Source organism: Klebsiella spallanzanii, assembly GCF_902158555.1.
Lineage (GTDB): Bacteria > Pseudomonadota > Gammaproteobacteria > Enterobacterales > Enterobacteriaceae > Klebsiella > Klebsiella spallanzanii.
Genome location: NZ_CABGGS010000046.1, coordinates 57,672 through 288,357 on the forward strand (window position 1 = coordinate 57,672; position 230,686 = coordinate 288,357).

Sequence of the window (230,686 nt, forward strand, 5' to 3'; positions counted from 1 at the left end):
ACAGCAGCTGATTGAAGATGAATCCCGCCTGCGCTATCAGGCCTGCGCCGACTTCTGGCGTCGCCACTGCTACCCGCTGCCGCGCGATATCGCTGCGGTTATCCACGAGGCGTGGAAAGGCCCCCGCGACCTGCTGAAGTCAATCGACCGCTGGCTGCAGGGGGAAGCGCCGCAGCTTAAATCACCGCCGCCCGCTGAAGAAACGCTGGCCGAGCGCCATCAGCAAATCGTTGGGCGCATTAATGCGCTTAAGCAGCAGTGGATGCAGCAGGCGGGTGAGATTGAAGCCGTGCTGGAAAGCTCTGGCCTTGACCGGCGCAAATTCAATCGCGGCAATCAGGGAAAATGGCTGGAGAAAGTGAATGCCTGGGCGCAGGAAGAGACCCTGAGCTATCAGCTTCCGGAAGCCCTGGAAAAGTTCTCTCAATCCTTCTTAATTGAGCGTACCAAAGCGGACGGTGCGCCGCCGGTACATCCGTTGTTCAGCGCGGTTGAGGCGCTGCTGGCGTCACCGCGAACCTTGACCGATCTGGTTATCGCCAGGGCCATGGTCGAAATCCGTGAAGCAGTAGCACGTGAGAAACGTCGTCGCGGCGAACTGGGCTTCGACGATATGCTCAGCCGCCTGGATGACGCTCTGCGCGGAGAGAGCGGAGAAGCGCTGGCCAGCGCGATCCGTCAGCGCTTTCCAGTGGCGATGATTGATGAATTCCAGGATACCGACCCGCAGCAGTACCGTATTTTTCGTCGAATCTGGCGGCAACAGGCAGACACCGCACTATTGCTGATTGGCGATCCTAAACAGGCCATCTACGCCTTCCGCGGCGCGGATATCTTTACCTACATGAAGGCGCGCGGGGATGTCGCCGCCCATTATACGCTGGACACGAACTGGCGTTCCGCGCCGGGAATGGTTGAAAGCGTCAATCGCCTGTTTAGCCTGAGCGATAATCCTTTTATGTTCCGCGAAATCCCGTTCTTGCCGGTGAAATCGGCAGGTAAAAATCAGGGGCTGCGCTTTACCGTCGATGATGATGCGGTTCCGGCGATGAATATCTGGCTAATGTCAGGCGAAGCCGTGGGCGCGGGTGATTACCAGACGTTTATGGCCCAGCTATGCGCGGCGCAAATTCGCGACTGGCTTAGCGCGGGCCAGCAGGGCAGGGCGCTGCTATGGCGTGGCGAAAAAGCTGAGCCGGTGCGGGCTTCGGATATCACGGTGCTGGTGCGTAATCGCCAGGAGGCATCGTTAATTCGCGATGCTCTCCAACTGCTGTCGATTCCCTCTGTGTATCTTTCCAACCGCGATAGCGTGTTTGAAACGCCGGAGGCGCAGGAGCTGCTATGGTTGCTGCAGGCGGTGCTGGCTCCGGAGCGTGAAAACACCCTGCGCAGCGCGCTGGCGACCTCAATGTTTGGCCTTAACGCGCAGGATATCGAAAACTTCAATCACGACGAACGGGCGTGGGATGAGTTGGTAGAGGAGTTTAGCGGCTACCGGCAAATCTGGCGCCAGCGCGGTGTTATGCCGATGCTGCGCGCGCTGATGACCGCGAGGCGCATCGCAGAAAATTTGCTGGCGACCCGCGGCGGCGAGCGGCGTCTGACCGATGTCCTGCATATCAGCGAGCTGCTTCAGGAGGCGGCGAATCAGCTGGAGAGCGAACACGCGCTGGTGCGCTGGTTAGCTCAGCACATCGCTGAGCCGGACAGCAACGCTTCCAGCCAGCAGATGCGCCTGGAGAGCGACAAACATCTGGTGCAGATTGTCACCATCCACAAATCGAAAGGGCTGGAGTATCCGCTGGTTTGGCTGCCGTTTATCGCGCGTTTTCGTAAGCAGGACCAGGCGTTTTATCACGACAGAAGTTCCTTTGCCGCCGTCCTCGACCTTGGCGAGGATGAGGGCAGCATGGAGCTGGCGGAGGCCGAGCGTCTGGCCGAAGATTTACGTCTGCTGTATGTTGCGCTGACCCGTGCGGTCTGGCACTGCAGTCTTGGCGTTGCGCCGCTCAGCACCCGTCGCAGTGACAAACCCGGCGTCAGCGATTTTCACCACAGCGCCCTGGGCCGTCTGCTACAGGGTGGAGAAGCGATGGATGCTGCTGGACTGATGGCACGCTTGCAGGCGTTCTGCTGCGATAACATCGCTTTGCAACTCCCGACGCTGACGGCGCAGACTCCCTGGCAGGCTCCACAGGAGGAGCTGCCACCGCTCTCTGCCCGCATGCTTGAACGCTCGCTGGCTGACGACTGGCGGGTTACCAGCTACTCTGGCTTGCAGCAAAATGGGCACAGCGCGGCGCAGGATCTTTTGCCGCGTCTGGATGTCGATGCCGCAGGCGTCGGCGAGGTAGCGGAAGAGCCACAGCTTACGCCGCACCAGTTTCCTCGCGGCGCGTCGCCGGGGACATTCTTGCACAGCCTGTTTGAAGATATTGATTTTACCCAGCCGGTTCCCGCTGACTGGATGGCGGAAAAGCTAAAACTGAGTGGGTTTGAGGAGAAATGGACGCCGGTGCTGACCGATTGGCTCGACGGCGTGCTGTCCACTCGTCTGCCGGGAGCGGAGATTGCCCTGAATCAGCTCAGCGAACGCGATAAACAGGTGGAAATGGCTTTTTATCTGCCCATTGAGCAGCCGCTGGATCCGCTGCATCTGGATGCGCTGATTCGTCAGTACGATCCGCTCTCCGTCGATACCCCTACGCTCGACTTCCGCCAGGTGCGCGGCATGCTGAAAGGCTTTATCGACCTGGTGTTCCGCCACAATGGCCGTTATTACCTGCTGGATTACAAATCCAACTGGTTAGGTGAAAACCGCGTGGCCTATACCCAGGACGCTATGATGCAGGCGATGCGCTCGCATCGCTACGATTTGCAGTATCAGCTCTACAGCCTGGCGCTGCACCGCTATTTACGTCACCGGATTGCCGATTATGATTATGAGCGTCATTTCGGTGGGGTCATTTATCTCTTTTTACGCGGTATGGATGGGCAGGAAGGTGGTCAGGGGATCTTTACCACCCGCCCGGTGCAGCCGCTGATTGACGGCCTTGATGCCCTGTTTGCTGGGGAAACGCAGGAGGTGGGGCTATGACTATGGATGAACTGTTACTGGAAGCGGCTGAACAGCGGCTGCTGCGCCCGCTGGATGTCCAGTTTGCGCTGATGGTAGCGCAAGAGGCGCACCCTGCGGTCAAGCTGGCCGCCGCGATCCTGAGCCGCGATGCCGGTGAGGGGCACGTCTGCCTGCCCATTTCTCGTCTCAAAGATGATGAGCTGTTGGGCGGAAAAACGGCGGGCCTGCGCGAGCAAATTCTTGAGCTGACAGGCATCCCGGACGACTGGTCAACGCTGCTGCTTGGCTCTGAAGCCGTCAGCCGCGGTGATCGTCCGACGCCCATAATCCTCTGTGGCGAGCGGCTCTATCTCAATCGCATGTGGCGCAACGAACTCACCGTCGCTCGCTTTTTTAACGAAGCCAATCAGGTGCTGGAAGTTGATGAAAGCCTGTTGACTTCGACGCTCGATGCGCTGTTTCCGCCCGGCGATGAAATTGACTGGCAAAAAGTGGCGGCGGCGGTTGCCTTGACCCGCCGTATCTCGGTGATTTCCGGCGGCCCCGGTACGGGGAAAACCACGACCGTTGCCAAACTATTGGCAGCGCTGATTCAGACCAACGCCAGCCCGCGTTGCCGTATTCGCCTGGCGGCACCGACCGGTAAAGCCGCCGCACGTCTGACCGAGTCCCTTGGCGCTGCGCTGCGCCGCCTGCCGCTAACGGAAGCGCAAAAGGTGCTGGTACCGACGGAAGCAAGTACTCTCCATCGTCTGCTGGGCGCTCAGCCGGGGAGCCAGCGGCTGCGCTATCACGCCGGCAACCCGCTGCATCTTGACGTGCTGGTGGTGGATGAAGCCTCGATGATTGACCTGCCAATGATGTCGCGCCTGATTGATGCCCTGCCGGAACACGGACGGGTTATTTTCCTTGGTGACCGCGATCAGCTTGCTTCGGTAGAGGCCGGTGCGGTTCTTGGTGATATCTGCGCATGGGTTAACGCGGGATATACTCCGGAGCGGGCGGCGCAGCTCGGTCGATTGACCGGTCAGCCGGTGCCTGCAGGCGAGGGCGAGATCGCAGGCGCCCTGCGCGACAGTCTGTGTCTGCTGCAAAAAAGCTACCGTTTTGGTCGCCATTCCGGCATTGGTCATCTGGCCTGGGCCGTGAATAGCGGCGAGCGCAGCGCGGTTCGCGCGACGCTGCGCCAGTCGTTTGACGATATCGCGCTCTACCCGCTTAGTACGACTGAAGAGTATGAAGCGATGCTTGTTCAGGCACAGGCGGGCTATGGTCGCTTCCTGCAATTGCTGCGCGAACGGGCTGAGCCAGAAGCGCTGATTGCCGCCTTTGGCGAGTTCCAGTTGCTGTGCGCGCTGCGCGATGGCCCCTATGGCGTTAGCGGGGTGAACGAACAGCTTGAGCAGGTGTTAAATCGTAAGCGGGTGATTGCTTTACCACGTCATTCTCGTTGGTATGAAGGACGTCCGGTGATGATCTCCCGCAATGACAGCGCGCTAGGGCTGTTTAATGGTGATATCGGTATTGCGCTGGAAAGAGGCGATGGCCTTCGCGTCTGGTTCCCGATGCCCGATGGCAGCGTCAAGTCTGTACAGCCAAGCCGCCTGCCGGAACACGATACCGCATGGGCGATGACGGTGCATAAATCGCAGGGCTCGGAATTCGATCATGCTGCGCTGATCCTCCCTTCGCGCAGCGTGCCGCTGGTGACTCGCGAGCTGGTTTATACCGCGATAACCCGTGCGAAGCAGCAGTTGTCGATCTATGCCGATGAGCAGGTGTTGGCCCAGTCGGTTGTCGCGCGTACCGAGCGACGTAGCGGTCTGGCGGATATTTTTGCCGCTCAGTGAAACCTGACCTGCCGGGCTCAGTACCCGGCGCTAATAGGGGGCAACTAAAGGCATAACCCACAGCAGGGATATGGAATTCATGGCGAAGAAATACTTCGCCGAACCCTTTGGAAGGGGAGGGTTTGAGACGTTGACTACCACGATAACAATGGAAGAAATCACCAGGTTAATGACGGATAGCATCATGAAAACAAAGAAAATAAACAGCCCAGCGCCATAGGCGCTGCCAGAAGCGCCTCCGCTCCCGATCATCATCAGCAGAACAAGTAGCCAGGGATAAAGTGAAATGACGGTGACGATTAATTTTATATTTCTTACAAACCAGTTTGCTGATTGCTTCATAATGAATTCACATCCTTTGTGTTTTGTATTGATATCAAAAGGTCAGAGATTGAATATGGGTAAAATCATCCATAATAAAGAAATAGAGTTTATTGCCCAGAAATAACCAGCGGTCCCTTTTTCATTTGTTGCGATAAATGCATTTATCAGAATGATAAAGATAATTGAAATGATAAAATTTATAAATGACAGCCCAGCCAGCGTCAGGGCAACCGTAGCTCCTGCGCTAAAAAATCCTCCCGCAGGCTTATCTCTGATATCGAGAAAGACCGATAGCATGAGTATCCAGGGATATAAAGAGAGTATTAAGGTAATTTTTCGTCTGTAGCGGGAAAACCCGTTTTCAGAGGGATTCATTAATGGCGCTCTCCGTACTTATATTTTTAATTCCGTTATGCCTAAATATAAGTGAGGCTAGCCTTCAGGGGAAGTGATTAAAAATAAGTGGGGGTATTGAGCGCGGGATAATATTCCCCGGTCACGCAGGCGCTTCCGGGGATAAATTTATCAGGCCAGGTCTGCCATCAACACTTTGGAGCGACGCTGATAGTTATACATCTCTTTTTTGCTCTCCGGTAGCAGGTCGACATCCACCGGGGTAAAGCCGCGCTCCTGGAACCAGTGAATGCTGCGGGTCGTCAGTACAAACAGTTTGCTCAGGCCCATTTGTCTCGCCTGAGCCGCAATGCGCTCGAGCAGCACTTCACCGCGTGATGAGCTACGATAATCCGGATGCACCGCTACGCAGGCCATTTCACCAATCTTCTCTTCCGGGAACGGATAGAGCGCGGCGCAGGCGATGGTGGTGTTATCGCGCTGAATAATGGTGAACTTGTCGATTTCCATCTCCAGCTGTTCGCGTGAACGACGCACCAGAATACCCTGCTGTTCGAGCGGGCTTATCAGCTCAAGGATCCCACCGATATCGTTGATGGTAGCGCGACGGATCTGCTCGGCGCTCTCCATCACAATTTGGGTACCGATACCGTCTCGAGAGAACAGCTCCTGCAGCAGGGTGCCGTTTTCCTGATAGCTGATCAAATGACAGCGACGTACGCCGCTGCGGCAGGCTTTTACCGCACCGCGCAGGAAGCGAACCGTACCGGAGCTGTAGTCTTCATCCGCTTCCATCTCCTCCACTCGCGCCTGGGCTTCGTTGGGGAACAGTTCGGAGACGATATCGCCATTCTGGTTGAAGACCCCTTGCGACGAGCAGAAGCCGATCATCTTCTCGGCTTTGAGCTTAATCGCCAGCTGGGTGGCAATCTCTTCGGAGGTCAGGTTAAAGCTTTCGCCGGTGACCGACACCGCAACCGGGCCCATCAGCACAATCGCACCGTTATCCAGCTGGCGGTGAATGGCTTCTTCATCAATGCGTCGAATACGCCCGCTGTGGCAGTAATCTACGCCGTCATCAACCCCTAGCGGCTGCGCGATCAGGAAGTTGCCGCTGACCACGTTGATGTGGGCACCCTGCAACGGCGTGTTGTTGAGGCTCATTGACAGGCGAGCCGTAATTTCCAGCTGCAGCATACCCGCAGCCTGCTTAACCAGTTCGAGAGTTTTGGCGTCAGTCACTCGGGTTTGTTTGTGATAAACCGGCTCGTGGTGATGTTCCGCCAGATTGGCGTCAATCTGCGGGCGCGCGCCATAGACGACGACCAGGCGAATGCCCAGGCTGTGAAGCAAACCTATATCATTGACAATACTTGAGAAATTATCATGCTCGATGGCTTCTCCGCCCAGCATGATGACAAACGTTTTACCCCGATGGGCGTTAATATAGGGAACAGAATGGCGGAATCCCTCTACCAGTTCGGTGCGACGTTCCTTCACCATGACACAACCTCAATGCATGATTATTCGTAATTACTGTATTTTTATTCTGTTTCGTCGGCAAACGCAAGCCCCAATTTGCCGGTGAGCCGAGAAAGCAGTGTGAGCTAAATCAGGGTGTCAAAGATTGTTTACCCTTTTATAGATGACAGGTTATACGCCTTTCGTTAAAGTTTCTGGTCAATCTGTTTGTTTTAAATACGAATGCGTTTTTATTGCTTGGGAGTGGCATGTCGGGATACAAGTCAGGATTAAGCCGCCGCCGTTTTTTACAAGGGGCGGGCGCCATGTGGTTAATGAGTGTGAGTCCGGTTGGGCTGGCGGCTGCGGCGCAGGTGGTTGCCGTACGCGTCTGGCCATCGTCGACCTACACGCGCGTCACCGTGGAGTCCAACCATATCCTGAAATATCGGCAGTTTGCGCTCAGCAATCCCGAACGACTGGTTGTTGATCTGGAAGGGGTTAACCTCAATTCCGTGCTCAAAGGCATGGGAAGCCAGATTCGTGGCGACGATCCTTATATTCAATCCGCCCGCGTGGGTCAGTTCGATCCGCAGACCGTGCGTATGGTGTTCGAGTTAAAACAGAATGTGAAACCGCAGCTGTTTGCTCTTGCCCCGGTTGCTGGTTTTAAAGAGCGTCTGGTCATGGATCTCTACCCCTCCAACGCCACCGATGTGCAGGATCCGCTGCTGGCGCTGCTGGAAGATTACAATAAAGGCGATCTGCAGCGGCAGGTACCGCCTGCGGAGAGCGGGCCGAAACCGGGTAAAGCCGGGCGCGATCGGCCAATTGTTATCATGCTCGATCCCGGCCATGGCGGTGAAGACTCCGGCGCGGTGGGGAAATATCACACCCGCGAGAAAGACGTGGTGCTACAGATTGCCCGACGGCTGCGTGCGCTGATCGAGAAAGAGGGCAATATGAAGGTCTATATGACCCGCAACGAGGATGTCTTTATCCCGTTGAAGGTTCGCGTCGCCAAAGCGCAAAAGCAGCGCGCTGACCTGTTCGTTTCCATTCACGCCGATGCATTTACCAGCCGTCAGCCCAGCGGCTCGTCGGTGTTTGCCCTGTCAACCAAAGGGGCCACCAGTACCGCAGCTAAATATCTGGCGCAGACCCAGAATGCCTCGGATCTGATTGGCGGCGTAAGCAAAAGCGGCGATCGCTACGTCGACCATACGATGTTTGACATGGTGCAGTCGCTTACCATCGCCGACAGCCTGAAATTCGGTAAGGCGGTGCTGGAAAAAATGGGTAATATTAATAACCTGCACAAGAACCGTGTTGAGCAGGCGGGCTTCGCGGTGCTGAAAGCGCCGGATATTCCATCGATTCTGGTGGAAACCGCGTTTATCAGTAACATCGAAGAAGAGCGTAAATTGAAAACGGCGAAATTCCAGCAGGAAGTTGCAGAGTCGATTCTGGCAGGGATAAAAGCCTACTTCGCCGACGGCGCGACGCTGGCAAGGCGAGGGTAACGCAACAGGAAAGGTAAATGGCTCTACTGAAGAGCGCGCACGGCGGCAACATCCGCGAGGCCGCTGCGCTATTGGGTATCTCTGCGGAACAGCTATTGGATTTTAGCGCCAATATTAATCCGCTGGGGATGCCGGAAAGCTTAAAACGCGGCATCATTGACAATATGGCCTGTGCCGAGCGCTACCCTGACGTTGAGTACCAGCAACTGCATCTTGCGCTGGCGGAACACCACCGTATCCCTGCCTCATGGATCCTTGCCGGAAACGGCGAAACCGAAGCGATCTTTACGCTCGTCCAGGGTCTGAAGCCCCGTCAGGCGATGATCGTTACTCCCGGTTTCGCCGAGTATCGCCGCGCGCTGCAGTCGGTTGACTGCGAGGTACGGGAGTTTCTGCTGCGTGAGGAGGATGGCTGGCAGCTCACCGGGGCCATCCTCGACGCCCTGACGCCGGATCTGGACTGTTTATTCCTCTGTACGCCGAACAACCCTACCGGCCTGCTACCCGATAGCCGTCTTCTGGCGTTAATTGCTGAGCGTTGTAGGTTGCTGGAAATCTCGCTGATTCTTGATGAAGCGTTTATCGATTTTATTCCCGACGAGTCGGGGTTTATTCCGCTTCTGCGCGATAACCCGCACGTATGGGTGCTGCGTTCGCTCACTAAGTTTTATGCTATTCCCGGTCTGCGTCTGGGGTATCTGGTGAATAGTGATGAACGGGCGGTCGCGCGAATGCGCGAGCGTCAGATGCCGTGGTCGATTAACGCCTTTGCCGCGCTGGCGGGGGAGATTATTCTTCAGGATAGCGCTTATCAGCAGAAAACCTGGCGGTGGCTGGAGGAAGAGGGGAAGCGCTTTTACCATCAACTGCGCCATATTCCCGGCCTGACGGTCTATCCAGGTCAGGCAAACTATCTGTTTTTACGCTGCGACGTGCCGGACCTTGATCTGCAATACGCTATGCTGCAACAGCATATACTGATCCGCAACTGCGCCAACTATCCGGGGCTCGACGGGCGCTACTTCCGCGTTGCCATTCGCAGCCAGCAGGAAAATACGCAGCTTCTGGCGGCTTTCAGGCAGGTATTTAGCGGGTAGAAACTCTAAGATCTGTGGGTTTCCCGGTGGCGCTGCGCTGACCAGGCTACGGTTTTACAGTCGGTAGCCCGGGTAAGGCGTTTACGCCGCAATCCGGGGAATGTGCTCCCCGGCTACGATTTTACAGCCGTCTACGGACAGGTAGCCCGGACAGGCGCGTCGAGCGCCACCTCCGGGAAATAGGGCAACAGGAGAGTGCTGGCGCTAGCGCAATTTGACGCCGCCCTGCACCATGCGCAGCAGGTGCTGCTCAGGCCAGGATTCGGTAAGCCGCTTCTCTTCCAGCCGCCGCTGCAAATACTCAATATTGTGACGTTCGCGGTCGAGCATCAGGCCGACCACGCTGCCGCTGTGCGCCACGTTCAGGCCGTATAAATCGCACTCTTCTACCAGCGCCAACAGCGCATCAAATCCCGGTTTTGGCAGCAGGTGCTGGCTGGCGATGGCGCTGAGCGTCGCAGCCTCACCCATCCGTCGCGGATTATCCGTCTCACAGGCCTGTTGAATTTTTCCCCATGCCTGTTGCAGGGCGGCAGAATGAGCGTGCAGTTTTTCAAGCCGGGGAAGACGGTGATAATCGGTGGTCAGTAGCGTTTCCGGGCTTTCAAGCACCAGCAGATCGAGTTTAGGCTGAGAACAACAGGCAATTTGCGTTTCGGCGGTGTTGTGGTCAAACAATGTAAGCTGACGGAACAGGGTGCTGTCGGTGGGCTCCAGTGAAACACAAAGCTGGGCGAGGGTAGTTTCATCCAGCGGGTGACCAAGATGATGCGCGGTAGCTACCGCCGTTGCGGCGATATCCGCAGTGCTGCTGGCCATACCTTTGGCGACCGGAATGGTGGAGCAAATGTCGATACGAATCTCTTTGCTCAGCTCTGCCGGATAGCGCCAGTAGTTTAGCAACCTGTCGACCATTGCCCGTGAAAGCGGACGCTCATCCGTGCGAGGTGAACCGTAGTCCACCTCGACGGTGCTGTACCAGTCAACGGGGCAGGAGACCAGCTTTTCGCTGCCGAGGATCCAGCCCTGGATGAGTTCGCCGCAGGAGGCGGGGCATTGCGCAACAGCCACGTTTATTACCCTTTGCTCAGATTGCCAGGGCGCATAGTGTCATGCCGATCCCGCTATTTCCATGATTCACCGCAATTTGCCGGGCGGCGAACTCAGGCTGAAACGGTTAACGTCTGCGCTTCAGGCAGCGCGAGGCGCATAACGTCACGGGCAATCATCAGCTCTTCATTGGTATTAATGACCGCCACTTTGACTACCGCATTTTCGGTCTGAATAAAGGTGGCGTTGTGCTGGTTTTTCTCTTCATCGACCGACAGCCCGAGAAAATTCAGGTTGTGGCAGATTGCACTTCTGGCGCGGGCCGAGTTTTCACCTATACCGCCGGTAAAAATCAGCGCGTCCAGGCCGCCCATCTGCATGATATAGCTGCCGATGGTGGCGCGAATGCGCTCGGCAAACAGCGTCAGCGCCAGGGTTGCCCGTTGATTACCGCCATCAGAGGCTTGTTCGACATCGCGATAATCGTGCGAGACGCCGGAAACGCCAAGCAGGCCAGATTCGTTATTCAGTAGCTGGTTGAGCTGCTCCGGGGTTTTACCTTCATGCAGCGCCAGCCACGGTAAAATCGACGGGTCGATATCGCCGCTGCGGGTGCCCATCATCACGCCGGACTGCGGCGTAAAGCCCATCGAGGTATTCACCGAACGCCCGCCTTTGATCGCGCAAACGCTGCTGCCGTTACCGAGATGGCAGCACACTACGCGCAGCGCGCTCAGCGGCACGCCCAGCTTCTCAGCCAGCGTCGCGCTCACGTACTTATGGCTGGTGCCGTGGAAGCCGTAGCGGCGAATGCCCAGCTCGCTGTAGTAACGCCAGGGCAGCGGATAGATAAACGCGCGCTCATCCAGCGTCTGGTGAAAAGCGGTATCAAACACCGCCACCGACGGTGCATCGGGCAACAGCTGGCGGAAGACTTTAATGCCCAGCGCGTTAACCGGGTTATGTAGCGGAGCGAGTTCCGCCAGGCGTTCAATTTCCGCTAAGGTTTCATCGGTGACCGGTGTCGAATCTTTAAAACGTTCCCCGCCGTGCGCCACGCGGTGACCGACGCCGTCGATATCCTGCAAACTGTTAATAATGCGATAGCCAAGAAGCTTTTCCAGCAGCAGAGTAACGGCTTCGCGATGATCGGCGATCGGCGCCGACTCCTGCCATTTCTGCTCCGGGGTTTTGATAGTGACCTGGGCGTTTGCCATACCGATACGTTCAATCAGTCCCTGGCAGAGCGTCTCGCCCTGCGGCATTTCCAGCAACTGGAATTTTAACGATGAGCTGCCGGCGTTAATGGCCATTATTTTGTAAGACATAAAGGTTCCTTCGAATTCAGAAAATCCAGCACGGCGTCGAGACCCGAGTTATTCAGCGCGCTGGTAATAAAAATCTGCTGTGCGCCAGCCTGCGTAAGCCATTCCGCAACCAGCGAAATACGCTGCGGCTCGGCCAGATCGGCCTTGGTGACCAGGCCAATCGTCGGTCGGTTCATCGGGGCGGTAAAACCCGGAGAAAAGGGCGACCACTGGGCGTCGGCATTCAGCACCAGGGCGATAACGTCGGCCTCGCAGGCGCTGGTTAGCAGGGCGCTGTACAGGCAGCGGTTCTCCAGGTACTCGCCCGGCGTGTCGATGGCCATCGGCGACCATTCAATGGCCTGGGTTTTCTTATAATGGAGCGCTTCGCCGCGTAGGCTTTGGGTCAGCGAGGTTTTCCCGCACTGGCTGGGGCCGATAAACATCAAACGCTTCATTGGCTTACGTCCGGGTAATCGAACAGGTGGTGAATTGCATCATCTCGCCCAGCGTGCGCGTCACCTGCTTGAGGGCATATTCCACAGCAGAAACGTCGCCGGTCAGCACCACCGCACCGGTAAAGCGATCGAGAAAACCAATTTCCACCGCGCCGGATTTAGTGGCGATATCGCAGGCGATAATCGACGCTTCGCTCGGCGTGATGGTAAGGATGCCAATGGCGGAAACCGCATCCGGCAGGCCCAGCTTCTTAAAGAGATCTTTCCCAGGATTAGCAATCAGGTGCGCGAGGGTGACCTGTTTCCCCGGCACGTATTCCTGAATCATGCGATCCGTTGTCGGTTGTCTTTCCATTATCCCTCCACCATCTGTCGCCACATGGCTTCATGCGGGCGCGGGATCACCGAACGGTAAACCAGCAGCCCTTTTTCGCCCGCACTTTCGCTGGCAACCGTCACGGCGTTATTGACGTCAGAAACGTCGCCCGCCACCACCATGTAGCACTTACCGCCGATGCCGAAGGCCATATGCACTCTTACCAGGGTGACGTTTGAGGCTTTCACCGCCCGGTCCGCGGCGCTGATACAGGCCGCCACGCTCCAGGTTTCGACGATGCCGACCGCCTGGCGTTTTTCGACGCTGTTCAGGCCGCTCATAGCCGGGAGAATGCTGGGATGGATGTTCGCCAGCACCATGCTGTCGACGAGCATCTCGCCGGCCAGCGACGTGCCGGTTTCAATGGCCTGCTGGAGCGCGCCGATATCGCCGCCCAGCATCAGTAAAAACTTACCTGGGCAGATGGTCTTGCTGACCAGTAGATCGACGTTGGCGCTTTTCAGCATTGCATCACCAAGCTCCATGCCTTTGGCGATGCTGGTGAGTTCTAAAATTCCTATAGCCTGAGACATGGTTAACCTCTTACAACCGTGATGGCCTGTTCGCTGATGGCCGAAACAATGCCGTCGATGCTGGCGTGAACGGGTGCGCCGAGCGCGCCAGGCGGGACATCGGCAACGCACTGTCCGCGCGTCACGCGCTCGCCGACGGCAACAGTCGGTACTGCGCTGGCACCAATATGCTGGCGCAGCTGCAAAGTGACTTTTTCTACTGACGGTTCTTCTTCAACCAGCGGCGCTTCCTGGTACCAGGGGCTTAGTCCCAGTTTGGCGATCAGCCGCTTCACCGGCACCAGGCGATATTTCGCCATTTCGTCGGCTGGATTCAGTGGCCCTTCGTAGCGCTGATTTTGCGCCCGCAGCTCGCGTTTTAACATGCGGTTGATGCGCATCGGCGAGATCCCCACCGGGCAGGCCACGCTTTCACAAACGTTGCATTCCGAGCAGGTAAGGGCGCTCAGCAGCAGCTGCGGCGTGGCCGCCTGATGAAAGTTCACCGCCCGCACCAGCAGGTGCGGAGAGAGTTCGTGGCCGATCAGGTGTCGCGGACAGAGATCGGTACACAGTCGGCACTGTTCGCAGACGGTGCGCGCGACGGAAAGCACCGTGCGCTCGTCCTGCATTCTCCGCTGGATAAGCGGATGGCTTTTGGGGAGCACCAGCAGGCCGCCGGTAGTTTTCGTCACCGGATTATCAAGAGAGGTAATCAGGCCCCCCATCATCGGGCCGCCGTTAATAAAACCAGGGTCGTCGACCGTTGCGCCGCCCGCCAGCGCCAGCACTTCATGCAGTGACATGCCGATAGGAACGGTAACGGTCAACGGTCTGGCGACCGCGCCGTTCACGGTCAACGTGCGACGAGTGACCGGAAACTGCTGCTCGACCGCCCGGGCAATATTCAGCACCGTTTGCACGTTATTGACGACCACGCCGACGCTGGCCGGTAGCGCAGCCGGGGCGACCCGGCGGCCGGTTGCCATCCAGATAGTCAGCACCTCATCGCCCGCAGGATAAACATCCGGCAGGATATGCAGGCGGATACCGGCTGGCAGCTGCGGGGTGAGCGCGTCGATGGCCCGGCGGTATTTTTCTTTCAGGGCTATCACCCCTTCGCGCGCGCCGGTTGCCGTCATCGCGTACTGCACGCCGCGGACAAGACGCGCGGCCTGCTGCCACATCAGTTGCTGGTCAACTTTGAGCATCGGTTCACACTCGGCGGCGTTCACCAGAAAAATCTCTACCTGCGCCTGTAGTTTGACGTGAGCGGGAAAACCTGCGCCGCCCGCACCCACAACGCCCGCTGCGCGAACGCGCTCGCGAATTTCATCAGCGCTATGAGACATTTCAACGGCGTTGACGGCGGTACTCATAGCAGTTCCTCCAGCAGTTCACGAATTTCCTCGGCGCTGGCCGGGCGCGGGTTAGTGCGCAGCGTAACGTCAGCCAGCGCAGCCTGCACCATCGCTGGAATGCGTGCGGAAAAGTCGGATCTTCCTTCTTTAAGCGCAACGGCCAGTGAGGGAAGGGCGCAGCGTTGCTTAAGCAGTTCGATTTGCTGAATCAGCGCATTGATCGCCGCAACGTCATTGGCTTCTGCCGGGCAAAAACCGCAGGCTTTGGCCATTCGCGCGTAGCGTTTGGCGGCGCGCGGGTCACCCGCGTTAAAGCGGATCACCGTCGTGAGCAGCAGCGCATTGGCCAGCCCGTGCGGCAGATGAAACTGTCCGCCAAGCTGGTGGGCTATCGCGTGGTTAAGACCCAGTCCCGCCTGGCTGAATGCCATCCCCGCCAGCGTTGAAGCATTGTGCATTTTCCCGCGCGTCGCTACGCAGTCGCCTTTTTCCACCGCCGTGGGCAGATACTGGAACACCAGTTTGGCGGCTTTTTCCGCCAGCGCGTCGGTAAAATCGCTGGCGTGCGGTGACACCCAGGCCTCCAGGGCGTGGGTCAGCACGTCCATACCGGTGTTGGCGGTAATCTGCGGCGGAACGCTGACCACCAGCTCCGGGTCAAGGATCGCCATATCCGGATACAGCGCATTGTTGAACAGCGGGTACTTGATGCCTTTATCCGGGTCGCTAATTACGCAGGCGCTGGTGACTTCCGAACCGGTGCCGCTGGTGGTCGGGATCGCCACGCAGGTTTCGATGTTGATCCCGCTCTGCTGGCTAAACCAGACAATCGCTTTCGCCGCGTCCATTGCCGAGCCGCCGCCAAAACCGATCACCACCTGCGGTTGCAGAGCCTGCATTTGCGCAATGCCCTGAACCACTGTGTGGATGGTGGGGTCCGGCGTTATCTCGCTAAAGACGCTGATGCGGTTATCTGCGGGCAGCGCGTTACGCAGGGTATCCAGCAGCGGAGAGCGCGCCAGAAAACCATCGCAGATTATCCAGATGTGCTTATTGGTAAAGCGCTTGAGCACCGCCAGGCTGCCCTGACCGCTGTACAACCGCGTTTGTAGTGAGAAGGTATTCATCGCGACCTCGGTTAGCGAATAGAAAAGCCGTTGGTCAGCACGCAGCGCCGGGAGCGGGCAAAAGTACGCGCTGACGTGGTCCCTTCACCGGTTGGCGTGGCGATAGTGAAGGTGGTAAAGCCTTCGCCGCCGACGCCGATCCCGGCATAAGAGGGGCCGTTTTTGACGAATATCGAGGTTTGCAGCGTGCGGGCCGCGAGGTTCAGGCGTGACACGTTCTGCGAGTGCATGATCGCGGTGTGATGCAACCCCTCTTCAACCTTCAGGGCCAGCGCCAGCGCGCTATCGAAATCGCTGACTTTCACCACCGGCAGCATCGGCATCAATTGTTCGCTGGTGACCCACGGATCGTCAGCGTTAACCAGCGCAATCAGCAGACGCGGCGCTTTTGCAGGGACAGCGATCCCGGCGGCTTCCAGCATGGCCGATGGGCTCTTGCCGACCAGTTTTTTATTCGCCTGGCCTTCTGGCAGGCAGGCGGCGCGGAGTTTGTCGGTATCGGCAGGGCTTAGCAGCAGCGCACCGAAGGTTTGCATTTGCTGCACCAGACGCTCGGCGACGCTCTCCACTACGATCAGGCTCTTCTCGGCAATGCAGGGCAGGTTGTAATCGAATGACGCGCCGTTAATGATATCTTCCGCCGCTTTCACCAGGTCTGCCGTTTCATCGACTATGCAGGGTGGGTTACCCGCGCCCGCGCCAATCACCTTCTTACCGCTCTTCATGCCCATTGCCACAATGCCCGGACCACCGGTAATCGCCAGTACTGCGATGCGCGGGTGGGCCATCATCTGCTGGGTCGCTTCGAAGGTGGGTTCAGCTACAGTCACCACCAGATTGCGGATGCCGCAGCAGCGGAAGGCAATCTCTTCAATCAGGCTAATCAGCTTCAGAGAGACCTTTTTCGCGCCCGGATGCGGGCTAAAGTAAATACTATTGCCCGCCGCCAACATGCTGATGCTGTTATTGATGATGGTTTCCGTCGGGTTGGTGCTTGGGGCGACCGAACCGATGACGCCAAACGGCGAGTATTCAAAGAGCACCATGCCGCCGTCACCGGTCAGCGCGGTGGTGGTGAGGTCTTCTACGCCCGGCGTGTTGTCCAGCGCAGCCTTGTTCTTGAGGAATTTATCTTCTTTGTTGCCCATTCCCGTTTCATTGGCGCTCTCCTCTGCCAGAGCAGCCAGCAGCGGCGTCAGCTCCTGACGCATCGCGCTGATGATAGCGCTGCGGGTTTTCAGCGGACACTGCTGATAACGTAAGAACGCCTGATGCGCGGCGTCGATGGCCTCGCTCACGGACTGGAAAATCCCTTTGCTCTGAGGCTGGCTCGGCGTTTGCGCTGGTGTTAATTGTTCACTAAGAATGGTGCGAATCAGGGTTTCGAGTTCAGAAGTATTCATTGATGAGTTCCCACGTTAATGGCCGCGATGGCGGTCTGTGCTATATCCATGTCCTGCTCAACGCTGCCGCCGCTGATGCCAAGACCCCCAATTAATAAGCCGTCGCGCCATAGGGCGTAACCGCCGCCAAAGGTGACTACTTTTCCCTGTAAATGACTTTCCAGGCCATAAAGCGCCGCGCCCGGCTGAACGACATCGCTCAGCTCATGGGTCGCCGTTTTCATCGCCACTGCGGTCCAGGCCTTTTTCGGCGCCAGTTCGCTGCTGACCAGCAGGGCGTTCGGCATCCGCCAGGTCACAGTTTCCGTGCCGTGCGCGTCAACGATGCTGACGACTACCGGAACCTGCAGTTGCTGCGCGCGTTCAACGGCGGCGCGGGTGAGCTGGTGCAGATCGTGGAATGAGAGGGCCACGGGCGTTGTCTCCTTGCTGCGGGTCGGCTGGCTGGCAGCCAGATAGCGCTTGCTAACTTCACGGATGATGTTGGCCTGGTGCGCATCGCTATCTTCCGCGCGGGCCAGGGCGTACAGGCAGTCCGATAAGCGGTTGATGTAGCGCATCAGCACCTGGCGTACGTTGACTTCAGTTGCCAGTTCAACCAGACGGCGTTCGGCGCGGCGCGCCAGCGTGCGGGCAAAATGTAATCGGCTCGCGGCTTCGCAGCGTCCGGGTAAAATAAAGCTGTGCAGCGGTTCGACGCGGGCCATTGCCCGATCGATAGCGGCTTCCAGGGCCGAAATCTCTTCGCTGCTGATGTAGCGCTGTTTGGGCGACGGCTGCTCGCTGTCGCTGGCCAGCTCTGCGCTAAACCAAAAAAGTTGCTGCTGGATGGCCTCGAGTAAGGTGCGGTGATTTTCATCCGCAGCGGCGCAGGCGCACAGGCTCAGCGCGGCGTTCAGCTCATCCAGCGTGCCGTAGGCTTCAACCCGCGGGTGGGTTTTGCTCACCCGCTGGCCGGTAAACAGTGATGTGGTGCCAGCGTCACCTGTTCGGGTATAAATCGCCATAACCGCCCCTTAACGCGAAAGCGTATCTACAATGCCGACAACGGCGAGGTCGATGGCCTCATTTGGCCCGGAAAAAACGTGCCTGGCGCTGGAGCCGCCGCTGAGCAAAACCAGTTCGCCGACGCCCGCGCCGACGGAGTCCACGGCCACTTCATCGCCGGAGGTAGGCGAGGCGGGGAGTTCGCCATCGGCGCTGACCCGACGCACCAGCAGCAGCTTTTTCCCAATCAAAGAAGGTGATTTTTGCGTGGAGACAACCGCGCCCGTGACTCGTGCCAGATGCATGATTTACTCCTGCTTAATTAATTGAATATTCCGCGCATTTGCCGCGTCACGCGCCATGGCGGTCACGATGCATTTGCGGTGGACAACCACACGCCCCCGGCTTAGCAGCGCGACATCGCGATAGCTCAGCACCGAACCCGCATGCAGAACCAGCGGCAGTCCGTGCTCGTCGGTGAATACCAGCGGCAGACGAGCCAGTTTTTTTACCGGGATACCCGGCAGCAGCTGGTTGTGCAGGCTGAGCTGTACGCGGATGCCAAACGCCAGCGCGTCGTGAATTTTCCGGGCTGCGGCATCGTCGGTTTCTGCATCCGCAAGCTGACCCAGCAGCGGCAGGTCGACGAGCAGGATGCGCAGCGACGCGTGCTGACAGAACAGTGCTGGACAGTCGGCATCGCGAAGTTGCGTAACGCTCAGCGTCGCCGTGCTCTGGGCACGGCGCTGCAGCCGGGAGACAATCTCCTCGACAATGCGCTGCAGAGTTTCGCCGTTCATCGCGGGCCCACCAGTCGGGCAAAGGCCTGCGGGTTATCGGCACCAGCGGCGTTGGCTTCATCGGTATCAATGTGCATTTCGAGGCGCATGTCCGGTGAAACGCGAATCGCCACGTTGTTGAAAATCAGCCCGCGATCGTCGCCTTCAATCGCCACTGAAACCATATCGCCGTGGGAAACCCGCAGGATCAGCGCATCAAGCGGCGACATATGGATATGCCGCTGCGCGACGATAACCCCGGAAGGTAGCTCCAGTTCGGCAAAGGGGCTGACCAGGCGGATGCCCGGCGTCCCCTTCAGGTTGCCGGACATTTTCAGAGGCGCGGCAATCCCCAGCGTTCTCGCATCGGTACGCGAAATTTCCACCTGGCTTACCGAGCGCAGTGGACCGAGCAGGCGCACATTTTTGAGCTGCCCTTTCGGTCCCACCAGGGTGACGGTTTGCTCCGCGGCGTATTGTCCCGGCTGCAGCAGCGCTTTTTTCTCGCTGATGGGATGGCCGGGAAACAGCCGCTCATAATCCTGTGCGGACAGGTGGATATGACGGTTTGAGACGCCCAGCGGGATAGGCCGCAGGCGCATCTCATCAAGAACTTTACTGACCGTTGATTGCAGAAGCTCTTTATCCATTACGCTTCACCTCGCTTACCGGGATGAATGCAAAGCGTGCGAGGTTCGCCCTTCTGGCGAGGACATTTTGGATCCAGACACAGGTTGCAACTGACCAGTTCTGATTCCTGCGGGGCCTCTTCTGCTGGCACCTCAGAAACGACATCAGCTATCTCTGACTCTTCAGGCTCAGGTTCAATGACGGAGGGTGGGGGCGTCTCTGCGAGCAGGATCCCTTCTCCGGGCCTGGCGATAACCTTGTGGGCCACCAGGCCATTCCGCTGTTCGGCGAAATGCGCACCGGTGGTGATAGCCGCCTGAACGGAGGCCACATCACCGGTAATTTTAATCACCATCCAGCCTGAACCATTGGTCTTTTCGAGGGCGAGCAGCGTGATAGAAGCGGATTTCGCCATGATATCGGCGCAGCTGATAGCCAGTGCCAGACCACAAACTTCAAGTAATCCCAGTGATTGCTTCACGCGGTGCTCCTTATTTGCCATCGATTAGGCTGATTTCGGTAAAATGGCCTCAACATCGCTGTGCGGACGCGGGATAACGTGGCAGGATTTCACTTCACCCACGACGCTTGCCGCCGCGCTGCCTGCATCTACGGCTGCTTTAACCGCGCCGACATCGCCGCGAACCATGACGGTAACCAGGCCAGAACCAATTTTTTCGTAGCCCACCAGCTGTACGTTGGCGGATTTAACCATTGCATCGGCGGCTTCAATGGCGCCGACCAGCCCTTTTGTTTCAACCAGTCCCAGTGCGTTATTCATACTGCCGTTCTCCTGTGATTAAGCATGGAGATCCCGAAAAGGGATCCCTTTGACCAGCCGTGCCGCGTTATTACCGGTATTGCGATGGGCCTGACTGTCCTGATGATGCATCAGCGTAAAAAGCGGCGCCGATGCGGGTAAATTCTTGTAATGCACGACCAGCGAGTGTCGATCGCAGGCAATGCCAACCAGCAGCGGCGAGCTGCGCGCCGCCTGCCAGGCGCTGTCAACGACATCTCCAGCCGGGTGATGCTGAAGCAGGAAAGGGATGCCTTCCTCTTCGATACCCAGCAGCACTTCGTGCCAGAGGCTGGCGCAGTCGCTGATAACGGTAATGACGATAGCCGGGGCGCTGTGATTACTGTCCATATGCAAATTCCTTGTGCCAGGAGAGAATCAGGCCGGTGGCCACCGCGTTTCTTGGGCCTTCGCTACCACGAATATTTCCTCGCCCGGCGACCAGGCGGTAGTGCGCCAGCGCATCGGTGACCAGCTGCGGAACTTCGAAATCCAGCGACGAGCCGCCGACCAGCACCACGAACGGAATATCGCGAATGTTGCCGGTTGGACTGACCTGACGCAGCGCACGCAGGGCGTTGGTGACGAAGACGCGTTCTTTAGCGCTGCGGCGAATGGCGCGCACCTTCTCCAGCGCTAAATCGCCGGGAAGCGGCACCAGTTCGTCCGGTTTCACCACGCAGACGCGGGCGAACACGGCGGGAGGCAGCGGCGTCGGGAAGAACTGGACGCTGCCGTCCTCGTGGCGTAAGTGGAACAGACTTTCGACCTTAGCCAGCGGGTATTTTTTGATCTCTTCCGCCAGATAGCGGTCTTCCAGCCCCAGCTCGCGGGCAATAATCATCGTGACCATGTCGCCTGCCCCGGCGAGATGGGTGGCGATGATTTCGCCTTTAGGGTTGATGATGGAGGCATCGGTGGAGCCCGCGCCGAGGTCAAGGATCGCCAGTGGTCGGGTGGTGCCCGGCGTGGTTAGCGCGCCCAGAATGGCGGCTTCAGCCTCAGCGCCGCCGATCTGCACGTCGATATTAAGCTTCTGCTCAATTTCACGGGCAATCATCGCCATTTGCAGACGGTCTGATTTCACCATCGAGGCGATGCCGACGGCCTGCTCCAGCGAGAACTCCCCGGCCAGACCGCCGGTGACGCTCACCGGAACCGAGGTGTCAACGGCCAGTAGATCCTGAATGAAAATCTCACTGCTGGGCTTGTTGGTCAGTTCGGCCATGGTCTGGCGCACGTGCTCCAGCATGCCGCCGATATTGGTCCCGGCCTCGCCGGTGACGTTGTCGAGCTTACCGCTGCCGTCCACTGCTTTCATGATGGCTTCGGCACCGGCGGCGACATCCACGCGCACGGTTCGGCCCTGCGCCTGCAGTTCCAGGTTACCGGCGGGTATCGCACGAGCTTTGACGTCGCCGGATGGCGTTTTAACCACCACGGCGGAACGGTTGCCGATCAGCGCGCGCGCCATCGGAACGATGTTTTTCGTCTCATCGGCGTTGAGATTAAATACGGTGGCGATGCCGTAAGGGTTAGAGAGGGTTTCGATAACCTTTCCCGGCACGGCGACTTCAATCGCCGCCAGCATCCCCAGCGGAATGCGGTCGATGTACAGAACTTCATCGACAATCGGTAGCGATTTTTCCAGCCGGTTGCTGACCAGTACGCCATCGTCGCGCTGCAAAATGACGCCGGTAATCTGGTATCCGGCGCGCATTGAGGCGTTGATAACATTGGCGATATCGGCAAAATCAAAGGCTGACGATACCACCAGAATATAGGACGAGTCCGCCGGGCGGGTTAACAGCTCCTCCGGCGTAATCGTGATACCCACACCAAGGCCTACTCCGCCCGGCGTTTTTGGGTTATGGCCAATCATTGTCGATTCGGTGATGATGGTTTCGGTAATTGTCTCCATCGCCACATCGCCAATGACCGGCGTGGCTTCGTTAATGCGAATGAGCGAAATATCGCTGACATTGATCCCCGCGCGTTTTGCAACGAGGGAAAGTGCTTCCTGAATCCCGAACACGTTACGCAACGTGCCTTTGATTCCGGTGGTTTCCGCCAGCGCGCTGTGGGTGATTGTCAGCGCGCCAGCCTCATTCAGAGTCGCCAGGGCGACTTCCGTCGATGAGTTGCCGATATCAATGCCAGCTATATATCGCATCACATACCCCTGTAATTAATCGTCGCCTTTGAGTTTTTTACGCTCAACGTACAGCCCTGCCGCTTCACGAACGAAAGCTGCGCAAATCTTTGCCTGATAACGGTTTTCGAGATCGTCGGCGATAGCGAGCAGCTCTTCTTTCGTTGAACGATACGGACGAAGGGCGTTGTAGATTTCCAGAATGCGATCGTCCGGTACCGCGGTCAGTTCGGCGGCGCGTTCAAAGTTCATCGCCAGCCGGTCGCGGCCTGCGTCCTTGGCGATAGAAGCCTGTAAGCGCAGGGTTTCCGGGGTAATACGCATATCCTGAGCGGTGACTTTATTGCTCAGCACGTTTTCCAGCGTAAAGTCGTCCAGCGTTTTATTGGTGGCGGTTTTCACCCATTCCGGGTGTTTGTTCGCCAGCGGGTAGTCGCTGACCTTTGCGCTGCGGGACGTGCCGCCTGCCGCAGGAGCCGCTGCTGGCGCATCGCCCTGCAGACTGTTCATGCGGCTCAATACGTCCCGGACCATCGATTCAATTGCGTCGGTATTCATGGAGTTATCCTTTATCAAAGCGCCACGCGCAGTTCCTGCGGGTTTTTGCCCGTCACGACGTACTTGGTCTCTTTAATGTGCAAAATGGCCGACTTTGCCTGGTACTTCGGGCGTGCCATCTGGTCATTCAGCGTAGGGACCGGCTGCGGTGATTCGCGTTTCGCATAGCGGGCGGCGTTTTTACCAATCTGACGGTAGGTTTCCAGCGTCAGCAGCGGTGCCTGCGGGAACAGCTCCAGGTTGGAGAGCGGCGGTAGCCCCTGCTGGTGGATAACCGTAGTGCCTTTCGACTGGATGCCGATGGAGATGCCGGAGCCGCTCAGGCGGTTACCTTCAACGGCGACGAACGCCACGTCGGAAGATTTAAAGCAGCGAATCACGCGCGCCTTGATGCCTTCTTCTTCAATACCGGCAATGACTTCGCGCAGAATGCTCTTATGCGGTAAGCCCACGATATTGACGGTTTGCGCCAGGCCAAATGCCGGGCCGACGGCGATAATGACTTCGTCCTGCTGAGTGCCCTGGCGCGCTTCGCCCACTTCGGTCAGAAAGCCGTCGCCCGCAGGCGCAGCGGTCTGTGGTGCTGTGGATGCCGCAGGCGCATTAAACGAGACGGGTTTATCGCTGCCCTTCATATCGCGGAGCACGTCTTCAATTATCTGGCGCAGCAATTTTTCATTAATTTCCATTTCTCACCCCTTAATCAATCTCGTTGGGATCAAGAGCGCCAGGGATGTTTTTAATCTCTTCCCAGCGTTCTCCCTGCAGGCGATAACCTGTTGCCGGACCGGCATAGTCATTGACGTCATTAACCGCAGAGAGCACTTGTCCGTCGCCGACGATAATGGCGGAGGTGTGCAAATAGTCGCCGGTTAGCTTGGCTTTCTGGATGTTGAGCATGTCCTGGGCCACGTCGGTAAACCCGCCCTGCGCCAGCGCTTTAACGACTTCCAGACCGTTGCGGTTTTTATTGATGATTTCCTGGGCGAACTTGATGTCTTCGACGATGTTACGCTCCGGCATATCTTTCGAACCGTGGGCATAGGTCGCGGCTTCAACTTCTTCATCGGTAATCGGCGGTAGTCCCATTCCGGCAAACACGGCCTGCAGCGCGCGGGCGGCTTTGTTACGGATGGCGATAACGTCCTCTTCGCGAACCGGGCGCAGACCGCCGTCCACTTTCAGGTCACGCTGGATAACGTTGTAGTCGTCAAAGTCTTCCGCATCTTCGTTGGAACCGGCGAACATGTTGTCGTAGTTCGGCACCGCGGAATAACCAGAGGAGATAAAGTCGGTACCCGGCAGGAACTGCATCAGCAGGCGCGCGGTACGACGCATATCGGAGTGAGTGAAGGTCTGGTCGTTACTGGAGGCGCATTCCAGATCCAGTGACGAGCAGATCAGGTTTTCCGCCAGCACGGCACGAATGCCTGACGGCACGGCAGACGGTACGCCGATACAGCTTACGGAGCCGTTTTGCAGCCCCTGAACGCCAGCCGCTTTGGTGATATAGATGCAGCGCGCTTCCAGATACAGCATGGATTTGCCTTCGGCGTAGCCCATCTGCACTTCGGATCCGGAGCCGGAGGTGAAGCGCATTTTCAGGCCGCGAGAGGCGTAGGAAGAGGCTAAGAAGCCTTTCGACCATGGCGTATCGTCACCATCGGTGAAGACCGGCTCGGTGCCGTAAACGGAGATGGTTTCGGCGTAGCAGGTGTGGCCCAACATACCGAGCTTCAGCTCGGTGGCTTCTTCCAGGGAGCACTGCGTCAGTACGCCCGGACGACCAACCTGAGAGCCGACCAACAGCGCGATGGCGTTGAACGGCGCGTAGCGTGCTACCGCAACCGTGGTTTCTTGTTCGTCAAACCCGCGCCATGCGCCTTCGGCGGCGTCGGCGGCGATTTGCACTGGGTTATCCTTGACGTTGGTGACGTGCGCCTGCTGAGACGGCGTGCGGCGAGCGCGCATTTTTTGCATCGACATCATCATTTCGACGACGTTCATATGCGAAACCACTTCAACAATTTTCGCCGGGGTCATGGCGGTGGTCAGCGGAACGATTTCGCTGCGCTTGACGTTAGGATCGCACAGCATATTGGCCAGCTTGACCGAATCCATCGCCATCACTTCTTCGGCGCGGTTCAGGTTGATACCGTAGCGGGCAATAAAGTGGTCGATCAGGTCGAATTCGCTAACCGGTTTTCCGTCCAACTCGGTCACCGCGCCGTTAACGATTTTAATCGACGGTTTTGGATCGTTCGGGCTTTCCATCGCGATAAAGCCTTCTTCGATCCACTCCTTAACGAAGCCGTCCTGATTCACAGGGCGTTTCGCCAGTGCTTCAAATCTTTTCGATCTCATGAATCAGCCTCGTGGGTATCAGATGTAGGACGGGCGATCGTTTTTCGGTTCAGAACCGAGGGTCGCAAGGACGGTTTTGCCGATTTCGCGGGCGGAGGTCACCGCCTGGCGGACCGCGCCGGAGTCGCCGGAAATCACCAGAATAGCTTCGTTACTAAAGCTGGTGCCGTGCGCCGGAGAGCTGTACGCCACGACTTCAACGTTGGCTGACTTCAGCGCGGTATCGGCCATCAGTACGCCTACGGAAGCCGGAGCGCCGACGATAATGCCGCAGGCGCGGCCAATCGGCGCGCCGAACGCTTTTTCCAGCGCGTAGCTGGCGCGAGCGGTGTACTGCAGCTCGATATGTCCGGCTTCGTTGCCGTAAACATCACCGAAGGTGCGGTCTAGCTCTTTCAGCGCGACTTCGATACCGCGTTTGACGTCGGAAACGTCGTTGCCGCCTAAAATAATCAGCGAACCGTGGCCCGCGCCGCCTTTGGTATCGCGCGGCAACTCAATGCTGACCACTTCGGTATTGGTGGCTTTCACCGCTTCGTCCGCCGCCATAATGTGTGGGCCTGCGCCGGTGCGGGCGCCGAGAATGCCGATGGAGCGATAGCGCTTCTCAAGCTTCATCGCATCCAGCAGGGCGGTATCGACGTTAGCGATAACCAGGCCAAGGGTGTCGCCAATGGCGGTCCCGACAAATTCCGTTAAACTGCAGCTTTTTTCTGCCATAGCCGTCTCTCGTATTGGGTGGTTTTCAGTAGGGATGGCCTGCTGTTCCGGCGTTGCCACACGGGCAATCACCTGCGCCATGATCTGTTCAACCAGCTCATTGCTGCTCATTAGCTAATTCCCTTCGGTAAGATTTTTTCTACATCGGTGTGAGGGCGTGGGATGACGTGTACGGCTTTCACTTCACCCACGTTGCGTGCGGCCGCAGCCCCAGCATCGGTGGCCGCTTTTACCGCGCCAACATCGCCGCGCACAATGACGGTTACCAGCCCGGAGCCAATCTTTTCATAGCCCACTAACATCACATTGGCCGATTTAACCATTGCATCAGCGGCCTCTATGGCTGCGGTTAAGCCTTTGGTTTCTACCATTCCTAGTGCTTCTTGTTGCATAAAGACCTCGCATGGAGTGTTCCGATAGTTGGGACTATAAGAAGATGCGAGGAAAAAGAATGGCTGACTTGGATTTGATGGTGAAAAAATAGTGGGTATTCAATAATATAAAATTGTCATATTGAGTTTTAATTTGCTGATTTATATGTGTTTTTTAATTTAAATTAATGTGATTATTTTGTTTTGTATATTCCATATTTACAAAATTGTTCATGACGTTTTTAATTTTGTCTGCTATGCGAAAAAAAACTGATTTGTGATGTTTGTTGGAAAACGATGAGTTGGTTTTAGCAATATTTTTGCATGTTGTGAGGGCTTGATAATTGTAAAAGCTACGCGTGACAAGTGCCATCTTCGCTTATTTAATGGCAATAATTTGTTATTGATGCCCGAATTTTCCGGCAATACCGCCAGCAGGTTGCCAACAATTTTCGGAAGGGAGTTCATATAGTGATGACCGTTGTACTCTACTGCCAGCAGGATGTTGGCTGGTCAGGACACGAACTCTGCTAAGAAGGTGTCATAATGAATGATTCGTTAAAAGCGCAATGTACCGCCGAGTTTCTGGGCACCGGGCTGTTTTTGTTTTTCGGTATCGGCTGCCTGAGCGCGTTAAAGGTAGCGGGAGCAAGCCTCGGATTGTGGGAAATTTGCATTATCTGGGGGCTGGGGATCTCGCTTGCTGTGTATCTGACTTCGGGGATATCCGGCGGGCACCTCAACCCGGCCGTGACCGTCGCTTTATGGCTATTTGCCTGTTTTCCAGGTCGAAAAGTGTTCCCCTACATTGTTGCACAGGTCGCGGGTGCCTTCGGCGGCGCAGTGCTGGCCTATGTGCTTTACAGCACGATGTTTACCGAGTTTGAGGCCGCACACCATATCGCTCGCGGTAGCGTAGAGAGTCTGCAGCTAGCGAGTATTTTCAGCACCTACCCGGCGGCATCGCTGAGCATCTGGCATGCGGCGCTGGTTGAAGTGGTGATTACCTCCATGTTGATGGGCATGATTATGGCGCTGACCGACGATGGCAACGGTGTGCCAAAAGGGCCGCTGGCTCCTCTGCTGATTGGTCTGCTGGTTGCGGTTATTGGTGCATCCACCGGACCGCTGACTGGTTTTGCGATGAATCCGGCACGTGATTTTGGGCCGAAGCTGTTTACATGGATGGCGGGTTGGGGCGATATCGCGATGACCGGCGGCAGAGATATTCCGTACTTTATTGTACCGATTGTTGCACCGTTAATCGGGGCCTGTCTGGGGGCGGCAATCTATCGTTATCTGATTGGTAATAACTTACCGTGCAATACCTGTAAATTAGAGGATTAATGCATTTGCTGAAATAGCTGAAATTTTTCATGAACCGGTATCACGAAGTCGCCCAAAATGTCTCCCACGGATGGGAGACTTTTGCTATCGTATTATTCTTTTATCGTTGGCGGCAAATGATGATGAAAGGAAGTGAATATTAAAGAAATGTTTTATTTATAACAAAAAATTAACTGAGAGGTTTTATCATGATTTCTGCGAGTACACTGAACTCAGAACTCATCAATAAAATCGCACAGGATTTTGCGCAGGCCACCAGTCTGGCCGTTGTGGTTGTCAATATTCACGGTGATGAAATTTCTGAACTGTTTAATTTCACGCCTTTCTGCCAGCTTATGCGTCAACACCCCCAGCACAGCACCCGCTGTCGGATGAGCGACCGCTGCGGTGGCCTGGAAGCTTCAAAAACCGATCAGCTCTGTATCTACCGCTGCCACGCCGGGTTAACCGATTTTTCCATCCCTTTAGTTATTGCCGGACACCTTGTGGGTTTCGTGCTGTGCGGGCAGGTGCGCTTAAGCAATGATGTTGAGCTGGTCGATATTCTCAACGTTGACGACCGCTGGCAGGCCGATCCTGAGCTGGTAAAGGCGTTCCGCGACGTGCCGGAAATGGACTACTCCAGAGTGATCGCTTCCGCCGATTTACTGAAGCTAATCGTCGAAAACTGCCTTAAAAAACAGCTCAACTTTGTGGTGATTAAAGATAACCCGCAGCAGCCTGAACCTGCGCGCGCCAGCCGGGTTGCCAGCCCTCACGACAGTAAAATGAAGAAAGCGCTGCGCTATATCGATGCCCATTTATCCGATGAGCTACGCCTGGAAGATGTTGCCGCCCACGTTTATCTCAGCCCTTACTATTTCAGTAAGCTGTTCAAAAAATATCAGGGGATCGGCTTTAACGCCTGGGTAAATCATCAGCGGATGGTGAGCGCTAAAGAGCTGCTTTGCCACAGCGACTGGAGTATTGCCAGCATTGCACGAAATTTAGGATTTTCGCAAACCAGCTATTTTTGCAAAGTTTTTCGCCAGGCCTATCAGGTGACTCCGCAGGCTTATCGTCAGCAAATTAACGCCAGATCACAAACTGAACCATTTTAAATGACAATATTTTGTTATTGCCGATTTTTGATATCCCCCTGTATCTGGCTCATTATAAAATGAAAAAATCTCATTCAGAGCAATAAATTGTCATAGCGCAACAAAATAATAATGAGGGAACGATAAGCTGCACCAGTTTTTATTTATTTGATGGGATAGAGTGACATCTGAAATTGCTTTCAGGCCGCCGCAGGCGTAATGAAAAGATTTTGCAATTAGATATTAGAGACGACGGAAGCCATCCAGCCTCCGTAAGGTGTTCTAGAAATTATTCGAGTGAGGACTCATCCCGCTCGAGAAAACCGACAGGTGCCAGGGAAGGGGGTGTGAATCCCCCGCAGCCCCCGCTGCTGTGATGCTGACGAACCCATATATACGCTAAATAATTCGCGTTGTAGGAAGGCGGCAAGCGAGTGAATCCCCAGGAGCTTACACAGGTAAGTGACTGGGGTGAACAAGTAAAGCCAACGCACATACAACGTGAAGTATGACGGGTATGACCACTGATCTGCTTACCGGATTGGGAAGGATGGGGAAGGACGACGCTAAGCCAGAAGACCTGCCTGTCGGTGACTACCAACAACTTCGGTGGGAAGTGGGTTGCTTAGATGCGTACAGTCGAAAGACTGGGAATGCTCGCAGCCCTACCACCCGGCACAGGATCGGGGTATGGCAGCCAGGCAGCACGCATTTATTCTCGCAGGTACCGGTAGCGGTTGTGGTAAAACCACCGTTACGCTTGGTTTGCTCAGCCTGTTGAAGCAGCGCGGTATGCGGGTTCAGCCCTGCAAAGTCGGCCCGGATTATCTCGATACCGGCTGGCATACCGCCGTCAGCGGCGTCGCTTCCCGCAACCTCGACAGCTTTATGCTCCCGGAACCGGTTCTCAATGCGCTGTTTTGCGAACAGATGCAGCGGGCGGATATCGCGGTGATCGAAGGCGTCATGGGGCTTTATGACGGCTATGGCACCGACCCGAATTATTGCAGCACCGCCGCGATGGCCAAACAGCTTGGCTGCCCGGTCATTCTACTGGTGGATGGTAAAGCGGTTTCCACCTCCATCGCCGCCACGGTGATGGGATTTCAGCACTTCGACCCCAGCCTGAATATCGCTGGCGTTATCGTCAATCGCGTCAACAGCGATACTCACTATCAGCTACTCAAAAGCGCCATTGAGCGCTACTGCGGGTTGCCGGTTCTCGGCTACGTACCGCGAGTGGAAGGTGTTGCCCTGCCCGAACGGCATTTGGGCCTGGTGACTGCCCGTGAATCGCTGGTGAACCAGCAGCCGTGGCGTGATTTTGCCCAAACGCTGGCGCAAACTCTGGATATTGAACAACTTCTTACCCTCAGCCAGCTTGCTGCTTTACCCGCCGGGGAGTGGCCTGCGCTACCGTCGCCTGACGCCGGAGCAGGCTTGACTCTGGCGCTGGCCGACGACGAGGCCTTCAACTTTTACTACCCGGATAACCTCACCCTGCTTGAACGCTGTGGGGTGAATATTGTGCGTTTCAGCCCGCTGCACGATAGCGCATTGCCGCCATGTCAGATGATTTGGCTCGGCGGTGGCTATCCCGAAATTCACGCCGCCGCGCTGGCGGCCAATACGCCAATGCTGGCGCAGTTGCAGGAGGCGCACCGGCGCGGTGTGGCGATTTACGCCGAATGCGGTGGTCTGATGTATCTCGGTAGCACCCTGGAAGACGCCAGCGGTGAAATTTACCCGATGGCCAATCTTATTCCCGGCCATAGCAAGATGGGCAAACGGCTTACCCGCTTTGGCTACTGCGAGGCGCGGGCGATGCGGCAAACGCTGCTGGCAGCCCCCAGTGAAACCCTACGCGGGCATGAATTCCACTACTCGGATTTCACCCCGGAAACCCCGGCGGTGCTGGCCTGTCGTAAAGTCCGCGATGGCATAACGCTCCAGCAGTGGTCGGGCGGCTGGCAGGTGGGTAATACCTTCGCCAGCTATCTGCACCTGCATTTTGCCCAGCGACCCACGATGCTCAGCTATTGGCTGGCTGCGGCAAGGAGCGCCCTATGACGCTGCTGGCCTGGTGCGTGGCCTGGGTCCTCGATTTTATCATCGGCGACCCGCAGAGCTGGCCGCATCCGGTGCGCTGGATAGGCAACCTGATCGCCGCCGTCCAGCGCAGCGTGCGCCGCTATTGCCACAGCGACTTTGCTTTACGCGTCGGCGGCGGGGTGATGTGGGTCATCGTGGTCGGCCTCACATGGGGTATCTCCTGGGGCGTGCTGACGCTGGCGCAGATGATTCATCCGTGGTTTGGCTGGGTGGTTGAGGTGTGGATGATTTTCACCGTACTGGCCGGGCGTTGCCTGGCGCAGTCGGCGCGGGACGTCGAGCGTCCGCTGCGCGCGGGCGATCTGGCGGAAAGCCGCCTCAAACTCTCATGGATTGTCGGGCGCGATACGTCGCAGCTCGAGCCGCAGCAGATTAACCGCGCGGTGGTCGAGACGGTGGCGGAAAACACCGTTGACGGCATTATCGCGCCGCTCTTCTTTCTACTGCTGGGCGGTGCGCCGCTGGCGATGGCTTATAAAGCGGTCAACACTCTCGACTCGATGGTCGGTTACAAGCATGAAAAATATCGCGCCATCGGTATGGTCAGCGCCCGCCTTGATGATGTCGCCAACTATATCCCCGCCCGCCTGAGCTGGCTGCTTATCAGCCTGGCCGCTTTCCTCTGCCGTGAAGCGGGCGACCGCGCGCTGCGCATCGGCTGGCGCGATCGATACAACCACAGCAGCCCGAACTGCGGCTGGTCGGAAGCCCCCGTGGCCGGAGCGCTCGGCATCTGGCTTGGCGGCCCAAACGATTATTTTGGCCAGCGCGTGGAGAAGCCGTGGATTGGCGACGCGACGCGCGACATTGACGTAGACGATATTTCCCGAACGATTCGACTGATGTGGGTAGCTTCGACCCTGGCGCTGGTGCTGTTTATGGCAGCACGGTACTGGCTGGTCGGCGTGGCCTGAGGACAAATAAATGCACTATATCCAGCAACCACAGGCAATTGAGGCAAAAAGCTTCGACATTATTGGCGAAATCATTGCAGAGACTCGCCCGGACTACCGCTTTGCCAGCCCGCTGCATGAAGCCATTATTAAGCGGGTTATCCACACTACCGCCGATTTTGACTGGCTGGATATTTTGTGGTTTTCGCCCGACGTCCTTGAGCGTCTCAGCGCTGCATTAAGTCAGCCCTGCATTCTGTATACCGACACCACCATGGCGCTCTCCGGGATCAATAAAACTCTGCTGGCGAAATTCGGCGGCGAGTGCCGCTGTTATATCAGCGATCCGCGCGTGGTGGCGGAGGCGAAAGCGCAGGGGATGACTCGCTCAATGGCGGCGGTGGATATCGCAGTGGCCGAAGAGGGCGAGAAGATGTTTGTGTTTGGCAATGCCCCCACCGCGCTGTTTCGTCTGCTTGAGCATGATGTCGTGGTGAACGGTGTGATTGGCGTGCCGGTTGGCTTCGTCGGCGCGGCGGAATCAAAAGAGGCTCTGACGCAGAGCGGCCTGCCGGGTATCGCTGCGTTGGGACGTAAAGGCGGCAGCAACGTCGCCGCTGCCATCGTCAACGCCATTCTGTATCACCTGCAGGGGGCGCGATGAGCGAGCAATCCTTTGATGACCCGGTGTGGCACAACGGCAAGGCGTTGCGTAAAGGCTATACCACCGGCTCCTGCGCGACGGCGGCGGCAAAGGTCGCGGCGCTGATGGTGATGCGCCAACATTTGATTCATCAGGTCTCCATTATTACGCCGTCCGGCGTAACGCTGTGTCTTAACGTCGAGTCGCCGCACGTCGAAGGGCAGCAGGCGATTGCCGCAATCCGTAAAGACGGCGGAGACGATGTTGATGCCACTCACGGGATGCTGATTTTTGCCCGCGTGACGCTTAATGATTCTGCTGAGATTACGCTGCGCGGCGGCGAGGGCGTCGGCACGATAACGCGCAAAGGGATTGGCCTGCCCATCGGCAGCCCGGCGATTAACCGTACTCCGCGCCACACCATTGAGTCAGCGGTGCGTGAAGCGATTGGCCCGTCTCGCGGGGCTGAGGTAGAAATTTTCGCACCGGAAGGCGAAGAGCGGGCGCAGAAAACCTACAACTCGCGGCTCGGAATTTTGGGCGGCATCTCGATTATCGGCACCACCGGGATCGTCACGCCGATGTCGGAGGAGAGCTGGAAGCGTTCGCTGTCGCTGGAGCTGGAGATCAAACGCGCGGCGGGGCTGGAGCGGGTGGTGCTGGTGCCGGGCAACCATGGTGAACGCTTCGTTCGCGAGCAGATGGGGATTGATTCTCAGGTGGTGGTCACCATGAGCAACTTTGTCGGCTACATGATTGAAGAAGCCGTGCGCCTCGGGTTCCGCCAGATTGTGCTGATCGGCCATCCCGGCAAGCTGATTAAAATTGCCGCCGGTATTTTCCACACCCACAGCCATATTGCCGATGCGCGGATGGAAACGCTCGTCGCGCACCTGGCGCTGCTCGGCGCGCCGCTGGAGCTTCTGCGGCTGGTCAGCGAATGCGATACCACCGAAGCGGCGATGGAGCATATCGACGCGTACGGTTTTCAGCATATCTACGACCATCTTGCCGAGCGCATCTGCCTGCGGGTGATGCAGATGCTGCGTTTTACCAAAACGCCGCCCACCTGCGACGCCATCATGTTCTCCTTTGATAACAAGGTTCTCGGCAGCAATCGCCCGGTCGAAGAGATCGCACGGGAGATGTCATGTTAACGGTGGTCGGCATGGGGCCGTCGGGCCTGCATCTGATGACGCCCGCGGCGCGTGAGGCGGTGGCGGCAGCAGATGCCCTGGTTGGCGGCAGGCGGCATTTGCAGCAGTTCCCTGAATTTCACGGCGAGCAGTTTGCGCTGGGCGCCAATATTGCCGAGCTGCTGGAGTGGCTCAGCGAGCGCGAAGCGCAGCAAGTTGTCGTGCTGGCCTCCGGCGACCCGCTGTTTTACGGCATCGGCACGCGGCTGATTGCCCACTTTGGCATCGAACGCGTGCGCATTATCCCCGGTATCAGCGCGGTGCAATACCTGTGCGCCCGCGCCGGAATCGACATGAACAATATCTGGCTGACCAGCAGCCACGGGCGAGAGGTCTCTTTCGATGAGCTGGCTCGCCACAGCAAAGTGGCGATGGTGACCGACGGGCGCTGCGGGCCGCGTGAAATTGCCGCCCAGCTGACGGCGCGGGGAAAAGGGTATCGCTGGATGGTGATTGGCGAAAACCTGGCGATGGATAACGAGCGGATCCACTGGCTACCGGTCAGTGAGGTCGACGGCGAATATGAGATGAATGCGGTGGTGATCCTCGATGAAAGATGAACTTTTTCTGCGCGGCGAGAAAGTGCCGATGACCAAAGAGGCGGTTCGCGCGCTGGCGCTGGCCAAACTTGAACTGCACCGGGCAAGCCACCTGATTGATATCGGCGCCGGTACTGGCAGCGTGTCGATTGAGGCGGCGCTGCAATACCCCTCGCTACAGGTGACGGCGGTTGAGCGCAACCCGGCGGCGCTGCAATTGCTGGACGAAAATCGCCAGCATTTCGCCTGCGGCAACATTGAGATCCTGCCCGGCGAAGCGCCGATGGTGATAACCGAACGGGCCGATGCCATTTTTATGGGCGGCAGCGGCGGCCATCTTGGAGAACTGATTGACTGGTCCTGGCAGCAGCTCTATCCCGGCGGTCGTCTGGTGATGACCTTTATTCTGCAAGAGAACCTGAACGCCGCCCTCGACTACTTGCAACAACGGGGGATCGAACAGGTCGATTGCCTCCAGCTTAACGTTTCGTCGCTGACCCGGCTTGGCAGCGGCCACTATTTCAAACCGAATAATCCCGTTTTTGTTATCGCCTGTCAGAAGGAAGAAAACCATGGCTGAGACATTTGATCCCCGTAGTGTGTGGTTCGTTGGCGCAGGGCCGGGCGATCGTGAGCTGATTACCCTCAAGGGCTACCGATTGCTACAGCAGGCTGAGGTGGTTATCTACGCCGGGTCGCTGATTAACACCGAGTTGCTGGAGTATTGCCCGGCAGGAGCTGAGTGCCACGACAGCGCCGAACTGCATCTGGAGCAAATTCTCGACCTGATGGAGGCGGGCGTAAAAGCCGGGAAAACGGTGGTGCGTTTACAGACCGGAGACGTCTCGCTATACGGCTCGGTCCGCGAGCAGGGCGAAGAGCTGACCAAACGCGGCATCGACTGGCAGGTGGTGCCGGGCGTCAGCGCATTTTTGGGCGCGGCGGCGGAGCTGGGCGTCGAGTACACCGTTCCTGAAGTCTCTCAGAGCCTGATTATCACCCGCCTCGAAGGGCGCACGCCGGTGCCGGAACGCGAGCAGCTTGAATCCTTTGCCAGCCACCAGACCTCGATGGCGATTTATCTCTCGGTGCAGCGCATTCATCGGGTGGCGGAACGCCTGATAGAAGGCGGCTATCCGGCCACCACGCCGGTGGCGGTTATCTATAAAGCGACCTGGCCGGAAAGCCAGACCGTGCGCGGCACGTTGGCCGATATCGGCGACAAGGTCCGCGATGCGGGGATCCGTAAAACGGCGCTCATTCTGGTTGGGAATTTCCTTGGGGATGAGTATCACTACTCAAAACTCTACGCGGCGGACTTTAGCCATGAATACCGTAAAGCCTGAATCTATCGCTCTTTTCTGTCTGACCCCCGGTGGCGTAACGCTGGCGAAACGGCTGGCGGCGATGCTGCCGTTAACCTGTTTTACCAGCGAGAAGCTGCTGGAGGAGGGGTTTCTGCCCTTTGAAAACGGTTTCGCCAACGCCGCGCGCGAGGCCTTCAGCAGCTATTCGGCGCTGATTTTCATCGGCGCGACCGGTATCGCGGTGCGCGTGCTGGCGCCGCTGGTTAATGACAAGTTCAGCGACCCGGCGGTGGTAGTGATTGATGAACGCGGGCAGCACGTCATCAGCTTGCTCTCCGGCCACGCGGGCGGTGCGAATGCGTTGAGCCGCTATCTGGCGGGAATGCTCGGTGCGGACCCGGTGATCACCACCGCCACCGACGTTAACGATATGGCGGCCCTCGATACCCTGGCATTCCAGCTTAATGCGCGAATGACCGACTTCCGCGCGGCGGTGAAAATCGTCAACCAGATGCTGGTCAGCCATCAGCGCGTCGGCCTGTGGTGGGATGAAGAGCTGGATGAAGACGTTAATCACTGCGACCGGCGTGGGTTTATTACCGTCTCTGACCTGAATCAGCTTCCCGAATTGGATGCGCTTATCTGTATCACCTTGCGCAACGAACTGCCGGAGATCGCCATACCGCACTGGAAGCTGGTGCCGCAGCGCGTCGTTGCGGGCATCGGCTGCCGGCGCGATACGCCGTTCCCGCTGTTAGCGGCGCTGCTGGCGCGTCAGCTTGAGGCACAGCGACTCGATCCTCTGGCGCTGAAAGCCATCGGTAGCGTCACGCTGAAGAAACACGAGCAGGGGCTGATCCAGCTGGCCTCCTGCTGCCGCGTGCCGTTTGAAACCTTTACCGCTGACGCGCTGCGTGAGCATGAACACCACTTCCCTGCGTCCTCGTTTGTTCGCCAAACGGTGGGGGTTGGGAGCGTATCGGGTCCGGCGGCGTGGCTGCTGAGCCATGGGCAACTGTTGGGCGAAACCCTGCGCGAACAGGGCGTCACTATTACTTTGGGAGTTTCACACTGATGTTAAGCGTAATCGGAATTGGCCCTGGCTCACAGTCAATGATGACTATGGAAGCGATTGAGGCGTTACAGGCGGCGGAAATCGTCGTCGGTTATAAAACCTACGCCCACCTGGTGAAAGCCTTTACCGGTGATAAGCAGGTGATCAAAACCGGGATGTGCAAAGAGATTGAACGCTGCCAGGCGGCGATTGAGCTGGCGCAGGCCGGGCATAACGTGGCGCTGATTAGCAGCGGCGACGCCGGTATTTACGGCATGGCGGGACTGGTGCTGGAGCTGGTGAGCAAACAGAAACTCGACGTAGAAGTCCGCCTTATTCCAGGGATGACTGCCAGCATCGCCGCCGCCTCGCTGCTGGGCGCGCCGCTGATGCACGACTTCTGTCATATCAGCCTCAGCGACCTGCTGACGCCGTGGCCGGTGATTGAAAAACGCATTATCGCTGCCGGAGAAGCCGACTTCGTTATCTGTTTTTACAACCCGCGCAGCCGCGGCCGCGAAGGGCATCTGGCCCGTGCCTTTGAACTGCTGTCTGCCAGTAAAAGCGCACAAACGCCGGTGGGTGTAGTGAAATCAGCCGGGCGCAAAAAGCAGGAAAAATGGCTGACCACCCTGGGGGAGATGGATTTTGAACCCGTCGATATGACCAGCCTGGTGATCGTAGGCAATAAAGCGACCTATATACAGGATGGCCTGATGATCACTCCGCGAGGCTATGTGCTGTGAGCTACGGCGAGGTGCTGGTCATGGGCGGAACCAGCGACGCGCGGGCGCTATGCCAACAGCTGGACGCGGCGCAGGTCAAATACACCCTGTCGGTGGCAACGCCGACCGGCCAGCAGCTGGCGGGCGATATTCAGGGACAGGTTCGCTGCGGGCGACTTGAGCTGGAGGAGATGATTGCCTGGCTAAAGGCCAACCGTACCCGCTGGGTCATTGACGCTTCGCATCCCTACGCCGAAGTGGTGAGCCGCAACATCATCCGCGCCTGTGAAACCGCTGGCGTGTTGCTCAGCCGCTATCAGCGCCCGGAACAGCTTAGCGACCTGACGCATCCACAGCTTTATACCGTGCAGAGCATCGAAGAAGCCTGCGATGTGGCGCGGGGCTTTGGTCAGCGCGTGCTGCTCACCACGGGAAGCAAAGATCTGGCGCGCTGGCGGGCAGGATTAGGTGAAAAAACGCTGCTAGCTCGCGTGCTACCGGTAGCCGATGTGATTGCCCAGTGCGCCGAACTTGGCTTTGGCGTCGGCGAGATCTTCGCGCTATGCGGGCCGTTCAGCGCCGAGTTTAACGCCGCTTTTTACCGCCAGTGCCGCGCCGACGTGGTGATCACCAAGGCCTCCGGCGCGGAAGGCGGTTATCAGGAAAAAGTACAACCCTGTCTCGATGCCGGTATCCCCTGCATTGTGATTACGCGCCCGGCACCGCTGGTAACGGGTGAAGAGTTACTGGAAAGTCAGGCTGCCTTCGCCCAACGCTTAGCGCGCTGGCTGGCCGCTGCTTAAGGAGTCAGAAATGAAAAAAGCGCTTCTGGTGATCAGTTTTGGCACCAGCTATCCCGACACCTGTGAAAAGAACATTGTCGCCTGCGAGCGTGAGCTGGCGGCCAGCTGTCCTGACCGCGACACGTTTCGCGCCTTTACCTCCGGGATGATTATTCGCAAGCTCAAGCAGCGTGATGGTATCGAGATTGATACGCCGCTGCAGGCTTTGCAGAAGCTCGCCGAACAGGGCTATCAGGATGTGGCGATTCAGTCGCTGCACATCATTAACGGCGATGAATACGAAAAGATCGTCCGCGAAGTGCAGAGCATGCGCCCGCTGTTCGCCCGCTTGACGCTGGGCGCGCCGCTGCTGAGCAGCCATGACGATTATGTCCAACTGATGCAGGCGCTGCGCCAGCAAATGCCGCCGCTTGCTGAGAAAGAAACGGTGGTCTTTATGGGGCACGGTGCCAGTCATCACGCTTTCGCCGCCTACGCCTGCCTGGACCATATGATGACCGCCCAGCGCTTTCCGGCGCGAGTGGGCGCGGTCGAGAGCTATCCGGAAGTCGACATTCTTATCGACAGCCTGGGTCAGCAGGGGGTGACGGGTGTTCACCTGATGCCGTTGATGCTGGTGGCGGGCGATCATGCCATCAACGACATGGCCTCCGATGAAGAGGACTCCTGGAAAACGTTGTTCAACGCTGCCGGTATTCCGGCGACGCCGTGGCTTAGCGGGCTGGGAGAAAATCCGGCGGTGCGCGCGATGTTTGTCGCCCACCTGCAGCAGGCGCTGAATCTGGCAATGGAGGAAGCAGCATGAGCGGCAAACTGTATGCCCTGAGCACCGGGCCGGGCGCGTCCGACCTGATTACCGTTCGCGCGGCGCGCATTCTTGGCAAGCTGGATATTCTCTACGCCCCCGCCGGGCGCAAAGGCGGCGACAGCCTGGCGCTCTCCATCGTGCGTGAATATATCGGCGAACAGACCGAAGTGCGCTGCTGCCATTTCCCGATGAGCGCCGACAGCGCGGAAAAAGAGGCGGTCTGGGACGAGGTCGCCGCCGCGCTGGTGCATGAAGTAGAGGCAGGCAAGCAGGTTGGGTTTATTACCCTCGGCGACGCCATGCTGTTCAGCACCTGGGTGTTCCTACTCCAGCGTATCGGCTGTGCGGACTGGCTGGAGATTGTTCCTGGCGTCACCTCTTTCGCCGCCATTGCCGCGCGTTCAAAAACGCCGCTGGCCATGGAGCAACAGTCGCTGGCGGTGGTCTCCTGCACCGCGCCGGAAGAAGAAATTGAACAGGCGCTGCGCCAGCATGAAAGCCTGGTGCTGATGAAAGTGTATGGCCGCTTTGCGCGTATCAAAGCCCTGCTGGCCAAAAACGGCCTGCTCGATGCCGCGCTGATGATGTCCGAGGCCACGCTGCCCGGCGAACAGTGCTGGCGTCATCTGAATGATGTCAGCGACGAACAGCCGCTGCCCTATTTTTCGACCATCCTGGTGAATAAACAGTGGGAGTATGCAGAATGAAACTTGAACAACAGCTAAAACAGCTGTCTTTCAGCGGGTTAGCTGCGGCGCTATTGCTGATAGTGGTTCCCGAAAAGGCCTTCGCGATGCACATCATGGAGGGATTTTTACCGCCGATGTGGGCCCTGGCATGGTGGCTGCTGTTTCTGCCTTGTCTGTGGTACGGGCTGGTGCGCCTGCGCCGTATCGTGCAGGAAGATAACAATCAGAAGGTGCTGCTGGCGCTGTGCGGAGCGTTTATTTTTGTGCTCTCGGCGCTGAAAATACCTTCCGTCACCGGAAGCTGTTCGCACCCGACCGGCGTTGGCCTGGCGGTCATTCTGTTCGGGCCGGGCGTGGTGGCGATCCTTGGCGCTATCGTGCTGCTGTTCCAGGCGCTGTTGCTGGCGCATGGCGGGCTGACAACGCTCGGCGCGAACGGCATGTCGATGGCGGTAATCGGGCCGATAGTCGGCTATATGGTGTGGAAAATGGCCTGCCGGGCGGGGATTCGCCGCGACGTTGGGGTCTTCCTCTGCGCGATGCTGGCAGATCTGGTGACCTACTTTGTCACCTCCGTGCAGCTTGGCGTGGCCTTCCCGGATCCGACTGCGGGCGCAACCGGCTCGATCGTCAAATTTATGGGGATCTTCTGCCTGACGCAGATCCCGATCGCCATCGCTGAAGGGTTGTTAACCGTCATGATCTACGACCAGTTGACCAAACGTCAGCTGATCACCGCACAGACCGCACAGGGGCATTAACATGAAAAAGACGCTGATATTGTTAGCGATGGTGGTGGCGCTGGTGATCCTGCCGTTCTTTATTAATCACGGCGGGGAATATGGCGGTTCGGACGGCGAGGCTGAGAGCCAGATTCAGGTGGTTGCACCGCACTATGAGCCATGGTTCCAGCCGCTGTACGAACCGGCGAGCGGGGAGATTGAAAGTCTGCTGTTTACCCTCCAGGGCTCTCTTGGCGCGGCGGTGATTTTCTATATTTTGGGTTACAGCAAAGGCAGACAACGCCGTGATGACCGGGTTTGACAGACTAAGCTATCAGAGCCGCTGGTTTCACGTCGCGCCAGAGCGCAAGTTTCTGTTCTGGCTGCTGCTGATGGTGCTGGCCTTTACCCTGCCCCCGCTGGGGCAGGGGATTGAAATGGTGCTGATTGCCGCCTTAACTTGTTGGCTGTTGCGGGTTTCATTATGGCGCTGGTGCCGCTGGATGGCGCTACCGTTCGGCTTCCTGCTGATCGGCGTGCTGACCATTCTGTTTAGCATCAGCCGCGATCCGCATGCTCTGCTGGTGAGCGTTCCGCTGGGAAGCTACTGGCTGGGCATCACGTCAGCGGGGCTGAACACCGCTAATGAGACCTTCTGGCGCAGCCTGGCGGCGCTGGCGTCAACCTTCTGGCTAGTGCTGAACCTGCCGTTCCCGCAGCTGATTTTGCTGCTTAAGCGCGGTCGGGTACCACGACTGTTGACCGAGCAAATCCTGCTGACCTGGCGCTTTATTTTTATTCTGTTGGACGAAGCGCTGGCGATTCACCGTGCGCAAACTTTGCGTTTTGGCTACCGTAGCGTGCCGAAAGGCTATCGCTCGCTGGCGATGTTGGTGGGGTTGCTGTTTACCCGCGTGATGATCCGCTACCAACAAATGAGCACCACGCTGGATATCAAACTGTACCAGGGTGATTTTCACCTCTAAGGATAAGTATGCTTGCCACGACCGATCTCTGGTTTCGCTATCAGGATGAGCCGGTGCTGAAGGGGCTGACGCTGGATTTTTCTCACCATTCCGTGACCGGGCTGGTGGGGGCAAACGGCTGCGGAAAATCCACGCTTTTTATGAACCTGAGCGGCCTGCTGCGCCCGCAAAAAGGGGCGGTGTTGTGGCAAGGGAAGCCGCTGGATTATGGCAAGCGCGGCCTGCTGGCGCTGCGTCAACAGGTGGCGACCGTTTTTCAGGACCCTGACCAGCAGATCTTTTATACCGATATCGACAGCGATATCGCCTTCAGCCTGCGCAACCTGGGCGTTGCGGAAGATGAAGTCGCCCGCCGGGTGGACGATGCGCTGACCCTGGTTGATGCGCAGTCTTTTCGTCAACAGCCGATTCAGTGCCTGAGCCACGGGCAGAAAAAGCGCGTGGCGATCGCCGGAGCGCTGGTGCTGCAGGCACGCTATTTACTGCTTGATGAGCCCACGGCGGGCCTCGATCCCTCCGGGCGCGCGCAGATGATTGACGTCATCAAGCGCATTGTCGATCAAGGCAACCACGTGGTGATCTCCAGCCACGATATCGATCTGATTTATGAAGTCAGCGATGCGGTTTACGTTTTGCGTCGCGGCGAAGTGCTGGCGCACGGTGAACCCGGCGAGGTATTTTCCCGCAGCGAACTCATGACGCAAGCCGGACTCACTCAGCCGTGGCTGGTGAAACTGCATGCGCAGCTGGGACTGCCGCTGTGCAAAACCGAAGGCGAGTTTTTTGAGCGGATGCGAAATCATGCAATGAAGGAGGCGTCATGACGCTGGCAATTATGTTACAGGGCACCGCTTCCGACGTCGGTAAAAGCGTGCTGGTGGCGGGCCTGTGCCGTATTTTTTATCAGGACGGGCAGCGTACCGCGCCGTTTAAATCGCAGAATATGGCGCTCAATTCTGGTATCACGCCGGATGGCAAAGAGATGGGGCGCGCGCAGATTTTCCAGGCCGAAGCGGCGGGAATTACGCCGGATGTGCGCATGAACCCGGTGCTGCTTAAACCGACCAGCGACCGTAAAGCACAGGTGGTGCTGATGGGTAAGGTGGCGACCGATATGGACGCGGTGAGCTATCACGAATACAAGCCGCGCCTGCGCGAGCAGATCCTTTCGGTCTATAACAGCCTGGCCGCTGAGCATGATGTGCTGGTGCTGGAAGGGGCGGGCAGCCCGGCGGAGATCAACCTGCGCGACCGCGACATCGTCAATATGGGCATGGCCGAAATGGCGCAGTGCCCGGTGATCCTCGTGGCGGATATCGACCGCGGCGGCGTCTTCGCCTCCATTTACGGCACCCTCGCGCTTCTGCACGACCATGAACGTGCGCGGGTCAAAGGGGTGATCATTAACAAATTTCGCGGCGACGTGACGCTGCTTTACTCGGGTATCGAGCAGATAGAAGCGCTGACCAACGTCCCGGTGCTCGGCGTGATGCCGTGGCTGGATGTTGATCTCGAAGACGAGGACGGTGTAGCGCTGCAAAAGGGTAAATACCTGCGTACCGACAGGCGCGATATTGAGATTGCCGTGGTTCAGGTGCCGCATATTTCCAACTTTACCGACTTCAACGCGCTGGCGGCGCAGCCGGACGTTCGCGTGCGCTATGTTCGCCAGCCGCAGGAGCTGGCGGGGGTTGATATGGTGATCCTGCCGGGCAGCAAAAATACGCTCGGCGATCTGCTCTGGCTGCGCGAAAGCGGGATGGCGCACGCGGTGCTGCAGGCCCAGCGTCAGGGCGTGCCGGTGCTGGGGATCTGCGGTGGCTATCAGATGCTCGGCGAAACCATTATTGATGAGGTGGAATCGGGGCTTGGCACGCAGCCGGGGCTGGGTTTGCTCAATACCGTAACTTATTTCGCACAGCATAAAACCACGACTCAGGTCACGGCGACGATGGCTCCGGCGCTACCGGCGTGGCTGGCGGCAACGGCAGGACTTGCCGTACGTGGCTATGAAATTCATATGGGCGAGACCGAGCTGCACGACGGCTGCCGCTCGCTGATGCAATTACATAAAAACGGGCTGAGCGTGGCGGACGGCGCGGTGAGCGACGATGGCCTGGCGTTTGGCACCTATCTTCATGGCCTGTTTGATAGCGATGAATTCACCCGCGCGCTGGTTAACGGCCTGCGTCAGCGTAAAGGACTGGCGGCGCTGGATAGCGATTTCGAGTATGCGCAGTACAAATCCCAGCAGTTCGATCTGCTGGCCGACGCGATGCGTCAGCATATCGATATCGGAAAAATCTACGCCATCATGCGTCAACATCAGGAGCCCGTATGCTGACTTTAGTCACCGGCGGGGCGCGCAGCGGTAAAAGTCGCCATGCCGAAGCGCTGATCGCCCACTCGCCGCAGGTGCTGTATATCGCCACGTCACAGATTTTTGATGATGAGATGGCGGCGCGGATCCAGCACCACCGCGACGGCAGGCCTGCGCACTGGCGCACGGCTGAGCGCTGGCAGCAGCTTGATGAGCTGATAACGCCGGATAACCATCCCGAAGAAGCGATTTTGCTGGAATGCATCACCACCATGGTCACCAATCTACTGTTTGCGCTGGGGGGCGACAGCTCGCCGGACGGCTGGGATTACGCGGCGATGGAGCGGGCGATTGACGCCGAAATCGCTGTCCTGATTGCCGCCTGCCAGCGCTGCCCGGCTCAGGTGGTACTGGTGACCAACGAAGTGGGGATGGGGATTGTGCCGGAGAACCGTCTGGCCCGCCATTTCCGCGATATCGCCGGGCGAGTCAACCAGCGCCTTGCGGCGGCGGCGGACGACGTCTGGCTGGTGGTATCGGGCATCGGTGTGAAAATTAAATAAACAGGCGCTCCGTACCGGGAGTTATTCTTCCTGCTGGTTCTGCAGTGAGCCAGCCAATATAACGAGAACCTCTATGCAAAGCTTAACCTCTCTACTGGGCGCGATCCCTGCGCCTGATGAAAGCGCGATGGCGCGCGCCCGGCTTCATATTGACGGCCTGCTCAAGCCGCCGGGAAGCCTTGGACGCCTTGAAGACCTGGCCGTTCAGCTCGCGGGAATGCCCGGTCTTGAAGGTGTGCCTCAGGTGAAAAAGAAAGCGCTGCTGGTGATGTGCGCCGACCACGGCGTGTGGGATGAAGGGGTGGCGATTTCGCCCAAAGTGGTGACCGCGATTCAGGCGGCGAATATGACTCTGGGCAAGACCGGCGTTTGCGTGCTGGCGGCGCAGGCAGGGGCGGAAATGCATGTGATTGACGTCGGGATTGATGCCGAGCTGATTCCTGGCGTTATCAATATGCGCGTGGCGCGTGGTTGCGGAAATATCGCCGTCGGCCCGGCAATGAGCCGTGGTCAGGCCGAAGAGCTGCTGTTGGAGGTGATTCGCTATACCCGTGGGCTGGCGGAAGATGGCGTCACGCTGTTTGGCGTTGGTGAGTTGGGGATGGCGAATACCACCCCGGCGGCGGCGATTGTCAGCGTTCTGACCGGTAGCGATGCGCAAGAAGTGGTGGGGATTGGCGCGAATTTACCGCTGACCAAAGTCGGTAACAAAGTGGAAGTGGTGCGTCGAGCTATCGCCGTTAACCAGCCTGACGCGAATGATGGTCTGGACGTGCTGGCGAAAGTAGGCGGTTTTGATTTATTGGGGATGGCGGGCGTGATGCTGGGCGCGGCTTCCTGTGGATTGCCGGTACTACTCGATGGTTTCCTCTCGTATGCGGCGGCGCTGGCGGCGTGCCGCATTGCGCCGGAAGTGAAACCCTACCTGATACCGTCGCACTATTCGGCAGAGAAGGGCGCGCGCACGGCGCTGATGCATCTGGAGCTGGATCCGTATCTCAATATGGGTATGCGTTTGGGCGAGGGCAGCGGCGCGGCGCTGGCCATGCCAATTGTCGAAGCGGCCTGTGCGATGTACCACGATATGGGCATGCTGGCGGCGAGCAATATTGTTTTGCCGAACAGTTGAGAAGGCGGAGGGGGGCGGCGCAGCGCCGTTCCCTGAATCAGGCATAAGATTTTGCGGATCGCAGAAACAAAAAAACACCCTTGAGGGTGTTTAAAATGTTGGTTGCGGGGGCCGGATTTGAACCGACGACCTTCGGGTTATGAGCCCGACGAGCTACCAGGCTGCTCCACCCCGCGTCACCGTACTACTTATATTGTATTAAATTTTGATTGGTTGCGGGGGCCGGATTTGAACCGACGACCTTCGGGTTATGAGCCCGACGAGCTACCAGGCTGCTCCACCCCGCGTCACCGTACTGCTTGTACTTCATCAAATTTTAATTGGTTGCGGGGGCCAGATTTGAACTGACGACCTTCGGGTTATGAGCCCGACGAGCTACCAGGCTGCTCCACCCCGCGTCCGTGGATGCGCACTATACTCCGCTAACGTTTTGATGCAACCCTTTTTGACATAAATCGTCAATTTTGTAAAAGGTGGTGTATATATAAGCGCTTCCCGTCTGTTTTTTGCGCAAAACTGCTTTTGCGGTGTGTAAGCGCATTTCATTAGCCCTGGGGGTTTGTTATCTTCATCACGCACCCGGGCTTAGCAGCATAAAGAAGAGATACCATGAAAGGACGTTGGGCAAAATACGCAGTAACAGGCGCGATGCTGGCAATGCTGGCCGCCTGTTCCTCAAAACCGACCGATCGCGGTCAGCAGTATAATGAAGGTAAACTCACCCAGCCGTTTTCATTGGTTAACCAACCTGATGCGGTAGGCTCGCCGATTAACGCTGGCGATTTCTCCGAACAGGTGAGTCAGATTCGCAGCGCCTCTCCGCGCCTCTATACCAGCCAGAGCAACGTTTATAATGCGATTCAGGAGTGGCTGCGCTCAGGTGGAGACACCCGCACGCTGAGTCAGTTTGGTCTTGATGCCTGGCAGATGCAGGGCACGGATAATTACGGTAACGTCCAGTTTACCGGCTACTACACGCCGGTGGTGCAGGCGCGCCATACTCGCCAGGGCGAGTTCCAGTATCCGATTTACCGTATGCCGCCCAAGCGTGGCAAGCTGCCCTCCCGCGCCAGCATTTACGCGGGCGCTCTGAGCGACAACTACATCCTCGCCTACAGCAACTCGCTGATGGACAACTTTATCATGGACGTGCAGGGCAGCGGCTATATCGACTTTGGCGACGGCTCGCCGCTGAACTTCTTTAGCTATGCCGGGAAAAACGGCTGGTCGTATTACAGCATCGGTAAAGTGCTAATCGATCGCGGCGAAGTGAAGCGGGAAGATATGTCGATGCAGGCGATCCGCGAATGGGGTGAAAAGCACAGCGAGGCGGAAGTTCGTGAACTGCTGGAGCAGAACCCGTCGTTCGTCTTCTTTAAGCCGCAGTCTTTCGCACCAGTGAAAGGCGCCAGCGCGGTGCCGTTGATTGGCCGCGCCTCGGTCGCCTCCGATCGTTCGATTATTCCACCGGGCACCACGCTGCTGGCGGAAGTGCCATTGCTGGATAATAACGGTAAGTTTAACGGCCAGTACGAGCTGCGCTTAATGGTTGCCCTGGACGTCGGCGGGGCGATTAAGGGCCAGCACTTTGATATTTACCAGGGCATTGGCCCGGATGCTGGACATCGTGCCGGTTGGTATAACCACTATGGCCGCGTGTGGGTGCTGAAAAACGCGCCGGGTGCGGGTAACGTCTTTAGCGGTTAACGCGCTCCAGGCCGATATTTTGTAGCCCGGGTAAGGCGCTTGCGCCGCGACCCGGGAATGCCCACTTATTCTGAGGTTCTATGTCTGTTGTAATCAGCGATGCCTGGCGCCAGCGTTTTGGCGGCACGGCGCGTTTATATGGTGAAAAGGCGCTGCAATGTTTTGCCGACGCACATGTCTGCGTGGTCGGTATCGGCGGCGTAGGTTCCTGGGCGGCGGAAGCGCTGGCAAGAACCGGGATTGGCGCGATTACCCTTATCGATATGGATGATGTCTGCGTGACCAACACCAATCGCCAGGTTCACGCGCTCGGCGGCAACGTCGGGCTGGCGAAAGCCGAGGTGATGGCAGAGCGCATTCGCCTGATCAACCCCGAGTGCCGGGTGACGGTGGTGGATGATTTTGTCACCCCGGAAAACGTCGCGGAGTACCTTGGCGTCGGCTTTAGCTACGTGATTGACGCTATCGACAGCGTGCGCCCGAAAGCGGCGTTAATCGCTTACTGTCGTCGCAATAAGGTTCCGCTGGTGACCACCGGCGGCGCGGGCGGGCAAATTGACCCGACGCAAATTCAGGTCGCCGATCTGGCGAAAACCATCCAGGACCCGCTTGCAGCCAAGCTGCGCGAGCGGCTAAAAAGCCAGTTTGGGGTGGTGAAGAACAGTAAAGGTAAACTGGGCGTGGATTGCGTATTTTCCACCGAGGCGCTGGTTTATCCGCAGGCAGACGGCAGCGTATGTGCGATGAAAAGCACCGCCGAGGGTCCAAAACGGATGGATTGCGCATCCGGATTTGGTGCGGCGACGATGGTGACCGCGACCTTTGGTTTTGTCGCTGTGTCCCATGCATTGAAGAAAATGCTGGCGAAGGCGACGCGGCTGGCGGCGTAAATTCCCGGGTCGCGGCGCAGGCGCCTTACCCGGGCTACAAGACAATTCCTCGGAGGCGGTGCTGCGCACCTGTCCGGGCTACAAAATCGCACCAACCCGTAGCCCGGGCAAGGCGCGTCAAGCGCCGCCCCCGGGGTGAGCTTAACTCTCGCGGGCGGCGGCGAGCACCGCCTCACTCAGGGCGCTGAGCCCCTGGCTGCGCGAGGCGCTCAGCTGGCCGCGCAGTCCCAGCTCATCAAACAGCGTCAGCGGGTCCCGTGCCAGCAGTTCCCCGGCGTTTTTCCCCTCAATGGCGGTTAATAACACCGCCAGCATGCCGCGCACGATGCGGCCTTCGCTATCGCCGAAGAAATGCAGCTTGTTGTCATCATCAACGGCATAGCCGAGCCAGACGCGGTTTTCACACCCGGCAATCTCTTTTGCCTGTGCTTTCAGGTCATCAGGCAGTGCAGGAAGCTGCTTACCCAGTAAAATCAGCTGGCGGTATTTATCTTCCCACTGGCTGAGCGGGGTAAAGGTCTGACGTAAGGCCTCTTCGGTGATGCGGGTACCAAAAGGGTGAGAAGTCGTCATTATTCCACCAGTATTTGCAGAGCGCGGTCAACGGCGTGCACCAGCGCGTAAACATCGTCTTGCGTATTATAAGGTGCGAACGAGGCTCGCAGGGTACCGCTGACGCCAAGCGCCGCCAGTAGCGGCTGGGCGCAGTGCTGACCAGCGCGCAGCGCGATGCCCGATTCCGCCAGCAGCGTGACCATATCGCTATGGTGAACGCCGGCAAAATCAAACGCCAGCAGACTGGAGTCCTGGCAGCGGAAAGACCGAAAGCCCAGGCGTTTCGCCAGTTCGTCTTCTGCCAGCGTCGCCAGCCAGCGGCTCCAGTTTTCCGCCTGCGCGATATCCGTCTCTTCTAGCCACTCCAGCGCCGCGCTCAGGCCAATCACCCCGGCAATATTTGGCGTTCCGGCTTCGAAGCGCCAGGGCGCAGGCTGAGTTTTGAAACCGTCGAAGGTGACTTCCGTAATCATTTTTCCGCCGCCGAGCCAGGGTGACATCTCGGCCAGCAGTTCGCCTTTGCCATATAGCGCGCCGATGCCGGTAGGCCCGTAGAGCTTATGGCCAGAGAAAGCATAAAAATCGATGTTCAGCGCCTGTACGTCCGCCGGGAAATGCACCACGCCCTGCGCGCCGTCAACCATTACCACCATTCCGGCAGCGTGGGCCAGACCAATCGCCAACGCCAGATCCGGACAGCCTCCGGTGACGTTGGACATCTGGCCGATTGCCAGCACCCGGCTACGTGGGGTGATGAGCGCGCCCAGAGCCGCTACGTCCGGCAGGCGATTGCTTGCCAGTGGTAGCTTCACTACCCGCGCGCCGGTTTGCTCCGCGACCATTAGCCACGGAACCAGATTGGCATGATGCTCCGCTTCGCTGACGATAATCTCATCACCCGGCTTCAGGCGCGGACGAACGTAGCTTTGTGCCACCATGTTAATGGCTTCGGTTGTGCCGCGCGTCCAGACGATATCTTTGGCGGAAGAGGCATTGAGCAGCGCCGCCACACGTTCGCGCGCGTTTTCATAGCGTTCGGTGAGCTGCTGGGCCGCGGCGAACTGGCTGCGGTGGACGTTACCGGCGCTGAGGCGATAGAACTGGTCGCTGGCCTCAATGACCGCCAGCGGCTTAAGCGTCGTCGCTGCGCTATCAAGATAGACGCCAGCATCGGCCAGCGCCGGGAACTGGGCGCGAAAATGCACAGGGTTGAATGCGTTCATGGAATTCCTCGTATCGATGCCAGGATCGTCGCGCAATTTCCCTTTCAGGGCAAGGATAGCGATTGGGGGTCAGGGAGAGAATGATGATTTTGAGGCAAAAAAAAGCACCGCGCAGTGCGGTGCTACATTAAATCACTATGGACAGACAGGGTAAATGTACAGGAAGTGAAAAGGGGTAGCTTAGCTACCATGGTCCGCAAACCCGGACCAATTGCAAACACAACAACACAACATCACAACCGTAAGCCAAAAGCTTGTTGGAACACGCATTCCAAAAAAAGCTCTTCGTTCCGGCTCAGGAAGTGCCGCCACTATAGGTATTTGCTGGTAGAAGCTCAACGGACAAATTATAATAGCTCAGATAAAAAAAACTAATAGGTTAACTGTTGTTTCCTGTTTGTTAAATTGCCTTAACATCTAAGCCAGAATAACTATGTCTAAGCGTTTGCCACCTCTGAATGCATTACGTGTTTTTGATGCAGCCGCACGTCATCTCAGCTTCACTCGCGCCGCCGATGAGCTTTTTGTGACGCAGGCCGCAGTAAGCCACCAAATCAAGTCCCTGGAGGATTTCCTCGGCCTCAAGCTGTTCCGTCGACGCAATCGTTCTCTTCTTCTGACGGAAGAGGGGCAGAGTTATTTTCAGGATATTAAAGAGATTTTTTCCCAGCTCACTGAGGCAACCCGCAAGCTTCAGGCCCGAAGTGCAAAAGGGGCTTTAACCGTCAGTATGTTACCCAGTTTTGCTATTCAGTGGCTGGTGCCGAGGCTCACAAGCTTTAACTCAGCTTATCCGGGGATCGATGTCAGAATCCAGGCGGTGGACCGTCAGGAAGATAAGCTGGCCGATGATGTTGACGTGGCGATTTTTTACGGCCGCGGTAACTGGCCGGGGCTGCGCGTGGAAAAACTGTACGCTGAATATTTACTCCCGGTTTGTTCGCCTTTATTGCTTACGGGCGATAAAGCGTTGAAAACCCCTGCCGATCTGGCGCAACATACTCTGTTGCATGATGCTTCCCGCCGCGACTGGCAAACTTATACCCGTCAGTTGGGTCTTAATCATATTAATGTTCAACAGGGACCGATTTTCAGCCACAGCGCAATGGTGCTGCAGGCCGCAATCCATGGACAAGGTGTCGCTCTGGCCAACAACGTGATGGCGCAGTCCGAGATTGAGGCAGGCCGTTTGGTCTGCCCGTTTAATGATGTTCTGGTCAGCAAGAATGCGTTTTATCTCGTTTGTCATGACAGTCAGGCTGAACTGGGTAAAATAGCCGCCTTCCGCCAGTGGATTCTGGCAAAAGCGGCTAATGAACAAGAAAAATTTCGCTTTCGTTATGAACAATAAATCATTGTAGGGTAATCACATGACCAGCCGTTTTATGCTGATATTCGCCGCGATAAGCGGTTTTATCTTTGTGGCTTTGGGCGCTTTTGGCGCGCATGTTTTAAGTAAAACGATGGGCGTTGCGGAAATGGGCTGGATCCACACCGGCCTGCAGTATCAGGCTTTCCATACGCTGGCGATTTTTGGCCTGGCGGTGGCGATGCAGCGCCGCATCAGCATCTGGTTTTACTGGAGCAGCGTCTTTATGGCGCTCGGTACCGTTCTCTTCAGCGGCAGCCTGTACTGTCTGGCGCTGTCGCATTTACGCCTGTGGGCGTTCGTTACGCCGGTCGGGGGCGTCTGCTTCCTCGCCGGTTGGGTATTAATGCTAATTGGTGCAATTCGTCTGAAACGTAAGGGCGTTGTTCATGAATAAAGTTGTCCTCTATTGTCGCCCTGGGTTTGAGAAAGAGTGCGCAGCAGAAATTACCGATAAGGCCTCGCGCCTTGAGGTGTTTGGTTTTGCCCGAGTCAAAGATGACTCCGGCTATGTGATTTTTGAGTGCTATCAGGCCGGGGATGGTGAGAAGCTGGTGCGCGAGCTGCCGTTCAGCTCGCTGGTGTTCGCCCGCCAGATGTTTGTGGTTGGCGAACTGCTGCGCGACCTGCCGCCGGAAGACCGGATTTCGCCCATTGTTGGTATGCTACAGGGCGTGGTGGAGAAGGGCGGCGAGCTGCGCGTTGAGGTGGCAGACACTAACGAAAGCAAAGAGCTGATGAAGTTCTGCCGTAAGTTTACGGTACCGCTGCGCGCTGCGCTGCGCGAGGCGGGCGTGCTGACCAACTATGAAACGCCAAAGCGCCCGGTGGTGCACGTGTTCTTTATTGCCCCCGGCTGTTGCTATACCGGCTACTCGTTGTCGAACAATAATTCGCCGTTTTATATGGGCATTCCGCGTCTTAAATTCCCGTCCGATGCGCCAAGCCGCTCAACCCTGAAGCTGGAAGAAGCGTTTCACGTTTTTATTCCGGCGGATGAGTGGGACGAGCGCCTGGCGAACGGGATGTATGCGGTGGACCTCGGTGCTTGCCCCGGCGGCTGGACCTATCAGTTGGTGAAACGCAATATGTGGGTCTCCTCGGTGGATAATGGCCCTATGGCGCAGAGCCTGATGGACACTGGGCAGGTGACCTGGCTGCGCGAAGATGGCTTCAAGTACCGCCCAACGCGTAACAACATCTCGTGGATGGTGTGCGATATGGTGGAGAAGCCGGCGAAAGTGGCTGCGCTGATGGCGCAGTGGCTGGTGAACGGCTGGTGCCGTGAAACCATCTTTAACCTCAAGCTGCCGATGAAAAAGCGCTATGAAGAGCTTTCGCGCAACCTGGCCTATATTCAGGAACAGCTGGATGAGCACGGGATCAACGCGCAAATCCAGGCGCGTCAGCTGTATCACGATCGCGAAGAGGTGACGGTTCACGTCCGTCGCCTGTGGGCTGCCGTCGGCGGTCGCCGCGACGAACGCTAGTATGCATATTGCAGGCCGGATAGCCGCTATCCGGCACTGCAAATTGTCGTTATGACTGCGACACGTCCGATACAATATGCGTCACATCGTCCAGATGGCCGATCCGCGCCTCTCCCGAACGATTAAACTTACTCTTATCAATCAATAACAATGATTGCGAAGCCCGCTTCAGCAGCAGCGATTTGAACTCGGCATTCACCGTATTTGAATCCCAGAGCGCGCCGTCGCCGTCGATGCCTTCGCAAGAAAAAATGAACAGATCGATCTCCAGCCCTTTGAGCTGGGAGATGAGCGATGCGCTGACGTAGCAGCCGTATTTACGCTGGAGCGTACCGCCGGAGCAGGTGAGCTGAATGTTCTCGCGCTTGCTCAACTCCTGGCAAATCGGCTGGCTGTTGGTAAAGACATGAAGGTCGATATCGGGCAACTGGCGGGCCAGGTACCAGCAGGTTGAGCTGGCATCAAGGGCGATAACCATCCCTTCCTCTATCCAGGCGAGCGCTTCGCGGGCAATGTCCGCTTTGTGCGCGTAGTGGCTTTTCAGGCGGATGTGAAAAGGGTCGCCGCTGTCCCGGCTTTGCCGGTGAATGACTTTTGCTCGTCCGTGGTTACGCAGCACTTTCCCCTGAGACTGAAGCTCGCTGAGGTCGCGGCGAATGGTTTCTCTGCTGACGTTAAGCTGTACGGATAAGGCTTCGGTGGTCAGGCTGTTGTGGTTAATGAGCAGGTCTAGTATTGCTTGCTGTCGTGCCGCTTTCATTTTTCTCACCCTGGCGTTCGCTGAGCGCCCGCATCAGACGGGCGCTGCGGCATGAGATTACGGCGTTACTCCTTTTTTTAAAAGAATATTCCCGTACTTGGCGCGCTCACCTGTGATAACGATCGCAAAGGCTTTTTGCGCCCGCTCGTAGAAAGCAAAGCGGTCGATGCGGGCGATCTCCGGGCAGGGCGCGGGGCCGGAAAGCGCCTCTCGATAGCGCGTTTCCACCTGCGGGTCGAGGGTATCGCCTTCCACGGCGGCCATCATCACCAGCGGCGGAGCGTAGCTGTCCAGCTCGAACAGCGGAATAATCGCCTGTAGTAGCTCGCTCACCAGCAATCCGTCGGCGCGAATGACCTGTGGTCCCATGCTGTGCGCCGGGAAGTGGGCATCGGAAAAAATAATCTCATCTCCATGACCCATTTCCGCCAGTACCTTCAGTAGATCCGGTGATATTAACGGGGAAATCGTTTTAAGCATCTCAAACTCCCTCAATCAGTTCGGGTTCGGTTTGCGGATAGAAATAACGGTATTGGTAGTTCACCTGCGCTCTGGCCAGCTCCGGAGAGCTAAATTCACCTACACCGTACCAGCCAAACATGGCGGCACCGGCCACGGTGGTTTCAGCGTCATCCAGCACTTTTACCGGGATATCGAGCATATTGGCTTTAATCTGATTCCATAGCGCGTTGCGGCTGCCGCCGCCAACCAGTAGCAGTTCAGTTGCGTTGAAGTGGCCTATTTTTTGTAACGTTTGCAGATTGCGCGCAAGCTGTTCGGTTAACCCTTCCAGCGCGGCGCGATAGAAATGACCGCGAGTGGTGTTGAGCGTGACGCCCTGCCAGCCTGCATCCTGACAGGACAGCAGGTCGCAGCGCATCTTTACGCCCTGTGCGCCAGCGGGAATGATGCGCGCTTCTTCAATCAGCGTTTGCCACGGCGTTTCCGGCGTCCATAGCAGTTTTCTCACCCATTCCAGGACGCCGGAGGCCAGCCACTGCATGCCGGGGTTATACAACCCGGCCTGGCTATCCAGCTCGCAGGTGGAGCCAGCGTAGTGACTAAGCAGCGACGTGTTGACCTGGATGCTGCGCACCATCAGGATTTCCCAGGTGCCGGATGAGAGCACCGGTTCATCCTGTTCTGCGCCGGCGCCAAATAGCGCAAACTGGGTATCGTGACCGGCGGAGATAACCGGAATTCCGCCGGGTAAACCCAGCATATTCGCGGCATCGCTTTGCAGCGTACCAATTTTCTGGCCTGCTTCAACGAGTCGCGGGAACAGGCGGCGCGGCAACCCCGTCGCCTGCAGAATCTGCTCGCTAAAATCCCGCTGGTGGATATCCAGCATCTGGCCGGTGCCTGCCATAGTGATATCGGTGGTGAATTCCCCGGTCAGGCGGTGGTTGATGAGCGAGGAAATAAACAGCCAGGCGTGGGCCTGCTCCAGCAGCTGCGGGTGGTTCTCTTTCAGCCATATCAGCTTGTACAAGGTGTTGAAGCTAAACGCGCCGACGCCGGAGATCTGCTGGAGCTGCTGCGCAGGCATAAAGCGGCTAATATTTTCCATTACTGCGGCGGTGCGCGGGCATTTCCAGCTGATCACCGGATAGAGCAGCTCGCCGTGTTCATCGACCAGCGCGCCATCGACGCCAAAGGTGGTGACCGTGATACCGCGAACCGTGCAGGATGAGAGTTCGTCGCGGATCTGCCGACAGCACTCCGCGAAGCGAAGCAGGATGGCATCCAGCGACCACTGGTGCCAGGCGCTGTTCTCCACGGCGACATCGCTGGCGTTGGCCGTTGCGGCGCGGGCGATAATTTTCCCCTGCCGGTCAACGGCAATCGCCCGTACGTTGGTGGCGCCGCAGTCGAGGACCAGAATGACTTCATTCTTCATAAATAACTCCATAAACGTCGCCGGATGGCGCTGCGCTTATCCGGCCTACGGTTCACGCGCCCGTAGGCCCGGTAAGCTTGCGCCACCGGGCAAAGCCGCATTAACGTTTATACAGCGGGCCATAGTTCTGGCAGGCGCGGTAATCCTGGCCTTCGGTATCCATGCCGTGCGCAGACCAGCTGGAAGGGCGATAAATTTTCGCCTCTTCGACGTTATGCATGCACACCGGAATACGCAGCATAGACGCCAGGGTGATAAAGTCGGCGCCGACGTGGCCGATGGTCAGCACGCCGTGGTTAGCGCCCCAGTTCGCCATCACTGAATAGACGTCGGAGAACGGGCCTTTACCGGTCAGGCGCGGCGCAAACCACGTGGTAGGCCAGGTGGAGTTGGTGCGGGCATCAAGCTGGTCATGCATCGCTTTCGGCAGCTCCACGCTCCAGCCTTCGGCGATTTGCAGCACCGGGCCAAGACCTTTGATGATATTCACGCGGGTCATAGTGAACGGTACGCCGCCTTCGGTCAGGAAGCGGGAAGAGAAGCCGCCGCCGCGGAAATATTCATGAATCGCCGGGCACCACTCGGTGGCGGCCAGGCAGGTGTCGGCTTCCTGCTGGCTGATTTCCCAGTGCGGTTTCATGGTCGGTTTACCGTTGTCATCTCGCTGCTTACAAGATCCATCCAGCGCCGCCGAGCCGGAGTTGATCAGGTGGATAATGCCGTGTTCCGCCAGCCCGGTCAGCGGTTGGCCGGTAACGCGTTCGACCGCTTCCGGCGACCAGTAGGTGCGCACGTCGGCAAACACCTGGGCGGTACCGGTCAGCTGATGTCCCATCAGCATGGCCACGCCGTTGAGGCTGTCGTTTTCGGTGGCGACGATAAAGGGTTCGCGTACGCCGTTCCAGTCGAATGAACTATTGAGCAGCGCTTCGGCGGTATCGCCGTTGGGGTATTGATCGGTCCAGTGACGCTGGCCCTGGAAGCCCGCGGCAATGGCGTTGTAGCCCAGCGACTCTTCCACCAGCCCTTTTTCCGCCAGCTTGTTGTTGCCCTGCATCATGTCGCGAATACACATCGCCATCAGCAAGCTCTCTTTCAGCACCTCGCGGCTCTGCGCTTCATTACGCTTATACTGCTGCGCGTTCTGGTCTTCGCCGTAGCGGAAGTTGTTGTCCGCCCATGCCAGCGCCATTTCCAGCTCGGTTTCGTCATAGATTTTCTGGTCGATACGGCGGCGCAGTTCGGTCATATCCACCGCCTGCACCTTCATGCCCAGCCAGGATTCGAAGAAGTTATGATCGACGATAGAACCGGCGATCCCCATCGACACGCCACCGACGGAAAGATAGCTTTTGCCCTTCATGCTGGCGACCGCTAAGCCAGCGCGCGCAAAGCGCAGCAGTTTTTCTTCAACGTCCGCAGGGATGGAGGTGTCATCGGCATCCTGCACGTCGTGGCCGTAAATAGAGAACGCCGGAATACCCTTTTGGCTATGGGCGGCCAGCGCGGCGGCAAGGTAAACCGCGCCGGGGCGTTCGGTGCCGTTAAAGCCCCAGATGGCTTTCGGTCGCAGCGGATCCATATCGATAGTCTCGCTGCCGTAGCACCAGCATGGCGTGACGGTGATGGTGACGCCGACGTTCTGGCTGCTGAATTTCTCCTCGCAGGCGGCGGATTCGGCCATTCCCGCGATACAGCTATCGGCGATCACGCATTCAATTTGTGCGCCGCAGGCGTGGCGGAGTTTCTCGGTGATAAGCGCGGCGGTGGCCTTCGCCATATTCATGGTTTGTTCTTCGAGCGACTCGCGTACCCCCATGCGGCGTCCATCAATAACCGGGCGAATACCTATTTTCGGTAAGCTGATTTTTTTCATTACAGATTCCTCACGTTATTCGGATAAATGTTTAGTTAGCTGCCGTTTGTGAACGGAAACGGGCAAAAATGAAGATGATGGCAAAGCACAGCGCCGGGATGAGCTCAGCCGTTGGGATATTGCCCGCGGCATCGCTGACAAAGCCCATAACCGGGGTGACGATGCCGCCGCCAATAATGGTCATGACAATGAAAGAGGAGCCGTATTTGGTATCTTGTCCCAGGTTTTTAATGCCCAATGAGAAGATGGTCGGATACTGAATCGACATAAATGCGCTGCACAGCGTCAGGGCCAGAAGACCAATATGACCGCCAGCGAAAGCCGAAATCAGGCACAAGATCATGGCGAGCAGGGCATAGGCCGCCAGCACTTTGTGCGGCGCGAAGCGGCTGATAAGCCAGGTACCGGAGAAGCGGCCAATAAAGAAGCACACCATGGTGCCGGTCAGGTAGTTGGCGGCGAATCCGGGCGTCATGCCGGGGATCTCTTCGATCGCGTAGCGAATCAGGTAGCTCCAGCAGGCGGTTTGCGCGCCGACGTAGCAGAATTGCGCCAGCACCGCCCAGCGCCAGTGGCGAACGCGCGCCAGACGAGCAAGGGAAGCAGAGAAGGAACTCTGGCTGGCATCACTATGATCGTCACTCTGCAGGGCTGGAAATTTGGTCAACATAATCAGCAGTGCGACCAGTAAGACTACCGCGACGATGATCATGTAAGGGGTTTGCACCGAGAGCACCAGGCTGTGCTTATAGGCGCTAAGCTGCTCGGGGGCCATTTTATCGAGCACATCCTGCGATTGATGCGGCACGTTAGACAAAATAAGGCTTTGCCCAAAGACCACGGCAATAATGGCGCCAAAAGAGTTAAAAGTTTGCGCCAGATTCAGGCGGAAGTGTCCACCGCTTTCTGGCCCTAAAACGGTGACAAAAGGGTTTGCTGCGGTTTCTAAACAACCTAAGCCTGCGGCAATAATAAATAAGCCTATCAAGAATAGGGTATAATTCATGACTTCAGCGGCTGGCCAGAATAATGCAGCGCCAAAAGCATATAAGAACAATCCGGTAATAATACCTGCTTTGTAACTCAATTTTTTCATCAAAATCCCGGCCGGAATAGGAATGACGAAATAGCCAAAGTAAAAAGCCGATTGAATCAGACCAGCCTGAAAGTTAGTTAAGGTAAACGCTTGCTGGAATTGTGGTAATAAAATGTCGTTCAGGTTATTGGCTACCGCCCATAGAAAAAATAGCGAGCACAGCAGAGCAAAGGGAATAATGTAACGTTTGCTTTGTCCTGTATCCACCGCGCGAAAACTCTGCGTTTGTATTGTTGTATTTCCCATAGCATCCTCATTGGTTCAGAAGCGTGTGCAGCAGCATGAGAGTGTGGCTGGCTATGCCCACCAGACCGCAAAAATCAGGTGAGTTCCTGTGGCGATGCAAGCAGTGAAATAAACATCACGGAATGAACTCATGAATGCATTTTCAAATAAAAAACGCCTTTTAATATGATGGTGGTCACATTTAGCATCCTCTAAGTGATTTTGTGTGATTATCATCACTTTAATAATCAGGAAAGCATGACCGTTTGAGATATTTAATTCTGAAACCCACAGGATAGATGACCGATTTATTTTATAATGTGGAAAACGGGCAATTGTTACAATTATCGCTAAAATGCCCGTTTTTAAATGTATTGTTGATAACGGGCATTTTTCATAAATTAAAAAATCCATAGTCTGTTTTTTTTAGCTCAAATAAGTGAGGGGTATCACAGAACCAGTGGATGTAAATTCCTTTCTGATTATTCGGGACAATGATGATGGTCAATTATCTGAGTTAATCAACAGCGTCCGAACGTCATATCCGGCGAGCCGCCTGTTGTCGTATTGAGCATCATAAAGAGAGGTAAACAATGGAACGAAATAGACTGGCCCGGCAGATTATTGATACCTGCCTGGAAATGACCCGGCTGGGGTTAAATCAGGGAACCGCAGGCAACGTGAGCGTGCGTTATCAGGGAGGAATGCTGATCACGCCAACGGGGATTCCTTATGAAAAGCTGACCGAAGCGCACATTGTTTATATCGATGCCGAAGGTCAGCATGAACAGGGCAAACTGCCGTCCAGCGAGTGGCGCTTTCATATGGCGGCTTATCAAACACGCCCTGACGCTAACGCGGTGGTGCATAACCATGCGGTTCACTGTACGGCTGTTTCTATCCTTAACCGCCCGATTCCGGCTATTCACTATATGATTGCGGCGGCGGGCGGCAATTCTATTCCTTGCGCGCCATACGCCACTTTTGGTACCCGCGAGCTGTCAGAATATGTAGCTGTGGCTCTTAAAAACCGCAAAGCGACGCTATTGCAGCACCATGGCCTGATTGCCTGTGAAGAGAACCTGGAAAAAGCTCTGTGGCTGGCGCATGAAGTGGAAGTGCTGGCGCAGCTGTATCTCAGCACGCTGGCTATTGTCGATCCGGTTCCGGTGCTTGATGACGAGGCCATTGCCATTGTGCTGGAGAAATTCAAAACCTACGGGTTACGTATCGAAGAATAAAGCTGTAAGAGAAGGTTTTCTTCCGGCCGCCTTCCTCTGCGCTTTGCTCCCGGGGGCGGCGCAAAGCGCCTGCCCGGGCTACGGGTTTGCAGCCGTCTGTGGACAGGATGCGCCATTGGGCAACGGGTTTACCGCCGTCTGCGGGATGGTAGCCCGGACAGATGCGCAGCATCGCCTCCGGGAAATTCTGCCCCTCTGCACTTTGCTCCCGGGGGCGGTGCAAAGCGCCTGCCCGGGCAACGGGTTTACCGCCGTCTGCGGGCAGGATAGCGCTATCGTGCCAGCCGAAGCTGCTGGAGGTTGCCATCCAGCTGCAAATCGGTTTGCAGGCGTGCTATCTCACGGCAGGTAAACGCCATTTCTTTATGTTCTTCCAGCTTCTTGCGCCACTTCTCCGGCACGTCCGCCAGCTGCGCATAGATCCCTTCCAGATCCTGAAAATCGGTTAACAGCTGGGCGGCGCTTTTTGGCCCAATTCCCGCGACGCCGGGAACCTTTGAGCTGCTGATGCCCGCCAGTCCCCAGTAGTCTGGCAGCTGTTGCGGCGTGACGCCGAACTCTTTGGCGATAAAAGGTGCATCGAGCCAGCGTTTCTGGAAATAGTCGCGGATGCGGATAGTGGGCGACAGCAGCTGGCAGTAGCCTTTATCGGTCGAAACGATGGTTGCCTGATGTCCGGCCTGCGCCACTTTTACCGCCAGCGTTGCGGCAAGGTCATCAGCTTCGCTGCCGCTGAGCGCCCAGCAGCGGAACCCGTATTGCTCAAACGCCGCCCGCAGGGCCGGCATTTCGGCTTCGAGGGTTTCCGGCATCGGCGCGCGCCCGGCTTTATAGTCCGGCAGGCGCTGGTGCCGCCAGCCATGACCGCGCTCTTCGTCATCAAATACCGCTACGACGTGAGTCGGCTGGCTATGGACCACCAACTGTTCAAGCGCATGCAGGCAGGTGTCGGCGCAGGGCGACCCTTGCACCGCGTGGATGCGGCGAATCAGATTAAGTGCATCGACGATTAACAGATGAACGGCCACGGATATCCTCATAAACAGGCTCTTATTCTCAGCGCCTTTTAGGGTAACATCGCCGCGTGGATGAGGCTATTGGCACCAGAAAAATCAGGAAGATGACTCGCAGTTTCGGCCTGATCGACGTGCATCAGCGGGCTAAGATCGCGATTGGTGGCTTCGCCGTACCACACCGCTTCCCGCACCGAAACCGGTTTGTGGATAAGCCCCAGCGCGTAAAAACGATCGGCAATGGCCTGCTGGGCGCGAATGACTTTCAGATCCATCGGCCGCGCGTGATGGCTACGGCGCGCCAGGGCTCGCGTCAGAGACGCGGCGTTAAGCCCCAGCTCAGCGCAAAGCAGGTTTGCGGCATCATCCCGGTGATGGTTGATAAACTGTCCGGTCTGCGCCAGCTCCCCCAGCAGGCGCTGCATAATATCGCTATTGCGGGTGACATAGTCGCGGCGCGACAGGTAGAACTGATGGTTATTGACGCGCCCTTCACCGCTGGCGACAATCCGTAATTCACCGCTATCTTCCGCGTCGCTAAGCAATGGATCCCACATCATCCAGGCATCTACCGCCAGATAATCGCTGGCGGTTAGCGGATACTTTGGCGGAATGTAGACCACTTTGACGTCATTGAGTCCCAGCCCGGCCTCTTCCAGAATATGCAGCAGCAGCCAGTGGACGTTTGAGCCTTTATTCAGTGCGATGCGCTTGCCGCGCAGATCGGCGATGGTATGGATATCGCTGTGCTGCGGGACGACCATCGCTACGCTTTGCGGCGCGGGCGGCTCCCAGGCGACGTACACCAGCTCGCTGTTATTGGCCTGAGCGAAAACTGGCGGCGCTTCGCCTGTGGTGCCAAAATCGATTTCATCGCAGGCCAGTGCGTGCAGCAGCTGCGGACCGGCGGGAAACTCGCTCCACAACACGCTGACGCCGCGATTGGCAAAGGCCTTCTCCAGGCTTTGCCGGGCTTTGACAATGCCGAGGCTACCGAAGCGCTGGAAGCCAATGCGCAATTCCCGCTCGCGAGAGGCGTGATTTACCGCAGCGCCGCAGGCCGGTTCCTGACGACGACGGTTTTTAATGATGCCAAAATTCGCCAGCTGCGTGCGTAGTGTGTGGCGGCTAATGCCCAGCAGCGCTGCGGCCTGGCTTTGATTGTCATCGCAGCGGGCCATTGCGCCGCGAACCAACGCCCCGGTGACCCGTTCCCACAGCGGCTCGCCCGGTAAGGAGAGCTGGTGGTGAATGAAGTCATCCAGCTCACTGTTGCTGGTGGCCGCAGGTTCGTTGCTGAGGGTCGTCAGCCGGAGCTGGGCAGGGCTAATTTCCTCTTCTTTACTCAACAGAACTGCGTTATGCAGGGTATTTTCCAGCTCGCGAATGTTGCCCGGCCAGGGGTATTCCATCAGCTTTGCCAGCGTTTCCGGGGCCAGACGGCGAACCGGGCGGCCCAGACGGCGGGCGTAGAGCGACAGAAAATGGTCCGCCAGAACGGGAATATCCTGACGGCGCTGGCGCAGCGGCGGCAGCGGAACAATGGCGATATTTAGCCGATAGTAAAGATCTTCGCGGAAACGACGCTCGCGGATAGCCTGCATCAGGTCCACGTGGGTGGCGGCGATCACCCGCACATTGACCTTAATCGCTTTGCGCGAGCCGACGCGAGTGATTTCACGCTCTTGCAGGACGCGCAGCAGCTTGACCTGTAGCGACAGGCTCAGCTCGCCGATTTCATCGAGCAGCAGCGTGCCGCCTTGCGCTGCCTCAAACCAGCCAGGATGGCTTTGTATCGCGCCGGTAAAAGCCCCTTTTTCATGACCAAACAGCTCCGCTTCCGCCAGGCTTTCGCTGAGCGCGCCGCAGTTGACGGCCAGGAAGGGGCCATGGCGGCGTGAGCTATGATGATGTAAATAGCGGGCAACGACCTCTTTTCCTGTGCCGGTTTCGCCGACGATAAGCACCGTCGCATCGGTGGGGGCCAGTTTATCCAGCAGACTCTGAAACGCTTTTGACGCCGGGTCGATCAGCGCAGGCGTGGCGGATGGGGATTCAGGATTCAGCATGGTTGACCTCCGGTATTTGATGACCTGAACTTATCCTGTGCTGACGATGGAAACCAGAGGGCAAACCTGCCGTACTGTTGCAAAAACGACAACCTGAACGCACTGTCTGGCGCATTTGCAACAGCGGAGTGAAATTCAATTCAAGGTAACTTATTGAATTTATTTTGGTAATTTTTTATTTACCATTGGCATGATTATCGCTAACACTCATATAACCAAATTAAAACAATGCTTCGATAAATATCGGATATGGTTATATAGGAAAGAGATAATGACGCAAAAAACCGACGATAAAATCAATGTATTCTGGTTCCTGCCCACCCACGGTGATGGCCGCTACCTGGGCACCGCAGAGGGGGGACGCCCGGTTGATTTGCCTTACCTGCAGCAGGTGGCGCTGGCGGCCGATAGCCTTGGCTACTACGGCGTGCTGATCCCCACCGGGAAAAGCTGTGAAGATTCCTGGCTGGTGGCCTCGGCGCTGGCGCCGCTGACCCGCCGTCTGCGCTACCTGGTCGCCGTCCGTCCAGGCCTACAACCGCCGACGCTGGCGGCAAGAATGGCGGCAACCCTCGATCGCCTGTCGGGTGGTCGTCTGCTGATTAACGTCGTTACCGGCGGTGACCCGGTGGAGAACAAAGGCGACGGTATATTCCTCAGCCACGGCGAACGCTATCAGGTCACTCGCGAATTTCTCGACGTTTACTCGCGCCTACTGAAAGGTGAAAAGGTGGACTATCACGGCGAGCATATCCATGTTGAGGGCGCGGAAGTACTGTTTCCCCCGGTGCAGGAAAACGGCCCGCCGCTCTATTTTGGCGGTTCTTCTGAAGATGCCATCGAAGTTGCCGCTGGCCAAATCGATACTTACCTGACCTGGGGTGAGCCGCCCGCGCTGGTGGCCGAAAAGCTGACCGTAGTGCGCGAGCGCGCAGCCGCCCGTGGACGCACGCTGCAATACGGTATTCGTCTGCACGTGATTGTTCGTGAAACCGAAGAGGAAGCGTGGGCCGCCGCCGATCGCCTGATTTCTCATCTCGATGATGAGACTATTGCCCAGGCGCAGAAAATTTTTGCCCGTATGGATTCCACCGGACAGTCGCGGATGAGCGCGCTGCACAAAGGTTCGCGCGACAATCTGCGCATTGCGCCAAACCTGTGGGCTGGCGTGGGGTTGGTACGCGGCGGGGCAGGGACGGCGCTGGTTGGCAACCCGCAGCAGGTGGCGGAACGCATTCGTGAATATCAGGCGCTCGGTATCACCAACTTTATCTTCTCCGGCTATCCGCACCTGGAAGAGGCGCATCGCTTCGCCGATCTGGTGATGCCGCTGCTGCCGCTGGCAGGTCATGACCAGCCGAAGGCGCGTAGCGTGAATACCGGCCCGTTCGGTGAAACTATCGGCGGCGACAAGCGTCCGGTAAAACAGGTTAGCGCAAGCTGAGGGGGAGGTCAGATGTATGCATACTGAACCCCATGTAGTGATTGTCGGCGGCGGATTCAGCGGCGCGGCGGTGGCGATTCATCTCCTGCGCCTGGCCCCGGTTGACGTGCGGGTGACGCTACTGGAACCGCGCGAGACTCCCGGCGCTGGCGTGGCGTATTCCACCACGGAGCCGAGCCATCGGATCAACGTTCCTGCCGTGCGGATGCAGCTTGCGGGTGAAGAGGAGGGGGCGTTCGATAGCTGGTACCGCAACCAGCCTGCTTTTGTTGACGATCCGCTGGCCCAGCTTGCAGACGGCGTGGTTTATCCGCAGCGCGGGCAGTTTGGTCTCTACGTGGCTCAGCGTTTTGCCGAGGCAGCGCACGCCAGCCCCGGGCGGCTTATCCATCTGCGTGAACAAGCGCTGAGCCTTAGTGATGGCGACGTTATCACCGACGTTGGTCGTCGACTGTCAGCCGATCTGCTGGTGCTGGCAATCAGCCATCCGCCGCCCTCTCTACCGTCCCTGGCGAGATCGTTTGAAAAACATCCGGCATTAATTGCCAACCCCTGGCAAGCGGGCGCTCTGGAAGGTATCGCGCCGGAGGCCAGCGTGGCGGTAATGGGGACCGGTCTGACGATGGCGGACACCGTTGCCACCCTAACGCGCCTGGGTCATCGGGGGCCGATTACCGCGTTTTCACGCCGTGGGCTGTTATCCCGCAGCAACCTGAGCGGCAACAGCGCGAGCTGGCCCGCTGAATACGGCGAGGGTTCGCTGCGCCAGCGGCTGCGGAAGATCCGCAAGGATATCGACTGCGCAGCGGAGCAGGGAGTGGCCTGGCAGGTGGTACTGGACGCGGTGCGTAACCAGGGGCAAAGCATCTGGCAGGGGCTGACGCTTGCCGATCGTCAGCGCTTCCTGCGCCATTTACGCAGCTACTGGGATGTTCATCGCTACCGCATCGCTCCGCAGGTCTCCGGAGTTATTGAACAACGGCAGCGCGACGGCAGCCTGAGGGTGCTGGCGGCCAGGCTTACGGCCCTTGAAGGCGATGCGCAAAAGTTAACGCTAACTTTGTCGCCCCGGCACGGTGAAGCGCAGCGGGTGAGCGTTGACCATTTGATTTTAACCACCGGCCCGGCGCACGGGGCGCTGACCGACAGTCAGCCGCTGCTGCGTCAACTGAGCCAGGATGGGTTGATTCGCGCCGATGCGTTTGGCCTGGGTCTGGACGTTGATCGGCATTCGCGGGCGATTGGTCGGGAAGGTCGGGTCACGCCCAGGCTACTGGTGTCCGGGCCTGCCGCACGGGCCTTTTTTGGTGAGCTAATGGGGCTGCCGCAGGTGGCTGACCATGCAGCCGCCGTCGCCGCCGAAGCTCTGCTGACGCTGGGTATCAAACCGTCCGTCCGATGTCCGGCGTTCTGAACGCCTTTTTCCCCTGATTCCCTTAAATGATTATGTGCGCGTCCCGCTACCGGGGCGCGTCGTGGAGAGTGCTATGTCATCACAACGTGAAATTCGTCTGAATGCTTTTGATATGAACTGCGTCGGCCACCAGTCGCCGGGGCTGTGGGCCCATCCGCGCGACCGCTCCTGGCAGTACAAGGACCTTGAGTATTGGGTTGATCTGGCGCGTCTGCTGGAGCGTGGCAAGTTTGACGGCCTGTTTATTGCCGATGTGCTCGGCGTCTATGATGTGCTGAACGGCAATGGTGATGCGGCGCTTCGCCAGGCGGCGCAGGTACCGGTTAACGATCCGTTGGCGCTGATTACGCCGATGGCGCTGGTGACGGAGCATCTGGGGTTCGGCCTGACCGCTTCGCTCTCCTTTGAACACCCGTATCCGTTTGCCCGCCGTCTGTCGACCCTCGACCATCTGACGAAAGGACGAGTCGGCTGGAATATTGTGACCTCATATCTTGAGAGCGGCGCGCGCAATATTGGCCAGAAAGCACAGACCGATCACGACGCCCGCTACGACTATGCCGATGAGTATCTGGAGGTGGTCTATAAGCTGCTGGAGGGGAGCTGGGAAGATGGCGCGGTGCTGCGCGACAGGGAGCGTAAGATCTTCAGCGATCCGCGAAAAATTCACCCGATCAACCATCAAGGCAACTTTTTTTCGGTACCGGGGATCCATTTATGTGAACCGTCACCGCAGCGCACGCCGGTGCTTTATCAGGCGGGGGCTTCCAGCCGCGGCAAGCAGTTTGCCGCCGGGCACGCGGAGTGCGTGTTCGTTGGCGCGCCGTCGAAAGTGCTGCTGAAAAAGACGGTGGCGGATATTCGCCGTCGTGCCGAAGAGGCCGGACGCGATCCGCGCAGCATCCTGATCTTCAATATGCAGACGGTCATCGTCGGTGAGACCGACAGCGAAGCGCAGGAGAAATGGCAGGAGTATAAACCGTACGTCAGCTACGAAGGGGCGCTGGCGCTGCTCTCGGGCTGGACCGGAATCGACCTCGGTCAGTATCAGCCGGATCAGGTGCTGGAGTATCTGCATACCAATGCGATTCAGTCGATGGTGGAGGCGTTTTCAACCGCTGACCCGAACAGCCAGTGGACGGTGCAGAAGCTGGCGGATTGGGCCGGGATCGGCGGCTTCGGCCCGCTAGTGGTGGGGAGCCCACAGACGGTTGCCGATGAATTGCAGTCCTGGGTGGAGGAGACCGATGTCGATGGCTTCAACCTCGCCTATGCGGTGACGCACGAAACCTTCCGCGACGTGGTCGACCTGCTGATCCCTGAACTGCAAAAGCGCGGTGTGTTCAAGCAGGAGTATCGCGAAGGAACCTTGCGTGAAAAGCTGTTTGGTGCGGGTCCCCGGCTGGCTGTGCCGCATCCGGGAGCCAGCTATCGCCACGGCGCGCAGGTCGAGGTCGGGAGCGAAGAGAAGGTGGGTTAATTTTGCCGGCGCCCCTCTCCCCGAAGGGTGAGGGGGAGAGGGGCGGTAGGTTTTTCCCGGAGGCGGCGCTTGACGCGCCTGTCCGGGCTACCGATCCGTGATGTTCTGTAGCCCGGACAGATGCGTAGCATCGCCTCCGGGAGGGGAAGGCGAATTACTGCTTATCCAGCGACCAGGTAGCGCTGCGCACATCGACTTTCACCGGCAGCAGGCCAATGCGGGTAAAGGTATCCGCCAGCGCCTGCTGTTCGTTATAGACCGCTGGCGTCATGCGCTCGGCGCCGTAGGGGAGGCGCGCCAGGGTCTTCAGCCAGATGGCCTTATCCAGCCCGGTTGAGGTGGAAAGGATCCCGGCGGCATCGTCCTGATGGCTATTGGCCCACTCGCTGAGTTTACCCAGTTCATCAACCACCTGCTTCGCAGTATCCGGATAAGTATCGGCAAATTTTCGGCTTGCCAGATAGAAGGTGTAGTGCGGCACCAGCCCTTCGGCGTTGCGAATTTGTCGGGCTTTGGCATTGGTTTCCACTTCCGCCAGGAACGGATCCCAGATAACCCACGCGTCAATTGCTCCGCGCTGGAAGGCGGCGCGGGCGTCGGCAGGTGGCAGATAGACTGGAGTAATATCTTTATAGCTTAGCCCGGCTTTTTCCAGCGCGGCCACCAGCAGGTAGTTGACGTCGGAGCCTTTGTTTAACCCCACGCGCTTACCTTTAAGGTCGGCGACGCTTTTAATCGTTGAGTTTTCCGCCACCACTATAGCTTCGGTTTTTGGGTTTGCCGGTGAGTGGGCTAAATAGACCAGATCCGCCTGCGCGGCCTGGGCAAAGGCCGGTGGCGCATCGCCGGTCGCGGCGAGGTCGATACTGCCAACGTTCAGCCCTTCCAGCATCTGTGGTCCGGCGGGGAATTCAATCCAGCGTACGGCGATCCCCTGCTTTTTAAAGTTCTCATCAAGAGTGCCGCGATATTTCAGCAGCGCGAAGATATTGGCTTTCTGATAGCCGATATTGACGGTTTCCGGCGTTTTCGCCAGCGCGGAAGCGGATACGCCAGCCAGTATGAGCAGCAGCGCCGGGCGGGATAGTCTGAGCATGATTTGTTCTCCTTAAGCGGTTTCCCGTAAGGTAACAAATCGTCTTTATAACCAATAAATAACTAAATTTTAATTTATATAACATAAATGAAGGATAAGATCCCCGGTATGCCGCAGCACACCGGGAGCAGGCGTTAATCGCAGGCGACGATCTTCATTGCCAGGCCACCGCGCGAGGTTTCACGGTATTTGGCGTTCATATCTTTGCCCGTTTCATACATGGTTTCGATGACTTTATCGAGGCATACCCGTGGTTCGCTGGTGCGGCGCAGTGCCATACGCGCGGCGTTGACGGCTTTGACCGCAGCGATAGCGTTACGCTCGATGCATGGCACCTGTACCTGACCGGCGACCGGATCGCAGGTGAGTCCGAGGTTATGTTCCATGCCGATTTCCGCGGCGATGCATACCTGACCGGGGCTACCGCCCAGCAGCTCAGCCAGACCGGCTGCTGCCATTGAGCAGGCGACGCCGACTTCGCCCTGGCAGCCCACTTCGGCACCGGATATTGAGGCGTTCATCTTATAGAGCGATCCAATGGCGCTGGCTACCAGCATATAGCGGGCCAGAGAGTTGGTGTTCACTTTACGGATGAACTTGTCGTAGTAGGCCAGCACCGCCGGTACGATGCCGCATGCGCCATTCGTCGGTGCGGTCACCACGCGACCACCGGCGGCGTTCTCTTCGTTGACCGCCAGGGCGAACATGTTAATCCAGTCCACCACCGCCATCGGATCGCTATTGGTGTTGTCCTGGCTCACCAGCATGCGGCGCAGGGCGGCGGCGCGGCGGGGAACACGCAGCTTGCCCGGCAGAACGCCCTCGGTGGTGATGCCGCGCTCAATGCCGCTACTCATCACTTTCCAGACAGCGGCAAAGTGCTGTTCCAGCGCTTCTTTGCTATGCAGAGCCAGCTCGTTTTGCATCATCAGACCGGAAAGCGATAACCCGCTTTCGCGGCAGTGACGCTGCAGGTCAGCGGCATTTTTATATGGATAAGGTACGGCCACCGGCGCTTCGCGGGTCACGCCGAAATGCGCTTCGTCAACGATAAAACCACCGCCAATGGAGTAATAAGTCTGGCTGTAGAGAACCTTGTCGCCGCCCAGTGCGGTGATGCGCATGCCGTTCTCATGCAGCGACAGGTTATCGGCATGGAAATTCATGCACTGGTCGACCGGGAACGCGACTTCCTGCTGGCCGTTTGCCAGCATCAGGCGACCATGGGTATTGACGTCCTGGATAAAGCCGGGGATAGCGTCAATGTCGACGGTATCCGGCAGGTTGCCCGCCAGGCCCATAATAATCGCGATGTCGGTATGGTGGCCTTTGCCGGTCAGGGAAAGAGAGCCGTAGACGTCGACGACGACCTTCGTCACCTCGTGAAGCAGCCCGCGTTCAATAAGATCGTCCGTGAATTGTTTGCCCGCTTTCATCGGTCCAACGGTATGAGAGCTGGAAGGGCCAATGCCGATTTTAAAAATATCGAATACGCTGATCATGATGCATCCAGTGCTGTCGGAAGGCGCGCCGCCGTCAGGCGGCGCAGGGAGATTAGAGGAACATGGTGTACAGAGAGTAGAAAATTGCGGAGATAGCAATCAGGCCCATAATCACCACGAAAGCGTTGCTGATGTGGCCGCTATATTTGCGCATCGCCGGGACTTTCTGAATGGCGTACATCGGCATCAGGAACAGAATCATCGCGATAATCGGGCCGCCCAGGGTTTCGATCATCCCGAGGATGCTTGGGTTCAGCGTCGCCACAATCCAGGTGGTGACCAGCATGAACAGCGCCGTGATTTTGTTCAGTTTATTGATTTCGATGGACTTGCCTTTACCGCGCAGGGATTTAATCACCATACCGTTAAAGCCTTCACGAGCGCCCAGATAGTGGCCGAGGAAGGATTTGGTGATAGCAATCATCGCAATGATCGGGGCCATCCAGGCGATAACCGGCGCGTTAAAGTGGTTCGCCAGGTAAGAGAGAATCGAGATGTTCTGATCTTTCGCTGCCGCGAGATCTGCCGGAGAGAGGCTCAGCACGCAGCTGAAGACGAAGAACATGACGGTCAGCACCATCATGATGTGCGCGCGCGCCAGAATGCTGGAACATTTTTTCTCTGCGCCCTGGCCGTACTCTTCGCGTTTCGCCACGGCGAAGGAAGAGATAATCGGCGAGTGGTTAAAGGAGAACACCATCACCGGAATCGCCAGCCACAGGGTCATCCACAGACCGTTTCCGGTTACAGTCGCGCTGCTCAACGACAAGGTTTCCAGGGCGGCACTGTTCCACTGTGGGATCAGGTACAGAGCCAGAATCATTAGCGCGACCACAAACGGGAACACCAGCACGCTCATCGCTTTCACAATCATCTGCTCGCCGAAGCGCACGATGGTCATCATGCCGACAATCAGAATCAGAGAGAGAATGGCGCGCGGCGGCGGCGTCATGTGCAACTGGTGCGTCATAAAGGTTTCGACGGTATTGGTGATAGCCACGCTATATACCAGCAGAATCGGGTAGATGGCGAAGAAGTAAAGCAGAGTAATCACCTTACCCGCGCCGACGCCGAAGTGCTCTTCGACGACTTCGGTGATGTCTTCACCCGGGTTCTTACCGGACAGCACGAAGCGGGTCATGCCGCGGTGGGCGAAGAAGGTCATCGGGAAGGCCAAAATGGCCATGATGATCAGCGGGATCATACCGCCAACGCCAGCATTGATCGGCAGGAACAGTACGCCTGCGCCGATAGCTGTGCCGTACAGGCCCAGCATCCACATGGTGTCCGTTTTACGCCACCCGCTACGGGTAGCATCCGAAACGATGGTGCTGGTTTGAGTGGTTTCCATCTGTATCTCCTGGAAGAAGCAACAAAATCTAATGAAGAAAAACGACTAAATAATATGAAATTCGTTTGTTTACGGTTTTTAGGAAATTTTCTCCGTAACAATTGGTGCGGGAAGATACATTTATATCGTGAATGCATCAGTGATCATGATCTCAAATGCAATAATTCACTTTTAATGCGCTTATTTTTAGTTCAACAGTCTGTTTATGGTGATCAACCAGATATTTGTGGCGCGGAGGCTATCATTTTCAGGATATGAGATAATAGAGGGCTTGCTTAATAACGAGGTTTTTACTGTAAAATTGCGATTCTCTCGATGTTTTTACGCTTAAATGTATTTTTCTTAGTGATATTCATTGCATTTTCAGGAAACGCAAACGATTGGCTGTGCAAAAAAGTTTTAAAAGATTCATAAAAGAATCGAATTTATTGGAAAGTATGCAGACTGATTAATGGACGAGGGCGCTGGGCCTTTGTGCAGAGTGAGGTTTTACCGGTTTATGAGGAAGGGTAGCCCGGATACCTTCGGGAAATTCAGCCCCTCTGCGCTCTGCTCCCGGGGGCGGCGCGATGCGCCTGCCCGGGCTACAGGTGCATCAGCGTCTGTAGCCCGGACAGATGCGCAGCATCGCCTCCGGGAGAAAAGAACTCAGGAGCAGATTTCGTAGCAGGGGATATAGGCAGTGCCGCCAGGCAGCTTCATACGATGCTGAGCAACAAAGCCCTGCAGCAGGTCATCCATGCGGCGCATCATCTCCGGATCGCCATGAATTTTATACGGACCAAATTTCTCAATCGCCTGGATACCGACCTCTTTCACGTTACCCGCGACGATGCCGGAGAAGGCGCGGCGAAGATCGGCAGCCAGCACTTCCACAGGCTGGTCCGGATAGAGTTTGAGATTGGCCATATTCTCATGGGTTGGGTCGAACGGCATTTGCAGATCCGGGGCAATACGCATCGACCAGTTGAAGCTGTAGGCGTCTCCTGTCTCACGACGGTTCTCTTTCACCAGCGGCATGGCTTTTTTCATCTGCCGCGCCACTTCTGCGGCGTCGTCGACAATAATGCGGTAGTGGCGACGGGCGGATTCACCCAGCGTATGCACGATAAACTCATCCAGCACGCGGAAATAATCGGCGCTCTCTTTTGGTCCGGTAAGGATCAACGGCAGGACCTGCGACTTGTTCGACGGGTGCATCAAAATGCCCAACAGATAGAGTAGCTCTTCCGCCGTCCCCACGCCGCCAGGAAAGATGATGATACCGTGAGCGATACGTACGAACGCCTCGAGACGCTTTTCGATATCCGGCATGATGATCAGTTCGTTCACCAGCGGATTCGGCGGCTCGGCGGCGATAATTGACGGCTCGGTCATACCGATAAAGCGGCTGTCTCTGTAACGCTGCTGTGCGTGACCGACGGCGGCGCCTTTCATTGGCGCTTCCATCGCGCCAGGTCCGCAGCCGGTGCAGATATTCAGCTCACGCAGACCCAACTGAGTGCCGACCCGGCGCGCGTACAAGTATTCGTTTTCGTTAATTGAGTGGCCGCCCCAGCAGACAATCATATTGGGCGCTTCACCGACGTGCAGGGCGCGGGCGTTGCGTAAAATAGAGAAAACGAGGTTAGTGATATGCACCGAACTTTCCAGATCAAGATTGGGGAAGCGAACGGTGTTGTGGATCTGGCCGTAGACGAACAGGATATCGCGCAGAACGGCAAACAGGTTGGCCTGCAGGGAACGAATAATACGCCCGTCAACGAAAGCGTCTTCCGGCGGGTTGATCAGTTCCAGCTTCACGCCGCGTTCGCGACGCAGCACGTTAATATCGAAGTTTTCAAAACGAGACAGAAGCTCCTTGCTGTTATCGGTCAGGCTCCCCGAGTTGAGCACAGCAAGCGAGCAGTTGCGAAAAAGTTGATAGAGGTCACTGCTGGCGGTGCGTTTAAGCATATCCACTTCCAGCTGCGACAGCATATCCATTGAACCAAGCGGGCTAACATGTGTAATCAAGTGAACTCCTTACAGGACGATTATCGTCTTCCTGTGATTACAATAGCCCTGCTGACGGCGTTTTCACAACCTTGCGCGCGGGTTAACGCACGCAAATTGTGAAAATGTTGACTATTGACGGGCGAGACGGCCGATGGCCGGAACAAATTCGGTATTGCTGCGCCATGGGTTGATATCCAGACCGCCGCGTCGCGTGTAGCGCGCATAAACGGAAAGGGATTCCGGTTGGCAGAAACGCTGAATATCGTTAAAGATGCGCTCCACGCACTGTTCGTGAAACTCGTTGTGATGGCGGAACGACACCAGATAGCGCAGTAGCTTTTCGCGATCGATTTTCGCTCCACGATACTGGATTTGCACCGAGCCCCAGTCCGGCTGATGGGTAATCAGGCAGTTGGACTTCAGCAGGTGGCTGACCAGCGTCTCTTCGACCACTTTGCCGCTCGCGGCATTCTGCAGGTACTCGGCGCTGAACTGATAGTTATCGATTTCAATATCCTGATCGTCGATGCAGGTGCCGTGTAGATGCGCCACTGGTTGGCCTTCGAGCTCATCGAGGCGATATAGCGACACCTTTACTTCCCCCTCTGCACAGGCGCTGAGGTCGCGCGCCAGCGTCGCCTCGACCTCCTGCCAGTCGGCGAAGCGCGTCTGGTTAAAGCTATTGAGATAGAGCTTAAAGCTTTTTGATTCCACTAAATTGATGGTGGTGTCGCTAAGCTCAACGTGGCCAACGGCGACCTGTGGCAGGCCTCTGGCATTCAGCCAGGAGAGCTCGTACAGCGTCCAGATATCGGCACCGTGAAACGGCAGGTTATCGGCGTGCAGACCCAGCGGGTCGCGGTTCAGGCTGCGCGGTACGCCCTGAAGCAAGCTGGCGTCGTAAGTATCGCGGTAATTTGTTGATTTACCGAGCGTCAGGCCAGCCAGCGCCTGATGATTATCGTAAGAAGACATGTTTCACCATGGTTAAAGCGGTTACACTATATGCCAAGTGTATCCTGTCTAACGTGAAGAGAGAAACCGGTGGACCAGCAAACCGTAGAAGCGCTACAAGCATTTACCCAACGTTATTGCGATGCATGGCAACAGCAATACTCCAGCCTGCCGCGTAGCGAAGAGCTTTACGGCATACCGTCGCCGTGCATTAGCGCAACGGATGATGACGCCGTTTTCTGGCAGCCGCAGCCGTTTTCTTTAGAACAAAATATTAACGCGGTTGAACGGGCGCTGGAGATTGTGGTACAACAGCCGCTTCATGCTTATTATACCACTCAGTTTGCGGGTGATATGCAGGCGCGTTTTGTCGATGAAACCATGACGCTGCTGCAAACCTGGAGCCCGGATGATTTTCAGCGGGTGCAGGAGAACTTAATTGGCCATCTGCTGGTGCAAAAGCGTTTGAAGCTGCCGCCTACGCTGTTTATCGCCACGCTGGAGAGCGAACTGGACGTCATTTCGGTCTGTAATATGAGCGGTGAAGTCATCAAAGAAACGCTCGGTACCCGCAAAAGAACGACGCTTTCTCCCTCACTTGCGAGTTTCCTTAATAGTCTTAAGCCTGTTCTGTAATCCAAAGTACCCAAAACTTTGTGAGAGATCTCTTACAACACCTGTAAGAGATCGTCATCATTCAAGCCGATCCTCCACAGCCCATATTTTAAGAAAAACAATATTATTCAAGTGATTATAGATTTTATGATTTGTCCTGTAGACGATAAATCTTAAGATATTGTCTCAACAAGGGTTGTAAGACGAGGCGGAATCAGGGATTCTATACACGTCGACAGGGAGTCGCGATATGAAGTGAACATCAGGATGATGACACTTCTGCAGGACCCGCCGGGATGGCGTAGCAAGGACAGGCTTCAGGATGAAGCACAGGATAGCGCAGGATAGCGCAAAAGGACACCTCCAGGAGGGAGAACGAGAGCCGGTCAGGATGCCCGGTGGATCAGGAAGATCAGGATAGACTTACGGATGAGTGATTTCACATCGGGGTGGTGTGAAAGCAGGATGCACACGTTTATGGATGAACATGGTCAGGAGACCTCAGGAAAAGTTTTCATGGACGAGCAGGGAGCACCAATGTAGCTGGACTGCTGCAAAACGAACCGGGAGCACTGTTTATACAGTGCTCCCTTTTTTTATTTCTCGCCCGAATTTGCTATTCTGCGCCGGTTTTCAACTCATTGAGGTTTCCCATGACTCTTGACCATAGCGTGCGTGAGCGTCTTCTCGCCATTGAAGCGCTGCTGCGCGAAACGGAACACTGGCAGGATCGTGCTCCTGATAGCCGTGCGTTCGAAAGCGATCAGCCGTTCTGCCTCGACACTATGGAACCGCTTGAATGGCTGCAGTGGGTATTAATTCCGCGTATGCATCAGCTTCTTGAAAGCAGAATGCCGCTGCCGCAGAACTTCGCCGTAGCGCCTTATTATGAGATGGCTCTGGATAATACTCATCCTGTTCGCGAGCAGGTACTGGCGGAACTGGCCCTGCTGGATGCGCTATTTGCTGGCGGCGGATCCTGATGCTGGAAATTCTGTATCAGGACCCGTGGCTGGTGGCGGTGAACAAACCTTCAGGCTGGCTGGTGCATCGCAGTTGGCTGGATCGCGATGAAAAAGTAGTGGTGATGCAGACCGTGCGCGACCAGATTGGTCAGCACGTGTTCACCGCCCATCGCCTCGACAGGCCGACTTCCGGCGTGCTGTTGATGGGGCTGTCGAGCGAAGCGGGAAGGTTGCTGGCGCAGCAGTTCGAGCAGCATCAAATGCAGAAACGCTATCACGCGATAGCGCGCGGCTGGCTGAACGAAGAAGCGGTGCTTGATTATCCGTTGGTTGAGGAACTGGATAAAATCGCCGATAAATTTGCCCGTGAAAACAAAGATCCGCAGCCAGCAGTGACGCATTATCGCGGCCTGGCGACGGTAGAAATGCCGGTGGCGACCGGGCGTTACCCTACGACCCGCTATAGTCTGGTGGAGCTGGAGCCGAAAACCGGGCGCAAACATCAGCTACGCCGTCACTTGGCCCATCTTCGCCATCCGATTATCGGCGATAGCAAACATGGTGATTTGCGCCAGAATCGCAGCGCGGCGGAACATTTTGGCTGCGATCGGCTGATGCTGCATGCCAGCCAGCTATCATTAACGCATCCCTTCACCGGTGAACCGCTGGTGATTCGCGCCGGTCTGGACGACGTCTGGATGCGGGCGCTGTCGCAGTTTGGCTGGCGCGGCCTTCTCCCGTTAAATGAAAGGGTTGAGTTTGCCGACGACTGCGGTCAGGATGAAGGTATTGAGGATAATCCAGGGAGATAATCACTATGGCAGAAGTCGGGATTTTTGTCGGCACGATGTATGGAAATTCGCTCCTGGTGGCCGAAGAGGCGCAGGCTATTTTGAGCGGTCTGGGGCATCAGGCGAAAGTCTTTGAAGATCCAGAAGTCAAAGACTGGGAGTCGTACACCGGGAAATACGCGCTGGTTGTGACATCGACCACCGGACAGGGTGATTTACCGGATAATATTGTGCAATTGTACGAAGGCATCAAAGACATGTATCAGCCGCATTTACGCTATGGAATTATCGCGCTTGGCGATAGCACCTATGCCAACTTTTGCGGCGGTGGTTTGAAGTTTGATACGTTACTACAAGAGCAGGGCGGGGCTCGTGTTGGCGACATGCTGATGATTGACGCCAGCGAAGATCCGGAACCTGAAAGCGTTTCTAACCCTTGGGTTGAGCGGTGGGCGGCGCTGCTGGATTAAGATCTGATCCCATCGTAGGTTCTAAAAGTTTCGCCCTCTCCCTACTTAGAGGGCGTCCCTTTTTACTTATTTTCAATGCCAGTGGCCGGATAAACGGTCAAAAAGATCGTAACAATTCTCCGTCATTCGGGCTTCGGGCATTTGCCTTAAAAGCCGTACCATACCAGTGGCTTTACCAGGCTATTTCACGGGATCAAGAGAGTTGATTCACACTCCTGTCTTTTGCGTCGTCATTTTCCCCTCGGAACCGCCTTTGCTTTTCATTTCCGTGAACCATCCCCCATCACATTAGGCAGAAGCCATAAATCAGATTTGTGGTTGCCGAGAAAGCTGTGTATTTGCACGGTGAGCCAGTTTCTCCCTCTTTTTATACTTTTCATGCCAGTTACAAATGCAGTGCCAGATATAACGAAAACAATGAAAAAACACTAACACGTCATTCTGAGTACCCTACAGGTTGTGCTGTTCAGAATGAACGTAGCTAACGCTATGATTCAGGAGTGCAACAATGAGTTCATTAAGTCAGGCAGCGAGCGGCGCTGAAAAGCGCACTAATGCTCGCTACTGGATAGTGGTGATGCTGTTTATCGTCACATCCTTCAACTACGGCGATCGCGCCACTTTATCCATTGCCGGTTCGGAGATGGCCAAAGATATTGGCCTTGATGCTGTTGGCATGGGTTATGTTTTCTCCGCGTTTTCATGGGCCTATGTTATCGGCCAGATCCCCGGCGGCTGGTTGCTTGACCGCTTTGGTTCAAAGCGCGTCTACTTCTGGTCCATCTTTATTTGGTCCATGTTTACCCTGCTGCAGGGCTTCGTCGATATCTTTAGCGGCTTCGGCATTATCATTGCGCTGTTTACCCTGCGCTTCCTCGTGGGCCTGGCTGAAGCTCCTTCCTTCCCTGGCAACAGTCGCATCGTCGCGGCGTGGTTCCCGGCGCAGGAAAGGGGCACGGCGGTCGCTATCTTTAACTCTGCGCAGTACTTTGCAACCGTTATCTTCGCGCCAATTATGGGGTGGTTGACCCATGAGGTGGGTTGGTCACACGTGTTTTTCTTTATGGGCGGTCTCGGGATTATTATCAGCTTCGTTTGGTTGAAGGTGATTCATGAACCTAACCAGCATCCTGGCGTCAACCAAAAAGAGCTGGATTATATCGCCGCAGGCGGTGCGTTGATCAATATGGATCAGGCGGCAGCCAAAGCCAAAGTGCCGTTTAGCGTCAAATGGGGTCAGATCAAGCAGCTACTGGGTTCACGCATGATGATCGGCGTGTACATCGGCCAGTACTGCATTAACGCCTTAACGTACTTCTTTATCACCTGGTTCCCGGTTTATCTGGTACAGGCGCGCGGTATGTCCATTTTGAAAGCCGGTTTTGTTGCCTCGGTTCCGGCCATCTGCGGCTTTGCGGGCGGCGTGCTGGGCGGCATCATTTCCGACTGGCTGATGCGTCGTACCGGCTCGCTGAATATCGCGCGTAAAACGCCAATCGTCATGGGTATGCTGCTGTCGATGGTGATGGTGTTCTGTAACTACGTGAACGTGGAGTGGATGATCATTGGCTTTATGGCGCTGGCCTTCTTTGGTAAAGGTATCGGTGCGCTGGGCTGGGCGGTAATGGCGGATACTGCGCCGAAAGAGATCAGCGGCCTGAGCGGCGGTCTGTTCAATATGTTTGGCAACATCTCCGGTATCGTGACGCCGATTGCGATTGGCTACATCGTTGGTACCACCGGCTCGTTCAACGGCGCGCTGATTTACGTGGGCGTCCATGCGCTGGTTGCGGTACTGAGCTATCTGGTGTTGGTGGGCGATATTAAACGTATCGAACTGAAACCCGTCGCAGGACAATCATCATGACAACACAATCGAGTCCCGTTATCACGGATATGAAGGTCATCCCGGTGGCCGGTCATGACAGCATGTTGCTCAACATTGGTGGTGCTCATAACGCGTACTTTACCCGCAATATCGTCGTGCTTACCGACAACGCCGGGAATACCGGCGTCGGCGAAGCGCCGGGCGGTGAAGTGATTTATCAGACGCTGGTCGATGCTATCCCGATGGTATTAGGCCAGGAAGTCGCCCGCCTGAATAAGGTGGTGCAACAGGTGCATAAAGGCAACCAGGCCGCAGACTTTGATACTTTTGGCAAAGGCGCTTGGACATTTGAGCTGCGGGTTAACGCGGTGGCGGCGCTGGAAGCCGCGCTGCTCGACCTGCTGGGCAAGGCGCTCAACGTGCCGGTTTGCGAACTGTTAGGTCCAGGCAAGCAGCGTGATGCGGTAACCGTGCTGGGCTATCTGTTCTATGTGGGCGATCGCACGAAGACCGATCTGCCTTATCTGGAAAGCACGCCGGGCAACCATGAGTGGTATCACCTGCGTCACCAGGAAGCGCTGAACAGCGACGCGGTGGTGCGTCTGGCGGAAGCCTCACAGGATCGTTACGGTTTTAAAGATTTTAAACTCAAGGGCGGCGTGCTGCCCGGCGAGCAGGAGATTGAAACCGCCCGAGCGCTGAAAAAACGCTTCCCGGATGCGCGTATTACGGTTGACCCCAACGGTGCCTGGCTGCTGGATGAAGCCATCGCGCTGTGTAAAGGGTTGAACGATGTGCTGACCTACGCCGAAGATCCTTGCGGTGCTGAGCAGGGGTTTTCAGGCCGCGAAGTGATGGCAGAGTTCCGCCGCGCGACCGGCCTTCCCGTGGCAACCAATATGATTGCCACTAACTGGCGCGAGATGGGCCATGCGGTGATGCTCAATTCCGTGGATATTCCGCTGGCCGATCCGCACTTCTGGACCCTTTCCGGCGCGGTGCGCGTGGCACAGTTGTGCGATGACTGGGGACTGACCTGGGGCTGCCACTCTAATAACCACTTTGATATTTCGCTGGCCATGTTTACCCACGTCGGTGCGGCAGCGCCGGGCAACCCGACGGCTATCGACACCCACTGGATCTGGCAAGAGGGCGATTGCCGCCTGACCCAAAATCCTCTGGAGATTAAAAACGGACAAATTGCGGTCCCGGACGCGCCTGGTTTAGGCGTCGAACTGGACTGGGATCAGGTACAGAAGGCACATGAGGCCTATAAAAAGCTGCCAGGCGGTGCGCGTAATGACGCAGGCCCGATGCAGTATCTGATCCCTGGATGGACTTTTGACCGTAAACGCCCCGTTTTCGGCCGCCACTAATTCTGAATAAGGACTTAATTATGAGCGTACAATTTACTACTCCCGTCGTGACTTCCATGCAGGTTATCCCGGTGGCAGGCCACGACAGCATGCTGATGAACCTGAGCGGTGCGCACGCTCCGTTTTTTACGCGTAATATTGTGGTGATTAAAGATAATTCCGGTCATACCGGAGTCGGTGAAATTCCCGGCGGCGAAAAAATCCGTAAAACGCTGGAAGACGCGATTCCGCTAGTGGTTGGCAAGGCCCTGGGCGAGTACAAAAATGTACTCAACGCCGTGCGTAATACGTTCGCCGATCGTGATGCCGGTGGACGCGGTTTGCAGACCTTCGATCTGCGTACCACAATTCACGTGGTTACCGGGATTGAAGCGGCCATGTTGGATCTGTTAGGACAGCATCTGGGCGTTAACGTGGCTTCCCTGCTGGGCGATGGTCAGCAGCGTAGCGAAGTCGAAATGCTGGGTTACCTGTTCTTTGTCGGTAACCGCAAAGCAACGCCGCTGCCGTATCAGAGCCAGCCGGATGAGAAGTGCGACTGGTATCGTCTGCGCCACGATGAAGCGATGACGCCGGATGCGGTGGTGCGCCTGGCGGAAGCGGCGTATGAGAAATATGGCTTTAATGACTTTAAACTGAAAGGCGGCGTATTGGCCGGAGAAGAAGAAGCGGAATCCATTGTTGCGCTGGCGAAACGCTTCCCACAGGCGCGTGTGACGCTGGATCCGAACGGTGCGTGGTCGCTGAATGAAGCGATCAAAATAGGTAAGTACCTGAAAGGCTCTCTGGCTTATGCGGAAGATCCGTGTGGTGCGGAGCAGGGCTTCTCCGGGCGTGAAGTGATGGCGGAATTCCGCCGCGCCACCGGTCTGCCGACCGCCACCAACATGATTGCTACCGACTGGCGTCAGATGGGGCATACCTTGTCGCTGCAGTCCGTGGATATCCCGCTAGCGGATCCGCATTTCTGGACCATGCAGGGCTCGGTACGCGTGGCGCAGATGTGCCATGAGTTCGGCCTGACCTGGGGCTCGCACTCTAACAACCACTTTGATATTTCGCTGGCGATGTTCACTCACGTCGCGGCTGCGGCACCGGGCAAGATCACCGCCATCGATACCCACTGGATCTGGCAGGAAGGCAACCAGCGTCTGACCAAAGAGCCGTTTGAAATTAAAGGCGGGATGGTGCAGGTACCGGCGAAACCAGGGCTGGGCGTAGAGCTCGATATGGATCAGGTGATGAAAGCTCACGAGCTGTATCAGAAACACGGTCTGGGCGCGCGCGATGACGCCATGGGGATGCAGTATTTGATCCCGAACTGGACGTTTGATAATAAGCGTCCTTGCATGGTGCGCTAAGAAAACACCGGTCCCTGCGGGGGCCGGTTTCTTGCACGGTATCGGGTAAACGCTCATTTTAAGGACAGCATATGAAGATAGTGATCGCACCGGATTCATACAAGGAGAGCCTGAGTGCGCTGGATGTTGCAACCGCGATAGAGCAAGGTTTTCGGGAGGTTTATCCCGATGCAGAATATGTCAAACTGCCGGTCGCCGACGGTGGTGAAGGCACCGTTGAAGCCATGGTTGCGGCGACTCAGGGATGCCGGATTGAGGTCACCGTCACCGGTCCGCTCGGTGAACCGGTAGAGGCTTTTTACGGCCTGTCGGGCGATGAGCAGTGCGCGTTTATTGAAATGGCGGCGGCAAGCGGCCTGGAGAGCGTACCCACGGCGCAACGGAACCCCCTGCTGACCACTTCGTGGGGAACCGGCGAATTAATACGTCACGCGCTGGATGCGGGCGTAACGCAGATTATTATCGGTATCGGCGGCAGCGCCACTAACGATGGCGGTGCTGGAATGGTGCAGGCGCTTGGTGCAAAGCTGCTGACTAAAGACAATCAGCAAATTGCGCCCGGCGGCGGCGCGTTAGATAGCCTGGCGCGCATTGATGTTAGCAAACTTGATAAACGCCTGGTCGGTTGTCGTATTGATGTGGCCTGCGATGTCACCAATCCGCTGACGGGTCCGCATGGAGCTACGGCGGTATTTGGTCCGCAGAAAGGGGCAACAGCGGAGATGATCGCCCGCCTGGATCAGGCGCTGGCTCATTTTGCAGAAATTATTCATCGCGATTTAGATCTCGATGTGCTGACTCTCGAAGGCGGCGGCGCGGCGGGCGGTATGGGGGCCGGCTTGTACGCCTTTTGCGGCGCGAAGTTGCGTCCGGGCATCGAGATTGTCACCGACGCGTTGCATCTTGCCGATATTGTAGCGGATGCGGACCTGGTGATTACCGGCGAAGGGCGTATTGATAGCCAGACTATTCACGGTAAAGTGCCGGTTGGCGTGGCGAGGGTGGCTAAACGTTATAACCTTCCGGTGATTGGCATTGCCGGGAGCCTGACGGCGGACGTTGGGGTCGTGCATCAGCACGGTCTGGACGCGGTATTCAGCGTGATTTATTCCATCTGCACGCTTGATGAGGCGCTCGCAAATGCAGCCGAAAACGTGCGCATGACGGCGAGAAACGTCGCCGCAGTGCTGAAAGTGGGGCAGGTGCTATAAATTTTCCCCGGTCGGGCTGACCGGGGCCATAGGTTTACATCCCCAGCAGTTTGCACGCTTCCCGCGCGACGTTATCCATCTCGTCCAGCAGCTCCAGAAACTCTGGCTCCAGCTCCTCAGCGACGGTGCCCGCGCGAAGCTGACTCTCGATGGTCTGACATAGTTTCTTAAGCCTTGGGACGCCGCTGTAGCTACAGCTGCCGTGCAGCTTATGAATCAAATCCAGTAACCCTTCCGGCTGTTCGCCGACCAGCTGCTCTTCAACCTTATTACGGACTTCCGGCATAAAGGCGATCAGCATTTGCAGCATTTCCCGCGCCAGATCTGGCTTCATTGCCGCCTGGCGTAGCGCCAGCTGCCAGTCCAGTGTGACGTTATGGTCGATGGGGATTTCAATAGGTTCAGCAACCACTTGTGGTGCGATATGCTTTCCCGGCTGGTAGCGAAGCAGCAGGCTGTGGAGTTTATCTTCCTCAATAGGCTTCGCCAGATAATCGTTCATGCCCGCGCTCAGCAATTTCTCCCGCTGCCCTTCCAGCGCGTGTGCCGTGACGGCGATGACCGGCGTTTGCTGTTGATGAGGAAGCTGGTGAATCAGCTCGCAGGCGCGAATACCGTCCATATTCGGCATCTGAATATCCATCAGGATCAGATCCTGCTGCGTTTCTCTCGCCTGGTCAACGGCATGCTGGCCGCTATCGCACAGGATGACGTTCTGAACCAGATCTTCCAGCAGCGCGCCGATGAGCTTCAGATTCGCCGGGTTATCATCTACCGCCATTACCGTCATTGGCAGCTTCTTACTGTCAGAATGCGCTGGCAAAATTGTGGGAGACGTCTGGCATGAAGCGGTCAGCGCCGGAAGCAAGCGCGTTGACGTCAGCGGCTTAAGTAAACAGGCCGCAATACCGTCGTGTTTCAGCGCTTCGGCGCTGACCTGGGCGTGGCACGGTAGCGCCAGCATCAGGTGATCGGCAAGCGTACGGGCTCTTGCCAGCTTATCGCGATGTTGGCTAAGGTCGCGTATTGATACGGGAATACCCGCCAGCAGAATATCGTAATGGGCATCCGGCAGGGCAGACATCGTCGGACTGTAGACCACCTCCAACGGCGTTGTTGCCAGCAGCTCCATCGTACACTGCGCCGCTGCCGCATTCGCCTCAATATAAGCCAGCCTTTTGCCTGCCAGACAGTGGGTCGATACGCTATCGGGCACCGCGTTGGGATTGAGATCGAGGCTGATATGGAACCAGAACGTTGAGCCGCGATTAGGCTGGCTATGGAAGGAAATATCGCCGCCCATCTCCTTCACCAGACGCTGGGTGATAACCAGCCCCAGCCCGGTCCCGCCGTGACGACGGGAAATACTGGCATCGGCCTGACGGAAAGCCTGGAACAGCCGCGATTGATCGCGCTCGGGAATACCGATGCCGGTATCGTGGATTTGGACTTCGATTTGTACCCTTGAGTTACTGATTGCGCGCTGCTCCACCAGTACGTCAATATTGCCATGTTCGGTAAACTTGATGGCATTGCCCATCAGGTTGGTAATAATTTGCTGTAGGCGCAACGGGTCGCCAATCACGTTATCCGGCACATCATTTTTGATGTTCAGCGTCAGCTCCAGCCCCTTATCGTGCGCCGAGTGCGCCAGCAGCGTGACCACCTCGTCCAGCGAATTACGCAGCAGGAACGGAATGCTCTCCAGAATGAGCTTACCGGCTTCAAGCTTAGAGAAGTCCAGCACATCGTTAATGATGGCCAGCAGATTGTTGGCTGAGCGCTCAATCGTGGTGAGGTGATCGCGCTGGGTGGTATTCAGGTCGGTTTTCAGCGTCAGGCGCGTAAAGCCGATGACGCCGTTGAGCGGGGTGCGCAGCTCGTGTGACCTATTGGCGAGGAATTCAGATTTTATGCGCGCCGCTTCCTGGGCTCGTTTTTTCGCCAGGTCCAGCTCAACGTTCTGGATCTCCATCTGTTCAAGCGTTTCACGCAGATCGGAAGTGGCCTGGTCGACGTTATGCTGCATCTCCTCATGGTAGGCAGCCAGCGACATCGCCATCGAGTTGATGCCGTTTTTTAGCATATCCAGCTCGCCGAGCATAAAGCCTTCAACCCGGCTATCAAGCTGGCCGCGGCGAATGCGGTCAACGGTATTGACCATATTGCGAATCGGGCCAGTGACGTCGCGCATCAGTCGCCAGCCAAAGATGAGCGCAATGCCGATACAGAACAGCATCATCACGCTGGAGATGAATATCTCCTTATATTGCTGTAATCGTACCGATTTGAGGTCCAGCTCAAGCGCCACGTAGCCGAGCATATTGTCCGGCATCTTGGCATCACTCCCCGGTGATTCATCCGGTGAATAGCTTTCCGAGACTATCGGGGTACGCAAAATCATCAAATCGCCATGACGAATAACGCTTAAACGGCGGGGGAAGGGGGTGCCTTTCGGTAACTGAAGTTCACCGGGATCGAGCTGAAAGTTAGAAGTAACAAACAGCTTGTTGTGCGAGTCGTAGATGGAAATGGCTCGTACAATATCGGAATGGCGACGATGTAGTACGCTGATAAGCTGCCCGATTGACTCGCGGTTTTGCAAATTCATGCCATATTCACTGGAGACCGCCAGCGGTTCGATAATACTGGCCCCTGCATCTTCCAGCTGGCGCTGTAAGTCGTTATAGCGGTGTGCAACAAAGAAAATACTGAGCAGCAAACCAATCAGAACGGTTGGCGCCAGAATAAGAATCATCATGCGAGCACGAAGGCTGTAGTTGGTCATGCGGTTCCATTATGGGAGAATATATACATCATCCTTACAGGCTGCTGAGGCATTGGTTACGCTGGCTCACCCTGAAAGAACTCGTGTATAGAGTCAGTATATTTAATTGAGACAAATCTCTACGATGGCGCAATTCTACTCTGCAAAACGGCGTGTGACGACGCGCCAGATCATAACCGTTACAGTAAATGACCTTGACCCCTTCGGCCAGGGCGTTGCGCGTCACCAGGGTAAGGCGCTATTTGTCGGCGGGTTATTACCACAAGAGCAGGCTGAAGTTGTCCTGGTCGAAGATAAAAAACAGTACGCCCGCGCACAGGTCAAACGGCGTCTTAGCGATAGCCCACAGCGGCAGACTCCGCGCTGCCCGCATTTTGGCGTTTGCGGCGGATGCCAACAGCAGCATGCCAGCATTGAACTACAGCAGCGGAGCAAACGCGCCGCGCTCGCCAGGCTAATGAAGCGCGATGTTGATGACATTATAGCCGCTTCGCCGTGGGGCTACCGTCGCCGGGCGCGTCTGAGCTTGAATTATCAGCCAAAGACCCAACAATTACAGGTAGGCTTCCGGAAGGCTAATTCAAACGAAATTGTCGATGTGGTGCAATGCCCCGTTTTGGTGCCCGCTCTTGGTGCGTTGCTGCCTGCGGTGCGGGAATGTCTTTCCGGGTTGAAGTCGGTTCGTCAGCTTGGGCACGTCGAGCTGGTGCAGGCGGATAACGGTCCGCTGATGGTTTTGCGCCACACCGCAGCGTTGCCTGCGGCAGATAAAGAAAAACTGGAACGTTTTTCGCAATCTCACGGTCTTTCCCTGTACCTCGCTCCGCAAAGCGAGATACTGGAACATATTCGCGGGGAAGCGCCCTGGTATACATCGGACGGTCTACGCTTAGTGTTCAGCCCGCGCGATTTTATCCAAGTGAACGATGGCGTAAACCAACTTATGGTGCGCACGGCGCTGGAGTGGCTGGATATTCAACCCGAGGACCGGGTGCTGGATCTGTTCTGTGGAATGGGTAATTTTACCCTACCGCTGGCAAAGCGTGCGGCACAGGTCGTCGGCGTAGAAGGGGTTCCTGCTCTGGTGGAAAAGGGGCGCGAGAACGCAGCGCTCAACGGATTGCACAATGTAACGTTCTTTCATGAGAATCTGGAGGAAGACGTCACCCGGCAGGCATGGGCGAAGCACGGCTTTGATAAAGTATTGCTCGACCCGGCGCGAGCCGGTGCGCCGGGCGTAATGTTACATATTATAAAGTTAGCGCCGCGTCGGGTGGTGTATGTTTCTTGTAACCCGGCGACGCTGGCACGCGATAGCGATGTTTTATTGCAGGCGGGATATACCATTCAACGCCTGGCGATGCTGGATATGTTCCCGCATACCGGCCATCTGGAATCAATGGTGTTGTTTGAGCACAAGCATACACAAAATCATTCGGATCGCATCGAGGCGGCAACAGAGTGAATCCTCAGGCGCATACTCAAGTAAGTGACTGAGGTGAGCGAAGGAAGCCAACACTGGTGCGGTTTGAAGAATGAAGTGTAAAGTTAAGGCTTGCCGACTTCGGCAGGCTGGTCCCTTAAGGAGAGGACAATGGTTGCGGTAAGAAGTGCACATTTAAATAAAGCTGGTGAATTTGACCCGAAGAAATGGATCGCGAGTCTGGGAATTTCCAGCCAGCAGTCGTGTGAACGCTTAGCCGAAACCTGGGATTATTGTCGAGAGAAAACGCAGGGACACCCGCAGGCCGATCTGCTGCTGTGGCGCGGCGTGGAGATGGTCGAAATCCTCTCCATGTTGAGCATGGATATCGACACGCTGCGTGCTGCAATGCTTTTCCCGCTGGCAGACGGTAACGTGGTGAGTGAAGATGTCATTCAGGAAAGCATGGGTAAGTCCGTGGTGGCTCTCATTCATGGCGTGCGGGATATGGCCGCTATCCGCCAGCTTAAAGCCACTCATACCGACTCCGTTTCCTCCGAGCAGGTAGACAACATTCGCCGCATGCTGCTGGCGATGGTCGATGATTTCCGCTGCGTGGTCATTAAGCTTGCTGAACGTATTGCCCATCTGCGTGAAGTGAAAGATGCGCCGGAAGATGAGCGCGTGCTGGCGGCGAAAGAATGTACCAATATCTACGCGCCTCTGGCTAATCGCCTGGGGATTGGCCAGCTTAAGTGGGAACTGGAAGATTACTGCTTCCGCTATCTGCACCCGGCGGAATACAAACGCATCGCCAGGCTGTTGCACGAGCGCCGTATCGACCGCGAACACTATATTGAAGAGTTCGTTGGCCACCTGCGGGCGGAAATGAAGGCCGAAGGCGTTAAGGCCGAGGTCTACGGGCGACCAAAACATATTTACAGCATCTGGCGCAAAATGCAGAAAAAGCATCTCGCCTTTGACGAGCTGTTTGATGTGCGCGCGGTGCGCATTGTCGCCGAACGTCTGCAGGACTGCTATGCGGCGCTGGGGATAGTGCACACTCACTACCGCCATCTGCCGGATGAGTTTGATGATTATGTTGCGAATCCGAAGCCAAATGGCTACCAGTCGATTCATACCGTCGTGCTTGGCCCGAGCGGCAAAACGATTGAAATACAAATCCGTACCCGCCAGATGCACGAAGATGCGGAACTGGGCGTAGCTGCTCACTGGAAGTACAAAGAGGGAGCCAGCGCGGGTGCCAGCGGCGCACGCGGATATGAGGATCGTATCGCATGGCTGCGTAAACTGATTGCCTGGCAGGAAGAGATGGCCGATTCCGGCGAGATGCTGGATGAGGTGCGTAGTCAGGTCTTTGACGATCGGGTGTATGTTTTTACGCCGAAGGGCGATGTTGTCGATTTACCCGCAGGCTCGACGCCGCTTGATTTCGCCTACCATATTCACAGCGATGTCGGTCACCGCTGCATTGGGGCGAAAATCAGCGGGCGTATTGTGCCGTTTACCTATCAATTGCAGATGGGCGACCAGATTGAAATTATCACCCAGAAGCAGCCAAACCCAAGCCGCGACTGGCTGAACCCCAACCTGGGGTACGTCACCACCAGCCGCGGGCGTTCCAAAATTCATGCCTGGTTCCGCAAACAGGATCGTGACAAGAATATTCTTGCCGGGCGGCAGATCCTTGACGACGAGCTGGAACATCTGGGAATTAGCCTGAAGGATGCGGAAAAGCATCTGCTGCCGCGCTACAACTTTAACGAGCAGGATGAACTACTGGCGGCGATTGGCGGTGGCGATATTCGCCTCAATCAGATGGTTAACTTCCTGCAGGCGCAGTTTAATAAGCCCAGCGCGGCGGAGCAGGATGCGGCGGCGCTGAAACAGCTGCAGCAGAAAACCTATACGCCGCAGAATAATCGCAGCAAAGATAATGGCCGGGTGGTGGTGGAAGGTGTTGGTAATCTGATGCATCACATTGCGCGCTGCTGCCAGCCAATTCCCGGCGATGAGATTGTCGGCTTTATTACCCAGGGGCGCGGGATCTCGGTGCATCGTGCGGACTGCGATCAGCTTGCAGAGCTGCAATCGCATGCGCCTGAGCGCATTGTTGACGCGGTATGGGGAGAGAGCTACTCGGCGGGTTACTCGCTGGTGGTGCGCGTTCAGGCGAACGATCGTAGCGGCTTGTTGCGCGATATCACCACCATTCTGGCTAATGAGAAGGTTAATGTACTGGGGGTTGCCAGCCGCAGTGATACTAAACAGCAGATGGCAACTATCGATATGACCATTGAAATCTACAACCTGCAGGTGTTGGGCCGTGTGCTCGGTAAACTGAATCAGGTACCCGATGTGATCGACGCCCGCCGTCTGCACGGCGGGTAAATTCTCCTTTCTGTCACCAGAGAAACCGCCGCGCTGGGTTCCAGCGCGACGGTTTTTTACATGTTCAACCGCAGTTATTTTCGTACTGTAACAAAAAGTCCTGTTTTAACATTTCATCGTTCTCTTTTTTATATAAAATTTCGATCATTTATAAATAAATATACATTAATTAAATTGATGTGGTGAAAATTACCGCTCAATTGATCTTTGCGATGAATGAATTATAAATAAAAGATCTGCTGATATTATGTTAATTGTTTTAAATTGAGTTAAATCAATAAAACTATTTTATTACATTGTGACAACGTTTTTGCTGATGTATTTTCATTTGTATGAAATGACTAACACCAGTACACATCCAGAAATATTTATAAAAAGGAATGTCTTATGAAAAAGTCAATGATTGCGGCTATTGTCCTGTCATCCCTGTTTTCTGCGCAATATGCTCTGGCCGCTGATACCGAAGAGGGTACATTACAAATTAACGGCGTTGTTTTACCAACGACTTGTAAATTTACTGATGGTAACTCCAGTGCAACCATTACTATGGCTCCGGTAGGTAAGGCACAATTAGCCGGATTAGCTTCAGCAGGGCAAACCTATACTGGATATTCAAATGACGCCGATGCTCCGTTAAAGCTGAAATGTGAAGCAAATAAAACGCCGACCATTTCTTTCGTGACCACCGGATTTGATAGCAATTATCCAACGATTACCACCGCGACGGGGGCGGCAAGCGGAGTGGGCTATAAGCTGACGCTGAATGGAACTCCGGTGATTCCACGAGAGGGTTTTGCATTAGTGCCTAATGCTTCTGGAGAATATGACCTTAACTTCTCCGCGCAATATGCGATTACCACGGCGCCGGGTAATATTCAGGCCGGTGACGTCCACTCTACTGTTGTTATGCAGGTTAACACCGATTAAAATAAATAGCCGACGGCGCTGTCCGTCGGCTATTTCCCCCAACGGGATTTCGCCATGAAACGTCTAATAGTATTATTACTGGCAAGTATGGTAATGCCTGCCTGGGGTGGCATTATTATTTATGGCACTCGGGTTATTTATCCCGCACAAAAAAAGGATATTACGGTTCAGCTTTTAAATGACGATTCTCGTAGTTCATTGGTGCAGGCATGGATTGATGATGGCGATATCAGTATCCCGCCTGAAAAGATTAAAGTGCCCTTTATGCTAACGCCTCCGGTTGTCCGGGTGGCTGGCGGCGCTGGACAACAGCTGAAAATCAAAGGACTGCCCAACCATCTGCCGACCGATCGGGAAAGCCTGTTCTATCTTAACGTGCTTGATATACCGCCAAACTCAGCGGACGGCAACAAGGATAATAATCGCATTAAATTTGCGATGCAAAATCGAATTAAATTCATTTATCGCCCACAGGGGATTAGCGGAGTAGATAAAAAAGCCTTTTCCCGCATAAAGCTGAAAGTGACTACTGGTGGTATAAATGTCAAAAACGAGACAGCCAACTGGATAGTTATTCCTGCCATTGAAAATAGCGGAAAAGTAAATAATAAAACGTTATTGCTGGCTCCGCGTGCTGAACAATTAGTTGCCGTGAAAAATTATGCCAGCCGCTATACCGTAACGCTGATTGACGATCATGGAAATTATTTGAGTGAGAAAATTGATGTAATAAAATAGCTCAAGGAATGATTATGTTGAAGATAAATGTCCTCGCTATGGCTATTCTTATCGCACTTGCAGTCGGACCGGCTAATGCTGAGAAAGAAAGTTATGACACCAATTTTATGGTCGGTGGATTTAACGGCGAAAAGGTTGATGAGTTCTGGTTTGATGACAGTAAACCTTTACCTGGTGATTATGAACTGGATATTTACTTAAACGATAACTTTCGTGGCCGCTATGATATTCATATTAAAGAGGATGTGGATGCAACCTGCTTATCCCTGGCACAAATAGAGGCGATGGGGATTATTACTAAAAATATCCCGACTGATAAGCGAAAAGATTGCTTACCGTTAAGTACAGCGGTGCAGGGGGGGGCGGTCCATTATGATATTGCTCAGTTCAACCTTTTTCTTAGCGTACCGCAAATCTATGTCCGCGAATATGAGGCTGGCTATATGCCGCCGGAAAGTTGGGACCGGGGAGTTAACGCGCTGTTTACTTCCTATTATGCCAGCCAGTATTACAGCGATTATAAAAATGGCGGCTACAGTAAGAACAGTTACCTTAATTTCAACAGCGGGCTGAATGTATTGGGCTGGCAACTGCGGGCGACGACCAGCTTTACCCAGGTCAATGACGGAGGCGGGCAGTGGCATAGCAATACGGTATATCTGGAGCGCGGGATTGCGGATGTGCTCGGCACGTTTCGGGCGGGGGATATGTATACCTCCTCAGATATGTTTGATTCGCTACGTTTTCGCGGCGTACGCTGGTTTCGTGATATGCAGATGCTCCCGGATTCACAACAAAATTTTACCCCGATAGTGCGCGGTATTGCGCAGAGTAATGCCCTGGTCACCGTTGAGCAGAATGGATTTGTTGTTTATCAGAAAGAAGTTCCGCCCGGTCCTTTTGCGATTCAGGATTTGTATTTGTCCGGCGGCGGAGCCGATCTTGACGTTACGGTAAAAGAAGCTGATGGCTCAACCAGCCATTATCTGGTCCCGTACTCTTCCGTGCCGAATATGATGCAGCCAGGGGTGGCGAAGTATGACTTTGTTGCCGGTCGCAGCCATGTTGAAGGTGCCAGTAATCAGGCTGATTTTTTACAAGCCAGCTATCAGTACGGTTTGAATAACTTGCTGACCTTGTACGGCGGGGTGATGGCAGGTGAGCGCTACCATTCTGAAGTCGTTGGAACAGGGTGGAATACGCCGATTGGCGCAGTGTCCTTTGATGCCACCTTTTCCCACAGTAAGCAGGACAATGGTGATGTGTTTGATGGTCAGAGCTACCAAATCGCCTGGAATAAATATATGCAGGCTACTGGTACCCATTTTTCTCTGGCGGCCTGGCGTTACTCTTCGCGAGGTTTCCGTACGTTTAATGACTATATCTGGGCGAATAATAAGCAGGATTACCGTCGTGATAACAACGATATCTATGATATTGGCGATTATTACTCTGAGGATTTTGGCCGTAAAAACAGTTTTTCGGTCAACATCAGCCAGACGCTGCCGGATACCTGGGGATCTCTGGCGCTGAGCGGCCTATGGCGCGATTACTGGCAGCGCAGCGGTACGGGTAAAGATTATCAGTTTAGCTATAGCAATAGCTGGCGGCAGATAAGCTATACGCTTTCGGCCAGCCGTACGCAGAATGATGATGGTAATAATGACAATCGTATAAATCTGTTTTTCTCAATTCCATTCACGTGGGGCGATGGCATTACAACACCGCATCGCCATTTATCATTAACAAATTCAACGACCTTTGATGGTGGTTATCAATCAAACAATACCAGCCTCAGCGGGATTGTCGGCAACCGCGATCAGTTCAGCTACGGCGTTAATTTTAGCCAGCAACGGCAGGGAAACGAGACGGCAATCGGCGGCAACCTGGGATGGCATACGCCATTTACCACGCTTAATGGCAGCCTTAGCCAGTCGAATAAATATAATCAGGCCAGCGCTAGTTTGCAGGGTGGGATCGTTGCCTGGTCAGGTGGGCTTGAGCTGAGTAACCAGCTTTCCGATACCTTTGCAATTGTCCGCGCGCCTGGATTAAAAGGCGCAGCGGTGCAGGGGCATCGGTATCTGACCACCGATAATCAGGGTAAAGCGATATACAGCGGCTTAACGCCTTACCGTGAAAACTCGCTGACGCTTGATCTTTCGCACATCGAGAGCGATGTGGCGTTGTTGGGTAACCGGCGTTCACTGGCGCCTTATCGCGGCGCGGTCGTACTGACGGAGTTTGAAACGGATATTCGTAAGCCATGGTATTTGCATGCAGAGCAGGCTAACGGCGATCCGCTGCCTTTTGGCCACGAAGTGGCTAATGACGCTGGGGAATATATTGGCCTGGTAGGTCAGGGGAGTCTGCTGTTTATACGCGCGAATGAATTTCCGTCGCAGATTCGGGTTGAGCTGGACAAAGCGCAGCAGCAGTTTTGCACCATCGCTCTTGAGAAGCATCTGGAAGATGGCCGTGTTTATATCTGCCGATAAGAGGGTAAGGAAATGATGAGATGCTTAAGCGCCATACTCGGCAGCACTCTGCTTTTATTTTCGGGGATGTCTTTTGCTACCTGTAATTCGCCTGCTGCGCAAACCAGACATTTCACGATTAATGCCGATGGTTCTACGACGCAGACGGTGATTCAGACTAACTTTTCCGGACTGTCGTGCACCAACAATACGACGGTTAATTACCCTAATTTTAGTGATGTAGTGATTGGGTTTTACGACGGTGAGGAGAAATTTAAACTCAAATTTACCTGGCAAAGCAATCCCACGACTCTGTCATCATCCAGTAGCGCTATTAATATCGGCTTCTCGGTTTCGGCAAGCCGGGAGACGGGAACTGCTACCTACACCAGTAGCGGTAATACCGTGACGATACCGGGAGCCATGCTGGCCTCAACGGCCTCTAATTCGGATTACAATAGCGCCTGGACCGCCTTTTTCTGGTGTGCAATTAACCCTGCGCGTTGGGGGACCTGCCGCGAAGCGTTTATGCAGGCGTTATACAAAGCCGGCGGCACGTTTTCCGCCGATTTAGTCGTGACCTACAACCGCATTGCTACGACCTGTAAACCAGAAAATCTACAGCTTGATTTACCGGCGATCCCCATCGGGAAGATCCGCACCTACGGCGTGGTTAACGAAGGTAGCGCCGCAGGTAATATTACCCTGAACTGCAACGTTAGCCAGACGAATCAAAAAGCGAACCGCACGGCGATTGTCTATCTGAAAAGCAGCTCCTTACTGGCCAGCGATCCTTCGGTACTGCAGGCCAGCGCCAATAATGGCGTCGGGTTTATTCTGGAAAACGGTTCGGGGCAGCGTATCGTGCTCGCTCGTGCCGGAGATACCGTCGATGATACGGTGAGTAAATTAGCGACCATTCCGAAGAATATGGAAAAGAATCTGGCGGCGACGCTGCAAATTCCTCTCCGGGCGAAGTATTTTGTTTTCGATCCCGACAAGAGTCGCTCGGGGTCGCTTTCCGCCACGGCAACGATTGTTGTAGAACATCAATGACAGGGTTGGCATAGCAGGTAAAAAAGCGCGGGTGCAATTTCGCCTGCGTTTTTTTATCATGGCTTCCGTTGCTTTCCTTTCCTATGCTGTGAGCAGGACGTTCATTGATGAACCTGAGCTTTAGCTTTTTCGTTCTTTATATTCTCTCTTCCCTGACGCTGATCGCCGTGCAAATTTGGCTGTTTTTTATCGTTTATTCGCCAGCCGGGTCATTGATTTCTCATCTGATTTGCCGCGCTGGAAATGCCATCGCGATATTTGTTCAGCTTTGCCTGGTGGTCAAAGGAGAGTTTCCTTTCAGGATCCTCTCGTCGCAAATCCGCTATATTGACGACCTGGTACGTATGCTGGCGTTGGTGTTTGTCGTGCTGCACGGCGTAGTTTATGTTTTTCTGATATACGGCGGCTTGCCGAAACCCAGGCGCGAATGGCGCGACTGATACGATGAAGAGTTTGTGACGAATGAAGACGATAGAAAACCATGAAATGACAAGGCTGCTCGGCATTATGCGGCGCCTGCGCGACCCGGAAAACGGCTGTCCGTGGGACAAAGAGCAAACTTTTGCCACCATTGCCCCCTATACCCTCGAAGAAACCTATGAAGTGCTTGACGCTATTTCCCGCGAAGATTTTGACGATCTGCGCGGTGAGTTAGGCGACCTGCTGTTCCAGGTAGTCTTCTATGCGCAGATGGCGCAGGAAGAAGGCCGCTTTAATTTCAACGATATCTGCGCTGCCATCAGCGACAAGCTGGAGCGCCGTCACCCGCATATATTCGGCGATGCATCCGCCGGTAATAGCAGCGAAGTACTGGCGCGTTGGGAACAAATTAAGAGCGCGGAGAGAGCCGAAAAGTCTCAGCATTCTGCGCTTGACGACATTCCACATAGCCTGCCTGCGCTGATGCGTGCGCATAAAATCCAACGACGCTGCTCGGCGGTAGGCTTCGACTGGACCTCTCTGGGGCCGGTGCTGGATAAAGTGCACGAAGAGATAGATGAAGTGATGCACGAAGCTCAGCAGGCCGTGGTGGATGAAGCTAAACTGGAGGAGGAAGTGGGTGATTTACTCTTTGCGACGGTTAATTTATCCCGCCATTTAGGAGTGAAAGCCGAAGTTGCGCTACAAAAAGCCAACCTGAAGTTTGAGCGCCGATTCCGCGAGGTTGAGCGTATTGTCGCCGCGCGCGGCCTGGAAATGACCGGCGTTGACCTTGATACCATGGAGCAGGTGTGGCAGGAAGTAAAACGCCAGGAAACTGATCTCTAAAGAGTTTTCGTGATCAAGCGCTATTTGTGTGATTTTTTAAATAACAAGCGCTTGATTTACGTCAAAAACATTTCGCCAAAAGCGGCTATTTTCTCACTCCCCGCGTTTGTGTGGGCCTGATGAAAAGGAGGGATAATGAAAGTTTGTGGCGTCAGTCATGATCGGGTATACTGCTTTCCCGTCCTGGTTATTCCATCGTCTTTTAAACCTAACTTCTCAGGTTCAGCATGACAACGAACTATATTTTTGTGACCGGCGGGGTCGTATCCTCTCTGGGTAAAGGCATTGCCGCAGCTTCCCTCGCAGCCATTCTTGAAGCCCGTGGGCTTAACGTGACCATGATGAAACTGGATCCGTACATCAACGTCGATCCGGGTACCATGAGCCCAATCCAACACGGGGAAGTGTTCGTTACTGAAGACGGCGCTGAAACCGATCTGGACTTAGGTCACTACGAGCGCTTCATTCGCACCAAGATGACTCGTCGCAACAACTTCACTACTGGCCGTATCTACTCTGATGTCCTGCGCAAAGAGCGCCGTGGTGATTATCTGGGCGCAACCGTACAGGTTATTCCGCATATCACCAACGCTATCAAAGAGCGCGTACTGGCCGGCGGCGAAGGCCATGATGTGGTGCTGGTTGAAATCGGCGGCACCGTCGGCGATATCGAGTCGCTGCCGTTCCTCGAAGCGATTCGCCAGCTGGCGGTGGATATCGGTCGTGAAAACGCGCTGTTTATGCATTTGACTCTGGTGCCGTACCTGGCCGCTGCGGGTGAAGTCAAAACCAAACCCACTCAGCACTCCGTTAAAGAGCTGCTCTCCATCGGTATTCAGCCTGACATTCTGGTCTGCCGCTCCGATCGCGCTATTCCGGCGAACGAACGTGCCAAAATTGCATTGTTCTGCAATGTGCCAGAAAAAGCCGTTATTTCGATGAAAGATGTCGATTCCATTTATAAAATTCCAGGCCTGTTGAAATCCCAGGGGCTGGACGATTATATTTGTAAACGATTCAGCTTAAACTGCCCGGAAGCGAACCTGGCCGAATGGGAACAGGTTATCTACGAAGAAGCGAATCCGGCAGGTGAGGTCACCATCGGTATGGTCGGCAAGTACATTGAGCTGCCGGATGCCTACAAATCGGTGATTGAAGCGCTGAAACACGGTGGTCTGAAAAACCGCGTAACCGTCAACATCAAGCTGATCGATTCGCAGGATGTCGAAACGCGTGGCGTCGAAATTCTGAAAAATTTAGACGCTATCCTGATTCCTGGTGGCTTCGGCTATCGCGGGGTTGAAGGTAAGATTGCTACTGCGCGCTATGCGCGTGAAAATAACATTCCATATCTGGGTATTTGCCTGGGTATGCAGGTTGCGCTGATTGAGTTTGCGCGCAACGTAGCGGGGATGGAAAACGCCAACTCTACGGAATTTGTGCCAGACTGTAAGTACCCGGTTGTGGCCCTCATTACCGAATGGCGTGATGAAGAAGGTAATGTCGAAGTGCGTTCTGATAAGAGCGACCTCGGCGGTACAATGCGCCTTGGCGCGCAGCAGTGCCAACTGAGCGACGATAGCCTGGTGCGCCAGCTGTACGGTGAGCCAACCATTACCGAACGCCATCGTCACCGCTATGAAGTCAACAACATGTTGTTGAAACCGATTGAAAATGCGGGCCTGCGTATTGCGGGACGTTCCGGGGATGATCAGTTGGTCGAGATCATCGAGGTGCCGAATCATCCATGGTTTGTTGCCTGTCAGTTCCATCCGGAGTTTACTTCGACGCCGCGTGATGGTCACCCGCTGTTTGCTGGCTTTGTGAAAGCCGCCGGCGAGTACCAGAAGCGTCAGGCGAAGTAAAAGAGTTAGAACGGCAATGCACCCATCCGGGTGCATTGTTTGTCTGGAGTTTTAGTTTAACTTGTACTGAGGAAAACCTAATGTCCAAAATCGTTAAAGTCATCGGTCGTGAAATCATCGACTCCCGTGGTAACCCGACTGTTGAAGCCGAAGTACACCTGGAAGGTGGTTTCGTCGGTATGGCAGCTGCTCCGTCAGGTGCTTCTACTGGTTCCCGCGAAGCGCTGGAACTGCGCGATGGCGACAAATCCCGTTTCATGGGTAAAGGCGTACTGAAAGCTGTTGGCGCGGTTAACGGCCCGATCGCTCAGGCAATCCTTGGCAAAGACGCCAAAGATCAGGCTGGTATCGACAAAATCATGATCGACCTGGACGGTACTGAAAACAAATCTAACTTCGGTGCGAACGCTATCCTGGCCGTATCTCTGGCTAACGCCAAAGCTGCTGCTGCTTCTAAAGGTCAGCCGCTGTATGAGCACATTGCTGAACTGAACGGCACCCCGGGCAAATACTCCATGCCGGTTCCGATGATGAACATCATCAACGGTGGTGAGCACGCTGACAACAACGTCGACATCCAGGAATTTATGATTCAGCCAGTTGGCGCTAAATCCCTGAAAGAAGCCGTACGTATGGGTTCTGAAGTGTTCCACAACCTGGCTAAAGTTCTGAAAGCTAAAGGCATGAACACTGCAGTTGGTGACGAAGGCGGCTACGCGCCGAACCTGGGTTCCAACGCTGAAGCTCTGGCTGTTATCGCTGAAGCGGTTAAAGCAGCTGGCTACGAGCTGGGCAAAGACATCACTCTGGCGATGGACTGCGCGGCTTCTGAATTCTACAAAGACGGTAAATACGTTCTGGCTGGCGAAGGCAACAAAGCGTTCACCTCTGAAGAATTCACTCACTTCCTGGAAGAGCTGACCAAACAGTACCCGATCGTTTCTATCGAAGACGGTCTGGACGAATCTGACTGGGATGGTTTTGCATACCAGACTAAAGTACTGGGCGACAAAATCCAGCTGGTTGGTGACGATCTGTTCGTAACCAACACCAAGATCCTGAAAGAAGGTATCGAGAAAGGTATCGTTAACTCCATCCTGATCAAATTCAACCAGATCGGTTCTCTGACCGAAACTCTGGCTGCGATCAAAATGGCGAAAGACGCTGGCTACACTGCCGTTATCTCTCATCGTTCAGGCGAAACTGAAGATGCTACCATCGCTGACCTGGCTGTTGGTACCGCTGCAGGCCAGATCAAAACCGGTTCTATGAGCCGTTCTGACCGCGTTGCTAAATACAACCAGCTGATTCGTATCGAAGAAGCTCTGGGCGAAAAAGCACCGTACAACGGTCGTAAAGAGATCAAAGGCCAGGCATAAGCCTGAACTTTCGTTCTGATATCAAAACCCGCTTCGGCGGGTTTTTTTGTGGCTTCTGTTTATTGATAATCTGTCGCATACGTTGTGTTGTGTATGTCTATGGGTAGAAATTTTTAACAGTGGAGTAGAAATCACACTAATTTGGTAGAATTCAAGAAAGAATAGTTAGCTTACTTTTTATGATTTAAAATCAACTGGTTAGATGTTCTTTAATAATGCGTATTTGTAATGATTACGTTGGTAGAATGTTGTTATGAGAAAAAGTTTTTTATAAACATATAGATATGTTTAGAGTGTTCCCCGCGCCAGCGGGGATAAACCGCGCAACTGGCCGTCAGTCACGCGGAATAATGAGTGTTCCCCGCGCCAGCGGGGATAAACCGGCGTTGTACGAGGATGGAATGCTCGAAATTCCGTGTTCCCCGCGCCAGCGGGGATAAACCGGCGTTCAACTGGTCAATCCATGCGATCTCTTTGTGTTCCCCGCGCCAGCGGGGATAAACCGCTGACAGGAGGCATTGTGGAGGCTCAGACGATGTGTTCCCCGCGCCAGCGGGGATAAACCGGCCAGACGTGGCCCAATGAATTGATCCGAATTGTGTTCCCCGCGCCAGCGGGGATAAACCGCCACGGATTGGCACTGGCGGAACATCACCGCAGTGTTCCCCGCGCCAGCGGGGATAAACCGACCAGATTGCGGCGGGCCTGGAATTTGTGATGGTGTTCCCCGCGCCAGCGGGGATAAACCGTTGTCTGCCGCCTCATCAAATACCGCCCTTGAGTGTTCCCCGCGCCAGCGGGGATAAACCGGTCCATGAGTCCGGAGGCCTCTAACCAGTCATGTGTTCCCCGCGCCAGCGGGGATAAACCGTTCACTTTCAAATTTGCGGGCATCGTCCGTACGTGTTCCCCGCGCCAGCGGGGATAAACCGGCTCGCGAGGTCTGCGAGTTCAGAGAACGCGGGTGTTCCCCGCGCCAGCGGGGATAAACCGGCGGATGACAAAATTAGTGTGACGTCAGGTATGTGTTCCCCGCGCCAGCGGGGATAAACCGGCGACCAGCACCGGAACGATCACAATGTGTTCGTGTTCCCCGCGCCAGCGGGGATAAACCGCCTCACCTTTATCATTAAATATTAATAGCCTTGTGTTCCCCGCGCCAGCGGGGATAAACCGGCATTTTCGCCTCGTCTGCGCTCGCCGTACTGGTGTTCCCCGCGCCAGCGGGGATAAACCGTCGGATCGCTGTTTGTTCTGACTTCTGGCGGTGTGTTCCCCGCGCCAGCGGGGATAAACCGCACCTGGTTCTTATATTACCTTTCCGGCTGCAGTGTTCCCCGCGCCAGCGGGGATAAACCGCTTGAACATCCGCATCATCAGCTGGTGGCTACGTGTTCCCCGCGCCAGCGGGGATAAACCGTTTACGGATATCTTCGACGCGTTGTTCTGCATGTGTTCCCCGCGCCAGCAGGGATAAACCGCAGCAGGTCTCCGCCATGCCATGCAATGAGGGGTGTTCCCCGCGCCAGCGGGGATAAACCGTCTACGATGCAGACACAGTCGTGTTTGAAGTAGTGTTCCCCGCGCGAGCGGGGATAAACCGGTATCACTACCAACGCCCGGATGCGCCGCCTCCCCCTGAAGAGCCGCCGCCGCCGCGAAAACCGCCGCCGGACGATGAGCCCGAAGAACCTCCGCCCCCGCCAGACTTAAATCCGCCGCTGAGGACAATAATGACAATGACCACGACGGTGAGAAGAAATTCTGCGAAGCGGCTTGCGGCATTTTTCAGCCATTCGATATCCAGGTAAATGAGCAGGACGATTAATGCAGCAACGACGGAGAAAGCCAATACGATAAGCACTGTCTTTTTCCTGTTTTTGGAGACTTCAGGTGAGTCCAGACCCGATGACGATTTGTGATGTTTTTTTCCTGCTTTGGATGATGCCTTCTTCTTTTTGCCCTTTGCGCCGCCGGTGATTGATGTGATTAACATGCGGCCGCTAACGACAATATTCTTCAGTCGGGACCACAATGGCAAGGTTATCAACAGACATAAGCTAATGTTCCCGACCTGGTGAATGATAACGTCTTCCCGCAGAACGAATGACCATATGCTTATTGTGGCCAGTGAAATCACGCCGATAATCTTTATGCTGCCGCCAAACCGATACAAGGCGATGATGATGGCCATCATCAGCAGCGTAAAGATGAAGCAGGGGAGAGTCAGATTCAGATCGGCGAGTAGGTGATCCGCTAATGCCTCAAAGAGGTCCTCTTTGGCGTCAGGCTGTTGAATTGAAGAGCCTTCTACCACCTTTTGTTCCACTGCGGTTAATGTATCGATAACGGGCTGCGTCTGGTCAGCAAACGCAGGCAATCCGCACAGCATCAACAATAAAAGAAAAATGCGCATTCTGATTCCCTTCCGTGGAGTCATTTTACCAGTGCCCGGACGCGCCGCCACCGCCTGAAGATCCGCCGCCGCCGCGAAACCTATTGCGCGATGTACGGCTTGAATGAACGTGATTACGCTCCGATGAGCGACCGTTTTTTTGTTCAGTAGTCGCGTTTGATGCCCGGATAATTCTCCTGAAGGCTCTTCCGGCGGCGGTTGGCGTCAGCATAAGAATCAAAAACACGATAAACGGCGTGGAAAATCCTAGCAGGGCGAATAGTTTTCCCCAGCCAGCGGTATGACCGGAAATGGGCAGCGTAAATGCCAGGATAATGGCAACAATACAAATGACGCCCAGCGTTTTGAGCCAACTTCTGATGGCGATGGATAACAGCGCTACCGCCCAAATGAGCAGCGCCCAGCCCCCGCTGAACGGCATTGGCGCACTTGTTGATACCGGCGGCTGTTCGCCACTGGCAAGAAGCGCGCCAATAGCGACAACCCCTTGCTGCAGGCCCGTCATCAGATCGCCGTTTTTAAATGCCGGAATAATTTTCTGGCGGATAATCTGCCCGGCCTGCGCGTCGGTCAGGGTGCCTTCCAGCCCGTATCCCACTTCGATACGCACCGTATGATCCTGCCAGGCGACCAGCAGTAAAATGCCGTCATCGCGCTTCTGGTCGCCCAGTTTCCAGGCGTCAAAAACCCGGGTGGCATATTGCTCAATGGTCTCTTCGCCGCTGGTCGGGACCACCAGAATGGCCACCTGGCCGGGTATGGTACGAACCTCTTGTGTCAGAGCGTTGGTCTGCGCCTCGCTGAGAGTGTGGGTTAAATCCGTCACCTGATAGCGCAGTTCCGGAACAGGAACAGGTTCGGCGAGTGATTGAAAGCTAAAGAAAATCAATAAAAATACGATGACGCGCACGACTTAACCTCCCGTTAGCGTTGGCTGAAATCAACAGCTGGCGCTTTGCTGATGGAGGCGACATCATCCGGTAGGTAATTCTTCTTCGGCTGGTAATCCATGACTTTTGCCGTCATGACTGCCGGAAACTGGCGGATGGTGACGTTATATTTTTCAACTGCTTTAATGTAACGTCCACGGGCGACAGCAATGCGGTTTTCGCTGCCTTCAAGTTGAGTAATTAGATCCTGATATAAGGCTTGCGATGTTAATTCAGGATAACGCTCGCTGAGAATCAGTAATGGCCCAAGTGAGCGGGTTAACTGCATTTGCGCCTTCTGCCAGGCCTCTAATTGCTGAGCATCGTCAGGGGCTTGTCGCAATTTACCACTGGCAAGATTAGCCTGAGCACGAGCCAGCGTCACCGCTTCCAGCACCTCTTTTTCATGGCTGGCGTAGCCCTTCACGCTGGCGACAAGGTTAGGGATCAGATCTGCGCGGCGCTGATACTGGTTAAGAACTTCTGACCAGGCTGAGTTGGTTTGTTCATCATAAGCTTGAATGTCGTTATAGCCGCATCCGGATAAATTTACTATAAATATAAAAACAATGAATATTCTGAGCATGTCATATCCTTTTGAGTTATTTCTCCGTAAAACTATATTAAACGTGCTTGCTGATAAAATTATCTAATTAATTTCTGAATTTTAGCGAGTAATTATTGGAATAAATATATCCATAACGCAATTCGTCGTATCAGAGGGAAAGTAAAGCAGTTTTGCCTGACTATCCGCGATCTGCAATAATACGCGCTCATAACCCCAAGCAGAGATGATTATGCAGTACCCGATTAACGAGATGTTCCAGACCTTGCAAGGCGAAGGTTACTTTACCGGCGTTCCCGCCATTTTTATTCGTTTACAGGGATGCCCGGTTGGTTGCGCCTGGTGCGATACCAAACATACCTGGGATAAGCTTGCCGATCGGGAAGTATCGCTGTTCAGCATTCTGGCGAAAACCAAAGAGAGCGATAAATGGGGTCCGGCAAGCAGCGAAGATTTGCTGGCAATTATCGGCCGTCAGGGCTGGACAGCCCGCCACGTGGTGATTACCGGCGGCGAGCCCTGCATCCATGATTTAACGTCGTTGACCTCTCTGCTGGAACAAAACGGATTTAGCTGCCAGATAGAAACCAGCGGCACCCATGAAGTACGCTGTACGCCCCATACCTGGGTGACGGTATCGCCAAAGGTGAACATGCGTGGCGGCTATGACGTGTTGTCTCAGGCGCTGGAGCGCGCTAATGAAATCAAGCATCCGGTGGGGCGCGTGCGCGACATAGAAGCGCTGGATGAACTGCTGGCGACGTTAAGCGATGATAAGCCACGGATCATTGCCCTACAGCCTATCAGCCAGAAGGATGACGCGACGCGGCTGTGCATTGATACCTGCATCGCCCGCAACTGGCGTCTCTCTATGCAGACGCATAAGTATCTGAATATTGCCTGAATATTTCACCGGGCGGGTCATCGCCGCCCGGTGTATCCGCTATGCGTTTGACCAGCTTTGAATCGCGTCAACGTCATCCAGGTTTCCGTGAGTCACCTGATACGATTTTTTCAAAATCACATCGGTATGCTGCGTTAACTCCCTGAAAATCCCTTTATTTAACGCCTCATAACGACTGGCGTTTTGTTCAACCGGCATAAACACATCTTTTACCCGAACCATATTTTCGATGGCCGCCTCGTAGGAAGGATACAGGCCTAATCCTACCGCCGTGTTGATTGCGGCGCCGAGGCTGGCGCAGCCGTTAATGGCGTTGCGTCGAGCCGGCAGGTTGAACACATCGGCAAAGATTTGCATAAACAGGTCGCTGTTCGAACCCCCGCCGGTAATGATGATGTGTTTAGCGAAATGGTTCATTTCATTGCACATGTTGTCGTAGTTATTTTTCAACGTCAGCGCAACGCTCTCCAGAATCGAGCGGTAAATCCACGCATAGTCCATGCTGGAGTCAAAGCCGATCATAATGCCGCGTTTGTAAGGCTCCCATGGGTTAGTCAGCCAGTCCAGCACGGTCATCAGGCCGTTACAGCCTGGAGGGACGACTGAGGCTTTTTTATTGAGCAGATCCTCTGGCGAAAGTCCCTGCGCTTTGGCGTCCTGAATCAAGGATTCGCCCAGCATGTCCCGCAGCCAACTGACCGTCCACATCCCCTTACGAATGCCGTAGCCTTCATATAGCAGCGTTTCAGGAATAGAGGACATAATTGGCCAATACGCCACAGGATCCTTCGGCAATTGCTTACCATTCATCATCAGAGCGATATAGGTACCTAATGAGATCACCGCTGTTTCATCATCCAGCAGCCCTGCGCCAAGCGCTTCGACTGGCTTATCGCTGGTGGTGCAGACAACGGGCAAACCCGCCGGGAAGCCGGTGGCAAGAGCGGCCTGTTCAGTAAGATGACCTAAGATTGTCCCCGGCATCTGCACGTCAAAGAGCATGTGGCGCGGGATGTTAAACTTCTTCATCACCTCGTCATCATCGCTCCACGACCAGGTTTTATAATCCACTGGCCATTGACCAAAGTAGTTGGCGATATTGTCTTTGAACTCGCCGGTTAATCGGTGCGACAGATAACCGGAAAATGAGGTGACCCAGGCCACATCAGGATTGGTATGTTCATAAGGCCGGGTAACGCGGGCGTCCTGCCAGCTGATTAGCGGCTCCGCTGGCGTGCCGTCGGCTTTAAGCAGCGCGCGACAGCAGCGGATGGAGCCGAGTCCGATACCGACGATATCTTCGATACGGCCCGCAAACTGACTCATCAGATCTTTTCCGGCGAAGCATAAAGAGGTCCATAAATCATCGTCGGGATGTTCTGCGGTATCGGCATCCGGGGTGTGCATCGGCTGCAGAAGCCCTTTCCCTTCACAGACCACGTTTCCTTGCAGGTCGTACATCACGACTTTGGTGCTCTGGCTCCCGCCATCGATTCCAATGATGTATTTCTTTGACATTATTATTCTCCTTTAAATTTTCATCATCACTCGCCGGTTGTTTCAGCGGCCAGCGATGTCTCGTTTTCTGGTGTGGCGTCGGCACTGCGTATTTTCCTGAACAGCAGGAAGGTAAAGAGGATCACCATGCACAGCGCGGCTAAGCCCATCAGCCACATATTGCGATAGGCTTCTTCGGCAGGAAGGGTGTCCTGCCAGTGGCCGACAATCGGATAGACAAAAACGTCGGGCAGGAAGCCGATCACCGAGCAGATCCCGACGGTGGTTCCCATGATGTAGTTGGGCGTTCTGGCTTCGCCGGGGCAGGCCCAGTAGAGCCCGCGAGAGGCGTAGCAGGTAAAGCCCAGCAGCAGAATCAGGCCGATCCCCATGGCGACGGACTGCGGATTTGAGTTGGTTGCCAGCAGCGCGATAAGCGCCAGCACCCCAACGATCGACAGCAGTTGAATGACGCGGGTTGGCGATTTCACCTTGCTATACGTGGTAATAATGCCGCCCAGCGGGCCGCAGATGGCGCGGAAGATTTTGTTGATCACGATCCCCATATAGCTCGCGGCCACCAGCGACATACCGTACATTTCGGTCAGGTAGTTGGTGGAGTAGCTGAGGATGGCGTAGATAGTAAAGACGCCAAAAATTACCATGCTGCAGTACCAGGTGGTACTAATACGCAGAACGGCGAGAATATCGCTTAGCTGGAACGATTTTTTCTCTTCTTTCGCGGCGTTGCTGTGCTGAGGGGCATCGCTGACAAAGAACCAGCACAGTATTCCCAACAGGATATAAACCACGCTGTAGATAATGATTACCGTCTTCAGGCTGTTGCTGTCATCAGGTTCGAAGCGGGAAAATGCCCACATGGTAAATACCGCCAGCGACATCACGCCCACGCCGCGTAGCCCCTCCATCCAGCCCATGATTTTTCCCTGCTCGCTATGGTCGCCAAGCAGAGAAGCGGCTTTAATTGACACCGACCACAGCATCAGAATCGTGGTGATAGCAAAGGCGACCTGAATACAAAGCATGACCCACAGCGGCGGATAAGTGGCCATTAATAAACCCAGCAGGCCGGTAATAATCATTGCTGAAGTAATCATTTTGCGATGGGAGAATTTATCGGCAATAACCCCGCTGGGTGCGTAAAGAATAATCGCAGCGATACCAAATGTGCTCATAATTAAGCCTATTTCGGTATTGCTGAATCCCATAAATTTTGCCATAGGGATTTGGTAAATATATCGCAAATAGGCAAGGTCAAAGCTGACGCCGCCGCTAAAACTAATAATGGCAAGCGTTATCCAACGGCGATATGAAGTCTGTTGCATATCGTGATCTCATTTTAAATATACCCTTCATACTTCAAGTTGCTGATGCGTTGGCTGCGTTCACTCACCCGAATCACTTACTACAGTAAGCTCATCGGGATTCGTTAACTTGCCGCCTTCCTGCAACTCGAATTATTTTTGGTATAGACGAAAAAAAGAGAAAAGTAAACCCGCCTTGTTCAGGTGGATTACTTTTCTCAGGTCTCTAGTAATTGCGATTATAAATAACATGTCAGCGTGGGTTTTAGTGTGAGAATAATCACGCTTCGCAGTTTTACGCTTAATCGTGATACGAAACATTCATCTGTGATTACGATCACATTAGATGCTTAAGCGTTGTGCTAAAAATTTATCCCAGTTACCAGAGATAATGAGAAAGGTGACTTCCCTCTAGCGGGGGGAAGTTGCCTTTCTTTTTTTTTGCCTAAAAGAATTTGGAGCCAAACTATGTCGATCGAATCTCTTAATGCATTCTCAATGGATTTCTTCTCTCTGAAAGGTAAAACGGCGATTGTCACCGGCGGCAACAGCGGGCTGGGCCAGGCCTTTGCCATGGCGCTAGCGAAAGCCGGGGCAAACCTGTTTATCCCAAGCTTTGTGAAAGATAACGGCGAGACGAAAGAAATCATTGAAAAACAGGGTGTTGAGGTTGAGTTCATGCAGGTGGATATCACCGCGAAAGGCGCGCCTGAGAAGATTATCGCCGCCTGCTGCGAGCGCTTCGGCACGGTCGATATTCTGGTCAACAACGCCGGGATTTGTAAGCTGAATAAGGTGCTGGACTTCGGCCGTGCGGACTGGGATCCGATGATTGATGTTAACCTGACGGCGGCTTTTGAACTGAGCTATGAAGCGGCCAAAATAATGATCCCGCAAAATAGCGGGAAAATTATTAACATTTGTTCTTTATTCTCTTATCTTGGCGGCCAATGGTCACCGGCTTATTCTGCAACCAAACATGCGCTTGCTGGCTTCACTAAGGCATATTGTGATGAGCTAGGTCAATATAATATTCAGGTTAACGGCATCGCCCCTGGTTATTATGCAACCGATATTACATTAGCTACCCGCAGCAATCCTGAAACTAACCAGCGTGTGCTGGATCATATTCCGGCAAATCGTTGGGGTGATACTCAGGACTTAATGGGGGCAGCCGTATTTTTAGCCAGTCAGGCATCAAATTATGTTAACGGTCACTTGTTAGTTGTCGATGGTGGTTACCTGGTACGTTAATTTGTAACCGGTGGTTTCTGTTTCTATTTATTATATTACACAATATCATTCAAGATGCAGCTTGAAGGGTGGCGTGTATATTCCGAATTAATTATCAGGAAGGAATTACTATGTCTTTATCCCGTGAAGCGATTGTTGACCAATTAAAAGAAATTGTCGGCTCCGATCGCGTTATTACTGATGAAAGCGTTTTAAAACGAAACAGTATTGACCGCTTTCGTAAATATGCGGACATCCATGGCGTCTTTACCCTGCCGCTGCCTGCCGCAGTGGTTAAGTTAGGCTCGACCGAACAGGTTTCCAACGTGCTGGCGTTTATGAACCAGCATAAGATCAACGGTGTTCCGCGTACCGGCGCATCTGCGACCGAAGGCGGACTGGAAACCGTGGTGGAGAATTCTGTGGTGCTGGACGGCGCCGGGATGAACCAAATCCTCAATGTCGATATTGAAAATATGCAGGCGACCGCGCAGTGCGGGGTACCGTTAGAAGTACTGGAAAATGCGCTGCGCGCCAAAGGCTACACCACCGGGCACTCACCGCAGTCTAAACCGCTGGCGCAGATGGGCGGCCTGGTGGCCACCCGCAGCATTGGTCAATTCTCCACGCTGTATGGCGCAATTGAAGATATGGTGGTCGGCCTTGAGGCCGTGCTGGCGGACGGTACCGTCACCCGCATCAAAAACGTCCCGCGCCGCGCCGCCGGCCCGGACATTCGGCACATCATTATCGGTAACGAAGGCGCGCTGTGCTATATCACTGAAGTGACGGTGAAAATCTTCAAGTTCACCCCGGAAAATAACCTGTTTTACGGCTATATCCTCGACGACATGAAGGTCGGGTTCAACATCCTGCGTGAAGTGATGGTGGAAGGATATCGCCCGTCAATTGCTCGCCTGTACGATGCGGAAGATGGTACCCAGCATTTTACTCACTTTGCCGACGGCAAATGCGTACTGATCTTTATGGCGGAGGGTAACCCGCTGATGGCGAAAGCGACCGGGGAAGGGATCGCGGAAGTCGTTGCGCGCTATCCGCAGTGCCAGCGCGTGGACAGTAAGCTTATCGAAAACTGGTTTAATCACCTGAACTGGGGTCCGGAAAAAGTGGCCGCCGAGCGCGTGCAGATCCTGAAAACCGGCAATATGGGCTTCACCACTGAAGTTTCAGGCTGCTGGAGCTGTATCCACGAGATCTATGAAAGCGTGATCCACCGTATTCGTACCGAATTCCCGCACGCCGACGATATCACTATGCTGGGCGGCCACTCATCTCATAGCTATATGAACGGTACCAACATGTACTTCGTTTATGACTACAACGTGGTGGACTGCAAGCCGGAAGAGGAGATCGATAAGTACCACAATCCGCTGAACAAGATTATCTGCGAAGAGACGATTCGCCTTGGCGGCTCTATGGTGCATCACCACGGCATTGGCAAACATCGCGTTCACTGGAGCAAGCTGGAGCACGGCAGCGCATGGCCGCTGCTGGAAGGGCTGAAAAAGCAGTTTGATCCCAACGGTATCATGAATACCGGAACGATTTACCCGATTGAGAAGTAGCTAGTTATACGCAAAATCATTCGCGTTGCATCAAGGCGGCAAGTGAATAAGTCTCCAGGAGCGTACAAAAGTACGTGACTGGGGCTTATGAACGTAGCCAACGAAGAGGCAGCGTGAAGGATGACGCGTATAAGCGGCTTCTCAATTGGGAAGCCACTCTTTTACCGGACCATGAAGGGGTAGAAATGAACACTTCACCGGTGCGAATGGATGATTTACCGCTAAACGGCTTCCACTGCCGCATTGCCGCGCTGACTTTTGGCGCACATCTTGTTGATGGCTATGTCCTCGGCGTCATCGGTTACGCCATTATTCAGCTCACCCCCGCCATGCAGCTGACGCCTTTTATGGCCGGCATGATCGGCGGTGCCGCGCTATTGGGGCTTTTTATCGGCAGCCTGATTCTGGGATGGGTTTCGGATCACATTGGTCGCCAGAAAATTTTCAACTTCAGCTTTGTGCTGATTACCGTCGCTTCCTTTCTGCAGTTTTTCGCCACCACGCCAGAGCAGCTTATTGGCTTGCGCATCCTGATAGGATTCGGCCTCGGTGGGGATTACTCCGTGGGCCACACGCTGTTGGCCGAATTCTCGCCGCGTCGGCACCGGGGAATTTTGCTCGGCGCATTTAGCGTGGTATGGACCGTCGGCTACGTTCTGGCAAGCCTGGCTGGGCACCACTTTATTACGGAAAACCCTGATGCCTGGCGCTGGCTGCTGGCATCGTCTGCTCTACCGGCGCTAGTCATCACGCTGCTGCGCTGGGGAACGCCGGAATCGCCGCGCTGGCTGATGCGTCAGGGGCGGTTCGCTGAAGCGCACGCCGTGGTGCACCGCTGTTTTGGTATGCACGTACAACTGGGCGATGAGGTGACGAAAGAGACCAATAAACATATCAGGACCCTGTTCTCATCGCGCTACTGGCGGCGCACGGCCTTTAATAGCATCTTCTTTGTTTGCCTGGTGATCCCCTGGTTCGTTATCTACACCTGGCTGCCGACGATTGCGGAAACCATTGGCCTTGAAGATGCGTTAACTGCCAGCCTGTTGCTGAATGCGCTACTGATCGTTGGTGCGCTGCTGGGCCTGGTATTAACTCATCTGCTGGCCCATCGCCATTTCCTGCTCGGCAGCTTTTTGCTGCTGGCGGCGACATTAATTGTGATGGCCTGCTTACCGACCGGCAGCCACTGGACGCTGCTGCTTTTTGTCTTATTCAGTACCACGATTTCGGCGGTCAGTAATCTGGTGGGGATTTTACCGGCGGAAAGCTTTCCCACCGACATTCGCTCGCTGGGCGTGGGATTCGCCACCGCCATGAGCCGACTCGGCGCCGCAATCAGCACCGGCCTGCTGCCCTGGACTCTGGCGCAATGGGGGATGACGGTGACGCTGCTGCTATTAGCCGGGGTATTGCTTATTGGCTTTGTGGTGACCTGGCTATGGGCACCGGAGACCAAAGCGCTGCCGCTGGTGGCGGCTGGAATCGGCGACCAACGACAAGGAGGTAAAAATGAACATTCTATTGGCGTTTAAGCCGGAGCCTGATGCCAGCATGCTGGCAGAAAAGGACTGGCAGGCTGCCGCGCTGGGTACCTGCGGGCCGGATGTTTCGCTATTGCGTAGCGCGATCGGCGCCGATGAACAGGCCGCCGCCGCGCTGCTGCTGGCCCAGCGCGGTGCGGGCTGCGAGATGACCCTGACTGCATTAAGCATTGGCGATGAGCGCGCGCTGCACTGGCTACGCTATTTTGCCGCGTTAGGCTTTGAGCGGCAGGTGCTGCTTGAGGAGGCTGGAGACCTGCGATTTGCGCCGTCGTTTATTGCCGGGCAGCTTGCTGACTGGCAGCGCAGCCATGCTTCGGAACTGATTGTCACCGGCTGTCAGAGCAGCGAGGGGCAGAATGGGCAAACGCCGTTTCTTCTGGCGGAAATGCTCAACTGGCCCTGTTTTACCCAGGTTGAACGCTTTACGCTTGAGCCACCTTTTATCGTCATCGAGCAGCGAACGACATCCGGTATTCGCCGCTGTCAGGTGCGCCTGCCTGCGGTGATTGCCGTCAGGCAGTGCGGCGAAGTGGCGCTGCCGGTTCCCGGTATGCGCCAGCGCCTGGCGGCGGCAAAGGCGGAGGTTGCGCGCCAGGTGGTGACCGTTGAGGCGACGCCTGCAATTCAGTGTTTGCGCCTGATTCGCCCGGAACAGCGGCGCTGCGCGGAGATTATCGAAGGGGCAACGGCACAGGAGAAAGCCAGGAGCCTATGGGAGAACTATCTACGCCAGAGGATGCAGCCATGAAGATAGCTATGGTGATGACTGACGGTGAGAGCGCCGCGATGAGTCACTGGCTGGCGACCGCCGGCCTCGGCGAGGCAGAGCTGGAACGCTGGATTATTGATGCCGAACCGGAGGTGGCTGAACAGCTTCTTGCTGCGCTGGTCGCCCAGTGGCGGCAGACGCCGGTCGATATGTTGATATTCCCGGCGGGTATGCTGGGCGATGCGCTGGCAACCAGGCTGGCCTGGCGTTTACAGGGCGGCTGCGTGTGTCAGGTGCTGGCAGTGAATACGCCAGAGGGGCGAGTGACGAAGTCTCACTGGGGCAATGCGCTGATTGCGACGCTGGAGGTGGCGGCCAAGCCGCTTTGCCTGTCGCTGGCGCGCCGGCCCGGCGTTCATACGTCTATCGATTTTCCTGCCGATATAACGACTCGTCATATTACGCCAGCGGCGTTACCTGGCTGGCTAATCAGCGTTGAAAGCGTCGAGCGTTCGGGCACCCATCCCTTGCAGGAGGCGAAGCGGGTGCTGGTGGTTGGGCAGGGTGGCGAGGGCGTCGATGCCGATAGCATTGCGGCGCTGGCGCACGGTCTGGGGGCGGAAGCGGGCTACAGCCGCGCGCGGGTGATGAACGGCGGCTACGATGCCGAACGGCTGATTGGTATCTCCGGCCATTTGCTGGCTGCGGATGTTTGTATTGTCGCGGGCGCATCGGGGGCGGCGGCGCTGATGGCAGGAGTCAGAGATAGCCGGTTTATCGTGGCTGTCAATCGTGACCCCAGCGCTCCGGTATTTACCCAGGCGGATGTCGGCATTGTGGATGATTGGCCCGAGGTACTTGAAGCGCTGGAGGTCTGCGCTGACCTTTTGCCGGATGGCGGCTAACGCCTTATCCGGCCTACGGATTTGTGCGGTTTGTCGTTCAGGTAGCCCGGGTTAGGCGTTTACGCCGCGACCCGGGAACAAAGCCGATAAATTAATTAAGCTGCTTCGCTAATTTCCAGACCGTGGTATTGGTGGTTGACAGGGCCGCGACGCCAGCCTTCATCGCATTACGCGCATCTTCCTCATCGCAGACCAGCCCGCCGGCTATCAGCGGCTGGCGGATTTTCTCCGTCACCCACCCCAGGACTTTCGGCATACAGCCCGGCAGGATTTCAATGCAATCAGGATTAGACTGCGCCACCTGCTTATCAATATTGTGAAAGGAGATGGAGTCGACGATAAACAGGCGATGAATACAGAAAAAACCTTCCGCTCTGGCCGCTTTTAGCATCGGCGCTTTGGTACTGATGATACCGTCCGCTTCGGTAACCAGCTTCAAAAACTGAATCACCACTTCTTTATTGGACGCTCCCTCCAGCAGGTCGACGTGAACAAACGCATATTTACCGGCGTTTTTGATTTTCTTGACGATGTTGCTGATGGTGCAGATATTGCCGTACAGCACGGAGATAAACTGGCACTCGGAATCAATGGCCAATTGCAGGCTGGCGTTATCTTTAACGGCGGCAATGACCGGATTTTGTCGTAGCAGGTGTAGCAGGGGCATGATGTTTCCCTTGTAGATTTATTACCCAAAACGGAATGTAATTCCAAAACCTGAGTCAGGATAGCGCCATTCTTTGATAGTTGCCTCATCGCAGAGCAGTCGGCAGGTGCCGCACTCCAGACAGCCCCGGTAGTCAACGCGCAGCTCGCCTTCCGCTGTGCGTGAGAAAAGCCCGGCGGGGCAGGATTGAATCAGTAATTCGGCGATTTCCGGAGTCGGTGAAGCAGACGGAATAATATGCGGGCTGTCGGCGGGACGCCAGACGTTGCGGGCTACAGACATCGTAAACTCCTGAGCAGATCGCCTGCAAGATGGCGCAGGCCGTGACGACGAAGATGACGCCAGACTATCTGGCGCAGCGGCGGAACGGGGCGCTCGCCCTGTAGCCAAAGCTCGCGAGAGATATCCTCCATCAGCGCAGGCCACTGGCGATACCAGCCGGGACGCTGCAACAGTGCGGGCACGTGCTGGTAGCGCTGGAGAACCTCCCACAGCACGCTGCGCTCAATATCCCGATGATACTGCGGAAACAGGTTCTGCGGCGCGCTTTGCTGACAGGCGCGAATCAAGGTTTGCGCCGCCGCCTGAGCACCGATGAGCGCCATATCCATCCCGCGCACGGTAAAGCCGGTATTGATACAGGTGCGCAGCGCATCGCCAACCAGTAGCCAGCCGTCTCCGCCGTACTGCACGGGCATGCTATGCAGACCGCCTTCGGGCACCAGATGCGCACCATACTCCAGCGTTTCACTCCCACGTAGCAAAGGGCGCAGGGCCGGGTGTGATTTGAGATTCTCCAGCAGTTCAGAGGCCGGAGCCGCGCCTTTTCCCAGCGAGGAGAGCGGGCAAACAATGCCGAATGAGAGCGTATCCTGATTGGTATAAAGAAACGCGCCGCCGGGCAAATCCCCGCAGACGCCGCCGGTGAAGAGCATCGCGGCGCCTTCGTTACCTTCCAGGCGAAAGCGATCTTCCAGCGTTTTTTGCTCCAGCGCCAGCACCGCTTTAATCCCTAACGCCATTGACGATGGGGAAGGGCGAGGCACTAAACCATGCCGCTCCGCCAGCTCACTGTTAGCCCCTTCCGCCAGCACGACGTAGCGGGCGCGCAGGGTTTCGTTATCGCAAATAACGCCGCAGATCCGACCATTTTCGCGATACAGCGCCTCGACAGTCGCCCCGGTAATACACTGGACGCCTTCGGCTTCGGCCTGGCTCACAAACCACGGGTCAAAGCGGGCGCGCAGCAGGCTCCATGAGTCGCCGCCGGGCTGGAGGCTGGAATATGTCGTTGCGCCGTCGGCAGTCAGCAGAGCCAGGCTTTCCTGGGTGATGCGGCGTTCAAGCGGAGCGGATTGCTGAAAATGAGGAAGAAGTTCGGCAAGCGCATGGCAATACAGCCGCCCGCCGGAAAGATTTTTACTACCGGGAAGTTCGCCGCGTTCAAGCAACAGGACCGAAAGTCCTGCCCGCGCGCAGCGTAAAGCACAAGCGGTGCCGGCTATCCCTGCACCGATGATAATAATATCAAAATCGTCAGCCATATTGTGCCCCAGATATCCAGAGCGCATAAGCTAACATGACGTTATTTAAGGAATATTGACCGCCGACACAAACGCTTTAATCACTCGCCGCGATAGACGCAGCCCGCCGTGCAGGTCTCTTTAATCATCACCGCGCTCAGCAGCGGAACCAGAGGTTTCATCTGATCCCAAATCCATTTGGCCAGCACTTCGCTGGTCGGGTTCTCCAGTCCTGGAATATCGTTCAGGTAATAATGATCTAAACGATCGTAGGTCGGTTTAAACGCGGCTTTCAGCTCGGCAAAATCCATGATCCACCCGGTATGGGGATCGACTTCACCGGTAATCTCCAGGCGCACCATAAAAGAGTGACCGTGCAGGCGTCCGCACTTATGGCCTTCCGGTACGTGCGGCAGATGGTGAGCGGCTTCGAAGGTGAAATCTTTAAATAACGTGGTGGACATCTTTTATTCTCAATATGGCAAAAAAACCGCCGTAGGGTACCGGAAAGCATATTTTTTCGCATTAACTAAAACGGCCCTGAACAGAAAATGGACACATTCATCTGGTTTATTGAAAATAAATTATTATATATCATAGAGTTATTTAATCGATTTTGTTGTTAATAACTATAACTAAAACAGGTTAGTCCATTTGGTTATTTGTTATTTCCATCCCTTCTTTAATTGTTACTATTTGCACCGTTACCCTAATACTCGTCATACTTCGAGCCGCATGTGCGTTGGCTTCACTCGCTCACCCCAGTCACTTACCTGAGTAAGCTCCTGGGGTTCGTTCACTTGCCGCCTTCCTGCAACTCGAATTATTTAGAGTATTTTCATCTCTTTTGTTTGGCGCGATTTAGGCGCGAAAAACAGCTTTGCTTACTGGAACATAACGACGCATGACGACACAGGCCCCACCTTCCAATTTGCTACCGCTGAGTCCGGAGCAAATGGCGCGCCTTCAGGCGGCCACGACTGACTTCACGCCCACCCAGCTGGCCTGGGTTTCCGGCTATTTTTGGGGCGTGCTGAACCAGCAGCCCGGCGCGGCGGTGAACGCCCCCGTTCAGGCGGCAGAAGTTCCGTCCATCACCCTGATTTCGGCATCGCAAACCGGCAACGCCCGCCGCGTCGCTGAAGCGCTGCGTGACGATCTGCAGGCCGCGCAGTTGAACGTGAAGCTGGTTAACGCCGGCGACTATAAATTCAAACAAATTGCCGCCGAAAAACTGCTGGTTGTGGTGACGTCTACTCAAGGCGAAGGTGAGCCGCCGGAAGAAGCCGTCGCGCTGCATAAGTTCCTGTTTTCGAAGAAAGCGCCGAAGCTGACCGATACCGCGTTTGCCGTATTTGGCCTTGGCGATACTTCCTATGAATTCTTCTGCCAGTCCGGCAAGGATTTTGATAACAAGCTGGCCGAACTGGGCGGTGAACGCCTGCTCGATCGGGTTGACTCTGATGTGGAATACCAGGCCGCCGCCGCCGAATGGCGCGCCCGCGTGGTTGACGTGCTGAAAGCCCGCGCACCTGCTGCCGCGCCGTCCCAACAGGTGGCCAGCGGGGCGGTGAATGAGATTCACACCAGCCCGTATACCAAAGAAGCGCCGCTGACCGCGACGCTCGCCGCGAATCAAAAAATCACCGGTCGCGATTCAGAAAAAGATGTGCGCCATATTGAAATCGACCTCGGTGACTCCGGCCTGCGCTACCAGCCGGGCGATGCGCTGGGCGTCTGGTACCAGAACGATCCGGCTCTGATTAAAGAGCTGGTGGAGCTGCTGTGGCTGAAGGGTGATGAACCAGTGACGGTTGATGGCAAAACCCTGCCGCTTGCCGAAGCGCTGGAGTGGCACTTCGAACTGACGGTCAACACCGGAAATATCGTCGAAAACTATGCCACCTTAACCCGCAGCGAGTCTCTGCTGCCGCTGGTGGGCGATAAGGCGCAGCTGCAACATTACGCCGCGACCACGCCGATCGTTGACATGGTGCGTTTCTCTCCGGCACAGCTGGATGCTCAGGCGCTAATCGATCTGCTGCGTCCGCTGACGCCGCGCCTGTACTCTATCGCCTCTTCGCAGGCGGAAACTGAAAACGAAGTGCACGTCACCGTTGGCGTGGTTCGCTATGATATCGAGGGCCGCGCCCGTGCTGGTGGAGCCTCCGGCTTCCTTGCTGACCGCGTTGAAGAGGATGGCGAAGTTCGCGTCTTTATTGAGCATAACGATAACTTCCGTCTGCCAGCCAACCCGCAAACGCCGGTTATCATGATTGGTCCGGGCACCGGCATCGCGCCGTTCCGCGCCTTTATGCAGCAGCGCGCGGCGGAAGGGGCTGAAGGCAAGAACTGGCTGTTTTTCGGCAACCCGCACTTTACTGAAGATTTCCTCTACCAGGTGGAGTGGCAAAGCTACGTCAAAGAGGGCGTACTGAGCCGCATCGACCTGGCCTGGTCTCGCGACCAAAAAGAAAAAGTATACGTACAAGACAAACTGCGCGAGCAGGGGGTTGAACTGTGGCGCTGGATTAACGACGGCGCCCATATTTATGTCTGCGGCGATGCCAATCGTATGGCAAAAGACGTTGAGCAGACGTTGCTGGAAGTGATTGCCGAATACGGCGCGATGGACGCCGAGGCGGCGGACGAATTTTTAAGTGAGCTGCGCGTAGAGCGCCGTTATCAGCGAGATGTCTACTAATGAGCGAAAAACATCCAGGCCCGCTGGTGGTCGAAGGTAAACTGGTCGATGCCGAGCGCATGAAGCTGGAAAGCAACTACCTGCGCGGCACCATTGCGGAAGATTTGAACGACGGCCTGACCGGCGGTTTTAAAGGCGATAACTTTCTGTTGATCCGCTTTCACGGCATGTATCAGCAGGATGACCGTGATATTCGCGCCGAGCGTGCGGCGCAGAAGCTGGAGCCGCGTCACGCGATGCTGCTGCGCTGCCGCCTGCCGGGCGGGGTGATCACCACTAAACAGTGGCAGGCGATCGATAAATTCGCCGCCGATAACACCATTTACGGCAGTATCCGTTTGACGAACCGTCAAACGTTTCAGTTCCACGGTATTCTGAAGAAAAACGTCAAACCGGTGCACCAGATGCTGCATTCGGTCGGGCTGGACGCGCTGGCGACCGCCAACGATATGAACCGTAACGTGCTGTGTACCTCTAACCCGAACGAGTCTCAGCTGCATGCTGAAGCCTACGAATGGGCGAAGAAGATCTCCGAGCATCTGCTGCCGCGCACCCGCGCTTATGCCGAGATCTGGTTGGATCAGAAGAAGGTCGCCACTACGGATGAGGAACCGATCCTCGGCCAGACCTATCTGCCGCGTAAGTTCAAAACCACCGTGGTGATCCCGCCGCAGAACGATATCGATCTGCACGCTAACGATATGAACTTCGTGGCGATTGCTGAAAACGGCAAGCTGGTGGGCTTTAACCTGCTGGTTGGCGGCGGGTTATCCATCGAGCACGGCAATAAGAAAACCTACGCTCGTACGGCGAGCGAGTTTGGCTACCTGCCGCTGGAGCATACTCTGGCGGTGGCGGAAGCGGTGGTGACCACCCAGCGCGATTGGGGTAACCGTACCGACCGTAAAAATGCCAAAACCAAATACACCCTGGAACGCGTTGGCGTCGAGACCTTCAAGGCGGAAGTAGAGCGCCGGGCAGGGATCAAGTTTGAGCCGATTCGCCCGTACGAATTTACCGGCCGCGGCGATCGCATCGGCTGGGTGAAAGGGATCGACAATAACTGGCATCTGACGCTGTTTATTGAGAATGGTCGTATTCTGGATTATCCGGGACGTCCGCTGAAAACCGGCCTGCTGAAAATTGCGAAGATCCACAAAGGGGAATTTCGCATTACGGCCAACCAGAACCTGATCATTGCCAGCGTTCCTGACGATCAGAAAGCGAAGATCGAGAAGCTGGCCCGCGATCATGGTCTGATGAACGCCGTCACGCCGCAGCGTGAAAACTCGATGGCCTGCGTGTCGTTCCCGACCTGCCCGCTGGCGATGGCCGAAGCCGAGCGTTTCCTGCCGTCGTTTATCGATAAAGTCGAGGCGGTGATGAGCAAGCACGGCGTTGGCGATGAACATATTGTTACCCGCGTGACCGGCTGCCCGAACGGCTGCGGCCGTGCGATGCTGGCGGAAGTGGGCCTGGTGGGTAAAGCGCCGGGGCGCTACAACCTGCACCTTGGCGGCAACCGCAGCGGGACGCGTATTCCGCGTATGTATCGGGAAAATATCACCGAGTCGGAAATTCTCGACTCGATTGACGAACTGGTAGGGCGCTGGGCGAAAGAGCGCGAAGCGGGTGAAGGCTTCGGCGACTTTACGGTGCGTGCGGGCATTATTCGCCCGGTGCTCGACCCAGCCCGGGATTTCTGGGAATAACGCCCGGCGGCGCTTTGCTTACGGGTTTTGTAGGCCGGGCAAGCGTAGTGCCGCCCGGCGAAACAGGCAAATGAGGTTTTTATGTCCGTACTCGATCTAAAAGCGCTTAATGCATTACCGAAGGTCGATCGCGTTTTGCAACTGGCGGAAACCAACAGCCAGCTGGAAAAGCTGAGCGCGGAAGAGCGCGTCGCGTGGGCGCTGGAAAACCTGCCGGGCGAATACGTGCTCTCTTCGAGCTTTGGTATTCAGGCGGCGGTGAGCCTGCATCTGGTCAATCAGGTTCGCCCGGATATTCCGGTCATTCTGACCGATACCGGCTATCTGTTCCCCGAAACCTACCAGTTTATCGACGAGTTAACGGACAAACTCAATCTGAACCTGAAGGTCTATCGGGCGAAAGAGAGCGCGGCCTGGCAGGAAGCGCGCTACGGCAAGCTGTGGGAGCAGGGCGTTGAGGGCATTGAGAAATACAATGACATCAACAAAGTTGAGCCGATGAACCGGGCGCTGGAAGAGTTGAATGCGCAAACCTGGTTTGCGGGCCTGCGCCGCGAGCAGTCCGGCAGTCGCGCCCATTTACCGGTACTGGCTATTCAGCGCGGCGTATTTAAGATTCTGCCAATCATCGATTGGGACAACCGCACGGTTTACCAGTATCTGCAAAAACACGGCCTGAAATACCACCCGCTGTGGGACCAGGGCTATTTGTCGGTGGGGGATACTCATACCACCCGCAAATGGGAGCCGGGAATGGCGGAAGAAGAGACGCGATTCTTTGGTTTAAAAAGAGAGTGCGGATTGCACGAAGGTTAATATAAGAGTCCCGGCGCTGCCGGGATTTTTTTTACCTGAAGGGCTAATAACCATTCGGTACCTTTCTAATAATTCAACTTGATATTGTTTTCGTGCTTTAACAAAGATAAATTCTTTTTGATGTAAGTCATGCATCTTATTTTTCAGTGTGATAATACTTAAATAAACACTCCTGTTAATTGGAACGATTTTGACAATATTTAATTATTGGGGGAAGTCCCGTTGCGGAGAAAACGAAGGCGGTGATGATTATCACCTGTTGTGCTGGCATTCTCTGGATGTTGCTGCGGTTGGTTATTGGATGGTGCAGTATAATATCTGTGGTATTGCGGATTACCTTAAAAAAATAGGGCTACATGATAAGACTCAGGCTGCGCAGTTTTTTGCCTGGCTACTCTGCTGGCATGATACAGGAAAGTTTGCCCATTCTTTTCAGCAGCTTTATATTCACAATGATTTAAATTCGCAGGATGAATACATAAAAAATTATGAAGCCATACCGCATGCGAGTTTGGGGTATTGGCTGTGGAATAATTATTTAAATGAGTGTCCTGATCTTTTTCCCGTGTCATCTCTTTCTGAGCGTAAGTTAAGGCGCGTTATTGCGCTTTGGATGCCACTTACGACAGGACATCATGGGCGACCGCCTTCTTCAATGACGGATTTGAAAAATTTCCGTCAGCAAGATAAAGAAGCGGCTCGTGATTTTCTTGCCAGGATTAAATCGTTATTTCCACTGATTGAGATTCCTGAGTTTTGGGATGATGATGACGGTATTGCTCTCTTTAAACAGCTGTCATGGTCTATTTCTGCCGCTATTGTGCTAGCTGATTGGGTAGGTTCTTCAACGCAATATTTCCCTCGTATTGCCAGGTCGATGGATGTTGATGAGTACTGGCAGCAGCATGCGTTGGTTAAAGCAAAATTGGCTGTATCTGTTTTCCCTTCATCTTCTAACGTTGCCCCTTTTTCCGGCATAACAACACTGTTTCCCTTTATTCAACATCCAACCCCATTGCAGCAAAAAGCGCTTGAGCTGGATATTGATAAAGAAGGTCCGCAATTATTTATTCTTGAAGATGTGACGGGTGCTGGAAAAACAGAGGCCGCGTTGATTTTAACGCATCGCCTGATGGCTGCTGGCAAGGCCCAGGGGCTCTATTTTGGCTTGCCGACGATGGCGACTGCTAATGCTATGTTCGATCGGATGTCGGAGAGTTGGCTGGCGTTGTATCAACCAGGTTCACGCCCCAGCCTGGTGCTGGCGCACAGCGCGCGCGGTTTAATGGACCGGTTTAATCAATCAATCTGGTCGGGAGATTTATCGGGTTCGGAAGAGCCGGATGATAAGCAGTCGTTAAGCCAGGGCTGTGCCGCCTGGTTTACCGACAGTAATAAGAAAGCATTGCTGGCTGAAGTGGGCGTCGGCACGCTCGATCAGGCGATGATGGCGGTGATGCCGTTTAAGCACAATAACCTGCGGATGTTAGGGCTGAATAATAAAGTCCTGCTGGCGGATGAAATTCATGCCTATGACGCCTATATGTCGCGGATTCTGGAAAGTCTGATTGAAAAACAGGCCAGCGACGGCAATACCACGATTTTACTTTCCGCCACGCTATCACAGCAGCAGAGAGACAAGCTGGTTGCCGCCTTTGCGAAGGGAGCGAAGAGTCGAGTGGAAGCGCCATTATTGGGCTATGACGACTATCCATGGTTAACGCAGGTGACGGGGTTGGCGGTCGTTTCTGAGTATGTGGCGACGCGTAAAGAAGTTGAACGCAGCGTTAAAGTTGGCTGGATGCACAGCGAACAGGTGTGTATTGCACGCATTGAACAGGCCGTAAGTCAGGGAAAATGCATTGCATGGATACGCAACTCCGTTGATGACGCGATTGGTATTTATCGTCAGCTTCTTGCCAGAGGCGTTGTACCTCCCGAAAGTCTCTTGTTATTCCACAGCCGCTTTGCTTTTTACGATCGTCAGCGCATTGAAAACCAGGCGCTGGCGCAGTTTGGTAAAAAAGACAGTTCTCAACGTGCCGGGAAAGTTCTTGTCTGTACCCAAGTCATTGAAAGTTCTGTGGATATTGACGTTGATGAAATGATCTCTGATTTAGCCCCGGTGGATCTGTTGATTCAGCGAGCTGGCCGATTACAGCGTCATATCCGCGATCACAACGGTTTGGTAAAAGCCACCGGACAAGACGAACGAACTGCTCCCGAGTTACTGATCTTTGCGCCTGAATGGGATGGCGCACCGCGAGAAGATTGGTTCTCAGGTGCAATGCGCAACAGCGCCTACGTTTACCCCGATCATGGTCGCTTGTGGCTGACCCAGCGTGTGCTGCGCGAACAGGGTGAAATTAGGATGCCGCAGTCTGCCCGATTGCTGATCGAGTCTGTCTACGGCGAAGAGGTTGATATGCCTGAGGGGTTCGCGAAGACGGAACAGTTGCAGGAAGGGAAATACTACTGCGACCGGGCATTTGCTAAGCAAAATATTATCAACTTCGCGCCGGGCTACAGTCCTGAAAGCAGCGATTTTTTGCCGGAAAAGCTTTCGACGCGACTCGCTGAAGAATCCATCACGCTGTGGCTGGCGAAAATTGTTGATGGGGCGGTTAAACCTTATGCGCCAGGCGAACATGCCTGGGAAATGAGTGTGCTGCGGGTCCGTGAGGGCTGGTGGAAAAAACACAAAGACGAGTTTGCAAGGCTTGAGGGTGAAATGCTTCGGCAGTGGTGCTTTGAACAGCATCAGAATCAGGAGTTTGCCGTGGTGATTGTGGTATCGGAGGTTGAGCCGTGTGGATATTCAGCGCATGAAGGGTTGATTGGAACTGTGGACTAGAGTGCCCGGGGCCGGATGGCCCCGGGGCTTATCCCCGCTGACGCGGGGAACACCATATCATAATACCGTTATCGGCCTTAATTACTGGTTGAACCCCAGTAAAGGAGAACATTAGTAGTTTAACAGACTTTGCTGTTTAAGGCGTCTTGAGGAGTGAAGTTTTGATTTTATGTTTATGAGCCTTTATTACCATTTATTTATGAAATTAGGAGAGTACTATTCCACTTAATTCATGTGGATTAGGGCAACAAGGCCTCTCCATAAGAAGATATGCCCTGAAGCCTAATCACGTTTCGCAGCTTGATCATACTTCCAGGGCTCAACAGTTATCAAGAGTAAGGACGCTGTATGGAAGAAAAACCAAACCGGTACAAACGCTTGTTCTGTCGGTTGATGATTCGGTTAGGCAATAAACTGTCAGTGAGTTTTCAACTGTCAGTTCGTTAACGCTGAAAGGAACACTTTTGCGCCAGGGATGGTGCATCAGACAAGGAAAAGGTATGTTTCCGATAAATTTACTGACTACCCCCTGGCTCCCCGTGCGTTTTAAAGACGGTTCCACGGGCAAGCTGGCCCCCGTCAACCTGGCGGATGAAAACGTGGTAGATATCGCCGCCGCACGGGCAGATTTGCAGGGCGCAGCCTGGCAGTTTCTGCTGGGTCTGTTGCAATGCAGTATTGCGCCGAAAAACCATTCTCGCTGGGATGATATCTGGGTGGAGGGATTGGATGCAGATGCGCTTCAGCGAGTGTTGGAACCGTTGGAACCTGCTTTCCAGTTTGGCGCAGATACGCCTTCTTTTATGCAGGATTTCGAGCAGCTAAGCGGAGAGAAGGTTTCTATCGCCTCTCTGCTACCAGAAATCCCCGGCGCGCAAACCACTAAGTTTAATAAAGATCATTTTGTTAAGCGTGGCGTCACGGAGCGGTTTTGCCCGCACTGCGCGGCGTTGGCGTTATTTTCGTTGCAGCTTAATGCTCCATCGGGCGGCAAAGGTTACCGCACTGGACTGCGCGGCGGCGGGCCGATGACCACGCTTATTGAATTGCAGGAATACCAGGGCAACCGGCAAACGCCGCTGTGGCGCAAGCTGTGGCTCAACGTTATGCCGCAGGATAGCGCCGGAATGCCTGTGCCAGAAAGGTATGATCAAACGATTTTCCCGTGGCTGGCCCCTACGCGCACCAGCGAGCTTGCAAATGCCATCACTACACCAGAGCAGGTGAATCCACTTCAGGCCTATTGGGGGATGCCGCGACGCGTTCGCATCGATTTTGACGTGACTCATTCAGGCCGCTGCGATCTCTGTGAAAGCGAAAGTGATGAGCTACTTAGCGGAATGACCGTGAAGAACTACGGCGTCAACTATGAGGGCTGGATGCATCCGTTAACGCCTTACCGTCTGCCTCTGAAGGAGGGCAGCGAGCGTTATTCAGTTAAGCCGCAGCCCGGTGGCCTTATCTGGCGCGACTGGCTGGGTTTAAATCAGAAAGGCGCTTCGGAAAATAACACCGAATATCCGGCGTTAGTCGTCCAAACGGCCGGTGCGCGCAGCCTTAAGGAGGTAAAAGTTGGGCTGTGGGGCTTTGGCTACGATTTCGACAATATGAAAGCCCGCTGCTGGTATGAGCATCATTTTCCGCTGCTATTAACCGAAAATATTATCCCCGAACTACGCACGGCGGCACTAACGGCATCGCGCAACCTCAGCCTGCTGCGCAGCGCGTTAAAAGAGGCCTGGTTTTTCGATGCCAAAGGCGCGCGCGGCGACTTCAGCTTTATTGATATCGATTTCTGGCATCTGACGCAGGGACGCTTTCTTAAGCTTATTCGCGATCTTGAAAACGGCCAGAACGCAGACGAAAGGCTGAACCAGTGGCAAACGAACATCTGGCTGTTTACTCGCAGCTACTTTGATGACCACGTTTTTACCAACCCTTATGAGGGCGTCGATCTCAAACGCATCATGCTGGCGCGTAAAAAATATTTCACCAAATCGGCGGAGAAGCAGAGCGCAAAAGCCGCCAAAGCGAAAAAGCAGGAGGCTGCTGAATGAATATTGTAAAGGACGACCATAAGGCGACGCTGCGTCGATGGCATGAAGAGTTGCAGGAAAAACGCGGCCTGCGCGCCAGCCTGCGGCGTAGCAAAACGGTGAATGAAGCCTGCCTGTCGGAGGGATTTCGTTCCCTGCTGATGCAGACTCACACCTTATGGAAAAGTAAAAACGAGGAGTGGCGTTTTACCGCCCTCGCGATCACGGCGGCTCTGGCCGCACACGTTAAATCTATTGATGAACGACAGAAGTTTGCTGCCCAGCTAGGCCAAATGACCGGCAATAACCAGGTTATGTCCGAACTGCGCTTTTCCAGACTGTCAGCGGTGAAAACGCCTGACGAACTGCTGCGCCAGCTGCTGCGCGCCATTCGGTTGCTTAATGGCGCGGTGAATCTTCCTTCTCTGGCAGACGACGTCTTCCGCTGGTGCCGTGAACACGACGAGCTGCTTAATCATATTCGCCGCCTGCAGCGGCCTGAAGAATTTATCCGTATCCGCTGGGCGCTGGAATATTACCAGGCCGGTGAAGCCAACAACGACAATCAATAAGGGACTATCCGATGACCACATTTATTCAGCTGCATTTACTGACCGCTTATCCGGCCGCTAACCTGAACCGCGACGACACCGGCTCGCCGAAAACCGTTGTGCTCGGCGGCGCGACGCGTTTGCGCGTTTCTTCGCAAAGCCTGAAGCGCGCATGGCGCACTTCTGAACTTTTTGAACAGGCTCTGGCGGGAAATATTGGTATCCGTAGCGGACGTATTGCTCGTGAGGCGGCGAATATTCTGATCGAAAAAGGTATTGAACCGAAAAAAGCGGTTGAGTGGGTAGAAAGCATCGCCAATTGCTTTGGTAAAGTAAAAGCGGATAAGAAAGCGAAAGATGTGCTGACCAACGCTGAAACTGAACAACTGGTACATATCAGCCCGGCAGAGTTCGAGGCGGTAAAAGTGCTGGCGCAGCGTCTGGCGGAAGAAAAACGCGCGCCGAAAGAAGAAGAACTCGCTTTATTACGTCGCGACCGTATGGCCGTCGATATCGCCATGTTTGGCCGCATGCTGGCCAATAAGCCGGATTTCAACGTTGAAGCTGCCTGCCAGGTCGCGCATGCGTTTGGTGTTAGCGAAACGATCGTAGAAGACGATTTCTTTACCGCTGTTGATGATCTTCGTAAGACTTCGCTAGAAGATGCCGGTGCCGGACACCTCGGCGAAGCCGGATTCGGCTCTGCGCTGTTTTACACCTATATCTGCATCGACAAAGACCTGCTGGTGAAAAATCTGGGTGGTAATGAGGAGCTGGCGAATAAAACGCTGCGCGCCTTCACCGAAGCAGCGCTGAAAGTCTCGCCAACCGGCAAGCAAAACAGCTTCGCCAGCCGAGCCTATGCGTCCTGGACGCTGGCGGAAAAAGGCACCGACCAACCGCGTTCGCTGGCGGCAGCATTTTACAATCCGATCAACGGCACTAACCAGCTTGATGTTGCCGTAAAACGTATCACTGAGCTGCGTGAAAATATGAATAAGGTTTATGAACAGCAAACGCAATCCGTTGATTTTGATGTTGTGAGCGGGAAGGGAAGCATGAAGAACGTGCTGGACTTTATCTGCGCGTAAGGGGCGGCTATGAGCCAATATCTGGTTTTTCAGCTTCACGGGCCGATGGCCTCCTGGGGCGTAGATGCGCCCGGCGAAGTGCGCCATAGCCATGAGCTACCCTCGCGTTCGGCTCTGCTGGGTTTCCTGGCCGCAGCGCTGGGTATCCGGCGTGATGAAGAAGCGCGCTTGAACGAGTTCAATCAGCATTACTCTTTTCTGCTGTGCGCCAGTCAGGACCCGCGCTGGGCGCGAGATTATCATACGGTCCAGATGCCGAAAGAGGTGCGTAAAGCGCGTTACTTCAGCCGTCGAGAAGAGCTGAGCGATCCAGAACTGCTCAGCGCGCTGATCTCCCGGCGGGACTATTACACCGATGCCTGGTGGATGGTGGCGCTTACGCAAACGATGGATGCGCCTTATTCGTTGGAGCAACTGCGAGATGCATTACTGCGCCCTGTTTTTCCTCTGTATCTGGGGCGAAAAAGTCACCCGCTGGCTTTGCCACTTGCGCCGTTGTTGCTGGAGGGTACTGCACCGGATGTGCTGAACGAGTCGTATCGACAGTATCGGGAGAAGTTCAACAAGATAAATATCCGACTGGCGGAACTGCAACCTGAGTGCTGGTGGGAAGGCGAGCATGACGGTCTGAATGCTCATAAAGTCTTACGTCGTCGCGATAGGCCGATAAGCCGTCGGCAGTGGACGTTTGGCGAGCGTACCGTTAATCAAGGACCGCTGCTCATCAAGGAGGAACCGTGTACCTCGCAAAAATAACGCTGCATACCAGTCAGCTTTCACCATCACAGCTATTACAACTGGTGGATCGCGGTGAATATGTGATGCACCAGTGGCTCTGGGAGTTATTTCCCGGTGGGCAGGAGCGGCAGTTTCTTTATCGCCGGGAGGAGCTTCAGGGGGCGTTTCGTTTTTTTGTTCTTTCCCTTGAGCCTCCTGCTGAAAGTGAGATTTTTGATATTCAATACCGACCGTTTGCACCAACCCTGAGCACAGGGCAGACCTTGCGTTTTAGCCTGCGCGCTAATCCAACCATATGTAAGGCCGGTAAACGTCACGATCTGTTGATGGAAGCGAAGCGCCAGGTTAGGGGCCAGGTTAATGGCCCGGATATCTGGCAGCATCAGCAGCAGGTGGCGCAGGACTGGCTGGTGCGTCAGGGTGAGCAAAATGGGTTTTCACTGCGTGAAGTGAATGTGGATGCCTATCGCCAGCAGCAGGTTGTGCGTGCAAAATCTCGCCAGCTAATCCAGTTCAGCAGCGTGGATTTTTCTGGCGTGCTGGTGGTTAACGATCCCGGGTTGTTCCTGCAACGTCTGGCCCAGGGATACGGTAAAAGTCGGGCTTTCGGCTGTGGATTGATGTTGATTAAACCTGGAGATGGTGAGTGACGTTTGTACCGCTCAATCCTATCCCGTTAAAAGATCGAACGTCGATGATCTTCCTCCAGTACGGTCAAATTGACGTGCTGGATGGAGCATTTGTGTTGATCGATAAAACCGGGATCCGGACTCATATCCCGATTGGCTCAGTCGCCTGCATTATGTTTGAGCCGGGAACGCGCGTTTCTCATGCCGCGGTGCGTCTGGCATCGACGGTAGGAACGCTGCTGGTGTGGGTAGGCGAAGCGGGAGTGCGGGTTTATTCCTCCGGGCAGCCCGGCGGCGCACGGGCCGATAAGCTGCTCTACCAGGCAAAGCTGGCGTTGGATGATGATTTGCGGCTGAAAGTAGTACGTAAAATGTATGAGTTGCGTTTTCGAGAGCCACCGCCAGCTCGCCGTTCCATTGAGCAACTGCGCGGTATTGAAGGTTCTCGTGTGCGGGCGACTTATGCATTGCTAGCGAAACAGTATGGTGTGAAGTGGCACGGCCGTAACTACGATCCGAAAGACTGGGAGAAGGGGGATGTTGTCAACCGATGTATTAGTGCGGCGACATCGTGCCTGTACGGGATTTCAGAAGCGGCTGTTCTGGCGGCGGGCTATGCGCCTGCTATTGGTTTTATCCATAGTGGTAAACCACTTTCTTTTGTTTACGACATTGCCGATATCATCAAATTTGAATCTGTGGTGCCCAAAGCATTTGAGATCGCCGCTCGTCACCCTGCGGAGCCGGATAAAGAAGTGCGCCTGGCCTGCCGTGATATTTTTCGCAGTTCAAAATTGACCGGAAAACTTATCCCACTTATTGAAGAGGTGCTTGCAGCCGGAGAGATTGAACCGCCTCAGCCTGCGCCGGATATGCTGCCGCCAGCGATACCGGAGCCTGAATCACTGGGGGATAGCGGTCATCGGGGGCATGGCTAATGAGTATGGTGGTTGTAGTTACGGAAAATGTACCGCCGCGTCTGCGGGGCCGCCTTGCCGTCTGGTTACTGGAGATTCGAGCTGGTGTGTATGTTGGTGATATCTCAAAACGTGTACGGGAGATGATCTGGCAGCAAATTACACAATTGGCAGGCGTCGGAAACGCTGTGATGGCTTGGGCTACGAATACAGAGTCCGGTTTTGAATTCCAAACTTGGGGTGAAAATCGACGTATTCCGGTAGATTTGGATGGACTGCGATTGGTTTCTTTTCTTCCCGTTGAAAATCAGTAAGTTACACGTTCTTTAATAAAGAGGAATTGTTGGTTATAAGTTGGTAGATTGTTTCTTGCTAAAAATTGTAATATAAAACAGATAGATATGTTTAGTGTGTTCCCCGCGCCAGCGGGGATAAACCGGTGGTCAACACGTCGCCGCCGGTCGCCTTTGCGTGTTCCCCGCGCCAGCGGGGATAAACCGCCACCGCGAACCGCCAGCCCAACCGGATCGCCGTGTTCCCCGCGCCAGCGGGGATAAACCGCGAAATTGCTCGATTGCTATTGCGCCTCGATAGTGTTCCCCGCGCCAGCGGGGATAAACCGGACTATCACAAATACGACGCTATCAGCGTTACGTGTTCCCCGCGCCAGCGGGGATAAACCGCTCTCAGGGTACATTACTAAATACCCTAAATAGTGTTCCCCGCGCCAGCGGGGATAAACCGATTTCATGATGTAATCACCTTCTGTCGGATATGTGTTCCCCGCGCCAGCGGGGATAAACCGGCATCGCTACGAAAGTGCGCATTGATGCTGGTGTGTTCCCCGCGCCAGCGGGGATAAACCGTCCTCTGCCGAGTCTTTCATTGATTCATACAAGTGTTCCCCGCGCCAGCGGGGATAAACCGCTTCGTAGGGCTCGTTGACCTCGATAACCGGGGTGTTCCCCGCGCCAGCGGGGATAAACCGACCATAAAGAACCGCTTACGAATCGTCGGCGCGTGTTCCCCGCACCAGCGGGGATAAACCGCCAGCACCAGAGCCTGCGCGTCGAACCCCCAACGTGTTCCCCGCGCCAGCGGGGATAAACCGAATGCCGATTGTCCACGCCTGGTTTGCGTCAAGTGTTCCCCGCGCCAGCGGGGATAAACCGGCGGAATGGTGCGACTCGCAGACGAGTAAAGCGTGTTCCCCGCGCTAGCGGGGATAAACCGTCAAAAATCGGTGATTTCATCGACCTGTCAGCGTATTCCCCGCGCTAGCGGGGATAAACCGCTCATACGCGAGAACCCTGACTCGATTATCGAGTGTTCCCCGCGCCAGCGGGGATAAACAGAGAGGGCAATCTAAAAAACAGACGCCGGGTGGGGGTCGAACCCACATATATGCCCTGAGGCACCGATTTTACCGTTAAACGTACCAGCGTCTGCCGTTCAGTATACTAATAACACGTGAGATGCCTGGCAATATGTGTTCCCCGTGCAACGAGGACAATCCTGACTCAAAACCCTCAATCTAATGACTGTCGTGAATTTGTAAGTTCAATTTTTGAGCCAATTAAAAACGATCCTGGGATGAGATAAGCGTGTCGATAAAGGCTTTTTTATGCGGATATTTCAATACGTCATCGATATACATTATGCCTGTTTGAAATGTTGTAAAAGCCTCGGTGATATCCAGCGCGACTAATCCTCGTCCCTGGGCTTCCTGTTTCAACTGCAGGGGAAGCGCCAGTAAACAGCAGTTTTGCTTCGCAAGCGTAATCGCGGTAGAAACCGAATACACCTCAAATCGAACCCGCTCAGGCGCGATAGTACATAGTAGGGGGTCATCGGTTCCTCCTTCTTCATATTCATGCTTCAGCACAATCCAGTTGTACTCATTTAGTTGCGCGGTACCGATGCGTAGGGCCCCGGTCAGAGGATGTTCCGGCGCGCAAAAAAGCATGAAACGAGTGGAAAATATAGGTAAATAATGAATAGAGGATATCCGCGCTTTTGGTGACGGGATGGCACCTAACGCCAGGTCGCACTCTCCTTTCAGCAAATGCTGTTGACCCAGCATGCTGTTACTATTTCTGATCGCTATTCTTACATCAGGATAAGCCTGCATATAGCTCTGCATCAGGCTGAACAGTACCCCGTGGCTCCACGCGTGGCCGCATTCCAGTACCAGAGTATAACGACGACTACGCTTTAGTGCGTCGAGATCCATCATGGCCTGCCGGTAACTTCTATCCAGCACACAGCCATGTTGATAAAGATGTTCGCCATACACCGTCAATGATAGATTTTTCCCTTCCCTGACCAGCAAAGAGACTTCCAGTGCGGATTCAAGCCGCTGTATATTCTGCGTCAAAGTGGGTTGCGAAATGCACAGGGCTTCGGCGGCAGACGTAAACGTTTTTTTATCGACCAGCACCTTGAACTGGTGAATTAACTTATGTAAATGCATAATTTTTATCTATTTTCATGTAATATTCTCTCCATTCAGCATACTTTGTATTGTCACAGCAAATAGCATTTAACGGTTGCGAGATGTAAATATATGCTTTGGGCGAGAGCGAACCGGAGTGCCGGGGGTTATTCGTCTTCCGTCAGTAAAACCCCCTTATCGTAAGCAGAGTAAGGGGGCAGGCTATATCAGTAAGGTTTATTAAACAGCGCGCGCAGCGCAGTGTTGAACGCGCCATTTTCATAAAATTTGACGACATACTGGCGGCTGAGGTACTCGCTTTCGCAGGACTCAGCCAGCATTTGAATAAAATCCTTTCCATGCGGGCTGGCGGCGATTTCCAGCAACAATGTTCTGGTATCAGGGTGCATCTTCACACGGTGAAGCGGCCCCAGAATGTGCTCCATGCATTGCGTTCGTTGCTGCTGTTCATTTATAACCCATGCTTCGGTTATCCGGGCCATATCCGTTGGGATCCCCAGACGAAGCCATTCATCATTAGGGGCCTCAGCCTCGGAAAGCGCCTGTGATAGCTTGCGGATAAAGGCGGCTTCCAGTTCGGGGTTGTACAGCGGATGCTCCTGATCTTTATCCTGCCATAAATCAAACAGCAGGTTGCCATGAGCATATGAACTGTAAAATCCGGCAGAGCCTGGCAATTTCAACAGCGGTATATTGCGCGTAAATGCAAAACCTGGGTGCAGGGCGGCATCCTGCAATTCAGTATCATTAAACATGCGACGCATACGTGTTGGCATCAGCGTATATTCATACAGCGGGGTATTTTCCGGTGTATGGCTGCCGCGCATATATACATATCTTCCATCGGTGATGGAGACGTGCGCGCCAAAATAGCCAAATATGGCTTCTGTTTTGATCGTTGTATTATGCGCCAGCGCAGGTAGCAGCGACTGGCCTGTCATCTGCGGCGTTTTTTCAATTCCGAATGCATCAAGTAGCGTCACAGTGACATCGTGCATTTGGGCGAGCGTATTATGGCTTTCATTGGCCCGCTGGCTGTGGGGATCCCAGATGAAAAAAGGCACATGTGCAATTTCGTTATAGACGGGCATAACGCTTTTACCTGACCATTCTTTCTCTCCGAACATAAAGCCATGATCGGTATTTACAATGAGCAGAGTGTCTCGCCACATGTCGTGTTTATCAAAGAAATCCAGCACCTTACCCAAATATTCATCACACATCATCATCAGGGCCTGATAGTGTTTTTCCCCGGCGATTATCTTATTTGGATTATTGATCCTCTCCGTTGAGCTATATTCCGGCCAGTCATCAGGATTGTTCACCAGATCTGGATCCACCATGCGTTTAAACCGCTCGGGAACAAAAAAGGGTTCATGAGGATCGAAGCTTTCGAGCTGTAACAACCAGTTGTCCTGCTCATGGTTTTCTGCAAGAAATTCCAGACCCGCCTGGTAGCACCGTGCCTGAGGATAATCTTGTTCTTCTACCATATAACTGCGGTTTATCCGATCGTGGCGGATCATATTGCGGCGCAGAGGCTCTGCCTTTTGCCACGAATCCAGGTGTTCTTCTCCGCGAAACCCCAGTTTCGCTTTCCACAAGTCACCTTCCTGACCACGAATAAATTCATAGCTATTATAGCGGTTATGGTATGTCGCGCCGCCGTCTTCCCAGTAATGCTGATGATCGGTAATTAAATGGGAATAGATACCGTTTTTCTTCAGTATTTCAAATACAGAATCATCAAAAGGCTCCAGTGGCCCCCAGCTGCGATGCAGAAAATTCAGTCTGCCGGTATGCAGGTCGCGGCGTGCAGGCATACAGGGCATGGAGCCAACGTAAAAATTATCGAATCTGACGGTATGCTCCCCCAATCGGCGAAAATTAGGCAGCCCGCTGATATTCGGATTATAATTCGGTAGTTTATTTCTGCTCAGCGTATCAAACATCAGGACAACAGCTTTCATTTTATTTCCTTGTTCAGCTCTAATACAATCTGCTGGTGATAACGGTTATTAAGCGGGTAAAAATACATGCTCAGTAAGGCTATTACCTTGCCGATGATCGGCGTCACAATCATTAAAAAAGCCAGACCGCTAATTGTTTCAGCACTCTGGGATATAGCACCAGGGGCGTAATCGATGGCGTTAAGCGTATAACCAAGGATAAATGCTCCAATGGCCGAGCCAAATTTATTGGAAAAAGTTAACGTGGATGAGGCAATGCCTGCCGCATTTTTCTTAGTTTGCCACTGAATTTCATCCGCACAATCTGTCACCATCATCCAGGTTAATAGCGACGCTCCTTGCGTGAAGCACATAATCAATCCCAGCATGATCATGACATAGAGAGGGGCTGAGGTACTGAAGGTGATATATAACACCACCGAGGACAAGATCGTCAGTATGCACATATAAATGAAACTTCTTTTATTGCCATACAGCGTCACCAGTATTTTGACCAGTAAGTAGGCGGCGGCCCCAAAGCACACATTAAATAGCGCGCTGGTTTTGACATAGCTGGCGTCACCAAGTACATAGGTGAAAAATTGAACGGTAATCCCGGATGACATGGCCAGCACCAGGGTATTGGCGACCGACATCACGGCAAGTGAAATAAGGGAGCGGCTCTTAAATGCCAGCGCCATCTGGCTGAATACCCCTTTCGAGGAGAACGATTCTGCTGTCTCTTCCTGCACAAGCCGTTCCCGGGTATCGTTATTCCTGGCTCCCCATGCGCAAACCCAAAAGCCAAATGTAATCAACAGGCCAAATACTATCCCCAGTACCTGATAGCCGGATGTATCAATGATCACACGTCCGGCGCTGTCATGGGTTCGGCTGTAGCTTTCAAGAATATACACGCCGCCAGCGCTAACAATAAACTGCGTCAGCAAACCGGTGAACTGCTTAATGAGAACAATATTTGAACGTTCCTTTACGTCATTCGTTAAATACGCGGTCAGAGAGTGATAAGGGATATTTGCGGCAGTAGATATAATCGAATATAAAATGTAAGCAGCATACATATAGATGATTTTTGTTATACCGCTCAGTTCGGGGGATGCAAAAACCATCCAGGTAGTGATGCCAACAAAAGGGGCGCTCATCATCACCCAGAATCGATACTTTCCAAAGCGTGTTTTGGTTCGGTCACCAATAGCACCCATTAGCGGATCAGTAAATGTATCGATAAGACGAGATACTAGCGTAATAACCCCTACAGTCACTGGGTTAATGCCATAAATATCAGTGGCAAACGTAATGAAAAAAATAAGCATTACGTAAAAACCTAAATTCGATGAGAATCCGCCGCCAATCGCATAAGCGAGACGATCTGCTGTTCTGAGTTTTTTCATCTTTTCATTTTTTCCTCTGCGGTTATTTCCTTATAAACCACAGTATCTCCGGGGGATCATTCCGCTGATAATTGAATTATTAAATGGATGTATAGAATAAACCTATATCCGTAACAGGCTGAGTGGGATAATGTTGTAAAAACAGATAAATATCGATTTTTCTGAGGGATAATGGTGCTTGATGAATGTCCAAAAATGTGAACTGTCCCAGGTTATCAAGCACCGTTTTTTTTAATTTATTACGCCTCCCAGTGTGGCAAAGTTCGGCTCCGGGCAATTTTGACCAAAGTTTTCCGCCCATGGGAACGGCGCGCCGTTTTTAACATAACGCTTATAAAGGCGTTTTACCGATGCCGGGTCCTGAGCCCATATCCAGCTCGTCGCATTGCACAGCACGGCGGCATAGGCCTGTGATTTACGTGGCAACAGATCGGCGGATTTTTCAGCAAGTTTTACCGCCTGCCAGCGATAATGCATAAAGAAATTATACTTCTTTGGCTGGGATAACAGCACGCGATGGCGCTCACCGGCGCTAATCCATGATTTGATGGTTGGATCAGCTTCCGGACCCCAGCTGTAATACGGCCATGAATACCAGCCCTCATAGAGCGCAAAATCCGGCGCCATCTCATAGCCCGTCAATTCCATCCCCTGATAACGCAGGATTTGTGCGGCCTGCCACCATGCCTTCGCCTGAGCTGTTTTTGGCCCGTTTTTCGCCAGGGTATTGATAAACGCCTGCGCGGCATCACGATTCTCCGCAAGGGCAAAATAAGTCAGCGCCTTTTGATACTGGCCTGCGCGCATCAGGCGGCGAGCGAGAAGGGTGCGTAACCTGGCGTCAGCGCTATAGCGTTCAGCATTTTCCTGCTGACTGAGCAAAGAAGGCGCGGGGGCGGGGACATATTTATCCACGAACGCGGTGAGCTCTTTAAGCGTTAGCACCTGTTCGGCAATGTGCGCTAAATCCGGCCAGTAGCTCTCTTTGGCCTTGTACATCAGACGCATTGCTTCCAGATAATCGTTGCGATCCAGCGCCAGTATCGCCTGTTCGGCATTAATCCGGCAGGACGGAATAACAAACTCATCGCCGACAATTTCATTATTATCCGGCTGTGGTGAACCCCACGCTTCGTTTGCCGGGAAAGACGCGGCGGCTTTTGCATACCATGCCGTTGCCGCTTTAACATCGCCAGCCCGCAGCGCCATTTTGGCTTGTACCCACGAGGTCAGCCCATTCTCTTTGGCATTTTTCAGCATTAGCGTCACCAGAGGGTACTGACCATTACGGTAGGCGAGGGCGATAAGACGATCGCTGCCGGGCATGTCGTGATTGACCTTCTGCGCCAGCTTCGCTATCAGCGCATCATGGTAATTTTTGATCTCTTTCTCATCATAGGGCCTGGGTTCTGGCTCGTATAAAGAGTTGGAAGAGCGAGTGAAAAAACTGGCAATAAGCAGTTGCTGAATAACCGGATCATCAATGCCTGGCTGCAGGAAATTCTCGTTTTCAGGATGGCTCAGAATGTCGGCGGTGTAACGTAAAGAGAGGCTGCCGGTGGGCGAACCCTGAGCCGCCTGCTGGGCGTAGAGGTGGGCTGCGGCAAGCGGTTCGCTCTGCCAGTGTTTGATGCGTCCTTGCTGACCGAGGCTTGCCAGCGAGAGCTGTTCCGGGTCTTCTTGTCCATTGCGTACAGCGTCGATAATTTGCTGATAAAGCTCGAAAGCTTCACGCAGCTCCTGCTCGTTACCGTGAGAATTATCTTTGCTGGACAGCGGATATCCGCTCTCAGAGCGAGGCGCAGGATAATCCCCCATTAAATCGCGGGCCAGCGAGTAGCGCGACTTTAGCCCCCATCGGCCCTGCTGTTCTGCGGGCAGCGCGAGAACCTGGCGAAAATAATCACGCGCCCGGCTATCGTAAGTGGAAAATGCAACGGCGCCGAGTACGTACAGGCGGCTCGCGATTGGCAGGTCGGCTGCCATCTTTTCCGCTGCTTCAACCGAGCCGCTGGCGCGGATTTCCTTAAGCAGAACGTCCTGTGCTGAGGGGGCGGAAGGCTTATCGTCAGACGTATCGCGCCATTGTGGAAGGCGCGGGTCGGTTGGCACCAGGCGGCTGCTCTCTAAATCAAAACTTCCTTCCGGCAAATAAAGCAGATTAGCGTTACGGTTTTCCAGCAAATAGTTGGGGAAAAACGGCCCGCAGGCATAGCTGTCAGCGGCGACCAGCGCGACCGTCAGGAAGGTGGCCAGCGGTAATTTACGGGCTAACATGAAACTCTCCTTGTGGTGGTGACGGGCATCTTGCCCAGCCGATGGTGCGTGCTTTCCCGGCGCGTAGCAACGCCGGGGAGGTCAGATAAAATGTCTGTTCAGCAAAGCGATAGCTGCCCGCACCGTCGGCGGCCAGGCAATCTTCCGCCTGTAGCGTGATTTTTTCCGGGAGCGGGGTGTCAATATGGCCCGAATTTTTAATCGCCAGTTCGTAGAGTGTGGACTCAGTGTTGGCGCTGGCTTTATCGGGAAGCGCCAGCCATTGCCAGCTTGTGGTTAATGGCTGATGGCGAATGACCGCTTCCAGCGTACCGAGCGACCAGGCGCGACTATCGCTATCCAGCGGCAGGCGGAACCAGACGATCCCGGCAAAATTTACAGGCGGTAGTTCTTCGAGTGCGCGGGTAAAGGCGTCGATTTGCTGCGGCGCGACGCTAAGCTCCTGCTTCTCACCCACGATGCCCAGCGGCGACTCGCTTTCCACCAGGGCAGATTGTCCGGGAGCGGAAATCAGCGCGGAACCATAGGCCGGTAGCGCCAGGTAAAACGGATGCGCAGAGATCTGCGCATATAGCCTGCTCCAGCGCAGGGCCAGCGTCGGGTCAAACAACCCCTGCTGCGGCGACAGTACGCTGTGCAGCTGTAGCACGGAGCTATCGACCGCGGCCAGCAGGGCAGGAAGCTGAGGTGAAGAGAGCCAGGTTGGCAGCGCGGTGATACTGAGCGTCACGTCAGAAGGCAGCGCCTGGCGTAATGACGTCAGCAGGTGCTGGTAGTCTGCGAGCCGCGAAGTAGGTGCATCGTAATCAATTTCTATTGCCGTGAGGTTAACGCCAGCGCTGCGCCAGCGGGCGATGATGCTTTGAATTTGTGGCAAAATCGCCGCCGCATCAAGCTGCGCCAGGCTGCCGTCCAGACGGACAACCAGCCATACCGGGCGACCATCCTGTTGCAACAAGAGCGTATCGACACGAGCAATACGCGCTCCCTCACGCGGGTGAATTTGTAGACCCAGCACGCGGAGGGTGGAAAACAGCCCGTGGCTCTGGCGTAGCGCCGCTTTATGCCCATCGTTCCAGACGCGCTGCCAGATATACACCTGACTGTCGGCGATGGAGCCTGCGCTGGCAGCCAGTAACAGAAACAACAGTATTAAAAAACGAAAGTGCATCATGGCGACAGTCCTTGTGGCCGGGCTTTATCGTTAGCCTATTTTGAGATGGGCTTCTTCTCCGCCTTCGCCAGTTCTTTGACCAGCGGCAGCATAATTTTCATGACATCGCGGCTGCGCTGGGCAATGCGGCCCGGCAGGGCTTTATCAATATACTGTTGGTTATCCAGTTGAACGTTGTGCCAACTGGTACCTTCCGGGAACGAACGGGATTTAGCCCGTTGCTGGTAGCCATCTTTGCGCCCCAGCGACCAGTTAGTGGCTTCGACGGATAATACCGGGATCCCGGCTTCATCAAACACGCTGGCATCATTGCAGCAGCTGGTCCCTTTTGGGTAATCAGGATTCAGACCGGGGTTGCTGGAGGCAATAATGCCTTTGCTGCGGGCGATAGCAAGCGCGCGGTCACGAGTGAGCTTGCGCACCGAAGCAGGCGTGCTGCGCCCGCTATTAAAGTAGAGCTTATCGCCCACCACCAGGTTATCGAGATTAATCACCAGCAGGGTGTTTTTCTTTTCTGCATCGCTCATCCGTTTGAGCATATTCTGCGCGCCAAGGCGACCTTCTTCTTCGCCGCTGGTAGCAACAAAGCGAATACCATAATGGGTAGGCACGTTCTTTAACTGCTCAGCAAGTTCCAGCATCACTCCCAGACCGAGAGCGTTGTCATCGATACCCTGCAGGGTAAGGCCGCCGAGGCTATTCTCCACATCGGTATCGGTTTGCGGCGCATAGGTATCGAGATGGGCCATAATAATAATCTGCTGGCGGTTTTTCCCCTCATGCGCGGCGATAACCGTGCTACCGGTGACGTTTTGCCAGTTTTTGCGTTTATCGTTGTTGGTATAAATATAACGCGTATTAAAACTGCGGATATCGCTCTTATAGCCCATTTGCGTGAACTGCTGGCGCAGATAATCAGCCGACAGCATTTCGGCGGGCGAACCGGTCATTCTTCCGGGAAAAAAGGTGGCGATATGACGAGCTTGCACATTGGCGGTGTCGCCCAGGGCGCTCATTGCTGGGGCAGCGGAGAAGATCAAACCTGCGCCCAACGCCAGGGGAAGCAGGCGATGGCACAATGCGGAAAACATAGGGGGTCCTTAAGCACTTAAAAACAATTTTACCCGCACAGTATGAAACTGTGACCCTGGTTAAACAATTTCAATCGCTCTTAAATGGCGGAAAAACCGCGTGTTAAGCACTTTTTGATATTAGCTTTCCCATGGCGTTATTCTTTTGAGTAACAACTCATTCCATTTCGTAATTTCATTTGCTCTAAACCGCACCCTATAGTCGCTCTATTGCTGATTGTAAGAGAGTTGTTGCGTAGTGGACTACTTGCCGATATTTGCCGAATTGAAAGACAGACCCGTACTGGTTATCGGCGGCGGTGAGATTGCCGCTCGCAAGATTACATTTTTGCTGCGCGCTGAAGCAAAGGTGCAGATTGTTGCCGACGCGCTGATTCCAGAACTTGCTGAGAAGGTTGAGCGTCAGGAAGTTCAGTGGCGCGCCAGCATGTTTGAAGAGCGGCAGCTCGATGACGTTTTCCTGGTGATTGCCGCGACTGAAGATGATGAACTCAATCAGCGCGTTTTTGCCGCAGCAAACGCGCGCTATCGGCTAGTCAATGTTGTTGATAATCAAGCGTTGTGCTCGTTTGTCTTTCCCTCAATCGTCGACCGCTCTCCGCTGCTGGTGGCTATCTCGTCCAGCGGCAAAGCGCCGGTGCTGTCGCGTATTTTACGGGAAAAAATTGAGGCGCTTCTGCCAACCAACCTGGGGCGGCTGGCTGAAACGGCGAGCTACTGGCGTCACCATATTAAAACCCATCTGAAAACCACTGCCGAACGCCGCCGCTTTTGGGAGCGCGTGTTTACCGGGCGTTTTGCCAGCCTGATGCTGGCAGGCAACAAAGCCGAGGCGGAAAGGGCGCTGGAAGATGAACTCAAGCAGCCGGAAAAACGTCCTGGTGAAATTATTCTTGTTGGGGCAGGGCCGGGCGATGCTGGACTGCTGACTTTGCGCGGCTTACAGGCGCTTCAGCAGGCGGACGTGGTGTTTTACGACAACCTGGTCACCCCGGAAGTGCGCGAGCTGGTACGCCGCGATGCGCAGACCGTCTGCGTTGGCAAAAGCGCCGCTGGGGTATCCGTACCGCAGCAGGAAATCAACCGCTTGCTGATCGAAGCGGCAAAAGCGGGCAACACGGTGGTTCGTCTCAAAGGCGGCGACCCGTTCATTTTTGGCCGCGGCGGTGAAGAGCTGCAGGCCGCAGCTGAAGCGGGCATTCCCTTTCAGGTAGTCCCGGGCGTTACGGCAGCGGCTGGCGCCACGGCTTACGCCGGTATCCCGCTCACGCATCGCGATTATGCCCAGAGCGTAACCTTTATTACCGGGCACTTCGGCGCGGAAAACTCTCCGCTCGACTGGGCACGGCTGGCGCAAAGCGGTCAGACCCTGGCGATTTATATGGGCAGCCTGAAGGCGGCGGAAATTAGCGCTCAGCTGATCGCCAATGGTCGTGACCGCGATACTCCGGTGGCGGTGATCTCGCGCGGTACTCGTGCCGATCAGCACACCAGGACCGGCACATTACAACAACTCGAAAATCTGGCGAAAGACGCCCCGATGCCCGCACTGCTGGTGGTGGGCGAAGTGGTGCAATTACATCAACAGCTCGCCTGGTTTCAACACACAACGACAGCAGAGGGGTTTAACTCTTCTGTGGTAAATCTGGCTTAAGGAACGGTTATGGACCAAAAACGACTCACTCACCTGCGGCAACTGGAGGCGGAAAGCATCCATATCATTCGTGAGGTGGCCGCCGAATTTTCTAACCCGGTGATGATGTACTCCATCGGTAAAGACTCCAGCGTGATGCTGCATCTGGCGCGTAAAGCGTTTTATCCCGGAACCCTGCCGTTCCCGCTGCTGCACGTTGATACCGGCTGGAAATTCCGCGAGATGTATGAGTTCCGCGATCGTACCGCCAAAGCCTACGGTTGCGAACTGCTGGTGCATAAAAACCCGGAAGGGGTGGCGATGGGTATTAACCCGTTCGTGCACGGCAGCGCCAAGCATACCGATATCATGAAAACCGAAGGCCTTAAGCAGGCGCTGAACAAATACGGCTTTGATGCCGCGTTCGGCGGCGCGCGTCGTGATGAAGAGAAATCCCGCGCCAAAGAGCGTATCTACTCCTTCCGCGACCGCTTCCACCGCTGGGATCCGAAAAACCAGCGCCCGGAGCTGTGGCACAACTATAACGGCCAGATTAACAAAGGCGAAAGCATCCGCGTATTCCCGCTCTCCAACTGGACCGAGCTGGACATCTGGCAGTACATCTACCTGGAAAATATTGAAATCGTTCCGCTGTACCTGGCGGCTGAGCGCCCGGTGCTGGAGCGCGACGGTATGCTGATGATGATCGACGACGATCGCATTAATTTACAGCCAGGCGAGATGATCAAGAAACAGATGGTGCGCTTCCGTACCCTCGGCTGCTGGCCGCTGACCGGCGCGGTAGAATCCAACGCGCAAACGCTGCCAGAGATCATTGAAGAGATGCTGGTTTCGACGACCAGCGAACGACAAGGGCGCGTTATTGACCGCGACCAGGCAGGCTCCATGGAGCTGAAGAAACGTCAGGGTTATTTCTAAGGAGCCGCCATGAATACCACTATTGCACAACAAATTGCCGATGAAGGCGGCGTAGAAGCGTACCTGCACGCCCAGCAGCACAAAAGCCTGCTGCGCTTTCTGACCTGCGGTAGCGTCGATGACGGCAAAAGTACCCTGATTGGCCGACTGCTGCACGATACTCGTCAGATTTATGAAGACCAGCTCTCCTCATTGCATAACGACAGCAAACGTCACGGTACCCAGGGCGAGAAGCTGGATCTGGCGCTGCTGGTGGATGGTCTGCAGGCCGAGCGCGAACAGGGCATCACTATCGATGTCGCCTATCGCTATTTCTCTACCGAGAAGCGCAAGTTCATCATCGCCGATACCCCGGGGCACGAGCAGTACACCCGTAATATGGCGACCGGCGCATCTACCTGTGAACTGGCGATCCTGCTGATCGACGCGCGTAAAGGCGTCCTGGATCAGACTCGCCGCCACAGCTTTATCTCGACGCTGCTGGGGATCAAGCACCTGGTGGTGGCGGTGAACAAAATGGATCTCGTTGATTTTAGCGAAGAGACTTTTAACACTATTCGTGAAGAGTACCTGACTTTCGCGCAACAGTTGCCTGGCGATCTGGATATTCGCTTTGTACCGCTTTCAGCGCTGGAAGGGGATAACGTTGCCAGCCAGAGCGATAAAATGCCGTGGTATAGCGGCCCGACGCTGCTCGAAGTGCTGGAAACCGTTGAAATTCAGCGCGTGGTGGAAAGCCAGCCGCTGCGCTTCCCGGTGCAGTACGTCAACCGCCCGAACCTCGATTTCCGCGGTTTTTCCGGTACGGTAGCCTCCGGCAGCGTGACCGTTGGGCAACGTCTTAAGGTGCTGCCGTCGGGCGTAGAGTCCACCGTTGCGCGCATCGTTACCTTTGATGGCGACCTGCCGGAAGCGGCGGCCGGAGAAGCGATTACGATTGTGCTGAAGGACGAAATTGATATCAGCCGCGGTGACCTGCTGGTTGATGCAGCCGTTTCCCTGCCTGCGGTACAAAGCGCTAGCGTTGATGTGGTGTGGATGGCGGAGCAGGCGCTGACCCCAGGCCAAAGCTACGACATTAAAATCGCCGGTAAGAAAACCCGCGCCCGCGTTGATGGCGTTCGCTATCAGGTGGATATCAACAACCTGACCCAGCGTGAAGTGGACGCGCTGCCGCTGAACGGTATTGGCCTGGTGGATCTGACTTTTGACGAACCGCTGGTGCTGGATAAATACCAGGATAACCCGGTGACCGGGGGCCTTATCTTTATCGACCGTCTGACCAACGTTACCGTAGGTGCCGGGCTGGTGCGCGAGCCTAATGAACAGGCGCAGGCGGGCGCTTCGCAGTACGGCGCGTTTGAGCTTGAGCTGAACCAGCTTGTTCGCAAGCACTTCCCGCACTGGGGCGCTCGCGATCTGCTGGGAGGTCAGTAATGGCTCGTCATGATGAAAACGTCGTCTGGCATGCCCATACGGTAACACGTGAAGATCGTGAAGCGCTGCATGGGCATAAAGGTGCCGTGGTCTGGTTTACGGGACTTTCCGGTTCGGGAAAATCAACGATTGCAGGCGCGCTGGAAGAGGCCCTGCATCGGCTCGGCGTCAGCACCTGGTTGCTGGATGGCGATAACGTGCGTCACGGCCTGTGCAGCGATCTGGGATTCAGCGATGACGATCGCAAAGAAAACATTCGCCGCGTAGGGGAAGTGGCGAAGCTGATGGTCGATGCTGGGCTGGTTGTATTGACGGCGTTTATATCTCCGCATCGTGCAGAGCGGCAAATGGTGCGCGAGCTTGTCGGTGAAGGGCGTTTTATCGAAGCCTTTGTCGATACGCCGTTGGCCATCTGCGAAGCGCGGGATCCGAAAGGTCTGTACAAGAAGGCGCGGGCCGGGGAATTGCGGAACTTTACCGGGATTGATTCAGTGTATGAATCCCCTGAGACACCTGAAATTCACCTCGATGGTGAACAATTGGTAACAAATTTGGTGCACCAACTATTAGACCTGCTACGACAGAGCGATATTATCAGATCCTGAAACGGCAGCGGCATCATCGAAGGATGCCGATCGCCAGGTCAACAGGATTCGATATGCGCAATACCCAGAACATCAGTATTATTCGTTCAGAACCGCCACCGGCAGTCAGCGACGAGACCACCTGGTCTCTGTCGGGCGCTGCCGTGGGCTTTATTTCATGGCTGCTGGCGCTGGGTATTCCCTTCCTGATCTATGGCAGTAACACGCTATTTTTTCTCCTCTATACCTGGCCATTCTTCCTGGCATTAATGCCGGTTGCCGTCGTGGTTGGCATCGCGCTGCATTCGCTGTTGGACGGCAAACTTCAGTACAGCGTCTGTGCGACGATTTTGACCGTCGGGTTGATGTTTGGTCTGCTATTCCTCTGGCTACTGGGGTAGTCCTTTTACGAATGAATCTAGCCTGGGTATCAACGGTAAAAATGTGGTACAGTCCCCGCGTTACGCGGCGTCGTCCGCGCGCCAGAGTGGAGAACTCAGGCGAGTTATGGGATGATGATGCCGTTTTTCAGGGGGCAGGATGGGTAAATTAACGCTGCTATTATTGGCTTTGCTGGTCTGGCTACAGTACTCGCTGTGGTTCGGCAAAAATGGTCTTCACGACTATAGCCGGGTTAATGACGATGTCTCCGCGCAGCAGGCAACGAACGCTAAATTAAAAGCACGCAACGATCAGCTGTTCGCCGAAATTGACGACCTCAACGGCGGTCAGGAAGCTATCGAAGAGCGCGCGCGCAATGAACTCAGTATGACCCGCCCGGGCGAAACGTTTTATCGTCTGGTGCCGGATGCGTCAAAACGCAACCAGGCCGCGGGGCAACAGCAGAATAATCGATAAACAGGCCCAGGATTACAACATGGCAGCCACTTTTCCGGGCGTTTGCGCCGTGGTGCCGGCAGCCGGTTTTGGCCGCCGCATGCAAACGGAATGCCCAAAACAATATCTCTCAATCGGTAACAAAACGATTCTCGAACACGCGGTTGCCGCGCTGTTGGCGAACTCGCGTATTCAGCGAGTGGTGATTGCCGTCAGCCCCGGCGACGTGCGCTTTAGCCAGCTGCCGCTGGCGAATCATCCCCAAATTACCGTCGTTGATGGCGGTACGGAACGCGCGGATTCCGTCCTCGCGGGCCTGAAGGTTCTTGGTGAGGCCGACTGGGTGCTGGTGCACGATGCCGCGCGCCCCTGTCTGCATCAGGACGATCTCAGCCGCCTGCTTCAATTATGTGAAACCAGCCGTACGGGCGGTATTCTGGCCGCTCCGGTTCGCGATACCATGAAGCGCGCGGAGCCGGGAAAAGTGGCGATCGCCCATACCGTTGAGCGCAACGATTTATGGCATGCGCTAACGCCGCAATTTTTCCCTCGTGAACTGCTTGTCGACTGTCTGACGCGGGCGCTTAATGAAGGGGCGACTATCACCGATGAAGCCTCGGCGCTGGAGTACTGCGGTTTCCATCCTGAACTGGTTGCCGGACGAGCTGATAATATAAAAGTGACGCGCCCGGAAGACCTGGCGCTGGCCGAATTTTACCTTACCCGTTCCCGACACCAGGAGAAGGCTTAATGCGAATTGGACACGGTTTTGACGTACACGCTTTTGGCGGTGAAGGCCCAATTATTATTGGCGGCGTACGCGTTCCTTATGAAAAAGGACTGCTGGCGCATTCCGACGGCGACGTCGCCCTGCATGCATTGACCGATGCGCTGCTGGGTGCAGCGGCTCTGGGCGACATCGGCAAGCTGTTCCCGGATACTGACCCGGCCTTTAAAGGTGCCGATAGCCGCGAACTGCTGCGCGAAGCGTGGCGTAGGATTCAGGCTAAAGGTTATACCCTGGGCAACGTCGACGTGACTATCATTGCCCAGGCGCCGAAAATGCTGCCGCACATCCCGCAGATGCGCGTCTTTATTGCAGAAGACCTCGGCTGCCATATGGACGACGTTAACGTCAAAGCCACGACGACCGAAAAGCTGGGCTTTACCGGGCGCGGCGAAGGCATCGCTTGTGAAGCGGTGGCGCTATTGCGTAAGGCTGACAAATGATTGCGTTTGACGAACTCACTTATCTGCATGGAAAACCACTGGCTCAGGGGCTGCTAAAAGCGAACCCGGAAGACTTTGTGGTGGTTGAGGATCTCGGCTTTGAGCCTGACGGTGAAGGCGAGCACGTGCTGGTGCGGATTCTGAAAAACGGCTGTAATACGCGTTTTGTTGCTGAAGCTCTGGCAAAATTCCTTAAAATTCATGCGCGTGAAGTGAGCTTTGCCGGGCAGAAAGATAAACATGCGGTGACTGAACAGTGGCTGTGCGCCAGAGTGCCGGGTAAAGAGATGCCTGACCTGAGCAAATTTCAGCTCGAGGGTTGCCAGGTACTGGAGTACGCGCGCCATAAACGCAAGCTGCGCCTTGGGGCGCTGAAAGGTAATCAGTTCACTCTGGTGCTGCGCGAAGTTAGCGCCCGTGATGATGTCGAAAAGCGCCTGCAGGCGATTGCTGATCAGGGCGTTCCGAACTATTTTGGCGCTCAGCGCTTTGGTATCGGCGGTAGCAATTTGCAAGGTGCCCTGCGCTGGGCAGAGAGCGGTGCGCCGGTGCGCGATCGCAATAAACGTAGTTTTTGGTTGTCTGCGGCCCGCAGCGCATTGTTTAATCAACAGGTTGGTATTAGATTAAAAAAACCGGAATTTAATCAGGTTGTTGATGGCGATGCGCTACAATTAGCGGGGCGCGGAAGCTGGTTCGTTGCGACCGCTGAAGAACTGACGGATCTCCAGGCGCGGGTTGATAGCCGCGAGCTGATGATCACCGCTGCGCTTGTGGGCAGCGGCGACTGGGGTAGCCAGCGGGATGCTCTGGCCGCCGAACAGGCGGCTGTGGCCGAAGAGACGCAGCTACAGGCGCTGCTGGTGCGGGAAAAAGTAGAGGCTGCTCGCCGGGCGATGCTGCTCTACCCGCAGCAGATGAGCTGGAACTGGTGGGATGATGTTACCGTTGAACTGCGTTTCTGGCTGCCAGCGGGCAGCTTCGCCACCAGCGTAGTAAGGGAGCTTATCAATACAACGGGTGACTATGCGAATATTGCTGAGTAACGATGACGGGATTCATGCGCCGGGTATTCAGACCCTGGCGAAAGCCTTACGGGAATTCGCTGAGGTTCAGATAGTTGCACCCGATCGTAACCGCAGCGGAGCGTCAAATTCCCTGACGCTGGAGTCTTCGCTACGCACTTTTACCTTCGATAATGGCGATATCGCCGTGCAGATGGGTACGCCGACGGACTGCGTTTATCTCGGCGTCAACGCCCTGATGCGCCCGCGACCGGATATCGTGGTCTCCGGTATTAACGCCGGGCCCAACCTCGGTGACGACGTTATCTATTCCGGTACCGTTGCCGCCGCGATGGAAGGCCGTCACCTGGGCTTTCCGGCGCTGGCCGTCTCGCTAAACGGCTATCAGCACTATGACACCGCCGCTGCGGTCACCTGTTCGATTCTGCGAGCTTTAAGCCGCGAGCCGCTGCGCACCGGGCGCATTCTCAATATCAACGTACCGGATCTGCCTCTTGAGCAGATCAAAGGTATCCGCGTGACTCGCTGCGGTAGCCGCCATCCTTCCGATCAGGTGATCCCGCAGAAAGATCCGCGCGGCAATACGTTGTACTGGATTGGTCCGCCAGGCGAAAAGTACGATGCCGGGCCGGATACCGACTTTGCGGCCGTGGATGAAGGCTACGTTTCCGTCACTCCGCTGCATGTCGATTTAACCGCCCACAGCGCGCATGAGGTCGTTAGTGGCTGGTTGGATCGCGTCGGAGTCGATACACAATGGTAAGTAAACGTGTTGAAAGTCTTCTCAATCAGCTTCGCACTCAGGGCATTGTTGACGAGCGCGTGCTGAACGCTATCGCGCAGGTGCCGCGAGAAAAGTTTGTTGATGAAGCCTTTGAACATAAGGCTTGGGAAAACACCGCATTGCCCATTGGCCAGGGGCAAACCATCTCGCAGCCCTATATGGTGGCGCGGATGACCGAGCTTTTGACGCTGACGCCAGACTCAAGGGTGCTGGAAATAGGCACCGGGTCTGGTTATCAGACGGCGATTCTGGCGCACCTGGTGCATCACGTTTGCTCGGTAGAGCGAATTAAGAGTTTACAATGGCATGCGCGTCGCCGCCTGAAACAACTTGATTTACATAATGTTTCAACCCGTCACGGCGATGGATGGCAGGGTTGGCAGGCACGCGCGCCGTTCGACGCGATTATCGTCACCGCAGCGCCGCCGGAAATTCCGGTCGCACTGTTGGCGCAACTGGACGATGGCGGCGTGCTGGTGCTGCCGGTAGGCGAGGAGCATCAGTTTCTCAAGCGGATCCGTCGACACGGCAACGAGTTTATGATTGATACTGTCGAAGCCGTGCGCTTTGTTCCCCTTGTCAAAGGGGAGTTGGCCTGAACCCGGATTATTCCAGGTTTTTTTGCCTGTATTTAGGCATAGGGTGGACGCATTTTTCGTGTCCTGGCCGGGCACCGTCCGGTGAGCAAGATATTGGCAGTTAACATATTCCTGGGGGATAAATGAGCGCGGGAAGCCCAAAATTTACCTTAAGCCGCATTGCGGCTTTGTCACTGGTGTCACTCTGGCTGGCAGGCTGTAGCAGTTCCAACAATCCACCTGCGCCGGTTAGTTCGGCTGGCGGGGCTTCATCTTCCAGCACCAATTCCGGGATGCTGATTACGCCGCCGTCCAAAACCGGTACCTCTACCGTTCCGCAGGCGCGCCCGGTACAAACTCAACCGGTACAGGCGCAGCCTACCCAGATTCAGCCGATGGCCCAGGAGCCGGTGCAAACGGTGAACGGCAAAATTGTTTACAACCGTAAGTATGGCGATATTCCGAAAGGTAGCTATACCGGCGGCAGCACCTATACCGTTAAACGCGGTGACACACTGTTCTATATCGCATGGGTTACCGGGAACGACTTCCGTGACCTGGCGCAGCGCAATAATATCCCGGCACCGTATGGCCTGAACGTCGGTCAGACGCTGCAGGTTGGCAACGCTGCCGGTCAGCCTATCACCGGTGACAACGCCGTCGCCCAGGCCAGCGTGAAGGCCAGTAGCGGTGGGATGCTGACCGCAAATTCTGCACAAAAATCCACCGCGGTGGTTGCGTCACAACCAACTATTACGTATTCTGAATCTTCAGGTGAACAGAGTGCTAATAAGATGTTGCCGAATAACAAGCCTGCGACTACGACCACCGTCGCGCCAGTTACGGCTCCAGCTGTCAGCACAACCCAATCGACTGCAAGCAGTACGTCAACCAGTTCGCCGATCTCTTCATGGCGCTGGCCGACTGATGGCAAGGTTATCGAGAACTTTAGTGGTGCCGAAGGCGGCAATAAAGGTATTGATATTGCAGGCAGTAAAGGACAGGCTATTGTCGCGACCGCAGATGGACGCGTCGTCTATGCCGGTAACGCACTGCGCGGTTACGGTAATCTTATTATCATCAAACACAACGATGATTACCTGAGCGCCTACGCTCATAACGATACGATGCTCGTAAAAGAGCAACAAGATATCAAAGCGGGGCAGAAAATCGCTACCATGGGTAGCACAGGTACAAGTTCGACACGTTTACATTTTGAAATTCGTTACAAGGGGAAATCCGTCAACCCGCTGCAGTATTTACCGCAGCGATAATTTGGCAAAGTACGGATAAGCTCAGTATCACGAAGAAAGGCGCCAGGGCGGCCGCAATGCCTTCTTTATCAGGGGCATAAAAGGTTATCGTCCGGGCGTCTTTTGAGTGATGTTTAGTGAAGGTGCTTTGCTCAGGGATCACGGGTAGGAGCCATCTTTATGAGTCAGAATACGCTGAAAGTTCATGATTTAAATGAAGACGCGGAATTTGATGAGAACGGAGTCGAGGTTTTTGACGAGAAAGCCTTAGTTGAAGAGGAACCCAGTGATAGCGATCTGGCTGAAGAAGAGCTTCTTTCGCAGGGAGCAACCCAACGGGTGCTTGATGCGACGCAGCTTTATCTTGGAGAGATTGGTTATTCCCCACTGCTGACCGCCGAAGAAGAGGTGTATTTTGCTCGTCGCGCGCTGCGTGGTGACGTTGCGTCACGCCGCCGGATGATTGAAAGTAACCTGCGTCTGGTCGTCAAGATAGCCCGTCGTTACGGCAATCGTGGTCTGGCTTTGCTGGATCTGATTGAAGAAGGTAACCTGGGGCTGATTCGCGCAGTTGAGAAGTTTGATCCGGAACGTGGGTTCCGTTTTTCGACTTACGCGACCTGGTGGATTCGTCAAACGATTGAACGGGCGATAATGAACCAAACCCGTACCATTCGCTTGCCTATCCATATTGTTAAAGAGCTGAACGTCTATCTGCGTACCGCACGCGAGTTGTCCCATAAGCTGGATCACGAACCGAGCGCGGAAGAGATTGCTGAACAGCTGGATAAGCCGGTTGATGACGTGAGCCGGATGCTGCGTCTGAACGAGCGCATTACCTCGGTGGATACGCCGCTGGGCGGCGACTCGGAAAAAGCGCTGCTGGATATTCTGGCCGATGAGAAAGACAACGGTCCGGAAGACACCACGCAGGACGATGATATGAAACAAAGCATCGTCAAATGGCTGTTCGAATTGAACGCCAAGCAGCGTGAAGTGCTGGCTCGTCGCTTCGGCCTGTTGGGCTATGAAGCCGCCACGCTTGAGGATGTGGGCCGTGAAATTGGTCTGACCCGCGAACGCGTGCGTCAGATCCAGGTTGAAGGCTTGCGCCGTCTGCGGGAAATTCTGCAAGGCCAGGGGCTAAACATCGAAGCGCTGTTCCGCGAGTAAGATACCTTTCTCAAAAAAGGCTCAATCGTTCGATTGGGCCTTTTTCTTTTTGAGGACCTGACCGCGCTAATCTATCTGTTCCTTCGCCATCATTTTCCGGGTGAGGCCAGAAAATAGCTGACGTTCTTCGTCGCTCAGTCGGCCCAAAAACTCTTCATCAACAGCGTTACCCAGCGGCATTGAGCTTGCCAGCAACGCCTCGCCTTCTGCGGTTAAATAGACAAAACGACGACGTTTGTCCGCCGGATCGTGTTCACGATGGACCAACCCGCGGTTCTCCATACGGCTCAGCATTTCCGCCAGCGTCGCCTTGGTGCTGACCGCCGCTTCCGTCAGTGCGACCTGTTCGATGCCGGGATGCTCCGCGATTGAGCGCATCACTGCATACTGCGGTTTGGTGAGATCCGGCAGTTCGTGCTGCCAGCGGGCGGTATGCTGCTGAAAAAGCTGGCGCAGCAGGTGGAACGCCTCGTTTCTTAACTCCATGACAACTCCGTAATAAAACCGTCGGTTCTATGATAGCCGTTCGGATAACGTTTTAGCACATTTCCAGTTTTGATTAAAAATGCGGCCGTATACGAACGAACTTGCGTAGACCGCTTATCAAGCGTAGCTTTAATAAAAATGTTCGTATACGAACAATGTATGAGGTAACGATGAAGCTGATTGTTGGGATGACCGGAGCAACGGGTGCTCCGTTGGGTGTGGCGCTGCTTAAGGCGCTTCGTGAGATGCCGGAAGTGGAAACGCATCTGGTTATGTCAAAGTGGGCCAAAACCACCATTGAACTGGAAACGCCTTATACCGCTCGCGAAGTGGCTGAACTGGCCGATTTCTCACACAGCCCGGCGGATCAGGCCGCCATCATCTCATCAGGTTCATTTCGTACCGACGGCATGATTGTCATCCCCTGCAGTATGAAAACGCTGGCGGGGATCCGTGCCGGTTACGCCGAAGGGCTGGTGGGGCGGGCTGCGGATGTAGTGCTGAAAGAGGGGCGCAAGTTGGTGCTGGTGCCGCGTGAAATGCCGTTGAGCACTATCCATCTGGAAAACATGCTGGCGCTGTCCCGCATGGGGGTGGCGATGGTGCCGCCTATGCCTGCTTATTACAACCATCCCGAAACCATTGCAGACGTCACCGATCATGTTGTCGCGCGAGTGTTGGATCAGTTTGGTCTGGAGTATCACAAAGCGCGCCGCTGGAGCGGGTTACGGGCGGTAGAGAATTTTTCACAGGAGAATGAATAATGGCTTTTGATGATTTGCGCAGCTTTTTGCAGGCGCTGGACGACCAGGGGCAACTGCTGAAAATTAGCGAAGAAGTTAACGCGGAGCCGGATCTGGCGGCGGCGGCAAATGCCACCGGGCGCATTGGTGACGGTGCGCCCGCGCTGTGGTTTGACAACATCCGCGGTTTTACCGATGCTCGCGTGGCGATGAACACCATCGGTTCGTGGCAAAACCATGCTATTTCGATGGGGCTGCCGCCGAACACGCCGGTGAGAAAACAGATTGATGAGTTTATTCGTCGCTGGGATAAATTTCCGGTGACGCCGGAGCGTCGGGCAAACCCGGCGTGGGCAGAAAATACCGTCGATGGTGAAGACATTAATCTGTTTGATATTCTGCCGCTGTTTCGTCTGAACGATGGCGATGGCGGCTTTTATCTCGACAAAGCCTGCGTGGTTTCTCGCGATCCGCAGGACCCGGACAATTTTGGCAAGCAGAACGTCGGTATCTATCGCATGGAGGTGAAGGGCAAGCGTAAGTTAGGCCTGCAACCTATCCCAATGCATGACATTGCCCTGCATCTGCACAAAGCCGAAGAGCGCGGTGAAGACCTGCCGATCGCTATCACTCTCGGTAACGACCCGGTTATCACCCTGATGGGCGCCACGCCGCTGAAGTACGATCAGTCGGAATATGAGATGGCGGGCGCGCTGCGCGAGAGCCCGTACCCGATTTCCACCGCACCGCTGACCGGATTTGACGTGCCGTGGGGCTCGGAAGTGATTCTTGAGGGCGTTATTGAGAGCCGCAAGCGCGAGATCGAAGGGCCGTTTGGTGAATTCACCGGTCACTACTCCGGCGGCCGTAATATGACGGTGGTGCGTATCGATAAAGTTTCTTATCGCACAAAACCGATTTTTGAATCTCTGTACCTCGGTATGCCGTGGACTGAAATCGACTACCTGATGGGACCGGCAACCTGCGTGCCGCTGTATCAGCAACTGAAAGCTGAATTCCCGGAAGTGCAGGCCGTCAATGCGATGTACACTCACGGCCTGTTGGCGATTATCTCTACCAAAAAACGCTACGGCGGCTTTGCCCGTGCGGTTGGCCTGCGGGCGATGACTACGCCGCACGGCCTGGGCTACGTGAAGATGGTCATTATGGTTGATGAAGACGTTGACCCGTTCAACCTGCCGCAGGTGATGTGGGCGCTATCGTCGAAGGTCAACCCGGCAGGGGACCTGGTGCAGTTACCAAATATGTCGGTGCTTGAGCTTGATCCCGGCTCCAGCCCGGCGGGTATTACCGACAAACTGATTATCGACGCCACCACGCCGGTTGCGCCGGATCTTCGCGGTCACTATAGCCAGCCGGTACAGGATCTTCCTGAAACCAAAGCCTGGGCTGAAAAACTGACCGTCATGCTGGCCAACCGTAAATAAGGAGGAAAAGATGATTTGTCCACGTTGTGCCGATGAACATATTGAAGTGCTGGCGAAATCGCCGGTAAAAGATGTCTGGACGGTATTTCAGTGCCAGCACTGTTTCTATACCTGGCGCGATACCGAGCCGCTACGCCGCACCAGCCGTGAACATTATCCGGAAGCGTTTCGCATGACGCAGAAGGATATTGATGAATCGCCGATGGTGCCGCATATTCCGCCGCTGTTGGCGGAAGATAAACGCTAAAATAAACGGGCCCGCTAAGTCGGGCCCGTTTTATATTTAATTTATAAATTAAAGCCGGGACTAATAGATATAAAATCTTGCGAGTGTTATCGCAACCTGCAATAAAAAGATGGAATTCAACTTACTCAAGGTAATTTTCGTCATCAGCGGGTATAGAATAAACGCGGGTGCTTGAGGCTATCTGGCTTTGAGCATTTTTGAGGTTCCAGATAGACGAAAGCCCCAGGAGATATTTCTATCAACTGAGGCTAACGGATGAACATCAACAACTCAAATGTTAGTCTCTTCTTTGCAAGGAGGCAAGACATGCTGACAAAATATGCCCTTGTGGCAATCATTGTGCTGTGTATCACGGCGCTGGGGTTTACGTTGATGGTGCGCGATTCGTTATGCGAGTTGAGCATCAAAGAGCGTAGTATGGAGTTTAAAGCTGTTCTCGCTTACGAATCGAAGAAGTAGCAACAACGCGGGGGTAACCCCGCGTACTGGTTGTCAGGAAGCATCCTCTCGCACCCATTTTATCTCCACCGCGGTGAATCACCGTATACGGAAGAACGAAAGTTTGCCCGTTGTCGCCGAACCGGTATCGATATAAATCTGATTCGCATAAGTTTGTACGTTGCTTACGGTCATGTGCCCGAAGATAAAAAAATCGGCCCCGCTGATGGGGTTCGTTCGCCCCTCCAGAGAGCGCATAATGCGATCGATGGGCCATAAGATAGCGTTGGCATCCACGACCTTATTTGAGTGATAGGTCTGGCCCGGATAATCAGCATGGGCAATAACATATTTTTTATCATTGCTTTCTACTTCAAGAATATGAGGAATCTTTTGAAATCGAAGTAAAAATGTAATGGCCTCCTGCCTGTCTTGCTCGGTCAATGAGAAGAACCAGTCACCGCCACTCGCTAGCCATCTATTCCCATCCTGCGTTTCAAAAGCCTCTAACGCCATCGCTTCATGATTACCGATGACAGAAATAAACCAAGGTTCATCCAACAAACGTAAGACATCAAGATTTTCTGTACCGCGATCAATATTATCTCCAACGGAGATTAACAGGTCCGTCTCCTTATTGAAGGCAAGCTCTCTGAGTCGGTGATTGAGCAAGGTGTAACACCCATGAATATCTCCAACCACCCATATGTGATTATAATAATGAGATTGTATTTTTTCATAGCGTGCTATTGCCATTTTTACTTCGGTCCCGTTAGAGGTTGAGCCTGGTTGCGTGTTTTATTTTTTAGATGTAATTATCTCTGCAAGATAATATTTTCTCTACGAACTTGCTCGCAAATTATGATAAGTATACGTAAAGCTGCCTTCTCATTTATCAATACCCTATTAGTCGGGTATAAAATAGCTGCGGGTGCTTGAGGCTATCTGGCTTGGAGCATTTGCAATAATTCAGATAGACGAAAGCCCCAGGAGATATTTCTATCAACTGAGGCTAACGAATGAACATCGACAATTCGGATGTTAGTCTCTTCTTTGCAGGGAGGCAAGACATGCTGACAAAATATGCCCTTGTGGCAATCATCGTACTGTGTATCACGGTGCTGGGATTTACGCTGATGGTGCGCAGCTCGCTGTGTGAGCTAAGCATCAAAGAGCGTAGTATGGAGTTTAAAGCTGTTCTCGCTTACGAATCGAAGAAGTAGCATCAGCGCGGGGGTAACCCCGCGTATTGGTTGTCAGGAAGCATCCTCTCGCACCCATTTTTTGCCCTTCAGGTTTCACTGGCGCTGTTTCTCCAGCGCCTTTTTCGCTTCCGGGTGGCCATTATTTGCGGCAAGCTGATACCAGTATGCCGCCTGTTTTTTATCTACCGGAACGCCATCGCCTTCGTCGTATATCTCCCCGACAATATACTGTGATTCGGCGTCATTTTGTTCGGCGGCTTTACGAAACCAGGATAGAGCCTGCGCTTTGCTTTTTGTTACGCCGTTCCCGTCGTTGTACATGACGCCCAGATTGAACAGGGCGTTAACATCGTTCTGTTTTGCCGCCTTCATAAACCATTCCCAGGCCAGAGCATAATTTTGTGGAACGTATTGGCCAAAATAATAAAGCTGCCCCAGAGCGAACTGGGCGGAAGCGGAATGTTGTGCAGCCGACTTTTTATACCAATAGATGGCCCGCTCGATATCAGGGGCGATACCGATGCCTCTTTCATAGCTGCGGCCTAAATTTTGCTGGCCTGCGGCATCACCCTGCGCTGCGGATTTCTTATACCAGGTGACCGCCTGCTGTACGTCTTGCTTGACGCCGTCTCCGGTCATATATAAGACGCCAAGATTGCTTTGCGCGGTAGAGTTGCCGTTATTCGCCGCTTTCAAATACCAAACAGCCGCCTGCCGGGTATCTTTTGCCACGCCATGGCCCAGGTGGTACATATTGCCTAACCAGAGCTGCGCGGGAGCATAGTTTTTCCCGGCAGCAAAGCGCATCCATTTCTCTCCTTTTAACGGGTCGTAAATATTCCCTGGTTTCTGTTCCAGATAATATGCGCCAAGTTTATATTGTGATTTGGGATTGCCGCGAATCGCGGAGATTTCCAGGAACATGCCAGGCGTATTTTCCCCTTTAGTATTAGGTGGGGATTTAATTAAATTAACAAAATAATTTAGCGTGTCTTTATCTCGGCGGGTGGTTTCTGCTGACTGAGTGTTATACATAATTGCAGTCACGATACCTGTGGCTAATATGTATAAGAGTTTCTTTTTTGTCAGGACCATATTATTCACTATATCCATATAGAGTAGCGGAAATTAACTGTCACGTCTGATGATATTATGGGGTAACTTTAGCTTTGTTTGACAAGAGAAAACGGGCAACGCAAGCTGCCCGTCTTTAATATTACACCAGACTCTTCAGGCGATAGATCCATTCCAGCGCCTGGCGCGGCGTTAATGAATCCGGGTCAAGATTCTCCAGCGCTTCAACCGCAGGCGAGGTTTCTTCCGGGGCGGAGAGCAGCGACATCTGCGTGCCGTCCACCTGAGTGGCGGCTGCGCTCGGCGCGATGCTTTCCAGCTCGCGCAGCTTCTGCCGTGCGCGCTTAATCACCTCTTTTGGCACCCCGGCCAGCGCCGCGACCGCCAGGCCGTAGCTCTTGCTGGCCGCGCCATCCTGCACGCTGTGCATAAAGGCGATGGTGTCGCCGTGTTCCAGAGCATCAAGATGGACGTTGGCCACGCCTTCCATTTTCTCCGGTAACTGGGTTAGCTCGAAATAGTGAGTGGCGAAGAGCGTCAGCGCTTTAATCTTATTCGCCAGATTTTCCGCGCAGGCCCAGGCCAGCGACAGGCCATCATAGGTTGAGGTTCCGCGGCCAATTTCATCCATTAGCACCAGGCTGTGTTCGGTGGCGTTATGCAGAATATTGGCGGTTTCGGTCATTTCCACCATAAAGGTCGAACGGCCGCTCGCCAGGTCATCTGCTGCGCCGACGCGGGTGAAGATGCGGTCAATAGGGCCGATTTCCACTTTTTCCGCCGGAACGTAGCTGCCGATATAGGCCAGCAGCGCGATCAGCGCGGTCTGACGCATATAGGTACTTTTACCGCCCATATTTGGACCGGTGATAATCAGCATCCGCCGCTGCGGGGCGAGGTGCAGCGGGTTGGCGATGAACGGCTCTTTCAGTACCTGCTCAACCACAGGATGACGACCTTCGCTGATACGAATGCCCGGTTTATCGCTAAAGGTTGGGCGGCAGTAATTGAGCGTTTCTGCCCGCTCGGCGAGGTTCACCAGCACATCAAGCTCCGCCAGCGCGCTGGCGCTTTGTTGCAGATCGCCAAGATGCGGCAGCAGCATATCGAACAGCTCGTCGTATAGCTGTTTTTCCAACGCCAGCGCTTTCCCTTTCGAGGTCAGTACTTTGTCTTCATATTCCTTAAGTTCAGGAATGATGTAGCGTTCGGCGTTTTTAAGGGTCTGGCGGCGAACGTAGTGAATCGGCGCATGCTGGCTCTGTCCACGGCTAATCTGGATGTAATAGCCGTGAACGGCGTTGTAGCCTACCTTCAACGTATCCAGCCCCAGGCGTTCACGTTCGCGAATTTCCAGTCTATCGAGATAATCGGTAGCGCCATCGGCCAGGCCGCGCCACTCATCCAGTTCTGCATTATAGCCGGGGGCGATAACGCCGCCATCGCGAACCAGCACCGGCGGCGCGTCGATAATCGCCCGCTCCAGTAGTTCACGGAGTTCGCTAAATTCGCCCATCTTCTCGCGTAGCTGCTGTACAGGCGCACAGCCGACATCGGCCAGCATGGTGCGCAGTTCCGGCAACTGCTGGAAAGCGTGACGCATGCGTGCCAGGTCGCGCGGGCGGGCGGTACGCAGCGCCAGACGCGCCAGAATGCGCTCGAGATCGCCGACCTGACGCAATATCGGCTGCAGCTCGGTATAGTGTTCCTGCAGCGCGCCGATGGTCTGCTGACGGTCTACCAGCACAGCGGTGTCGCGCGCCGGCATATGCAACCAGCGCTTAAGCATACGGCTGCCCATTGGCGTGACGGTGCAGTCGAGTACCGAGGCCAGCGTATTTTCTATGCCTCCGGCCAGATTCTGGGTTATCTCCAGATTCCGGCGGGTGGCGGCATCCATAATAATGCTGTCCTGCTGGCGCTCCATGGTGATGGAACGAATGTGAGGCAGCGAGGTGCGTTGAGTGTCTTTGACATATTGCAACAGGCAGCCAGCGGCGCACAGGCCGCGTGGGGCGTTTTCAACACCGAAACCAACCAGATCGCGCGTACCAAACTGGAGGTTAAGCTGCTGGCGCGCGGTGTCGATTTCAAACTCCCACAGCGGTCGGCGGCGCAGGCCGCGACGGCCTTCAATCAGTGACGGCTCAGTGAAATCTTCGGCGTACAGTAATTCAGCGGGATTGGTGCGCTGCAATTCTGCCGCCATCGTCTCGCGGTCAGCGGGTTCGCTCAGGCGAAAACGTCCGGAGCTGATATCCAGAGTGGCATAACCAAAGCCCTTGCTGTCCTGCCAGATGGCGGCCAGCAGGTTATCCTGGCGCTCCTGCAGCAGCGCTTCATCGCTGATGGTGCCGGGAGTCACGATGCGCACGACTTTGCGCTCAACCGGCCCTTTAGTGGTCGCCGGATCGCCAATTTGCTCGCAAATCGCGACAGACTCACCCTGATTAACCAGTTTGGCCAGATAGTTCTCCACCGCATGATGCGGGATCCCGGCCATGGGAATCGGTTCGCCTGCGGAAGCCCCGCGTTTGGTTAGCGAGATATCAAGCAGCTGAGACGCGCGCTTTGCGTCGTCATAAAACAGCTCGTAGAAGTCTCCCATCCGGTAAAACAGCAGGATCTCCGGGTGCTGAGCTTTTAGCTTGAGATACTGCTGCATCATCGGCGTATGGGCGTCAAGATTCTCTAGTGTACTCATCTGTTTTTGATGTCCATTTTCTTAAGTTTTAATGAGTTAGCGGAGTTTGTTGTTTTCATTACGTTACGCTATGGCTCATTGGTTCCTGTGAAATTCTGCATTTCTTTCATTTGCACATAGGCGCATGATAACGGAGTCTTCAGGTCAGGAAAACAAGAAGGAAGGGATAGTGAGTCAGAGCAGGGGGAATGACAGTGGCAAAGACGAAAAATGGCGCGCTTACGGGAGTGCGAATGCATTTTTGCCAGCGGTTTTCTGTCGATAAATGCTCAACCTAAGTGATGATGTTATCTGTGTTTGTGAGGAATTAAATAGGCTGTTATTTCAATTGATTTAACAGTTTCGATGATGGTAGGGCGCTTATTTGTTAATGATATTGATAACAATTACATTTTAATAACAAGCCATTTGGTATATTCTCCACCTATTAATTACTGGAAGTAATTTGTTTTTAGGAACTATCGCAATATCGTGCGAGTTAATTCTCTAAAGTAATAACATTCGCGAGGTTAAATGTTTTTTTAATTACCTGGTTAATGTATTTCTTTTTGCTCAAAAAATGATTTGATAATATTCCTGGTGCCCAGAGGATTTGGCGTAATTAAATATATTTAATGGTAATTTAATTATTGTAACGGATTTTTTGGTGATGCAGAGGGCTGGAGTCATGATGTAAATATACCATTACGACTAATTGCTCTTTACTCTCTTAGGATAAAATTTATAACGCAGGAATTGTTTATGAAACTGAATAAAGTTGCTATGGCTGTAGCATTAACTGCTGCACTTGGTTCGATGTCTGCTCTTGCCGATTCAACTCACGGACAGATTGAGCTTGAAGGTGTGCTGGTAAACACCGCATGTGGTTTGGCTCCATCTTCCAGCCCGGTAACCGTGGATTTTGGTGAAGTTCCTGTTTCTCTGCTGGTTGGCGGTGGTCAGGCGACTGAAACTAAAAATATTGAACTGCAGTACTGTGATACCACCATTGCCAGCTCTGCCATCGTTACCTACACCCCGACTTCGGTTAACCCGAACGACGCTACTCTGGCTGCATTCACTTCTGGTTCTGCAAGCGGCGCGGGCATCAGCCTGAAAGACAGCGCCAGCCAGACTGTAACCTGGGGTGCTCAGACGACTCCGGTAACCTTAGTTGACGGCGCAAATACCATTCCGTTCGTTGCTGTTCTGAAGGCGGAAGCCCAGGCGGCAGGCGTGACTACGGCTCCGGTCGTTACTCCTGGCGCCTTCCAGTCCACGATCAACTTCACTATCGATTATCAATAATCGATTTTAAGTTATCGTTCGCGGAGGGAGATCCCCTCCGCGAAATTAAGAGAATGCCAGATAAAATGGAATTCTGAATATGGCAAAGGATACAAACAAAATATGGCCGTTGGTATTATTCGTATCCATATTGCTCTTTCCCGGACAGGCCTTCAGTACTAATTTTACTCCCGGACAGTTGGCCTTATCCGGCGAACTGGTGGTTGCTGCATGTGATATTGACCCTGATTCACGAGAATTATGGGTGGATTTTGGCAACATATCGGCTCGCGATATCAATATGGATCAAGCTGCTAATCTTAGCCGACCTTTTTCCGTCCGCTTAATTGGTTGCGAATCTTTTATTGGTAAGCAGCATGGTTCGATCGCCTATGCCACGATAACCTTTATGGGTAATGTCAGTGTGGAAGATTCCACCGTCTTAATTCCCGAAGGTGAGGGTAAAGGGTTTGGCATACAAATTCGTGACAGGTATGGGGAAATTCTAACCTTTGGGGAACCTTCTTCAGGGGAGCTGTTAAGCGATGAAAGTAATACGCTGAAATTCACGGCTTCGTTGGTCCCAGTGCAGCAGCATATTAAAGCCGGGGATTTTTATGCCGTAACCCGTTTCTTTATGGATTACAACTAGAAGCAAACTGGCCAGGCATAGTTGTCAGCTTGTTTGTCACATGTTCTATTTTAATGAATGATTCGGGATGAATTGTGATGCCATCGCAACTAAAAATAAATCTAATCCTCTCTCAGATATTTATTTTCTGCTGCAATTCTGTGGTTTTCGCTTCGGCAGATGTGGAATTCAATACTGACGTGCTGGATGCTGCTGACCGCGATAATATCGATTTAACGCGGTTTGCGACCGACAACTACGTTCCCGCCGGTGAATACCTATTAGATATTAAAATTAATGGTCAAGCGGTAGGGCAGCACAAGGTCCGCTATCTGGCGTCCGAAGACCAGAAACATACCCAAGCCTGTGTTAACGGGGAAATATTATCCCGTTTAGCGCTGAAAGAAGAAGCACAGAAAAAAGTTACACCGTTATTTGAAGATTGTTATGACGTGTTGAGCATTCCCGGAGCCAGCCTGGCTAACTATGCCGGAGTGCTGGATATCACGGTCCCGCAGGCGTGGATGAAATACAACGATCCAAACTGGACGCCGCCTGAGCGTTGGGATCAGGGGATCGGTGGATTCCTGTTCGACTATAGCCTGACCGGGCAATATACCCGCCAGCTTGATATACATAAAGAGTACACCACCTTAAGCGGATACGGCCAGGCCGGAGCTAATCTGGGCGGATGGCGTTTACGCGGCGAGTATCAGACCAGCTATTACAGCTCGATGCACCAATTCGACTTTGATATGAATCAGATCTACGCCTACCGCCCGTTACCGCTGATGGCGGCAAAGCTGACGGCAGGGGAGATCTATCTCGATTCTCAGGTTTTTGATACCGTACGTTTTACCGGACTTAATCTCGTCAGCGACGAGCGCCAGCTACCGCCAAATTTGCAGGGCTATGCGCCGGAAATTCGCGGACTGGCAAAGACCAACGCCAAGGTTACGGTCAAGCAGAGTGGACGTATCCTTTATGAAACAACCGTTCCAGCCGGACCATTTAATATTCAGGATCTGCGCAGTTCGGTACGCGGAACGCTGGATGTTCAGGTGGAGGAGCAGGATGGTTCAATCTCTACTTTCCAGGTTAATACCGCCAACATCCCTTATCTCACGCGTCCAGGCTACGTTCGCTATAACGTGGCGATGGGAGTGCCATCCCGTTATAGCCATAAAATCCAGGGGCCGGGATTTGCATCCGGTGACTTCTCCTGGGGGATAACCAACGCATGGTCGCTTTATGGTGGACTACAAAGTGCTGGCGCGGGATATACTGCGGTATCCGCCGGTATTGGTCGCGATCTTAGTATATTTGGTGCGCTCTCGGTGGATGCCACCGAATCTTACAGTCAGCAGTCAAATCAAAAAAGACTGAAAGGTACGTCGTTTAAGCTGAGCTATGCGAAAACCTTCGACGAATATAACAGTTCAATTACCTTCGCTGGATATCGCTTTTCTCAGGAGGACTTCCGCTCTTTCTCGCAATATCTCAACGAACGCTACGAAGGTTATGACAGCCTGGGCCGCGAGAAAGAAGTTTATACCATTACCGGGAACAAAACCTTCTGGGCCAATGAGCCGGGCAAAGCGACGACTGTATTTCTCACCTATACCCATCAGAACTACTGGAACCGTAGTAGCCAGGATCGCTACGGGATTTCTTTAGGTCGCTCATTTAATGTCGGCAGTATTCGCGGGATCACGACCAATATTTCAGCATATCGTTCTGACTATGAGGGGCGCAGGGATGATTCGATAGCTTTCTCACTCTCTATTCCCATTGGCGATAGTCGATGGAGCGGCCTGGATGTACAGACCAATAACGGTAAAACCAGCCCCATGCTTTCGTATACCGATAATAGTGATTACAACAACCTGTGGCGATTACGCGCAGGGGCTAGCCAGAACGGCTCTGCCGATATCGATGGTTATTATCAAAGACGCTCTCAATATGCCGAAATTAATAGTAACGCCAGTTACCAGCAAAATAGCTATTTATCCCTGAGCAGCACCTTACGTGGCGGTTTTACCGCGACTCGTCATGGTGCGGCTATCCATAACAGCGGCGCAACGCTCAATACCGCACGCATGATGGTCAATACCAACGGCATCGGCGATGTGCCGCTGAATGACGGTAGATCAAGAACCAACGGTTTCGGTATTGCTGTTATCCCGGACATCGTGAGCTACAACAGTTTCGATACCAGGGTTGATGTTGATGCGATGTCGGAATCTATTGAGGCGGCAAAAGCTATCAGCACGACAACGATGACGGAAGGCGCTATTGGCTATCAGGCCTTTGGTATGGCGAAAGGCGAGAAAATGATGGGCATTATTCGCCTGGCTGATGGTTCCTATCCGCCCTTTGGCGCAGAGGTTATCAACGACGATGGCGTGAGCGTTTCGATGATCATGGAAGGCGGACAGGGATGGCTGGCAGGGGTGAATCCGCAGGAGCAGCTCAATGTGATATGGAGTGGGAAAACACAATGTCAGATAACCATTCCACCAACCATAGAACACCGTTCGACCTCTGCGCTATTGCCGTGTAAGTGATCGATTTGTAGGTAAATAACAGTCACCGTATGAAAAGGCCAAAAATGAGTAGAACAAGCAATAAATGCTACTGGATGGGTGTCCTGATGCTGGCTGCGGTAAGCGGTACCGCTCAGGCGGGCGTTTCAGTCGATCGCACCCGATTAATCATCACCGGTAAAGACAGTTCGGCGAGCGCAAATCTAACCAATACCAGCCCGGATATTCCGTTCCTGGCGCAATCGTGGGTTGAAGACAGTAAAGGCAACAAAATTACTTCTCCTTTAGTGGTGTTGCCACCGTTGCAACGTATTAACGGCGGGCAAAAAGGTGTGGCGCGCGTTACTAAAACTGACGGCATCAACCAGCTTCCACAAGATCGCGAAAGCCTCTTTTATTTGAACGTGCGTGAAATTCCGCCCAAGCCAGATAAGGCGAATGTCCTGCAATTGGCTATGCAATCGCGGATTAAATTGTTTTACCGCCCGACAGCCATTATTCCCAAAAGTAAAAGCGAGATTTGGCAGGACCAGGTTGTCTTTCAAAAGAATGGCAACAAGATCAGCGCGCAAAACCCGACACCCTATCACATCACCATCATTAGCTTGATGCGTGCGGGTGGCGAAAAAATAACCAAATTTCCAGGGGTAATGATTGCGCCAAAATCCAACCTGGAATTCAGTGTAACTGACGGCGGGATCAGAGAGTTCTCGATGATGTACGTGAATGATTATGGCGGTCATCCGGAACTGAAATATCGCTGTGAAGGAAATACCTGTAAGGCGCTGCCGCCATCACAGCAAGGGTAACAGAAGAGGAACCTGATGATGAAAATGCGTTTATCGCTATTAGCACTGTTTATATTTGGTATTAGCACATCGGCTCAGGCTGAGGCTGATATTCCGCTACAGCCGCAGCACTATAACCAGGATCATCAGGGGGAAGATGGCGGCAAAGTCATATTTCATGGTTCCGTATATGCTTCGCCTTGCGTTCTTGCACCGCAGAGCCGCTTGCAGATTATTGAAATGGGTGAAATTAGCGCCCGCCGTTTTCATCAGGCGGGCGATCGTAGCCAGCCGGTGCTTATTCGCATTGATTTGAAAGATTGCCTGAAAGGCGCGTCGCAGGCTCGCGATAGCCTTGCTTCGAAGACCACCGGAATTGACAAGCATCTCTATACCACCGGTGAGCAGGCGGTACAGCTAACGTTTATCGGCGAGTCGGATATGAATAATCGTCAATTATTGCGTCTGACCGGCGGTATTTCAGGTGCTGGTATTCGCCTGCTGGATACCAAAGCACGCGCGTTGGATATTAATCAGACCCAGCCGTTGCTCATTGTTAAAACCGGTGATAGCAGCCTGACGTTTATGGCGGCGCTGGAATCTACCGGAACAAATGTTATTGCAGGTGATTTTAGTGGATTGCTGCGTTTAAAAATGGAGTATTTCTAATGGCGACAATGACAATCAGGTTAAAAACTCGTGTTGCTATTTTGCTTTATATCAGCCTGCTGTCCTGGGAAGCTAATGCCGCGATTGAAGGGGAGATTACGCCAGTTGGTGGTTCTAAAATGTATAATATTAACGTTGCCAACCAGGACGTAACGAATAATAGCATTGGCTCGACAATTCCTTATGACTTCTCGTTAGGTGGTCAATATTCTGGCGTGGTTAGTTGTAGTACCACAATGACTAAACAACCTATTTATTACACGGCTACCGCATCGCTGCTTGAGCAGGGAATGACTACTGGTTATTTAAAACTCAACGATTATATGGATGTTAAAATAGAAATCTATATCGGTGGGCGACGTGGGGAAGATATTGCTGTGCCATTTTATAATGAATCGAACGAGGCCAATCAAAATACATGTGTTCCCCCAACAACACAAATTAACAACTTTGAGTCCGGTGGTAGGGGGCGTGTAACATTTATGATTACCAAACCCATTATTAATGGTCTTAATCTTTTAGGAACTGAAGTTGCCAAACTTTATGGGCGTATGGGGAATTTCTCCAGCGTAATGGGAATGACGCCGATGTCGATTGTTTCTATTAACTCTGGAGTTATCACCGTTCCGGACAAATGTATAATTAACTCAGGTTCCCCAATTACGGTAGATTTTGGCACGATCCCCAGTTCAGGTTCATCACTTAATGGTATTAATTACAGTCAGTCTTTGCCGATTAAGGTTAAATGTGAAGGCGGGAGTTTTGCTAATGGTAGTCTGAATATTAAACTGGGTATTCAGCAGGCTAATACGGCCAGTTTTAATAGCGATTACCTGGGTACGACTGGTCCCGTTGATCGTTCTAATCTTGGTATTATTATTAAAGACGGAAACACGTTGGTTTCTGCAAATAAATTTTATGATATTCAAGGGTTTGCGAATAACCAAGGGACGTGGAATTTAACTGCTGCACCGATTGCGCAGGATGGAACAAACGTTGCAGAAGGGGACTTTCAGGCATCAGCCACCGTGGTTGCTGAATTCCAGTAAAGGGGAAGGGGGGAGCATGCGTCAATTTATCGCATCAATAATACTTATATTTTCATTATCGACAACATCCCCTGCACATGCCATCGGGGAACTGATCGGCGGTGATTTAAATTTTAAAGGAACAGTTGTCGCACAGGGCTGTAGTATTGTACCCTCATCCCAAAGTGTGGCTGTAGATTTTGGCGAGATATCAACCCGAACCTTATACATGCAAGGGAAATCCCAGCTAAAATCATTTGTGATTGAGCTACAGGACTGCAGTACGGCTGTTTTTAATACGGTCTCAGTGACCTTTAACGGCCAAAAAAATGTCAATATGATTGACCGCCTGGCAATTACACCGGTGGCTTCCAGTACCGTCAGTGGTATTGGCATTGGTTTTGAAGAAAGTGATGGCACGCCTATTTCATTGGAATCGCCGACAACCGCAGTAGCACTTTCTGAATCCACTATACAGTTAAGTTTTAACGCTTTTGTTGAGGGGGAACAGGATGCCTTGAACAACAAAACATTACAGGCTGGAGCGTTTCAGGCGACGGCTTACTATACCCTCAATTACCAGTAGTACCGATCAGGGATGATTGAAATATGAGCTGCAATTTTTTTCTTTACGATAAAAATATCTTTTTTTCGGAGGGTATTCGCTCAGCGGTTACCCATCTTACTGCTTGTGATTCCGATTGTTCTTTCTCAAGACTTGAGAGTTTTTCTCAGCTGGTTGGGACTCTGCAGTTACCAAAGAAGAAGGATGAACTGAACTGGATTTTGTGTGATGTTGACAGTTTGCCGGATGAGCGTTTTGACGCTCTACATACGATTAAAGAATATTATTGTAGAGAAAATCAAAATCTGGTGATATTGTTGAGCGAAAGCAATGTAGCTCTTTTTTTTGCGCTCCATTCGATTCTACCCAGCGCCAGTTGGTTATTAAAGAAAGAGTCTCTAGACGATTTCTCGCGCTTTATCAGAGACTCGCAATTTGCCGCGACAAAGAAGATATTCTTTAGCCGCTCTCTGATTAACTATACACGTCAACAATGGTTGACAAGGGATTTTAACAACAGCATCTCCAGTGATGACTGGTGGTTAATGGAAGAGATCTTCAAAGGGAAATCGTTATCGCAAATTTCTTCTGAGCAAAGGATTGATGTTCGTCGATTGAGTCGTTGCAAACGGGGCCTGATGAAAAAGCTAAACGCGAAAAATAACGTTGAGCTATTTCATATTTTCAGGTGCATCGTTGCGACACCGTGCGTGTAATTCCGTACTTATTCGAACATTCACAGAACTGCTGGCAGTAATAAAAGTCGGTAGATAAACGTAGTAAATGTATTTCAATATTAACATTCAAGGATTTTATAAATGCAAAAATTAAGCATGATTGAAGCATCAGCTATTATTGGCGGAACCTGCAAGGAAACCTGCACCAGCTCTTATGAGACAGTGGTTGTTGGCGGTGTCTCTACCTGTAAAGAAGTGACTACCTGTACCGATAAACACGGTAACTCAACCGTGACGATGAAAGATGCTGCCGATGGCATGTGCGTTGTGCCGAATAGCATCCGCCATTAATTTCTGCTGTGGTATATGGAGGGGAAACCCTCCATATATTTCTACGCCATTTTCGCGAGCCTGGTATCAAATGAAGATTAAACCTATTACCGCTGTTGGCTACACGTTTCTGGTGGCGCTAATTTCGTCGCTGATTACCGTCCTGTGCTATCACCTTTTTGTGTTTAACACCTTCTCACTGGACAGCAGTAAACCGTCGGCGTTACGGGAAATTGACCGCGCAACGGTGGCTGTTAGCCCAATCAAACATGAAAACAGCATTATTGAAGTGATGTCCTATGGCTGTCACTACTGCGCGTCGAACGAGGAAGATATCGAAAAATTGGCCGCCACGTTACCGGCCAATAGCACCTTTGAAGTTATCCATATTACTGCTGAAAGAAATGGTCTGGCGGTTTATGCCCCGGTTTTTGCGACCCTTGAAGTTATGGGCATTGAACGTCAACTGCGTGACCAGGCTTATAATTCGGTAATGACCCGCGGTATTAATTTAGCTGATTCTGAATTACTTGACGTTTGGTTGAAGAAAAACGACATCGATGTCGTGAAATATCACCAAATACGCCAAAGCAAAGCCGTTGCTGACCGTCTGGAATATATGGCGAAAATCACTGAACTTTATGACATTAATGCGACACCGCTGTTTATTGTGAATAAAAAATACGTGGTAGCGAAAGATCGTCAGTTTCCTGAGTTTGCCGACTATATGCGCCAGCTGTTAACTCAGGGCAAGGAGTAAGCGTGACGCGCTTTCTGATCGTCTGGAGCGTCTTCAGCGTAAGAAAATGGTCCGCGCAGCTGAGCTGGCGCTACCGGCCTTTTATCGGTCACGGTCAAAAGGCGGTGCGCACGCTAATGCGTTACATCCCCATGCCCCTGCTGCTGACAATAGCCCGTGCGTTGTGCTGGCTGCGTCTGCTGGGCAGGCAATATCGCGGACGCACCGCCGTGGCGACGCAAAACTACCGCTGCCTGACGGGCGCCGATGGCCATATTGATGCCGCATGGATTGCCATGCGCCGCCAACTGCTGGAGATGGGGGCGACCTGGGGACAGCACCCGATCACGTTGTCGCAGATACAGGCGTGCACGCAGGAACTTGATGCCGTTGTCGCTCCACTGGTGGCGCAAAAGACACCGGTTGTCCTCGCACCGTTGCACTGCGTGTCCGATATTCTGGCGGCGATGGTCGGTGCCGGGGTAACGCCTGGGAAAGCCAGCGTGGTGGTCTCTTCCAGCGCGGAAAGCTATACCGCCGCCAGCCGCAAAATGGGCGGCGTCGCGCTCTCTTACTGCTCCATTCATCAGGATAATACTGCGCTGGCCAGCGAGCTGATGGCGTTAATGACTAACGTCTCGGAAGGGCGGGAAAATATGATTATTTTTCCGGATATTCCCGCCGACTATACCGTGCAGACCCATGAGGCGCAGTCCGGGAAAATCCGCTGTCGGCTATTTGACCGCCCGGCAAAATTACATAGCGGCGTACAGCGCTTCTCGCGCATCGTGGCAGCGCAGGTGGTTTTTTATCACCTCTATTATCAGCAAGGGATAAAAATAAAAATCTACTCCCCGCTGTCGCCAAAAGAGGTTGCGGCAAAGCTGCCGACGATTATTGAAAACACTCTGCGGGATTATCCACAGGATTGGCTTTTATGGCACAGCCATTCGCTCTACTTTATTAATCACTGATGCATCATCATGAAAAAGATTATCCCTGATATGGTTTTTCAGGAAGAGACCAATGAGTGCGGTCTTTCCTGTATTGCGATGCTGGCGCAAACCCAGAATATTCAGTGCTCTCTCCCGGCATTGCGGGAAATATTCCCGGCGTCCGATCATGGGACATCGTTGAGTGATTTATCCGTTATTCTGCAACAGATTGGCATTGCCACTGCGCCAGTACTGTTCGATCACGATGAACTCCATGCGCTGCCGTTCCCGTCCATTTTGCACTACGGCGCGAGCCACTATGTCCTGCTGGCCTGGCGTAAAGGCGATTACGTCTGCGTAATGAACCCGGCAATGGGTCAGCAGTGGCTGCCGTTTTCAGCATTAAAAAAAGAGATTAGCGGCTATGCGCTGATCCTCGAAGAGGATCCCGGCGTTATTGCCAATCAGGATCCTGTGGTTGCCGACGCGCAGCAGGAGATGCCTAAGGCGATGAGCCTGAAGGAAACCGCGGCGGTACCGGGCATATATAAACTGATGTTATTGACCTTCCTGGTATCGCTGACGCTGTTTTTAATGCCGACGATGGTCAGCCGGGCGATTAATCAGGCCTTTTCTGACGTTCAGAATACGCAGTTTCCTTATCTGTGGTTCATCCTCGCCTTTGTCGTCTCCACGCTGCTGGCGCTGGGCGTCAGGGTCATTAGCGAGCGGTTTATCCGTCGTTTTGTCCTGCTTAAGAGCGATATTGGTTTTTCCCGGTTGCTGAATAACCCGCTACGCTTTTTTGAAAAACGCGCGCCGGGGGATGTTTTCAGTCGTTTTATCGCCTGGCAAGGCGGGATGTTGCAAAAAATTGAGTTGGATAATGGACTTCGCTCGGACTGGATAATCTGCGTTATTGCCATCGGTATTATGTTCTGGATCTCCCCGGTGCTGGCGCTGATTTCCGCCGTGGGCATTGTGGTGATGGGGCTGATTAGCGTCTGGGCGATATTCCGCGACCGCTGGTATACGCAACAGCTGCAGCTGAAAAGCGCAACGCTCAATGACTTTTTTATGGAGACCCTGCAAGGGGTGTTAACCATAAAAACCGCCGGGCTGGAGACCCAGCGCAAAGCGCAGTTTGCTCGTTTGTCTCATGACCTTTTCACCTGCCTCCAGCGCCAGAAAGTCTACCAGCAGGTAAAAGAGGGATTGTATCAACTGACCGGCAGCCTTGAGATGGTGGTCTTTATGCTGGTGGTGCTGCCGCTGGTACACGCAAAGCTTATCTCGCTTGGCGACTTTTTTGCCTACAGCTTTTTGCGGCAAATTTTTACCTCCTACGTGACGCGGATATTTTATGCCGTGATCCGCAAATCGCAGCTGCATGTGATTGATACCCGGGCACAGGGCCTGTTTACGAAGCATGAGCTGTCTGCGCCCCTGTTTTCTCCCCTCAGCGGAGAGGCGGTTCCGCGACTGGCGTTCGAGCAGGTGAGCTTTCATTACAGCCCGCAAAGCCCGGTGCTAAATGCTGTTGATCTTATCCTGGAGCCTGGCGATCAGCTGGCGATCGTCGGTGATTCCGGCGCGGGGAAAAGCACCTTGCTGCGGCTGATGGCCGGGCTTTTCTCCGCGCAGGATGGGCGAATTTTGCTGAATAACAATGAAGCAAATGCCCAGCAACTGGCGTCGCAGGTATGGCTACAGAGCCAGGAAGATATTCTGTTTAACGCTTCGGTGCTGCAAAACATCACCCTGTTTGACCCGTGGTACAGCGACAGCGAGCGTGGACGAGTGGAGGCTCTGGTCAATAAAATGGCGCTGGGTCCGGTGGTGCAGGCGCTGCCGGGAGGAATGGAGGCGTTGATCCGTGAGAGCCACTCCGCGCTCTCTTTAGGCCAGCGCCAGCGGCTGATGCTGGCGAGGGCGCTTTACAGCACCCGACCTATTTTGCTGTTCGATGAGCCGACCGCCAACCTGGATGATGATACGGCGGAAACGGTGATTGCCGCGCTGTGCCAGCACTGCCGCGAACATGGCAAGACGCTGATTGTCGTGACCCACAGCGCGCCGATTTTGCATCATTTCTCGCGGGTTTATCGCCTGAACGCAGGTGAACTGCACGATATTGCGCAGGGAGTGCCGGTCCAATGACGCGAGCATTTTTCTGCCGTCCTAAAATGTTGCTGTTTGCGCTGGCCGCGATGGCGGCCATTATCGCTGCCGTTTTCTACCAGCAATCGCGTCCGGCACAGGCCGAATCGCTCTATACCGTCGCGCTCGATCGTGGAGATATCGAAAAAGTGGTGCTGGCGAGCGGGATTATCAAACCCGCTGTCCAGGTGAGCGTCGGCGCTCAGGTTAGCGGTCAGCTACGTAAGCTGTACGTGCGTCAGGGCGAGCGGGTACAAAAAGGACAGCTGCTGGCAGAAATCGATCCGACGCTGCAGCTTTCCGACCTACGCAACGCGAGCGCGCAGCTGGCCAGCGCCAGAGCGCAAAAACTGGCCTCTGAGGCGACGCTGGTGCAGTACCGCAAAGCGCTGGCGCGCGAACAGGCGATGAACCGCGACGGTTCCGGGGTGAATAGCGATCTTGAACAGGCGCAGGCGCAGTACGCCGCGCAGGTTCAGCAAATTGCGGTTAACGAAGCGCAGATAGTGCAGGCGGAAATGAGCGTGCAGACCGCCAATGCCAACCTCGGCTATACCCGCATTCTCGCACCGATGGATGGTGAAGTGCTGGGCATTGTCACCCGCGAAGGGCAAACCATCGTCTCTTCACAAATTGCGCCGACCATTCTGGTGCTCGCCGACCTCGATAAAATGCAGGTGCAAACGCGCATTTCCGAAGCCGATATCCAGAAAATCCACCCGGGACAGCCGCTGTGGTTCTATGTTATCGCCGATCCGCAAACGCGTTATGAAGGGGAGCTTGGCTACGTCCAGCCTGCGCCTCAAGAAGCGCTGGAAGAACAAAACGGCGGCGCTTCCGCCGGTAATCAGCAGAGCAGCGCGATTTACTACAACGGTACCTTTGAAGTGGATAACCGCCAGCGATTGCTGAAAACCTCAATGACCGCCCAGGTGTTTATCCGCATCGCCCAGGCGAAAGAGGCGCTGCGCGTACCGGTCGCCGCGCTGGGGCGCTCTCTGGGCGATGAACGCTACCTGGTGATGGTGCAAAAGGAGAACGGCAGTGAGCAACGGACCGTGCGCATCGGCATTAACGACCGCCAGTACGCGCAGGTTCTGGAAGGGTTGCAGCCCGGCGAGCGGGTGGTGATCCCGCAGGATGCGGGGTCTCTCTGATGACTAAGCCGTTGATCGTGCTGAATAACGTCACTCGCCATTTTGTCGCCGGGACGCAGACTATTCCGGTGCTGAAGTCAGTTTCCCTGACCATTATGCCCGGCGAGATGGTGGCGATTATGGGCGCTTCCGGCTCGGGTAAATCGACGTTGATGAACATTATCGGCTGCCTGGACAAACCCAGCAGCGGCGAGGTTTATATCAACGGCATTGCCACTCATCTGGCCGATAGCGCGGCGCTGGCGGAGCTGCGCAGCCGCTGGCTGGGGTTTATTTTTCAGCGCTACCATCTGATGCCTTATTTGACGGCAGAAGAGAATATTGCCATCCCGGCGCTTTATACCGCGATGCCCGCCGCCGAACGCCAGACGCGCATTGCGCTGCTGGCCGAAAAGCTGGGCATTGATGCGCGCTTACAGCATAAACCTGCGCAGCTTTCCGGCGGGCAGCAGCAGCGGGTCAGCGTGTGCAGGGCCTTGATCAACGGTGCGCAGATCATTCTCGCCGATGAACCCACCGGCGCGCTGGACAGCGTCAGCGGTCGGGCGCTGATGGACGTGCTGCACCAGCTTAATGCTGATGGCCATACGGTGATCATCGTGACTCACGATCGTGAGGTGGCGCAGCAAGCGCAGCGGATCGTGGAGATCAGCGATGGGCAGATTGTCGCCGACAACGCCCACGGCGCTCGTCATAATCATGACATTCAGCGGCTGCCCGCAGTACAGGATAATGGGCGCGCCTCGCTGTCGCGCAGCGTGGGGGAGTCGGTACGGATGGCCTGGCGTTCGCTGCTCGGCCATCGGATGCGCGCTTTTTTATCAATGCTGGGGATCATCATCGGTATTTCGTCTGTGGTTTCCTCAATGGCGGTGGGGGAAGGCGCCCGGCAAACCATCATGAATGAAATCGGCAAGCTGGGTAACACCACGCTTGAAATCCGTCCCGGCACCGGCTGGGGCAGCAAGCGTCCGGATATGGAGCGGGCGCTGTCGCTGGACGATATCACCAGTCTCAGCAAGCAGTCCTGGGTGCTGGGCGTGTCGCCGATTGTCTCCAGCATGACCACCGCGGTGCGTCAGGGTTTTGATTCCTCGATCATTCTCTCCGGGGTTTCCGCCGACTATTTCTCATTGCAGGGGATCCGCTTTATCCACGGCAACGGTTTTACCCGCCGGGATGTCGACGACCGGGAGCCGGTGCTGGTGCTGGATGAAACCAGCAAAGAGACGCTGTTTCCCGGCAATGAAGATCCGCTGGGGAAAATTGTGCAGATCGCCGGTGCGCCGTGGCGGGTGATCGGTGTCGCCAGTAAGCCGGGGCCGAAGGTGGTCAGCGGATTTATGTCGGCGTGGATCCCCTATACCTCGCTGTTGCAGCGGATTTCCGGCGATAAGCCGCTGGAGGCGCTGACGCTGCGCTTTCAGGAAACCTTTTCCCCGCAGCAGGCAGCTCAGCGCGCGGAAAGGCACCTCATTCGCGAGCACGGCAAAAAAGATTTCTTTGTCCAGACCGACGAGCAGCTCGCCAAAGCGCTGCAAAAAACCTCTGACTCCATGTCGCTTTTGATTACCGCGATTGCCGCGATTTCCCTGCTGGTCGGCGGCGTGGGGGTGATGAACATCATGCTGGTTTCCGTTACCGAACGTACTCACGAGATTGGGATCCGGCTCTCGGTTGGCGCACGCCCCACTGACATCATGCATCAGTTTTTAATTGAGGCGGTGATGATTTGCGCGCTCGGCGGACTCACGGGGGTTTTGGGCTCCTGGGCCGCCGGTAATTTGTTTGCCCTGTTGACACAGGAATTTTCCATGGTCTTCACCTGGCTGCCGGTGGCGATGGCCTGCGGTTTTTCCGCCCTGATTGGCCTGACGTTCGGCTATTTTCCGGCGCGCCGGGCGGCGCGGCTCAACCCGACGGAGGCGCTGGCCCGCGAATGAGACCGCTGACTTTATTACCGTTAATTCTTCTATTACTGACGGGCTGCGGCAATTTGACCCGCAGCGACTATCAGCGCCCGTTGCTGTCGGTGCCGGAAAGCTGGCAACGAACGGAAGAGCAGAGCGTCGCTTATTCGCAGGAGAAAGGGGGGCGCTGGTGGGACCGCTTCGGCGACGAGCGCCTGTCGCGGGTGATGGGTCAGGTGCTGGAAAGCAATAACGATCTGGCCGCTGCCGCTCTCACTCTCAAGCAGGCGCGCATTTCCGCCGGATTAACCCGGACCAATATCAGCCCCGATGCGACGCTCAACGGTACCGGCAGTAACGCAAAGCCGCTCAATAGCGGAGGCTCGCAGGAGAGCTACAGCGCCTCATTATCTCTGAGCTATGAGCTGGATCTGTGGGGCAAGCTGGCGCGGATCCGCGAACAAAGCGAGTGGGAAGCCATTGCCAGCGAACAGGACTATCGGGCGACTATCCTGTCGACGATTGACACCACCGCGCAGCTTTACTGGAACATTGCTCTATTGAATCAGCAAATGGCTTATCAGGCGGTAAGTCTGGATATTGCCAGGCAGACGCTGGCGCAAATTGAGTCCTGGCAGCGAGCCGGGAAGGTGGGGCTACTCGATGTGCTGCAGTCCCGACAGACGGTCATTAGCCGTCAGAACCAACTGCTGAGCCTGAAGCAGCAGCGGGCGATTTCCCGTAACGCGTTGGCGCTACTGCTCAACAGGCCGCCTGCCCAGCATACCGATGAGGCCTCGGAACTGGACGTTCGTCAGCAGGTTGCCATCGACAGTTCGACACCGCTGGCCGCACTCGCCAGCCGACCGGACCTGCAGGCAGCAGAATCGCGCCTGCGCGCGGCGCTGGCGGGTTCAGATGCCGCGCGGCTGAGCTTTTATCCCACGCTCTCGCTGCAGGGGACGCTCAGCGCCGGTAGCCAGATTTTTCACCAATGGTTTAACGACCCGCTGCGCACCGTCGGCGGCAGCGTCGCCGCGCCCTTTATCCAGTGGAACACGGTACAGCTCACCGTGGAGCAGGCCAGCGTGAAGGTGCAGCAGGAGGCGGTGAACTTCCGCCGGACGGCCTATACCGCGCTGTCGGAAGTGGACAACGCCATGGAGAAGCGGCTTAACGCCGAAGAGCAGCGCGAGCGCCTGCTGCAATCGCTGCTGCTGGGCCAGCAGCGCCTGACGCTCACCGAAAGCCGCTATCGCGCAGGCGCGGTGGACTATCAGACCCTGCTGAACGCGCAGGACGCGCTGCTTGATGTACAGAATAGCCTCGTGCAAAACCAGTACGACTATCTTTATGCCACTTTGCAGCTTTGGCTGGCGCAGGGGGGCAATAACCCGCAACAGAGGACATCCCAGAATGAGTCACAGTAAATCCCCTTATCGCGTGGTGATAACCGGCTATGGTGCGGTGACTCCCCTTGGCGATAGCGCTGCCGAAAGCTGGCAGGCGATCATGGATTACCGTCGCGGCTACCGCTACGTGGACTTATCATCCCACGGTATTCACACTCACTTTATTGGACAGGTGGAGCACGAACCGAGCCTGAAGGGAGTCCCTGCCGCGATCCGTCGGCGTCTACCGCGCCACGCGCGCCTGGCGTTAGCTGCCGCGCGGGAAGCGATGGCGATGGCCTTTGCGGAGGAATCGCCCGCCGCGTTTTACGATCCGCTGATGTGCGGCGCGATAATCGGCACCGGTTGGGCCGGGCTGGATGAAAGCTACGAGGCGGTACCGGAGTTTGAGAAAAAAGGTGTTTCATCCCCCTTTAGCTGCTTTTTCTCTATGCCGAACGTGACTACCGCCGCCTGTAGCCAGCTGTGGAATTTGCGCGGTTATCAAAATACCCCGGTCGCCGCCTGCGCCACCGGTACCATCGCCATTGGCGAGGCTTATGATGCGATTCGCTTTGGCCGCGCCAGTATGATGCTTGCCGGCGCCGGGGAGGCGTTAAACAGCGTTTGCGCCATCTGGAATATTGATGTGCTCGGCGCGCTGAGTCGGGAAACGGAATCGCCGGAGCGAGCCAGCTGCCCGTTCAGCCAGCAGCGCAGCGGGTTCGTGCTTTCGGAAGGGGGGGCAGTGCTGTGCCTGGAAGAGCGCGAGAGCGCCATCGCGCGCGGGGCGACGATCCTCGCGGAAGTCACCGGCTATGCCAATTTCTCCGACGCGGTGGATTTCACCTCTCCGGCGGAAGACTGCGTGGCCCGCGAACAGACTATCCTCTGGGCGTTGCGCAGTGCGGGTCTTCAGCCCGCCGACCTCGACTATATCAATGCCCATGGCACTTCTACGCCGCTTAACGATATTAATGAAACGCAGTCGCTGAAAAAGGCGCTGGGTGATGAGGCGTACCGGATCCCGATATCCAGCACCAAAGCATACTCCGGGCATCTTATTGCCGCTGCGGGAAGCTTCGAAACCATCGTCTGCTTACAGGCGATGGCTGCGGGGATTATGCCGGCGACGGCGCATCTAACCCAGCCCGACCCACAGTGCGATCTTGACTATATTGCCGAAGGGCATCGCCAGGGGGAGATTCGCCGGGCGCTGAATCTGAGTTTCGGTTTCGGCGGAGCCAACGCCGCGCTGGTGCTGGAGAAACACGCGTGACGCGCCTGCACTACACCCTGGCCGATGCGCATCAATGGGCGGCGTTTTCTGGCGATGACAACCCGATTCACTTCGAGCTCGCGGCCGCGCGGGCAATGGGCGGGAGCCAACTGAGCGTGCACGGGATGCGCGCGCTACTCGATGTGAAGCGCGATGTCCAGGCACGATTAATATATCCAACCTCAAGTGCAGCACGTTATTTGAAGTGTCAGGTTCGCCTGCGCCGACCGCTGTGGTGTGATACCGACTGGCTGTTAACGCCCGGGGCGGTAAAAAATCGCGTGTTATCCGCCGCATCGGTCATCAACCCGCAGAATGACGAAGTCTGTTTGGCCTGTCAGATGAGCCAGGCCACAGAGCCGGAATCGCTGGCGGGAAAGCAGCCCAGCATACTCGCGCCAAACACGCTACTCGCCCTGCAATCCCACTTCAACAACACCTGGCCCGATCTGGCGCAGTGGCAGTTTCTTGACGCGTTGCTCTTTCGTCAGCTAATTGGCGATCAAGCGCTATTGCGCCAGGAGAACATTGCGGCCCTGCTCGGGCAACGAGAAACCTCGTTGCAGCAAATTTTTACCCGCTACCCGGTGCTGCAAACCCATCAGGAAGTGGTTTTTGATGATCGTCTCGCGGGCAAAGGGTCGCCAGTCTCGCCCGAATCCCTGTCGCTTTGGCTACTGCCTTCGCTGGTGGTTGGAGACATTGAGCTGGGGGCTGTGGTGCGTATTGCGGCGGCGGCGCAGCTGGACGATCTGGTTATGACGAACGTGATTACGCTAAAAGTTGGCCCAGTGACCAAATGATAATTAAGGATAATTCTATGATTCCGTATGATGAAGTTCTGCAAAAAGTCTGTGAAATGATTTGTGACGCCAAAGATCTGGAGCCGGATGAAGTTGATGAAAACACGCCCCTTGTTCGGCTGAAGTTAGATAGCCTGGATTACGTCGAGCTGATGGTGCTGGCCAAACGTGAATTTAACATTACCCTGGAAGCGGACTGGTTTATTCACAATCCGGGAATAACCCTTGGCGAACTGTGCCAGCATATCAGCAAAGAGTCAGGCAACTGATATGGCGCAACAATGGATACTGGTTACCGGCGGCAGTCGCGGCATTGGTCGGGCGCTGGTCATCGGCCTGGCGCAAGGCTGGAACGTGGTGTTTACCGGTCGTAATGAGGCGGCGATAAACGCGACTCAGGGGCAATGCGAAAATTCACCCCATTGGGTGCAGGGGTACGCCTGCGACGGTAACGATGAGTCGCAGGTTGAGCAGCTTGCACAGAAGTTGCTGGCCGAGCATGGCGCGCCTGCGGCGATCATCCACAATGCGGGGATTGCTCGCGATGGCCTGCATATTCATCAGGATGCTGCGCTCTGGCGCGAGGTGCTGGAAACCAACGTGATCTCCATGATTAACTGGAATCGCATTCTCCTCCCGGCAATGCTGATGCAGCGGCATGGCTCCATCGTGCTGATGTCGTCGGTCAGCGCGCTAAAGGGCAACGTCGGGCAAACGGCTTATGCCGCGAGTAAAGCGGCAATGAGCGGTATCGCGCGTTCGCTGGCCCTGGAGGTTGGACGCTTTGGTATTCGGGTGAACTGCCTTGCGCCGGGGCTGATTCGCACAGAGATGCTTGAAGAGATACCCGCTCAAAAATTAAAAGAGATGCGTCAGTCAATTCCGTTACGTAGGCTTGGTGAAACCGATGATGTGCTGCAGGCGGTTGCTTTTTTAATTGGCGAAGGGAGTCAATATATGACCGGGCAAACCCTGGTGCTGGACGGTGGATTGAGCGCCTGAGTAAGTCAGGCTGTTTCAGGATTTAAATGGGGTTGTGAGTTGCTCTATGTGGCTCATAAACCCACTTATCTCTTCAGCGGTAGTCTGATAAATTTGTATTATCTGCGAGGAATATTGTGCGGCCAACGACATAATAAATTGAGACATTTCATCACCACCATGATTATTTTTAACCAGCTGAGCTAGCGATTTTTCCCCTGAGTGTGAGATGGTTAAAATATGAACAATCTGGCGGCTAATTGCGATAAGCATCGCTTCTGGTTCAAGGGTTTTATCGCTAAATTTATACGGATTAGGGCTATTTTGCATCATCACCCACTCAGAAATATCATCAATTCCTTCAATGAGATAGTGCGTTCTCTTTATTTTATTTGCCGCAGATAAACGCTTTTGTGGCGGACTGTGATTTAGGCTAGAGATATTATGCAATAACCCTCCAATCTCGATTTTCAACGTCTGCGTTGTGCTCATTTCTATTTTAGTCGCCAAATAACCAGCAATACGGCCAACGGCTGCGGAATACCATGGAGTCTGCTGGCCAAATTGATCGATGATAAACGAGAGTAGTTCAGCGATATCGCGAAGATTATGCAATGAGAGGGTATCGTTATGAATTCCTGATATTTCTTTGATGTAATCGCGATAGTCGGAGGAGGCCATAACTGACCAGAAACGCTCATTAGAAGAGAGTATCCTGAAAGCTTGAATATATTCTTCTTTATAGAGAATGTTTGCTCCGGCATTAACAATTTCAAAGAGTTTTTTATTTAATAAAACAAGATGTTGCGTGCGGTGCTGGCAATAAAGCACATCAAGCCGATCGGCAAAAAATAACAGATGACTCTCTTCGGGAACCAGTTCGCCTTCGATGTAATGCCCTAACCCACTGCGCCAGTGGGTATGATGGTAACGTACTATCCTACTTAGAGGCCGGAAAAGTGGGATCCGGGTAAGCAATTCACTACCAACGAGTGCATGGTTATTACATTCATCATCGATGTATTTCAGTGGTTGCAGACGAGATTGTTCATTTAACCCGCCAATATCATGGAGCAGCGCAGCAAGAACGGTTTTGCGCCGCTGGGCTGGAGATAAATCAACCAGATTAGCCAGGTGAGATGCAATAAATGCCGTTCTGACATGATGCAGACTCAGCTTCGGATTAATCATATCGATGGTATTTGCGATACTGGCTAACGTAGGAAGTAAATGTATCGTCATGATATCGTTATAATGTATAATTAATGAGAACAATCTCAATTAGTGATTGATTATTTATATCGGCAGCCATATTGCGGTCGCGTTTGGTTACCGAATAAAATAGTATCATCATTGACGAAATTTATATAGATGATTTTATCATCATCTGAAGTGCTAAAGAGGGTTTGCTGTGCAATGTCGTCTGGTACATTATCGGTATTATGGCGAATGATTTTTGTTCCAGAGATATGGGATAGATGACGGCTGTCATTATATTTTTCTAATGTAAGGACGATACTACGTGAGATGATATATTTTTTATCATTACTGACAAGTAAACCATCAAAGGTGATGAACAAACTATTGTTTGAAAAGTCTGCGGATAGTAAACCTTGCGAGTGAATACCACTCTCATTGATATGTAGTGTGAGATCGTACTGAGACTCACAGGAAACAGACGGTTGGCGATTTGCAAGAACATGCCAGATTAAAAATGTCATCATTATAAAAATGCTAATGCCAAACGGTAAAAGATATTTACGCATTTTTTATTTCCTTATAATAGTAACTATGGCATTGGTTTTTTTTAGTATCGCACTCAAGAATGAATATATCCTTATAAATGCCCAATTCAGCACTGTCATTAATTTTATGTTTAAAAAAGTAGAGTTTCTTAGCGATGGAACAATCAATGTCTGAAAGAAATAGTTTGTTATTTTTGATAGTGTCGAGGATTTCCGATGCAGGAAGATCGTTTGATGTGTAAATAGTACACTTATCCTGAGTGGCAATAAATTCGGTTGGCTTTTTTTTGTTAGATAAATAGTAAGGAAATAGTATTAAGATAATTATAAAAAATAAAAGAATTGTATAGGTTTTACGTTGTATCCAGATAAACGTACGCTCAGGAGGTTCAGGGGTTCCCTCGGGGAGAGTGAAGGAAGGGTGATAATCACTATCGGTAGTGACAATAATATCATCGGAAACCTTAAAGCCGATTCGCGGTACGGTAACGATCACGTTTTTCTCAATGCCAAGATCGGAAAGGCTGCGGCGGAGCGTTGAGATATACTGATTTAGATTGCTATTGGAAGGTCTGGCCCCATATTTCTCAAACACTGTCTGAAAAATATCTACACGAGAGATAATATCCCCCCGGTATTGTAACAAAGTGGTAAGAAGGCGAGCCGATGTGGCCGATAGTTCTATACAATCGCCGGTCAACAGGTTGACCAGAGAGGCCTCTTCAGTATCAAAAGTGATAAAACCCTCTATATCGAACCTCATTTTTACCTCCATACGGATTTAAAAGTTTACTCGCTACCTTAGAGTTTTTAGTGTAAAAATGCATTAATTTTAGATAAAAATACCGATTAAATTGAAATTTAAAGCTAATGTTGCTGCGTTAATGTTGCGAAGCCATACTGTCATTTTTTAAGTGGCAGAAGGAACTGACGCATGAAAATTGACATCTCATCCTGTACCCCTGATTTACACCATGATTCTGGTACCGTTGTTGAAAGCATAAGATTATTGATGACCGACATGGGCATTAATAAATTCATCGGAGTGAGTGTACCTGAACAGGAATATATTCTCAGTGTATTAAAAGAGCATGAGCCTGAGGGGTTGTTTACTCGTGAATTAGCTGACAAATGTAAAATGTCAATATATAAAACAAGACATTTATTACTGCCGCTGGAGCAGTGTGGTCAGGTAGCCAGAATAAAAGTTAAAAAACATCATAAATGGTATTTTTATAATAAGCATAATTGATATTGAGACTTATACTAACAAGAGGTAAGAATGTTTGCAATAAAGGCGGTGTTTTTAGATACTTTTATACTATTCTAATATTCAGAAGTGGTTAAAACCTCGCAGATAACAGAGAATATTCTTAGATCTGGTTTTATTCACTTCTGAAATAGATGTCGTTTTGTCATTTATGTATCAGTTGATAGTATTGCTGGGCAGATATACCCGTCATACTTCAAGTTGCTTATGTGTTGGCTACGAATTACTCGGCCCATCCATGGGCCTCGCCCTGACGGGCCGTCGCAAGCGATGTTCAAATCTGCTCCTGGCAGATTTGTCGCTCACCCCAGTCACATAGTTATCTATGCTCCTGGGGATTAATGAGAGGCTCCTGCCTCTCACCGGAGGCCAGCCTTCGGCTGGTCAAATTCGTTCCCGACGAATTTGTCACTCCCTTGCCGCCTTTAAGCAACTCGAATTATTTAGGGTATATAGCTATTGTAGAGAGGTTTATCCCTAAAGGAAGCTAGAGTCTAATAGAACGGTTTTGTTGTGTGTTGGTTCTGTAGTTGTTTGATATTTGTTTTAATTGTTTGTATTTTACATTGAATGTTTTGATTTTGTTTATTGGTGCGTGTGCTCATAAATTAATGCTCTGTGCGATTTTAATTATGCTTGTTTCGATTCTGGGGACTCATCATTTAACTAATGGCTAAGGTTATCATTCTATGACATCACATTAATAATGTGATGTGGCGTCTATTTGTCAAAGAAATAATGTGATCGGGTTCAATTTTTCTCAAAGCAAATGAATCTTCACTCCGAATTTATACGATTACCCGTCATCATCTCAGGAATACTCAAAGCCAATTGATGTTATCAATTCCAATATGTTGGACAAATTTAACGTGATGTTGTCGAAAAATAATTAACAATACGACGGAGAGCGTCAATTGAGCCCTTATTTGATATTGAATAATAAAAACGCAGCGCTAATCACGTTACTGTATGGCTAAAGATTATTGTTATCAAACATTCAGCTTAAAAGGAGTACAAGATGGCCTACAGAATGATTTTAAACGAAACCTCTTATTTTGGCGCGGGCTCGATTAGCTGCATTGTCGATGAAGTCAAAAAGCGTGGTTTCAAAAAAGCATTGGTTGTGACTGACGAGGATCTGATTCGTTTTAAGGTTGCGACTAAAGTATTTGATATCCTTGAGAGCGCCGGATTAGCTTATAGCGTCTTTGATAAAGTGGTCCCAAACCCAACCATTGAAGTTGTGCAGCAGGGCGTTGAAGCATTTAAACAATCTGGTGCTGACTACCTGATCGCTATCGGCGGCGGATCGCCGCAGGATACCAGCAAGGCGGTGGGGATCATCATTAATAACCCTGAATTTGCAGATGTCCGCAGCCTGGAAGGCGGGGCCGATACTAAAAATGCCGCCGTGCCGATGATTGCGATTCCAACTACCGCCGGTACGGCTGCGGAGGTCACCATCAACTACGTGATTACCGATGTGCAAAATCGCCGCAAGTTTGTTTGCTACGATCCGCACGATATTCCGGTGGTGGCAATTATTGATGCCGAAATGATGGCCAGCATGCCTGCCAGCCTGAAAGCAGCGACCGGCGTGGATGCCCTGACTCACGCTATTGAAGGGTATATTACTAAGGGTGCGTGGGAGCTGACGGACATGATGCACCTTAAAGCGATTGAGGTCATTGGTCGTTCATTACGCGCTTCGGTACAGGGAGACGCGCAGGGGGCAGAGGGTATGGCTCTGGGGCAATATATTGCCGGGATGGGCTTCTCTAACGTCGGGCTGGGATTAGTACATGGGATGGCGCACCCGCTGGGCGCTTTCTACGGTACGCCACATGGCGTCGCTAACGCGGTGCTGCTGCCGCATATTATGGCTTATAACGCCGAATTTACCGGCGAGAAATATCGTGATATCGCGGTGGCTTTAGGAAATAAACAGGCAGTAACCATGCCGATTGCCGAAGCGCGCAAGGCGGCGATAGAGGCCGTGGCGCAGCTAAACCGCGACGTGAATATCCCGGCGCGTCTGCGCGATGTGGGTATGAAAGAAGAAGACATTGATGCACTTGCCGCAGCAGCTCTGGCGGACGTCTGTACCGGCGGTAACCCGCGTGATACGAATCTGGAAGAGATTAAAGCGCTGTATCGGGCAATTTTCTAACGAAATAAGCCAGCCGTTGCCGGTTACAATACCGGCAACGGAGTGACGTAGTTAGTGGGAAAGGCGGTTACTCAATCGTTGCCGTTTGTCAAAGACTTAATCTTATCAATCGCGGTGACGTTCTCTGACATTGCTTCATTAAGGACTTTCACCGCCGTGCTGGCATCGCGATTTTTAATCGACATATAAACTTTGATATGGGCTTCCACGCTCTCAAGGGTAATGCCCAGCGCGCGGTTAAGCTCTTCAAGGTAGTAGTAATAAATATCTTTAATGGAATTCATTACGTTATAGAAAACGCTATTATGCGATGCTCTGACTATCGCCAGGTGGAACGCGTAGTCCGCAGCAGAATATTTTTTATAATCGCCTTTGTTGATGAGCATATCGTTGAGCGCTTGCTCAAGCTGGAGAATATCTTCCTCAGTGGCATGGGTGACGGCCAGCTCCACGCATTTGAACTCCACGGTTTGACGGAAGATCATCATGTCGTGAAACTCTTCGCGGCTAAGATGCATGATTGGGCGAGGATCGTTGTTCAGCATCTGCGGTATAAAGTGATCGCTAACATAGCTGCCGCTTCCCTGTCTGGTGACGACAATGCCGAGATCGCGAAAACGCTGGACTGCGCTGCGCACGCTGACCCGACTGACGTTAAAGGAAGTTGTAAGCTCCGCTTCTGAAGGGAGTCGGCTACCCGGAGGCCAACTGCCATCCAGCAGCTTTGCGCTTATCTGATCATAAATTTCATTTACAACATTCTGTTTTTGAATGGATTTTATGCTCAAGATGGACATCCAGGTTAGTATCACAAAGTGCTCTATTCTATAGTAATTCCTATTTAGAACAAAGCTGTTGGGAGAGGCGTGATAACTCACGCACCATCAATATTATGATATATACCCAAAATAATTCGAGTTGCAGGAAGGAGGCGACGCAGTGAATCCCCAGGAGCTTACTCTAGTAAGTGACTGGGGTGAGCGAGGAAAGCCAACGCACATGCAACTTGAAGTATGAAGGGTATAGCTGGTTATTTAAACAAAATCCCCGACCCTATTTGGCCGGGTTTAAATTAATCAGCTCATCAACGACAGCGGAAATAGCACCAGCTGTGGGAAGATCGCTAATAATAACAGTACCGAAATACATGCCAGTAAGAATGGCCAAATCCCTTTCACCAGCTGATCCATGCTCATTTTCCCGATGCCGCAGATAACGTTCAGCACAGTGCCCACCGGCGGCGTAATTAGACCAATAGAGGTATTCATCACAAACAGCACGCCAAAATAAACCGGATCAATTCCCGCTATTTTAATAATCGGAACCAGCACCGGCGTCATCACCAGAATGGTCGGCGTCAGATCCATCGCCGTACCGATGATAAAAATCAATAACATAAGTGTAAGAATTAAAAGCGTCTGATTATGCATGACCGGCGCCAGGAGTTCGCTCAGCTGTGCCGGTATATTTGCTGCGGCAATCAGCCATGCTGAAACCGAGGCGGCTGCCACCAGGAACATAATGACTGCCGTTGTTTTGGCGGCATTCAGCATCAGCCCGTACAAATCACTCAGGCGGATCCCTTTATAAATAAACACACCAACAAACAGCGAATATCCGGCGGCAATGACTGCGGCTTCTGTCGGGGTAAACAGGCCAATACGCAGTCCGCCGACGATAACGATCGGTAACAGCAGCGCCCAGAACCCTTCCAGCGTTTTTTTACCGCGTTCGCGGAACGACACTTTCGCCGTGGTTGTGACATTTTCTTTTTTGGCCAGGAACCGCCAGGTCAGTAATAATACCGCCCCCATCATAATGCCCGGAAATATTCCCGCCAGGAACAGTTTGGTAATGGAGATTTGCCCCGTTACGCCGTACAGGATCATCGCAACGGATGGCGGAATGACTGGCGCAATAATACCGCCTGCGCCAATCAGGCCGCCGGTACGGTTAAGGCGATATCCTGCTTCACGCATCATCGGCAGCAGGATAGCCGCCAGCGCAGCGGTATCTGCCGCGGCCGAACCGGACAGGGAGGCCATAATAATGGCGGCGAATACGGCGACATAGCCCATTCCTCCCCGGACGTGGCCGACCCAGGCCATGGCAATACTGATGATCCTTTTTGTCATCCCTCCGGCATTCATAAATTCACCGGCCATCATAAAAAATGGCACCGCCAGCAGAGGGAAGTTATTGGCCCCGTTCCACATATTTTGCGTAATAATCTGGACATCGGTGATGTCCAGATAACACATTAAAGAAATGGCGCAAATCATCAGCGAAAATGCGATGGGTAAACCAATGAACATTGACGCCAGCAGCGAGCCGGCGAATATTAATAACGCCATAATTTATTCATCCTTGCTGTCTGTAACGAGGAACATATCATCCGGGCAGGCCAGAAAAAGGCGAAAAATATTAAATACAGATGACAGGAAAATACATCCTCCGGTAAGCCAGGATACGCCGAATATCATCAGCATATTCACATTCAGGACGGCGGAATAGGTGGTGGCCAGAATGTCAGATTCAACCCATGTCCCCCAGAACAGGGCCAGACTGCATACCCCCATTAAAATCTGGCATAAGAAATAGCAGACTTTTTTCCCAGCCACCGGCATCCGTTCAACAAACATCCCGACGCTGATATGGCTTTTATCGCGGATGGCGACAATCGCCCCAATAAAAATCATCCAGACAAACAGAAATCGCGGAAGTTCTTCCGCCACATCGATACCACTGTTAAATATAAATCGCAGTAAAACGTTGACCAGGACCAGCAGGAACATTCCTGATATACATATCACCATTATAACTTCCAGCACCCGACAAAATAGCTGGCTGAGACCATCCACGGTTCGCATGATAACCATCCTTTTTTATACCCTTCATACTTCAAGTTGCTTGTGCGTTGGCAATACTCGGCCCATCCCTGGGCCTCGCCCTCACGGGCGCTGTGGACAGCGTTCAAATTCGTTCCTGACGAATTTGTCCTCGCTCACCCCAGTCACTTACTTGAGTAAGCTCCTGGGGATTCACTGCGTCGCCGCCTTCCTGCAACTCGAATTATTTTGGGTATATGCCGGCAGAAACAGCGCTGCCGACATATTTTAATTATTGATTTGCAGCCTGTCGGGCCTGATAAAAGGCATTAATAGTTTCTTCACCCACCGTCTTTTTATGCTTTTCGATAACCGGCTTCACCGCTTCGCGGATTTTATCCAGCTCGCCATCCTGTAATGTGGAAACCTTCATGCCGTTTTTTTCCAGCTCAGCAATCGCGCTCTTTTCCTGCTCAATTTCCAGACCGCGCTGGAACATTTTATTTTCAGAGGCCACTTTCTGCACAATGGCCTGCTGCTCCGGGGTGAGCGATTCAAACCATTTTTTAGAGGCAATCAGGGCCACCGGCGTATAAACATGCCCCGTCAGCGTCAGATGCTTTTCCACTTCATACATTTTGTTCTGCAGGATATCGACCGACGGGTGTTCATGACCATCCAGGGCGCCGGTTTCAAGGGCGGTGAAAACTTCGGAGTAGGCCATTGGTACCGGGTTAATGCCCATACTTTTAAAGCTGTCGATGGCCACCTGGGTTGGCATAACCCGAATTTTGAGGCCGCGGAAACCGTCCAGCGTGGAGATATCGCGCTTGATGTTGGCGATGTTGCGGAAAGCGCCGCCGGCCCAGTTCAGCCCGGTTAAATTAATGGCGTTCAGGTCGCCGAGCATTTTTTGGCCGAATTCGCTGTCCAGAATTGCAGCCGCTTCCTGATTGGTTGAAAAGAGGAAAGGGAAATCAAAAATCTGAAATTGCTTCTGGAAGCCTGCTAATGGAGAAACCGCGCCCATATAGAGCTGCTGGACGTTGCTGCGGGTGGCCTACAGCATCTGCTGCTCCGAGCCCAGAACGCTGTTGCCTTATAGCGTAATTTTTACCGCCCCGCCGGTAGCCGCTTCAACATCCGCCACAAATTTATTCATGGCCTGGGCTCTGGGGTGGGAATCGGAAAAAGAGTGGCCAAGCTTAGCGGGTTTTATTTCGGCGGCATTAGCTGAAGAAATGCCGATAAGTAATGCCAGACTGAGTGTACTTACCCGAATAGTATTCTTACCCTTTCTTGATTTCATTATTCGCTCCTTTATTTTGTCGGTCATCTTGATACCGTGGTGAGCATGGTGATGTTAAAAAATAGAAAGAAATAGCCGTTATCGTGTTACAGCACTGCCAGCCAGCCGCCATCGACGTAAATAATCTGCCCGTTGATATAGTCAGAGGCTTTCGATGACAAGAAAACAGCGGTACCAATTAGTTCGTCCGGGTGGCCCCAGCGCTGTGATGGATTGCTGTTTTTCACCCAGTTGTCGAACTCTTTGTTTTCAATAAGCGCGGCATTCATGTCGGTCAATATATAGCCAGGCCCAATGGCGTTGCTTTGGATATTAAATTGCGCCCATTCAGCCGCCATGGAGCAGGTGAGCATTTTGATCCCGCCTTTTGCCGCCGTGTAGGGGGCCACGGTAGGCCGGGCTGCCTGGCTGGTGAGTGAACCGATATTGATAATTTTGCCCCCGGATTTGCGCGCAATCATTCGTTTTGCGGCAGCACGAGAAACGAGGAAAGCGCTGGTCAGGTTGGTATCAATCACTTTTTGCCAGTTTTCCAGCTCCAGCTCCACCATCGCCTTGCGGTATTGAATCCCGGCGTTATTTATCAAAATATCCACGTGGATATCCTGCGCATCCAGTTCAGCAAAGGCTTTTTCAATCGCCTCTTCGTTTGTTACGTCAAACGCCACGCCGTACGCGCTATATCCTTTACTGGTCAACATATTGACGGACTCCGCTAGCAGCGTGTCGCGAATATCGTTTAGAACCACTTTGGCCCCGGCAACAGCGAGTCCTTCCGCGTAGGAAAAACCTAGCCCGCGAGCCGAGCCTGTAACCAGTGCCGTTTTCCCTGTCAAATCAAATAGTGCGCTCATTTTGCATCCTTAAGTTGTATGACGACTGCCTTATTGAAGGTTGGTTTTTTGAGCGAATAAAAGCAACGCTCTAAAAATAAATTTGCAATACGGATCACATATGTAGAGCGTTATAATCTTTTTGTAGTATTTAATGCATTGATATTATGTTGTTTTTGATGTGATATCTCGATCGTCGTCACAGAACCAAACATTCACATAACGATCATGGAATATGCGTGTTATAACAGCGATAAGTTGTAGGACAACTTACAAATTATGCGTTGTCATTCTCTTGCAGCATGACAGGCAGTTAATTCGCTGAACTGAGGAGTTAAAGTGAGTAACCTGAAAATCACCAATGTGAAAACGATTCTGACGGCACCCGGTGGCATTGATCTGGCCGTGGTAAAGGTCGAAACCAATGAACCCGGGCTGTATGGCCTGGGCTGCGCGACGTTTACCCAGCGGATCTTCGCGGTAAAAAGCGCTATCGATGAGTACATGGCACCTTTTCTCATTGGCAAAGATCCTACGCGTATTGAAGACATCTGGCAGTCTGGCGCGGTCAGCGGCTACTGGCGCAACGGACCGATTATGAACAACGCGCTATCGGGCGTTGATATGGCGCTATGGGATATCAAAGGTAAGCTGGCAGGGATGCCGGTTTATGATTTACTGGGCGGTAAATGCCGCGACGGTATTCCTTTGTATTGCCATACCGATGGTGGCGACGAAGTGGAAGTTGAGGACAATATCCGCGCCCGAATGGAGGAGGGATATCAGTACGTACGCTGTCAGATGGGCATGTATGGCGGCGCGGGTACTGATGATCTCAAACTGATCGCGACTCAGCTGGCGCGGGCGAAGAATATCCAGCCCAAACGTTCTCCTCGGAGCAAAACGCCGGGGATCTATTTTGACCCGGACGCTTATGCGAAAAGCGTTCCTCGTCTGTTTGACCATCTTCGCAACAAGCTGGGATTTGGTATTGAGTTCATTCATGACGTGCATGAACGCGTCACTCCGGTTACCGCGATTAACCTGGCGAAAACGCTTGAGCAATATCAGCTCTTTTATCTTGAAGATCCGGTGGCTCCGGAAAATATCGACTGGCTTAAAATGCTTCGCCAACAATCTTCCACGCCGATCTCCATGGGGGAGCTGTTTGTGAACGTGAATGAGTGGAAACCGTTAATCGACAATAAGCTTATCGATTACATCCGCTGCCACGTCAGCACCATCGGCGGTATTACGCCCGCGAAGAAACTGGCGGTTTACAGCGAGCTAAACGGCGTGCGCACCGCATGGCACGGGCCTGGCGATATCTCACCGGTCGGCGTCTGCGCGAATATGCATCTTGACCTGAGTTCGCCAAACTTCGGTATTCAGGAGTACACGCCGATGAATGACGCACTGCGCGACGTCTTCCCAGGTTGCCCGGAAATAGACCACGGCTATGCGTATCTGAACGATAAGCCAGGGTTGGGTATTGATATCGATGAAGCCAAAGCGGCGAAGTATCCGTGCGAAGGAGGGATCCCATCCTGGACCATGGCAAGAACACCGGACGGCACCGCTTCAAGACCGTAAGTGGTTAATACCCACTAAAAGGGCGTGACGTCTTGCTGACTACGAGCGCCCGCCTGTAATCCCCGGGCTACCTTGACGGGCATTATTCCCGGAGGCGGCGCGTTGCGCCTGTCCGGGCTACGCGATCGGATGAACCGGTAGCCCGGACAGATGCGCAGCATCGCCTCCGGGGAAATCGTCAGACCGCACGAATTATGGCACCAAATACACCTGCGGAACGGCGGTATCCGGGTGCTCGCCCATTCTTACCTCCGCGCCGTACCAGCGGCTAATAATCGGCTGCTGAACCACCTCCTGCGGCGTGCCCTGCGCCACTAGCTTCCCCTGATGCAACAGCAGAATGTGATCGGCCCACAGCGCTGCGAGGTTCAGGTCATGCAGCACCACGCAGACGTGCAGCTGGCTGCTGCGGGTCAGGCGCTTGAGCAGGCGCAGAAGGTGCTGCTGGTAATAGAGATCCAGCGCCGACGTAGGCTCATCGAGAAACAGCCAGCCCTCAGGCGCACCGTCGCGCCATAGCTGCGCCAGACAGCGGGCCAATTGCACCCGCTGCTGTTCGCCGCCGGAGAGGGAAGGGTAGCGTCTCCCGGCCAGATGATCGCAGCCGGTCTCCTCCATGACCTGACGGATCATCTCCGCGTGCGGCATGCTGCCCCATGGCGAACGGCCCATGGCGATCACCGTTTCAATCGGCCAGTCGGCATGAAGCTGGGTGCGTTGCAGCATCACCGCCCGGCGGCGTGAAAGTGCTTCTGCCGACCAGCTCTCCAGCGGACGGCCTTCCACCAAACGTTCGCCGCTATCCGGCGTTAAAAAACCGGTTAACAGGCGCAACAGGGTCGATTTACCCGCGCCGTTGGGGCCAATCAGCGCCGTCATCTCACCGCCGCGCAGCTGGAGAGAGACATCATTAATAATCTGGCGCTTGCCCATGCGCAGCGAAAGCGAACGCGCGCTATAGCGGTTATCCATGCGTTTCTCTCTCCCGACGGAAAATCAACCACAGGAACCACGGCGCACCGAGGACGCTGGTCAACAGACCAACCGGCATCTCGGCGGGCGCGGCGACGGTGCGCGCCAGCGTATCGGCCAGCAGCAGCAAAATTGCGCCACACAGCAGCGAACCGGGGATCAGACCGCGATGGTCCGGCCCCAGCCACATTCGCATCAGATGTGGTACCACCAGGCCGATAAAACCAATAATGCCGCTGATCGCCACCGCCGACGCCACCAGCAGGGCGCTGCACAGCAGCAATAGCCGCTGCAGCGCACGAACGTTAACGCCGAGGTAATGCGCCTCTTCATCACCCAATTGCAGCAGATTAAGGCGTGAAGCCATCGCCCATATCAAGATAGACGCCGGGATTATCAGCGTGGCCGCCACCAGCAGAGTGGACCACTCCGCCTGACCGAGGCTGCCCATGCCCCACAGGGAAAGCTGGCGCAATTGGGCATCGTTGCTTATCCACGCCAGCACCCCGACCAGCGCGCTGCAAAGGGCGTTAATCGCGATGCCGACCAGCAGCAGGCGCGAGAGCGAAGCGTCTCCCGCCCGGCTGAGGATAAAAATCACCACCATCACCGCCATACTACCGATAAACGCCGCCAGCATCGGAGCGTACAGCGCCACAAGAACCGGTACTGACAGCGGCAGCACCAGCCAGCAGGCTACCGCCAACGCTGCGCCGCTGCTGATACCTAAAAGCCCTGGGTCAGCGAGCGGATTGCGGAACAGCCCCTGCATCACGCAGCCGGAGAGCGCCAGAGCAGCGCCGACCAGCAGCGCCAGCAGCACCCGCGGCAGGCGAATGGTCAGCCAGATGTTTCTCAGGATCTCATCGCCGGAAGGCAGCAGGCTGGTCAGCGGCAGGCGCATCGCCCCAAGGGTAGTGGCAAGTAGCGTCAGGATGACTAACAGTAGCGTCATTAACCACAGATGACGAGTAAGGTGGCAACGCATCAGGGCAGTAACTCCGCTTTTTGCCGTAGCGCGAGCACCGCCTGCGGCGTGCGTGGGCCAAAGCCGAGCAGAGCCATATCATCAATAACCTGCACCTGCTTATTGCGCCCTGCGGGCGTCTGCGCCAGTCCCGGTAGCTTCCACAGTCCGGCTTCACCACCCATACCTTTCAGACCATCGGCGGAGATCACCACCAGGTCCGGTCGGCTCGCGATAACGCCTTCCTGGGACATGCTGCGATAATGGTCGAAGTCCTGCATCGCATTCTGCAATCCGGCGGCTCGGATGGCTCCATCCGCCGCCGTTTGCTTACCGGCCACCATGGTGTTCATACCGCCGTGGCTGAGGATAAACAGCACCCGCTTGTTAACGGGCTGCGAAGGGATTTGCGCGATCTGCTGGTGGAGCTTCTGGCGCAGGGCTTCACCTTCACTCTGTTTGCCGAGGGCAGCGGCAATCACGCCAATCTTTTTCTCGATGGCCGGAAAGTCGTAGCCGCCCGGAACGTTGACCACCTTAACTTTGTTCTCTTCGACCTTTTTCAGCACCAGCGAAGGCTGCGCCTGGGCGCTGGCCAGCACCAGCGTCGGGCGTAGAGAAAGGATCCCCTCCGCGTTTAGCTGGCGGATATAGCCGACATCCGGCAGGCTCTGCGCGGCGGCAGGCCAGGTACTGGTGCTGTCTTTCGCCACCAGTTGCTGCTGGGCATCAAGCGCATAAACCACTTCCGTGACGTCGCCGCCGAGAGAGACAATCCGCTCGGCGGCGGCGCTGGCAAACAGCGGAAACGCCATGAGTAACATCAGCCAACGTTTCATGCTGTCAGCCCTTCGGTGGTCAAACGGTCGACCTGCGCGCGCCACTGCGCCTGCTCCGGGTGGCCTTCGGTGCGTTGACCGTACAGCTGGGCAATCTGCGTGCCGTCTTTGGCAAACAGCTCGACGCTGGTGACGTGACCGTCTGAGGTCGGTTTACGGGTGACCCAAATCTCATCCACGCTGTCCTCGCGCAGATGCAGGGTAAAGGCGGTGTTGAAGATATTCAGCCAGCCGCGCATCGGCGCAACTTTTTCCAGCACGCCGGTGAAGATCTGCACGCAGCCGCGGTTGCCGACGAAAATCATGATCTCGTTGCCATCCTGATGAATGGTATCCAGCAGGCCCGGCAGCGCCTCTTTCTCGATACGGCAGGCGAGGTCGTCGCTGACCAGGCGGAACGCCTGCTGGCGCGACAGGTTATATTTTCGTAACAGGCCAAAGAACTGGTGGACGTCGGTCATGGCGCGCCATTCGTTTTCCAGCGTCACGCCGTCGGCAGAATCGGCATATTTCACCGGATCGGCCGGGCGAATGACCAGCGGCGCGGGGGTCTCTTGCGTATGTTCGGCGATCAGCGCGTCCCAGGCCGCCATGTCCGTGTTCCCGGTGGTGTAAACCTTAAGCAGGGCATCGCCGTGCGGGTCGAAGAACTGAATGCTCTGGCGGCCGTTATCGGTCAGACGGAAAGCGCTGGCCCACTGGCTGAGGAACAGGCGCAGGTCGAGGGCGCGCGGGTTGAGTACCAGCCCGGCGTGGCCGCTCAGATGCTGGTGGGTAAATTCGCCGACCTGCTCATGCACCGCGTATTCGTTGCGGCAGATGCATTTGGTTTCGCCCACGGCTTCCAGCGCCGCCAGAATGGCGCGCGCATCGTCAATCAGACGTACGGCATCGTGGCCGAGGCGAGCTTCGGTCAGCTCAGCTTCGCTAATCCCCATTTCGGCGGCGATATCGCGGGCGTATTTTGCGGAAGATTGCGCTTTTGTGGTCAGATAGCGTTGCCACAGCGGAGCATGTTGCAGTTGGGTGTTTTGCATAATTCACATCCTTCTCGACGATGAGTATCCCCGGCGCGCGGCCGGGGAGCAGGTTTCTTATTATTTGGCCTATCAGAAATCGACGTTAACGCCTAATTGCCAGGTACGCCCAGGCATCACTGACAGCGCTTTATCGTTAGCATCCTGATTAGTTGCCGTTTCGATATTGCGGCTGCTCAGATAATCCCAGTATTTACGGTCGGTGATGTTGTACACGCCGCCGTTCACACGCACGTTCTTCGCCACCTGCCAGTAAGCGGTCCAGTCCAGCATGCCGTAGCCCGGAACGCGCATATATTCGCTGGTAGAATCGGTAATCGCCGAGCCGGTGTTGGTGTAGCTTTCGCGGTTAGTGGTGGTTGCGCGTTTGCCCTTAACAAAGGTCGCGGTCAGCGCGGTACCGTACACTTTGGCCGGATCGTCCCATGCCACGCCGACGATAGCCTTCATTGGCGCAACGCTATCGAGGTCGACGTACTTGTCGCCGCTGTAGCTGGATTTTGACTGCCCTTCGCTATAGCCGTAGGCGAGGGTGGCGCTCAGGCCGTTCACCTCTTCAAACCAGGTGCCAAAATTGATTCTGGCGCTGATTTCGCCGCCGTAGATATAAGCTTTATCGCGGTTCTCCGCCTGGTAAATGGTATAGATGTTCGACGGCACGTTGGCGAACTGAGCCGGGTTGTTGGCGCGGGTGTAGCGGGTATAGGCGATAAAGTTCTTGTAGCTGTTGTAGAACAGGGCGGTGCGCATAGTGATGCCTTCCGTGACTTCGCCTTTCATCCCCCATTCGAAGTTATCGCTGGTTTCGGTTTTCAGATCGGTGTTGCCGATCAGCGCATATTGTCCGGGGCCAGCATAGCTGGAGCCTAGGTTCCAGGAGCCATACAGCTGGCTGGCGTTCGGGAACTGCGCCCCGCGCTGGTACTGCAGGTAGGTCATCAGGCGCGGGGTGATGTCGTACTGGAAGGCCAGCGACGGCAGCGCCTGGGTATCAGAGTTCTTACCGTACAGATTAGAGACGGCAGAGCCGGTCAGCACGCTGCTGTTATTCGCCAGGTCGGAGAGATTCTCCGGCTTAGTCGACTGATGCACCACGCGAATGCCCGGGATGACGGCGAAGTTATGGCTGTCGAGGTCAAAGTTAATTTTGTCCTGCACAAAACCGGCAACGGTATAGCTACGACTGTCGGAGTCCGGCTGCATAATGAGGCTGTAAGCGCTCGGGGTTGGCGACTGAGTTAATGGCCGTTGGGTTTTGGTGGTGCTGGCGTTAAAACCGGCGCTCAGGTCGTGGCGGCCAATGGATTTCGCCAGCGCGCTCTGAATCCCCCAGGTATCGGTATCGTAGTCGGAGCTTACCGTTTGCATCGCGCGGGTGATGCTGTCCGGCATATACGTCCAGTCATGGGACTCAGTGTGCTGGTAGTAGACTTTGGTCGACACGCTGTCGATATAGTTGTTCATCGGCGTCCAGTCATCTTTCAGGCTCAGGCCCCAGCGGCGGGTCTGGCTGGTCTGGTTAGAGGTGCCGATAACGCTGTTGCCGCTGGTGTCCCAGGCGTCGTAATGGGTGTGATTAGTTTTATGGTAATAATCGAAGGTGCTGGTCAGCTTATGTTCGTCATTCGGCTGCCAGATCCCGGAGGCCAGAAAGGCGTCGGAGTGCCAGTTAGCCGGGTAGGAATCGACGGTCCCGCTGTTATTTTCCGTTTCCTGGCCGTCACGGCGGCTGTAGACGAAGATCCCGCGCAGGGTTTCGTCGCCGCCGGCGACGGTGACGCCGTTGTGCCAGCTGCGGTTCGAGGAATCATAGCCGCTGCGGTAACCGAAGGCGCTGGTTTTGCCCGGATGCAGATAGTCATCTGCCGATTTTGGGCGGAAGGAGACATTGCCGCCGATGGAACTGTTGGCGGTCTCGGTTGAGGTGGCCCCGGACTGAATATCGATGCTGCCATACATGTACGGGTCAATATAGTCGCGGCCCATACCGAAAGTATTGAGGCCCGCGCGGCTGGCGTAGCTGCGCCCGGTGGCGTTCGGCTGAGCGATGCCGTCGACGTCGATACCGACGCGGTTGCTCTCCATGCCGCGAATGTTGTAGCCGGTATAGCCGCCGCGGTCGAAGCCGCTTTTGCCGTTGCCGGAACCGCCGCTGGCGCCGGTCGCGCCAATCAACGGTTCGTAGCGCATAATGGAGCCAAAGTCGTTGGCCCCTTTATCCTGCAGCTCCTGGGCGCTGATGGAATGCTCGCTGCCCGCTTTCAGCACGGGGGCTGGCGCGGTCACGGTCATCTGTTCTGAACTATCGTCGGATGATGAATTGTTGGTGGTATCAGCCGCCCCGGCGGAGGTCTGATAGATTGCTGCAAGCAAAGAAGTCACCAGCAGGCTTTTCTTAAACCATGCTGTTGATTGAGTGGAGTTATACATAGTAGCCACGCCTTAATCATTATTAGTATCGGCTCACGCGTTACTTCCAGAGTGCAGGTGTGTCCCGTTATTCCTTTGCGGACGATCGATAATCCATATGTATATGTCGCATTTATTGATTGAGAATGGTAATGATAGGTATTATCGTTTGCAACAAAATAATCATTTATTCCTCAATTAATCTGCAAGTTGTTTACAATTCATCCTTTTACTGACAGCGAGAAACCGATGAGTCACAAAGCCGCTATTACCATTACCTACTGTTCGCAGTGCAACTGGATGCTGCGCGCCAGCTGGATGGCCCAGGAACTACTGCATAGTTTCAGCACCGATATTGGCTCAGTGACCCTGGTGCCGGGAACCGGGGGGATCTTCGTGGTGACCGTTGATGATGTGCAAATTTGGGAGCGCAAGCAGGATGGTGGTTTCCCCGATGCGGCTGAGCTGAAGCGTCGGGTTCGCGACGTTTGCTTCCCGGAGAAACCGCTGGGGCACGTGGACAAGCCGGCATAATCCTCAAGGAGTATCGGGCTGCATCGTCTCCTTTAAATGTGTATTATTAATGCATCTTTATTGGTGAGGAACAGGCAATGGCGGGCAAACGTATTGCGCGGGAAAAAAAGACCATTAGCAGCATGATTACGCTCTATCAGCGCCGCTGCCCGGATGCCCATGAAGATGCGGAACATTATCAGGCGCTCAACGCCTATGCCGACAAGCGTCTGGATAAGTGCGTATTTGGTGAAGAAAAACCGGCCTGTAAGCAGTGTCCGGTGCACTGCTATCAGCCTGCTAAACGCGAAGAAATGAAGCAGATTATGCGCTGGGCGGGGCCGAGGATGCTCTGGCGGCACCCGATTTTGACCATTCGCCATTTGATTGATGACAGGCGCCCGGTGCCGGAGTTACCGGAAAAATACCGACCCAAAAAATAGCGACTTTTCCCCGGAGGCGATGCTGCGCATCTGTCCGGGCTACGTCCTGGGGTAGAGGTAGCCCGGACAGGCGCAACGCGCCGCCTCCGGGAAGAATGCCAGACAGGTAGCCCGGGTAAGGCGCTAGCCGCGACCCGGGGCCTCGCCGGAATCGGCTTGGGTTTGACTATCGCGAACCGATGTACAGACAAACGCGATAATAAACAACAGGGTAAACAACACTACGATGGTCGGTGCCGGGGCGCTATCGAGATAAAACGACACCCATACGCCGCCCAGCGAACAGCAGACCGCAATTGCCACCGCCAGCAGCAGGGCGCTGACAAAACGCCGCGTCAGCAGCAGGGCTATCGCCCCCGGCGCTATCAGCAGCGAAATCGACAGAATAATCCCCACCGCTTTTAGCGTCGCCACGATGGTCAGCGCAATCATGCACAGCAGCCCATAGTGCAGCAGTCCGCAGCGCAGTCCACTGGCCTTAGCCTGCTGCGGGTCGAAGGCGTGCAGCAGAAAATCGCGCCACTTCAGGCCGATAATTAACGCAATCGCCAGCGCAATCAGCGACGTTTGCACAATATCGCTGGTGGAAATACCCAGCATATCGCCAAACAGAATATGGTCGAGATGCACCTCCGACTGAATCGACACGTACAGCACCAGCCCTGCGCCAAACATCCCGGAAAACACAATTCCCATAATCGTATCGCGCTTGATGCGGCTGTTATCGTCGAGATAACCGGTGGCGATGGCACAGAATAACCCGGCGATAAACGCGCCGATAGCGAACGGGATGCCGATGATATACGCCACCACCACGCCCGGAAAAACCGCGTGACTCATGGCGTCGCCCATCAGCGCCCAGCCTTTTAACACCAAAAATACCGACAACAACGCGCAGGGTACGGCGACGATAACCGCCACCAGCATGGCGTTAATCATAAAAGAGAACTGGAATGGTTCGAGCAGAACGGTCAGCATGAGGCCTCCCTGGCGCGACGACGGCTGGCGAGCAGCCCGTGCTTCGGCGCGAAAATGAAAGCGACTAAAAACAGCAGCGTCTGGGCCACGACGATAATCCCGCCGGTCGCGCCGTCCAGATAGTAGCTCAGCCACGCGCCGAAAAAGCTGGTCAGGCTACCGATAGCTACGGCAATCGCCAGCAGGCGCGGGAAGCGGTCGGTCAGCAGCCAGGCGGTGGCACCGGGCGTGACGACCAGGCAAATCACCAGAAATGCGCCGACGGTTTGTAGCGCCGCAACGGTACAGGCTGCCAGCAGGGTAAAAAACAGCAGCTTCAGCCCGGTGGTATTCAGGCCAATCGAGCGGGCGTGGTTCTCATCGAAAAAGGTGACCATCAGGTCTTTCCACTTCAGCAACAGAATCGCCATCGAAACAAAACCAATCGCCGCCAGCTGAATAATATCCTCCGGCGCAATGGCCAGAATATTGCCGAGAATAATGGTCTGGATATTCACCGAAGTGGGATTCAGCGACACCATAAACAGGCCGATGCCGAAAAAAGAGGAGAAGATCAGGCCGATAATCGCATCTTCTTTCAGCTTTGAACGCTGATTGAGAAACAGCATGCTACCCGCCGCCAGCCCGCCGGAAAGAAACGCTCCCAGTGCGAAGGGCAGGCCGAGCATATAAGCGCCCGCCACGCCGGGTACGATGGAGTGGGAGAGGGCATCGCCAATCAGCGACCAGCCCTTGAGCATCAGATAGCAGGAGAGAAACGCGCACACCCCGCCCACCAGCGCCGAAACCCACATCGCGTTGAGCATGTATTGATAACCAAACGGCTCCAGCAGCCAGCTCATCTTTCGCCTCCCGCCGCCCGACGGCTGATAAACGGTCGTTCATCGTCGGTAATGATCCGCTCTTCCGCGCCGCTCAGCACCACGTGGCGCAGCACGCCGCTAAACGCGAGCTCAAGGTTTTCGGCGGTAAAGGTGGTTTCCGTCGGGCCGCTGGCCAGCACGGTGCCTTTTACCATCACCGTGTAGTCGCAGAACTCGCTTACCGAGCCGAGGTTATGGGTGGAAACCAGCATGGTGCAGCCTTCATCTCGCAGCTCCCGTAGCAGTTCGATAATGCGCGCTTCGGTCTGCACGTCGACGCCGGTAAAGGGTTCATCCAGCAGAATGACTTTCCCCTGCTGGGCGATAGCGCGGGCGAGAAATACGCGCTTTTTCTGCCCACCGGAGAGTTCGCCTATCTGGCGATGTCGGTACTCGCTCATGCCGACCCGTGCCAGCGCGGCGTCGACAATCTCATGGTCACGTGGTTTAGCCCGCCGCAGCCAGCCCATATGGCCGTAGCGGCCCATCATCACCACATCTTCCACCAGCACCGGGAAGGACCAGTCCACCTCTTCAGCCTGTGGAACGTAGGCGACGAGGTTCTGGCGCAGAGCGCGGTTAACTGGCTGACCGAGTATGGAGATCCCGCCGTGTCCCACGCGCACAAAGCCCATCAGCGCTTTAAACAGCGTCGATTTGCCTGAGCCGTTCACCCCGACCAGCGCAGCAATGGAGCTGCGCGGGACGCTGAACGAGGCATCGCGCAGAGCGGTATGGCCGTTGCGATAGGTGACGCTAACGTTGTTGACCGCGAGGCCCGGCAGCTCGTGACTCATGCCTGTTTCCTTAGTCCGTCGTTGATACCCTGGACGATGGTTTCGGTAGTGACGCGCAGCAGGTCGAGGTAGGTCGGCACCGGGCCATCGGCAGCGCTTAGAGAGTCGACGTACAGGACGCCGCCATAGTGAGCGCCCGCTTCCCGCGCCACCTGACGCGCGGGTTTATCGGAGATGGTGCTTTCGCTAAAGATAGTCGGGATGCGCTCTTTCTTCATGGTATCGATGGTTTTACGCACCTGCTGCGGCGTGCCCTGTTGGTCAGCGTTGATTGGCCACAGATAGCGTTCCTGCAGGCCATTATCGCGTGCCAGGTAGGAGAACGCGCCTTCGCTGGTGACCAGCCAGCGTTTATCCTGCGGCAGCTTTGCCAGTTCCGCCTTCAGCGGCGCCATGGTCTGGCGAATCTTCTCTTTGTAGGCTTCGGCGTTCTGGCGATAGGTATCGGCATTCTCAGGATCGTATTTCGCCAGCGCGTCGCGAATATTATCAACATAGATCAGCGCGTTATCTGCTGACATCCACGCGTGCGGATTGGGTTTGCCGTTATACGGCCCTTCGCTGATACCCATCGGCTGTATGCCGTTACTGACCACCACTTCCGGTACGCCTTTCAGGTGCTGATAAAAGCGGGCGAACCATAGTTCAAGGTTCAGGCCGTTGGCGAGGATCAACTGTGCTCCCTGCGCGCGTTTGATATCCCCGGGCGTCGGCTGATATTCGTGGATCTCGGCCCCTGGTTTGGTGATTGAACTGACGTCGGCGGCATCGCCCGCGACGTTTTGCGCCATATCGGCGATCACCGTGAAGGTGGTAATCACTTTAAATTTTTCTTTTGCCTGGGCGGGAGCGACGGCAAGCAGAGCCAGAGTCGCGGCAAACATCAGATGCTTCAAAGACGGCAGGTGCAGCATAAGGTCCCTCACAACGTTGCGATTAATTAATCATCATTTATAGCCATTGCTATGTTATATAGCACAAGCTAATTATAAATGAAAATAATTCTTATTTAGATGTGAGGCGAATGATTAGCGTGGGAATAAAGCAAGGTGAGAAGAAGAACCCGGTCAGAAGGGAGACCGGGTATGAAATCAGGAGAGATCGGCCACCGACTGACGAGGGATCAGGCGGCCCGCCAGTGTGCGCCCTTCGGGGGAGAAGGCGGGACGCTCGTCAATCAGGCTGCGGATGCGCTGAATGCAGTTTTCCATCAACTGCTCCAGCGGCCAGGATATACAGGTCAGCGGTGGGTTCAGCAACGAGGCGAGAGGAGAATCCTCAAGGCTCAGCAGTGAGACTTCCTGCGGTACGGCGATGTTGAATTCGCGCAGCAGGCGCATCGCTTCCGCAGCGTAGCGATCGCGTTTAACGATAATCACCGAGTATTTGCTAAAGCTGTTAATCAACGTCAGCAGCGCCTGCTCAACGTTATCGTTGGCCGCCAGCATCAGCTGACGGTTAAAGGGGATGGAGTAGTTTTGCAGGACGTTGCGGTAGCCTTCGAGCATCTGGCGGCTGGCGTCATCGCTGTCGTTATCGGTCAGAAGGGCGATATTACGGTGGCCTTTGCCAATCACGTAGCGGCAGGCGCTTTCGGTGGCAAAAGCGTAGTCGTAGCCCTGATTACTGACCCCGGCGATACTGAATCGGTCAAAGGAGATAACGTTGCGCGGCGCATCTGCCGGTACCGCGCCGAGCACCACCACCGCCACGCACTGGCGTTGCAAATCGTCAACCACCGCTGCTTGTTCAGCCGCATCCGTCACGTACTGCACAATCAGGTTTTTATTCAGCCCCTTCAGCGCGAATGACAACATTGGCAGCAGGCGCGCGCCGCTGCTTTCATCGTTCGCCGGGATCACCAGCCCCACGTGATTGGATGTCTGACTGGCGAGGTTTTGCGCGGCAAAGCTCGGGCGGTAGTTGAGTTCCTCTACCGCGCGCAAAACCGCTTCCCGGCTCTCTTCACGCACGCCCCTGGTGCCGGTCAGCACGCGGGATACCGTCGCTCTGGAGACATTCGCTAATCTTGAAACATCATCAATGGTTGGCATGGCATTTTCTGTCTGAATATTTTCGCCTAGCTTAGCATACCTGCTGAAAAAAGTGTCTACCGCCGACGGCCCTCGGCGCTGGGCAGAACCGGCAGCCAGGCCGCGCCGCGTACGCCGCTGGCGTCGCCGAAGCGGGCCTGCTTGAGTTGCGTTCGGCAGTTGTCGGAGAAGAGATACGGAACGATTGCGGAAGGCAGCTGTTCATAAATTTGCCCGACGTTGGATAACCCACCGCCCAGCACAATCACCTGCGGGTCGAGGATATTAATGACCGAGGCCAGGCTGCGGGCGAAAGCGTCAATAAAATGCTGCCAGTGGGCCAGCGCCCGAGGCTCACCGTTTTGCGCAGCGGCAATTATCGCTTCCGACTGCGCCTGAGCACCATAACGACGGGCAAAGCCGGTACCGGAGATAAAGCTTTCAATGCAGTTCTCTTTTCCGCAGTAGCAGGGTTGCGCCGGGCCGTCACGTTCGACGCAGTATCCCGGCAGTGGGTTATGCCCCCATTCGCCAACGATGGCATTAGGGCCGCTGAGCAGTTGTTGATTCACCGCGATGCCGCCGCCGCAGCCGGTGCCGATGATAACGCCGAATACGGTTGCTGCGCCCGCGCCTGCGCCATCCACGGCTTCAGAGAGGGTGAAGCAGTCGGCATCATTCGCTATCCAGACCGGCTGGCCGAGTTCCCGCATCAGGTCATGCCGCAGGTCGTGGCCGTTAAGCACCAGACAGTTGCAGTTTTTAATCAGGCCGCTTTGCGGGTCGATAGCGCCCGGCAGGCCGATACCGATGGTAAATGGACGCTCGCTCCAGCCGCGGACGGTCGCAATCAGCCCGAGCAGTTGTTGCATAAACGCGTCGTAGCTCTCTTTGTGCGTCGGGCGGCGTTGACGATAGACGCATTCACCCGCCGCGTTGAGCAGGACGGCTTCCATTTTGGTGCCGCCGATGTCTAAACCCAGATGTAGCATGGTTGTCCTTAGTAATGGTGGACTGTTTCCTGGGGCCAGCCGCGTGCAGTCCAGGTAGGCTGGCTAAGCGCAGCGCGAGCCGGGAAGTCAGCCAGGTGACATGAGAATTTACCGTTTTCCCGGGTTGTGGCGTAAACGCCTTACCCGGGATACTCTCCCTGAAGAGGAGGAACTCTACGCGTGCAGCGGTCGCGAGCGGTAAATCGCAATCAGCTCGCCGATCAGCTCTTTCGCCAGAATTGAAGTCATCAAATGATCCTGGGCGTGAACCATCACCAGCGTCATTTTGGTCTTTCCCTCGCCTTCGTCGGCTTCAATCAGCTGCGTCTGCACCAGATGCGCCTCGCGGGCAAAATGCGCCGCTTCTTTCATCTTCTCGTCGGCGGCGGCAAAATCGCCCTCTTTAGCGCAGCTCAGCGCTTCGTAGCACAGGCTACGTGACTGCCCAGCGTTGATGATGATACCCATCACCTGTTCTTCTAATTCCATGACAAACCTCTGAATAGTATGAATTATGCGGATTGCGGCGCGCCTTCGGCCTGCGCAACGGCGTTAGCGTGTTCTTGCTCCAGCAGCTGTTTTTCGTAGGCTTTGAGGAATGGCAGATACATCACCATCGCTGTCGCCATACAAATCAGGCACATGATCACCGGGCTAAAGCTCCAGTTCGCCGCCCATGAGGCACCGATAGGGGCCGGAGTCGTCCACGGCGTCATCGACACCACGCGGCTCACCAGGTCCAGCTTCAGCGCGAAGTACGCCAGCGTTGCATTGATCATCGGTACCAGCACAAAAGGCAGGAAGAACAGCGGATTCATAATGATTGGCGCGCCGAACAGAATCGGTTCGTTGATGTTAAATACGCCCGGTACCACGCCCATACGGCCAATAGTACGCAGGTGAATGGCCTTGCTGCGCATCAGCATCAGCGCCAGCGGCAGCGTGGAGCCAACGCCGCCGATCAGCAGATAGTGATCCCAGAAACCCTGCACGTAGATATGCGGGATCGCGGTCCCTGCGGCCATCGCCGCCTGGTTGATCGACAGGTTGGCCATCCAGAACGGGTTCATAATCCCGGTCACGATCAGCGCTCCGTGGATCCCGGCAAACCACAGTACCTGGCACACCAGTACCGACAGCAGGATCGCTGGTAAGGTATCGGAGGCCGCCACCAGCGGTTTCACCAGCGACATGATCGCTTCCGGAATGATCATCCCCAGTTGCGCTTCAATAAACAGGTTCAGCGGGTGCAGCGTCAGTACGATCGCCAACACCGGGATCAGGATTTCAAACGAGCGCGCCACGCCAGCCGGCACTTCCGGCGGCAGACGAATGGTAATGTTGTGACGCTTGAGAAAGGCGTACAGTTCGGTGGAATAAATCGCCACCAGAATGGCGGTGAAGATCCCCTGACCGGAGAAATAGGCGGTGGAGATCTGACCATCCTTCAGCGGCGCGGCCACCAGCAGAAACGACATCAGCGACAGCATTCCGGCGGTTAGCGAGTCCAGATTGTGGTGCTTCGCCAGGCTCGCGGCGATCCCGACGGCGATAAACAGCGTCATCACCCCCATGCTGAAGTTAAACGGCAGCATCAGCGCGTCGCGATGATCGAGAGAAAATTGCAGCCAGGCGCGGGCAAAGCCCCAGGTGGTATCCGGGGAAAACGGCGGGAAGATAAACACCAGCAAAAACGAGCCGACGATCATAAAGGGCAGGGCGGTAATAAAGCCGTCGCGGATCGAAGTGACATATTTTTGCTGGCCGATCGCACCCGCCATGGGGGTGATCTTCTGTTCAATCACGGTGATCAACTTAGCGTACAGAGAGCTCATGATCTTTCCTTAGTTTTTGTTATCGATAAGGGAAAGCGCGAAATCCAGTACGGCGCCGCCTTTTTGCATGCCGTAGTCCATCATGTTGATGGGTTCCACGCGGATCCCGTATTTATCAGCTTGTTTTTGCAGGTCTTTCTGCATGTATTTCACCTGCGGTCCCAGCAGCACCACCTGGTAATTTCCTACCTGCTGATCGAATTCCGCGACGCCGAAGGCATTGATCTCTACCGGTAGCCTGCGCTGCTCGGCTTCGGCGACCATTTTTTTCACCAGCAGGCTGGTGGACATGCCCGCAGAACAACACAACATTATCTTTTTCATAAACCGCTCCTGATGAGTTGGATGTGCCGACTATAGTCATAATGGATATAAAACGGAAAGCGCTTTCCGTTTGTGGATTTATTTATTGTGACCACGATCACCTATAGCGGGCTTTTACTTTACTCAGGAGTGCGCGATCATCCCGGCGATAAAACTATTCCTATAAGGCAGGACTATGAACATTCAGTTGATGAATGTTGTCGTCGATATCATCGAGCAGCGGCTGGCGCCGCTGGCCAACGTTCTGACGCGCAACAACCACATTACGGCGATGCGCGACAGCTTTGCGCTGGCGATGCCGTTTGTGATTGTCGGAAGTTTGCTGGTGCCAATTTTGTTTCCGCCCGTTTCCATTGACGGCGCATCGGCTTTCGGCCAGTTCTATCTCCAGCTGCGGCCCATTCTGCTGCCGACCTTTGAACTCACCATCGGGCTGGTGGCGCTGATTGTGGCCTTCGGCGCCAGTGCCAGCCTCGCCAAGCAGTACCGGCTGCCGGAGCGGCTCTGCGGGCTAACCGGCTGTCTGGCGTTTTTGCTGTTTATCGGCTTTCGCGATAATGGGGCGACCAATATTTTTCTCGGCGGGATGGGGATTTTTACCGCGCTGATTTCAAGCACCTACTCGATTGAAATTATCCGTTTTTTCTACAAGAAAGGCTGGTGTATCCGTCTGCCGGAAGAGGTGCCGGTGATGACCCGCAATGGTTTTCAACTGCTGATCCCGCTGCTGGTGGTAATGCTCTCTATCAGCGTTATCAATGCGTTACTGCTACAGAGCACCGGGCGCATTTTACCGGAGCTGATTAGCGAAGCGGTACGCCCGTTGGTGGTAGCCTCTGATACGCTAACTGCGGTGTTAATCTCGTTATTTATCTGTAACTTACTTTGGTTTGTCGGTATTCACGGCGCGCTGATTATCACCGGGATTATGAACCCGTTCTGGATGACCTATCTGTTTGAAAACCAGCAGGCGCTGGCCGCCGGTTCCGCCACGCTACCGCATATTTACCTCCAGGGATTCTGGGATTTTTACTTGCTGATTGGTGGTATCGGCTCCACCCTGCCGCTGGTCTTTATGGCGATGCGCAGTCGTTCGCGGCAGTTGAAAAGCGTTGGCAAAATCGGCCTGCTGCCTTCGCTTTTTAATATCAACGAGCCGATATTATTTGGCTTCCCCATCATCATGAACCCGGTTTTTCTGCTGCCGTTTATTTTTGTTCCGCTGATAAATGCCTGTATCGCCTGGTATTTAACTCAGCTTGGGATTCTCGACCGGGCGGTGGCGATGCTGCCGTGGTCGATGCCGTCGCCGCTCGGTGCGGCCTGGTCAGCCAACGGTAGCTGGAAAAATTTATGTATGTGCCTGTTCGCTATTTTTAACGCGTGGATGCTCTATCGCCCGTTCTTCAAAGTCTACGAACGCCAGCTCGCCGACGCCGAACGCTAAGCTTTTCCCCTGCCTGAATCGGCCCGCCGCGTGCGGGCTTTTTTATTTCCGCCTAATTATGTGAACTTCATCACGAATATTTGCCCTCTATCGTCAAATTTGTGAACTCATCCGGCAATTACGGAAAGCGCTTTCCGTTAATGGATGTACATTTCCATTTTTGATCCGTAAATTTCCTTCCGTTCTCAGGCAGTGTTAATAAAAAATAACCAAGGAAAAAAAATGATCAGGCTAAATCATTCAATACCTCTGTCTTTACTCGCCCTCATGGTGATGAGCGACTGCGCCAGCGCCGAGCAGAAGTACGATTTTATGCTCCATGGCTATATCCGTTCGGGGATCCTCGCTAACTCAGATGGCAACCGCGCCGACTCCGTTGGCCTGATGCCGGACGGCAAATGGCGTCTGGGCAACGAAGAAGATACCAAGATCGAACTGATCCCGACGGTGACGTTAACGTCGGACAGCGGCGTGGTGGCGAAAGTCCAGGCCAACATTACCCACCAGTCAAAATGTACCTCCGACTGGAACTGTCAGGATGATGACGGGCATGATGTTCAGTTCCGCGAAGGCTTTGCCGAGCTGTCGAACCTCGACTTCGCCCCGGAAATGACCTTCTGGGCCGGTAAGCGCTACAGCAGCTCCAACACCTCCAGCCATCAGTTCGACTGGGAGTACATTCAGTACAACGGTACCGGCGGCGGCTTCGACAACATGGATCTCGGCTTCGCCCGCTTTGACGCCGGGGTTTACGCTTTCTCGCCGACGGACGAAACCAAAGCCTACCCGGTCGATAAAGGCGATCAGGGTTATCCGGATGACTACTCGCTCAACCTGTGGCTGAAAAAGATCGGCGGCACCGGCTTCGACCTGGAGCTGATTGGTCACCACATGAACCGCAACGAGAATCACCCGACCTCGGCGGAAAAGGGCTACGGCGTGACCGGGGTCTACAACTTTGACGGTTTTTACGGCCTGACCGGCGGCTACTCTCGCGTGGTCTTCCAGTACGGGCGCGGCCTGGCGGCAGGGGACTCGCTGGGTAAAAACGGCTGGGGCTGGGCTAACCTCGAAGACACCCAATCCTGGCGCGTGGTGCTGGATAATATGGCCTCTCTGGGCGACTGGGAAATCTCGACTTTTGCCTACTATCAGAAAGATAAAAACTACCGCTGGTGGACGGAAGATGCCGACGGCTGGGGACGCACCAGCTGGGTTGCCGGGATCCGCCCGTACCAGCAGATCACCAAAAACTTCGCCATGCAGTATGAGCTGGGCTACGAATATCTCGACGATAAAAACTACAAAGGCGTGGACGGCAAAGGCAAAGGCGGTCTGACCAAAATCACCGTTGCGCCGACCCTGACCTTTGACTCCGGCTTCTGGACTCGCCCGCAACTGCGCTTCTTCGTGACCTACGCCAAGTGGGACAAAGGTGTCTCCGATGCGCTGGACGGCAACTACGACTGGAGCACCAACACCATTTCCGCTGGCGGCTACTCGCGCAGTGGCGACACAGACACGCTGAACTTTGGCGTGCAGGCCGAAGTCTGGTTCTAAGGAGAGATAACAATGATCAAGCCGGTAAAAAAACTGATGCTCGTGGCGCTGCTTTCGGCGCTGGGAAGCGCAGGGGCGATGGCCGCAGAGCAGTCGCACTTTGAACACTTTATTACCCGCGACGGCGCAACGCTAAAAGACGGCGACAAGGTCTTCCGCTTTGCGGGCATCCACGCGCCGGAGCTGCACCGTATTGAAGACGATGCGCGCGGCACCTGTAAAGCCGACTCGCGCGGCTGGGGGCAATACTTCCGCTGGCCGACGGCGGACGAACAGGAAAACTGGATTAAGGCGCAGGTGCAAACCGGAGCCAAAGCGCAGCGAGTGTATGTGCTCTCGGTGCAGCAGGAGTTTGACCAGGCCTGCGGTCGCGAAACCCATATTTTGGCCCCGGAAAGCGCCGACGGCATGCCGCGCCTCAACGAAAAGGCGATGCGGGTTTACGACAATATGATCGCCGAGGCGGACAAACAGGGACTGCGCCTGATCCTACCGTTTATCGATCACTGGTGGTGGTGGGGCGGCCGCGAGCAGCTGGCGGCGTTCTATCATGAAAAGCCGGAGGATTTTTATCGGACCGACAGCAAAACCTTCAAGGCCTATCTTGACGTGATTCGCCAGGTGATCACCCGCACCAACAGCGTGACCGGTCGCCCGTATTATGACGAAAAAGCGATTATGGCTTGGGAGACCGGCAACGAGCTGGAAGACACCAATGCCGCGTTCCTTCTGCAGACCGCCGCGTGGATCAAAAAGTGGGCGCCGCATCAGCTGGTGATTGACGGCACCTATAAGAAAATCAATGCGTTTGCGCTCAACGATCCGAACGTCGATATCGTCAGCAACCACTACTACACCAATGCTGATAACAACCATCCCGATCAGGTAAAAAAAGATCTGACGGCGACTGCGGGTAAGAAAGTGTACATGGTGGGCGAATTCGGTCTGCTGGACGCGAAGCAGCTCAACGCCATTATGCAGTCGATTGTGCATAGCGAGGTCAACGGCGCGCAGGCGGCAGGCGGGCTGATTTGGGGCTTTCGTGGCCATCGTCACGAGGGTGGTTTCTACTGGCATAAAGAGTCCACGGGTCACTACAGCTACCACTTGCCGGGCTTCCCGGTAGAGGGGAAAGCCAACCAGGAAATAGACGTGGTTGATCTGGTGCGGACCGCGGCGGCGCAGATGAGCGGGCAGGAGAAAGCGCCGCCGCTGCCGAAGCCGGACGCGCCGAAGCTGCGGGCGACGGATTCACCGTTTGCCATCAACTGGCTGGGGGCGGCGGTAGGACGCGCCTATGACGTGGAGCGCGCTGATTCTGCAAAAGGGCCGTGGAAAGTGGTGGGGCGCGATATTTCAGACGGCGTTAACGAGTGGAACCCGCAGACGATGGATCTGTTCCGCGATGACTATCGCAGTCTGCGGCTGGGGAATACGTACTATTATCGCGCCATCGCCAAAAACGAGAGCGGTAGTTCGGTGCCTTCGAACGTGATTAGCATCAAGCACACCCAGCAGAATCAGGCCCCGGTGGTAACGCTGGTCGATAAGCTCACCACGACTCAGGATCAGGGCGTGCAATTAACCGCGAGCTGGCACGATGACGCGCTACCGGACCGTAACGTGAAGGTGGGCTGGAGCAATGGCGGCAACGCGCAGGCCCATTTTTGTGCCACGGATAAAGCCGAAACCCGCGCCTGGTTTAGCGCGCCCGGTGAATATGACCTGACCTTTACAGCCGATGACGGCCTGCTCAAAAGCAGCAAAACCGTCAAGGTGACGGTGACGCAAGCTGTTGGTAAAGCGCCTGCCGATTACTGCCGTTTTGGCGGTGGGGTGTTTAACGTTAGCCAGGGCAAGATTGAGGCGGCTAAAAGCGAGAAAGATGCGCTGACGTTGGGCAGCGATGGTTTCCTCGGACCGTTCGCCAACGATGGCGATAAGGTGAGCTGGCAGGTTGCCGCGCCGTGGGCCGGAAAGTATCAGCTGCGGGTGACGTTCAACGGCAAATGGGGCGGTAAGAAAAACTCGTTTATCGTTAACGGCGGCACGCCAATCGCGGTGGAATTCCCGCAGACTGACGAACAGGGCCAGCAGCTGCTGGTGCCCGTTGAGCTGAAGGCCGGTGATAACCGCGTCGACTTCGGTAAATTCGCCGGTGACTGGGGCTATATGTTTATCAAGTCAATTGAAGTGGTTGCAGAGTAGTGCTTATTGGCTGCGCTCGTTGGGTGCAGCCTTTTTTAACTTACAGGAGGCGTTATGACCCGGTATCAGTTTCCGGAAGGCTTTTTTTGGGGCGCGGCGGCATCAGGCCCGCAAACGGAGGGCATAAGCAACAAGCCGCACCGTTCTATTTGGGATAGCTGGTTTGCCGAGCAGCCGGAGCGTTTTTATCAGCAGATTGGGCCACAAACCGTCTGCGACACTTATCATCAATATCCGCAGGACGTGGCGTTGATGAAGCAGACCGGCTTCAACTCCTTTCGGACATCGATTCAATGGTCGCGGCTCATTGACGACTTCGAAACCGGCGCGCCCAACGCGGACGCGGTGCGTTTCTATAACGATTACCTGGATGAAATGATTGAAAACGGCATTGAGCCGATGATCAACCTCTATCATTTCGACATGCCGGAAGCCCTGCAAAAGCAGTACGGCGGCTTTGAGTCGGCGCATGTGACGGATCTTTTCGCCCGTTTCGCCCGCACCGCTTTTGAGCTATTTGGCCACAAGGTGAAATACTGGATTACCTTCAACGAGCCGATTGTGCCGGTTGAGGGCGGCTATCTGTATGATTTCCACTACCCGTGTAAAAAAGACGGCAAGCTGGCGGCGCAGGTGGCGTTCAACATTATGCTGGCCCACGCCAAAGCCGTCCGCGAGTTTCGCGAGTTGGCGCTGGAGAGCGAGATTGGCGTGGTGCTGAACCTGACGCCGTCCTATACCCGCAACGACAGCGCGGAGGACAAAAAGGCGGCGTGGTATGCGGATCTATTCTTTAACCGCAGCTTCCTCGACCCGCTGGTGAAGCATCAGTTCCCGAAAGAGCTGTGCGAAATTCTGGCCTTTCACGATTGCCTGCCGGTGGTGACGAAAGCTGATGTTGAGCTCATTACCGGCTCGCACGTCGATTTTCTTGGCGTCAACTACTACGTGCCGCGGCGGGTGAAGGCGCGCGAAAGCGACTATGCGCTGGACTATTTCACGCCGGAGTTTTACTTCGAAAACTACGTGAATCCAGAAGGGCGCTTTAACCCGTATCGCGATAATAATGAAATTCTGCCGCAGGCGATTTACGACATTGCCGCCAATATTCGCGATAACTACGGCAATATAAAGTGGTTCCTCGCCGAGATTGGTATCGCGATGGATATTGAGTCGGAAGGCGAACCGGGTGAAGACGGAGTGATTGATGATTCGTTCCGTATCAGCCTGATGGAAGAGCATTTAGTGCAGCTGCATCGCGCCATTGCCGACGGTGCCAACTGCTTTGGCGTACACCAGTGGACCTTTATCGATAACTGGTCGTGGATTAACTCGTTCAAGCGGCGCTACGGTTTCTGGCGGCTCAACCTGCAAACCGGCGAGCGGCAGATAAAACGCAACGCGCTGTGGTTTGCCGAACTGGCGACCAGCAACGGCTTCAGTTCTGATAAATAGCTTCGCAAAATCCCCCGGAGGCGGCGCTTGACGCGCCTGTCCGGGCTACCAAACAGCACGAACTTGTAGCCCGGACAGATGCGCAGCATCGCCTCCGGGAAGTCACATCCCACGCGAGCTGCGTGGCACATCGCTTAAGCGCGGGTGGCGATAAGAATGGCGGAAGCCTTAACGAGCGCAATCACGCGGCTGCCCTGTGCCAGCTTCATCTCTTCCTGGCTTTCATTGGTGACGACGGCAATGATTTCAAAGCCCGCGTCGGCCTGAATATGCACGGTGGCGTTAACCGCGCCTTCAGTTACTCGGGTCACGCTACCGGCAAACTGGTTGCGGGCGGAGAACTTCAGACCGCAATCTTCCGTCGCCAGCGTGACCCACGGCGCTTTAATCAGCGCAATGGCTTCTTTACCGGTCGCCAGCCCCAGAGCTTCCTTACTGCTGTGGGTAACGATTGCCACCAGCTTTGCGCCGCCCGCTAACGTCAGTTCGATTTCATCGTTGACCGCGCCGGTTGCGACTGCGCTGATCGTGCCGGTGAGTTGGTTACGTGCTGATACCGCCATAATGCCTCCATTCAATGTGTTATTAATGACCCCAATGGTTATAGCAGATCGTCTTTGTTGATGCCCAGCCGTTTCATTCTTGAAAGCAATGTTGTGCGCTTTAACCCCAGCCGCTGAGCCGCGCCTTTCGGTCCGGCGACCACGCCATTGCTCTCTTTCAGTACCCGGATAATCAGCTGGTATTCATCTTCGCCTTCTTCCGGCAGCACTTCTGCGGCCAGCGGTTCCTGCTCGATACTCATTTCCGGCAGTGATAGTTGCAGCACACTGCCGCGGGTCAGCAGCACCGCACGCTCAATGACGTTCTCCAGTTCGCGTACGTTACCCGGCCACTCCATGCGGCTGAGGGTACGCAGGGTTTCTGCCGGAATGCTGTCAATATTACGTCCCAGGCGACGGGCGATTTTAAAGGTGAAGGCTTTTACCAGCAGCGGAATATCGTCCGGGCGCTCGCGCAGCGGCGGCAGGTGGATCGGGAAGACGTTCAGTCGGTAATAGAGATCGCTACGGAATTCGCGATCGGCGACCATCTGCTTAAGATCGCGGTTGGTCGCGGCGATCAGGCGCACGTCGGTGTGAATCAGCTTATTGCTGCCGAGGCGCTCGAACTCCTGCTCCTGCAACACGCGCAGCAGCTTCGGCTGCAGCTCTACCGGCATGTCGCCCACTTCATCAAGGAACAGCGAGCTTTTATCCGCCAGTTCGAAGCGGCCGATACGCTGGGCGCTGGCACCGGTGAAGGCACCGCGTTCGTGACCAAAGAGGTCGCTTTCCAGCAGCCCGGCTGGCATCGCTGCGCAGTTCATTTTGACCATCCGGCGGCTGTTGCGCCCGCTGAGGTTATGAATGGCGCGGGCAATTAGTTCTTTGCCGGTGCCGGTTTCGCCGAGGATCAGCACCGTACTGTCGCTGTGCGCCACCATTTCGACCTGCTTGAGCACGCTGTTCATTGCTTCGCTGCGTCCGATGATTTCACCAAACTCGCTTTCAACGTTATTAAGCTGTTCGGTCAGGGCGAGGTTTTCATCGACCAGACGCTCCTTCAGACGCTGGATTTCGCGATAAGCGAGGGCGTTATCGACGGCAATCGACACGCGCTCGGCAATTTGCCGCAGCAGCTTAAGGTTGGTGGTGGTGAAAACCTTTTCATCGCACTGCGCCAGCTTCAGCACGCCAAGCAGGGTATTGCCGGACATCAACGGCAGCAGGCACAGGGTCTGAATTTTGTTATCCCACATCTCGAAGAGCATTTTTTCGTACGGCGCCAGCGGGTCGTGTTCGTGCAGGTTGAGCAGCAGCATCTCTTTGCTCTTAAACACCCGCTCGGTCAGGGTTCCAGCTTCGTCCACTTCGCTCTGGTCGTGCACCGGATGGCTGGCGTCGAGATAGTGGGTGGAGTAGATATTGAGCTTGCCCTTGCGGTTGCTGCGCAGCACCACGCTGATGGCGTCAATGCGGAAGTAGCGGTGGATCTCTTTTGCCACTTCGCTGACCAGCTCGTCAATATCCAGCCGCGAGAGTACGGCGTTGGTGATGGCGACCAGAATGCGGAAATTATCGCGCTCGTGGCACAGCAGATCGTAATCGACGTTATTGCTGACCCGGCTCTGGATCTGCTCGGTCACCACGGCAACAATTTGCGTAAAGGTATGCAGCCGCTGGTACTCTTTTTCCGTCCACGGACGGTTGTCGTCGCGAATAAACTCGCAGCCGCCGAAGATGCGGCCTTCTGCCGCCAGCGGCAGCAGGCAGTAGTAGCCAAACGCGGGATAGAGTCCGCTGACGGAGAGCTGTGGCCAGGTTTCGGCAAAGGTGGTGCTATCGCAATGCAGCGCGTCCGGGCGCGACAGCAGGCGTCGAACCGGGCCGTTGGCGAGGACGGTTTCATCTTCGTAGCTGACCGGATGCCCGGCGGCGTCGCAGGCGTGGCGGACCGCGCGGTGGTTGCCTGAATGCCACAGAATAATCGCCGCCCGGTCGGCGAGCGCGGACTGCTGCACCAGGCGGGTCAGCGTTTCGCTCAGCGCGGCCAGGTCCGGCTGCTGTAATAAAATACGGGTGATATCAAACAGACCTTGCTGCCCAAGATCGCCCATCGGTGTATACGACATTGCTTAAGTCCAAAAAGCACTGCAAAGCAGTGCAGAAGAAAGTGATGACACAAATAATAGTATGTTAATAAAGCGGTTGTTGCCGCTGTTAGCCATCCGTAGTGGCCCGATGTTTTCCCCGGAGGCGATGCTGCGCATCTGTCCGGGCTACCGGTCTGGGGTTTGTAGCCCGGACAGGCGCAACGCGCCGCCTCCGGGAACTCTTGCCGTTAACAAATGCGCGGCAGCGGCTCGGCGTGGGGAAGGTCGAGCGTGCGCTTCACGCCGTACAGGCCAATGGATCGCACTCCCCGGCGTTCTACAACGTCGCCGATTATCGCCGCATCTCGTCCTAGCGGGTGAGACCGTAAATGCGCAAGTACGTTTTCTGCCGCCTCGCGGGCGACGGCAATCACCAGCTTCCCTTCATTGGCGAAATTAAGCGCATCCAGCCCCAGCAGCTCGCACACGCCGCGTACGGTATCGTTCACCGGCAGCTTCTGCTCATGCAGCTCGATCCCGCAGCCGCTGGCGGCGGCGAACTCGTGGGCCACCGCGTTTACGCCGCCGCGGGTCGCATCGCGCAGCGCTTTGACGCCAGCAACGTCGCGCAGGATCTGAATCAATGGCGTCAACACCGCGCAGTCGCTGGACAGCGCGCCGTCCAGACCCATTTGCTCGCGCAGATTGAGGATCGTCGCACCATGATCGCCAAGCGTGCCGCTGACCAGCAGGACATCGCCGGCGCTAATCTGCTGTGCGCCCCAGCGAATAGCGGTGGGGATGACGCCGATCCCGGCGGTATTAATAAATAGCTTATCCGCTGCCCCGCGCGGCACCACTTTGGTATCGCCGGTGACAATGGCGATACCGGCTTCCCGCGCGGTCTGCGCCATGCTGCTCACCACGGCTTCGAGAGTGGCCATCTCCAGACCCTCTTCGAGAATAAACCCGCAGGAGAGGTAGCGCGGGATCGCGCCGCTCACCGCCACATCATTGGCCGTGCCGCAGACCGCCAGCTTGCCAATATTGCCGCCGGGGAAAAACAGCGGATCGATAACGTAGCTGTCGGTGGAAAAAGCCAGGCGATCGCCCTGGGCCATAAGATCGGCGAGATCGATCCGCGCCTGATCCTCCTGCTCCGCCAGCCAGGGGTTGGCGAAAGCCTGCATAAACAGGGATCCGATCAGCTGCTGCATCGCCTGACCGCCGCTACCGTGGGCTAACTGGACGCTTTTCATGCTTCTACTTCCTGACTGCGATATTGATACCAGGCGGCGCAGGCGCCTTCCGATGAGACCATCAGCGCGCCGAACGCGCTTTGCGGGTTGCAGGTATTGCCGAACAGCGGGCACTGGTGCGGTTTACAGCGGCCGGTCAGCACCTCGCCGCAGCGGGCGCGCGGATCGTCGCAAACGCGCTGCGGCGCCGGGCGGAAATGCGCCTCGGCGTCAAAGCGTTGATAAGCGGGCGTCAGATGCACGCCGGAGTCGTTAATCACCCCCAGACCGCGCCACTCGCTGTCGCCGCTGAGGCAGAAAACGTCGGCGATGGCCGATTGCGCCAGCGGGTTGCCTTCATCAGGCACCACCCGGCGGTACTGGTTTTCCACTTCGCTGTGCCGCGTTATTGTCTGCTCAACCAGCATCACCGCGCCTTGCAGTAGATCAAGCGGTTCGAATCCTGCCACCACTAATGGACGATGATAGTCGCTGGCGATAAATCCGTAAGCGTCTGTACCGATGACCATGCTGACGTGACCGGGGGCGAGAAAGGCGTCGATCCCGTTATCCGGCTGATCGAGCAGGCTGCGCAGGGTCGGCAGCAGGGTGATGTGCTGGCAGAAAAAGTAGAAGTTGGATACGCCGCGCTCGCGGGCCTGACGCAAGGTCAGGGCGGTGGCGGGCATGGTGGTTTCGAAGCCGAGACCAAAGAACACCACTTCACGCTCAGGGTTCTGCTGTGCCAGCTTCAGGGCGTCCATTGGCGAATAGACAATCCGCACGTCGGCCCCGCGCGATTTTGCCTGCAGCAGCGAACCGCTTTTTCCCGGCACGCGCATGGCATCGCCGAAGGTGCAGAAAATCACCCCCGGACGGCTGGCGATATCGATACAGGCGTCGATGCGCCCCATCGGCAAGACGCACACCGGGCAGCCGGGGCCGTGAATAAACTCGATGTTTTCCGGCAGCAGCTGGTCGAGGCCAAATTTAAAGATGGCGTGAGTATGGCCGCCGCACACTTCCATTATGCGCAGCGGACGTTCGGCGGTATGCGGCAGCAGGCGCGCGCGCTGCTGGAGATGTTCCACCAGCTGCATCACTTGCTCCGGGGCGCGGTATTCATCAACAAAACGCATTTACCGCTCCTCACCGTACAGCAGCGCGCCGACGTCCGGCTCCACTTCAAACATATTTTGCAGCGCTTCCAGGGTGTCGCGGGCTTCGGCCTCGTTTATCACGCTCATGGCGAAGCCGACGTGTACCAGCACCCACTGGCCGAGACGCGGCTGGCCGCGATCGTCAACCGCGCCCACCAGGGTCAGATCGACTTCGCGCTGAATGCCGCACACTTCGACCTTCGCCAGATTGCCGTCAATGGCGCAGATTTGTCCCGGAATGCCTATGCACATTGCTGCGTCTCCAGCCAGTTAAGCCACTGGTCCATGCCCTCGCCGCTGGTGGCGGAGAGCAGAATGATTTCAATATTTGGGTTCACTTCGCGGGCGCAGGCCAGGCATTTTTCCACGTCAAAGTTGAGATAGGGCAGCAGGTCGACCTTGTTGAGCAGCATCAGGCTGGCGGCGGCAAACATATGCGGGTACTTCAGCGGTTTGTCCTCGCCTTCGGTCACCGACAGCACTGCCACTTTATGGCGTTCGCCGAGGTCGAAGCTCGCCGGGCACACCAGGTTGCCGACGTTTTCGATAAACAGGATCCCATTGTCAGCCAGCGGCAGGCGCGGGGCGGCGTCGGCAATCATCTGCGCGTCGAGATGGCAGCCTTTGCCGGTGTTGACCTGAATTGCCGGGGTGCCGGTGGCGCGGATGCGCGCGGCGTCGTTCACCGTCTGCTGATCGCCTTCAATCACCGCGCAGGCGGTTTTCTCTTTCAGCCGCAGCAGGGTTTCGGTTAACAGGGTGGTTTTGCCGGAACCGGGGCTGGAGACGAGGTTGAGCACCAGTTGGTTTTTAGCGGCGAAGCGAGCGCGGTTGCGGGCGGCCAGACGGTTGTTTTTATCCAGCACGTCGATTTCCACTTCCAGCATCCGCCGCTGGCTCTGGCCCGGCGCATGAGTACCCGCCTCGCCGTGACCGTAGTGCAGGTCGCCCGCATCCGAGCGGGTTGGGGAGAAGTTATCGGTTTTGACGCCGGTAATGTTCATTGTCTGGCGCGGGGCGGGTGCGAAGGGGGCGCTGCGAAACGCCGAATGCGGGTTATGTTCGTCGCCTTCTATATAGAGGTTGCCTTCGCCGCAGCCGCAGGTTGTACACATAATTTACTCCTGATCTACTTCTATTCGCTGAATCTGTAAGCCGTCGTCTGCCACAATTTGCAGCTGGTCGTTCTGGCACTGCGGGCAGCGGCGCACGTGCTGCGAGATGAGATGCACGTACTGTTGGCAGGTTTCACACCAGCATTCAGCCTGTTGTTCGGCGATATGCAGTTCGCAGCCTTCCGCCAGCGTGCCGCGGCACACCAGCTCAAAGCAGAAGGTCAGCGCGCTGGCTTCCACGCAGGAGAAAGCCCCGACCTTCAGCCACACGCCGGTCACCCGACGCGCGCCGGCCTGCTGCGCCTGCTGTTCGATAATTTCCAGCGCCCGCTGGCTTAGAGTGATTTCGTGCATGGTGCCTCCGTATCGCGATGGCCCATTAAATGCAATAACGATGCCAGGTCATAGCTAATGTCATCAAAATGTCGATGACACCCTTCAGACATCGTCATCGACATGTCTTTTCCGCTTTATCGATTTATTAAACTCATTAAAAATCAATTAATTAAATATTGGCATGGAAAATGCTTTACCGGTGCATCTCATACAACGGGGGATCCGGGATGACTATTTGGGAATTAAGTGAAAAGGCGGATTACATCGCCGATCGTCACCGCCAGCATCAGGAGCAGTGGCATACCTACTGCAACTCGCTGGTTCAGGGGATAACCCTGTCGAAAGCGCGTCTGCATCACGCCATGAGCTGCGCGCCGGATAAAGAACTGTGCTTTGTTCTGTTTGGCCATTTTCAGGTCTACGTGGCGCTGGCGGAGGGCTTTAACAGCCACACCATCGAATACTACGTAGAAAGCAAAGACGGTGACGACAGACGTCTGATTGCGCAGGCCACGCTGGCCACCGACGGTACCATTGATGGTCGGATCAGCAACCGCTCCCGCGAGCAGGTTCTGGAGCACTATCTGGCGACGATCGCCAGCGTTTATGACCGTCTCTATGAAGCTATGGAACAAGACCAGCCGGTGGATTTAAGCCACCTGACGCTGGCCCGTTAATCGTCAGGTGTCGACAAGTGTCGAAGCTGACACCTGCGCAACCTGTTTTCGTCAAAAATGACTTTCACCTGAGGATGACCCGGTGAACCGTTTTGTAATTGCTGACTCCACCGTCTGTATCGGCTGCCGCACCTGCGAAGCCGCCTGCGCTGAGACTCACCGCCAACAGGGCCTGCAAGCCATGCCCCGCCTGCGGTTAATGCGCAATGAGAAAGAATCCGCGCCGCAGATGTGCCATCACTGTGAAGATGCGCCCTGCGCCGCCGTCTGCCCGGTAAACGCCATTAATCGCGTCGATGGCGCGGTACAGCTCAACGAGAGCCTGTGCGTAAGCTGCAAGCTGTGCGGCATTGCCTGCCCGTTCGGTGCCATTGAATTTTCCGGCAGCCGTCCGCTGGATATTCCGGCTAACGCCAACACGCCAATGGCACCCGCTGCGCCACCAGCACCGGCCCGCGTCAGCTCGCTGCTTGACTGGGTACCTGGCGTGCGCGCCATCGCCGTCAAATGCGACCTGTGCCATTTCGATGAGCAGGGCCCGGCGTGCGTACGCACCTGCCCGACTAAAGCGCTGCTGCTGGTGGATATCCGCGATATCGCCCTGGCCAGCAAGCGGAAACGGCAGCTGACCTTTAATACCGACCTCGGCGATCTGTCGCTGTTCCAGGCGCAACAAGGGGACGTGAAATGAGTGTGATTTCATTAGTGAATCAGGCGGTGGCCTGGTACGCCGTCAGCGCGGTGCTGGCGTTTCTGTTCACCATGCGTAAACCGCTGAGCGGGGCGATTGCCGGGATTGGCGGCGCGGTCGCCAGCGTGATGCTGGTGCTGGCGGGCGGAACGGCGCTGCTGACGCCGGAACGCATCAGCGGCGGGATGCTGCCGATGCTGCATTTGACCATGCGGGTTGGCGGCGTCAACGCGCTGTGGCTGCTGGCGATTGGCCTGTCGGCGCTGCCAATTTCACTGTTCAATATCTCCTGGCATCGCCATCCGCAGGTGAAGTCTAACGGTCTGCTGGTGAACCTGTTGCTGGCCGCTGCGACCTGCGCGGTGGTGGTGACGAACTTCGGCGCGCTGGTGGTGATGGCGGAGATTATGGCGCTCTGCGCGGCGTTTCTTACCGGCTGCGCGCAGTCCGGCAAGCTGTGGTTTGCGCTGGGTCGACTCGGTACGCTTCTGATGGCATGGAGCTGCTGGCTGGTGTGGTCGTTCTACGGCACCCTTGAACTGGCGCAGATCACCCAACTGGCGATGGCTGCGCCACAAAACGCGCTGCTGTGGTTCCCGGGTCTGGTGGGTTTTGCGCTGCTGGCTGGGGTTATCCCGCTGCACGGCTGGGCACCGCAGGCTCACGCGGGCGCGAGCGCTCCGGCTGCCGCGCTGTTCTCGACGGTGGTAATGAAGGTCGGTCTCTACGGCATCCTGACGGTGTCGCTGGCCGGGAGCGTACCGCCGCTGTGGTGGGGCGTAATGCTGCTGGTGCTGGGGATGATCACCGCGTTTATCGGCGGATTGTACGCGCTGATGGAGCATAATATTCAGCGCCTGCTGGCGTACCACACCCTGGAAAACATCGGCATTATTCTGCTCGGCCTCGGGGCGTTCGTCTCCGGCGTCGCTACTCATAACCCGACCCTGATGGTGCTGGGCTTTATCGGCGGCATGTATCACCTGATCAACCATAGCTTGTTTAAAACTACGCTGTTTCTCGGCGCGGGGGCGGTGTGGTTCCGCACCGGTCATCGCGATATCGAGAAGCTCGGCGGAATAGGTAAGAGAATGCCGCTGATTTCGCTCTCCATGCTGGTGGGGCTGATGGCGATGGCCGCGCTGCCGCCGCTGAACGGTTTTGCCGGGGAGTGGGTTATCTATCAATCCTTTTTCAAGCTAAGTACTGGCGATGCCTTTATTGGTCGTCTGCTGGGGCCGCTGCTGGCGGTGGGGCTGGCGATTACCGGCGCGCTGGCGGTGATGTGCATGGCGAAAGTCTATGGCGTTACCTTCCTTGGCGCACCGCGCAGCAAAGAGGCGGAAAACGCCACCTGCGCGCCGTGGCTGATGACCTTTAGCGTGGTGCTTTCTGCCGTTTGCTGCGTGATTGGCGGGATTGCCGCGCCGTGGTTGCTGCCGCTGGTGAGCGGGGCGTTCCCGGTTCAGGCGGAAGTCTCCAGCGTCGTGTCCCAGCCGCTGATCGCCATTCTGCTGATTGCCTGCCCGCTGCTGCCGCTGCTGCTGATGATCTTCTTCAAAGGCGACCGCCTGCCTGCGCGCTCTCGCGGCGCGGCCTGGGTCTGCGGCTACGACCATGAAAAATCAATGGTGGTGACCGCCCACGGTTTCGCTATGCCGGTGAAAGAAGCTTTTGCGCCGATGCTGAAGCTGCGCCACTGGCTGAATCCGGTGCGCCTGGTCCCCGGCTGGCAGAGCGCCTCTGCGCCCGCGCTGTTTCGCGGCGTGGCGCTGGTTGAGCTGGCGGTACTGATGGTGATTGTGATTTCGCGAGGAGCCTGAGAATGAGCGTATTAATTGCATTGTTGCAGGCGCTGGTGTTGTTTGCCGCCGCGCCGCTGTTGTCCGGGATTACTCGCGTTGCGCGCGCGCGTCTGCATAACCGCCGTGGTCCCGGCGTGTTGCAGGAGTATCGCGACATCATCAAACTGCTGGGTCGTCAGAGCGTCGGCCCTGATGCCTCCGGCTGGGTGTTCCGCCTGACGCCGTACGTGATGGTCGGTGTGATGCTGACCATCGCCACCGCGCTGCCGGTGGTCACCGTTGAGTCGCCAATGACGGGGTTGGGTGATCTGATTACCCTGATCTACCTGTTCGCCATCGCCCGCTTCTTCTTTGCCATTTCCGGCCTGGATACCGGCAGCCCGTTTACCGCGATCGGGGCCAGCCGCGAGGCGATGCTCGGCGTGCTGGTGGAGCCGATTCTGCTGCTCGGTCTGTGGGTTGCGGCGCAGGTCGCGGGTTCCACCCATATCAGCAGCATCACCGACACCATTTACCACTGGCCTGCCGCGCGCAGTATTCCGCTGATTCTGGCGCTGTGCGCCTGCGCCTTCGCCACCTTTATCGAAATGGGCAAGCTGCCGTTCGACCTGGCAGAAGCGGAGCAGGAGCTTCAGGAAGGCCCGCTCTCAGAATACAGCGGAAGCGGCTTCGGCGTGCTGAAGTGGGGCATCAGCCTTAAACAGCTGGTGGTGTTGCAGATGTTTGTCGGCGTGTTTATCCCGTGGGGGCAGATGACCAGTTTTAGCGTCGGCGGTCTGCTACTGGCGCTGGTGGTTGCCGTCGTCAAGCTGGTGGTTGGCGTACTGATTATCGCCCTGTTCGAAAACAGCATGGCGCGTCTGCGCCTGGATATCACCGGGCGCATTACCTGGACCGGGTTCGGTTTAGCCTTTTTAGCCTTCGTCTCCTTGCTGGTGGCGTGATTTAAGAGAGTTTGAGCATGTCTGAAGAAAAAATCGGTCAACACTATCTCGCCGCACTGCACCAGGCCTTTCCGGGCGTGGTGCTGGATGAAGCCTGGCAGACCAAAGACCAGCTTACCGTGACGGTGAAGGTCAACTATTTACCGGAAGTGGTCGAGTTCCTCTACTACAAGCAGGGCGGCTGGCTGTCGGTGCTGTTCGGCAACGATGAGCGCAAGCTGAACGGCCACTACGCCGTCTACTATGTGCTGTCGATGGAGCAGGGGACGAAATGCTGGATCACCGTGCGCGTGGAAGTGGATGCCAATAAACCGGAGTATCCGTCGGTGACGCCACGGGTGCCTGCGGCGGTCTGGGGCGAGCGCGAAGTGCGCGATATGTACGGCCTGGTGCCGGTAGGGCTGCCGGACGAACGTCGCCTGGTGCTGCCGGACGATTGGCCGGATGAACTCTATCCGCTGCGTAAAGACAGCATGGATTACCGTCAGCGTCCGGCGCCGACCACCGATGCTGAAACCTATGAATTCATAAATGAACTGGGTACAAAAAAGAACAACGTGGTGCCGATTGGCCCGCTGCACGTGACTTCCGATGAACCGGGCCACTTCCGCCTGTTCGTTGACGGTGAGAACATTATCGACGCCGACTATCGCCTGTTCTACGTCCATCGCGGCATGGAAAAGCTGGCGGAAACCCGCATGGGCTACAACGAAGTGACCTTCCTGTCGGACCGCGTGTGCGGCATCTGCGGCTTCGCCCACAGCACCGCCTACACCACCTCCGTCGAGAATGCGATGGGCATCGTGGTACCGGAGCGCGCGCAGATGATCCGCGCCATTCTGCTGGAGGTGGAGCGCCTGCACTCGCACCTGCTCAATCTCGGCCTCGCCTGCCACTTCACCGGCTTCGACTCCGGGTTTATGCAGTTCTTCCGTGTGCGTGAAACGTCGATGAAGATGGCGGAAATTCTCACCGGGGCGCGTAAAACCTACGGCCTGAACCTGATTGGCGGCATCCGTCGCGACCTGCTGAAAGAGGACATGATCCAGACCCGTCAGCTGGCGCAGCAGATGCGCCGCGACGTGCAGGAGCTGGTGGATATGCTGCTCAGTACGCCGAATATGGAGCAGCGCACCGTGGGCATTGGTCGTCTCGACCCGCAGATCGCCCGCGACTTCAGCAACGTCGGCCCGATGGTGCGCGCCAGCGGTCACGCCCGCGACACCCGCGCCGATCACCCGTTTGTCGGCTACGGCCTGCTGCCGATGGAAGTGCACAGCGAGCAGGGCTGCGACGTGATTTCGCGCCTGAAGGTGCGCATCAACGAAGTCTATACCGCGCTGAACATGATCGACTTCGGCCTCGATAACCTGCCGGGCGGCCCGCTGATGGTGGAAGGCTTCACCTATATTCCGCACCGCTTCGCGCTTGGGTTCTCGGAAGCGCCGCGCGGAGATGATATCCACTGGAGTATGACCGGCGACAACCAGAAGCTGTACCGCTGGCGCTGCCGGGCGGCAACCTACGCCAACTGGCCGACCCTGCGCTATATGCTGCGCGGCAACACCGTGTCCGATGCGCCGCTGATTATCGGTAGCCTAGACCCTTGCTACTCCTGTACCGATCGCATGACCGTGGTCGATGTGCGCAAGAAGAAGAGCAAAGTGGTGCCGTACAAAGAGCTGGAGCGCTACAGCATCGAGCGTAAGAACTCGCCGCTGAAATAAGGAATCGCCATGTTTACCTTTATTAAAAAAGTCATTAAGACCGGCACCGCGACGCACTCATACCCGCTGGAGCCGATGCCGGTGGATAAAAATTTCCGCGGCAAACCGGAGCATAATCCGCAGCAGTGTATCGGCTGTGCCGCCTGCGTTAACGCCTGCCCGTCGAACGCCCTGACGGTAGAGACCGATCTGAGCACCAACCAGCTGGCGTGGCAGTTCAACCTTGGGCGCTGCATCTTTTGCGGGCGCTGCGAAGAGGTCTGTCCGACGGCGGCGATTAAGCTCTCTCAGGAGTACGAGCTGGCGGTATGGAAGAAAGAGGATTTCCTCCAGCAGTCGCGCTTTGATATCTGCCACTGCCGGGTGTGCGAACGCCCGTTCGCCGTGCAGAAAGAGATCGACTACGCCATCGCGCTGCTTAAGCACAACGGCGACACCCGCGCCGAGCTGCATCGCGAAAGCTTTGAGACCTGCCCGGAGTGCAAACGCCAGAAATGTCTGGTGCCGTCCGACCGTATTGAACTGACTCGCCATATGAGAGAGGCCAGCTGATGAGCAATTTATTGGGCCCGCGCGATGAAAACGGCATTCCGTTGCCGATGACGGTGGATGAGTCCATCGCCAGCATGAAAACCGCGTTGCTGAAGAAAATTAAACGTTCCGCCTACGTCTACCGCGTGGACTGCGGCGGCTGCAACGGCTGCGAAATTGAGATTTTTGCCACCCTGTCGCCGCTGTTTGACGCCGAGCGTTTTGGTATCAAAGTGGTACCGTCACCGCGCCACGCCGATATTCTGCTGTTTACCGGGGCGGTGACCCGCGCGATGCGTTCGCCTGCATTACGCGCCTGGCAGTCCGCGCCGGACCCGAAAATTTGTATCTCCTACGGTGCCTGCGGCAACAGCGGCGGCATCTTCCACGATCTTTACTGCGTGTGGGGCGGGACCGACAAAATTGTGCCGGTAGATGTCTATATTCCCGGCTGCCCGCCGACGCCTGCCGCGACGTTGTACGGTTTTGCCATGGCGCTGGGCCTGCTGGAGCAAAAAATCCACGCTCGCCTGCCGGGCGAACAGGACGAACAGCCAACCGAGATCCTGCACCCGGATATGGTGCAGCCGCTGCGTGTGCGTATCGACCGCGAAGCGCGTCGTTTGGCGGGCTACCGCTACGGTCGCCAGATTGCCGACGACTATATGCGCCTGCTCGGGCAGGGCGACAGCCAGGTGGTGCGCTGGCTGGAGGCGGAGAAAGATCCGCGTCTGACCGAGATCGTCACCCATCTTAACCAGGTGGTAGAGGGAGCGCGTATCCGATGAGCGAAACGGTGGTGTTCAGTCAGCTGAGCCGTAAATTTATTGATGAGAACGATGCCACGCCCGATCAGGCGCAGCAGGTGGTCTATTACAGCCTGGCGATTGGCCACCACCTCGGCGTGATCGACTGCCTGGAGGCGGCGCTGAGCTGCCCGTGGGAGGCGTATCTGGCGTGGATTGCCACTCTCGAAGAGGGCAGCACCGCGCGGCGAAAAATGGAAGGTGTTCCGAAGTACGGCGAGATAGTTATCGACAGCAATCACGTGACGATGCTCGCCAACGCCTTCGATAAAGCGCAGGCCGGGCAAACCCCTGAGCAACAGGCGTGGAGCAAAACGATGCTCAGCATGCTGCATGATATTCACCAGGAAAGCGCCATCTACCTGATGGTGAGGAGGCTCCGTGACTGACGTTTTACTCTGTGTTGGCAATAGCATGATGGGCGACGATGGCGCAGGCCCACTGCTGGCGGAAATGTGCGCGGCTAATCCCGTCGGCGAGTGGGTGGTGATTGACGGGGGCAGCGCGCCGGAAAACGATATCGTCGCTATTCGCGAGCTGCGCCCCGAGCGCCTGCTGATCGTCGATGCCACCGATATGGGCCTGAACCCCGGCGAGATTCGCATCGTCGACCCGGACGATATCGCCGAGATGTTTATGATGACCACCCACAATATGCCGCTTAACTATCTTATCGATCAGCTGAAAGAGGATATCGGCGAGGTGATCTTCCTGGGCATTCAGCCGGATATCGTCGGCTTCTATTACCCGATGACCCAGCCGATTAAGGACGCTGTCGAGGTGGTGTATCAGAAGCTTAACGGCTGGCAGGGGAACGGCGGATTTGCGCAACTGGAGGCGGTGGAAGAGTAAGATTAATGTCGGAGAGCGTGAGACTCTCCGGCAAGATTCGCTTCAAAAGGCATGGCTGGTAAATATTAATGAAACCGCCATGGCTGGTTTGTTTTGGAAACAGAAATACATCGTTATTTTTATTTATGTGAAACTAACATTAATACGCTGACGCTTTATCTTAATAAAAAAAGCGTCGCAGAATGTATTATTCATTAACCTGCTCGATAATTAACTTTCCTTGCATAACGGAAACTTTAACCCTCGTACCGGTGGGGAACCCCGCTTCTTCCAGCCAGTCGCCATTTAAATTCAAAGACGCATGCTGGCTATAGCGCAATGTTTGCATCGTTTTGCGAGCCTGATGCCGTTTTCTAAAATAACCTACCTTTAAATGACGAAAAGGCTTGGCAATAACCTGACCTGACTTACAATTCTTCACAGCCATAGGAAACTCCTGTCTAGTTGCTTGTGGTTAGCGAAGTCAGGGTGCTGATGACACTCTTACTTCGCGACAGAAACTACTGAACAAACTACCAGTAAAAAATAAAAAAGGCCAACCGAAAACTGGAACGACGCTCCACAAAATAAAATGCAAACAATGAAACTGGAAAAATAAAATAATAAACACACTGGAATGCATTCATTCCCGGAAGTTCAGCGTGTTCTTATTATGCTAGTTCGCTATAATATATTTCCAGACACGATGGATATGGATTTGCACGATCCGCAATAGGCCATAGATAGCACATTTAAGGGAACAGGGAAGTGAAAGAGATAATATGGGTAGGCTTATTGCTACTGGGCTACGCCGCCAATGCGCTGGCGACCAGCTTTGTTGGCTATCTGCCGATGAGCGATGCGGAATATGGCAAAAAACTCGCCCAGCGGCATCTGCTGACCATGCCCGCGTCGGGCGAGATGACGCCAGGCCAAAGCTGGCATTTTCGCCAGATTGGGGTATCCGGAGCAACGCTTATTCCCGACGGGAAAATCGAGGATGAGGAGTGGCAACTCATCGGCAAAGACAAGGCGGGTAAGCCGTGGTCCATTCCGTTGGGCATACTGTATAACGCGGGCGGGCAGGCGGAATTTTACCGTGCTGATTTTGATCGTAATGGCGTGCAGGATGTTGTCGTCTGGCGCGTAAATCCAGGCGTTGGGCTGGCGCCTGCGGTGAATTTAGCGCTGATTACCTTCAGGGAAAACGGGCGGCCGTGCGTGTTTGAGCCATGGGGGTTTTACACCACCAGCGGCGCTGGCGTTGACGATTTGCTCGACCTGCAAGGCAACGGGCGTACGCAGCTACTGGATATGCAGTTCAGCGAGGGTTACTGGGTGACGGATTTATATCAGGTGACGGACGCCCGCTGGCGGCGCGTCGAGGGATGGTTTGGCAAACTTAAATACCCGGCGCTGAGCCGTTTTACCCATAGAGAGAACCGCAAGCTGGTTATTAAACCGATCGCCGGGCGGCACCCGGAAACGGAAGATCTGGCCGATGGGCAGCGCTGTTTGTAGTGTATGTGCGTTAGCTGCAGAGCTAACCAAACGGAAAGAAGAGTAAAGCTAGTTGACGAAAAAACGCACCGCAATAATACTATCTAATACTAATAGATAGTAATTCTACAAGAGGACACAAACATGCCAACCAGTATCTCGCTAAGCCCGCACTTTGAAAGCTTTATCCGTGAGCAGATAGAGAGCGGTCGCTATAACAACGTCAGTGAGGTGATCCGCGCCGGGCTAAGAGCTCTCGAAGAGCGGGAGCATAATCAGCAACTGGAAATGCTGCAGGCCGCAGTCAACGCGGGGATTAACAGCGGGGAGGGGCGGGATGTAAAAGATGTGTTTGATCGCCTGAGTAGGAAATATCATCTGATGGGTGAAAATGGGAAGTGAGTATGAGGCTTGTTATATCGCCAATGGCAGAGCAAGACATAGAAGAAATCGGCGATTATATCGCGTTGGATAATCCAGCGCGTGCACTGAGCTTCATTGAAGAGCTTTATCAACAATGTCGTCGGATTGGGGAAACGCCGAAACTGTATCGACGGCGAGATGAGTTGGGAAAAGGCGTGAGGGGGTGCCCCTATGGTCGTTATCTTACTGTGTTTAGCAATAAGCAAGATGAAGTGAGAATAGAGCGCGTATTACATATGGCTCGCGATCCGGGACCGCATTTTGCGGAATAAAAATAGTTTATTATCGGAACCTGAAAGGAGATTATTGTTCTTTCCATAGAGAAGACATTAGCGTTATCAAACATAAGCCAGATGTAAAAATAATACACATCTTTAATTGACATAATCAGCAATGCGCCTGGCCTCAGCAAAGCCAGAGCGCCGCAATTATTCAATTCAACCTTCAGCCTGGATAATTAACTTTCCTTGCATCACCAATACTTTTACCGTTGTACCTATAGGAAATCCTGCCGCTTCCAGCCAGTCGCCGTTTAGATTTAAAGATGAATGCTGTAGGCCGCGCTGGCTTTTCCGGGTTTTGCGCCTGATATAACCCACTTTTAAATGACGAAACGGTTTGGAAACAGGTGATTCCGGTTTGTTTTTTTCTTCTATCATAGTCTTCTCCATATTTTATTTATTTTCCATTGTGCAAGGGAATGTGGTGAAACTCTATTTTGTGTTTAAAAACTACTGAATAAAATGCCAGTAAAAAAACAGAATGGCAAACCTGAAACTGGAAGCAAGCTCGACAAAATAAAATGCAAAAAATGAAACTGGAAATATTAGGTTATGACTAACTCGAATAAGATTTTTCAGGCTATTTTATTCAGGGTAATAATAGTGGCGTGAAATAGGTCGTGTAAAATATTCTGTATGGAATATTGGGGCTGCCGGGTGCCATTCCCGGAGGCGATGCTGCGCATCTGTCCGGGCTACCGATCCGCAGGTGTTGATTAAGTTGTAGTCCGGCTAAGCGCAGCGTGAGCCGGGAGAAAAGCGGAAGCTGCGTTGCGCGCCATTCCCGGAGGCGATGCTTGGCGCATCTGTCCAGGCTACCGGCCCGCAGGCGTTGATGAACAAGCGCAGCGCGAGCCGGGAAAATTTCCGTGCTGCAGGTGTTGGTGAGGCTGAGGAACCCTCAGCCTGTGGGGCAAACTACGCCAAATCTTCTCCGTTGCTGGCGATCACCTTTTTATACCACCAGAACGATTTTTTGCGTTTGCGCGCCAGAGTGCCGTGGCCTGCGTCGTCGCGGTCAACGTAGACAAAGCCGTAGCGCTTACTCATCTCGCCGGTAGAAGCGGATACCAGGTCGATGCAGCCCCAGCTGGTGTAACCCATTACCGGAATGCCGTCTTCGATGGCGTCGCCCATCGCTTTAATATGCTCGCGCAGATAGCTAATGCGATAGTCGTCGTTAATCTCGCCGTTGGCGTCAATCTCATCGCGCGCGCCGAGGCCGTTCTCCACCAGGAATAGCGGTTTCTGGTAGCGGTCGTACATCATGTTCATGGTAATGCGCAGGCCAAGCGGGTCGATACCCCAGCCCCATTCGCTGGCCTCGATGTACGGGTTTTTCAGCGATTTCACAATGTTCGCCGCGTTGGTGTTGTTGGCGTTCATCTCCGCCGACGCGCAGCGCGAGGCGTAGTAGCTAAAAGAGACGAAATCGACGGTATTGCGCAGGATTTCATCATCACCCGCTTCTTTCACAACCGTCACGCCTTTCTCACGGAATACCCGCGCTGCCCATA

Annotated in this window: 217 protein-coding genes, 3 tRNA genes, 2 pseudogenes, 2 CRISPR repeat arrays and 1 riboswitch (2 of these 225 only partly in view); of the genes and pseudogenes, 127 read left to right on the plus strand and 95 right to left on the minus strand. The window is 54.8% G+C overall.

The features are described 5' to 3' along the window. Positions 1-3,100 carry the 3' portion of an exodeoxyribonuclease V subunit beta gene (gene recB / locus FN082_RS26755; RefSeq protein ID WP_142982674.1) on the plus strand. The gene continues 446 nt to the left of window position 1, outside the view, so the window shows 3,100 of its 3,546 coding nt (coding positions 447-3,546); its start codon lies off the left edge, out of view; the stop codon is at positions 3,098-3,100. Further along, positions 3,097-4,932 carry an exodeoxyribonuclease V subunit alpha gene (gene recD / locus FN082_RS26760; protein WP_142982675.1) on the plus strand — a complete coding sequence of 612 codons (1,836 nt, stop codon included), beginning with the start codon at positions 3,097-3,099 and terminating at the stop codon, positions 4,930-4,932. Before recB ends, recD begins: the two co-directional genes overlap by 4 nt. Before the next feature lie 30 nt (positions 4,933-4,962). Here recD and FN082_RS30060 read toward each other — a convergent pair whose 3' ends face one another. The 3 genes from FN082_RS30060 to argA all read right to left on the minus strand — a co-directional run bounded on the left by FN082_RS30060 (position 4,963) and on the right by argA (position 7,113). Beyond that, positions 4,963-5,274, minus strand: a complete 312-nt coding sequence (locus FN082_RS30060; RefSeq protein WP_208431175.1) for a hypothetical protein — start codon at positions 5,272-5,274, stop codon at positions 4,963-4,965. Positions 5,275-5,316: 42 nt separating this feature from the next. Continuing rightward, on the minus strand, positions 5,317-5,631 hold the full coding sequence (locus FN082_RS26770; protein WP_139540150.1) for a hypothetical protein: 315 nt from the start codon (positions 5,629-5,631) through the stop codon (positions 5,317-5,319). 150 nt (positions 5,632-5,781) lie between these two features. Further along, complete coding sequence (argA, locus tag FN082_RS26775) at positions 5,782-7,113, minus strand: amino-acid N-acetyltransferase (RefSeq protein WP_139540149.1); 1,332 nt, start codon at positions 7,111-7,113, stop codon at positions 5,782-5,784. Positions 7,114-7,340: 227 nt separating this feature from the next. On the opposite strand from argA, the gene amiC reads away from it, so the two are divergent. After that, positions 7,341-8,594: an N-acetylmuramoyl-L-alanine amidase AmiC gene (gene amiC, locus FN082_RS26780; protein ID WP_142463313.1), complete on the plus strand. Its 1,254-nt coding sequence runs from the start codon at positions 7,341-7,343 to the stop codon at positions 8,592-8,594. Positions 8,595-8,611: 17 nt separating this feature from the next. Further along, positions 8,612-9,691, plus strand: coding sequence for a threonine-phosphate decarboxylase CobD (gene cobD, locus FN082_RS26785; protein WP_142982676.1), 1,080 nt, complete (start codon positions 8,612-8,614; stop codon positions 9,689-9,691). A gap of 204 nt (positions 9,692-9,895) precedes the next feature. On the opposite strand, the gene FN082_RS26790 is transcribed toward cobD, so the two are convergent. The 21 genes from FN082_RS26790 to pduA form a co-directional block, all read right to left on the minus strand. Next, complete coding sequence (locus tag FN082_RS26790) at positions 9,896-10,762, minus strand: L-threonine kinase (RefSeq protein WP_142982677.1); 867 nt, start codon at positions 10,760-10,762, stop codon at positions 9,896-9,898. 92 nt (positions 10,763-10,854) lie between these two features. Next, positions 10,855-12,069, minus strand: coding sequence for an acetate/propionate family kinase (locus FN082_RS26795; protein WP_142982678.1), 1,215 nt, complete (start codon positions 12,067-12,069; stop codon positions 10,855-10,857). After that, complete coding sequence (pduV, locus tag FN082_RS26800) at positions 12,054-12,506, minus strand: propanediol utilization protein PduV (RefSeq protein ID WP_000826277.1); 453 nt, start codon at positions 12,504-12,506, stop codon at positions 12,054-12,056. The genes FN082_RS26795 and pduV overlap by 16 nt, the downstream gene beginning before the upstream one ends. Positions 12,507-12,510: 4 nt before the next feature. Then, positions 12,511-12,861, minus strand: coding sequence for a propanediol utilization microcompartment protein PduU (gene pduU / locus FN082_RS26805; protein ID WP_000441100.1), 351 nt, complete (start codon positions 12,859-12,861; stop codon positions 12,511-12,513). Beyond that, positions 12,861-13,415, minus strand: coding sequence for a propanediol utilization microcompartment protein PduT (pduT, locus tag FN082_RS26810; protein WP_142982679.1), 555 nt, complete (start codon positions 13,413-13,415; stop codon positions 12,861-12,863). The genes pduU and pduT overlap by 1 nt, the downstream gene beginning before the upstream one ends. Before the next feature lie 2 nt (positions 13,416-13,417). Beyond that, positions 13,418-14,773 carry a cobalamin reductase PduS gene (pduS, locus tag FN082_RS26815; RefSeq protein ID WP_142982680.1) on the minus strand — a complete coding sequence of 452 codons (1,356 nt, stop codon included), beginning with the start codon at positions 14,771-14,773 and terminating at the stop codon, positions 13,418-13,420. Then, positions 14,770-15,882: a 1-propanol dehydrogenase PduQ gene (pduQ, locus tag FN082_RS26820; protein WP_001091456.1), complete on the minus strand. Its 1,113-nt coding sequence runs from the start codon at positions 15,880-15,882 to the stop codon at positions 14,770-14,772. Before pduQ ends, pduS begins: the two co-directional genes overlap by 4 nt. Before the next feature lie 11 nt (positions 15,883-15,893). Continuing rightward, entirely contained in the window at positions 15,894-17,285 is a 1,392-nt protein-coding gene (gene pduP, locus FN082_RS26825) for a CoA-acylating propionaldehyde dehydrogenase PduP (protein WP_139540144.1), read from the minus strand. Then, the gene (pduO, locus tag FN082_RS26830; protein WP_142982681.1) at positions 17,282-18,292 is read right to left on the minus strand and encodes a two-domain cob(I)yrinic acid a,c-diamide adenosyltransferase PduO; all 1,011 of its coding nucleotides are present in this window, start codon (positions 18,290-18,292) and stop codon (positions 17,282-17,284) included. The genes pduP and pduO overlap by 4 nt, the downstream gene beginning before the upstream one ends. Positions 18,293-18,301: 9 nt before the next feature. Beyond that, positions 18,302-18,577 carry a propanediol utilization microcompartment protein PduN gene (pduN, locus tag FN082_RS26835; protein ID WP_000549825.1) on the minus strand — a complete coding sequence of 92 codons (276 nt, stop codon included), beginning with the start codon at positions 18,575-18,577 and terminating at the stop codon, positions 18,302-18,304. Between the two features lie 3 nt (positions 18,578-18,580). Further along, positions 18,581-19,072 (minus strand): propanediol utilization microcompartment protein PduM, encoded by a 492-nt coding sequence (pduM, locus tag FN082_RS26840; RefSeq protein ID WP_139540142.1) that lies wholly within the window; start codon positions 19,070-19,072, stop codon positions 18,581-18,583. Next, complete coding sequence (locus FN082_RS26845; protein WP_139540141.1) at positions 19,069-19,701, minus strand: phosphate propanoyltransferase; 633 nt, start codon at positions 19,699-19,701, stop codon at positions 19,069-19,071. The genes pduM and FN082_RS26845 overlap by 4 nt, the downstream gene beginning before the upstream one ends. Continuing rightward, positions 19,701-20,183 (minus strand): propanediol utilization microcompartment protein PduK, encoded by a 483-nt coding sequence (pduK, locus tag FN082_RS26850; protein WP_139540140.1) that lies wholly within the window; start codon positions 20,181-20,183, stop codon positions 19,701-19,703. Before pduK ends, FN082_RS26845 begins: the two co-directional genes overlap by 1 nt. Positions 20,184-20,186: 3 nt before the next feature. Next, positions 20,187-20,462 (minus strand): propanediol utilization microcompartment protein PduJ, encoded by a 276-nt coding sequence (gene pduJ, locus FN082_RS26855; protein ID WP_001057755.1) that lies wholly within the window; start codon positions 20,460-20,462, stop codon positions 20,187-20,189. A gap of 18 nt (positions 20,463-20,480) precedes the next feature. Beyond that, a complete protein-coding gene (gene pduH / locus FN082_RS26860; RefSeq protein ID WP_058214705.1) occupies positions 20,481-20,831 on the minus strand; it encodes a propanediol dehydratase reactivase beta subunit PduH in 351 nt (116 codons plus the stop codon). Then, positions 20,821-22,653 carry a propanediol dehydratase reactivase alpha subunit PduG gene (gene pduG / locus FN082_RS26865; RefSeq protein WP_139540139.1) on the minus strand — a complete coding sequence of 611 codons (1,833 nt, stop codon included), beginning with the start codon at positions 22,651-22,653 and terminating at the stop codon, positions 20,821-20,823. The genes pduH and pduG overlap by 11 nt, the downstream gene beginning before the upstream one ends. Before the next feature lie 15 nt (positions 22,654-22,668). Next, positions 22,669-23,190 (minus strand): propanediol dehydratase small subunit PduE, encoded by a 522-nt coding sequence (pduE, locus tag FN082_RS26870; protein ID WP_001090597.1) that lies wholly within the window; start codon positions 23,188-23,190, stop codon positions 22,669-22,671. A 14-nt stretch (positions 23,191-23,204) separates the two neighbouring features. Then, a complete protein-coding gene (gene pduD / locus FN082_RS26875) occupies positions 23,205-23,879 on the minus strand; it encodes a propanediol dehydratase medium subunit PduD (protein WP_000405048.1) in 675 nt (224 codons plus the stop codon). 10 nt (positions 23,880-23,889) lie between these two features. After that, complete coding sequence (gene pduC, locus FN082_RS26880; protein ID WP_001256899.1) at positions 23,890-25,554, minus strand: propanediol dehydratase large subunit PduC; 1,665 nt, start codon at positions 25,552-25,554, stop codon at positions 23,890-23,892. An 18-nt stretch (positions 25,555-25,572) separates the two neighbouring features. Next, a complete protein-coding gene (pduB, locus tag FN082_RS26885; RefSeq protein ID WP_004105122.1) occupies positions 25,573-26,385 on the minus strand; it encodes a propanediol utilization microcompartment protein PduB in 813 nt (270 codons plus the stop codon). Further along, positions 26,385-26,666, minus strand: coding sequence for a propanediol utilization microcompartment protein PduA (gene pduA, locus FN082_RS26890; protein ID WP_003030255.1), 282 nt, complete (start codon positions 26,664-26,666; stop codon positions 26,385-26,387). The genes pduB and pduA overlap by 1 nt, the downstream gene beginning before the upstream one ends. 525 nt (positions 26,667-27,191) lie before the next feature. Here pduA and pduF point away from each other — a divergent pair. From pduF to cobT, 21 genes are all read left to right on the plus strand, one after another. Continuing rightward, complete coding sequence (pduF, locus tag FN082_RS26895; RefSeq protein WP_139540137.1) at positions 27,192-27,992, plus strand: propanediol diffusion facilitator PduF; 801 nt, start codon at positions 27,192-27,194, stop codon at positions 27,990-27,992. 188 nt (positions 27,993-28,180) lie between these two features. After that, positions 28,181-29,092, plus strand: coding sequence for a transcriptional regulator PocR (gene pocR / locus FN082_RS26900; protein ID WP_139540136.1), 912 nt, complete (start codon positions 28,181-28,183; stop codon positions 29,090-29,092). A gap of 290 nt (positions 29,093-29,382) precedes the next feature. After that, a riboswitch (cobalamin riboswitch) is annotated at positions 29,383-29,673 on the plus strand. Positions 29,674-29,761: 88 nt separating this feature from the next. Further along, entirely contained in the window at positions 29,762-31,141 is a 1,380-nt protein-coding gene (locus FN082_RS26905; RefSeq protein WP_142982682.1) for a cobyrinate a,c-diamide synthase, read from the plus strand. Continuing rightward, on the plus strand, positions 31,138-32,097 hold the full coding sequence (gene cbiB / locus FN082_RS26910) for an adenosylcobinamide-phosphate synthase CbiB (RefSeq protein WP_142982683.1): 960 nt from the start codon (positions 31,138-31,140) through the stop codon (positions 32,095-32,097). The genes FN082_RS26905 and cbiB overlap by 4 nt, the downstream gene beginning before the upstream one ends. A 10-nt stretch (positions 32,098-32,107) precedes the next feature. Next, positions 32,108-32,740 carry a cobalt-precorrin-8 methylmutase gene (locus tag FN082_RS26915; protein ID WP_139540133.1) on the plus strand — a complete coding sequence of 211 codons (633 nt, stop codon included), beginning with the start codon at positions 32,108-32,110 and terminating at the stop codon, positions 32,738-32,740. Further along, entirely contained in the window at positions 32,737-33,876 is a 1,140-nt protein-coding gene (cbiD, locus tag FN082_RS26920; protein ID WP_142465135.1) for a cobalt-precorrin-5B (C(1))-methyltransferase CbiD, read from the plus strand. Before FN082_RS26915 ends, cbiD begins: the two co-directional genes overlap by 4 nt. Then, positions 33,870-34,475: a cobalt-precorrin-7 (C(5))-methyltransferase gene (locus FN082_RS26925; RefSeq protein ID WP_139540131.1), complete on the plus strand. Its 606-nt coding sequence runs from the start codon at positions 33,870-33,872 to the stop codon at positions 34,473-34,475. Before cbiD ends, FN082_RS26925 begins: the two co-directional genes overlap by 7 nt. Next, on the plus strand, positions 34,465-35,034 hold the full coding sequence (locus FN082_RS26930; RefSeq protein ID WP_139540130.1) for a decarboxylating cobalt-precorrin-6B (C(15))-methyltransferase: 570 nt from the start codon (positions 34,465-34,467) through the stop codon (positions 35,032-35,034). Before FN082_RS26925 ends, FN082_RS26930 begins: the two co-directional genes overlap by 11 nt. After that, a complete protein-coding gene (locus FN082_RS26935) occupies positions 35,027-35,800 on the plus strand; it encodes a cobalt-precorrin-4 methyltransferase (protein WP_139540129.1) in 774 nt (257 codons plus the stop codon). The genes FN082_RS26930 and FN082_RS26935 overlap by 8 nt, the downstream gene beginning before the upstream one ends. After that, entirely contained in the window at positions 35,781-36,836 is a 1,056-nt protein-coding gene (gene cbiG / locus FN082_RS26940) for a cobalt-precorrin 5A hydrolase (RefSeq protein ID WP_142982684.1), read from the plus strand. The genes FN082_RS26935 and cbiG overlap by 20 nt, the downstream gene beginning before the upstream one ends. Beyond that, positions 36,836-37,561, plus strand: coding sequence for a precorrin-3B C(17)-methyltransferase (locus tag FN082_RS26945; RefSeq protein ID WP_142982685.1), 726 nt, complete (start codon positions 36,836-36,838; stop codon positions 37,559-37,561). The genes cbiG and FN082_RS26945 overlap by 1 nt, the downstream gene beginning before the upstream one ends. Next, positions 37,558-38,343 (plus strand): cobalt-precorrin-6A reductase, encoded by a 786-nt coding sequence (locus FN082_RS26950; protein WP_139540126.1) that lies wholly within the window; start codon positions 37,558-37,560, stop codon positions 38,341-38,343. The genes FN082_RS26945 and FN082_RS26950 overlap by 4 nt, the downstream gene beginning before the upstream one ends. A gap of 10 nt (positions 38,344-38,353) precedes the next feature. Further along, positions 38,354-39,148 carry a sirohydrochlorin cobaltochelatase gene (cbiK, locus tag FN082_RS26955; protein WP_142982686.1) on the plus strand — a complete coding sequence of 265 codons (795 nt, stop codon included), beginning with the start codon at positions 38,354-38,356 and terminating at the stop codon, positions 39,146-39,148. After that, positions 39,145-39,858, plus strand: a complete 714-nt coding sequence (locus FN082_RS26960; RefSeq protein ID WP_142463328.1) for a cobalt-factor II C(20)-methyltransferase — start codon at positions 39,145-39,147, stop codon at positions 39,856-39,858. The genes cbiK and FN082_RS26960 overlap by 4 nt, the downstream gene beginning before the upstream one ends. Next, positions 39,855-40,601 (plus strand): cobalt ECF transporter S component CbiM, encoded by a 747-nt coding sequence (gene cbiM / locus FN082_RS26965; protein WP_142982687.1) that lies wholly within the window; start codon positions 39,855-39,857, stop codon positions 40,599-40,601. Before FN082_RS26960 ends, cbiM begins: the two co-directional genes overlap by 4 nt. 1 nt (position 40,602) lies before the next feature. Further along, entirely contained in the window at positions 40,603-40,884 is a 282-nt protein-coding gene (locus FN082_RS26970) for an energy-coupling factor ABC transporter substrate-binding protein (protein WP_110275911.1), read from the plus strand. After that, on the plus strand, positions 40,871-41,548 hold the full coding sequence (locus FN082_RS26975; RefSeq protein ID WP_142982688.1) for an energy-coupling factor ABC transporter transmembrane protein: 678 nt from the start codon (positions 40,871-40,873) through the stop codon (positions 41,546-41,548). Before FN082_RS26970 ends, FN082_RS26975 begins: the two co-directional genes overlap by 14 nt. Before the next feature lie 8 nt (positions 41,549-41,556). Next, positions 41,557-42,372, plus strand: a complete 816-nt coding sequence (locus FN082_RS26980; protein WP_139540123.1) for an energy-coupling factor ABC transporter ATP-binding protein — start codon at positions 41,557-41,559, stop codon at positions 42,370-42,372. Then, entirely contained in the window at positions 42,369-43,892 is a 1,524-nt protein-coding gene (locus FN082_RS26985) for a cobyric acid synthase (protein ID WP_142982689.1), read from the plus strand. The genes FN082_RS26980 and FN082_RS26985 overlap by 4 nt, the downstream gene beginning before the upstream one ends. Further along, a complete protein-coding gene (gene cobU, locus FN082_RS26990) occupies positions 43,886-44,431 on the plus strand; it encodes a bifunctional adenosylcobinamide kinase/adenosylcobinamide-phosphate guanylyltransferase (RefSeq protein WP_142982690.1) in 546 nt (181 codons plus the stop codon). The genes FN082_RS26985 and cobU overlap by 7 nt, the downstream gene beginning before the upstream one ends. Before the next feature lie 73 nt (positions 44,432-44,504). After that, positions 44,505-45,560, plus strand: coding sequence for a nicotinate-nucleotide--dimethylbenzimidazole phosphoribosyltransferase (gene cobT / locus FN082_RS26995; RefSeq protein WP_142982691.1), 1,056 nt, complete (start codon positions 44,505-44,507; stop codon positions 45,558-45,560). 99 nt (positions 45,561-45,659) lie between these two features. Here the strand turns inward: cobT and FN082_RS27000 are convergent. From FN082_RS27000 to FN082_RS27010, 3 genes are all read right to left on the minus strand, one after another. Beyond that, positions 45,660-45,736: transfer RNA gene (locus FN082_RS27000), tRNA-Met, on the minus strand. Positions 45,737-45,770: 34 nt separating this feature from the next. Beyond that, positions 45,771-45,847 (minus strand) — tRNA-Met (locus FN082_RS27005). Positions 45,848-45,881: 34 nt separating this feature from the next. Next, positions 45,882-45,958 (minus strand) — tRNA-Met (locus tag FN082_RS27010). Positions 45,959-46,169: 211 nt separating this feature from the next. Between FN082_RS27010 and mltA the strand changes: the two genes are divergently transcribed. Continuing rightward, positions 46,170-47,267, plus strand: a complete 1,098-nt coding sequence (gene mltA / locus FN082_RS27015) for a murein transglycosylase A (RefSeq protein WP_142982692.1) — start codon at positions 46,170-46,172, stop codon at positions 47,265-47,267. Between the two features lie 80 nt (positions 47,268-47,347). Then, positions 47,348-48,157: a tRNA cyclic N6-threonylcarbamoyladenosine(37) synthase TcdA gene (gene tcdA / locus FN082_RS27020; RefSeq protein WP_142982693.1), complete on the plus strand. Its 810-nt coding sequence runs from the start codon at positions 47,348-47,350 to the stop codon at positions 48,155-48,157. Between the two features lie 141 nt (positions 48,158-48,298). Here tcdA and csdE read toward each other — a convergent pair whose 3' ends face one another. Continuing rightward, positions 48,299-48,730 (minus strand): cysteine desulfurase sulfur acceptor subunit CsdE, encoded by a 432-nt coding sequence (gene csdE / locus FN082_RS27025; protein ID WP_142982694.1) that lies wholly within the window; start codon positions 48,728-48,730, stop codon positions 48,299-48,301. Further along, positions 48,730-49,935, minus strand: coding sequence for a cysteine desulfurase CsdA (gene csdA / locus FN082_RS27030; protein WP_142982695.1), 1,206 nt, complete (start codon positions 49,933-49,935; stop codon positions 48,730-48,732). Before csdA ends, csdE begins: the two co-directional genes overlap by 1 nt. 433 nt (positions 49,936-50,368) lie before the next feature. Here csdA and gcvA point away from each other — a divergent pair, with 433 nt between their 5' ends. Genes gcvA through rlmM form a run of 3 tightly spaced genes read left to right on the plus strand, consistent with a single transcriptional unit; the run spans position 50,369 to position 52,794 of the window. Next, complete coding sequence (gene gcvA, locus FN082_RS27035) at positions 50,369-51,286, plus strand: glycine cleavage system transcriptional regulator GcvA (RefSeq protein ID WP_004114967.1); 918 nt, start codon at positions 50,369-50,371, stop codon at positions 51,284-51,286. A 19-nt stretch (positions 51,287-51,305) separates the two neighbouring features. Then, positions 51,306-51,701 (plus strand): DUF423 domain-containing protein, encoded by a 396-nt coding sequence (locus FN082_RS27040; protein WP_004105073.1) that lies wholly within the window; start codon positions 51,306-51,308, stop codon positions 51,699-51,701. Beyond that, positions 51,694-52,794, plus strand: a complete 1,101-nt coding sequence (gene rlmM, locus FN082_RS27045) for a 23S rRNA (cytidine(2498)-2'-O)-methyltransferase RlmM (protein WP_142982696.1) — start codon at positions 51,694-51,696, stop codon at positions 52,792-52,794. The genes FN082_RS27040 and rlmM overlap by 8 nt, the downstream gene beginning before the upstream one ends. Before the next feature lie 49 nt (positions 52,795-52,843). On the opposite strand, the gene fucR is transcribed toward rlmM, so the two are convergent. From fucR to FN082_RS30040, 6 genes are all read right to left on the minus strand, one after another. Continuing rightward, complete coding sequence (gene fucR, locus FN082_RS27050) at positions 52,844-53,554, minus strand: L-fucose operon activator (protein ID WP_139539628.1); 711 nt, start codon at positions 53,552-53,554, stop codon at positions 52,844-52,846. Between the two features lie 57 nt (positions 53,555-53,611). After that, positions 53,612-54,034, minus strand: coding sequence for an L-fucose mutarotase (fucU, locus tag FN082_RS27055; RefSeq protein ID WP_139539627.1), 423 nt, complete (start codon positions 54,032-54,034; stop codon positions 53,612-53,614). A gap of 1 nt (position 54,035) precedes the next feature. Beyond that, the gene (fucK, locus tag FN082_RS27060; RefSeq protein ID WP_139539626.1) at positions 54,036-55,454 is read right to left on the minus strand and encodes an L-fuculokinase; all 1,419 of its coding nucleotides are present in this window, start codon (positions 55,452-55,454) and stop codon (positions 54,036-54,038) included. A 100-nt stretch (positions 55,455-55,554) separates the two neighbouring features. Beyond that, positions 55,555-57,330, minus strand: a complete 1,776-nt coding sequence (fucI, locus tag FN082_RS27065; RefSeq protein ID WP_139539625.1) for an L-fucose isomerase — start codon at positions 57,328-57,330, stop codon at positions 55,555-55,557. A gap of 31 nt (positions 57,331-57,361) precedes the next feature. Further along, the gene (gene fucP, locus FN082_RS27070) at positions 57,362-58,672 is read right to left on the minus strand and encodes an L-fucose:H+ symporter permease (protein ID WP_142463339.1); all 1,311 of its coding nucleotides are present in this window, start codon (positions 58,670-58,672) and stop codon (positions 57,362-57,364) included. A 51-nt stretch (positions 58,673-58,723) separates the two neighbouring features. Further along, a complete protein-coding gene (locus FN082_RS30040; protein ID WP_180349603.1) occupies positions 58,724-59,065 on the minus strand; it encodes a hypothetical protein in 342 nt (113 codons plus the stop codon). A gap of 179 nt (positions 59,066-59,244) precedes the next feature. Here FN082_RS30040 and fucA point away from each other — a divergent pair, with 179 nt between their 5' ends. Next, complete coding sequence (gene fucA / locus FN082_RS27075; protein WP_139539623.1) at positions 59,245-59,892, plus strand: L-fuculose-phosphate aldolase; 648 nt, start codon at positions 59,245-59,247, stop codon at positions 59,890-59,892. 272 nt (positions 59,893-60,164) lie between these two features. Here the strand turns inward: fucA and xni are convergent, their stop codons facing one another. Both xni and FN082_RS27090 read right to left on the minus strand, forming a co-directional pair. Next, positions 60,165-60,920, minus strand: a complete 756-nt coding sequence (gene xni / locus FN082_RS27085) for a flap endonuclease Xni (RefSeq protein ID WP_142982698.1) — start codon at positions 60,918-60,920, stop codon at positions 60,165-60,167. 116 nt (positions 60,921-61,036) lie between these two features. Next, positions 61,037-62,974 (minus strand): annotated as a pseudogene (locus tag FN082_RS27090) (aliphatic sulfonate ABC transporter substrate-binding protein); the annotation flags it as partial. Positions 62,975-63,245: 271 nt separating this feature from the next. On the opposite strand from FN082_RS27090, the gene ssuD reads away from it, so the two are divergent. From ssuD to FN082_RS27105, 3 genes are all read left to right on the plus strand, one after another. Next, a complete protein-coding gene (gene ssuD / locus FN082_RS27095; protein ID WP_142982700.1) occupies positions 63,246-64,418 on the plus strand; it encodes an FMNH2-dependent alkanesulfonate monooxygenase in 1,173 nt (390 codons plus the stop codon). Between the two features lie 16 nt (positions 64,419-64,434). Next, positions 64,435-65,832, plus strand: coding sequence for an FAD/NAD(P)-binding protein (locus FN082_RS27100; protein ID WP_142982701.1), 1,398 nt, complete (start codon positions 64,435-64,437; stop codon positions 65,830-65,832). Positions 65,833-65,905: 73 nt separating this feature from the next. Continuing rightward, positions 65,906-67,312, plus strand: a complete 1,407-nt coding sequence (locus FN082_RS27105) for an LLM class flavin-dependent oxidoreductase (RefSeq protein ID WP_142982702.1) — start codon at positions 65,906-65,908, stop codon at positions 67,310-67,312. Positions 67,313-67,466: 154 nt separating this feature from the next. Here FN082_RS27105 and FN082_RS27110 read toward each other — a convergent pair whose 3' ends face one another. The 5 genes from FN082_RS27110 to queF form a co-directional block, all read right to left on the minus strand. Continuing rightward, positions 67,467-68,408 carry an aliphatic sulfonate ABC transporter substrate-binding protein gene (locus FN082_RS27110; protein WP_139539618.1) on the minus strand — a complete coding sequence of 314 codons (942 nt, stop codon included), beginning with the start codon at positions 68,406-68,408 and terminating at the stop codon, positions 67,467-67,469. Positions 68,409-68,542: 134 nt separating this feature from the next. Then, positions 68,543-69,910 carry an L-serine ammonia-lyase gene (locus FN082_RS27115; protein WP_142982703.1) on the minus strand — a complete coding sequence of 456 codons (1,368 nt, stop codon included), beginning with the start codon at positions 69,908-69,910 and terminating at the stop codon, positions 68,543-68,545. A gap of 52 nt (positions 69,911-69,962) precedes the next feature. After that, entirely contained in the window at positions 69,963-71,261 is a 1,299-nt protein-coding gene (locus FN082_RS27120) for an HAAAP family serine/threonine permease (RefSeq protein WP_139539616.1), read from the minus strand. Between the two features lie 648 nt (positions 71,262-71,909). Continuing rightward, a complete protein-coding gene (ppnN, locus tag FN082_RS27125) occupies positions 71,910-73,277 on the minus strand; it encodes a nucleotide 5'-monophosphate nucleosidase PpnN (RefSeq protein WP_139539615.1) in 1,368 nt (455 codons plus the stop codon). A 111-nt stretch (positions 73,278-73,388) separates the two neighbouring features. Beyond that, positions 73,389-74,234, minus strand: a complete 846-nt coding sequence (queF, locus tag FN082_RS27130; RefSeq protein WP_142465114.1) for an NADPH-dependent 7-cyano-7-deazaguanine reductase QueF — start codon at positions 74,232-74,234, stop codon at positions 73,389-73,391. Between the two features lie 69 nt (positions 74,235-74,303). On the opposite strand from queF, the gene syd reads away from it, so the two are divergent. From syd to FN082_RS27175, 8 genes are all read left to right on the plus strand, one after another. Next, positions 74,304-74,849, plus strand: coding sequence for a SecY-interacting protein (gene syd / locus FN082_RS27135; RefSeq protein WP_139539613.1), 546 nt, complete (start codon positions 74,304-74,306; stop codon positions 74,847-74,849). Positions 74,850-75,481: 632 nt separating this feature from the next. Further along, complete coding sequence (locus FN082_RS27145; protein ID WP_142463346.1) at positions 75,482-75,811, plus strand: YqcC family protein; 330 nt, start codon at positions 75,482-75,484, stop codon at positions 75,809-75,811. After that, a complete protein-coding gene (gene truC, locus FN082_RS27150; RefSeq protein WP_142982704.1) occupies positions 75,811-76,605 on the plus strand; it encodes a tRNA pseudouridine(65) synthase TruC in 795 nt (264 codons plus the stop codon). The genes FN082_RS27145 and truC overlap by 1 nt, the downstream gene beginning before the upstream one ends. 5 nt (positions 76,606-76,610) lie before the next feature. Then, positions 76,611-77,054, plus strand: a complete 444-nt coding sequence (locus tag FN082_RS27155; RefSeq protein WP_139539610.1) for a flavodoxin — start codon at positions 76,611-76,613, stop codon at positions 77,052-77,054. Between the two features lie 508 nt (positions 77,055-77,562). After that, the gene (gudP, locus tag FN082_RS27160; protein ID WP_139539609.1) at positions 77,563-78,921 is read left to right on the plus strand and encodes a galactarate/glucarate/glycerate transporter GudP; all 1,359 of its coding nucleotides are present in this window, start codon (positions 77,563-77,565) and stop codon (positions 78,919-78,921) included. Continuing rightward, entirely contained in the window at positions 78,918-80,258 is a 1,341-nt protein-coding gene (locus tag FN082_RS27165) for an enolase C-terminal domain-like protein (RefSeq protein WP_139539608.1), read from the plus strand. The genes gudP and FN082_RS27165 overlap by 4 nt, the downstream gene beginning before the upstream one ends. 20 nt (positions 80,259-80,278) lie before the next feature. Then, on the plus strand, positions 80,279-81,619 hold the full coding sequence (gene gudD / locus FN082_RS27170; protein ID WP_142982705.1) for a glucarate dehydratase: 1,341 nt from the start codon (positions 80,279-80,281) through the stop codon (positions 81,617-81,619). Positions 81,620-81,690: 71 nt separating this feature from the next. After that, positions 81,691-82,830 carry a glycerate kinase gene (locus FN082_RS27175; protein WP_142982706.1) on the plus strand — a complete coding sequence of 380 codons (1,140 nt, stop codon included), beginning with the start codon at positions 81,691-81,693 and terminating at the stop codon, positions 82,828-82,830. A 34-nt stretch (positions 82,831-82,864) separates the two neighbouring features. On the opposite strand, the gene barA is transcribed toward FN082_RS27175, so the two are convergent. Further along, a complete protein-coding gene (gene barA / locus FN082_RS27180) occupies positions 82,865-85,618 on the minus strand; it encodes a two-component sensor histidine kinase BarA (protein WP_142982707.1) in 2,754 nt (917 codons plus the stop codon). 124 nt (positions 85,619-85,742) lie between these two features. Here barA and rlmD point away from each other — a divergent pair, with 124 nt between their 5' ends. The 10 genes from rlmD to eno all read left to right on the plus strand — a co-directional run bounded on the left by rlmD (position 85,743) and on the right by eno (position 99,164). Next, on the plus strand, positions 85,743-87,083 hold the full coding sequence (rlmD, locus tag FN082_RS27185; RefSeq protein ID WP_139539642.1) for a 23S rRNA (uracil(1939)-C(5))-methyltransferase RlmD: 1,341 nt from the start codon (positions 85,743-85,745) through the stop codon (positions 87,081-87,083). 129 nt (positions 87,084-87,212) lie between these two features. Then, positions 87,213-89,453: a GTP diphosphokinase gene (relA, locus tag FN082_RS27190; RefSeq protein ID WP_139539604.1), complete on the plus strand. Its 2,241-nt coding sequence runs from the start codon at positions 87,213-87,215 to the stop codon at positions 89,451-89,453. A 387-nt stretch (positions 89,454-89,840) separates the two neighbouring features. Beyond that, positions 89,841-90,380, plus strand: coding sequence for a fimbrial protein YehD (gene yehD / locus FN082_RS27195; protein WP_142463352.1), 540 nt, complete (start codon positions 89,841-89,843; stop codon positions 90,378-90,380). Between the two features lie 54 nt (positions 90,381-90,434). Continuing rightward, positions 90,435-91,118 carry a fimbria/pilus periplasmic chaperone gene (locus tag FN082_RS27200; protein WP_142465105.1) on the plus strand — a complete coding sequence of 228 codons (684 nt, stop codon included), beginning with the start codon at positions 90,435-90,437 and terminating at the stop codon, positions 91,116-91,118. Between the two features lie 14 nt (positions 91,119-91,132). Beyond that, entirely contained in the window at positions 91,133-93,616 is a 2,484-nt protein-coding gene (locus FN082_RS27205; RefSeq protein ID WP_142982708.1) for a fimbrial biogenesis outer membrane usher protein, read from the plus strand. Positions 93,617-93,628: 12 nt separating this feature from the next. Beyond that, entirely contained in the window at positions 93,629-94,651 is a 1,023-nt protein-coding gene (locus tag FN082_RS27210; RefSeq protein ID WP_142982709.1) for a fimbrial protein, read from the plus strand. 107 nt (positions 94,652-94,758) lie between these two features. Continuing rightward, on the plus strand, positions 94,759-95,091 hold the full coding sequence (locus FN082_RS27215; protein WP_142982710.1) for a hypothetical protein: 333 nt from the start codon (positions 94,759-94,761) through the stop codon (positions 95,089-95,091). Between the two features lie 22 nt (positions 95,092-95,113). Further along, positions 95,114-95,920: a nucleoside triphosphate pyrophosphohydrolase gene (mazG, locus tag FN082_RS27220; RefSeq protein ID WP_139539598.1), complete on the plus strand. Its 807-nt coding sequence runs from the start codon at positions 95,114-95,116 to the stop codon at positions 95,918-95,920. 227 nt (positions 95,921-96,147) lie between these two features. Beyond that, positions 96,148-97,785 (plus strand): glutamine hydrolyzing CTP synthase, encoded by a 1,638-nt coding sequence (pyrG, locus tag FN082_RS27225; RefSeq protein ID WP_112213880.1) that lies wholly within the window; start codon positions 96,148-96,150, stop codon positions 97,783-97,785. An 80-nt stretch (positions 97,786-97,865) separates the two neighbouring features. Further along, a complete protein-coding gene (gene eno / locus FN082_RS27230) occupies positions 97,866-99,164 on the plus strand; it encodes a phosphopyruvate hydratase (protein WP_004124327.1) in 1,299 nt (432 codons plus the stop codon). A gap of 293 nt (positions 99,165-99,457) precedes the next feature. Further along, positions 99,458-100,767: a CRISPR direct-repeat array (repeat unit 29 nt; unit sequence GTGTTCCCCGCGCCAGCGGGGATAAACCG). Positions 100,768-100,773: 6 nt separating this feature from the next. On the opposite strand, the gene FN082_RS27235 is transcribed toward eno, so the two are convergent. Genes FN082_RS27235 through FN082_RS27245 form a run of 3 tightly spaced genes read right to left on the minus strand, consistent with a single transcriptional unit; the run spans position 100,774 to position 103,095 of the window. Next, positions 100,774-101,631: a hypothetical protein gene (locus tag FN082_RS27235; protein ID WP_142982711.1), complete on the minus strand. Its 858-nt coding sequence runs from the start codon at positions 101,629-101,631 to the stop codon at positions 100,774-100,776. Further along, complete coding sequence (locus FN082_RS27240) at positions 101,606-102,490, minus strand: TPM domain-containing protein (RefSeq protein ID WP_139539594.1); 885 nt, start codon at positions 102,488-102,490, stop codon at positions 101,606-101,608. The genes FN082_RS27235 and FN082_RS27240 overlap by 26 nt, the downstream gene beginning before the upstream one ends. 14 nt (positions 102,491-102,504) lie before the next feature. Then, positions 102,505-103,095 carry a LemA family protein gene (locus FN082_RS27245; RefSeq protein WP_139539593.1) on the minus strand — a complete coding sequence of 197 codons (591 nt, stop codon included), beginning with the start codon at positions 103,093-103,095 and terminating at the stop codon, positions 102,505-102,507. Between the two features lie 211 nt (positions 103,096-103,306). On the opposite strand from FN082_RS27245, the gene queE reads away from it, so the two are divergent. Continuing rightward, positions 103,307-103,978, plus strand: coding sequence for a 7-carboxy-7-deazaguanine synthase QueE (gene queE / locus FN082_RS27250; protein WP_139539592.1), 672 nt, complete (start codon positions 103,307-103,309; stop codon positions 103,976-103,978). A 39-nt stretch (positions 103,979-104,017) separates the two neighbouring features. On the opposite strand, the gene FN082_RS27255 is transcribed toward queE, so the two are convergent. Next, positions 104,018-105,496: an FGGY-family carbohydrate kinase gene (locus FN082_RS27255; RefSeq protein WP_139539591.1), complete on the minus strand. Its 1,479-nt coding sequence runs from the start codon at positions 105,494-105,496 to the stop codon at positions 104,018-104,020. Positions 105,497-105,522: 26 nt separating this feature from the next. Next, complete coding sequence (locus FN082_RS27260) at positions 105,523-106,821, minus strand: MFS transporter (RefSeq protein ID WP_139539590.1); 1,299 nt, start codon at positions 106,819-106,821, stop codon at positions 105,523-105,525. A 447-nt stretch (positions 106,822-107,268) separates the two neighbouring features. On the opposite strand from FN082_RS27260, the gene FN082_RS27265 reads away from it, so the two are divergent. The 5 genes from FN082_RS27265 (at position 107,269) to FN082_RS27285 (ending at position 112,780) form a co-directional block, all read left to right on the plus strand. Beyond that, positions 107,269-108,054, plus strand: coding sequence for an SDR family oxidoreductase (locus FN082_RS27265; RefSeq protein ID WP_112213873.1), 786 nt, complete (start codon positions 107,269-107,271; stop codon positions 108,052-108,054). A gap of 110 nt (positions 108,055-108,164) precedes the next feature. Next, complete coding sequence (locus tag FN082_RS27270; RefSeq protein ID WP_142982712.1) at positions 108,165-109,619, plus strand: FAD-binding oxidoreductase; 1,455 nt, start codon at positions 108,165-108,167, stop codon at positions 109,617-109,619. A 113-nt stretch (positions 109,620-109,732) separates the two neighbouring features. Beyond that, positions 109,733-111,154, plus strand: a complete 1,422-nt coding sequence (locus FN082_RS27275; protein WP_371336301.1) for an MFS transporter — start codon at positions 109,733-109,735, stop codon at positions 111,152-111,154. Next, positions 111,132-111,914: an adenine nucleotide alpha hydrolase family protein gene (locus FN082_RS27280; protein ID WP_139539588.1), complete on the plus strand. Its 783-nt coding sequence runs from the start codon at positions 111,132-111,134 to the stop codon at positions 111,912-111,914. The genes FN082_RS27275 and FN082_RS27280 overlap by 23 nt, the downstream gene beginning before the upstream one ends. Then, a complete protein-coding gene (locus tag FN082_RS27285; RefSeq protein WP_139539587.1) occupies positions 111,911-112,780 on the plus strand; it encodes an electron transfer flavoprotein subunit alpha/FixB family protein in 870 nt (289 codons plus the stop codon). Before FN082_RS27280 ends, FN082_RS27285 begins: the two co-directional genes overlap by 4 nt. 91 nt (positions 112,781-112,871) lie before the next feature. On the opposite strand, the gene FN082_RS27290 is transcribed toward FN082_RS27285, so the two are convergent. The 4 genes from FN082_RS27290 to queD all read right to left on the minus strand — a co-directional run bounded on the left by FN082_RS27290 (position 112,872) and on the right by queD (position 115,434). Then, the gene (locus tag FN082_RS27290) at positions 112,872-113,447 is read right to left on the minus strand and encodes a glycerol-3-phosphate responsive antiterminator (protein ID WP_112213869.1); all 576 of its coding nucleotides are present in this window, start codon (positions 113,445-113,447) and stop codon (positions 112,872-112,874) included. Between the two features lie 21 nt (positions 113,448-113,468). Continuing rightward, on the minus strand, positions 113,469-113,729 hold the full coding sequence (locus FN082_RS27295) for a ferredoxin family protein (RefSeq protein WP_139539586.1): 261 nt from the start codon (positions 113,727-113,729) through the stop codon (positions 113,469-113,471). After that, complete coding sequence (locus FN082_RS27300; protein WP_142982713.1) at positions 113,720-114,991, minus strand: FAD-dependent oxidoreductase; 1,272 nt, start codon at positions 114,989-114,991, stop codon at positions 113,720-113,722. Before FN082_RS27300 ends, FN082_RS27295 begins: the two co-directional genes overlap by 10 nt. Before the next feature lie 80 nt (positions 114,992-115,071). Beyond that, positions 115,072-115,434 (minus strand): 6-carboxytetrahydropterin synthase QueD, encoded by a 363-nt coding sequence (gene queD, locus FN082_RS27305; RefSeq protein ID WP_010434567.1) that lies wholly within the window; start codon positions 115,432-115,434, stop codon positions 115,072-115,074. Positions 115,435-115,874: 440 nt separating this feature from the next. On the opposite strand from queD, the gene cysJ reads away from it, so the two are divergent. The 11 genes from cysJ (at position 115,875) to cas2e (ending at position 129,332) form a co-directional block, all read left to right on the plus strand. Continuing rightward, positions 115,875-117,674 (plus strand): NADPH-dependent assimilatory sulfite reductase flavoprotein subunit, encoded by a 1,800-nt coding sequence (gene cysJ / locus FN082_RS27310; RefSeq protein WP_142982714.1) that lies wholly within the window; start codon positions 115,875-115,877, stop codon positions 117,672-117,674. Continuing rightward, a complete protein-coding gene (cysI, locus tag FN082_RS27315; RefSeq protein ID WP_142463363.1) occupies positions 117,674-119,386 on the plus strand; it encodes an assimilatory sulfite reductase (NADPH) hemoprotein subunit in 1,713 nt (570 codons plus the stop codon). Before cysJ ends, cysI begins: the two co-directional genes overlap by 1 nt. 81 nt (positions 119,387-119,467) lie before the next feature. Further along, entirely contained in the window at positions 119,468-120,202 is a 735-nt protein-coding gene (gene cysH, locus FN082_RS27320; protein ID WP_142982715.1) for a phosphoadenosine phosphosulfate reductase, read from the plus strand. Positions 120,203-120,392: 190 nt separating this feature from the next. Then, complete coding sequence (cas3, locus tag FN082_RS27325; RefSeq protein ID WP_142982716.1) at positions 120,393-123,056, plus strand: CRISPR-associated helicase Cas3'; 2,664 nt, start codon at positions 120,393-120,395, stop codon at positions 123,054-123,056. Between the two features lie 500 nt (positions 123,057-123,556). After that, positions 123,557-125,113, plus strand: coding sequence for a type I-E CRISPR-associated protein Cse1/CasA (gene casA / locus FN082_RS27330; RefSeq protein WP_142982717.1), 1,557 nt, complete (start codon positions 123,557-123,559; stop codon positions 125,111-125,113). After that, a complete protein-coding gene (gene casB, locus FN082_RS27335) occupies positions 125,110-125,664 on the plus strand; it encodes a type I-E CRISPR-associated protein Cse2/CasB (protein WP_142982718.1) in 555 nt (184 codons plus the stop codon). The genes casA and casB overlap by 4 nt, the downstream gene beginning before the upstream one ends. An 11-nt stretch (positions 125,665-125,675) precedes the next feature. Then, complete coding sequence (gene cas7e, locus FN082_RS27340) at positions 125,676-126,734, plus strand: type I-E CRISPR-associated protein Cas7/Cse4/CasC (RefSeq protein ID WP_142982719.1); 1,059 nt, start codon at positions 125,676-125,678, stop codon at positions 126,732-126,734. A gap of 9 nt (positions 126,735-126,743) precedes the next feature. Then, entirely contained in the window at positions 126,744-127,490 is a 747-nt protein-coding gene (gene cas5e / locus FN082_RS27345) for a type I-E CRISPR-associated protein Cas5/CasD (RefSeq protein WP_142982720.1), read from the plus strand. Continuing rightward, entirely contained in the window at positions 127,472-128,122 is a 651-nt protein-coding gene (gene cas6e, locus FN082_RS27350) for a type I-E CRISPR-associated protein Cas6/Cse3/CasE (RefSeq protein WP_142982721.1), read from the plus strand. The genes cas5e and cas6e overlap by 19 nt, the downstream gene beginning before the upstream one ends. Beyond that, the gene (cas1e, locus tag FN082_RS27355; RefSeq protein ID WP_142982722.1) at positions 128,119-129,039 is read left to right on the plus strand and encodes a type I-E CRISPR-associated endonuclease Cas1e; all 921 of its coding nucleotides are present in this window, start codon (positions 128,119-128,121) and stop codon (positions 129,037-129,039) included. Before cas6e ends, cas1e begins: the two co-directional genes overlap by 4 nt. Next, entirely contained in the window at positions 129,039-129,332 is a 294-nt protein-coding gene (gene cas2e, locus FN082_RS27360; protein WP_142466889.1) for a type I-E CRISPR-associated endoribonuclease Cas2e, read from the plus strand. Before cas1e ends, cas2e begins: the two co-directional genes overlap by 1 nt. Positions 129,333-129,428: 96 nt before the next feature. Further along, positions 129,429-130,373: direct repeats of the CRISPR family, unit length 29 nt; unit sequence GTGTTCCCCGCGCCAGCGGGGATAAACCG. A 221-nt stretch (positions 130,374-130,594) separates the two neighbouring features. Here the strand turns inward: cas2e and FN082_RS27365 are convergent. The 6 genes from FN082_RS27365 to FN082_RS27390 all read right to left on the minus strand — a co-directional run bounded on the left by FN082_RS27365 (position 130,595) and on the right by FN082_RS27390 (position 139,376). Beyond that, positions 130,595-131,491 carry a LysR family transcriptional regulator gene (locus FN082_RS27365; protein ID WP_139539581.1) on the minus strand — a complete coding sequence of 299 codons (897 nt, stop codon included), beginning with the start codon at positions 131,489-131,491 and terminating at the stop codon, positions 130,595-130,597. 188 nt (positions 131,492-131,679) lie between these two features. Then, a complete protein-coding gene (locus tag FN082_RS27370; protein WP_139539580.1) occupies positions 131,680-133,443 on the minus strand; it encodes a sulfatase in 1,764 nt (587 codons plus the stop codon). Beyond that, the gene (locus FN082_RS27375) at positions 133,440-134,834 is read right to left on the minus strand and encodes an MFS transporter (protein ID WP_142982723.1); all 1,395 of its coding nucleotides are present in this window, start codon (positions 134,832-134,834) and stop codon (positions 133,440-133,442) included. Before FN082_RS27375 ends, FN082_RS27370 begins: the two co-directional genes overlap by 4 nt. A gap of 231 nt (positions 134,835-135,065) precedes the next feature. After that, the gene (locus FN082_RS27380; RefSeq protein ID WP_139539578.1) at positions 135,066-137,111 is read right to left on the minus strand and encodes a hypothetical protein; all 2,046 of its coding nucleotides are present in this window, start codon (positions 137,109-137,111) and stop codon (positions 135,066-135,068) included. Beyond that, entirely contained in the window at positions 137,098-138,285 is a 1,188-nt protein-coding gene (locus tag FN082_RS27385; protein WP_139539577.1) for a DUF3142 domain-containing protein, read from the minus strand. Before FN082_RS27385 ends, FN082_RS27380 begins: the two co-directional genes overlap by 14 nt. Before the next feature lie 35 nt (positions 138,286-138,320). Next, positions 138,321-139,376, minus strand: coding sequence for an aminopeptidase (locus FN082_RS27390; protein WP_139539576.1), 1,056 nt, complete (start codon positions 139,374-139,376; stop codon positions 138,321-138,323). A gap of 247 nt (positions 139,377-139,623) precedes the next feature. Between FN082_RS27390 and cysG the strand changes: the two genes are divergently transcribed. The 13 genes from cysG (at position 139,624) to rpoS (ending at position 150,849) form a co-directional block, all read left to right on the plus strand. Further along, positions 139,624-141,030: a siroheme synthase CysG gene (gene cysG, locus FN082_RS27395; protein ID WP_185932171.1), complete on the plus strand. Its 1,407-nt coding sequence runs from the start codon at positions 139,624-139,626 to the stop codon at positions 141,028-141,030. A gap of 9 nt (positions 141,031-141,039) precedes the next feature. After that, positions 141,040-141,948 carry a sulfate adenylyltransferase subunit CysD gene (cysD, locus tag FN082_RS27400; RefSeq protein WP_004104981.1) on the plus strand — a complete coding sequence of 303 codons (909 nt, stop codon included), beginning with the start codon at positions 141,040-141,042 and terminating at the stop codon, positions 141,946-141,948. 9 nt (positions 141,949-141,957) lie between these two features. After that, positions 141,958-143,385: a sulfate adenylyltransferase subunit CysN gene (cysN, locus tag FN082_RS27405; protein ID WP_139539574.1), complete on the plus strand. Its 1,428-nt coding sequence runs from the start codon at positions 141,958-141,960 to the stop codon at positions 143,383-143,385. Further along, the gene (gene cysC, locus FN082_RS27410) at positions 143,385-143,990 is read left to right on the plus strand and encodes an adenylyl-sulfate kinase (protein ID WP_139539573.1); all 606 of its coding nucleotides are present in this window, start codon (positions 143,385-143,387) and stop codon (positions 143,988-143,990) included. The genes cysN and cysC overlap by 1 nt, the downstream gene beginning before the upstream one ends. 53 nt (positions 143,991-144,043) lie before the next feature. Further along, positions 144,044-144,370: a DUF3561 family protein gene (locus FN082_RS27415; RefSeq protein ID WP_139539572.1), complete on the plus strand. Its 327-nt coding sequence runs from the start codon at positions 144,044-144,046 to the stop codon at positions 144,368-144,370. A gap of 139 nt (positions 144,371-144,509) precedes the next feature. Next, the gene (gene ftsB / locus FN082_RS27420; RefSeq protein ID WP_004104977.1) at positions 144,510-144,827 is read left to right on the plus strand and encodes a cell division protein FtsB; all 318 of its coding nucleotides are present in this window, start codon (positions 144,510-144,512) and stop codon (positions 144,825-144,827) included. A 19-nt stretch (positions 144,828-144,846) separates the two neighbouring features. Further along, the gene (gene ispD, locus FN082_RS27425; RefSeq protein WP_139539571.1) at positions 144,847-145,557 is read left to right on the plus strand and encodes a 2-C-methyl-D-erythritol 4-phosphate cytidylyltransferase; all 711 of its coding nucleotides are present in this window, start codon (positions 144,847-144,849) and stop codon (positions 145,555-145,557) included. After that, complete coding sequence (gene ispF, locus FN082_RS27430) at positions 145,557-146,036, plus strand: 2-C-methyl-D-erythritol 2,4-cyclodiphosphate synthase (protein ID WP_139539570.1); 480 nt, start codon at positions 145,557-145,559, stop codon at positions 146,034-146,036. Before ispD ends, ispF begins: the two co-directional genes overlap by 1 nt. Continuing rightward, positions 146,033-147,082, plus strand: a complete 1,050-nt coding sequence (gene truD / locus FN082_RS27435) for a tRNA pseudouridine(13) synthase TruD (RefSeq protein WP_139539569.1) — start codon at positions 146,033-146,035, stop codon at positions 147,080-147,082. Before ispF ends, truD begins: the two co-directional genes overlap by 4 nt. Continuing rightward, positions 147,063-147,824, plus strand: a complete 762-nt coding sequence (gene surE / locus FN082_RS27440; RefSeq protein WP_139539568.1) for a 5'/3'-nucleotidase SurE — start codon at positions 147,063-147,065, stop codon at positions 147,822-147,824. Before truD ends, surE begins: the two co-directional genes overlap by 20 nt. Then, a complete protein-coding gene (locus FN082_RS27445) occupies positions 147,818-148,444 on the plus strand; it encodes a protein-L-isoaspartate(D-aspartate) O-methyltransferase (protein WP_139539567.1) in 627 nt (208 codons plus the stop codon). The genes surE and FN082_RS27445 overlap by 7 nt, the downstream gene beginning before the upstream one ends. A 122-nt stretch (positions 148,445-148,566) precedes the next feature. Continuing rightward, positions 148,567-149,697, plus strand: coding sequence for a murein hydrolase activator NlpD (gene nlpD, locus FN082_RS27450; RefSeq protein WP_139539566.1), 1,131 nt, complete (start codon positions 148,567-148,569; stop codon positions 149,695-149,697). 159 nt (positions 149,698-149,856) lie between these two features. Further along, on the plus strand, positions 149,857-150,849 hold the full coding sequence (rpoS, locus tag FN082_RS27455) for an RNA polymerase sigma factor RpoS (protein WP_110275838.1): 993 nt from the start codon (positions 149,857-149,859) through the stop codon (positions 150,847-150,849). A gap of 66 nt (positions 150,850-150,915) precedes the next feature. Here rpoS and FN082_RS27460 read toward each other — a convergent pair whose 3' ends face one another. Beyond that, positions 150,916-151,335, minus strand: a complete 420-nt coding sequence (locus FN082_RS27460) for a MarR family winged helix-turn-helix transcriptional regulator (protein ID WP_139539565.1) — start codon at positions 151,333-151,335, stop codon at positions 150,916-150,918. Between the two features lie 170 nt (positions 151,336-151,505). Here FN082_RS27460 and FN082_RS27465 point away from each other — a divergent pair, with 170 nt between their 5' ends. The 4 genes from FN082_RS27465 (at position 151,506) to FN082_RS27485 (ending at position 154,232) form a co-directional block, all read left to right on the plus strand. Next, on the plus strand, positions 151,506-152,099 hold the full coding sequence (locus FN082_RS27465; protein ID WP_139539564.1) for a non-oxidative hydroxyarylic acid decarboxylases subunit B: 594 nt from the start codon (positions 151,506-151,508) through the stop codon (positions 152,097-152,099). Next, positions 152,099-153,526, plus strand: a complete 1,428-nt coding sequence (locus tag FN082_RS27470) for a non-oxidative hydroxyarylic acid decarboxylases subunit C (RefSeq protein WP_139539563.1) — start codon at positions 152,099-152,101, stop codon at positions 153,524-153,526. Before FN082_RS27465 ends, FN082_RS27470 begins: the two co-directional genes overlap by 1 nt. 10 nt (positions 153,527-153,536) lie before the next feature. Next, positions 153,537-153,773 (plus strand): non-oxidative hydroxyarylic acid decarboxylases subunit D, encoded by a 237-nt coding sequence (locus FN082_RS27475; protein ID WP_139539562.1) that lies wholly within the window; start codon positions 153,537-153,539, stop codon positions 153,771-153,773. A 306-nt stretch (positions 153,774-154,079) separates the two neighbouring features. Next, positions 154,080-154,232: a Hok/Gef family protein gene (locus FN082_RS27485; protein ID WP_112213844.1), complete on the plus strand. Its 153-nt coding sequence runs from the start codon at positions 154,080-154,082 to the stop codon at positions 154,230-154,232. A 78-nt stretch (positions 154,233-154,310) separates the two neighbouring features. On the opposite strand, the gene pphB is transcribed toward FN082_RS27485, so the two are convergent. Then, positions 154,311-154,967, minus strand: a complete 657-nt coding sequence (pphB, locus tag FN082_RS27490) for a protein-serine/threonine phosphatase (protein WP_139539561.1) — start codon at positions 154,965-154,967, stop codon at positions 154,311-154,313. A 314-nt stretch (positions 154,968-155,281) separates the two neighbouring features. Here pphB and FN082_RS27495 point away from each other — a divergent pair, with 314 nt between their 5' ends. Then, a complete protein-coding gene (locus FN082_RS27495; RefSeq protein ID WP_139539560.1) occupies positions 155,282-155,434 on the plus strand; it encodes a Hok/Gef family protein in 153 nt (50 codons plus the stop codon). Positions 155,435-155,509: 75 nt separating this feature from the next. Here the strand turns inward: FN082_RS27495 and FN082_RS27500 are convergent, their stop codons facing one another. Both FN082_RS27500 and mutS read right to left on the minus strand, forming a co-directional pair. Further along, complete coding sequence (locus FN082_RS27500) at positions 155,510-156,340, minus strand: SEL1-like repeat protein (RefSeq protein WP_139539559.1); 831 nt, start codon at positions 156,338-156,340, stop codon at positions 155,510-155,512. Between the two features lie 292 nt (positions 156,341-156,632). Further along, positions 156,633-159,194 carry a DNA mismatch repair protein MutS gene (mutS, locus tag FN082_RS27505; protein ID WP_142982726.1) on the minus strand — a complete coding sequence of 854 codons (2,562 nt, stop codon included), beginning with the start codon at positions 159,192-159,194 and terminating at the stop codon, positions 156,633-156,635. A 741-nt stretch (positions 159,195-159,935) separates the two neighbouring features. Between mutS and FN082_RS27510 the strand changes: the two genes are divergently transcribed. The 19 genes from FN082_RS27510 to FN082_RS27600 all read left to right on the plus strand — a co-directional run bounded on the left by FN082_RS27510 (position 159,936) and on the right by FN082_RS27600 (position 179,070). Then, on the plus strand, positions 159,936-160,481 hold the full coding sequence (locus FN082_RS27510) for a fimbrial protein (protein ID WP_139539557.1): 546 nt from the start codon (positions 159,936-159,938) through the stop codon (positions 160,479-160,481). 79 nt (positions 160,482-160,560) lie between these two features. Then, positions 160,561-161,112, plus strand: coding sequence for a fimbrial protein (locus FN082_RS27515; RefSeq protein WP_139539556.1), 552 nt, complete (start codon positions 160,561-160,563; stop codon positions 161,110-161,112). A gap of 77 nt (positions 161,113-161,189) precedes the next feature. Next, positions 161,190-163,658 (plus strand): fimbria/pilus outer membrane usher protein, encoded by a 2,469-nt coding sequence (locus FN082_RS27520; protein ID WP_139539555.1) that lies wholly within the window; start codon positions 161,190-161,192, stop codon positions 163,656-163,658. A 44-nt stretch (positions 163,659-163,702) separates the two neighbouring features. Further along, complete coding sequence (locus FN082_RS27525; protein WP_139539554.1) at positions 163,703-164,446, plus strand: fimbrial biogenesis chaperone; 744 nt, start codon at positions 163,703-163,705, stop codon at positions 164,444-164,446. A gap of 18 nt (positions 164,447-164,464) precedes the next feature. After that, positions 164,465-165,094: a fimbrial protein gene (locus tag FN082_RS27530; RefSeq protein ID WP_139539640.1), complete on the plus strand. Its 630-nt coding sequence runs from the start codon at positions 164,465-164,467 to the stop codon at positions 165,092-165,094. After that, positions 165,094-166,143: a fimbrial protein gene (locus FN082_RS27535; RefSeq protein WP_139539553.1), complete on the plus strand. Its 1,050-nt coding sequence runs from the start codon at positions 165,094-165,096 to the stop codon at positions 166,141-166,143. The genes FN082_RS27530 and FN082_RS27535 overlap by 1 nt, the downstream gene beginning before the upstream one ends. A gap of 16 nt (positions 166,144-166,159) precedes the next feature. After that, the gene (locus tag FN082_RS27540) at positions 166,160-166,708 is read left to right on the plus strand and encodes a fimbrial protein (protein WP_142982727.1); all 549 of its coding nucleotides are present in this window, start codon (positions 166,160-166,162) and stop codon (positions 166,706-166,708) included. A gap of 23 nt (positions 166,709-166,731) precedes the next feature. Beyond that, positions 166,732-167,403, plus strand: a complete 672-nt coding sequence (locus tag FN082_RS27545; protein ID WP_139539551.1) for a helix-turn-helix domain-containing protein — start codon at positions 166,732-166,734, stop codon at positions 167,401-167,403. Between the two features lie 102 nt (positions 167,404-167,505). Then, complete coding sequence (locus FN082_RS27550) at positions 167,506-167,715, plus strand: DUF4762 family protein (protein WP_139539550.1); 210 nt, start codon at positions 167,506-167,508, stop codon at positions 167,713-167,715. Positions 167,716-167,785: 70 nt separating this feature from the next. Beyond that, on the plus strand, positions 167,786-168,454 hold the full coding sequence (locus tag FN082_RS27555; RefSeq protein ID WP_139539549.1) for a thioredoxin domain-containing protein: 669 nt from the start codon (positions 167,786-167,788) through the stop codon (positions 168,452-168,454). A 2-nt stretch (positions 168,455-168,456) separates the two neighbouring features. After that, positions 168,457-169,407 carry a lysophospholipid acyltransferase family protein gene (locus FN082_RS27560; protein WP_139539548.1) on the plus strand — a complete coding sequence of 317 codons (951 nt, stop codon included), beginning with the start codon at positions 168,457-168,459 and terminating at the stop codon, positions 169,405-169,407. Between the two features lie 9 nt (positions 169,408-169,416). Further along, positions 169,417-171,528, plus strand: a complete 2,112-nt coding sequence (locus FN082_RS27565) for a peptidase domain-containing ABC transporter (protein WP_139539547.1) — start codon at positions 169,417-169,419, stop codon at positions 171,526-171,528. Continuing rightward, on the plus strand, positions 171,525-172,685 hold the full coding sequence (locus tag FN082_RS27570) for an efflux RND transporter periplasmic adaptor subunit (protein WP_139539546.1): 1,161 nt from the start codon (positions 171,525-171,527) through the stop codon (positions 172,683-172,685). Before FN082_RS27565 ends, FN082_RS27570 begins: the two co-directional genes overlap by 4 nt. Then, positions 172,685-174,628: an ABC transporter permease gene (locus tag FN082_RS27575; RefSeq protein WP_142982728.1), complete on the plus strand. Its 1,944-nt coding sequence runs from the start codon at positions 172,685-172,687 to the stop codon at positions 174,626-174,628. The genes FN082_RS27570 and FN082_RS27575 overlap by 1 nt, the downstream gene beginning before the upstream one ends. Further along, positions 174,625-176,025: a TolC family protein gene (locus FN082_RS27580; RefSeq protein ID WP_142982729.1), complete on the plus strand. Its 1,401-nt coding sequence runs from the start codon at positions 174,625-174,627 to the stop codon at positions 176,023-176,025. The genes FN082_RS27575 and FN082_RS27580 overlap by 4 nt, the downstream gene beginning before the upstream one ends. After that, the gene (locus tag FN082_RS27585; RefSeq protein ID WP_139539543.1) at positions 176,012-177,265 is read left to right on the plus strand and encodes a beta-ketoacyl-[acyl-carrier-protein] synthase family protein; all 1,254 of its coding nucleotides are present in this window, start codon (positions 176,012-176,014) and stop codon (positions 177,263-177,265) included. The genes FN082_RS27580 and FN082_RS27585 overlap by 14 nt, the downstream gene beginning before the upstream one ends. Next, positions 177,262-178,068, plus strand: a complete 807-nt coding sequence (locus FN082_RS27590) for a MaoC family dehydratase (protein ID WP_142982730.1) — start codon at positions 177,262-177,264, stop codon at positions 178,066-178,068. Before FN082_RS27585 ends, FN082_RS27590 begins: the two co-directional genes overlap by 4 nt. 17 nt (positions 178,069-178,085) lie before the next feature. Next, positions 178,086-178,337, plus strand: coding sequence for an acyl carrier protein (locus FN082_RS27595; RefSeq protein WP_139539541.1), 252 nt, complete (start codon positions 178,086-178,088; stop codon positions 178,335-178,337). 1 nt (position 178,338) lies between these two features. Further along, positions 178,339-179,070: an SDR family NAD(P)-dependent oxidoreductase gene (locus FN082_RS27600; protein ID WP_139539540.1), complete on the plus strand. Its 732-nt coding sequence runs from the start codon at positions 178,339-178,341 to the stop codon at positions 179,068-179,070. Positions 179,071-179,085: 15 nt separating this feature from the next. Here FN082_RS27600 and FN082_RS27605 read toward each other — a convergent pair whose 3' ends face one another. Genes FN082_RS27605 through FN082_RS27615 form a run of 3 tightly spaced genes read right to left on the minus strand, consistent with a single transcriptional unit; the run spans position 179,086 to position 181,557 of the window. After that, on the minus strand, positions 179,086-180,291 hold the full coding sequence (locus FN082_RS27605) for an HD domain-containing protein (RefSeq protein WP_142982731.1): 1,206 nt from the start codon (positions 180,289-180,291) through the stop codon (positions 179,086-179,088). A gap of 50 nt (positions 180,292-180,341) precedes the next feature. Further along, positions 180,342-180,815 carry a hypothetical protein gene (locus FN082_RS27610; RefSeq protein WP_142982732.1) on the minus strand — a complete coding sequence of 158 codons (474 nt, stop codon included), beginning with the start codon at positions 180,813-180,815 and terminating at the stop codon, positions 180,342-180,344. Further along, positions 180,808-181,557: a winged helix-turn-helix domain-containing protein gene (locus tag FN082_RS27615; RefSeq protein ID WP_142982733.1), complete on the minus strand. Its 750-nt coding sequence runs from the start codon at positions 181,555-181,557 to the stop codon at positions 180,808-180,810. Before FN082_RS27615 ends, FN082_RS27610 begins: the two co-directional genes overlap by 8 nt. Before the next feature lie 171 nt (positions 181,558-181,728). On the opposite strand from FN082_RS27615, the gene FN082_RS27620 reads away from it, so the two are divergent. After that, positions 181,729-182,046 carry a FaeA/PapI family transcriptional regulator gene (locus FN082_RS27620; protein ID WP_139539536.1) on the plus strand — a complete coding sequence of 106 codons (318 nt, stop codon included), beginning with the start codon at positions 181,729-181,731 and terminating at the stop codon, positions 182,044-182,046. A gap of 1,036 nt (positions 182,047-183,082) precedes the next feature. Further along, positions 183,083-184,234 carry a lactaldehyde reductase gene (gene fucO / locus FN082_RS27625; RefSeq protein WP_139539535.1) on the plus strand — a complete coding sequence of 384 codons (1,152 nt, stop codon included), beginning with the start codon at positions 183,083-183,085 and terminating at the stop codon, positions 184,232-184,234. Positions 184,235-184,305: 71 nt separating this feature from the next. Here fucO and FN082_RS27630 read toward each other — a convergent pair whose 3' ends face one another. The 6 genes and pseudogenes from FN082_RS27630 to FN082_RS27650 form a co-directional block, all read right to left on the minus strand. After that, the gene (locus tag FN082_RS27630) at positions 184,306-185,022 is read right to left on the minus strand and encodes a FadR/GntR family transcriptional regulator (protein WP_139539534.1); all 717 of its coding nucleotides are present in this window, start codon (positions 185,020-185,022) and stop codon (positions 184,306-184,308) included. A 288-nt stretch (positions 185,023-185,310) separates the two neighbouring features. Continuing rightward, positions 185,311-186,588: a TRAP transporter large permease subunit gene (locus tag FN082_RS27635; RefSeq protein WP_142982734.1), complete on the minus strand. Its 1,278-nt coding sequence runs from the start codon at positions 186,586-186,588 to the stop codon at positions 185,311-185,313. Between the two features lie 3 nt (positions 186,589-186,591). Further along, entirely contained in the window at positions 186,592-187,104 is a 513-nt protein-coding gene (locus FN082_RS27640; protein ID WP_142982735.1) for a TRAP transporter small permease, read from the minus strand. A 250-nt stretch (positions 187,105-187,354) separates the two neighbouring features. Further along, positions 187,355-188,104: pseudogene (locus FN082_RS27645) on the minus strand (DctP family TRAP transporter solute-binding subunit); the annotation flags it as partial. A 57-nt stretch (positions 188,105-188,161) separates the two neighbouring features. Then, on the minus strand, positions 188,162-188,371 hold the full coding sequence (locus FN082_RS30305) for a hypothetical protein (protein ID WP_235892159.1): 210 nt from the start codon (positions 188,369-188,371) through the stop codon (positions 188,162-188,164). 86 nt (positions 188,372-188,457) lie between these two features. Next, a complete protein-coding gene (locus FN082_RS27650) occupies positions 188,458-189,225 on the minus strand; it encodes an SDR family oxidoreductase (protein WP_139539533.1) in 768 nt (255 codons plus the stop codon). 318 nt (positions 189,226-189,543) lie between these two features. On the opposite strand from FN082_RS27650, the gene FN082_RS27655 reads away from it, so the two are divergent. Next, complete coding sequence (locus tag FN082_RS27655) at positions 189,544-190,797, plus strand: enolase C-terminal domain-like protein (RefSeq protein ID WP_015057125.1); 1,254 nt, start codon at positions 189,544-189,546, stop codon at positions 190,795-190,797. A 192-nt stretch (positions 190,798-190,989) separates the two neighbouring features. Here FN082_RS27655 and FN082_RS27660 read toward each other — a convergent pair whose 3' ends face one another. From FN082_RS27660 to FN082_RS27680, 5 genes are all read right to left on the minus strand, one after another. Continuing rightward, on the minus strand, positions 190,990-191,769 hold the full coding sequence (locus FN082_RS27660; protein WP_139539531.1) for a heme ABC transporter ATP-binding protein: 780 nt from the start codon (positions 191,767-191,769) through the stop codon (positions 190,990-190,992). Then, positions 191,762-192,757 carry a FecCD family ABC transporter permease gene (locus FN082_RS27665; RefSeq protein ID WP_139539530.1) on the minus strand — a complete coding sequence of 332 codons (996 nt, stop codon included), beginning with the start codon at positions 192,755-192,757 and terminating at the stop codon, positions 191,762-191,764. Before FN082_RS27665 ends, FN082_RS27660 begins: the two co-directional genes overlap by 8 nt. Beyond that, the gene (locus tag FN082_RS27670; RefSeq protein WP_139539529.1) at positions 192,757-193,575 is read right to left on the minus strand and encodes a heme/hemin ABC transporter substrate-binding protein; all 819 of its coding nucleotides are present in this window, start codon (positions 193,573-193,575) and stop codon (positions 192,757-192,759) included. The genes FN082_RS27665 and FN082_RS27670 overlap by 1 nt, the downstream gene beginning before the upstream one ends. Beyond that, a complete protein-coding gene (locus FN082_RS27675; RefSeq protein WP_139539528.1) occupies positions 193,572-194,612 on the minus strand; it encodes a hemin-degrading factor in 1,041 nt (346 codons plus the stop codon). The genes FN082_RS27670 and FN082_RS27675 overlap by 4 nt, the downstream gene beginning before the upstream one ends. A gap of 72 nt (positions 194,613-194,684) precedes the next feature. Next, on the minus strand, positions 194,685-197,042 hold the full coding sequence (locus FN082_RS27680) for a TonB-dependent receptor domain-containing protein (protein WP_142982736.1): 2,358 nt from the start codon (positions 197,040-197,042) through the stop codon (positions 194,685-194,687). A gap of 228 nt (positions 197,043-197,270) precedes the next feature. Between FN082_RS27680 and FN082_RS27685 the strand changes: the two genes are divergently transcribed. Continuing rightward, complete coding sequence (locus FN082_RS27685; protein WP_110275799.1) at positions 197,271-197,555, plus strand: SelT/SelW/SelH family protein; 285 nt, start codon at positions 197,271-197,273, stop codon at positions 197,553-197,555. A 77-nt stretch (positions 197,556-197,632) separates the two neighbouring features. Continuing rightward, positions 197,633-197,977 (plus strand): nitrous oxide-stimulated promoter family protein, encoded by a 345-nt coding sequence (locus tag FN082_RS27690; RefSeq protein ID WP_142982737.1) that lies wholly within the window; start codon positions 197,633-197,635, stop codon positions 197,975-197,977. 123 nt (positions 197,978-198,100) lie between these two features. On the opposite strand, the gene sitD is transcribed toward FN082_RS27690, so the two are convergent. The 9 genes from sitD to FN082_RS27735 all read right to left on the minus strand — a co-directional run bounded on the left by sitD (position 198,101) and on the right by FN082_RS27735 (position 205,799). Then, positions 198,101-198,955, minus strand: a complete 855-nt coding sequence (gene sitD / locus FN082_RS27695; protein WP_142982738.1) for an iron/manganese ABC transporter permease subunit SitD — start codon at positions 198,953-198,955, stop codon at positions 198,101-198,103. After that, positions 198,949-199,797, minus strand: a complete 849-nt coding sequence (gene sitC / locus FN082_RS27700; RefSeq protein ID WP_139539525.1) for an iron/manganese ABC transporter permease subunit SitC — start codon at positions 199,795-199,797, stop codon at positions 198,949-198,951. Before sitC ends, sitD begins: the two co-directional genes overlap by 7 nt. Next, complete coding sequence (locus FN082_RS27705) at positions 199,794-200,615, minus strand: manganese/iron ABC transporter ATP-binding protein (protein ID WP_139539524.1); 822 nt, start codon at positions 200,613-200,615, stop codon at positions 199,794-199,796. The genes sitC and FN082_RS27705 overlap by 4 nt, the downstream gene beginning before the upstream one ends. After that, positions 200,612-201,529 (minus strand): metal ABC transporter substrate-binding protein, encoded by a 918-nt coding sequence (locus FN082_RS27710; RefSeq protein ID WP_142982739.1) that lies wholly within the window; start codon positions 201,527-201,529, stop codon positions 200,612-200,614. The genes FN082_RS27705 and FN082_RS27710 overlap by 4 nt, the downstream gene beginning before the upstream one ends. Before the next feature lie 177 nt (positions 201,530-201,706). Then, positions 201,707-202,669 (minus strand): LacI family DNA-binding transcriptional regulator, encoded by a 963-nt coding sequence (locus tag FN082_RS27715; protein ID WP_139539522.1) that lies wholly within the window; start codon positions 202,667-202,669, stop codon positions 201,707-201,709. Positions 202,670-202,725: 56 nt separating this feature from the next. Then, entirely contained in the window at positions 202,726-203,640 is a 915-nt protein-coding gene (locus tag FN082_RS27720; protein ID WP_142982740.1) for an ROK family protein, read from the minus strand. A 174-nt stretch (positions 203,641-203,814) separates the two neighbouring features. After that, positions 203,815-204,129: a PTS lactose/cellobiose transporter subunit IIA gene (locus tag FN082_RS27725; protein ID WP_110275792.1), complete on the minus strand. Its 315-nt coding sequence runs from the start codon at positions 204,127-204,129 to the stop codon at positions 203,815-203,817. A 23-nt stretch (positions 204,130-204,152) separates the two neighbouring features. Next, on the minus strand, positions 204,153-205,475 hold the full coding sequence (locus FN082_RS27730) for a PTS sugar transporter subunit IIC (protein ID WP_139539520.1): 1,323 nt from the start codon (positions 205,473-205,475) through the stop codon (positions 204,153-204,155). A 9-nt stretch (positions 205,476-205,484) separates the two neighbouring features. Next, positions 205,485-205,799, minus strand: coding sequence for a PTS sugar transporter subunit IIB (locus FN082_RS27735; RefSeq protein ID WP_142982741.1), 315 nt, complete (start codon positions 205,797-205,799; stop codon positions 205,485-205,487). Between the two features lie 175 nt (positions 205,800-205,974). On the opposite strand from FN082_RS27735, the gene FN082_RS27740 reads away from it, so the two are divergent. The 4 genes from FN082_RS27740 to FN082_RS27755 all read left to right on the plus strand — a co-directional run bounded on the left by FN082_RS27740 (position 205,975) and on the right by FN082_RS27755 (position 212,469). After that, positions 205,975-207,246 carry a PTS sugar transporter subunit IIC gene (locus FN082_RS27740; RefSeq protein ID WP_139539519.1) on the plus strand — a complete coding sequence of 424 codons (1,272 nt, stop codon included), beginning with the start codon at positions 205,975-205,977 and terminating at the stop codon, positions 207,244-207,246. Positions 207,247-207,468: 222 nt separating this feature from the next. Beyond that, positions 207,469-208,806, plus strand: coding sequence for a maltoporin (locus FN082_RS27745; protein WP_112213798.1), 1,338 nt, complete (start codon positions 207,469-207,471; stop codon positions 208,804-208,806). Between the two features lie 15 nt (positions 208,807-208,821). Then, complete coding sequence (locus tag FN082_RS27750) at positions 208,822-211,014, plus strand: CBM35 domain-containing protein (RefSeq protein WP_185932172.1); 2,193 nt, start codon at positions 208,822-208,824, stop codon at positions 211,012-211,014. 54 nt (positions 211,015-211,068) lie between these two features. Continuing rightward, positions 211,069-212,469 carry a glycoside hydrolase family 1 protein gene (locus tag FN082_RS27755; protein ID WP_139539516.1) on the plus strand — a complete coding sequence of 467 codons (1,401 nt, stop codon included), beginning with the start codon at positions 211,069-211,071 and terminating at the stop codon, positions 212,467-212,469. 134 nt (positions 212,470-212,603) lie between these two features. Here FN082_RS27755 and FN082_RS27760 read toward each other — a convergent pair whose 3' ends face one another. From FN082_RS27760 to hypA, 7 genes are all read right to left on the minus strand, one after another. Further along, positions 212,604-213,032 carry a TOBE domain-containing protein gene (locus FN082_RS27760; protein ID WP_139539515.1) on the minus strand — a complete coding sequence of 143 codons (429 nt, stop codon included), beginning with the start codon at positions 213,030-213,032 and terminating at the stop codon, positions 212,604-212,606. A gap of 38 nt (positions 213,033-213,070) precedes the next feature. Then, positions 213,071-215,143, minus strand: coding sequence for a formate hydrogenlyase transcriptional activator FlhA (flhA, locus tag FN082_RS27765; RefSeq protein ID WP_139539514.1), 2,073 nt, complete (start codon positions 215,141-215,143; stop codon positions 213,071-213,073). Between the two features lie 209 nt (positions 215,144-215,352). Then, positions 215,353-216,363 carry a hydrogenase expression/formation protein HypE gene (gene hypE / locus FN082_RS27770; protein WP_139539513.1) on the minus strand — a complete coding sequence of 337 codons (1,011 nt, stop codon included), beginning with the start codon at positions 216,361-216,363 and terminating at the stop codon, positions 215,353-215,355. Continuing rightward, positions 216,360-217,481, minus strand: a complete 1,122-nt coding sequence (gene hypD / locus FN082_RS27775) for a hydrogenase formation protein HypD (RefSeq protein ID WP_142982743.1) — start codon at positions 217,479-217,481, stop codon at positions 216,360-216,362. The genes hypE and hypD overlap by 4 nt, the downstream gene beginning before the upstream one ends. Next, positions 217,482-217,754: a HypC/HybG/HupF family hydrogenase formation chaperone gene (locus tag FN082_RS27780; protein WP_004104861.1), complete on the minus strand. Its 273-nt coding sequence runs from the start codon at positions 217,752-217,754 to the stop codon at positions 217,482-217,484. Further along, a complete protein-coding gene (gene hypB, locus FN082_RS27785; RefSeq protein WP_142982744.1) occupies positions 217,745-218,617 on the minus strand; it encodes a hydrogenase nickel incorporation protein HypB in 873 nt (290 codons plus the stop codon). The genes FN082_RS27780 and hypB overlap by 10 nt, the downstream gene beginning before the upstream one ends. A gap of 3 nt (positions 218,618-218,620) precedes the next feature. Beyond that, a complete protein-coding gene (gene hypA / locus FN082_RS27790; protein WP_112213789.1) occupies positions 218,621-218,971 on the minus strand; it encodes a hydrogenase maturation nickel metallochaperone HypA in 351 nt (116 codons plus the stop codon). Positions 218,972-219,180: 209 nt separating this feature from the next. Here hypA and hycA point away from each other — a divergent pair, with 209 nt between their 5' ends. The 9 genes from hycA (at position 219,181) to hycI (ending at position 226,986) form a co-directional block, all read left to right on the plus strand. Then, positions 219,181-219,630: a formate hydrogenlyase regulator HycA gene (hycA, locus tag FN082_RS27795; protein WP_142982745.1), complete on the plus strand. Its 450-nt coding sequence runs from the start codon at positions 219,181-219,183 to the stop codon at positions 219,628-219,630. A gap of 82 nt (positions 219,631-219,712) precedes the next feature. Continuing rightward, complete coding sequence (locus FN082_RS27800) at positions 219,713-220,321, plus strand: 4Fe-4S dicluster domain-containing protein (RefSeq protein ID WP_139539509.1); 609 nt, start codon at positions 219,713-219,715, stop codon at positions 220,319-220,321. Further along, positions 220,318-222,144 carry a formate hydrogenlyase subunit 3 gene (hycC, locus tag FN082_RS27805; protein WP_142982746.1) on the plus strand — a complete coding sequence of 609 codons (1,827 nt, stop codon included), beginning with the start codon at positions 220,318-220,320 and terminating at the stop codon, positions 222,142-222,144. The genes FN082_RS27800 and hycC overlap by 4 nt, the downstream gene beginning before the upstream one ends. 2 nt (positions 222,145-222,146) lie before the next feature. Then, positions 222,147-223,070: a respiratory chain complex I subunit 1 family protein gene (locus tag FN082_RS27810; protein WP_142982747.1), complete on the plus strand. Its 924-nt coding sequence runs from the start codon at positions 222,147-222,149 to the stop codon at positions 223,068-223,070. A 17-nt stretch (positions 223,071-223,087) separates the two neighbouring features. Further along, the gene (gene hycE, locus FN082_RS27815) at positions 223,088-224,797 is read left to right on the plus strand and encodes a formate hydrogenlyase subunit HycE (RefSeq protein ID WP_139539506.1); all 1,710 of its coding nucleotides are present in this window, start codon (positions 223,088-223,090) and stop codon (positions 224,795-224,797) included. Between the two features lie 9 nt (positions 224,798-224,806). Further along, positions 224,807-225,349, plus strand: coding sequence for a formate hydrogenlyase complex iron-sulfur subunit (locus FN082_RS27820; RefSeq protein ID WP_139539505.1), 543 nt, complete (start codon positions 224,807-224,809; stop codon positions 225,347-225,349). Further along, positions 225,349-226,116, plus strand: coding sequence for an NADH-quinone oxidoreductase subunit B family protein (locus tag FN082_RS27825; RefSeq protein ID WP_142982748.1), 768 nt, complete (start codon positions 225,349-225,351; stop codon positions 226,114-226,116). Before FN082_RS27820 ends, FN082_RS27825 begins: the two co-directional genes overlap by 1 nt. Beyond that, a complete protein-coding gene (locus FN082_RS27830; protein WP_139539503.1) occupies positions 226,113-226,523 on the plus strand; it encodes a formate hydrogenlyase maturation HycH family protein in 411 nt (136 codons plus the stop codon). Before FN082_RS27825 ends, FN082_RS27830 begins: the two co-directional genes overlap by 4 nt. Beyond that, positions 226,516-226,986 (plus strand): hydrogenase maturation peptidase HycI, encoded by a 471-nt coding sequence (hycI, locus tag FN082_RS27835; protein WP_139539502.1) that lies wholly within the window; start codon positions 226,516-226,518, stop codon positions 226,984-226,986. The genes FN082_RS27830 and hycI overlap by 8 nt, the downstream gene beginning before the upstream one ends. A 187-nt stretch (positions 226,987-227,173) precedes the next feature. Here the strand turns inward: hycI and FN082_RS27840 are convergent, their stop codons facing one another. Then, positions 227,174-227,413 carry a SymE family type I addiction module toxin gene (locus FN082_RS27840; RefSeq protein ID WP_142982749.1) on the minus strand — a complete coding sequence of 80 codons (240 nt, stop codon included), beginning with the start codon at positions 227,411-227,413 and terminating at the stop codon, positions 227,174-227,176. A 320-nt stretch (positions 227,414-227,733) separates the two neighbouring features. On the opposite strand from FN082_RS27840, the gene FN082_RS27845 reads away from it, so the two are divergent. The 3 genes from FN082_RS27845 (at position 227,734) to FN082_RS27855 (ending at position 229,160) form a co-directional block, all read left to right on the plus strand. Then, entirely contained in the window at positions 227,734-228,486 is a 753-nt protein-coding gene (locus FN082_RS27845; RefSeq protein WP_142982750.1) for a hypothetical protein, read from the plus strand. Positions 228,487-228,609: 123 nt separating this feature from the next. Then, positions 228,610-228,867: a type II toxin-antitoxin system ParD family antitoxin gene (locus tag FN082_RS27850; RefSeq protein WP_139539499.1), complete on the plus strand. Its 258-nt coding sequence runs from the start codon at positions 228,610-228,612 to the stop codon at positions 228,865-228,867. A gap of 2 nt (positions 228,868-228,869) precedes the next feature. Then, positions 228,870-229,160 carry a type II toxin-antitoxin system RelE/ParE family toxin gene (locus FN082_RS27855; protein ID WP_142982751.1) on the plus strand — a complete coding sequence of 97 codons (291 nt, stop codon included), beginning with the start codon at positions 228,870-228,872 and terminating at the stop codon, positions 229,158-229,160. 165 nt (positions 229,161-229,325) lie between these two features. On the opposite strand, the gene FN082_RS27860 is transcribed toward FN082_RS27855, so the two are convergent. Further along, entirely contained in the window at positions 229,326-229,547 is a 222-nt protein-coding gene (locus FN082_RS27860) for a SymE family type I addiction module toxin (RefSeq protein WP_142466555.1), read from the minus strand. A gap of 540 nt (positions 229,548-230,087) precedes the next feature. Further along, positions 230,088-230,686: the 3' end of a 6-phospho-beta-glucosidase gene (locus tag FN082_RS27865; protein ID WP_139539496.1), read on the minus strand. 826 nt of this gene lie beyond the right edge of the window; only the last 599 of its 1,425 coding nucleotides appear in the window; its start codon lies beyond the right edge, outside the window; it ends in the stop codon at positions 230,088-230,090.

Excerpts from the sequence above, each read along its gene's own strand:
- queE (WP_139539592.1), top strand. The coding sequence starts at position 103,307 with ATGCAGTACCCGATTAACGAGATGTTCCAGACCTTGCAAGGCGAAGGT.
- FN082_RS27855 (WP_142982751.1), top strand. The coding sequence starts at position 228,870 with ATGAGGCTTGTTATATCGCCAATGGCAGAGCAAGACATAGAAGAAATC.
- FN082_RS27535 (WP_139539553.1), top strand. The coding sequence starts at position 165,094 with ATGGCGACAATGACAATCAGGTTAAAAACTCGTGTTGCTATTTTGCTT.
- FN082_RS27120 (WP_139539616.1), bottom strand. The coding sequence starts at position 71,261 with ATGGAAACCACTCAAACCAGCACCATCGTTTCGGATGCTACCCGTAGC.
- sitC (WP_139539525.1), bottom strand. The coding sequence starts at position 199,797 with ATGAGCTGGCTGCTGGAGCCGTTTGGTTATCAATACATGCTCAACGCG.
- FN082_RS27680 (WP_142982736.1), bottom strand. The coding sequence starts at position 197,042 with ATGTATAACTCCACTCAATCAACAGCATGGTTTAAGAAAAGCCTGCTG.
- FN082_RS27200 (WP_142465105.1), top strand. The coding sequence starts at position 90,435 with ATGAAACGTCTAATAGTATTATTACTGGCAAGTATGGTAATGCCTGCC.
- FN082_RS27500 (WP_139539559.1), bottom strand. The coding sequence starts at position 156,340 with ATGTTCCTGGAAATCTCCGCGATTCGCGGCAATCCCAAATCACAATAT.
- FN082_RS27735 (WP_142982741.1), bottom strand. The coding sequence starts at position 205,799 with ATGAAAAAGATAATGTTGTGTTGTTCTGCGGGCATGTCCACCAGCCTG.
- FN082_RS27565 (WP_139539547.1), top strand. The coding sequence starts at position 169,417 with ATGAAAAAGATTATCCCTGATATGGTTTTTCAGGAAGAGACCAATGAG.
- FN082_RS27155 (WP_139539610.1), top strand. The coding sequence starts at position 76,611 with ATGGCAGAAGTCGGGATTTTTGTCGGCACGATGTATGGAAATTCGCTC.
- FN082_RS27510 (WP_139539557.1), top strand. The coding sequence starts at position 159,936 with ATGAAACTGAATAAAGTTGCTATGGCTGTAGCATTAACTGCTGCACTT.
- cas2e (WP_142466889.1), top strand. The coding sequence starts at position 129,039 with ATGAGTATGGTGGTTGTAGTTACGGAAAATGTACCGCCGCGTCTGCGG.
- FN082_RS26795 (WP_142982678.1), bottom strand. The coding sequence starts at position 12,069 with ATGTCTTACAAAATAATGGCCATTAACGCCGGCAGCTCATCGTTAAAA.
- ispD (WP_139539571.1), top strand. The coding sequence starts at position 144,847 with ATGGCAGCCACTTTTCCGGGCGTTTGCGCCGTGGTGCCGGCAGCCGGT.
- pocR (WP_139540136.1), top strand. The coding sequence starts at position 28,181 with ATGATTTCTGCGAGTACACTGAACTCAGAACTCATCAATAAAATCGCA.
- FN082_RS27600 (WP_139539540.1), top strand. The coding sequence starts at position 178,339 with ATGGCGCAACAATGGATACTGGTTACCGGCGGCAGTCGCGGCATTGGT.
- queF (WP_142465114.1), bottom strand. The coding sequence starts at position 74,234 with ATGTCTTCTTACGATAATCATCAGGCGCTGGCTGGCCTGACGCTCGGT.
- FN082_RS26985 (WP_142982689.1), top strand. The coding sequence starts at position 42,369 with ATGACGCTGGCAATTATGTTACAGGGCACCGCTTCCGACGTCGGTAAA.
- FN082_RS27595 (WP_139539541.1), top strand. The coding sequence starts at position 178,086 with ATGATTCCGTATGATGAAGTTCTGCAAAAAGTCTGTGAAATGATTTGT.
- FN082_RS27550 (WP_139539550.1), top strand. The coding sequence starts at position 167,506 with ATGCAAAAATTAAGCATGATTGAAGCATCAGCTATTATTGGCGGAACC.
- FN082_RS27585 (WP_139539543.1), top strand. The coding sequence starts at position 176,012 with ATGAGTCACAGTAAATCCCCTTATCGCGTGGTGATAACCGGCTATGGT.
- FN082_RS26930 (WP_139540130.1), top strand. The coding sequence starts at position 34,465 with ATGAAAGATGAACTTTTTCTGCGCGGCGAGAAAGTGCCGATGACCAAA.
- FN082_RS27260 (WP_139539590.1), bottom strand. The coding sequence starts at position 106,821 with ATGCAACAGACTTCATATCGCCGTTGGATAACGCTTGCCATTATTAGT.
- FN082_RS27755 (WP_139539516.1), top strand. The coding sequence starts at position 211,069 with ATGACCCGGTATCAGTTTCCGGAAGGCTTTTTTTGGGGCGCGGCGGCA.
- FN082_RS27270 (WP_142982712.1), top strand. The coding sequence starts at position 108,165 with ATGTCTTTATCCCGTGAAGCGATTGTTGACCAATTAAAAGAAATTGTC.
- FN082_RS27165 (WP_139539608.1), top strand. The coding sequence starts at position 78,918 with ATGACAACACAATCGAGTCCCGTTATCACGGATATGAAGGTCATCCCG.
- nlpD (WP_139539566.1), top strand. The coding sequence starts at position 148,567 with ATGAGCGCGGGAAGCCCAAAATTTACCTTAAGCCGCATTGCGGCTTTG.
- FN082_RS27575 (WP_142982728.1), top strand. The coding sequence starts at position 172,685 with ATGACTAAGCCGTTGATCGTGCTGAATAACGTCACTCGCCATTTTGTC.
- FN082_RS27540 (WP_142982727.1), top strand. The coding sequence starts at position 166,160 with ATGCGTCAATTTATCGCATCAATAATACTTATATTTTCATTATCGACA.
- FN082_RS26935 (WP_139540129.1), top strand. The coding sequence starts at position 35,027 with ATGGCTGAGACATTTGATCCCCGTAGTGTGTGGTTCGTTGGCGCAGGG.
- FN082_RS30305 (WP_235892159.1), bottom strand. The coding sequence starts at position 188,371 with ATGAAATCAAGAAAGGGTAAGAATACTATTCGGGTAAGTACACTCAGT.
- cbiB (WP_142982683.1), top strand. The coding sequence starts at position 31,138 with ATGACGCTGCTGGCCTGGTGCGTGGCCTGGGTCCTCGATTTTATCATC.
- FN082_RS27825 (WP_142982748.1), top strand. The coding sequence starts at position 225,349 with ATGAGCAATTTATTGGGCCCGCGCGATGAAAACGGCATTCCGTTGCCG.
- FN082_RS27280 (WP_139539588.1), top strand. The coding sequence starts at position 111,132 with ATGAACATTCTATTGGCGTTTAAGCCGGAGCCTGATGCCAGCATGCTG.
- FN082_RS27515 (WP_139539556.1), top strand. The coding sequence starts at position 160,561 with ATGGCAAAGGATACAAACAAAATATGGCCGTTGGTATTATTCGTATCC.
- FN082_RS27495 (WP_139539560.1), top strand. The coding sequence starts at position 155,282 with ATGCTGACAAAATATGCCCTTGTGGCAATCATCGTACTGTGTATCACG.
- FN082_RS27820 (WP_139539505.1), top strand. The coding sequence starts at position 224,807 with ATGTTTACCTTTATTAAAAAAGTCATTAAGACCGGCACCGCGACGCAC.
- FN082_RS27610 (WP_142982732.1), bottom strand. The coding sequence starts at position 180,815 with ATGCGTAAATATCTTTTACCGTTTGGCATTAGCATTTTTATAATGATG.
- pduT (WP_142982679.1), bottom strand. The coding sequence starts at position 13,415 with ATGTCTCAGGCTATAGGAATTTTAGAACTCACCAGCATCGCCAAAGGC.
- pduK (WP_139540140.1), bottom strand. The coding sequence starts at position 20,183 with ATGGCAAATAAGGAGCACCGCGTGAAGCAATCACTGGGATTACTTGAA.
- cysN (WP_139539574.1), top strand. The coding sequence starts at position 141,958 with ATGAATACCACTATTGCACAACAAATTGCCGATGAAGGCGGCGTAGAA.
- FN082_RS27745 (WP_112213798.1), top strand. The coding sequence starts at position 207,469 with ATGATCAGGCTAAATCATTCAATACCTCTGTCTTTACTCGCCCTCATG.
- rpoS (WP_110275838.1), top strand. The coding sequence starts at position 149,857 with ATGAGTCAGAATACGCTGAAAGTTCATGATTTAAATGAAGACGCGGAA.
- csdE (WP_142982694.1), bottom strand. The coding sequence starts at position 48,730 with ATGACGACTTCTCACCCTTTTGGTACCCGCATCACCGAAGAGGCCTTA.
- FN082_RS27100 (WP_142982701.1), top strand. The coding sequence starts at position 64,435 with ATGCATACTGAACCCCATGTAGTGATTGTCGGCGGCGGATTCAGCGGC.
- hypA (WP_112213789.1), bottom strand. The coding sequence starts at position 218,971 with ATGCACGAAATCACTCTAAGCCAGCGGGCGCTGGAAATTATCGAACAG.
- pduM (WP_139540142.1), bottom strand. The coding sequence starts at position 19,072 with ATGAACGGCGAAACTCTGCAGCGCATTGTCGAGGAGATTGTCTCCCGG.
- FN082_RS27810 (WP_142982747.1), top strand. The coding sequence starts at position 222,147 with ATGAGCGTATTAATTGCATTGTTGCAGGCGCTGGTGTTGTTTGCCGCC.
- fucP (WP_142463339.1), bottom strand. The coding sequence starts at position 58,672 with ATGGGAAATACAACAATACAAACGCAGAGTTTTCGCGCGGTGGATACA.
- FN082_RS27660 (WP_139539531.1), bottom strand. The coding sequence starts at position 191,769 with ATGGATAACCGCTATAGCGCGCGTTCGCTTTCGCTGCGCATGGGCAAG.
- cas7e (WP_142982719.1), top strand. The coding sequence starts at position 125,676 with ATGACCACATTTATTCAGCTGCATTTACTGACCGCTTATCCGGCCGCT.
- FN082_RS26905 (WP_142982682.1), top strand. The coding sequence starts at position 29,762 with ATGGCAGCCAGGCAGCACGCATTTATTCTCGCAGGTACCGGTAGCGGT.
- FN082_RS27685 (WP_110275799.1), top strand. The coding sequence starts at position 197,271 with ATGAGTCACAAAGCCGCTATTACCATTACCTACTGTTCGCAGTGCAAC.
- FN082_RS27720 (WP_142982740.1), bottom strand. The coding sequence starts at position 203,640 with ATGCTACATCTGGGTTTAGACATCGGCGGCACCAAAATGGAAGCCGTC.
- FN082_RS27830 (WP_139539503.1), top strand. The coding sequence starts at position 226,113 with ATGAGCGAAACGGTGGTGTTCAGTCAGCTGAGCCGTAAATTTATTGAT.
- FN082_RS27725 (WP_110275792.1), bottom strand. The coding sequence starts at position 204,129 with ATGGAATTAGAAGAACAGGTGATGGGTATCATCATCAACGCTGGGCAG.
- FN082_RS27265 (WP_112213873.1), top strand. The coding sequence starts at position 107,269 with ATGTCGATCGAATCTCTTAATGCATTCTCAATGGATTTCTTCTCTCTG.
- cbiG (WP_142982684.1), top strand. The coding sequence starts at position 35,781 with ATGAATACCGTAAAGCCTGAATCTATCGCTCTTTTCTGTCTGACCCCC.
- FN082_RS27840 (WP_142982749.1), bottom strand. The coding sequence starts at position 227,413 with ATGGCTGTGAAGAATTGTAAGTCAGGTCAGGTTATTGCCAAGCCTTTT.
- FN082_RS27245 (WP_139539593.1), bottom strand. The coding sequence starts at position 103,095 with ATGCTCAGAATATTCATTGTTTTTATATTTATAGTAAATTTATCCGGA.
- fucK (WP_139539626.1), bottom strand. The coding sequence starts at position 55,454 with ATGAAGAATGAAGTCATTCTGGTCCTCGACTGCGGCGCCACCAACGTA.
- FN082_RS27475 (WP_139539562.1), top strand. The coding sequence starts at position 153,537 with ATGATTTGTCCACGTTGTGCCGATGAACATATTGAAGTGCTGGCGAAA.
- pduO (WP_142982681.1), bottom strand. The coding sequence starts at position 18,292 with ATGGCGATTTATACCCGAACAGGTGACGCTGGCACCACATCACTGTTT.
- FN082_RS27365 (WP_139539581.1), bottom strand. The coding sequence starts at position 131,491 with ATGCATTTACATAAGTTAATTCACCAGTTCAAGGTGCTGGTCGATAAA.
- pduH (WP_058214705.1), bottom strand. The coding sequence starts at position 20,831 with ATGGACAGTAATCACAGCGCCCCGGCTATCGTCATTACCGTTATCAGC.
- FN082_RS27445 (WP_139539567.1), top strand. The coding sequence starts at position 147,818 with ATGGTAAGTAAACGTGTTGAAAGTCTTCTCAATCAGCTTCGCACTCAG.
- cysC (WP_139539573.1), top strand. The coding sequence starts at position 143,385 with ATGGCTCGTCATGATGAAAACGTCGTCTGGCATGCCCATACGGTAACA.
- FN082_RS27670 (WP_139539529.1), bottom strand. The coding sequence starts at position 193,575 with ATGAAACGTTGGCTGATGTTACTCATGGCGTTTCCGCTGTTTGCCAGC.
- casB (WP_142982718.1), top strand. The coding sequence starts at position 125,110 with ATGAATATTGTAAAGGACGACCATAAGGCGACGCTGCGTCGATGGCAT.
- FN082_RS27525 (WP_139539554.1), top strand. The coding sequence starts at position 163,703 with ATGAGTAGAACAAGCAATAAATGCTACTGGATGGGTGTCCTGATGCTG.
- FN082_RS27740 (WP_139539519.1), top strand. The coding sequence starts at position 205,975 with ATGAACATTCAGTTGATGAATGTTGTCGTCGATATCATCGAGCAGCGG.
- FN082_RS27290 (WP_112213869.1), bottom strand. The coding sequence starts at position 113,447 with ATGCCCCTGCTACACCTGCTACGACAAAATCCGGTCATTGCCGCCGTT.
- FN082_RS27705 (WP_139539524.1), bottom strand. The coding sequence starts at position 200,615 with ATGAGTCACGAGCTGCCGGGCCTCGCGGTCAACAACGTTAGCGTCACC.
- FN082_RS27485 (WP_112213844.1), top strand. The coding sequence starts at position 154,080 with ATGCTGACAAAATATGCCCTTGTGGCAATCATTGTGCTGTGTATCACG.
- truC (WP_142982704.1), top strand. The coding sequence starts at position 75,811 with ATGCTGGAAATTCTGTATCAGGACCCGTGGCTGGTGGCGGTGAACAAA.
- pduQ (WP_001091456.1), bottom strand. The coding sequence starts at position 15,882 with ATGAATACCTTCTCACTACAAACGCGGTTGTACAGCGGTCAGGGCAGC.
- truD (WP_139539569.1), top strand. The coding sequence starts at position 146,033 with ATGATTGCGTTTGACGAACTCACTTATCTGCATGGAAAACCACTGGCT.
- hypB (WP_142982744.1), bottom strand. The coding sequence starts at position 218,617 with ATGTGTACAACCTGCGGCTGCGGCGAAGGCAACCTCTATATAGAAGGC.
- hycC (WP_142982746.1), top strand. The coding sequence starts at position 220,318 with ATGAGTGTGATTTCATTAGTGAATCAGGCGGTGGCCTGGTACGCCGTC.
- FN082_RS26945 (WP_142982685.1), top strand. The coding sequence starts at position 36,836 with ATGTTAAGCGTAATCGGAATTGGCCCTGGCTCACAGTCAATGATGACT.
- FN082_RS27040 (WP_004105073.1), top strand. The coding sequence starts at position 51,306 with ATGACCAGCCGTTTTATGCTGATATTCGCCGCGATAAGCGGTTTTATC.
- FN082_RS27385 (WP_139539577.1), bottom strand. The coding sequence starts at position 138,285 with ATGATGCACTTTCGTTTTTTAATACTGTTGTTTCTGTTACTGGCTGCC.
- FN082_RS27530 (WP_139539640.1), top strand. The coding sequence starts at position 164,465 with ATGAAAATGCGTTTATCGCTATTAGCACTGTTTATATTTGGTATTAGC.
- sitD (WP_142982738.1), bottom strand. The coding sequence starts at position 198,955 with ATGCTGACCGTTCTGCTCGAACCATTCCAGTTCTCTTTTATGATTAAC.
- FN082_RS27620 (WP_139539536.1), top strand. The coding sequence starts at position 181,729 with ATGAAAATTGACATCTCATCCTGTACCCCTGATTTACACCATGATTCT.
- FN082_RS27570 (WP_139539546.1), top strand. The coding sequence starts at position 171,525 with ATGACGCGAGCATTTTTCTGCCGTCCTAAAATGTTGCTGTTTGCGCTG.
- FN082_RS27665 (WP_139539530.1), bottom strand. The coding sequence starts at position 192,757 with ATGCGTTGCCACCTTACTCGTCATCTGTGGTTAATGACGCTACTGTTA.
- fucU (WP_139539627.1), bottom strand. The coding sequence starts at position 54,034 with ATGCTTAAAACGATTTCCCCGTTAATATCACCGGATCTACTGAAGGTA.
- casA (WP_142982717.1), top strand. The coding sequence starts at position 123,557 with ATGTTTCCGATAAATTTACTGACTACCCCCTGGCTCCCCGTGCGTTTT.
- FN082_RS27215 (WP_142982710.1), top strand. The coding sequence starts at position 94,759 with ATGAACCTGAGCTTTAGCTTTTTCGTTCTTTATATTCTCTCTTCCCTG.
- FN082_RS27605 (WP_142982731.1), bottom strand. The coding sequence starts at position 180,291 with ATGACGATACATTTACTTCCTACGTTAGCCAGTATCGCAAATACCATC.
- eno (WP_004124327.1), top strand. The coding sequence starts at position 97,866 with ATGTCCAAAATCGTTAAAGTCATCGGTCGTGAAATCATCGACTCCCGT.
- FN082_RS27175 (WP_142982706.1), top strand. The coding sequence starts at position 81,691 with ATGAAGATAGTGATCGCACCGGATTCATACAAGGAGAGCCTGAGTGCG.
- pduP (WP_139540144.1), bottom strand. The coding sequence starts at position 17,285 with ATGAATACTTCTGAACTCGAAACCCTGATTCGCACCATTCTTAGTGAA.
- gcvA (WP_004114967.1), top strand. The coding sequence starts at position 50,369 with ATGTCTAAGCGTTTGCCACCTCTGAATGCATTACGTGTTTTTGATGCA.
- cysJ (WP_142982714.1), top strand. The coding sequence starts at position 115,875 with ATGACGACACAGGCCCCACCTTCCAATTTGCTACCGCTGAGTCCGGAG.
- FN082_RS27390 (WP_139539576.1), bottom strand. The coding sequence starts at position 139,376 with ATGTTTTCCGCATTGTGCCATCGCCTGCTTCCCCTGGCGTTGGGCGCA.
- FN082_RS27465 (WP_139539564.1), top strand. The coding sequence starts at position 151,506 with ATGAAGCTGATTGTTGGGATGACCGGAGCAACGGGTGCTCCGTTGGGT.
- hypE (WP_139539513.1), bottom strand. The coding sequence starts at position 216,363 with ATGAAAAGCGTCCAGTTAGCCCACGGTAGCGGCGGTCAGGCGATGCAG.
- FN082_RS27710 (WP_142982739.1), bottom strand. The coding sequence starts at position 201,529 with ATGCTGCACCTGCCGTCTTTGAAGCATCTGATGTTTGCCGCGACTCTG.
- pyrG (WP_112213880.1), top strand. The coding sequence starts at position 96,148 with ATGACAACGAACTATATTTTTGTGACCGGCGGGGTCGTATCCTCTCTG.
- FN082_RS27635 (WP_142982734.1), bottom strand. The coding sequence starts at position 186,588 with ATGGCGTTATTAATATTCGCCGGCTCGCTGCTGGCGTCAATGTTCATT.
- FN082_RS27650 (WP_139539533.1), bottom strand. The coding sequence starts at position 189,225 with ATGAGCGCACTATTTGATTTGACAGGGAAAACGGCACTGGTTACAGGC.
- fucO (WP_139539535.1), top strand. The coding sequence starts at position 183,083 with ATGGCCTACAGAATGATTTTAAACGAAACCTCTTATTTTGGCGCGGGC.
- cbiM (WP_142982687.1), top strand. The coding sequence starts at position 39,855 with ATGAAACTTGAACAACAGCTAAAACAGCTGTCTTTCAGCGGGTTAGCT.
- FN082_RS27580 (WP_142982729.1), top strand. The coding sequence starts at position 174,625 with ATGAGACCGCTGACTTTATTACCGTTAATTCTTCTATTACTGACGGGC.
- FN082_RS27380 (WP_139539578.1), bottom strand. The coding sequence starts at position 137,111 with ATGTTAGCCCGTAAATTACCGCTGGCCACCTTCCTGACGGTCGCGCTG.
- barA (WP_142982707.1), bottom strand. The coding sequence starts at position 85,618 with ATGACCAACTACAGCCTTCGTGCTCGCATGATGATTCTTATTCTGGCG.
- cbiK (WP_142982686.1), top strand. The coding sequence starts at position 38,354 with ATGAAAAAAGCGCTTCTGGTGATCAGTTTTGGCACCAGCTATCCCGAC.
- ftsB (WP_004104977.1), top strand. The coding sequence starts at position 144,510 with ATGGGTAAATTAACGCTGCTATTATTGGCTTTGCTGGTCTGGCTACAG.
- tcdA (WP_142982693.1), top strand. The coding sequence starts at position 47,348 with ATGTCTGTTGTAATCAGCGATGCCTGGCGCCAGCGTTTTGGCGGCACG.
- pduC (WP_001256899.1), bottom strand. The coding sequence starts at position 25,554 with ATGAGATCGAAAAGATTTGAAGCACTGGCGAAACGCCCTGTGAATCAG.
- recD (WP_142982675.1), top strand. The coding sequence starts at position 3,097 with ATGACTATGGATGAACTGTTACTGGAAGCGGCTGAACAGCGGCTGCTG.
- rlmM (WP_142982696.1), top strand. The coding sequence starts at position 51,694 with ATGAATAAAGTTGTCCTCTATTGTCGCCCTGGGTTTGAGAAAGAGTGC.
- FN082_RS27615 (WP_142982733.1), bottom strand. The coding sequence starts at position 181,557 with ATGAGGTTCGATATAGAGGGTTTTATCACTTTTGATACTGAAGAGGCC.
- flhA (WP_139539514.1), bottom strand. The coding sequence starts at position 215,143 with ATGTCGTATACACCGATGGGCGATCTTGGGCAGCAAGGTCTGTTTGAT.
- hypD (WP_142982743.1), bottom strand. The coding sequence starts at position 217,481 with ATGCGTTTTGTTGATGAATACCGCGCCCCGGAGCAAGTGATGCAGCTG.
- FN082_RS27105 (WP_142982702.1), top strand. The coding sequence starts at position 65,906 with ATGTCATCACAACGTGAAATTCGTCTGAATGCTTTTGATATGAACTGC.
- pduD (WP_000405048.1), bottom strand. The coding sequence starts at position 23,879 with ATGGAAATTAATGAAAAATTGCTGCGCCAGATAATTGAAGACGTGCTC.
- pphB (WP_139539561.1), bottom strand. The coding sequence starts at position 154,967 with ATGGCAATAGCACGCTATGAAAAAATACAATCTCATTATTATAATCAC.
- cobD (WP_142982676.1), top strand. The coding sequence starts at position 8,612 with ATGGCTCTACTGAAGAGCGCGCACGGCGGCAACATCCGCGAGGCCGCT.
- FN082_RS27850 (WP_139539499.1), top strand. The coding sequence starts at position 228,610 with ATGCCAACCAGTATCTCGCTAAGCCCGCACTTTGAAAGCTTTATCCGT.
- FN082_RS27375 (WP_142982723.1), bottom strand. The coding sequence starts at position 134,834 with ATGAAAAAACTCAGAACAGCAGATCGTCTCGCTTATGCGATTGGCGGC.
- FN082_RS26770 (WP_139540150.1), bottom strand. The coding sequence starts at position 5,631 with ATGAATCCCTCTGAAAACGGGTTTTCCCGCTACAGACGAAAAATTACC.
- FN082_RS27210 (WP_142982709.1), top strand. The coding sequence starts at position 93,629 with ATGATGAGATGCTTAAGCGCCATACTCGGCAGCACTCTGCTTTTATTT.
- FN082_RS27415 (WP_139539572.1), top strand. The coding sequence starts at position 144,044 with ATGCGCAATACCCAGAACATCAGTATTATTCGTTCAGAACCGCCACCG.
- pduG (WP_139540139.1), bottom strand. The coding sequence starts at position 22,653 with ATGCGATATATAGCTGGCATTGATATCGGCAACTCATCGACGGAAGTC.
- pduJ (WP_001057755.1), bottom strand. The coding sequence starts at position 20,462 with ATGAATAACGCACTGGGACTGGTTGAAACAAAAGGGCTGGTCGGCGCC.
- FN082_RS27640 (WP_142982735.1), bottom strand. The coding sequence starts at position 187,104 with ATGCGAACCGTGGATGGTCTCAGCCAGCTATTTTGTCGGGTGCTGGAA.
- amiC (WP_142463313.1), top strand. The coding sequence starts at position 7,341 with ATGTCGGGATACAAGTCAGGATTAAGCCGCCGCCGTTTTTTACAAGGG.
- FN082_RS26925 (WP_139540131.1), top strand. The coding sequence starts at position 33,870 with ATGTTAACGGTGGTCGGCATGGGGCCGTCGGGCCTGCATCTGATGACG.
- FN082_RS26975 (WP_142982688.1), top strand. The coding sequence starts at position 40,871 with ATGACCGGGTTTGACAGACTAAGCTATCAGAGCCGCTGGTTTCACGTC.
- FN082_RS27675 (WP_139539528.1), bottom strand. The coding sequence starts at position 194,612 with ATGCAAAACACCCAACTGCAACATGCTCCGCTGTGGCAACGCTATCTG.
- yehD (WP_142463352.1), top strand. The coding sequence starts at position 89,841 with ATGAAAAAGTCAATGATTGCGGCTATTGTCCTGTCATCCCTGTTTTCT.
- pduA (WP_003030255.1), bottom strand. The coding sequence starts at position 26,666 with ATGCAACAAGAAGCACTAGGAATGGTAGAAACCAAAGGCTTAACCGCA.
- fucR (WP_139539628.1), bottom strand. The coding sequence starts at position 53,554 with ATGAAAGCGGCACGACAGCAAGCAATACTAGACCTGCTCATTAACCAC.
- FN082_RS27760 (WP_139539515.1), bottom strand. The coding sequence starts at position 213,032 with ATGGCGGTATCAGCACGTAACCAACTCACCGGCACGATCAGCGCAGTC.
- pduB (WP_004105122.1), bottom strand. The coding sequence starts at position 26,385 with ATGAGCAGCAATGAGCTGGTTGAACAGATCATGGCGCAGGTGATTGCC.
- cobU (WP_142982690.1), top strand. The coding sequence starts at position 43,886 with ATGCTGACTTTAGTCACCGGCGGGGCGCGCAGCGGTAAAAGTCGCCAT.
- FN082_RS26970 (WP_110275911.1), top strand. The coding sequence starts at position 40,603 with ATGAAAAAGACGCTGATATTGTTAGCGATGGTGGTGGCGCTGGTGATC.
- FN082_RS26980 (WP_139540123.1), top strand. The coding sequence starts at position 41,557 with ATGCTTGCCACGACCGATCTCTGGTTTCGCTATCAGGATGAGCCGGTG.
- hycA (WP_142982745.1), top strand. The coding sequence starts at position 219,181 with ATGACTATTTGGGAATTAAGTGAAAAGGCGGATTACATCGCCGATCGT.
- FN082_RS27460 (WP_139539565.1), bottom strand. The coding sequence starts at position 151,335 with ATGGAGTTAAGAAACGAGGCGTTCCACCTGCTGCGCCAGCTTTTTCAG.
- FN082_RS27295 (WP_139539586.1), bottom strand. The coding sequence starts at position 113,729 with ATGTCTGTAGCCCGCAACGTCTGGCGTCCCGCCGACAGCCCGCATATT.
- pduS (WP_142982680.1), bottom strand. The coding sequence starts at position 14,773 with ATGAGTACCGCCGTCAACGCCGTTGAAATGTCTCATAGCGCTGATGAA.
- FN082_RS27205 (WP_142982708.1), top strand. The coding sequence starts at position 91,133 with ATGTTGAAGATAAATGTCCTCGCTATGGCTATTCTTATCGCACTTGCA.
- argA (WP_139540149.1), bottom strand. The coding sequence starts at position 7,113 with ATGGTGAAGGAACGTCGCACCGAACTGGTAGAGGGATTCCGCCATTCT.
- ssuD (WP_142982700.1), top strand. The coding sequence starts at position 63,246 with ATGACGCAAAAAACCGACGATAAAATCAATGTATTCTGGTTCCTGCCC.
- cas5e (WP_142982720.1), top strand. The coding sequence starts at position 126,744 with ATGAGCCAATATCTGGTTTTTCAGCTTCACGGGCCGATGGCCTCCTGG.
- mltA (WP_142982692.1), top strand. The coding sequence starts at position 46,170 with ATGAAAGGACGTTGGGCAAAATACGCAGTAACAGGCGCGATGCTGGCA.
- queD (WP_010434567.1), bottom strand. The coding sequence starts at position 115,434 with ATGTCCACCACGTTATTTAAAGATTTCACCTTCGAAGCCGCTCACCAT.
- surE (WP_139539568.1), top strand. The coding sequence starts at position 147,063 with ATGCGAATATTGCTGAGTAACGATGACGGGATTCATGCGCCGGGTATT.
- gudD (WP_142982705.1), top strand. The coding sequence starts at position 80,279 with ATGAGCGTACAATTTACTACTCCCGTCGTGACTTCCATGCAGGTTATC.
- ispF (WP_139539570.1), top strand. The coding sequence starts at position 145,557 with ATGCGAATTGGACACGGTTTTGACGTACACGCTTTTGGCGGTGAAGGC.
- FN082_RS26960 (WP_142463328.1), top strand. The coding sequence starts at position 39,145 with ATGAGCGGCAAACTGTATGCCCTGAGCACCGGGCCGGGCGCGTCCGAC.
- FN082_RS27545 (WP_139539551.1), top strand. The coding sequence starts at position 166,732 with ATGAGCTGCAATTTTTTTCTTTACGATAAAAATATCTTTTTTTCGGAG.
- FN082_RS27110 (WP_139539618.1), bottom strand. The coding sequence starts at position 68,408 with ATGCTCAGACTATCCCGCCCGGCGCTGCTGCTCATACTGGCTGGCGTA.
- FN082_RS27520 (WP_139539555.1), top strand. The coding sequence starts at position 161,190 with ATGCCATCGCAACTAAAAATAAATCTAATCCTCTCTCAGATATTTATT.
- FN082_RS27255 (WP_139539591.1), bottom strand. The coding sequence starts at position 105,496 with ATGTCAAAGAAATACATCATTGGAATCGATGGCGGGAGCCAGAGCACC.
- FN082_RS27285 (WP_139539587.1), top strand. The coding sequence starts at position 111,911 with ATGAAGATAGCTATGGTGATGACTGACGGTGAGAGCGCCGCGATGAGT.
- FN082_RS27470 (WP_139539563.1), top strand. The coding sequence starts at position 152,099 with ATGGCTTTTGATGATTTGCGCAGCTTTTTGCAGGCGCTGGACGACCAG.
- FN082_RS27780 (WP_004104861.1), bottom strand. The coding sequence starts at position 217,754 with ATGTGCATAGGCATTCCGGGACAAATCTGCGCCATTGACGGCAATCTG.
- FN082_RS30040 (WP_180349603.1), bottom strand. The coding sequence starts at position 59,065 with ATGGATTTTTTAATTTATGAAAAATGCCCGTTATCAACAATACATTTA.
- rlmD (WP_139539642.1), top strand. The coding sequence starts at position 85,743 with ATGGCGCAATTCTACTCTGCAAAACGGCGTGTGACGACGCGCCAGATC.
- FN082_RS27690 (WP_142982737.1), top strand. The coding sequence starts at position 197,633 with ATGGCGGGCAAACGTATTGCGCGGGAAAAAAAGACCATTAGCAGCATG.
- csdA (WP_142982695.1), bottom strand. The coding sequence starts at position 49,935 with ATGAACGCATTCAACCCTGTGCATTTTCGCGCCCAGTTCCCGGCGCTG.
- pduE (WP_001090597.1), bottom strand. The coding sequence starts at position 23,190 with ATGAATACCGACGCAATTGAATCGATGGTCCGGGACGTATTGAGCCGC.
- cysH (WP_142982715.1), top strand. The coding sequence starts at position 119,468 with ATGTCCGTACTCGATCTAAAAGCGCTTAATGCATTACCGAAGGTCGAT.
- cbiD (WP_142465135.1), top strand. The coding sequence starts at position 32,737 with ATGAGCGAGCAATCCTTTGATGACCCGGTGTGGCACAACGGCAAGGCG.
- FN082_RS27730 (WP_139539520.1), bottom strand. The coding sequence starts at position 205,475 with ATGAGCTCTCTGTACGCTAAGTTGATCACCGTGATTGAACAGAAGATC.
- pduV (WP_000826277.1), bottom strand. The coding sequence starts at position 12,506 with ATGAAGCGTTTGATGTTTATCGGCCCCAGCCAGTGCGGGAAAACCTCG.
- relA (WP_139539604.1), top strand. The coding sequence starts at position 87,213 with ATGGTTGCGGTAAGAAGTGCACATTTAAATAAAGCTGGTGAATTTGAC.
- mutS (WP_142982726.1), bottom strand. The coding sequence starts at position 159,194 with ATGAGTACACTAGAGAATCTTGACGCCCATACGCCGATGATGCAGCAG.
- fucI (WP_139539625.1), bottom strand. The coding sequence starts at position 57,330 with ATGAAAAAAATCAGCTTACCGAAAATAGGTATTCGCCCGGTTATTGAT.
- FN082_RS27860 (WP_142466555.1), bottom strand. The coding sequence starts at position 229,547 with ATGATAGAAGAAAAAAACAAACCGGAATCACCTGTTTCCAAACCGTTT.
- gudP (WP_139539609.1), top strand. The coding sequence starts at position 77,563 with ATGAGTTCATTAAGTCAGGCAGCGAGCGGCGCTGAAAAGCGCACTAAT.
- cysI (WP_142463363.1), top strand. The coding sequence starts at position 117,674 with ATGAGCGAAAAACATCCAGGCCCGCTGGTGGTCGAAGGTAAACTGGTC.
- hycE (WP_139539506.1), top strand. The coding sequence starts at position 223,088 with ATGTCTGAAGAAAAAATCGGTCAACACTATCTCGCCGCACTGCACCAG.
- FN082_RS27715 (WP_139539522.1), bottom strand. The coding sequence starts at position 202,669 with ATGCCAACCATTGATGATGTTTCAAGATTAGCGAATGTCTCCAGAGCG.
- FN082_RS27370 (WP_139539580.1), bottom strand. The coding sequence starts at position 133,443 with ATGAAAGCTGTTGTCCTGATGTTTGATACGCTGAGCAGAAATAAACTA.
- FN082_RS27555 (WP_139539549.1), top strand. The coding sequence starts at position 167,786 with ATGAAGATTAAACCTATTACCGCTGTTGGCTACACGTTTCTGGTGGCG.
- pduF (WP_139540137.1), top strand. The coding sequence starts at position 27,192 with ATGAATGATTCGTTAAAAGCGCAATGTACCGCCGAGTTTCTGGGCACC.
- FN082_RS27115 (WP_142982703.1), bottom strand. The coding sequence starts at position 69,910 with ATGATCAGCGTATTCGATATTTTTAAAATCGGCATTGGCCCTTCCAGC.
- FN082_RS26915 (WP_139540133.1), top strand. The coding sequence starts at position 32,108 with ATGCACTATATCCAGCAACCACAGGCAATTGAGGCAAAAAGCTTCGAC.
- fucA (WP_139539623.1), top strand. The coding sequence starts at position 59,245 with ATGGAACGAAATAGACTGGCCCGGCAGATTATTGATACCTGCCTGGAA.
- FN082_RS30060 (WP_208431175.1), bottom strand. The coding sequence starts at position 5,274 with ATGAAGCAATCAGCAAACTGGTTTGTAAGAAATATAAAATTAATCGTC.
- mazG (WP_139539598.1), top strand. The coding sequence starts at position 95,114 with ATGAAGACGATAGAAAACCATGAAATGACAAGGCTGCTCGGCATTATG.
- FN082_RS27300 (WP_142982713.1), bottom strand. The coding sequence starts at position 114,991 with ATGGCTGACGATTTTGATATTATTATCATCGGTGCAGGGATAGCCGGC.
- FN082_RS26845 (WP_139540141.1), bottom strand. The coding sequence starts at position 19,701 with ATGGATAAAGAGCTTCTGCAATCAACGGTCAGTAAAGTTCTTGATGAG.
- pduN (WP_000549825.1), bottom strand. The coding sequence starts at position 18,577 with ATGCATCTGGCACGAGTCACGGGCGCGGTTGTCTCCACGCAAAAATCA.
- pduU (WP_000441100.1), bottom strand. The coding sequence starts at position 12,861 with ATGGAAAGACAACCGACAACGGATCGCATGATTCAGGAATACGTGCCG.
- cobT (WP_142982691.1), top strand. The coding sequence starts at position 44,505 with ATGCAAAGCTTAACCTCTCTACTGGGCGCGATCCCTGCGCCTGATGAA.
- cysD (WP_004104981.1), top strand. The coding sequence starts at position 141,040 with ATGGACCAAAAACGACTCACTCACCTGCGGCAACTGGAGGCGGAAAGC.
- FN082_RS27145 (WP_142463346.1), top strand. The coding sequence starts at position 75,482 with ATGACTCTTGACCATAGCGTGCGTGAGCGTCTTCTCGCCATTGAAGCG.